At 40.0% G+C, this 230686-nt stretch carries 215 protein-coding genes, 11 tRNA genes, 7 rRNA genes and 2 pseudogenes (2 of these 235 cut by a window edge); 90 read left to right on the forward strand and 145 right to left on the reverse strand.

Going from position 1 to position 230686, the window contains the following annotated elements; genetic code table 11:
- Nucleotides 1–5981 carry the 5' portion of an Ig-like domain-containing protein gene (locus HV560_RS00860; RefSeq protein ID WP_176811946.1) on the reverse strand. It extends 844 nt beyond the left edge of the window, so the window shows 5981 of its 6825 coding nt (coding positions 1–5981); it begins with the start codon at nt 5979–5981; the stop codon falls past the left edge of the window.
- Nucleotides 5982–6049: 68 nt separating this feature from the next.
- Here HV560_RS00860 and HV560_RS00865 point away from each other — a divergent pair, with 68 nt between their 5' ends.
- The 3 genes from HV560_RS00865 to HV560_RS10415 all read left to right on the forward strand — a co-directional run bounded on the left by HV560_RS00865 (nt 6050) and on the right by HV560_RS10415 (nt 9080).
- Complete coding sequence (locus HV560_RS00865) at nt 6050–6211, forward strand: hypothetical protein (RefSeq protein ID WP_176811947.1); 162 nt, start codon at nt 6050–6052, stop codon at nt 6209–6211.
- Nucleotides 6212–6254: 43 nt separating this feature from the next.
- Nucleotides 6255–8834, forward strand: a complete 2580-nt coding sequence (locus HV560_RS00870) for a hypothetical protein (protein WP_176811948.1) — start codon at nt 6255–6257, stop codon at nt 8832–8834.
- Nucleotides 8835–8954: 120 nt separating this feature from the next.
- Nucleotides 8955–9080 carry a hypothetical protein gene (locus HV560_RS10415; protein WP_256437766.1) on the forward strand — a complete coding sequence of 42 codons (126 nt, stop codon included), beginning with the start codon at nt 8955–8957 and terminating at the stop codon, nt 9078–9080.
- On the opposite strand, the gene HV560_RS00875 is transcribed toward HV560_RS10415, so the two are convergent.
- Together HV560_RS00875 and HV560_RS00880 are read right to left on the reverse strand one after the other, a co-directional pair.
- Nucleotides 9077–10162, reverse strand: coding sequence for a hypothetical protein (locus tag HV560_RS00875; RefSeq protein WP_176811949.1), 1086 nt, complete (start codon nt 10160–10162; stop codon nt 9077–9079). The two genes, HV560_RS10415 and HV560_RS00875, sit on opposite strands and share 4 nt — an antisense overlap.
- 269 nt (nt 10163–10431) lie before the next feature.
- Nucleotides 10432–10662 (reverse strand): hypothetical protein, encoded by a 231-nt coding sequence (locus tag HV560_RS00880; RefSeq protein ID WP_176809304.1) that lies wholly within the window; start codon nt 10660–10662, stop codon nt 10432–10434.
- 105 nt (nt 10663–10767) lie between these two features.
- On the opposite strand from HV560_RS00880, the gene HV560_RS00885 reads away from it, so the two are divergent.
- Entirely contained in the window at nt 10768–11931 is a 1164-nt protein-coding gene (locus HV560_RS00885) for a hypothetical protein (protein ID WP_176811950.1), read from the forward strand.
- A 128-nt stretch (nt 11932–12059) separates the two neighbouring features.
- Nucleotides 12060–12185 (forward strand): hypothetical protein, encoded by a 126-nt coding sequence (locus HV560_RS10420; protein ID WP_256437766.1) that lies wholly within the window; start codon nt 12060–12062, stop codon nt 12183–12185.
- On the opposite strand, the gene HV560_RS00890 is transcribed toward HV560_RS10420, so the two are convergent.
- Both HV560_RS00890 and HV560_RS00895 read right to left on the reverse strand, forming a co-directional pair.
- On the reverse strand, nt 12182–13396 hold the full coding sequence (locus HV560_RS00890; RefSeq protein WP_176811951.1) for a hypothetical protein: 1215 nt from the start codon (nt 13394–13396) through the stop codon (nt 12182–12184). The genes HV560_RS10420 and HV560_RS00890 overlap by 4 nt on opposite strands.
- Before the next feature lie 26 nt (nt 13397–13422).
- Entirely contained in the window at nt 13423–14541 is a 1119-nt protein-coding gene (locus HV560_RS00895) for a Fic family protein (protein ID WP_176811952.1), read from the reverse strand.
- Nucleotides 14542–14601: 60 nt separating this feature from the next.
- On the opposite strand from HV560_RS00895, the gene HV560_RS00900 reads away from it, so the two are divergent.
- Nucleotides 14602–15837 (forward strand): hypothetical protein, encoded by a 1236-nt coding sequence (locus tag HV560_RS00900; protein WP_176811953.1) that lies wholly within the window; start codon nt 14602–14604, stop codon nt 15835–15837.
- 324 nt (nt 15838–16161) lie between these two features.
- A complete protein-coding gene (locus tag HV560_RS00905; RefSeq protein WP_176811954.1) occupies nt 16162–17295 on the forward strand; it encodes a Fic family protein in 1134 nt (377 codons plus the stop codon).
- A 111-nt stretch (nt 17296–17406) separates the two neighbouring features.
- Here HV560_RS00905 and HV560_RS00910 read toward each other — a convergent pair whose 3' ends face one another.
- The 3 genes from HV560_RS00910 to HV560_RS00920 form a co-directional block, all read right to left on the reverse strand.
- A complete protein-coding gene (locus HV560_RS00910) occupies nt 17407–18474 on the reverse strand; it encodes a hypothetical protein (RefSeq protein WP_176811955.1) in 1068 nt (355 codons plus the stop codon).
- A 172-nt stretch (nt 18475–18646) separates the two neighbouring features.
- Nucleotides 18647–18931, reverse strand: coding sequence for a type II toxin-antitoxin system RelE/ParE family toxin (locus tag HV560_RS00915; RefSeq protein WP_176812812.1), 285 nt, complete (start codon nt 18929–18931; stop codon nt 18647–18649).
- Between the two features lie 2 nt (nt 18932–18933).
- Nucleotides 18934–19110, reverse strand: a complete 177-nt coding sequence (locus tag HV560_RS00920) for a hypothetical protein (protein ID WP_176811870.1) — start codon at nt 19108–19110, stop codon at nt 18934–18936.
- A gap of 180 nt (nt 19111–19290) precedes the next feature.
- Here HV560_RS00920 and HV560_RS00925 point away from each other — a divergent pair, with 180 nt between their 5' ends.
- Nucleotides 19291–20322 carry a hypothetical protein gene (locus HV560_RS00925; RefSeq protein ID WP_176811956.1) on the forward strand — a complete coding sequence of 344 codons (1032 nt, stop codon included), beginning with the start codon at nt 19291–19293 and terminating at the stop codon, nt 20320–20322.
- Nucleotides 20323–20450: 128 nt separating this feature from the next.
- Complete coding sequence (locus HV560_RS10425) at nt 20451–20576, forward strand: hypothetical protein (RefSeq protein ID WP_256437766.1); 126 nt, start codon at nt 20451–20453, stop codon at nt 20574–20576.
- Here the strand turns inward: HV560_RS10425 and HV560_RS00930 are convergent.
- Nucleotides 20573–21769, reverse strand: coding sequence for a hypothetical protein (locus HV560_RS00930; protein WP_176811957.1), 1197 nt, complete (start codon nt 21767–21769; stop codon nt 20573–20575). The genes HV560_RS10425 and HV560_RS00930 overlap by 4 nt on opposite strands.
- Before the next feature lie 60 nt (nt 21770–21829).
- On the opposite strand from HV560_RS00930, the gene HV560_RS00935 reads away from it, so the two are divergent.
- From HV560_RS00935 to HV560_RS10430, 3 genes are all read left to right on the forward strand, one after another.
- The gene (locus tag HV560_RS00935; RefSeq protein ID WP_176809309.1) at nt 21830–22948 is read left to right on the forward strand and encodes a Fic family protein; all 1119 of its coding nucleotides are present in this window, start codon (nt 21830–21832) and stop codon (nt 22946–22948) included.
- Nucleotides 22949–23010: 62 nt separating this feature from the next.
- Complete coding sequence (locus tag HV560_RS00940) at nt 23011–24156, forward strand: hypothetical protein (RefSeq protein ID WP_176811958.1); 1146 nt, start codon at nt 23011–23013, stop codon at nt 24154–24156.
- Between the two features lie 120 nt (nt 24157–24276).
- Nucleotides 24277–24402 (forward strand): hypothetical protein, encoded by a 126-nt coding sequence (locus HV560_RS10430; RefSeq protein ID WP_256437766.1) that lies wholly within the window; start codon nt 24277–24279, stop codon nt 24400–24402.
- Here the strand turns inward: HV560_RS10430 and HV560_RS00945 are convergent.
- Complete coding sequence (locus HV560_RS00945; RefSeq protein ID WP_176811959.1) at nt 24399–27023, reverse strand: hypothetical protein; 2625 nt, start codon at nt 27021–27023, stop codon at nt 24399–24401. The two genes, HV560_RS10430 and HV560_RS00945, sit on opposite strands and share 4 nt — an antisense overlap.
- A 195-nt stretch (nt 27024–27218) precedes the next feature.
- Between HV560_RS00945 and HV560_RS00950 the strand changes: the two genes are divergently transcribed.
- Nucleotides 27219–29852, forward strand: a complete 2634-nt coding sequence (locus HV560_RS00950; RefSeq protein WP_176811960.1) for a hypothetical protein — start codon at nt 27219–27221, stop codon at nt 29850–29852.
- A 205-nt stretch (nt 29853–30057) separates the two neighbouring features.
- Here the strand turns inward: HV560_RS00950 and HV560_RS00955 are convergent, their stop codons facing one another.
- Nucleotides 30058–31617 (reverse strand): ATP-binding protein, encoded by a 1560-nt coding sequence (locus HV560_RS00955; protein WP_176811961.1) that lies wholly within the window; start codon nt 31615–31617, stop codon nt 30058–30060.
- Nucleotides 31618–31767: 150 nt separating this feature from the next.
- A complete protein-coding gene (locus HV560_RS00960; protein ID WP_176811962.1) occupies nt 31768–33318 on the reverse strand; it encodes a hypothetical protein in 1551 nt (516 codons plus the stop codon).
- Nucleotides 33319–33513: 195 nt separating this feature from the next.
- On the opposite strand from HV560_RS00960, the gene HV560_RS00965 reads away from it, so the two are divergent.
- Nucleotides 33514–36156, forward strand: a complete 2643-nt coding sequence (locus HV560_RS00965; RefSeq protein WP_176811963.1) for a hypothetical protein — start codon at nt 33514–33516, stop codon at nt 36154–36156.
- A gap of 131 nt (nt 36157–36287) precedes the next feature.
- Here HV560_RS00965 and HV560_RS00970 read toward each other — a convergent pair whose 3' ends face one another.
- Together HV560_RS00970 and HV560_RS00975 are read right to left on the reverse strand one after the other, a co-directional pair.
- On the reverse strand, nt 36288–37841 hold the full coding sequence (locus HV560_RS00970) for an ATP-binding protein (RefSeq protein ID WP_176811964.1): 1554 nt from the start codon (nt 37839–37841) through the stop codon (nt 36288–36290).
- A gap of 155 nt (nt 37842–37996) precedes the next feature.
- Nucleotides 37997–39550 carry an RHS repeat protein gene (locus tag HV560_RS00975; protein WP_176811965.1) on the reverse strand — a complete coding sequence of 518 codons (1554 nt, stop codon included), beginning with the start codon at nt 39548–39550 and terminating at the stop codon, nt 37997–37999.
- A 195-nt stretch (nt 39551–39745) separates the two neighbouring features.
- Here HV560_RS00975 and HV560_RS00980 point away from each other — a divergent pair, with 195 nt between their 5' ends.
- Entirely contained in the window at nt 39746–41419 is a 1674-nt protein-coding gene (locus tag HV560_RS00980; RefSeq protein WP_176807437.1) for a hypothetical protein, read from the forward strand.
- Nucleotides 41420–41603: 184 nt separating this feature from the next.
- Here HV560_RS00980 and HV560_RS00985 read toward each other — a convergent pair whose 3' ends face one another.
- The 4 genes from HV560_RS00985 to HV560_RS01000 all read right to left on the reverse strand — a co-directional run bounded on the left by HV560_RS00985 (nt 41604) and on the right by HV560_RS01000 (nt 47232).
- Entirely contained in the window at nt 41604–43166 is a 1563-nt protein-coding gene (locus HV560_RS00985) for an ATP-binding protein (RefSeq protein WP_176811966.1), read from the reverse strand.
- A 236-nt stretch (nt 43167–43402) separates the two neighbouring features.
- Nucleotides 43403–44914: a hypothetical protein gene (locus HV560_RS00990; RefSeq protein ID WP_176811967.1), complete on the reverse strand. Its 1512-nt coding sequence runs from the start codon at nt 44912–44914 to the stop codon at nt 43403–43405.
- A gap of 548 nt (nt 44915–45462) precedes the next feature.
- Nucleotides 45463–46299 (reverse strand): 3',5'-cyclic-AMP phosphodiesterase, encoded by an 837-nt coding sequence (cpdA, locus tag HV560_RS00995; RefSeq protein ID WP_176807440.1) that lies wholly within the window; start codon nt 46297–46299, stop codon nt 45463–45465.
- Nucleotides 46300–46509: 210 nt separating this feature from the next.
- Nucleotides 46510–47232: a 4'-phosphopantetheinyl transferase family protein gene (locus HV560_RS01000; RefSeq protein ID WP_176811968.1), complete on the reverse strand. Its 723-nt coding sequence runs from the start codon at nt 47230–47232 to the stop codon at nt 46510–46512.
- Between the two features lie 192 nt (nt 47233–47424).
- On the opposite strand from HV560_RS01000, the gene nhaA reads away from it, so the two are divergent.
- A complete protein-coding gene (nhaA, locus tag HV560_RS01005; protein WP_176811969.1) occupies nt 47425–48606 on the forward strand; it encodes a Na+/H+ antiporter NhaA in 1182 nt (393 codons plus the stop codon).
- A 207-nt stretch (nt 48607–48813) separates the two neighbouring features.
- On the opposite strand, the gene HV560_RS01010 is transcribed toward nhaA, so the two are convergent.
- The 7 genes from HV560_RS01010 to napF all read right to left on the reverse strand — a co-directional run bounded on the left by HV560_RS01010 (nt 48814) and on the right by napF (nt 55145).
- The gene (locus tag HV560_RS01010) at nt 48814–49422 is read right to left on the reverse strand and encodes a NapC/NirT family cytochrome c (protein ID WP_159628605.1); all 609 of its coding nucleotides are present in this window, start codon (nt 49420–49422) and stop codon (nt 48814–48816) included.
- Between the two features lie 10 nt (nt 49423–49432).
- Nucleotides 49433–49861, reverse strand: coding sequence for a nitrate reductase cytochrome c-type subunit (locus tag HV560_RS01015; protein ID WP_176807442.1), 429 nt, complete (start codon nt 49859–49861; stop codon nt 49433–49435).
- A gap of 38 nt (nt 49862–49899) precedes the next feature.
- Nucleotides 49900–50778 (reverse strand): quinol dehydrogenase ferredoxin subunit NapH, encoded by an 879-nt coding sequence (gene napH / locus HV560_RS01020; protein WP_176807443.1) that lies wholly within the window; start codon nt 50776–50778, stop codon nt 49900–49902.
- The gene (napG, locus tag HV560_RS01025) at nt 50778–51683 is read right to left on the reverse strand and encodes a ferredoxin-type protein NapG (RefSeq protein ID WP_176811970.1); all 906 of its coding nucleotides are present in this window, start codon (nt 51681–51683) and stop codon (nt 50778–50780) included. The genes napH and napG overlap by 1 nt, the downstream gene beginning before the upstream one ends.
- A gap of 113 nt (nt 51684–51796) precedes the next feature.
- Nucleotides 51797–54295: a nitrate reductase catalytic subunit NapA gene (gene napA / locus HV560_RS01030; protein ID WP_176807445.1), complete on the reverse strand. Its 2499-nt coding sequence runs from the start codon at nt 54293–54295 to the stop codon at nt 51797–51799.
- Nucleotides 54296–54337: 42 nt separating this feature from the next.
- Entirely contained in the window at nt 54338–54604 is a 267-nt protein-coding gene (locus tag HV560_RS01035) for a chaperone NapD (protein ID WP_176807446.1), read from the reverse strand.
- Between the two features lie 16 nt (nt 54605–54620).
- Complete coding sequence (napF, locus tag HV560_RS01040; RefSeq protein WP_176810358.1) at nt 54621–55145, reverse strand: ferredoxin-type protein NapF; 525 nt, start codon at nt 55143–55145, stop codon at nt 54621–54623.
- Between the two features lie 168 nt (nt 55146–55313).
- Here napF and HV560_RS01045 point away from each other — a divergent pair, with 168 nt between their 5' ends.
- The gene (locus HV560_RS01045) at nt 55314–55889 is read left to right on the forward strand and encodes an NAD(P)H-dependent oxidoreductase (protein WP_176811971.1); all 576 of its coding nucleotides are present in this window, start codon (nt 55314–55316) and stop codon (nt 55887–55889) included.
- Nucleotides 55890–55949: 60 nt separating this feature from the next.
- Here the strand turns inward: HV560_RS01045 and ddc are convergent, their stop codons facing one another.
- The 7 genes from ddc to radC all read right to left on the reverse strand — a co-directional run bounded on the left by ddc (nt 55950) and on the right by radC (nt 61298).
- Nucleotides 55950–57485 (reverse strand): L-2,4-diaminobutyrate decarboxylase, encoded by a 1536-nt coding sequence (gene ddc / locus HV560_RS01050; RefSeq protein ID WP_176811972.1) that lies wholly within the window; start codon nt 57483–57485, stop codon nt 55950–55952.
- A 19-nt stretch (nt 57486–57504) separates the two neighbouring features.
- Nucleotides 57505–57903 (reverse strand): type II toxin-antitoxin system tRNA(fMet)-specific endonuclease VapC, encoded by a 399-nt coding sequence (gene vapC, locus HV560_RS01055; RefSeq protein ID WP_176807449.1) that lies wholly within the window; start codon nt 57901–57903, stop codon nt 57505–57507.
- Nucleotides 57903–58136: a type II toxin-antitoxin system VapB family antitoxin gene (gene vapB / locus HV560_RS01060; RefSeq protein WP_176807450.1), complete on the reverse strand. Its 234-nt coding sequence runs from the start codon at nt 58134–58136 to the stop codon at nt 57903–57905. The genes vapC and vapB overlap by 1 nt, the downstream gene beginning before the upstream one ends.
- A gap of 168 nt (nt 58137–58304) precedes the next feature.
- Nucleotides 58305–59669, reverse strand: a complete 1365-nt coding sequence (locus HV560_RS01065) for a diaminobutyrate--2-oxoglutarate transaminase (protein ID WP_176811973.1) — start codon at nt 59667–59669, stop codon at nt 58305–58307.
- Between the two features lie 347 nt (nt 59670–60016).
- On the reverse strand, nt 60017–60187 hold the full coding sequence (rpmG, locus tag HV560_RS01070; protein ID WP_159628615.1) for a 50S ribosomal protein L33: 171 nt from the start codon (nt 60185–60187) through the stop codon (nt 60017–60019).
- Nucleotides 60188–60198: 11 nt separating this feature from the next.
- Nucleotides 60199–60435, reverse strand: coding sequence for a 50S ribosomal protein L28 (gene rpmB, locus HV560_RS01075; protein WP_006251446.1), 237 nt, complete (start codon nt 60433–60435; stop codon nt 60199–60201).
- 170 nt (nt 60436–60605) lie between these two features.
- Nucleotides 60606–61298, reverse strand: coding sequence for a RadC family protein (gene radC, locus HV560_RS01080; RefSeq protein WP_176807453.1), 693 nt, complete (start codon nt 61296–61298; stop codon nt 60606–60608).
- Between the two features lie 157 nt (nt 61299–61455).
- On the opposite strand from radC, the gene coaBC reads away from it, so the two are divergent.
- The 9 genes from coaBC to HV560_RS01125 all read left to right on the forward strand — a co-directional run bounded on the left by coaBC (nt 61456) and on the right by HV560_RS01125 (nt 68066).
- Nucleotides 61456–62664, forward strand: coding sequence for a bifunctional phosphopantothenoylcysteine decarboxylase/phosphopantothenate--cysteine ligase CoaBC (coaBC, locus tag HV560_RS01085; RefSeq protein ID WP_176812813.1), 1209 nt, complete (start codon nt 61456–61458; stop codon nt 62662–62664).
- A complete protein-coding gene (locus HV560_RS01090; RefSeq protein WP_176809332.1) occupies nt 62661–62978 on the forward strand; it encodes an SH3 domain-containing protein in 318 nt (105 codons plus the stop codon). Before coaBC ends, HV560_RS01090 begins: the two co-directional genes overlap by 4 nt.
- 52 nt (nt 62979–63030) lie before the next feature.
- Nucleotides 63031–64044: a PDDEXK nuclease domain-containing protein gene (locus HV560_RS01095; protein ID WP_176811974.1), complete on the forward strand. Its 1014-nt coding sequence runs from the start codon at nt 63031–63033 to the stop codon at nt 64042–64044.
- 73 nt (nt 64045–64117) lie between these two features.
- Nucleotides 64118–64573 (forward strand): dUTP diphosphatase, encoded by a 456-nt coding sequence (gene dut, locus HV560_RS01100; RefSeq protein ID WP_159628617.1) that lies wholly within the window; start codon nt 64118–64120, stop codon nt 64571–64573.
- A gap of 21 nt (nt 64574–64594) precedes the next feature.
- Nucleotides 64595–65200 (forward strand): nucleoid occlusion factor SlmA, encoded by a 606-nt coding sequence (gene slmA / locus HV560_RS01105; RefSeq protein ID WP_176807455.1) that lies wholly within the window; start codon nt 64595–64597, stop codon nt 65198–65200.
- A 3-nt stretch (nt 65201–65203) separates the two neighbouring features.
- A complete protein-coding gene (locus HV560_RS01110) occupies nt 65204–65422 on the forward strand; it encodes a YheU family protein (protein WP_176807456.1) in 219 nt (72 codons plus the stop codon).
- Between the two features lie 61 nt (nt 65423–65483).
- Entirely contained in the window at nt 65484–66158 is a 675-nt protein-coding gene (gene crp, locus HV560_RS01115; RefSeq protein ID WP_176807457.1) for a cAMP-activated global transcriptional regulator CRP, read from the forward strand.
- Nucleotides 66159–66257: 99 nt separating this feature from the next.
- Nucleotides 66258–67286 carry a UDP-N-acetylmuramate dehydrogenase gene (murB, locus tag HV560_RS01120; RefSeq protein WP_176808966.1) on the forward strand — a complete coding sequence of 343 codons (1029 nt, stop codon included), beginning with the start codon at nt 66258–66260 and terminating at the stop codon, nt 67284–67286.
- 21 nt (nt 67287–67307) lie between these two features.
- Entirely contained in the window at nt 67308–68066 is a 759-nt protein-coding gene (locus tag HV560_RS01125; protein ID WP_176811975.1) for a biotin--[acetyl-CoA-carboxylase] ligase, read from the forward strand.
- Between the two features lie 117 nt (nt 68067–68183).
- Here HV560_RS01125 and rrf (HV560_RS01130) read toward each other — a convergent pair.
- The 4 genes from rrf (HV560_RS01130) to HV560_RS01145 all read right to left on the reverse strand — a co-directional run bounded on the left by rrf (HV560_RS01130) (nt 68184) and on the right by HV560_RS01145 (nt 73362).
- A 5S ribosomal RNA gene (gene rrf / locus HV560_RS01130) occupies nt 68184–68299 on the reverse strand.
- Nucleotides 68300–68424: 125 nt separating this feature from the next.
- Nucleotides 68425–71325, reverse strand: a 23S ribosomal RNA gene (locus HV560_RS01135).
- 221 nt (nt 71326–71546) lie between these two features.
- Nucleotides 71547–71622, reverse strand: a tRNA-Glu gene (locus HV560_RS01140).
- A 199-nt stretch (nt 71623–71821) separates the two neighbouring features.
- Nucleotides 71822–73362, reverse strand: a 16S ribosomal RNA gene (locus HV560_RS01145).
- Together the 16S, 23S and 5S rRNA genes with 1 tRNA gene alongside form the textbook arrangement of a ribosomal RNA operon.
- Nucleotides 73363–73840: 478 nt before the next feature.
- Here HV560_RS01145 and HV560_RS01150 point away from each other — a divergent pair.
- The 3 genes from HV560_RS01150 (at nt 73841) to tyrS (ending at nt 77005) form a co-directional block, all read left to right on the forward strand.
- The gene (locus HV560_RS01150) at nt 73841–74671 is read left to right on the forward strand and encodes a DUF5718 family protein (RefSeq protein WP_176811976.1); all 831 of its coding nucleotides are present in this window, start codon (nt 73841–73843) and stop codon (nt 74669–74671) included.
- Nucleotides 74672–74781: 110 nt separating this feature from the next.
- Nucleotides 74782–75594, forward strand: coding sequence for a DNA ligase (locus HV560_RS01155; RefSeq protein WP_176811977.1), 813 nt, complete (start codon nt 74782–74784; stop codon nt 75592–75594).
- Between the two features lie 220 nt (nt 75595–75814).
- Nucleotides 75815–77005: a tyrosine--tRNA ligase gene (gene tyrS, locus HV560_RS01160; RefSeq protein WP_176809543.1), complete on the forward strand. Its 1191-nt coding sequence runs from the start codon at nt 75815–75817 to the stop codon at nt 77003–77005.
- 78 nt (nt 77006–77083) lie between these two features.
- Here the strand turns inward: tyrS and HV560_RS01165 are convergent, their stop codons facing one another.
- Both HV560_RS01165 and HV560_RS01170 read right to left on the reverse strand, forming a co-directional pair.
- Entirely contained in the window at nt 77084–77548 is a 465-nt protein-coding gene (locus HV560_RS01165) for an outer membrane lipoprotein (RefSeq protein ID WP_176811978.1), read from the reverse strand.
- 23 nt (nt 77549–77571) lie between these two features.
- A complete protein-coding gene (locus HV560_RS01170; protein ID WP_176811979.1) occupies nt 77572–78171 on the reverse strand; it encodes a VOC family protein in 600 nt (199 codons plus the stop codon).
- A 32-nt stretch (nt 78172–78203) separates the two neighbouring features.
- Here HV560_RS01170 and argS point away from each other — a divergent pair, with 32 nt between their 5' ends.
- The 3 genes and pseudogenes from argS (at nt 78204) to HV560_RS01185 (ending at nt 81857) form a co-directional block, all read left to right on the forward strand.
- Nucleotides 78204–79931, forward strand: a complete 1728-nt coding sequence (gene argS / locus HV560_RS01175) for an arginine--tRNA ligase (protein ID WP_176811980.1) — start codon at nt 78204–78206, stop codon at nt 79929–79931.
- Between the two features lie 54 nt (nt 79932–79985).
- Nucleotides 79986–81161: an Obg family GTPase CgtA gene (gene cgtA / locus HV560_RS01180; protein ID WP_176811981.1), complete on the forward strand. Its 1176-nt coding sequence runs from the start codon at nt 79986–79988 to the stop codon at nt 81159–81161.
- 79 nt (nt 81162–81240) lie between these two features.
- Nucleotides 81241–81857, forward strand: a pseudogene (locus tag HV560_RS01185) (HI_0552 family protein).
- Nucleotides 81858–81894: 37 nt separating this feature from the next.
- On the opposite strand, the gene HV560_RS01190 reads toward HV560_RS01185, so the two are convergent.
- From HV560_RS01190 to hda, 7 genes are all read right to left on the reverse strand, one after another.
- Nucleotides 81895–83853 carry a heme lyase CcmF/NrfE family subunit gene (locus HV560_RS01190; protein WP_176811982.1) on the reverse strand — a complete coding sequence of 653 codons (1959 nt, stop codon included), beginning with the start codon at nt 83851–83853 and terminating at the stop codon, nt 81895–81897.
- Nucleotides 83850–84383, reverse strand: a complete 534-nt coding sequence (gene ccmE, locus HV560_RS01195; RefSeq protein WP_176809534.1) for a cytochrome c maturation protein CcmE — start codon at nt 84381–84383, stop codon at nt 83850–83852. The genes HV560_RS01190 and ccmE overlap by 4 nt, the downstream gene beginning before the upstream one ends.
- A 177-nt stretch (nt 84384–84560) precedes the next feature.
- On the reverse strand, nt 84561–84755 hold the full coding sequence (gene ccmD, locus HV560_RS01200) for a heme exporter protein CcmD (RefSeq protein WP_159628635.1): 195 nt from the start codon (nt 84753–84755) through the stop codon (nt 84561–84563).
- Between the two features lie 16 nt (nt 84756–84771).
- Entirely contained in the window at nt 84772–85509 is a 738-nt protein-coding gene (locus tag HV560_RS01205; protein WP_159628636.1) for a heme ABC transporter permease, read from the reverse strand.
- Between the two features lie 62 nt (nt 85510–85571).
- A complete protein-coding gene (gene ccmB, locus HV560_RS01210; RefSeq protein ID WP_176807671.1) occupies nt 85572–86234 on the reverse strand; it encodes a heme exporter protein CcmB in 663 nt (220 codons plus the stop codon).
- Nucleotides 86231–86872 carry a cytochrome c biogenesis heme-transporting ATPase CcmA gene (ccmA, locus tag HV560_RS01215; RefSeq protein ID WP_176812814.1) on the reverse strand — a complete coding sequence of 214 codons (642 nt, stop codon included), beginning with the start codon at nt 86870–86872 and terminating at the stop codon, nt 86231–86233. The genes ccmB and ccmA overlap by 4 nt, the downstream gene beginning before the upstream one ends.
- Nucleotides 86873–87016: 144 nt before the next feature.
- A complete protein-coding gene (gene hda, locus HV560_RS01220; RefSeq protein WP_159628638.1) occupies nt 87017–87727 on the reverse strand; it encodes a DnaA regulatory inactivator Hda in 711 nt (236 codons plus the stop codon).
- A gap of 280 nt (nt 87728–88007) precedes the next feature.
- Between hda and HV560_RS01225 the strand changes: the two genes are divergently transcribed.
- The 8 genes and pseudogenes from HV560_RS01225 (at nt 88008) to sohB (ending at nt 96504) form a co-directional block, all read left to right on the forward strand.
- On the forward strand, nt 88008–89606 hold the full coding sequence (locus tag HV560_RS01225) for an ABC transporter substrate-binding protein (protein WP_176811983.1): 1599 nt from the start codon (nt 88008–88010) through the stop codon (nt 89604–89606).
- Nucleotides 89607–89867: 261 nt separating this feature from the next.
- Nucleotides 89868–90872 (forward strand): ABC transporter permease subunit, encoded by a 1005-nt coding sequence (locus HV560_RS01230; protein WP_176807674.1) that lies wholly within the window; start codon nt 89868–89870, stop codon nt 90870–90872.
- An 86-nt stretch (nt 90873–90958) separates the two neighbouring features.
- Complete coding sequence (locus HV560_RS01235; protein ID WP_176807675.1) at nt 90959–91849, forward strand: ABC transporter permease subunit; 891 nt, start codon at nt 90959–90961, stop codon at nt 91847–91849.
- A gap of 10 nt (nt 91850–91859) precedes the next feature.
- Nucleotides 91860–92861 (forward strand): dipeptide ABC transporter ATP-binding protein, encoded by a 1002-nt coding sequence (gene dppD / locus HV560_RS01240; protein WP_176807676.1) that lies wholly within the window; start codon nt 91860–91862, stop codon nt 92859–92861.
- Nucleotide 92862: 1 nt separating this feature from the next.
- A complete protein-coding gene (locus tag HV560_RS01245) occupies nt 92863–93876 on the forward strand; it encodes a peptide ABC transporter ATP-binding protein (RefSeq protein WP_176807677.1) in 1014 nt (337 codons plus the stop codon).
- Nucleotides 93877–94053: 177 nt separating this feature from the next.
- A pseudogene (gene hslU / locus HV560_RS01250) lies at nt 94054–94230 on the forward strand (HslU--HslV peptidase ATPase subunit); the annotation flags it as partial.
- Nucleotides 94231–94247: 17 nt separating this feature from the next.
- Complete coding sequence (gene lpxB / locus HV560_RS01255) at nt 94248–95420, forward strand: lipid-A-disaccharide synthase (RefSeq protein ID WP_176811984.1); 1173 nt, start codon at nt 94248–94250, stop codon at nt 95418–95420.
- Nucleotides 95421–95451: 31 nt separating this feature from the next.
- Nucleotides 95452–96504, forward strand: coding sequence for a protease SohB (gene sohB / locus HV560_RS01260; protein WP_176807679.1), 1053 nt, complete (start codon nt 95452–95454; stop codon nt 96502–96504).
- Between the two features lie 66 nt (nt 96505–96570).
- Here the strand turns inward: sohB and HV560_RS01265 are convergent, their stop codons facing one another.
- Nucleotides 96571–99156 carry a YadA-like family protein gene (locus HV560_RS01265; protein ID WP_176811985.1) on the reverse strand — a complete coding sequence of 862 codons (2586 nt, stop codon included), beginning with the start codon at nt 99154–99156 and terminating at the stop codon, nt 96571–96573.
- A 172-nt stretch (nt 99157–99328) separates the two neighbouring features.
- Nucleotides 99329–99652, reverse strand: a complete 324-nt coding sequence (locus tag HV560_RS01270; protein ID WP_159628651.1) for a DMT family transporter — start codon at nt 99650–99652, stop codon at nt 99329–99331.
- A gap of 90 nt (nt 99653–99742) precedes the next feature.
- Between HV560_RS01270 and HV560_RS01275 the strand changes: the two genes are divergently transcribed.
- Nucleotides 99743–100288 (forward strand): RBBP9/YdeN family alpha/beta hydrolase, encoded by a 546-nt coding sequence (locus HV560_RS01275; protein WP_159628652.1) that lies wholly within the window; start codon nt 99743–99745, stop codon nt 100286–100288.
- Nucleotides 100289–100350: 62 nt separating this feature from the next.
- Here the strand turns inward: HV560_RS01275 and dapF are convergent, their stop codons facing one another.
- Nucleotides 100351–101175 (reverse strand): diaminopimelate epimerase, encoded by an 825-nt coding sequence (gene dapF, locus HV560_RS01280; protein WP_176807681.1) that lies wholly within the window; start codon nt 101173–101175, stop codon nt 100351–100353.
- A gap of 116 nt (nt 101176–101291) precedes the next feature.
- On the opposite strand from dapF, the gene HV560_RS01285 reads away from it, so the two are divergent.
- On the forward strand, nt 101292–102614 hold the full coding sequence (locus tag HV560_RS01285) for an anaerobic C4-dicarboxylate transporter (protein WP_176809528.1): 1323 nt from the start codon (nt 101292–101294) through the stop codon (nt 102612–102614).
- A gap of 101 nt (nt 102615–102715) precedes the next feature.
- Here HV560_RS01285 and HV560_RS01290 read toward each other — a convergent pair whose 3' ends face one another.
- The 8 genes from HV560_RS01290 to HV560_RS10435 form a co-directional block, all read right to left on the reverse strand.
- Nucleotides 102716–104152, reverse strand: coding sequence for an HlyD family type I secretion periplasmic adaptor subunit (locus tag HV560_RS01290; RefSeq protein WP_176812815.1), 1437 nt, complete (start codon nt 104150–104152; stop codon nt 102716–102718).
- An 11-nt stretch (nt 104153–104163) separates the two neighbouring features.
- The gene (locus HV560_RS01295; protein WP_176811986.1) at nt 104164–106290 is read right to left on the reverse strand and encodes a type I secretion system permease/ATPase; all 2127 of its coding nucleotides are present in this window, start codon (nt 106288–106290) and stop codon (nt 104164–104166) included.
- 72 nt (nt 106291–106362) lie between these two features.
- Nucleotides 106363–109203, reverse strand: coding sequence for an RTX family hemolysin (locus HV560_RS01300; RefSeq protein WP_176807684.1), 2841 nt, complete (start codon nt 109201–109203; stop codon nt 106363–106365).
- A 31-nt stretch (nt 109204–109234) separates the two neighbouring features.
- Entirely contained in the window at nt 109235–109720 is a 486-nt protein-coding gene (locus tag HV560_RS01305; RefSeq protein ID WP_192919068.1) for a toxin-activating lysine-acyltransferase, read from the reverse strand.
- A gap of 388 nt (nt 109721–110108) precedes the next feature.
- On the reverse strand, nt 110109–110420 hold the full coding sequence (locus HV560_RS01310) for a hypothetical protein (RefSeq protein ID WP_176811987.1): 312 nt from the start codon (nt 110418–110420) through the stop codon (nt 110109–110111).
- 59 nt (nt 110421–110479) lie between these two features.
- Nucleotides 110480–111046, reverse strand: coding sequence for a hypothetical protein (locus HV560_RS01315; protein WP_176811988.1), 567 nt, complete (start codon nt 111044–111046; stop codon nt 110480–110482).
- A gap of 110 nt (nt 111047–111156) precedes the next feature.
- Nucleotides 111157–114171: a YadA-like family protein gene (locus tag HV560_RS01320; protein ID WP_176811989.1), complete on the reverse strand. Its 3015-nt coding sequence runs from the start codon at nt 114169–114171 to the stop codon at nt 111157–111159.
- Nucleotides 114172–114394: 223 nt separating this feature from the next.
- The gene (locus tag HV560_RS10435; protein WP_272955345.1) at nt 114395–114526 is read right to left on the reverse strand and encodes a hypothetical protein; all 132 of its coding nucleotides are present in this window, start codon (nt 114524–114526) and stop codon (nt 114395–114397) included.
- Between the two features lie 353 nt (nt 114527–114879).
- Between HV560_RS10435 and HV560_RS01325 the strand changes: the two genes are divergently transcribed.
- Nucleotides 114880–116526: an ABC transporter substrate-binding protein gene (locus tag HV560_RS01325; RefSeq protein ID WP_176811990.1), complete on the forward strand. Its 1647-nt coding sequence runs from the start codon at nt 114880–114882 to the stop codon at nt 116524–116526.
- Nucleotides 116527–116572: 46 nt separating this feature from the next.
- On the opposite strand, the gene ptrA is transcribed toward HV560_RS01325, so the two are convergent.
- The 8 genes from ptrA to HV560_RS01365 all read right to left on the reverse strand — a co-directional run bounded on the left by ptrA (nt 116573) and on the right by HV560_RS01365 (nt 127496).
- A complete protein-coding gene (ptrA, locus tag HV560_RS01330) occupies nt 116573–119524 on the reverse strand; it encodes a pitrilysin (RefSeq protein ID WP_176811991.1) in 2952 nt (983 codons plus the stop codon).
- Nucleotides 119525–119631: 107 nt separating this feature from the next.
- Entirely contained in the window at nt 119632–122919 is a 3288-nt protein-coding gene (recC, locus tag HV560_RS01335; protein WP_176811992.1) for an exodeoxyribonuclease V subunit gamma, read from the reverse strand.
- A gap of 47 nt (nt 122920–122966) precedes the next feature.
- The gene (locus HV560_RS01340) at nt 122967–123260 is read right to left on the reverse strand and encodes a DUF5374 domain-containing protein (protein WP_176807692.1); all 294 of its coding nucleotides are present in this window, start codon (nt 123258–123260) and stop codon (nt 122967–122969) included.
- A complete protein-coding gene (locus HV560_RS01345) occupies nt 123253–123936 on the reverse strand; it encodes a DUF2572 family protein (protein WP_176811993.1) in 684 nt (227 codons plus the stop codon). The genes HV560_RS01340 and HV560_RS01345 overlap by 8 nt, the downstream gene beginning before the upstream one ends.
- An 8-nt stretch (nt 123937–123944) precedes the next feature.
- Nucleotides 123945–124637 (reverse strand): PulJ/GspJ family protein, encoded by a 693-nt coding sequence (locus HV560_RS01350; protein WP_176811994.1) that lies wholly within the window; start codon nt 124635–124637, stop codon nt 123945–123947.
- Nucleotides 124597–125118, reverse strand: a complete 522-nt coding sequence (locus tag HV560_RS01355) for a pilus assembly FimT family protein (protein WP_176811995.1) — start codon at nt 125116–125118, stop codon at nt 124597–124599. Before HV560_RS01355 ends, HV560_RS01350 begins: the two co-directional genes overlap by 41 nt.
- A gap of 100 nt (nt 125119–125218) precedes the next feature.
- Nucleotides 125219–125749, reverse strand: a complete 531-nt coding sequence (fabA, locus tag HV560_RS01360) for a bifunctional 3-hydroxydecanoyl-ACP dehydratase/trans-2-decenoyl-ACP isomerase (RefSeq protein ID WP_159628670.1) — start codon at nt 125747–125749, stop codon at nt 125219–125221.
- A 112-nt stretch (nt 125750–125861) separates the two neighbouring features.
- Nucleotides 125862–127496, reverse strand: a complete 1635-nt coding sequence (locus HV560_RS01365; protein WP_176811996.1) for an AAA family ATPase — start codon at nt 127494–127496, stop codon at nt 125862–125864.
- Between the two features lie 94 nt (nt 127497–127590).
- On the opposite strand from HV560_RS01365, the gene matP reads away from it, so the two are divergent.
- Complete coding sequence (gene matP / locus HV560_RS01370; protein WP_159628672.1) at nt 127591–128037, forward strand: macrodomain Ter protein MatP; 447 nt, start codon at nt 127591–127593, stop codon at nt 128035–128037.
- Between the two features lie 69 nt (nt 128038–128106).
- Here matP and ompA read toward each other — a convergent pair whose 3' ends face one another.
- Complete coding sequence (gene ompA, locus HV560_RS01375; RefSeq protein ID WP_176811997.1) at nt 128107–129249, reverse strand: porin OmpA; 1143 nt, start codon at nt 129247–129249, stop codon at nt 128107–128109.
- Nucleotides 129250–129649: 400 nt separating this feature from the next.
- Between ompA and ydiJ the strand changes: the two genes are divergently transcribed.
- From ydiJ to yidC, 3 genes are all read left to right on the forward strand, one after another.
- Nucleotides 129650–132742, forward strand: coding sequence for a D-2-hydroxyglutarate dehydrogenase YdiJ (ydiJ, locus tag HV560_RS01380; protein WP_176811998.1), 3093 nt, complete (start codon nt 129650–129652; stop codon nt 132740–132742).
- Between the two features lie 52 nt (nt 132743–132794).
- Nucleotides 132795–133244, forward strand: coding sequence for a hotdog fold thioesterase (locus tag HV560_RS01385; RefSeq protein WP_272955346.1), 450 nt, complete (start codon nt 132795–132797; stop codon nt 133242–133244).
- A 153-nt stretch (nt 133245–133397) separates the two neighbouring features.
- Nucleotides 133398–135023 (forward strand): membrane protein insertase YidC, encoded by a 1626-nt coding sequence (gene yidC / locus HV560_RS01390; RefSeq protein ID WP_176811999.1) that lies wholly within the window; start codon nt 133398–133400, stop codon nt 135021–135023.
- Nucleotides 135024–135109: 86 nt separating this feature from the next.
- Here the strand turns inward: yidC and tpx are convergent, their stop codons facing one another.
- The gene (gene tpx, locus HV560_RS01395; RefSeq protein ID WP_176812000.1) at nt 135110–135607 is read right to left on the reverse strand and encodes a thiol peroxidase; all 498 of its coding nucleotides are present in this window, start codon (nt 135605–135607) and stop codon (nt 135110–135112) included.
- A 146-nt stretch (nt 135608–135753) separates the two neighbouring features.
- On the opposite strand from tpx, the gene HV560_RS01400 reads away from it, so the two are divergent.
- The 4 genes from HV560_RS01400 (at nt 135754) to pdxY (ending at nt 139933) form a co-directional block, all read left to right on the forward strand.
- Nucleotides 135754–136488: a 1-acylglycerol-3-phosphate O-acyltransferase gene (locus HV560_RS01400; RefSeq protein WP_176812001.1), complete on the forward strand. Its 735-nt coding sequence runs from the start codon at nt 135754–135756 to the stop codon at nt 136486–136488.
- 1 nt (nt 136489) lies between these two features.
- Nucleotides 136490–137914, forward strand: coding sequence for a multicopper oxidase domain-containing protein (locus HV560_RS01405; protein ID WP_176807702.1), 1425 nt, complete (start codon nt 136490–136492; stop codon nt 137912–137914).
- 53 nt (nt 137915–137967) lie between these two features.
- Nucleotides 137968–138921: an acetyl-CoA carboxylase carboxyl transferase subunit alpha gene (gene accA / locus HV560_RS01410; protein WP_176807703.1), complete on the forward strand. Its 954-nt coding sequence runs from the start codon at nt 137968–137970 to the stop codon at nt 138919–138921.
- A 151-nt stretch (nt 138922–139072) separates the two neighbouring features.
- The gene (pdxY, locus tag HV560_RS01415) at nt 139073–139933 is read left to right on the forward strand and encodes a pyridoxal kinase PdxY (RefSeq protein ID WP_159628680.1); all 861 of its coding nucleotides are present in this window, start codon (nt 139073–139075) and stop codon (nt 139931–139933) included.
- A 161-nt stretch (nt 139934–140094) separates the two neighbouring features.
- Here the strand turns inward: pdxY and HV560_RS01420 are convergent, their stop codons facing one another.
- The 7 genes from HV560_RS01420 to HV560_RS01450 all read right to left on the reverse strand — a co-directional run bounded on the left by HV560_RS01420 (nt 140095) and on the right by HV560_RS01450 (nt 142854).
- Nucleotides 140095–140784, reverse strand: a complete 690-nt coding sequence (locus HV560_RS01420; RefSeq protein ID WP_420371382.1) for an IS256 family transposase, variant Zn-binding type — start codon at nt 140782–140784, stop codon at nt 140095–140097.
- Nucleotides 140785–140799: 15 nt separating this feature from the next.
- Nucleotides 140800–140976, reverse strand: a complete 177-nt coding sequence (locus tag HV560_RS01425; RefSeq protein ID WP_420371383.1) for a transposase-like zinc-binding domain-containing protein — start codon at nt 140974–140976, stop codon at nt 140800–140802.
- A gap of 187 nt (nt 140977–141163) precedes the next feature.
- Entirely contained in the window at nt 141164–142348 is a 1185-nt protein-coding gene (tuf, locus tag HV560_RS01430) for an elongation factor Tu (RefSeq protein WP_176807589.1), read from the reverse strand.
- A gap of 115 nt (nt 142349–142463) precedes the next feature.
- Nucleotides 142464–142539 (reverse strand) — tRNA-Thr (locus HV560_RS01435).
- Between the two features lie 3 nt (nt 142540–142542).
- Nucleotides 142543–142617: transfer RNA gene (locus HV560_RS01440), tRNA-Gly, on the reverse strand.
- Nucleotides 142618–142659: 42 nt separating this feature from the next.
- Nucleotides 142660–142744: transfer RNA gene (locus tag HV560_RS01445), tRNA-Tyr, on the reverse strand.
- 34 nt (nt 142745–142778) lie between these two features.
- Nucleotides 142779–142854 (reverse strand) — tRNA-Thr (locus tag HV560_RS01450).
- A gap of 246 nt (nt 142855–143100) precedes the next feature.
- On the opposite strand from HV560_RS01450, the gene coaA reads away from it, so the two are divergent.
- The 14 genes from coaA (at nt 143101) to HV560_RS01520 (ending at nt 151400) form a co-directional block, all read left to right on the forward strand.
- Nucleotides 143101–144051, forward strand: coding sequence for a type I pantothenate kinase (gene coaA / locus HV560_RS01455; protein WP_176809512.1), 951 nt, complete (start codon nt 143101–143103; stop codon nt 144049–144051).
- A gap of 137 nt (nt 144052–144188) precedes the next feature.
- Nucleotides 144189–144731, forward strand: coding sequence for a DsbE family thiol:disulfide interchange protein (locus tag HV560_RS01460; protein WP_176812003.1), 543 nt, complete (start codon nt 144189–144191; stop codon nt 144729–144731).
- Nucleotides 144732–144738: 7 nt separating this feature from the next.
- Nucleotides 144739–145221 carry a cytochrome c-type biogenesis protein gene (locus HV560_RS01465; protein WP_176812004.1) on the forward strand — a complete coding sequence of 161 codons (483 nt, stop codon included), beginning with the start codon at nt 144739–144741 and terminating at the stop codon, nt 145219–145221.
- Nucleotides 145218–146129 (forward strand): c-type cytochrome biogenesis protein CcmI, encoded by a 912-nt coding sequence (gene ccmI / locus HV560_RS01470; RefSeq protein WP_176812005.1) that lies wholly within the window; start codon nt 145218–145220, stop codon nt 146127–146129. The genes HV560_RS01465 and ccmI overlap by 4 nt, the downstream gene beginning before the upstream one ends.
- On the forward strand, nt 146126–146731 hold the full coding sequence (mog, locus tag HV560_RS01475) for a molybdopterin adenylyltransferase (RefSeq protein WP_159628688.1): 606 nt from the start codon (nt 146126–146128) through the stop codon (nt 146729–146731). The genes ccmI and mog overlap by 4 nt, the downstream gene beginning before the upstream one ends.
- A gap of 8 nt (nt 146732–146739) precedes the next feature.
- A complete protein-coding gene (glnB, locus tag HV560_RS01480; protein ID WP_176807709.1) occupies nt 146740–147078 on the forward strand; it encodes a nitrogen regulatory protein P-II in 339 nt (112 codons plus the stop codon).
- 85 nt (nt 147079–147163) lie between these two features.
- Nucleotides 147164–147649, forward strand: a complete 486-nt coding sequence (gene lspA / locus HV560_RS01485; RefSeq protein ID WP_176812006.1) for a signal peptidase II — start codon at nt 147164–147166, stop codon at nt 147647–147649.
- Nucleotides 147650–148594 (forward strand): 4-hydroxy-3-methylbut-2-enyl diphosphate reductase, encoded by a 945-nt coding sequence (ispH, locus tag HV560_RS01490; protein ID WP_176807711.1) that lies wholly within the window; start codon nt 147650–147652, stop codon nt 148592–148594. It begins immediately after the preceding gene.
- Nucleotides 148594–148842: an FAD assembly factor SdhE gene (locus HV560_RS01495; RefSeq protein ID WP_159628692.1), complete on the forward strand. Its 249-nt coding sequence runs from the start codon at nt 148594–148596 to the stop codon at nt 148840–148842. The genes ispH and HV560_RS01495 overlap by 1 nt, the downstream gene beginning before the upstream one ends.
- A 177-nt stretch (nt 148843–149019) precedes the next feature.
- Nucleotides 149020–149352 carry a MaoP family protein gene (locus tag HV560_RS01500; protein ID WP_159628693.1) on the forward strand — a complete coding sequence of 111 codons (333 nt, stop codon included), beginning with the start codon at nt 149020–149022 and terminating at the stop codon, nt 149350–149352.
- 73 nt (nt 149353–149425) lie between these two features.
- Nucleotides 149426–150517: a tRNA (uridine(54)-C5)-methyltransferase TrmA gene (gene trmA / locus HV560_RS01505; RefSeq protein WP_176812007.1), complete on the forward strand. Its 1092-nt coding sequence runs from the start codon at nt 149426–149428 to the stop codon at nt 150515–150517.
- A 91-nt stretch (nt 150518–150608) separates the two neighbouring features.
- Nucleotides 150609–150698, forward strand: a tRNA-Ser gene (locus tag HV560_RS01510).
- A 79-nt stretch (nt 150699–150777) separates the two neighbouring features.
- Nucleotides 150778–150867, forward strand: a tRNA-Ser gene (locus tag HV560_RS01515).
- Nucleotides 150868–151028: 161 nt separating this feature from the next.
- On the forward strand, nt 151029–151400 hold the full coding sequence (locus HV560_RS01520; protein WP_176807713.1) for a YbaN family protein: 372 nt from the start codon (nt 151029–151031) through the stop codon (nt 151398–151400).
- Nucleotides 151401–151402: 2 nt separating this feature from the next.
- Here HV560_RS01520 and xerC read toward each other — a convergent pair whose 3' ends face one another.
- From xerC to glyQ, 9 genes are all read right to left on the reverse strand, one after another.
- Nucleotides 151403–152314, reverse strand: coding sequence for a tyrosine recombinase XerC (gene xerC, locus HV560_RS01525; protein WP_176812008.1), 912 nt, complete (start codon nt 152312–152314; stop codon nt 151403–151405).
- 89 nt (nt 152315–152403) lie between these two features.
- Entirely contained in the window at nt 152404–152694 is a 291-nt protein-coding gene (locus HV560_RS01530) for a DUF5377 family protein (RefSeq protein ID WP_176812009.1), read from the reverse strand.
- Nucleotides 152695–152762: 68 nt separating this feature from the next.
- Complete coding sequence (locus tag HV560_RS01535) at nt 152763–153221, reverse strand: hypothetical protein (protein WP_176807716.1); 459 nt, start codon at nt 153219–153221, stop codon at nt 152763–152765.
- Between the two features lie 42 nt (nt 153222–153263).
- Nucleotides 153264–153707, reverse strand: a complete 444-nt coding sequence (locus HV560_RS01540) for a hypothetical protein (protein WP_176807717.1) — start codon at nt 153705–153707, stop codon at nt 153264–153266.
- Nucleotides 153708–153780: 73 nt separating this feature from the next.
- Nucleotides 153781–155862 carry a glycine--tRNA ligase subunit beta gene (glyS, locus tag HV560_RS01545; protein WP_176807718.1) on the reverse strand — a complete coding sequence of 694 codons (2082 nt, stop codon included), beginning with the start codon at nt 155860–155862 and terminating at the stop codon, nt 153781–153783.
- Nucleotides 155863–156191: 329 nt separating this feature from the next.
- The gene (locus HV560_RS01550) at nt 156192–156644 is read right to left on the reverse strand and encodes a hypothetical protein (protein ID WP_176812010.1); all 453 of its coding nucleotides are present in this window, start codon (nt 156642–156644) and stop codon (nt 156192–156194) included.
- Nucleotides 156645–156656: 12 nt separating this feature from the next.
- The gene (locus tag HV560_RS01555; RefSeq protein ID WP_176812011.1) at nt 156657–156920 is read right to left on the reverse strand and encodes a hypothetical protein; all 264 of its coding nucleotides are present in this window, start codon (nt 156918–156920) and stop codon (nt 156657–156659) included.
- Between the two features lie 6 nt (nt 156921–156926).
- On the reverse strand, nt 156927–157205 hold the full coding sequence (locus HV560_RS01560) for a hypothetical protein (protein WP_176812012.1): 279 nt from the start codon (nt 157203–157205) through the stop codon (nt 156927–156929).
- A complete protein-coding gene (gene glyQ / locus HV560_RS01565) occupies nt 157202–158110 on the reverse strand; it encodes a glycine--tRNA ligase subunit alpha (protein WP_176812013.1) in 909 nt (302 codons plus the stop codon). The genes HV560_RS01560 and glyQ overlap by 4 nt, the downstream gene beginning before the upstream one ends.
- Before the next feature lie 244 nt (nt 158111–158354).
- Between glyQ and HV560_RS01570 the strand changes: the two genes are divergently transcribed.
- From HV560_RS01570 to menH, 6 genes are all read left to right on the forward strand, one after another.
- Nucleotides 158355–158642, forward strand: coding sequence for a YfcZ/YiiS family protein (locus HV560_RS01570; protein WP_159628701.1), 288 nt, complete (start codon nt 158355–158357; stop codon nt 158640–158642).
- Nucleotides 158643–158853: 211 nt separating this feature from the next.
- Nucleotides 158854–159846: a TRAP transporter substrate-binding protein gene (locus tag HV560_RS01575; protein ID WP_176812014.1), complete on the forward strand. Its 993-nt coding sequence runs from the start codon at nt 158854–158856 to the stop codon at nt 159844–159846.
- Between the two features lie 152 nt (nt 159847–159998).
- Complete coding sequence (locus HV560_RS01580; protein WP_176809503.1) at nt 159999–160622, forward strand: TRAP transporter small permease; 624 nt, start codon at nt 159999–160001, stop codon at nt 160620–160622.
- A complete protein-coding gene (gene dctM, locus HV560_RS01585) occupies nt 160622–161905 on the forward strand; it encodes a C4-dicarboxylate TRAP transporter large permease protein DctM (RefSeq protein WP_176812015.1) in 1284 nt (427 codons plus the stop codon). The genes HV560_RS01580 and dctM overlap by 1 nt, the downstream gene beginning before the upstream one ends.
- Before the next feature lie 179 nt (nt 161906–162084).
- Nucleotides 162085–163791, forward strand: a complete 1707-nt coding sequence (gene menD, locus HV560_RS01590; RefSeq protein ID WP_159628705.1) for a 2-succinyl-5-enolpyruvyl-6-hydroxy-3-cyclohexene-1-carboxylic-acid synthase — start codon at nt 162085–162087, stop codon at nt 163789–163791.
- Between the two features lie 58 nt (nt 163792–163849).
- The gene (menH, locus tag HV560_RS01595; protein WP_176809501.1) at nt 163850–164614 is read left to right on the forward strand and encodes a 2-succinyl-6-hydroxy-2,4-cyclohexadiene-1-carboxylate synthase; all 765 of its coding nucleotides are present in this window, start codon (nt 163850–163852) and stop codon (nt 164612–164614) included.
- Nucleotides 164615–164636: 22 nt separating this feature from the next.
- Here the strand turns inward: menH and HV560_RS01600 are convergent, their stop codons facing one another.
- On the reverse strand, nt 164637–166169 hold the full coding sequence (locus HV560_RS01600) for a YifB family Mg chelatase-like AAA ATPase (RefSeq protein ID WP_176812016.1): 1533 nt from the start codon (nt 166167–166169) through the stop codon (nt 164637–164639).
- Nucleotides 166170–166306: 137 nt separating this feature from the next.
- On the reverse strand, nt 166307–166642 hold the full coding sequence (locus HV560_RS01605) for a hypothetical protein (protein WP_176812017.1): 336 nt from the start codon (nt 166640–166642) through the stop codon (nt 166307–166309).
- A 106-nt stretch (nt 166643–166748) separates the two neighbouring features.
- On the opposite strand from HV560_RS01605, the gene HV560_RS01610 reads away from it, so the two are divergent.
- On the forward strand, nt 166749–167930 hold the full coding sequence (locus tag HV560_RS01610) for an FAD-dependent oxidoreductase (protein ID WP_176812018.1): 1182 nt from the start codon (nt 166749–166751) through the stop codon (nt 167928–167930).
- A 64-nt stretch (nt 167931–167994) separates the two neighbouring features.
- Here HV560_RS01610 and ftsN read toward each other — a convergent pair whose 3' ends face one another.
- The 3 genes from ftsN to HV560_RS01625 all read right to left on the reverse strand — a co-directional run bounded on the left by ftsN (nt 167995) and on the right by HV560_RS01625 (nt 170296).
- Nucleotides 167995–168762 (reverse strand): cell division protein FtsN, encoded by a 768-nt coding sequence (gene ftsN, locus HV560_RS01615; RefSeq protein WP_176812019.1) that lies wholly within the window; start codon nt 168760–168762, stop codon nt 167995–167997.
- A 122-nt stretch (nt 168763–168884) separates the two neighbouring features.
- A complete protein-coding gene (locus tag HV560_RS01620) occupies nt 168885–169637 on the reverse strand; it encodes a class I SAM-dependent methyltransferase (protein WP_176809497.1) in 753 nt (250 codons plus the stop codon).
- The gene (locus HV560_RS01625; protein WP_176807731.1) at nt 169634–170296 is read right to left on the reverse strand and encodes a M15 family metallopeptidase; all 663 of its coding nucleotides are present in this window, start codon (nt 170294–170296) and stop codon (nt 169634–169636) included. Before HV560_RS01625 ends, HV560_RS01620 begins: the two co-directional genes overlap by 4 nt.
- A gap of 148 nt (nt 170297–170444) precedes the next feature.
- On the opposite strand from HV560_RS01625, the gene dapD reads away from it, so the two are divergent.
- From dapD to HV560_RS01655, 6 genes are all read left to right on the forward strand, one after another.
- Nucleotides 170445–171269, forward strand: a complete 825-nt coding sequence (dapD, locus tag HV560_RS01630; protein ID WP_176812020.1) for a 2,3,4,5-tetrahydropyridine-2,6-dicarboxylate N-succinyltransferase — start codon at nt 170445–170447, stop codon at nt 171267–171269.
- Nucleotides 171270–171332: 63 nt separating this feature from the next.
- Nucleotides 171333–171770 carry a type II 3-dehydroquinate dehydratase gene (gene aroQ / locus HV560_RS01635; protein WP_176812021.1) on the forward strand — a complete coding sequence of 146 codons (438 nt, stop codon included), beginning with the start codon at nt 171333–171335 and terminating at the stop codon, nt 171768–171770.
- Nucleotides 171771–171779: 9 nt separating this feature from the next.
- Nucleotides 171780–172562 carry a glycosyltransferase family 32 protein gene (locus HV560_RS01640; RefSeq protein WP_159628716.1) on the forward strand — a complete coding sequence of 261 codons (783 nt, stop codon included), beginning with the start codon at nt 171780–171782 and terminating at the stop codon, nt 172560–172562.
- Between the two features lie 240 nt (nt 172563–172802).
- Nucleotides 172803–173261, forward strand: coding sequence for an acetyl-CoA carboxylase biotin carboxyl carrier protein (gene accB, locus HV560_RS01645; protein ID WP_159628717.1), 459 nt, complete (start codon nt 172803–172805; stop codon nt 173259–173261).
- A 67-nt stretch (nt 173262–173328) separates the two neighbouring features.
- Nucleotides 173329–174672, forward strand: coding sequence for an acetyl-CoA carboxylase biotin carboxylase subunit (gene accC, locus HV560_RS01650; RefSeq protein WP_176812022.1), 1344 nt, complete (start codon nt 173329–173331; stop codon nt 174670–174672).
- 161 nt (nt 174673–174833) lie between these two features.
- Nucleotides 174834–176030 carry a ribosomal protein uL16 3-hydroxylase gene (locus HV560_RS01655; protein ID WP_176812023.1) on the forward strand — a complete coding sequence of 399 codons (1197 nt, stop codon included), beginning with the start codon at nt 174834–174836 and terminating at the stop codon, nt 176028–176030.
- Between the two features lie 117 nt (nt 176031–176147).
- Here the strand turns inward: HV560_RS01655 and rplS are convergent, their stop codons facing one another.
- From rplS to rpsJ, 33 genes are all read right to left on the reverse strand, one after another.
- Nucleotides 176148–176498: a 50S ribosomal protein L19 gene (rplS, locus tag HV560_RS01660; RefSeq protein WP_159628720.1), complete on the reverse strand. Its 351-nt coding sequence runs from the start codon at nt 176496–176498 to the stop codon at nt 176148–176150.
- A 25-nt stretch (nt 176499–176523) separates the two neighbouring features.
- The gene (gene trmD, locus HV560_RS01665; protein ID WP_176812024.1) at nt 176524–177279 is read right to left on the reverse strand and encodes a tRNA (guanosine(37)-N1)-methyltransferase TrmD; all 756 of its coding nucleotides are present in this window, start codon (nt 177277–177279) and stop codon (nt 176524–176526) included.
- 43 nt (nt 177280–177322) lie between these two features.
- Nucleotides 177323–177850, reverse strand: a complete 528-nt coding sequence (gene rimM, locus HV560_RS01670; protein ID WP_176812025.1) for a ribosome maturation factor RimM — start codon at nt 177848–177850, stop codon at nt 177323–177325.
- 35 nt (nt 177851–177885) lie between these two features.
- Nucleotides 177886–178134 carry a 30S ribosomal protein S16 gene (rpsP, locus tag HV560_RS01675; protein WP_005599334.1) on the reverse strand — a complete coding sequence of 83 codons (249 nt, stop codon included), beginning with the start codon at nt 178132–178134 and terminating at the stop codon, nt 177886–177888.
- Between the two features lie 180 nt (nt 178135–178314).
- Nucleotides 178315–178701, reverse strand: coding sequence for a 50S ribosomal protein L17 (rplQ, locus tag HV560_RS01680; protein ID WP_025216422.1), 387 nt, complete (start codon nt 178699–178701; stop codon nt 178315–178317).
- A gap of 32 nt (nt 178702–178733) precedes the next feature.
- Complete coding sequence (locus HV560_RS01685; protein WP_159628723.1) at nt 178734–179723, reverse strand: DNA-directed RNA polymerase subunit alpha; 990 nt, start codon at nt 179721–179723, stop codon at nt 178734–178736.
- A gap of 30 nt (nt 179724–179753) precedes the next feature.
- Entirely contained in the window at nt 179754–180380 is a 627-nt protein-coding gene (gene rpsD / locus HV560_RS01690) for a 30S ribosomal protein S4 (protein ID WP_176807738.1), read from the reverse strand.
- A gap of 28 nt (nt 180381–180408) precedes the next feature.
- Nucleotides 180409–180798: a 30S ribosomal protein S11 gene (rpsK, locus tag HV560_RS01695; RefSeq protein ID WP_005705959.1), complete on the reverse strand. Its 390-nt coding sequence runs from the start codon at nt 180796–180798 to the stop codon at nt 180409–180411.
- 16 nt (nt 180799–180814) lie between these two features.
- Nucleotides 180815–181171, reverse strand: a complete 357-nt coding sequence (rpsM, locus tag HV560_RS01700) for a 30S ribosomal protein S13 (protein WP_005599322.1) — start codon at nt 181169–181171, stop codon at nt 180815–180817.
- 139 nt (nt 181172–181310) lie between these two features.
- The gene (gene rpmJ / locus HV560_RS01705; protein ID WP_006250018.1) at nt 181311–181424 is read right to left on the reverse strand and encodes a 50S ribosomal protein L36; all 114 of its coding nucleotides are present in this window, start codon (nt 181422–181424) and stop codon (nt 181311–181313) included.
- A 24-nt stretch (nt 181425–181448) separates the two neighbouring features.
- On the reverse strand, nt 181449–182768 hold the full coding sequence (secY, locus tag HV560_RS01710; RefSeq protein WP_176809493.1) for a preprotein translocase subunit SecY: 1320 nt from the start codon (nt 182766–182768) through the stop codon (nt 181449–181451).
- 4 nt (nt 182769–182772) lie between these two features.
- Nucleotides 182773–183207 (reverse strand): 50S ribosomal protein L15, encoded by a 435-nt coding sequence (gene rplO / locus HV560_RS01715; RefSeq protein WP_176807740.1) that lies wholly within the window; start codon nt 183205–183207, stop codon nt 182773–182775.
- A gap of 4 nt (nt 183208–183211) precedes the next feature.
- Nucleotides 183212–183388, reverse strand: coding sequence for a 50S ribosomal protein L30 (rpmD, locus tag HV560_RS01720; RefSeq protein WP_006250021.1), 177 nt, complete (start codon nt 183386–183388; stop codon nt 183212–183214).
- A gap of 6 nt (nt 183389–183394) precedes the next feature.
- Nucleotides 183395–183895, reverse strand: a complete 501-nt coding sequence (gene rpsE / locus HV560_RS01725) for a 30S ribosomal protein S5 (protein WP_005705945.1) — start codon at nt 183893–183895, stop codon at nt 183395–183397.
- Between the two features lie 14 nt (nt 183896–183909).
- Nucleotides 183910–184263 carry a 50S ribosomal protein L18 gene (gene rplR / locus HV560_RS01730; protein WP_159628727.1) on the reverse strand — a complete coding sequence of 118 codons (354 nt, stop codon included), beginning with the start codon at nt 184261–184263 and terminating at the stop codon, nt 183910–183912.
- Between the two features lie 14 nt (nt 184264–184277).
- Entirely contained in the window at nt 184278–184811 is a 534-nt protein-coding gene (gene rplF / locus HV560_RS01735; protein WP_159628728.1) for a 50S ribosomal protein L6, read from the reverse strand.
- Nucleotides 184812–184827: 16 nt separating this feature from the next.
- Nucleotides 184828–185220, reverse strand: coding sequence for a 30S ribosomal protein S8 (gene rpsH, locus HV560_RS01740; protein WP_159628729.1), 393 nt, complete (start codon nt 185218–185220; stop codon nt 184828–184830).
- Nucleotides 185221–185256: 36 nt separating this feature from the next.
- On the reverse strand, nt 185257–185562 hold the full coding sequence (rpsN, locus tag HV560_RS01745) for a 30S ribosomal protein S14 (RefSeq protein ID WP_159628730.1): 306 nt from the start codon (nt 185560–185562) through the stop codon (nt 185257–185259).
- Between the two features lie 11 nt (nt 185563–185573).
- Nucleotides 185574–186113, reverse strand: a complete 540-nt coding sequence (rplE, locus tag HV560_RS01750; protein ID WP_176812026.1) for a 50S ribosomal protein L5 — start codon at nt 186111–186113, stop codon at nt 185574–185576.
- An 18-nt stretch (nt 186114–186131) separates the two neighbouring features.
- The gene (rplX, locus tag HV560_RS01755) at nt 186132–186443 is read right to left on the reverse strand and encodes a 50S ribosomal protein L24 (protein ID WP_176807742.1); all 312 of its coding nucleotides are present in this window, start codon (nt 186441–186443) and stop codon (nt 186132–186134) included.
- A 10-nt stretch (nt 186444–186453) separates the two neighbouring features.
- Nucleotides 186454–186825 (reverse strand): 50S ribosomal protein L14, encoded by a 372-nt coding sequence (gene rplN, locus HV560_RS01760; protein WP_005711998.1) that lies wholly within the window; start codon nt 186823–186825, stop codon nt 186454–186456.
- Between the two features lie 211 nt (nt 186826–187036).
- The gene (locus HV560_RS01765) at nt 187037–189586 is read right to left on the reverse strand and encodes a TonB-dependent receptor domain-containing protein (protein ID WP_176812027.1); all 2550 of its coding nucleotides are present in this window, start codon (nt 189584–189586) and stop codon (nt 187037–187039) included.
- A gap of 232 nt (nt 189587–189818) precedes the next feature.
- A complete protein-coding gene (gene rpsQ / locus HV560_RS01770) occupies nt 189819–190073 on the reverse strand; it encodes a 30S ribosomal protein S17 (protein WP_159628734.1) in 255 nt (84 codons plus the stop codon).
- Nucleotides 190073–190264, reverse strand: a complete 192-nt coding sequence (gene rpmC, locus HV560_RS01775; protein ID WP_005711179.1) for a 50S ribosomal protein L29 — start codon at nt 190262–190264, stop codon at nt 190073–190075. The genes rpsQ and rpmC overlap by 1 nt, the downstream gene beginning before the upstream one ends.
- A complete protein-coding gene (gene rplP, locus HV560_RS01780; protein WP_006249357.1) occupies nt 190264–190674 on the reverse strand; it encodes a 50S ribosomal protein L16 in 411 nt (136 codons plus the stop codon). The genes rpmC and rplP overlap by 1 nt, the downstream gene beginning before the upstream one ends.
- A 12-nt stretch (nt 190675–190686) precedes the next feature.
- Nucleotides 190687–191391 (reverse strand): 30S ribosomal protein S3, encoded by a 705-nt coding sequence (rpsC, locus tag HV560_RS01785; RefSeq protein ID WP_159628735.1) that lies wholly within the window; start codon nt 191389–191391, stop codon nt 190687–190689.
- Nucleotides 191392–191409: 18 nt separating this feature from the next.
- Complete coding sequence (rplV, locus tag HV560_RS01790) at nt 191410–191742, reverse strand: 50S ribosomal protein L22 (RefSeq protein WP_025236917.1); 333 nt, start codon at nt 191740–191742, stop codon at nt 191410–191412.
- 10 nt (nt 191743–191752) lie between these two features.
- Nucleotides 191753–192028: a 30S ribosomal protein S19 gene (gene rpsS / locus HV560_RS01795; RefSeq protein ID WP_005539416.1), complete on the reverse strand. Its 276-nt coding sequence runs from the start codon at nt 192026–192028 to the stop codon at nt 191753–191755.
- Between the two features lie 30 nt (nt 192029–192058).
- Nucleotides 192059–192880, reverse strand: a complete 822-nt coding sequence (rplB, locus tag HV560_RS01800) for a 50S ribosomal protein L2 (protein WP_159628736.1) — start codon at nt 192878–192880, stop codon at nt 192059–192061.
- Between the two features lie 18 nt (nt 192881–192898).
- Entirely contained in the window at nt 192899–193204 is a 306-nt protein-coding gene (gene rplW / locus HV560_RS01805) for a 50S ribosomal protein L23 (RefSeq protein ID WP_025236919.1), read from the reverse strand.
- Nucleotides 193201–193803 carry a 50S ribosomal protein L4 gene (gene rplD / locus HV560_RS01810; protein ID WP_159628738.1) on the reverse strand — a complete coding sequence of 201 codons (603 nt, stop codon included), beginning with the start codon at nt 193801–193803 and terminating at the stop codon, nt 193201–193203. Before rplD ends, rplW begins: the two co-directional genes overlap by 4 nt.
- Nucleotides 193804–193818: 15 nt before the next feature.
- A complete protein-coding gene (rplC, locus tag HV560_RS01815) occupies nt 193819–194445 on the reverse strand; it encodes a 50S ribosomal protein L3 (protein WP_005706393.1) in 627 nt (208 codons plus the stop codon).
- A gap of 25 nt (nt 194446–194470) precedes the next feature.
- Nucleotides 194471–194782 (reverse strand): 30S ribosomal protein S10, encoded by a 312-nt coding sequence (gene rpsJ, locus HV560_RS01820; RefSeq protein WP_001181005.1) that lies wholly within the window; start codon nt 194780–194782, stop codon nt 194471–194473.
- Between the two features lie 440 nt (nt 194783–195222).
- Between rpsJ and HV560_RS01825 the strand changes: the two genes are divergently transcribed.
- From HV560_RS01825 to prmA, 7 genes are all read left to right on the forward strand, one after another.
- Nucleotides 195223–195867 carry a TfoX/Sxy family DNA transformation protein gene (locus HV560_RS01825; protein WP_159628740.1) on the forward strand — a complete coding sequence of 215 codons (645 nt, stop codon included), beginning with the start codon at nt 195223–195225 and terminating at the stop codon, nt 195865–195867.
- Nucleotides 195868–196020: 153 nt separating this feature from the next.
- On the forward strand, nt 196021–197415 hold the full coding sequence (gene fumC / locus HV560_RS01830; RefSeq protein WP_176812028.1) for a class II fumarate hydratase: 1395 nt from the start codon (nt 196021–196023) through the stop codon (nt 197413–197415).
- Between the two features lie 121 nt (nt 197416–197536).
- Nucleotides 197537–197647, forward strand: coding sequence for an LPS translocon maturation chaperone LptM (lptM, locus tag HV560_RS01835; RefSeq protein WP_159628742.1), 111 nt, complete (start codon nt 197537–197539; stop codon nt 197645–197647).
- A gap of 102 nt (nt 197648–197749) precedes the next feature.
- A complete protein-coding gene (gene lysA, locus HV560_RS01840) occupies nt 197750–199000 on the forward strand; it encodes a diaminopimelate decarboxylase (RefSeq protein WP_176812029.1) in 1251 nt (416 codons plus the stop codon).
- 12 nt (nt 199001–199012) lie between these two features.
- Entirely contained in the window at nt 199013–199642 is a 630-nt protein-coding gene (locus HV560_RS01845) for a glutathione S-transferase family protein (RefSeq protein WP_176812030.1), read from the forward strand.
- A 71-nt stretch (nt 199643–199713) separates the two neighbouring features.
- The gene (tldD, locus tag HV560_RS01850; protein ID WP_176812031.1) at nt 199714–201162 is read left to right on the forward strand and encodes a metalloprotease TldD; all 1449 of its coding nucleotides are present in this window, start codon (nt 199714–199716) and stop codon (nt 201160–201162) included.
- 64 nt (nt 201163–201226) lie between these two features.
- On the forward strand, nt 201227–202111 hold the full coding sequence (gene prmA / locus HV560_RS01855; protein WP_176807749.1) for a 50S ribosomal protein L11 methyltransferase: 885 nt from the start codon (nt 201227–201229) through the stop codon (nt 202109–202111).
- A 255-nt stretch (nt 202112–202366) separates the two neighbouring features.
- Here the strand turns inward: prmA and HV560_RS01860 are convergent.
- From HV560_RS01860 to frdA, 12 genes are all read right to left on the reverse strand, one after another.
- Nucleotides 202367–202442: transfer RNA gene (locus HV560_RS01860), tRNA-Trp, on the reverse strand.
- Between the two features lie 60 nt (nt 202443–202502).
- Nucleotides 202503–202579 (reverse strand) — tRNA-Asp (locus tag HV560_RS01865).
- Nucleotides 202580–202589: 10 nt separating this feature from the next.
- Nucleotides 202590–202705 (reverse strand): 5S ribosomal RNA (gene rrf, locus HV560_RS01870).
- 59 nt (nt 202706–202764) lie between these two features.
- Nucleotides 202765–202880 (reverse strand): 5S ribosomal RNA (rrf, locus tag HV560_RS01875).
- Between the two features lie 126 nt (nt 202881–203006).
- A 23S ribosomal RNA gene (locus HV560_RS01880) occupies nt 203007–205907 on the reverse strand.
- A gap of 321 nt (nt 205908–206228) precedes the next feature.
- Nucleotides 206229–206304, reverse strand: a tRNA-Ala gene (locus HV560_RS01885).
- 79 nt (nt 206305–206383) lie between these two features.
- Nucleotides 206384–206460, reverse strand: a tRNA-Ile gene (locus HV560_RS01890).
- A 106-nt stretch (nt 206461–206566) separates the two neighbouring features.
- Nucleotides 206567–208107 (reverse strand): 16S ribosomal RNA (locus tag HV560_RS01895).
- A gap of 452 nt (nt 208108–208559) precedes the next feature.
- Nucleotides 208560–208907 (reverse strand): fumarate reductase subunit FrdD, encoded by a 348-nt coding sequence (gene frdD / locus HV560_RS01900; protein WP_159628747.1) that lies wholly within the window; start codon nt 208905–208907, stop codon nt 208560–208562.
- A 12-nt stretch (nt 208908–208919) separates the two neighbouring features.
- Complete coding sequence (frdC, locus tag HV560_RS01905; RefSeq protein WP_176809486.1) at nt 208920–209312, reverse strand: fumarate reductase subunit FrdC; 393 nt, start codon at nt 209310–209312, stop codon at nt 208920–208922.
- 9 nt (nt 209313–209321) lie between these two features.
- Entirely contained in the window at nt 209322–210053 is a 732-nt protein-coding gene (locus tag HV560_RS01910) for a succinate dehydrogenase/fumarate reductase iron-sulfur subunit (RefSeq protein WP_159628749.1), read from the reverse strand.
- Between the two features lie 15 nt (nt 210054–210068).
- On the reverse strand, nt 210069–211871 hold the full coding sequence (frdA, locus tag HV560_RS01915) for a fumarate reductase (quinol) flavoprotein subunit (RefSeq protein WP_176812032.1): 1803 nt from the start codon (nt 211869–211871) through the stop codon (nt 210069–210071).
- Between the two features lie 333 nt (nt 211872–212204).
- Between frdA and epmA the strand changes: the two genes are divergently transcribed.
- Together epmA and HV560_RS01925 are read left to right on the forward strand one after the other, a co-directional pair.
- Entirely contained in the window at nt 212205–213188 is a 984-nt protein-coding gene (epmA, locus tag HV560_RS01920) for an elongation factor P--(R)-beta-lysine ligase (protein WP_176807751.1), read from the forward strand.
- 221 nt (nt 213189–213409) lie between these two features.
- Complete coding sequence (locus tag HV560_RS01925) at nt 213410–215425, forward strand: BCCT family transporter (protein WP_159628752.1); 2016 nt, start codon at nt 213410–213412, stop codon at nt 215423–215425.
- 77 nt (nt 215426–215502) lie between these two features.
- Here the strand turns inward: HV560_RS01925 and HV560_RS01930 are convergent, their stop codons facing one another.
- On the reverse strand, nt 215503–215964 hold the full coding sequence (locus HV560_RS01930; RefSeq protein ID WP_176812033.1) for a methyltransferase family protein: 462 nt from the start codon (nt 215962–215964) through the stop codon (nt 215503–215505).
- Nucleotides 215965–217542 carry a murein biosynthesis integral membrane protein MurJ gene (gene murJ / locus HV560_RS01935; protein WP_176812034.1) on the reverse strand — a complete coding sequence of 526 codons (1578 nt, stop codon included), beginning with the start codon at nt 217540–217542 and terminating at the stop codon, nt 215965–215967.
- A 261-nt stretch (nt 217543–217803) separates the two neighbouring features.
- On the opposite strand from murJ, the gene rpsT reads away from it, so the two are divergent.
- On the forward strand, nt 217804–218067 hold the full coding sequence (gene rpsT, locus HV560_RS01940; RefSeq protein WP_159628755.1) for a 30S ribosomal protein S20: 264 nt from the start codon (nt 217804–217806) through the stop codon (nt 218065–218067).
- Between the two features lie 135 nt (nt 218068–218202).
- Here rpsT and hemG read toward each other — a convergent pair whose 3' ends face one another.
- From hemG to HV560_RS01955, 3 genes are read right to left on the reverse strand one after another with little or no spacing between them, the layout of a single operon-like run.
- Nucleotides 218203–218733: a menaquinone-dependent protoporphyrinogen IX dehydrogenase gene (hemG, locus tag HV560_RS01945; RefSeq protein ID WP_176812035.1), complete on the reverse strand. Its 531-nt coding sequence runs from the start codon at nt 218731–218733 to the stop codon at nt 218203–218205.
- Nucleotides 218733–220217, reverse strand: a complete 1485-nt coding sequence (locus HV560_RS01950; protein WP_176809483.1) for a TrkH family potassium uptake protein — start codon at nt 220215–220217, stop codon at nt 218733–218735. The genes hemG and HV560_RS01950 overlap by 1 nt, the downstream gene beginning before the upstream one ends.
- Before the next feature lie 3 nt (nt 220218–220220).
- Nucleotides 220221–220832 (reverse strand): YigZ family protein, encoded by a 612-nt coding sequence (locus HV560_RS01955; RefSeq protein ID WP_176812036.1) that lies wholly within the window; start codon nt 220830–220832, stop codon nt 220221–220223.
- 112 nt (nt 220833–220944) lie between these two features.
- Here HV560_RS01955 and fmt point away from each other — a divergent pair, with 112 nt between their 5' ends.
- Nucleotides 220945–221895: a methionyl-tRNA formyltransferase gene (gene fmt / locus HV560_RS01960; RefSeq protein ID WP_176807758.1), complete on the forward strand. Its 951-nt coding sequence runs from the start codon at nt 220945–220947 to the stop codon at nt 221893–221895.
- 18 nt (nt 221896–221913) lie between these two features.
- A complete protein-coding gene (gene modF, locus HV560_RS01965; RefSeq protein ID WP_176812037.1) occupies nt 221914–223389 on the forward strand; it encodes a molybdate ABC transporter ATP-binding protein ModF in 1476 nt (491 codons plus the stop codon).
- 66 nt (nt 223390–223455) lie between these two features.
- Here modF and lipA read toward each other — a convergent pair whose 3' ends face one another.
- From lipA to rlmH, 8 genes are all read right to left on the reverse strand, one after another.
- The gene (gene lipA, locus HV560_RS01970; RefSeq protein ID WP_176812038.1) at nt 223456–224451 is read right to left on the reverse strand and encodes a lipoyl synthase; all 996 of its coding nucleotides are present in this window, start codon (nt 224449–224451) and stop codon (nt 223456–223458) included.
- Between the two features lie 14 nt (nt 224452–224465).
- Entirely contained in the window at nt 224466–225119 is a 654-nt protein-coding gene (gene lipB / locus HV560_RS01975) for a lipoyl(octanoyl) transferase LipB (RefSeq protein WP_176812817.1), read from the reverse strand.
- Nucleotides 225120–225184: 65 nt separating this feature from the next.
- Nucleotides 225185–225484 (reverse strand): DUF493 family protein YbeD, encoded by a 300-nt coding sequence (gene ybeD / locus HV560_RS01980; RefSeq protein WP_159628762.1) that lies wholly within the window; start codon nt 225482–225484, stop codon nt 225185–225187.
- Nucleotides 225485–225594: 110 nt separating this feature from the next.
- Nucleotides 225595–226773 (reverse strand): serine hydrolase, encoded by a 1179-nt coding sequence (locus HV560_RS01985; protein ID WP_176807762.1) that lies wholly within the window; start codon nt 226771–226773, stop codon nt 225595–225597.
- 25 nt (nt 226774–226798) lie between these two features.
- Entirely contained in the window at nt 226799–227377 is a 579-nt protein-coding gene (locus HV560_RS01990) for a septal ring lytic transglycosylase RlpA family protein (RefSeq protein ID WP_176807763.1), read from the reverse strand.
- Between the two features lie 106 nt (nt 227378–227483).
- Nucleotides 227484–228611 (reverse strand): rod shape-determining protein RodA, encoded by a 1128-nt coding sequence (rodA, locus tag HV560_RS01995; RefSeq protein ID WP_176807764.1) that lies wholly within the window; start codon nt 228609–228611, stop codon nt 227484–227486.
- A complete protein-coding gene (mrdA, locus tag HV560_RS02000; protein ID WP_159628766.1) occupies nt 228604–230547 on the reverse strand; it encodes a penicillin-binding protein 2 in 1944 nt (647 codons plus the stop codon). The genes rodA and mrdA overlap by 8 nt, the downstream gene beginning before the upstream one ends.
- A 13-nt stretch (nt 230548–230560) precedes the next feature.
- Nucleotides 230561–230686, reverse strand: the 3' end of a protein-coding gene (gene rlmH, locus HV560_RS02005) for a 23S rRNA (pseudouridine(1915)-N(3))-methyltransferase RlmH (RefSeq protein WP_159628767.1). It continues 342 nt past the right edge of the window; 126 of the gene's 468 nt are visible here — the last part of the coding sequence; its start codon lies off the right edge, out of view; it ends in the stop codon at nt 230561–230563.

A 230686-nucleotide genomic window follows, 5' to 3' on the forward strand; every position in this document is an offset into this window, starting at 1 on the left:
CTAGCTTCTAAATAATGGTCGATTTGAACAACTTTAGCGTCAGAATTTACTTCTTTAGTTCTTTCGTTAAGCGTTGGTTTTGTTTGGTAAGTTGCTACTTCTGCGGTGTCTACTTTGCCATCGTGGTTGCTGTCAGAGTAAGTTGACACTTTTTTATCATTTTGCACTACAGCTGTTAACGGGTCTGATAAGTCAGGTAAGCGAATTGGATTTGCTTCAGTTTCATTGCCTTTCGCATCTTTCGCTATAACTACAACATTTTCAGGTGCTGTTGCAGGAACTTTGACTGAGAATGAGCCATTTTCTTGAACAGTCGCTTTTGCGATCACGTCATTACTACCTGGTGCTCTCACTTCAATAATTGAACCAGCTTCACCTTTACCTGTAATTTCATTACCTTCTTTGTTTATTTTAACCTCAGTAAGTGCCTTAGGTGGCATCACGTCTGGTGCAACGATTGTACCTTTCGTCGTTTGACCTGCTTTATCGGTTACTTCAACGGTTAAGGTTTCGCCGTTTTTCGCCTTGTCAGTCTCGGTTAATTTAATGCTGTACGCACCTTCCTCATTTGCTTCACCTTCACCAATTTTTTTGTCTGTTGCATCTTTGATAACAACAGTTGCACCTGGCTCAGTCGTACCTGAAATGGTTACTGTATCGTTAGCCTTATCTGCAGATGACTTAGTATTTTGTGCATCTGGTGTTGGTGGTGGGGTAATATCAATTGCCTTGATCGTCCCTTTTGTCGTTTGACCTGCTTTATCGGTTACTTCAATGGTTAAGGTTTCGCCGTTTTTCGCATTATTAGCATCATTTAACGTAATGTCGTAATCACCTTCTTGGTTTGCTGTCGCACCGCCAATTTCTTTATCATTTTTGTCTTTGATAACAACAGTTGCACCTGGCTCAGTTTTACCTTTTACAGTTACTGAACCATTTTCGTTGTTTTTAACCACAGTATTGTCTACAGTTGGTATTGATGGTTTGGTAATATCAGGTGCAGTAATCGTACCTGTTACTGTGTTGTTACCTTTATCGGTTACTTCAACGGTTAAGGTTTCGCCGTTTTTCGCATTGTCGGTCTCGGTTAGTTCAACGTTGTATTTACCTTCGTTATTTGCTTTACCTTTACCGATTTCTTTGCCTTTTGCATCTTTGATAACAACATCCGCACCTGGCTCAGTAGTACCTGAGATGGTTACTTTACCGTTAGTTTTATCTGCAGATGAAGTGGTGTTTTCTGCAGTTGGTGTTGATGGTTCGCTAATATCAGGTGCAGTAATCGTACCTGTTACTGTGTTGTTACCTTTATCGGTTACTTCAACGGTTAAGGTTTCGCCGTTTTTCGCATTGTCGGTCTCGGTTAGTTCAACGTTGTATTTACCTTCCTCATTTGCTTTACCTTTACCGACTTCTTTGCCTTTTGCATCTTTGATAACAACATCCGCACCTGGCTCAGTAGTACCTGAGATGGTTACTTTACCGTTAGTTTTATCTGCAGATGAAGTGGTGTTTTCTGCAGTTGGTGTTGATGGTTCGCTAATATCAGGTGCAGTAATCGTACCTGTTACTGTGTTGTTACCTTTATCGGTTACTTCAACGGTTAAGGTTTCGCCGTTTTTCGCATTGTCGGTCTCGGTTAGTTCAACGTTGTATTTACCTTCCTCATTTGCTTTACCTTTACCGACTTCTTTGCCTTTTGCATCTTTGATAACAACATCCGCACCTGGCTCAGTAGTACCTGAGATGGTTACTTTACCGTTAGCCTTATCTGCAGATGAAGTGGTGTTTTCTGCAGTTGGTGTTGATGGTTCGCTAATATCAGGTGCAGTAATCGTACCTGTTACTGTGTTGTTACCTTTATCGGTTACTTCAACGGTTAAGGTTTCGCCGTTTTTCGCATTGTCGGTCTCGGTTAGTTCAACGTTGTATTTACCTTCCTCATTTGCTTTACCTTTACCGACTTCTTTGCCTTTTGCATCTTTGATAACAACATCCGCACCTGGCTCAGTAGTACCTGAGATGGTTACTTTACCGTTAGCCTTATCTGCAGATGAAGTGGTGTTTTCTGCAGTTGGTGTTGATGGTGGGGTAACATCAAATACTGTGATAGGCGCTGTGGTTGTTGTGCCAGCAGAATCTTTCACATTCACATTGATCGTTTCACCGTTAGTTTTCGGTGGATTTAATGGAATATTATATTCACCTTTTTCATTTGCTACCGCATTGCCTAATTCATTACCTTGTTTATCAGTAACTGTTACGGTTGCACCTGGTTTGGTTGTGCCACTTACTGAAGCCCCATTTTTGTTCACCGTGGCAGTTGTGCCTTCACCATTATTTTCAGTTTTATCAGCTGAACCGTCAGCATTATTGCTGATAGTTGTTGAGCTACCGTCTGGTCGCTTAGTTTCAACTGACTTAGATCCGTCTTTTTTAGATGTGGTTGTTTCTTCATTACCTTTGCCATCAGCTTTAGTAATTGAAGTTGTTCCGTCAACCGCATTTTGAGTTTCAGATGTAGAACTACCGTTAGTATGTTTCGTTGTCGTTGTCGTTACATCTACATTACCATCAGCATTATTATCTTCTTTTGTGACAATAGTCGTTGTGCCATCTTGGTTTTTTGTTTCCTCAGTGGTCGTGATAGCTTCTGGTTTGCCATTTTGATCTTTATCAACTTCTTTCGTTGAAACGGTATTACCGTTTTTATTTTTTTCAGTAGTGATTGTAGTATCTAAAATGCCATTACCATCAGTATCTTTCTTCTCTACTGTTGTCTCTACAACGGCTGAACCTTCTGGATGCTTGGTGGTAGTAATTTCGCTCTCTGCTTTACCATCTTCATTTTCATCTTTCGTTTCAGTAGTGACTTCAGTACCATCTGATTTAGTCACAACTTTTGTTGTGCTTTCGACGATGCCGTCTTGGTCTTTATCTACTTTTGTTTCAGATGATGTTTTTTTACCGTTGTTAGATTCAGTTGTAGTAATTGTGCCTTTACCGTCGTCTTCAATAGTTGAAGATGTGTTGTCTGGACGATCGATAGTCGTTGTTTTGCTACCGTTATCACGCGTTACTTCGGTGGACTTAGTTACATTACCTTCTTTGTCTTTTTCGGTTTTGATTACTATGCCTTGACCATTATCTTCAGTAGTTGAAGTTGAGCCATCTTGGTTTTTCACACTTTCTGTTGAGCTGCCACCAGGGCGTTTAGTTGTCGTGATTGTACTATCTACAATACCGTCAGAATTTTTATCTACTTCTTCAGTAATGATAGTGGTATTATCTGGTTTTTTCTCTTCAACCTTGGTGCTTTCTGGATTACCATCAGCATCTTTATCTACGACTGTTTTAGTTGAAGTGGTTTTACCGTCTTTGGTTTTTTCGATAGTCGTTTTAGTATCTAATGTACCATCGCCATTGGTATCTTCTTTTTTCTCAACAGTTGAGGTATCATCAGGACGAGTTGTGGTCATCGTTTCACTATCGGCTTGTCCATTAGAGTCTTTATCTGCTTTTTCTGTAGTTACTTTTGTACCATCAGTTTTAGTTTCAGTTTTAACTACGCTTTCTGGATTACCATCTTTGTTCGCATCAATAACAGTTTCTGTAGAAGTAACCTTGTTATCTTTGCCTTTTTCAGTTGTAGTGACAACACCTTTTCCGTTATCTTGTGTTGTGGAACTAGTACCATCAGTATTTTTTGTTTCAGATGTTGAGCTGCCGTCCGCATTTTTTTGCGTTTCAGTTTTTGAAATTACGTCACCATCTTTACCTTTTTGGATGCTTGTTGTCGTTGTACCGCCTTTACCATCTGGTTTGGTCGTACTCTCAGTTTTACCTGTTGCATTACCATTAGAATCCTTATGCACAGTATGAGAAATTAAGCCGCCTTTACCGTCTGGAGTAGTAGTTGTCTCACTTGTACCTGTTACTGTTCCGTTTTCGTCTTTATGCTTAACTTTTTCAATTTTTGTACCGTTTGCTTGAGTCTCGCTTTCAGCTACGCTATCTACTTTACCATCAGAGTTGTTGTCTTTAGTTACTGTCGTTTTGGTGCTGCCGTCTGCTTGAGGCTCAACTTTAGTTACTGTTTCAGGGTTGCCATCAGTTGGAGATAAGTCAACGCTAGTTTCGGTAGAAATTACTTTACCGTTTTTGTCTTTCTCAGTGATAACTGTAGTATCTTGTGTACCGTCACCGTTTGTGTCAGTTTTAGTTACAGTTGTGCTAGTTCCATTTGAGTATTTAGTCTCAGATGTAGAATCACCATTTGGTTTTGTTTTGGTTTCTGTAGTTGCAATGATGTTATTGTTAGCATCTTTTTCTACAGCTGTAGCACTTGTACTACCGTCTTTGTTTGGTTTGGTTGTGGTAGTAACACTTGTACCATCTGCTTTCTCAGTAGTAGATACTGAAGAACCATTAGCTTTAGTTACTGTTGTTGTAGAGTCAGTTAGCTTACCACTAGGATCACGGTTTTCAATTGTAACTGTGCCTTTGCCGTTATCTTTTGTGATTGACGTTGAACCGTCTGGGCGAGTTGTATTAGCCACAGATGAGCCATCATCTTGAGTTACTTTATTGGTTGTAGCAACTACATCACCATTTTTATTTTTAGTAATAATGGTTGAGTTTGTTGAACCGTCTGGATTTGGTTTAGATACTGTAGTTGTAACTGTGGTACCATCTGCGTTTTCAGTTACAGATTGTGTTTCCCCACTCGGTTTTGTTTCTGTTCTGGTTGTACTATCTGTTTTTCCATCGCTGTTCAGATCTTCAGTTTTAGTTATAACTTTTGTACCGTCTGGTTTTGTTTCAGTTTTTATTGTCTCTTCTGAATTACCATCGTTATTTTTATCAATAGCATTTTCAGTAGAGGTGGTGTTGCCAGATTTATCTTTATTTACAGTTACAGATGTAGAACCGCCTTTTCCATCTGGTTTAGTTGTCGTGGTGTAGGTTTCTCCACTTGGTTTAGTTGTTGTACTTGTTATGATACCCTCTGAGTTTTTCTCAGTATGAATTTTCGTACCATCAGATTTAGTTTCTTGTTTGCTTGAAGTACCATCTAAGTTCTTAGTTTCAATTGAGGTGTTACCTTTGCCATCATCTTTGGTTGTGATGGTTGAACCGTCAGTTTTTTTCTCAGTAGTGATTTTTGAACCATCTGTGTTGGTTTCAGTCGTAATGATATTATCTTTTTTACCATCATTATTTGTATCACGGCTTTCAACAGTTTTTTTGTTGCCGTTTTTATCTGTTGTAGTTTCAACAGATTTATCAAATACACCGTTGTCTTTAGTGCTTTCTTCAACAGTTACAGTTTTGCTACCATCATTATTTTTTTGAGTAGTTACGATTTTTTCTATTTTACCGCTGTTATTCGCATCCGTTTTGCGAATTTCTTTCGTAATTTGACCGCTTGCATCACGATTAGTGATGACTTCAGTATCTAGTGTGCCATTATTATCACTATCTACACGTTCAGTAGTTGTTTTGCTATCGTCTGTTTTATTCGCTTTAGCTGGCGTTGATTTACTGCCTTTATCTGAAAGGATGAACATACCTGCTAATAATCCAGCAGATGCACCTATTACTTCCATAGTGTACGATTTGCCAGATACTGCGGTATTGGCTGTATTAGCTGATGCGTCATTAGCAGACAATAAAAGAACATCATTAGGCTGTGTACTTAGTGATGAGTAGGCATTGCTTAGCATACTTGCTGCTTCATCAGCACTTAGTTCTTTGATGCCAACGATAATACCATCATCACTAATCGTAAATTCTGCAACTTTATTGTTGCCTTCGTTAGTTAATAGAGTAGGTTTGTTAGGGAAATAGTTTTCTAAAGTAATAACACTACCGTTCGATAGATATACTTCTAAATTATTGCCAACTCTCACAGTTCGTTTAATCGCAACAGATTTTACAGGCAGTACAACTTTAGCCGATTGTCCGATATTAATGTTCATAATGAAATTCTCCACAGGGTTATGAATATTTTTTAAAGCTTCGATAATTAAAATAAAGCTCTATAATCTTGTTAGCATTAGCATTAGCATTAGCATTAGCATTAGCATTAGCATTAGCATTAGCATTAGCATTAGCATTAGCATTAGCATTAGCATTAGCATTAGCATTAGCATTAGCATTAGCATTAGCATTAGCATTAGCATTAGCATTAGCACACTACATGATATAAGATCCATTATCAGCAGTTTGATAGTCTAGGCAGGGTTCAGAAGGTGTTAGTGGACAATGATGCGAAAAAAACCACAGGTCATAATATCCACAAGGATAACGATGGTAAGCCAATTGAAGGTGTCGACAGAATCGAAACTTTCGGTCTTAACGACAAAGGTCAAACCTTGAGGGTTGAATACGACAACACCGGTAATGGCGAAACGAATTCCAAATCTTACCTTGTGTTAGACCAATATGCTCGTGCAGTGGCGAGATATACAGATAACGACAACACGGAAGGTACAGGTAAAACCATTAAAGTCACCATCGACGGTCAAGAGGTTGAGCTAAAAGGTGTCGATAGCTATGAAACCTACAAGCACAATGCAAACGGTCAAATCATCCGAATCAATCGTAACTTAAATGCGAGAGAGGCGGGCGATGGTGAAGCGTTTAAAAACGACAAAGGCTTTGAAGAAGTGGTTCACATCGAACGTGACGAATACGGACGTGAGAAAGGTCGTTACACCGATTTAGACAATAACGCTGAGACAGGCTCGGGTAATAAAGACAAAGAAGGCCAAGCAGACCAAGATGACGCTAAGAAGTTAAATGATGGTCGTACATTGAAAGGCGTAGACCGTTATGAAACGTATGAATACAACGAACTCGGGCAGGCTATTCAAATAAATAAAAACTTTGATGGAAAAGGTGAGTTTGATGAAATCGAATACCGTGATGTGGATAAAGCAAGCGGTCAAGTTAAGGGTGCTTATTACAACCGTGATAACGACATCAAAGATGGCAAAGCGTTAGAGAAGAAAACAGGCGAGACTATCACGCTAGATGATGGTAAACGTACTCTTGAAGGTATCGACAACTTTACCACTTATGAGCGTGATGGCCAAAACCGTGTGATTACTGAAAAATTCAACCTAGATGCGAAAGGCGGGGATGACCGTGTGTACCACTATGAGTTAGATGCAAACGGCAACCGTATTGGTGAATACCAAAACTTGGATAACGACACAACGCTAACGCTCGACAGTAAAAAGCAGGTCACAGGTACAGAGCATACACTAAAAGATGGACGTAAAATAACAGGTATCGAACGCGTTTACCTCAAAGAGTATGATGCAAATAATCATCTCATCAAACAAGAGCAAAACTTGGACGGTAAAGGCCATGCAGAAAACGTGAGCTACTATGTGCGTGATGCGTTAGGTCGTGAAGTTGCCCGTTACGACAACACGAATAACGACCGATTCAGTAATGGTAACGAAAACAAAACAGGGTCTAGCCATCAGATTAAACTCAATGGTGAAACAGTCACTGTAGAGGGTATTGATAGAATTATCAAAAACACATTCAATGCGTATAATAAGGCAGAAAAAACCGAAATCAATAACACGGGTGAAGCGGGCGATGACAAGTTTACTAATATCACAGAACGTGTTTACAACGGTCGTAATCAGCTTGAATCTGACGTCTCAACAGTGAAGACAGAAAGCGGCGAATTTGTACAATCTTCTGCCAATAAGTACACTTATGACAACTACGACCGTGTAGCAACGCGGAGCTTTGATACGGACTCTAAAAAAGAGGGGTTTGAGCGTATCGACACTTATCACAGAGATGTTTATGGTAGAGCTATCCGTGAAGATAAAAATTATACGAATGATACATTACCCATTAACGAATATACTATCCATGAGTTTGATTTATATGGCCGAGAGGTAGTAAGACGCACATTTGATAACCAAAATCATTTAATCTCCAAATTAGTGATGGAACGCAATATGTATGATCACGAAGTAAAACGCACAACTTATACTGCTGAAGATAAAATCAATATCTCACAGATTATCACACGTGATGAGTACGGCAGAATAGCTATTATAGGTCAAGATCGTGATCTAAATGGTGAGTTTGGCTTAGGCGATACTTGGAGAACGTATTTTTACGATGATGGTAAGGCTTATAAAATAATTGATAGGCAGGCAAATGGTAATGATAACGTAAACCTCTACTTCTATGATGATTTTAATAGACGTAATCTTATCGTAGCTGATGACAACAAGAATGATATTTTTGATGGTAATGATGTTAAAAGTATTATTACCTATCACGGTCAAACAAATTTTCAAGATACTCTCACTCAGTTTTCCGCAAAAGACGAAACAACACCAGTGAAAATCAATAAAGTCATTTACCTCAATGCAGGTGAGTCAGGTCAGATGTTAGGTTTTTTACACGCTTGGAATGGTAAAGATTTTACTGATCTAGCTTACAACGTATATGGCTCAGTGGTTTCTTCTACTGAAGACTACACCACTGAAAACTGGCAACGTTTCTTCGACAAAGTAGGTGGGCATATTGAGGTGATTAATATGTCTGATGCACGTGCCAAAACTGAGATTACGTTGGATAACGATGTACTAAGCAAAATCACGGGTTCACAGCTACGTATTGCAGGCGACAGTACCGATGTAGTCAATCTCAAAGATAGCCATGAGTTCAAGAAGTTGGATGGGACCAAAACCGTGGCTAACCAAGAGTACAATCAGTACACGACACAGGTAGATGGACACGACTACACCCTGTTAATTGATACTGATATTACAACCAACCTGCTCCCGTAGCCAATAACAAGCGGTCTGTTTTTGCTGGTAATTTGCAAAAGTAGCTGAAGCTGAGTTACTAAGTGGCTAAGCGACTATCAGAAACTACACCGCTTACCTTAAAAATAAAACCGCCTGACGATGTTTCTTCGTCAGGCGGTTTTTTATGACTGCGTTGCGGTGCTTTTTACACATTGTCAGCAAAAATCAACCGCTTGTATTGCCCCGAGTGGCGGGGCAAATCAGCAAGGAAGGCTATTTGCTTAAATAATTTCCGTCCCTGGGTGTGCAGCATCAAAGAGCTTGATGTCGGTATCGACCAATAACGTGTAGGTTTTGCCCTCAACCTCTGTGGTCAGTTTATCATAGGTGTTGCTGCCTATTTTCACTGTCTCTGGTGCTTTGGTGAATTCACCGTAGTCTTTGAGCTTGACTGTGTCAGTAGCGTCACCGTTGATCGCGAGTGTTAACTCAGGTGTTGACTTAGTGAGTTTCGCTAGCACGTCGTTATCTAAAGTGATTTCTGTGTTTTGAGTGGCATTCGACAAATTGATCTTCTCTAGTTTACCCTTTGCAAGTTCTAAGACTTTGTTGAAGCTGATATTGCCACCTGTATAATCTTCAACCGATGAACTAGGATTACCCCAGCCGTCGTAACTCAATGCTACAAATTCCTCTTTATTGTTAGATAATAAGCGAGCAATTATTTTGTTAGTATTATCACGATGGCCATAAATGGCATATTTCAAGTTGTCATCGCTACCTACATAATAATAGTTGATATATGTATTCGCTGTATCGTCACCATAAACGTATCTCGTATAATCTTCACCTTCGGAGATTTTACCATCATTATTATTATCTCTTAAGACTAAAATTCTTCGTCCAAAATCGTCATAATCGAATATCTCATAATAACTATCTTGTGATGGTTTGATGACTTTTTGACCTATCAATCTACCCGTAGCATCATCAGCACGCGTATATTCAAACTTGACATCGCCATTATCCCATTTGCCTAACACCCCTCTATCATCTGACTGGCGAATAGCCAGGCCACGAGCGTTATATTCATAAGATCTAGTCCACATGGCATTACCCTCTTTATCTAAAAAGAAATGCTTAGAAGTACGACCATAAATATCAAACTCATAAGCCGTTTGGGAGGTAACGGTGCCATCTGAAGTATGCTGAATTATCTTATTGTTTTGTCCATAATGATTACGATCGTAAGTAGTATATCCATCAATATCACCACCTTGACCAACAATGTCATTATCAGTGCGAACAGTTCTACCATAAACATCTCTATGATAAGTTTCTACCCGTTCAAAACCTTGTTTTGTCAAGTCCGTATCAAAGCTCCGCGTTGCTACGCGGTCATAGTTGTCATAAGTGTACTTATTGCACCTTATCGATAGATTTTATAGATTGATTATATGTTTTTAATCGTTATAAGAAACACATTAGCTGAATATAAGGCAATAAAAAACGCCCTTGAGATCTCAGGAGCGTTTTCGATCAGATTAGTTTTTTTACTTGACATATTTTTGTACAACGATTGCAATGCCAAACATCACAAAGGCAAAAACAGCTAATCCAAATGTTAAACCAGTCATTATGTTTCTCCTTGTTTATGTTTATTTCGTCTCAAATGGCGGCTGATGAGCAATGAAAAATAAGCTCCTATTAATAATAAGAATGAGTTAATGATCTTTATAACAGCCGTTTCGTTCCCATAAAGCATAACAGGAATAGCAAGAATTGCAACTTTTGCAATATCATCGGCAATTTTTGCCCAGGCATCAATCGTCTCAGTTTCTATTGGGCGTTTAAATAGATTAAACATATTTTCTCCTTAATTTAGGCATTGCAATATAGTAAGGTTACTTTTTTATAAAGTCAAAACTGTCAATAAAATTAAGTATTATAATTAACTATATAGGTTCAAAAATTGATTGAATTTTATTCTTATTGGATATTGTTTAATCAAGAATGTGATGATAAGTACACTTATAACAACTATGACCGCATAGCAACGCGGAGCTTTGATACAGACTCTAAAAAAGAGGGTTTTGAACGGGTGGATACTTATCAATACGATCAATATGGAAGAGAGATTCGTGCTGATAGCAATTTTACAGGCGATAATCTGACTATCAACTCTTATTTGAAGAAAGAGTTTGATCTTTATGGACGAGTGAGCACAGAAAGAATTTTTGATAGTAATGATGTTCTAACAAAGAAAAACGATTATGGGTATGATGCTTATGGACAACGAATCAGAGAAACCACATACGCTACAGAAGATAGCATAAATATTCAATTCCTAAGGGAGAGAGATGAATATGGTCGTAATATAAAATATGGACGAGACCTCAATATGAATGGTGTTCTTGATTTAGGAGATAACTATCGAGCATATACTTATAATGATCAAGGTCAACCCTATAAAACATATGATGTTTTAGCAAACGGCGATAAAACTGCTACATCACTATGGTTCTATGATGAATTTGGACGACGTGCTTACAGCATTATTGACGCAAACAATAATGGGAAATGGGACGATAGAGAATACAAACATGTTGATACTTATCACGGTACAAGAACAGATCGTGATGAGTCAATCACTTATACATACCAAGATGATAAGAATCCAATCAGGATCGTGAAATTTGTTTACCAAAATGCAGGAGATCAAGGTTACCAAATTGGTACTCTGGATGCCCCTCAAGGGAAAGAATTCAAGTCATTTAGTCATAACGTATACGGCTCAGTCGTTTCTTCTACCGAAGACTACACGACTGAAAACTGGCATCGTTTCTTCGACAAAGTAGGCGGGCATATTCAGGTGATTAATATGTCTGATGCTCGGGCTAAAACGGAGATTACGCTAGATAACGATGTGCTGCGTAAAATCACAACAGGTTCAGAACTGCGTATTGCAGGCGACAGTACCGATGTGGTGAATCTCAAAAATAGCCACGAGTTCAAAAAGTTAGATGAGACCAAAAAAGTGAGCAATCAGGAGTACAATCAGTACACGACACAGGTAGATGGACACGACTACACCCTGTTAATTGATACTGATATTACAACCAACCTGCTCCCGTAGCCAATAACAAGCGGTCTGTTTTTGCTGGCAATTTGCAAAAGTAGCTGAAGCTGAGTTACTGAGTGGTTAAGTGACTAAGCGACTATCAGAAACTACACCGCTTACCTTGAAAATAAAACCGCCTGACGATGTTTCTTCGTCAGGCGGTTTTTTATGACTGCGTTGCGGTGCTTTTTACACATTGTCAGCAAAAATCAACCGCTTGTATTGCCCCGAGTGGCGGGGCAAATCAGCAAGGAAGGTTATTTGCTTAAATAATTTCCGTCCCTGGGTGTGCAGCATCAAAGAGCTTGATGTCGGTATCCACCAATAACGTGTAGGTTTTGCCCTCAACGTCAGTGGTCAGTTTATCATAGGTGTTGCTGCCTATTTTCACTGTCTCTGCTGCTTTGGTGAATTCACCGTAGTCTTTGAGCTTGACTGTGTCAGTAGCGTCACCGTTGATCGTGAGTGTTAACTCAGGTGTTGACTTAGTGAGTTTCGCTAGCACATTGTTATCTAAAGTGATCTGAGTACTATGTTTATCATTAGTAAAATTCACAGCCTTAAGATTACCGCCGACCTGCTTGAATAGCTCATTGTAATGCTCTTGGGTGAAATCTTCACTTGAGCTAATAGGTCTATCATATCCGTCATAGTTCAATGTGCGATAAACACCGTCAGCATCAGCTCTGAAAGTGGCAATTGCAGTATTATTATTGTCATAGTGAACTTTTCGGGCTATATTTAATGTTGTGCCTATATACTCATATATTGTATCCATTGTACTTGTTTGCCCGATATAAGAGATTTTCCAGTTCTTTTCATTTTCATCAATCTTGTTGTTTTCGTTAACATCTTGATGTGTAGCAATACGGCGATCTAAATCATCGTAACGCCACTTACTTTTTACCTTTATACCATTAGCAGCATTAATATCAGTACGACTTGAAACCCAATGGATTACATTGGTATTGTATTCGTAACTCAGCTTATTGTCTTTACCATCGAAAATCCCATTGTTATTTTTATCAAAAAATATTTCCGTTATGAGATTGTGAGCATTATATTTTCTCTCAATAGTTTGATCTGGAACGCCATTTACATCATTGTAAATTATCTTAAGCTTACGGTCATATACATCATATTTATTCTCTATATTACGATTTAATTGACCGTTAGCATATGACTTTGAAATGGTATCTCGCCCAAAAATATCACGTTCATAAGTAATGTATCCATCAATATCACCACCTTGACCAACAATGTCATTATCAGTGCGAACAGTTCTACCATAAACATCTCTATGATAAGTTTCTACCCGCTCAAAACCCTCTTTTTTAGAGTCTGTATCAAAGCTCCGCGTTGCTACGCGGTCATAGTTGTCATAAGTGTACTTATCATGAGCGATTCGATTAAAATAAACTCTAAAAGCACAATTATCATTCATATTGAGCTGATTGGTTTGCCTATTCAGCTCCAACATTGAGCCTATTATTGATATGTTAAAAATCAATACTCAATTAAATAGCGGGTGCTTCGTCCTCCTTGTTCCGTTTTTCTTATCAGACCTTTTTCCAGTAAATCGGTTAAGTGACGTGTGGCAGTCGCTTTACTGACTTTGGCCACCTTTTGGTATTGTGATGCATTGATACCTAATTCAAACCCGTTTTCACCACCATCCAGCAAGCGATTTAACACTTTTTTTTGTTCTTTGTTTAGACTCAGCCCTCTATGTTTTAACCAAAAGCGACTTTTGGCAAGCAGTCGTTCGATTTGAACCAAGCTGCTTTCAATGCTTTCGATTAATGTAGTTAAAAACCAACTTAGCCATTGTGTGATATTAGGGCTACCTTTTTGGCTCTCTTCCAATAAGCGATAGTATTCATTCCGTTTTTGTAAAATGGTAAATGAAAAAGCGTAGAGCCTAATACTTTGTTGGTCTGCTTGCGTTAATGTTAAATCAGTTAATGCTCTCGCCAGCCTGCCATTGCCGTCATCAAAGGGGTGTATGGTTAAAAACCAAAGATTACATATACCTGCACGGATAAGGGGATCAAGTGAGATATCGTGTAGGCTAGAGTTGAACCACTCAATGAAACGAGATAATGCGACTTCCAACTCTTGGCGTGGTAGTGCTTCAAAATGTACTTTGGGCTTATCTAAGCGGCCCGAAACAACCTGCATCGGCTCTTCGCCACGTATTTCTCCAACTTTAATATGGGGTGTATGATAAGGAAACAACCAAAGATGCCATTGAGCTAAACGAGCAAAACTTAACGGCTGCTGCCAGTTCTCCAATACATCAATCATAATGTTACTGACACCTTCGGATCGGTCAGAAACAGGACAAGGGGTTTCAATTGAAATATTTAACTTGCGAGCCAACGATGACCTGACTGAGTAGGCATTGAGATTTTCACCTTCAATCTGTGAGGAGCTCAATATATTGCTTAATAAGGTATCTAGAGCCAGTTCCGAATCGCTGTATTCAATTTGACTGCTATACCCAATAAGTTTACCCAGTAACAACCAGCAACGGCGTAACTTGGGTTCCAACTTTGAGTTATCCCATGAAAACTCGGTCCAATTTGGGTATTGCCATATCCATTTGTAATTATCATATTGCATTATTCCTGTCCTTATAATAAAAAATTCAGTATTATAATCGTATCATTTTATAAACCAAATATGATAGCCAATCAGCTCAATATGAATGATAATTGTGCTTTTAGAGTTTATTTTAATCGAATCGCTCATGATAAGTACACTTATGACAACTATGACCGCGTAGCAACGCGGAGCTTTGATACGAACTTGACAAAACAAGGTTTTGAGCGGGTAGAAACTTATGATAGAGATGTTTATGGTAGAATTGTTCGCACTGATAATGACATTGTTGGTCAAGGTGGTAAGATTGATTCTTATACAACTTATGAGTCTGATATTTTCGGGCGTACCACAGACATAAAGACTTATAGTGATGATAAGGGTTCATTTGAGTTACATCAAACTAAAGAATACAATCAATATGGAGATGCAACCAAAACAACCTCTTATAATGCTCAAAATCAAGTATCACGAATTTTTAATTCGGAAAGTGATGAGTATAATCGCCAAGCCATTCATTGGACAGATAACAATTACAACGGTAAATTTGATGGTAATGAGACAAAGCATATTCTAACGCGTGATCCTGCTAATGGTAGACTAATCAGCCGCATTGAGAAATACGCCAACGGTTCACCTGAATTGAATGTTAAGTTTTACTATGATGAAACTGATCGCCACGTTGCAACTCTATTTGATAAAAATAACAATGGCACGATTGAAAAGGGTGATACTTATTCCGTTCGTCAGTATTTTGAAGGTAGTCGTAGTCTAGTTGATTACTTTGAACGTTATCAGGGTAAACAAGAGAGCAATGGCGTTGCCTTTGGTGAACCAAATATGGAAGAAGGGCTGCAGCTCGTTGATGTGCTCAAACTGCATTATAGTTATTCAGGGCAATCTTTAGGTACACTTTACGCTGATGGAGAACGAGTATTCAAAAATTGGGCATATAATGGAGGCAACGGTGCCCCTGTTAGTTCTTCAACTGAAGATTATACTGACAGTAAATTCGAACCATTGTTAGAGCAAATTGGCGGAACATTGAGAGAAATCAATCTCAGCAATGCGACGCAAAGCACGGATATTGCATTCGACAACGACACCTTAGTAAAACTGAGCGGTAAAAGTAGCACTCGAAAGCTACTCATTAACGGCGATGCAACCGATACTGTCCGCCTGAAAGACCACGCTGAGTTTAAAGAGATTGAAAATGTGAAACAAGGTAAAAATGACTACAAACAATACACCACCGAAGTGGACGGTCAGCAATATACCCTATTGATTGACACCGACATCAACATTGTATTGGCGTAGCTTTAGCTCACAATAAGCGGTCTGTTTTTGCTGATAATTTGCAAAAGTATAGCCACATTAACTCAAACCACCTTATAGGTTTTCTGTAAGGTGGTTTTTTTATCAACACTTTACCAAAAACGGATTAAACTTAATACGCCATTTGAGCTTGTTACCCAAAAGCATATAAATATAGATAACAAAATCACTTGTCTCGCATAAATTCATTACAACTTATTTTATCAACCAAAAAACCATTAAAGTGAATAACAAACTTGTTTGTGCTGCATAAATGAGGCACAATTTTGCTTTTATAACTAAAAATTACTAAAAATGGGGAACAAAATGCACAATATCAACATTGAAAATGCGGTGAAATATCACGATGGGAAATTTCCACCCGATGAAATCGCTTACCAAAGAATCATTCCAGCCCTAGCAAATGCGATTGAAGCGATTTCTCGCTACGACCAAATGCTTAAAAATATGCATAATAGCGAAATTTTGCTTGCCCCATTACGCAATCAGGAAGCGGTGATTTCTTCTCGTATGGAAGGCACAATCAGCACAATGGATGAGATTTTGCAATATGAGGCGGATTATCCTGAAACAGCAGGAAAAAATGAATATAGCTTGAATGTGAGACGCGATATTATTGAAACAGTACTGTATCAACGCACGTTAAAAAACACGCAAAAAGCGATGCTAGATGGCTATCCACTGTCTAAATCTTTACTAAAAGGAATGCACCAACAGCTTTTATCGGTGGGAAGAGGGGCAAATAAAAGTCCAGGCGAATTTAAGAAAGAGCAAAATTTTTTAGCAGACACCATTCGGCGAAGTGTATTGTTTATCCCAATCTCTCCAGAAAAACTGGAAGAAGGAATAGACCGACTTTTTGACTATATTCAGCAAAATAATGACCATATTTTAATTAAAACAGCCGTCAGCCATTTGGAATTTGAAGCACTCCACCCATTCCAAGATGGCAACGGTAGAATTGGTAGAATGTTGATTACGCTAATGTTATGGCACTCTAAGCTAATTTCTGCCCCACATTTTTATATTAGTGGTTATTTTGAACAAAATAAAAACAGCTATATTGATTTAATGAGGCTGGTTTCACAAACTGGTGATTGGAATGAGTGGATTATTTTTTTCTTGAATGCTGTAGAAGTACAAGCAAAACATAATTTGATGATTGCTGAAAGTATCCAAAAACTTTATGAAACAATGAAGGCTATTTTTGCTGATACTCTCTCTTCAAAATATGCAGTGATGGCACAGGATTTTATTTTTACCAATCCAATTTTTAGAAATAGCCAATTTATTGGACGAAGTGGTATTCCAAGTACAACCGCCACTCGCTTTACCAAACTGTTGGTGGAAACAGGTGTTTTAGCCGTTAAAGAAGAAGCAGCAGGCAGAAAATCTGCCCTTTATGCTTTTGAACCATTAATGAATTTAGTGCGGATTTAGGCTGAATAAAGGGTAAAAAAACCTGTTACCAATCGGTAACAGGTTTTGTTTTATCTTAAGCGGCGTTTTGCAAATTATCAGCAAAAACAGACCGCTTATTGTGAGCTAAAGCTACGCCAATACAACGTTGATGTCGGTGTCAATCAATAGGGTATATTGCTGACCGTCCACTTCGGTGGTGTATTGTTTGTAGTCATTTTTACCTTGTTTCACATTTTCAATCTCTTTAAACTCAGCGTGGTTTTTCAGACGGACAGTATCGGTTGCATCGCCGTTAATACGTAGCATTTGGTTTTTGGCGATTTTCGCAATAACGTCGTTATCTACTGTTAATATAGTATTAGCAGTATTATTGGTGAGATAAATGGCTTCAAGTTTGCTTTTATACTCATCGAATAATTTATTCCAGCTACTCGACGTATAGTCATCTTTTGTAGAATAGTGAGAACCGTGAACCCCATAGCTCATATAGGTTTCCCCAGATGCTATATCTGTGCGAATACCTGCGATTTGAACGCCTCTTGTACCAGCGTCAGGGAAGATAAAATGCCAAGATTCAAATATGTTCTTTTTATCTAATCCATAGCTATATTCGAATTTTTTCACAAATAACCCAGTATCGTCCGTGTAGGTTATGTGCGTGACAAGTTCATTAGAGTCAGCTTTTTGATTATTGTTAAGATCAATAAACTCTCTAACCCGGACTTTTTCATTGTAAACATAATTGAAGTCTTGGGATGTTTCTTTACCTGATATATCAACTACAGTATTTTTGCGTCTCATAAGTAATGATCTAGCATCATTAGAGAAACTCAAACTATATTTGACATCACCAGCATCAAAAATACCGTTGGCATTTTTATCATCCCATCCTATTACAGGTCGATCAAACTCATCTCGGCTATAAGTATGGATGGAATTCTTTCTGGTTTCAGATGAATAGTGAGTTTCTTTTGTAAGTGCATCATACTCATTGTATTCATACTCCCGTTTCCAGACCAATGTTCCATCTGCTTGGAAATTACGAACCACTTTATCACGACCGAACTCATCTCTTTCACTGGTCGTACGGCTATTGACTGCGATGTTATCACCAGCAACATCGGTGGCTGTATCAATGATACTTCCGTATGTGTCATAAGTGTAGTTTTCTACCCGCTCAAAACCTTGTTTTGTCAAGTTCGTATCAAAGCTCCGCGTTGCTACGCGGTCATAGTTGTCATAAGTGTACTTATCATTAGAAAATTGAGTGATTTTTATTCAAATGATTCCAAGCTATTTAAGTATAATACTTTTCAAAATACAGTCCTAAAAAGAAAAGCTCGTCAAAAAACGAGCTTTTAGTACCATTTTAGCTATTCTTTCCCGCAGGGATAAACTCACTAATTAAAATAAAATCTCCAACAACAATAAATCTCACAGAATGAGGTTTTCGCCTTTTAGATACAGGAAATTTATGGAATTTACCATCGTTATATGCTCCAGCAATATATGACAGTTTTTCTGCAGTGGTTTTAATATCATCAAAGAAATTAGCCGCTATTTCTCTACTGCTTTGCTCTGCTATATAGTCAGCTTTTTTATTAAGTTGTTCTTCTGCTTCATTAGACCACTGAACAATATAATCAACTTTCATCACTATTTATCTAGCTTTAATCTTTTTCGTAGGTTTTCCAGCACTTCTTCATTACTTTTGAAGGTAATTTCACCGTTCAGAATTCTCATCAAAAAGATTTGTTCTTCAGATGGGCGGTTTTGTTCAACAAATTCAATTTTGCTGGTTGTTACTACTTGATTCTTTGCGAGAGTTATCATTTTATTTATCCTAATTTTTCTTGATAAGTGCAGAAATGGTACTCTTATTACTTAGCAAAGTCAAAAGAATAAGTGTATACAAAATAACCTAAAACTGTAAATAAGTACACTTATGACAACTATGACCGCGTAGCAACACGGAGCTTTGATACAGACTCTAAAAAAGAGGGTTTTGAGCGGGTGGATACTTATCATAGAGATGTTTATGGTAGAATTATTCGTCAAGATAACAACTTCACAGGTGATGAATTATTAATTAATGGATATTCTACCCATAAGATTGATTTATATGGTCGTGAGGTAGTAAGACGTATATTTGACAGCCAAGATCGTTTAACCCAAAAACAGGAGCTTAAACACGATATTTATGATCGTGTAATAAAACGCACAAGTTATACTAATGAAGATACAATCAATCTCTCACATATTACCACGCATGATGAGTACGGCAGAACTGTTACTATAGGTGCAGATAATAATCTAAACGGCAAATTTGACTTGGGCGATACTTGGAGAACGCATTTTTACAACAATCAAGGTCTTGTTGAAAAAGCAATTGACAGAATAAAAGATGGTACTGATAGAGTAACTACCTACCACTATGATGAGCTGAATAGAATTGATTCTACTTTCTGGGATCAGAACAATAATGGTAAATTTGATGGTGATGATGTTAAACATATTAACACCTATCACGGTCAAACAAATGATCAAGATACTATCACTCGGTTTTTCGCAAAAGACGAAACCACACCAGTTAAAATAGAGAAATTTATTTACCTCAATGCAGGTGAAGCAGGTCAGAAATTAGGTATGTTACACGCTTGGAATGGTAAAGATTTTACTGATTTAGCTTACAACGTTTGGGGCTCAGTCATTTCTTCTACCGAAGACTACACGACTGAAAACTGGCATCGTTTCTTCGACAAAGTAGGCGGGCATATTCAGGTGATTAATATGTCTGATGCTCGGGCTAAAACGGAGATTACGCTAGATAACGATGTGCTGCGTAAAATCACAACAGGTTCAGAACTGCGTATTGCAGGCGACAGTACCGATGTGGTGAATCTCAAAAATAGCCACGAGTTCAAAAAGTTAGATGAGACCAAAAAAGTGAGCAATCAGGAGTACAATCAGTACACGACACAGGTAGATGGACACGACTACACCCTGTTAATTGATACTGATATTACAACCAACCTGCTCCCGTAGCCAATAACAAGCGGTCTGTTTTTGCTGGCAATTTGCAAAAGTAGCTGAAGCTGAGTTACTGAGTGGTTAAGTGACTAAGCGACTATCAGAAACTACACCGCTTACCTTGAAAATAAAACCGCCTGACGATGTTTCTTCGTCAGGCGGTTTTTTATGACTGCGTTGCGGTGCTTTTTACACATTGTCAGCAAAAATCAACCGCTTGTATTGCCCCGAGTGGCGGGGCAAATCAGCAAGGAAGGTTATTTGCTTAAATAATTTCCGTCCCTGGGTGTGCAGCATCAAAGAGCTTGATGTCGGTATCCACCAATAACGTGTAGGTTTTGCCCTCAACGTCAGTGGTCAGTTTATCATAGGTGTTGCTGCCTATTTTCACTGTCTCTGCTGCTTTGGTGAATTCACCGTAGTCTTTGAGCTTGACTGTGTCAGTAGCGTCACCGTTGATCGTGAGTGTTAACTCAGGTGTTGACTTAGTGAGTTTCGCTAGCACATTGTTATCTAAAGTGATCTGAGTACTATGTTTATCATTAGTAAAATTCACAGCCTTAAGATTACCGCCGACCTGCTTGAATAGCTCATTGTAATGCTCTTGGGTAAAATCTTCACTTGAGCTACGAGGTTTATCATATCCGTCATAGTTCAATGTGTGATAAACACCTTCAGCATTACCTCTGAAAGTGGCAATTGCACCATTATTATTGTCATAGTGAACTTTTCGGACCACTTTTAATGTTGTACCTGTGTATTCCCTTATTATATCCATAAAACGTGTTTCCCCTATATGAGAGATTTGCCAGTTATATTCATTTCCGTCAATCTTGCCGTTTTCGTTATCATCTTGATGTACGGCAATACGGCGTTCAAAGTCATCGTAAGTCCATTTACCTTTATACTCTCTACCATCAGCGTAAATATCAGTACGACTTAAAACTAGATGGATTCTATCAGGATTGTATTCATAAATCTGCTTGCCTTCTTTACCATCGAAAACCCCATTGCTATTTTGATCAAACCAAATTTCTGTTGGACGATTATAAGCATTATATTTTGTTTCAATAGTTTGGCTTGGCTTCCCATCTACATCGTAGATAATTCGCTTAGCCTGACGGTCATATAAATCATATTTACGCTCTGTATGACTATTTAATTGATCGTTACTATATGATTTTTCAATTTCATTTCGCCCGAAAATATCACGTTCATAAGTAATGTATCCATCAATATCACCACCTTGACCAACAATGTCATTATCAGTGCGAACAGTTCTACCATAAACATCTCTATGATAAGTTTCTACCCGTTCAAAACCTTGTTTTGTCAAGTCCGTATCAAAGCTCCGCGTTGCTACGCGGTCATAGTTGTCATAAGTGTACTTATCATGAGCGATTCGATTAAAATAAACTCTAAAAGCACAATTATCATTCATATTGAGCTGATTGGCTATCATATTTGGTTTATAAAATGATACGATTATAATACTGAATTTTTTATTATAAGGACAGGAATAATGCAATATGATAATTACAAATGGATATGGCAATACCCAAATTGGACCGAGTTTTCATGGGATAACTCAAAGTTGGAACCCAAGTTACGCCGTTGCTGGTTGTTACTGGGTAAACTTATTGGGTATAGCAGTCAAATTGAATACAGCGATTCGGAACTGGCTCTAGATACCTTATTAAGCAATATATTGAGCTCCTCACAGATTGAAGGTGAAAATCTCAATGCCTACTCAGTCAGGTCATCGTTGGCTCGCAAGTTAAATATTTCAATTGAAACCCCTTGTCCTGTTTCTGACCGATCCGAAGGTGTCAGTAACATTATGATTGATGTATTGGAGAACTGGCAGCAGCCGTTAAGTTTTGCTCGTTTAGCTCAATGGCATCTTTGGTTGTTTCCTTATCATACACCCCATATTAAAGTTGGAGAAATACGTGGCGAAGAGCCGATGCAGGTTGTTTCGGGCCGCTTAGATAAGCCCAAAGTACATTTTGAAGCACCACCACGCCAAGAGTTGGAAGTCGCATTATCTCGTTTCATTGAGTGGTTCAACTCTAGCCTACACGATATCTCACTTGATCCCCTTATCCGTGCAGGTATATGTAATCTTTGGTTTTTAACCATACACCCCTTTGATGACGGCAATGGCAGGCTGGCGAGAGCATTAACTGATTTAACATTAACGCAAGCAGACCAACAAAGTATTAGGCTCTACGCTTTTTCATTTACCATTTTACAAAAACGGAATGAATACTATCGCTTATTGGAAGAGAGCCAAAAAGGTAGCCCTAATATCACACAATGGCTAAGTTGGTTTTTAACTACATTAATCGAAAGCATTGAAAGCAGCTTGGTTCAAATCGAACGACTGCTTGCCAAAAGTCGCTTTTGGTTAAAACATAGAGGGCTGAGTCTAAACAAAGAACAAAAAAAAGTGTTAAATCGCTTGCTGGATGGTGGTGAAAACGGGTTTGAATTAGGTATCAATGCATCACAATACCAAAAGGTGGCCAAAGTCAGTAAAGCGACTGCCACACGTCACTTAACCGATTTACTGGAAAAAGGTCTGATAAGAAAAACGGAACAAGGAGGACGAAGCACCCGCTATTTAATTGAGTATTGATTTTTAACATATCAATAATAGGCTCAATGTTGGAGCTGAATAGGTAAACCAATCAGCTCAATATGAATGATAATTGTGCTTTTAGAGTTTATTTTAATCGAATCGCTCATGATAAGTACACTTATGACAACTATGACCGCGTAGCAACGCGGAGCTTTGATACGAACTTGACAAAACAAGGTTTTGAGCGGGTAGAAACTTATCATAGAGATGTTTATGGTAGAGTTGTTCGTCAAGATAACAACTTCACAGGTGATGAATTATTAATTAATGAATATTCTACCCATAAGTTTGATTTATATGGTCGTGAGGTAGTAAGACGCGTATTTGACAGCCAAGGCAATCTGTCTAAACAGAATACCGTTGAATACGATGTATATGGTCTGAGAGCGAAGGATACTTCTCATACCAACAATACTACCGCTATCTTTAAACGCGATGAATACGGTCGAATTATCGTAGAAGGAAGAGACAATAATTTAGATGGAGAATTGGGGGCAGGCGACAGTTGGCGAGCCTATACTTACAACGACCAAGGACGAGCCTATAAAGTAACGGATGTAAATACAAGAGGTGTAGAAACCAATACAATATGGAACTATGATGATTTCGGAAGACGTGATTACACCTTTGTAGATAGTAATGGTAATGAGCAATGGGATAACGGCGAAACCAAGCATGTGGATACCTACCACATTACGAATTCACGTGATGCCGTTTATAGATATGTCGCCCCTAATGAGGAGAATCCGACAAATATCTTGAAGTTTGTCTACCTCAATGCGGGCAATCAAGGCACTCAAATCGGTACACTTGATTCCCCTCTCGGTAAGGAGTTCAAAACATTTAATTACAACGTCTACGGCAGCCAAGCAACATCAGTCGAAGACTACACGACTGAAAACTGGCATCGTTTCTTCGACAAAGTAGGCGGGCATATTCAGGTGATTAATATGTCTGATGCTCGGGCTAAAACGGAGATTACGCTAGATAACGATGTGCTGCGTAAAATCACAACAGGTTCAGAACTGCGTATTGCAGGCGACAGTACCGATGTGGTGAATCTCAAAAATAGCCACGAGTTCAAAAAGTTAGATGAGACCAAAAAAGTGAGCAATCAGGAGTACAATCAGTACACGACACAGGTAGATGGACACGACTACACCCTGTTAATTGATACTGATATTACAACCAACCTGCTCCCGTAGCCAATAACAAGCGGTCTGTTTTTGCTGGTAATTTGCAAAAGTAGCTGAAGCTGAGTTACTGAGTGGCTAAGCGACTATCAGAAATTGCACCGCTTACCTTGAAAATAAAACCGCCTGACGATGTTTCTTCGTCAGGCGGTTTTTTATGACTGCGTTGCGGTGCTTTTTACACATTGTCAGCAAAAATCAACCGCTTGTATTGCCCCGAGTGGCGGGGCAAATCAGCAAGGAAGGCTATTTGCTTAAATAATTTCCGTCCCTGGGTGTGCAGCATCAAAGAGCTTGATGTCGGTATCGACCAATAACGTGTAGGTTTTGCCCTCAACGTCAGTGGTCAGTTTATCATAGGTGTTGCTGCCTATTTTCACTGTCTCTGCTGCTTTGGTGAATTCACCGTAGTCTTTGAGCTTGACTGTGTCAGTAGCGTCACCGTTGATGAGTAGTGTTTTATCTTTGGCAATTTTTGCGACAGTGTTATGATCTAACGTAATATGCGTACTTGCCGTAGTATTCGTAAGATTGATTTGGTTAATTTTATTTGCATAATTATCTAGAAGTTTGCTCCAGTTGTCGGAAGTATAATCATCCTCAGAGGAATAGTGAAAACCATGAAGCCCATATAGTAAAGCATACTGATCTGCTGCAACGTCTAGCTTTAATTGTGCAATCGGGTTACCAATATTGCCTGCATCTGGGTAAACATACTTCTGAATAAGGGTTAATTTTCCATTTGTATAGAACTCAAATCTATCCGTTATTCCAGATTCACCAAAGTAGAAACGTTTGGTTAACGGTTCATAACTATCATGGGTTTTATTACCATTTTTATCCTCAAATGATGAACTTATTCTTTGGTAATCATCATAGGTATAGATGTTGTGTTTTTTCTGTAATACTGATTCATCAATACGTTCCGCATATTTGCTGTCAATATATTGATCGTAAATTAAGGTTTGTTTCAGATCGCCAGCATCAAAGATTTCATTAGCATTTTTGTCTTCAAGTAGTTTTTCTACCCGCCCAATACTATCACGTTTATAATAATGATTGATAAAACTCTTCTGTGTCTCAGATGAATAGCTGGTTAGTTTGGTAATGTATCCATATTCATTATAATCATACTCACGTTTTGATAATAGACTACCATTTGCTTGGTAGTCACGATATATTTCAGTACGTCCATACAGATCTCTTTCAATCGTTCTTGTCGTATTCACGGCAATATTGTCGCCAAGTATGTCAGTCGCGACATTAATAATATATCCGTACTGATCATAAGTGTATTTTTCTGTTCTCTCATCCCCCTCTTTTTTAGAATCTGTATCAAAGCTCCGCGTTGCTACGCGGTCATAGTTGTCATAAGTGTACTTATTGGCAGAAGATTGTACAAATTCGCCGCTTTCTGTCTTCACTGTTGAGACGTCAGATTCAAGCTGATTACGACCGTTGTAAACACGTTCTGTGATATTAGTAAACTTGTCATCGCCCGCTTCACCCGTGTTATTGATTTCGGTTTTTTCTGCCTTATTATACGCATTGAATGTGTTTTTGATAATTCTATCAATACCCTCTACAGTGACTGTTTCACCATTGAGTTTAATCTGATGGCTAGACCCTGTTTTGTTTTCGTTACCATTACTGAATCGGTCGTTATTCGTGTTGTCGTAACGGGCAACTTCACGACCTAACGCATCACGCACATAGTAGCTCACGTTTTCTGCATGGCCTTTACCGTCCAAGTTTTGCTCTTGTTTGATGAGATGATTATTTGCATCATACTCTTTGAGGTAAACGCGTTCGATACCTGTTATTTTACGTCCATCTTTTAGTGTATGCTCTGTACCTGTGACCTGCTTTTTACTGTCGAGCGTTAGCGTTGTGTCGTTATCCAAGTTTTGGTATTCACCAATACGGTTGCCGTTTGCATCTAAATCATAGTGGTACACACGGTCATCCCCGTCTTTCGCATCTAGGTTGAATTTTTCAGTAATCACACGGTTTTGGCCATCACGCTCATAAGTGGTAAAGTTGTCAATACCTTTAAGAGTACGTTCACCACCATCTAGCGTGATAGTCTCGCCTGTTTTCTTATCTAACACTTTGCCATCTTTGATGTCGTTATCACGGTTGTAATAAGCACCCTTAACTTGACCGCTTGCTTTATCCACATCACGGTATTCGATTTCATCAAACTTACCTTTTCCATCAAAGTTTTTATTTATTTGAATAGCCTGCCCGAGTTCGTTGTATTCATACGTTTCATAACGGTCTACGCCTTTCAATGTACGACCATCATTTAACTTCTTAGCGTCATCTTGGTCTTCTTGGCCTTCTTTGTCTTTATTACCCGAGCCTGTCTCAGCGTTATTGTCTAAGTCATAGTAACGACCTTTCTCACGTCCGTATTCGTCACGTTCGATGTGAACCACTTCTTCCGCTGCACCCTCTGCATTGGTGTTACGGTCGATTTGGATGGTTTGACCGTTTGCATTGTGCTTGTAGGTTTCATAGCTATCGACACCTTTTAGCTCAACCTCTTTACCGTCGATGGTGACTTTAATGGTTTTACCTGTACCTTCCGTGTTGTCGTTATCTGTATATCTCGCCACTGCACGAGCATATTGGTCTAACACAAGGTAAGATTTGGAATTCGTTTCGCCATTACCATTGTTGTCGTATTCAACCCTCAAGGTTTGACCTTTGTCGTTAAGACCGAAAGTTTCGATTCTGTCGACACCTTCAATTGGCTTACCATCGTTATCCTTGTGGGTATTATGACCTGTGGTTTTTTTCGCATCATTGTCCACTAACACCTTCTGAACCCTACCCAGACTATCAAACTGCTGATAATGGATCTTATCAGGCACTCAACAGTAAATACTCTATATTATTACATTGGCTTTTCGTACCTACAAAAATACATTCTAATGAATTTTTATTCTCCCTTCTTTATTTATCAAATGGAGTGCTTGATTGTTTTTTGAACTTCCATGTTAACCAATATAATCCGACTGAATGTCGCTTTTTTAAGGCTGTATTTTATGGATTAAAGATTAGGTAGAGTGCCTGATAAGATCCATTATCAGCAGTTTGATAGTCTAGGCAGGGTTCAGAAGGTGTTAGTGGACAATGATGCGAAAAAAACCACAGGTCATAATACCCACCAGGATAACGATGGTAAGCCAATTGAAGGTGTCGACAGAATCGAAACTTTCGGTCTTAACGACAAAGGTCAAACCTTGAGGGTTGAATACGACAACAATGGTAATGGCGAAACGAATTCCAAAGCTTACCTTGTGTTAGACCAATATGCTCGTGCAGTGGCGAGATATACAGATAACGACAACACGGAAGGTACAGGTAAAACCATTAAAGTCACCATCGACGGTAAAGAGGTTGAGCTAAAAGGTGTCGATAGCTATGAAACCTACAAGCACAATGCAAACGGTCAAACCATCCAAATCGACCGTAACACCAATGCAGAGGGTGCAGCGGAAGAAGTGGTTCACATCGAACGTGACGAATACGGACGTGAGAAAGGTCGTTACTATGACTTAGACAATAACGCTAAGACAGGCTCGGGTAATAAAGACCAAAAAGGCCAAGAAGACCAAGATGACGCTATTAATTTGAATGATGGTCGTACATTGAAAGGCGTAGACCGTTATGAAACGTATGAATACAACGAACTCGGGCAGGCTATTCAAATAAATAAAAACTTTGATGGAAAAGGTGAGTTTGATGAAATCGAATACCGTGATGTGGATAAAGCAAGCGGTCAAGTTAAGGGTGCTTATTACAACCGTGATAACGACATCAAAGATGGCAAAGCGTTAGAGAAGAAAACAGGCGAGACTATCACGCTAGATGGTGGTGAACGTACTCTTAAAGGTATTGACAACTTTACCACTTATGAGCGTGATGGCCAAAACCGTGTGATTACTGAAAAATTCAACCTAGATGCGAAAGACGGGGATGACCGTGTGTACCACTATGATTTAGATGCAAACGGCAACCGTATTGGTGAATACCAAAACTTGGATAACGACACAACGCCAAAACTAGATGGTGGAAAACAAATCACAGGTACAACACACACGCTAGAAGATGGTCGCGAAGTGAAAGGTATTGAACGCTTCTACAAAAAAGAGTATGACTCGAACAATAATCTGATTAAACAAGAGGCAAATCTAGATGGTCAAAAACACGCAGAAAGTGTGACTTACTATGTGCGTGATGTCCTAGGACGTGAAATTGCTCGTTACGACAACGCCAATAACGACCGTCTAAGCGATGGGAGTGTAAACAAAACTGGTTACGACCACACCATCACGCTTGACGGCAAAGAGGTAACGGTAACAGGTATCGACCGTATCGTGAAAAGCGAACGCAACGAATACGGCAACGTACTGAAAACCTCCACCAACAAAACGGGTGAAGCGGGTGAAGAGAAATTCACGGAGGTTACTGAAAACAAATACAACGAACGTAGACAAAAAACGGACGATGTCTCAACAGTGAAATCAGAAAAAGGCGATTGGGTACAATCCTCCGCTAATCAATACACTTATGATACCTATGGTCGTACAAACAAGCGTTGGTTTGATACGGACTCTAAAAAAGAAGGTTTTGAGCGTAACGAAACCTACCACTACAACAATCTGGATCAGCTTGTAAAAGTCGACAGGGCTGCAGGGGAAAGTCAGGAGATTGAGGGTTACACTATTTTAGTTAAGGATAGATTTGACAATACATTGAAATATGAGGCTCGAAATGCTGACGGCTCACTCGTTTCTAAAGTAATACACAAATATGATCAATACGGTTATCTAACCCAAAGAGATACATATTCGGGCAATGATGTACTTACCATCGTTCACAAATATGAGAAACGTGATGAAAGAGGGTATATTATTAAAGAACTGTCAGACACAGGCGTAATTGAACAAAGAAACGCTGGAGACACCATCTTTGAATATACTAGAGATGCTTTCAATACCGTATTAACCCGTAAAAATACTCGTTTTAATGATGACGGTGAAATTGCCTCAGTAACTAAGGAAGTATGGGGATATGACCCTCTAGGACGGAGGATTTCAACACATATTGATACAAATGAGGATGGTGAAATCTCTGCGGGAGAATCTAACCAAAAGATGACTTTCTACGGTGAATCCAATTTGGTTAATTTGACTCACACATATGTAGGAGATGAATATCGTGGTACGTTTAAAACAGTCCATGATAATCTGAATATCGCTCAGGTAAGATTTTTCGCCGGAAAAGATAGGGAATATAACAGATTTGACTATGATGGTGCTCGTACTCCAAGAAACTACACGGATGATTTAACGACGTGGAAGCAGGAGTTTTATGAGGAAATAGGTGATAAAATCAGAACAATTAATTTATCTGATACTAGAGCCAGTACGGTGATCACCCTTGACAACGACACCTTGGCAAAACTCAGCTCAGGGGTCAAGCCAACCAAGGCTAAGGACAGCGGCAAGGATAGTATCATTCTCACCATCAACGGCGATAAAACCGATACTGTGAATCTGAAAGATAATACCGAGTTCAAGAAACTCGCTAATATCAGAGGAGGAAAAGAGGAATACGAGCAGTATCAAACAGAGGTAGGCGATCAAACCTATACGCTTCTGATTGACACCGATGTGAATGTTGTATTGGCGTAGTTCCCAGCCTAACAAGCGGTGCGATTTGAGCAGAATATTGCAAAAAATCCGCAAAAAACGCCCGCTTGTATAAACTAAAAAAACCTGCTGCCGAGCAATTGGCAGCAGGTTTTGTTATATCTCATTACGGCTTTTACAAGCGGTCATTTTTTACTAAAACTTTGCAAAAAATTAGCCAAATTCAACCGCTTGCTAAGTGGCAATACTAATCCAATACTTTCACCTCAAACGCGACTTCTCGGCTATCTTTATTAAACTCCACCCCAATTTGGTAAATCGTTTTGCCTTGTCCTTGATATTTCTTCGCATAATCTCGGTCGATAATCTGTGCTAGAGCTAACCCCAACGGGCTTTCTTTCACCTCTTTACCCACCACTTTAAACTCAAAAATATAAACGTGGTTATTAACCAGCAATGTCATATCAATATTGCCCACGCTGGTCGCATCTTCTGTGATAATCGGAAAACCAAGGCTCGCAAAATAGGCATAAAACACACTCGCCCAATACCCCTCATAATAGGCAATTTGGTTATTTCTATGCCAATCGTGCGGAATACTGGCAAAAAAGGCTTTCAGCACGAGCTGCATTCGGGCTACATCGTGTTGAATCAGGGCGTCGTATAAATAAGCATTTAACTCTAACCCCGCATCTTTTTTATGCAAAAATCGTCTGAGTAATAATTCACTCAAACTTTGCTGCACTTCTTTATTCGGGAATTTTAGGGTATAACCCACTTTGCCTAAACGTTCTACTTGTTGATTGATTGTCAGATAACCGGTTTGGAACATTAACGCAATCGGGCTAATATCGCCCACATCAAAGCGAGAAAGCAAATGATTATCCGAAATTTGCTGGGTAATTCTCCCTAAATCCACCTTTTCATTGATTAATTTATCAATCAAAAAGGTGGGAGAACCTGTCTCAAACCAATAAGGCTGATAAATGCGTGTTTGGAAGTAAAACAACACATCAAAAGGGTTATACACACACTCCCCCGACCAGTTATAGCCGTTGTACCAATTCTTCAGCTCAATTAAATTCACACCTGATAATTCAGGCGAGAACACGTTTTCTAATTCAGATTGGGTGTAGCCACATAAGTCGGAGAATTGCTTGTCTAAGGTGGCATCATAAAGGTTATTTAAGCCTGAAAATAGGTTGATTTTACTGAATTTAGAGACGCCTGTGAGCATTGCAAAACGTAAAAATGCATCGTTTTCTTTCAGTACGCTATAAAAATCACGTAAACGATTTCGTGCTAAAAGAGATTGTTCTGGGTTCGATAAATTATCCAAAATCGGCTTATCATATTCATCAATCAGTACGACCACTTTCTGCCCAGTTTGGTTGTGAATATGTTTGATAATCCGCTGAAAACGAGCTGCTTCGGATAAATGCGGTTTTGCGGAAATGTTGTGGATTTCTTCCAGTTCCTCTAATTTTTCATTAATAATTTGTACTAAACGTTTATCATCAAACGTCACATTAGTACCAAAACTAAGGCGAATCACGGGATATTTTTTATCCCAATCCCAATTTTTTTCAGCGTATAGATCCTTGAATAACGGCTTGTTAGCAGAAAATAGCTCGGCAATGGTGTCTAGCGTTAAACTTTTCCCAAAACGACGAGGGCGGGAGAGGAAAATAAATTCGCTTGCGTTGATGAGTTCAATGATTTTTTGCGTTTTATCTACGTAGTAATAGTCATTGTTTTCTCTTAACTTAGCAAACGTTTGAATACCGATAGGGAGTTGTTTTTTCATATTTTCTCTCCGAAAATAGGGAATGAGGATAGGTGGGATTATAGCAGAATTGCAAAAGTTTAGTAAAAAATGACCGCTTGTGAGGAGAAGTACGAAACGTAAAAAGCCCCATATTGCTATGGGGCTTGAGTTATCTAAAAGAAATTAGGATTAGCCAACAACAGTATGTATGTCAGTATCAATGTAAACTGTATAAGTTGTACCATCAACTTCGGCTTGGTAGGCTTGTAATACATCTTTACCTGCTTTTTTGGTGCCTTTAACTTCAACTTTTGTAAAGTCGCTGCTTAGGTTAACGGTATCAGTTGCATCACCACGAATATCAAGGCCAGACACGCTTAATTTAGATACAATATTGCTATCTAATGTCAGTGTGGTTGAATATTGCTCATTTGTTAATTGAATTTGCTGAATTTTGCTTCCAATTTTTGCCAATTCCTCTTCTGACCATTTATTCGTGAAATCCACATTTTTTGCTACATTTGTATTATAGAAATTAATTCGGCTAAACTCTCCGTTTCTGCCTGCATAATATTGCAATGCATAATTACCCGCATCATCTAGATCAAATTTAGAAATACTTTGTAAACCTTGACTATCTGTTACAGTAACCAATGTATATTTATTCCAAATAGGATTATCATAACTGTAGATACGAGTAGTCTCATTTGATTCAGGGATACCGTTATTGTTATCGTCTAAAATAGATTTCACTTGTCTCCCAAGATTATCATATCTAAAGAATATTGAAGATGTTTTTGTTGGAGATATATCTACACGTTGAATAACGCTGCCATATTGTGAATCATATTTGTAAACATTCTTCGTATCTAGATTATCAAATTCTCCATTTGCATTTGCGTCATTAAATCTCGTTATTAGACGGTTATTACTATCATAAGTCAATGTAATAATTGAGGTAATAGCATCTGTTTTCGCATTATAGTGTGTTTCTTTCAGAATATTACCATATACATCAAACTCATTGGTTCTATAAGCATCAATAATGCTATCGCCATCATTATCATCATATAGTTTTGTAATTCTTCCGAGAGCATTTCTATCATAACGTGTACTACTCTCAATAGAGCCATTGTTACCAATATCATTTTCGGTTTTAGTAATATAACCATTTACATCTAATGTATAGATTTCTGCACGATCAACGCCATCACCATTATTATCAATCAATTTTTTCACAACATTGCCTTTAGTATTATTAGTATAGTGCTCAATAGAAGTTAGGATATTTGCCGCAGAATAACTTGTCTTCTGCGTTATATGTCCGTTCGCATCAAGTTCGAAAGTATGTTTACTTGTTAATGCTTGAGCTCCATTTTCTGCTTGATTGTAGTATTTCGCTTCAATTACCTCACCTTTAGCATTTAAGGTATTCTTCGTCACATTATCAATCTTGCCATCATTCGTTTTATCATATTGAATCTCTACAATATTACCGTTAGCATCTAAGATATGCTCGTCACGAACATCATAAGTCCCATTCATATCATTGTCTTTGAGTATAGTAACAACCTCACCCTTTATATTGTGGTGGTAAGCCAATATATATTCTATGCCTTTTACACTTCCGTTATTGATAGACTGAACTTCTCCTGTCGTTTTATTATTGTCGTTATCCACAAATACCGTACTCACCCTACCCAGACTATCAAACTGCTGATAATGGATCTTATCAGGCACTCTACCTAATCTTTAATCCATAAAATACAGCCTTAAAAAAGCGACATTCAGTCGGATTATATTGGTTAACATGGAAGTTCAAAAAACAATCAAGCACTCCATTTGATAAATAAAGAAGGGAGAATAAAAATTCATTAGAATGTATTTTTGTAGGTACGAAAAGCCAATGTAATAATATAGAGTATTTACTGTTGAGTGCCTGATAAGATCCATTATCAGCAGTTTGATAGTCTAGGCAGGGTTCAGAAGGTGTTAGTGGACAATGATGCGAAAAAAACCACAGGTCATAATATCCACAAGGATAACGATGGTAAGCCAATTGAAGGTGTCGACAGAATCGAAACTTTCGGTCTTAACGACAAAGGTCAAACCTTGAGGGTTGAATACGACAACACCGGTAATGGCGAAACGAATTCCAAATCTTACCTTGTGTTAGACCAATATGCTCGTGCAGTGGCGAGATATACAGATAACGACAACACGGAAGGTACAGGTAAAACCATTAAAGTCACCATCGACGGTCAAGAGGTTGAGCTAAAAGGTGTCGATAGCTATGAAACCTACAAGCACAATGCAAACGGTCAAATCATCCGAATCAATCGTAACTTAAATGCGAGAGAGGCGGGCGATGGTGAAGCGTTTAAAAACGACAAAGGCTTTGAAGAAGTGGTTCACATCGAACGTGACGAATACGGACGTGAGAAAGGTCGTTACACCGATTTAGACAATAACGCTGAGACAGGCTCGGGTAATAAAGACAAAGAAGGCCAAGCAGACCAAGATGACGCTAAGAAGTTAAATGATGGTCGTACATTGAAAGGCGTAGACCGTTATGAAACGTATGAATACAACGAACTCGGGCAGGCTATTCAAATAAATAAAAACTTTGATGGAAAAGGTGAGTTTGATGAAATCGAATACCGTGATGTGGATAAAGCAAGCGGTCAAGTTAAGGGTGCTTATTACAACCGTGATAACGACATCAAAGATGGCAAAGCGTTAGAGAAGAAAACAGGCGAGACTATCACGCTAGATGATGGTAAACGTACTCTTGAAGGTATCGACAACTTTACCACTTATGAGCGTGATGGCCAAAACCGTGTGATTACTGAAAAATTCAACCTAGATGCGAAAGGCGGGGATGACCGTGTGTACCACTATGAGTTAGATGCAAACGGCAACCGTATTGGTGAATACCAAAACTTGGATAACGACACCACCAAAACCGTGGACGGTGAAGCCCAAATCACAGGTACAACCCATACGCTTAAAGACGGGCGTGAAGTGGTTGGTATCGAACGCTACTACGAGCAAAAACTCGATGGAAACAACCGAGTTTACGAGCGTACAAGCAACCTAGACGGTAAAGAGCACGCTGAAAGCGTAAGCTACTATGTGCGTGATGCGTTAGGACGTGAAATTGCCCGTTATGACAACACCAATAATGATGTGTTAAGCAACGGCAAACCGAACCCGACAGGTCATAGCCACACGATTATGCTCAACGGCAAAGAAGTAACGGTAAACGGTATCGACAGAATTGTGGAAAACACCCACAACGAATACGGTAACGTAGTCCAAACTCGCACCAATAACACGGGAGAAGCGGGGGCTGATAAGTTTACCAACATAACCGATAACGTGTACAACGAACGTCGCCAAAAAGTAGAAGACCGTTCACAAGTGAAAATTGAAGAAAGCGGAAAATTTGAACAATCTTCTGCCAATAAGTACACTCATGACATCTACGGTCGTCAGGCAACGCGTGAGTTTGACACAGACTCTGCGAAGGATGGGTTTGAGCGTGTTGAAAGCTATCAGTATGATTCGTATGGAAACCTTATTGATACGAAGACTGACGTATTAGGAGATAATATCGATGTCAATGCAACAAGAACTGTTGAAAGAGATCTGTATGGACGCGATAAATTCATTCGTACTTACCAAGCAGATGGTACGTTAACGACCAAGATCGAGTATCTATACAATGAATACTCTCAACTCATGAAAGGGATTCACTATAGTACTGAAACTCAAGTTGCAAATAACGTAATTTATACTAGAGATGAATTTGGTAGAGCGGCAACCATTTGGGAAGACAGAAATGGTAATAATGTCTGGGATAATGGTGATGTCAAGCTTGAGCATACTTATGCAGATAGTATTACCAATAAGCTAGCTAGCCGAGTGTTGACCCAAGTAACATCAAATGGAGAAACTAAAGTTACTAATATTTACACTTATGATGAACTAAATAGAAATATAGCATCATTTGCTGATAGAAATAATAATGGTAGATTTGATAGTGATGAAACAATGGAAAAAATTTCCTACATTGGCGAAACTAGCAGTCGTGATACGGCTGAAAACTACCGTGGGGAGACGTTAACCAGTGTCTATAAGTTCATGTACCAAGACGCAGAAGCTGGTGGACAATATATTGGTTATTTAGATACCAATATTGCTCGAGATGAAACGATAGTACGTTATGGCTTCGGTGGAAATCGTTCAACAAATGACGATTATACCTCTGAAAAATGGGGGGAATTCCTAGACAATGCAAAAGGTAAAGTAGTAGAGGTTATCCTCACTAATAATCTGGCTAAAACTGAGCTGACACTAGACAACGATGTTGTCGCAAAACTTGCCAAAAATCCAACCCTACGGATTAACGGCGATGCGACTGATATCGTGAACCTGAAAGACAGCGGCGAGTTCACCAAACAAACCGCTACCGTCAAAGCAGGCTCAAACGAGTTCCACCAATACACCACCACGGTGGACGGTGAAACCTACACCTTGCAGATTGACACTGATATTGTGGTGAATATGCTGTAAGTGGTGTTTGCTCTATAAACTAAAGCCCCATTGCTATGGGGCTTTTTTCGTTTAACGTTCTCTATAAGCGGTCGTTTTTTCCTAAAAATTTGCAAAGTTTTTGCCCAATTTAACCGCTTGTCATCACTTTTTTATACGTAAGCAATATCAAACGCGACTTCTCGGTTGTCTTTGTTAAACTCCACGCCGATTTGATAAATGACCTTGCCTTGACCTTGGTATTTCTTCGCGTAATCTCGGTCGATAATTTGTGCCAACGCTAACCCGAGCGGGCTTTCTTTCACCTCTTTACCCACTACTTTAAACTCAAAAATATAGACGTGGTTATTTACGAGCAACGTCATATCAATATTGCCCACGCTGGTCGCGTCTTCTGTGATAATCGGAAAACCAAGGCTGGCAAAATAGGCATAAAACACACTCGCCCAATACCCCTCATAATAAGCAATTTGGTTATTTCTATGCCAATCGTGCGGAATGCTGGCAAAAAAGGCTTTCAGCACGAGCTGCATTCGGGCTACATCGTGTTGAATCAGGGCATCGTATAAATAAGCATTTAACTCTAACCCCGCATCTTTTTTATGCAAAAACCGTCTGAGTAATAATTCACTCAAACTTTGCTGCACTTCCTTATTCGGGAATTTTAGGGTATAACCCACTTTGCCTAAACGTTCTACTTGTTGATTGATTGTCAGATAACCGGTTTGGAACATTAACGCAATCGGGCTAATATCGCCCACATCAAAGCGAGAAAGCAAATGATTATCCGAAATTTGCTGGGTAATTCTCCCTAAATCCACCTTTTCATTGATTAATTTATCAATCAAAAAGGTGGGAGAACCTGTCTCAAACCAATAAGGCTGATAAATGCGGGTTTGGAAGTAAAACAACACATCAAAAGGGTTATAAACACACTCCCCCGACCAGTTATAGCCGTTGTACCAATTCTTCAGCTCAATTAAATTCACACCTGATAATTCAGGCGAGAACACGTTTTCTAATTCAGATTGGGTGTAGCCACATAAGTCGGAGAATTGCTTGTCTAAGGTGGCATCATAAAGGTTATTTAAGCCTGAAAACAGGTTGATTTTGCTGAATTTGGAGACGCCTGTGAGCATTGCAAAACGGATATTCGCATCTTGACCTTTAATTACCGAGTAAAAATCTCGCAAAATATCTCGCATTTCAATCGCAAGTTCTGCATTTTCTAGGTTATCTAAAATGGCTTTATCGTATTCATCAATTAATACCACTACTTTTTGTTGATGTTTTTCCACAATCTTGTTAATTAAATCATCAAACAAGGTGCCTAACCCAACATAGTTGGCTAACGCTACGCCAAACTGCTTTGCATTTTGTTGGAGCTGTGAGAAAAGCAGCTCCTCAATGGTGACTTTCGACTTCGCCACACCTTTGGCGAAATTAAAGCGAATGACCGGATATTTCGCTTCCCAATCCCAATTTTTTTCAGCATATAAACCCGTGAATAACGGCTTGTTAGCAGAAAACAGCTCGGCAATGGTGTCTAAGGTTAAACTTTTCCCAAAACGACGAGGGCGGGAGAGGAAAATAAATTTTCCCGTTTCAATTAACTCAAGGATTTGACGTGTTTTATCCACGTAATAATAGTTTTCTTGAACTAATTCTGCAAAAGTTTGAATACCGATAGGGAGTTGTTTTTTCATATTTTCTCTCCGAAAATAGGGGAATGATGATAGGTTGGATTATAGCAGAATTGAAAAAGTTTAGTAAAAAATGACCGCTTGTAGAAAGCGTAAAGAGATGAAAAAGCCCCATAGCAATATGGGACTTTGGTTTATTTTGAGCTACGATTTAATGATTAACCGATAATGTGCACGGTAATACTATCGTTCGCTTGAACATAAAGATTTAAGTCCTCCTCACCAACAGTTGCAGTGTAGAGGTCGTAACCTTTTACGCTGCTGCTTGAAGCCTTCTTAAAACCTGAGAGATTGAGAACATCGTTCTTATCGGAAGCACCTTGCACTCTTAAGTCACCATTACTGATTTTTGCTACCACTTCGGCATTCAGTGTGAGTTCAGATACACCACCGTTCCCCATTCGAATGAGACTTAGTGATGTGCCTAATTCAGCTAATTTCTCTGTTGACCAAGTAGTAAAATCTTGAGATATATTAAAATTAGTCACAGCACTACGGTTACCAAATAAAAAGCTCTCCCAACCATCGCCGTTACCATTATTCGGATTATCAAGTAAAGAGCTAACGACTTGCCCGCCCTCATTAATCAAGAAACGAGATTTAAGAGTTAAAACTCCATTAGTATTATAATTTTCCATATTATTAGCTACACTCTCAAATGCCTGATAATAATCTAAATAAACCGTTTTACTGGTTGGCTTACCATCAAGAGTTTTGTCTTGACGTGATTGAACCTTACCATCATCATAATAAGTATATTCCCAAATATAGTTATTAGCTCCTGTGTAAGTTTCAGAGATACGTCTGCCAAAATCATCATATTTATAAACAGCCTGATAATTTCGAGTAGAATCAGTATATGAAGCACTAGTGATGTGAATTTGATTAAGCTCATTAAATACTCTATTTACAGTTTGAGTAAGTTCCAATGCTTTCTTTTCACTATTATAAGAATATAATTTATATCCTGTTTCATTGCCATATTCATCTCGTGCATATTCAAAACGTTGATCAATAATGCCATCGTTACCATTATCAATTTCATATTTGATAACTTGACCAAGAGAATTTCGCTCATAGGTTCTGACAACCTGGATTTCTCCTGCAGTATTACTTATCTCAACACGCAAGTTATCTCCATTTGCATCCTTAGTATAGCTCTCTACTCGGTCAGCATTACCGTCCCCCTCGGTATCAAAATAGGCTTTTTCTATACGTCCTAGTGCATCCAAGTCATATCTTGTGATAGCGTTGATTGAACCGTCACCTAACGTATCTAACGATAACTTCGTACGTTGATTATTCGCATTCAGCTCGTAATCCTCAATTTTCGTGAGAACCTCTTTACCATCCACTAAGTTGTAGAAATGGGTTTGCACCAAGCCGCCATCTGCTTCTTTTGTATACTCCTCTTTTTTATCGAATTGGCCGTCATTGGTTAAATCAATTTCTTTTAACTTTTGCTGACCATTTGGATCTAGGGTATACGCTTCACGGTAGTCGTATGTACCATCTACGTTGTTATCTCGTTCCAGTAAGGTTTGTTCACCTTTTAGGTTATAACCATATTTCAATACTTGGTCTATGCCTTTTGCCTGACCTTTATCATGTTGCTGTAATTTCCCAGTAGCAGTTTTGGCATCATTGTCCACTAACACCTTATTCACCCTGCCTAGACTATCAAACTGCTGATAATGGATCTTATCAGGCACTCTACCTAATCTTTAATCCATAAAATACAGCCTTAAAAAAGCGACATTCAGTCGGATTATATTGGTTAACATGGAAGTTCAAAAAACAATCAAGCACTCCATTTGATAAATAAAGAAGGGAGAATAAAAATTCATTAGAATGTATTTTTGTAGGTACGAAAAGCCAATGTAATAATATAGAGTATTTACTGTTGAGTGCCTGATAAGATCCATTATCAGCAGTTTGATAGTCTGGGTAGGGTTGAGAGAGTATTAGTGGATAGCGATGCCTCTGTAAATAAAGAAGTGCATACTGGAAAATCTCAGACAGATAATGAAGGTAAGGGAGTGACTGACATAGACCAAGTATTGCATTACGACTACAATCTGAAGGGCGAGTTAATTGAACTCAGAAAGGACAATAATGTGGATGGTACAGCGGACTATCGTGAGTTCTATACTCTAGATGCAAACGGCAGAATAAAGCAAAAAGAGATTGATTTAACCAATAATGGTTCGTTTGATAAAAGAGAGGAATACTCTCCAAAATCACCGGAAGGTATTGAAACAGTTACCTCTATTAATATTATTGAAGATCCTACTAGTAGGGAGAAAAAAGAGGTTATTGCAAAGATTACCTATAATAAACTTGATGCAAATAATCACATTGAAGAAATCAAAGTTGATCTTCTAGGTGATAGCAGCATTAATAGCAAAGAAACGTATAAGTTAAATGCGTATGGTCGATCTTCTGAAACTTTATTCGATATTGATGGAAACGGCTCAACCGACCGTAGAGAGGTTTATAAGTATTATCCAGATGGAACTTTGGAGAAGAAAGAAATTGACATAGGTAATACTAACTCAATAGATTCTTCTGAAACTTACATTAGAGATGCTCTTGGTAGAACGACTACTAAACTACTAGATAATGAGAATAATGGCTCAACAAATTCTGCAGTTCATTACACATACGATGAGTATGGACGAGTAACTAGTGTGCGTAGAGATTCAGATAATAATCTAGCTACTCCTGATTATGTTGAGACAATAACATATGATGCGTCAGGTAATCGTGAACGTCTTTATATTGATAAGACGGGTAACGGTGTGACTTCTGATGATATTTTATATCACTTTACATCTACGAACTACGGTCAGCACTATACTGTTACTGAATATGACCCTTCACGAGCAGGGGAATATATCAAGTCGCCATTAGAAATTAACAACCCAAATAAAGCCGCACTACGTTATATTCGAACTAATCATTATGATGATTTTGGAAGGGCAACAATTTGGGAGATTGATAGAGATGGTGATGGTAAGCTAGATAAAGCAATAGATAGCACAAGGCATTTCTCATATGATTACGATGAAAATAACTTGAATTCTAAGGCATTTGAGAAAGAGACCTCGTGGAAATCCATTAATGGCTTGGGGAAAACCAATAAGATTGAGTATTTTGAACATGATTCATTTGGTAGTACAAAATTAACAATGATAGATTTTGAAGGAAATGGGAGTATTGATCAATTAGTTATTGGTCATGCAGGAGGACAGGCAGATAAAGCTTTCCATTTAGATATGACAGACAGTCGTGATTGGACAGCTGAAAAACTCGCTAAACTCGCTAATGTTAGGTTCATTCAATTATCTAATGAACAAACAGAATCTGTTTTGACATTAGATCAAAATGCACTAAAAGCATTGTCGAAAGAGGTCCGTATTCTAGGTGATGCAAAAGACACTATACATTTAGAAGGCATTGCATTAAGAAATCTTAATAGCCCAACAACTATTGATAAGCAAATCTATAATCAATATTCAACGGACATTGATGGCTCAACTTACAAGTTAATTATTGATGCCGACATTAACATTCTCTAGATAATGTTTTAATTCAAAGCCCCATTATGATCTGCACCCCAAAAGTTGGACTAACTTTCCAACTGATTAAGGTGCAGATCAGATCAATATGGGGCTTTTTTCCATTTCGAACTTCCTACAAGCGGTCTTTTTTCACTAAAAATTTGCAAATTTCTTGCAAAATCCAACCGCTTGTAATTACTTTTTATAAGCAAGCTACATCAAATACCACTTCTCGGCGGTCTTTGTTAAACTCCACCCCAATTTGGTAAATAGTTTTGCCTTGCCCTTGGTATTTCTTCGCATAATCTCGGTCGATAATCTGTGCTAGAGCTAACCCGAGCGGGCTTTCTTTCACCTCTTTCCCCATCACTTTAAACTCAAAAATATAGACGTGGTTATTTACGAGCAGTGTCATATCAATATTGCCCACGCTGGTCGCGTCTTCTGTGATAATCGGAAAACCAAGGCTCGCAAAATACGCATAAAACACACTCGCCCAATACCCCTCATAATAGGCAATTTGGTTATTTCTATGCCAATCGTGCGGAATACTGGCAAAAAAGGCTTTAAGCACGAGCTGCATTCGGGCTACATCGTGTTGAATTAAAGTGTCGTATAAATGTGAACGTAAGGTTGAGCCTGATTCATACTTATGTAAATAACGGCGTAACAACATCACATTGAGGCTTTGTTGCACTTCTTTGTTAGGGTATTTCAGTTTATACCCCACACCATCAAAAGTGTTAATCACTTTATCTATCGTTAAATAACCTGTCTGGAACATTAACGCAATCGGGCTAATATCCCCCACATCGAACTTCGACAATAGCATATCATCAGAAATATCTTGTGAGATTTTTCCCATATCCACATTTTCTTGGATTAGCTTATCAATTAGAAACGTTGGCGATCCCGTTTCAAACCAATAAGGCTTGTAAATACGGTCACTATTGGAAAAGAACAGCAAAATATCAAACGGATTGTATACACTTTCTCCCGACCAGTTATAGCCGTTATACCAGTTTTTTAATTCAAGTAAATCCACCCCCTCCAATTCGGGTGCAAACACACTTTCCAACTCAGATTGAGTGTAGCCACAAAGCGCGGAGAATTGTTTGTCAAACGTCGCATCGTAAAGGTTATTTAAGCCTGAAAACAGGTTGATTTTGCTGAATTTGGAGACGCCTGTTAGCATCGCAAAACGGATATTCGCATCTTGACCTTTAATCACCGAGTAAAAATCTCGCAAAATATCTCGCATTTCAATCGCAAGTTCTGCATTTTCTAGGTTATCTAAAATGGCTTTATCGTATTCATCAATTAATACCACTACTTTTTGTTGATGTTTTTCCACAATCTTGTTAATTAAATCATCAAACAAGGTGCCTAACCCAACATAGTTGGCTAACGCTACGCCAAACTGCTTTGCATTTTGTTGGAGCTGTGAGAAAAGCAGCTCCTCAATGGTGACTTTCGACTTCGCCACACCTTTGGCGAAATTAAAGCGAATGACCGGATATTTCGCTTCCCAATCCCAATTTTTTTCAGCATATAAACCCGTGAATAACGGCTTGTTAGCAGAAAACAGCTCGGCAATGGTGTCTAAGGTTAAACTTTTCCCAAAACGACGAGGGCGGGAGAGGAAAATAAATTCGCTTGCGTTGATGAGTTCAATGATTTTTTGCGTTTTATCTACGTAGTAATAGTCATTGTTTTCTCTTAACTTAGCAAACGTTTGAATACCGATAGGGAGTTGTTTTTTCATATTTTCTCTCCGAAAATAGGGGAATGATGATAGGTTGGATTATAGCAGAATTGAAAAAGTTTAGTAAAAAATGACCGCTTGTAGAAAGCGTGAAATAAAAAATCCTCAGACTACGTTCTGCTCAAGTAATATGAGATTTTCCGTTGACCTGATAGCACAAGCGGGTAATTTTCAATTAAAAACCCCTCAGTATTGCTACTGAGGGGTTGGTTAATGAATAGTGTATAGGTTAATATTTAGCCAACAACAAGATCCGAATGAATATCAGGATTCACACTAATACCCTCTTGTACATAGAGATTCAATTTTTCGCTACCTACTGTTGCGGTATAAAGATCATAGTTTTTAATTTTTTCACCATCCGTTGCTTTCTCAAAACCAGATAGGTTAAGAATATCATTCTTATCGTTACCTGCATTTACTTTCAATCCACCTTCACTGATCTTAGCAACCACATTGGCATCTAATGTTAAAGTCGAAATCGAGTTATTTGCAAGCTGAATCTCTTTTAGAGAGGTGCCTAATAGTGCAAGTTTCTCTTCTGACCAAGTAGTGAGATCTTGGGTAAAGTGGAATGATTGATTCGCACCGTAAGTACCAAACGTAAATTTATCAGCCCCATCGCCTGTTTTAGTGTCATCAATAATGGTATGCTGTATTTGTCCACTATTAGGATCTCTAATCAGAGACCATGTTTGAGTCTTTTCACCGTTTTCTGAATAATATCTGTCAACTTTTGTATAGTTACCTAGTACATCATATTCACTAAAGACATTCTTAACGGAGAATTTACCATCGGGTTTATATTCTGTTGTGGTCTTAACAGTATTGTCTGTATTATATTCATTCTTCGAAGAGAAATTATTAATACCTGATACTGTCTTTTCCTTAATTCTTCCATAATCATCAATAATATAGTTATTCTCATTCGATTTCCCATTAGAGTAAGTTATTTTATAATTAACGATATTGTTATTAGGATCAAATGTATTCTCGTGGACAGCAGAGAGAGCTAATTTCTTCTCTTTCGGACTGTAACTATATTCTTCTCTTCTTGTTTCTCGATCATGGTTATCGTAAGTATATCTATACTCCTTATCAATAGATTTATCACCACTGGTATCAACACGTTTGAGAGATACTTGACCAGATGGAAGATACTCATAAGTAACAATTTCTTGGAGTTTGTTTTCGCTATCGTGTACTTCTGTACGTGTAACTAGGCCATTTGTTCGGGTATGGGTTTCGATACGATCGATTTTACTATCTCCGTTAGTATCGAAATAGGCTTTTTCTATATTTCCAGCTGGATCTAAGTCATATTTGCTAACTGAGTTAATAGAACCATCACCTAACGTATCTGATGATACCTTCTCAATATGATTGTTTGGATCGAGTTCATAAGACTCAATGTGCGTTTTAACGTCCTCAACTTTTCCATTTTTATTAACCAAATTATAGAAAGTAACCTGCTCTAAGCCACCATCAGGCTGTTTGACGTAAACCTCTTTTTTATCAAAAGTACCATCATTAGTTAAATCAATTTCTTTTAACTTTTGCTGACCATTTGGATCTAAGGTATACGCTTCACGGTAGTCGTATGTACCATCTACGTTGTTATCTCGTTCCAGTAAGGTTTGTTCACTTTTTAGGTTATAACCATATTTCAATACTTGATCTATGCCTTCTGCCAGACCTTTATCATGTTGCTGTAATTTCCCAGTAGCAGTTTTGGCATCGTTGTCCACTAACACCTTCTGAACCCTGCCTAGACTATCAAACTGCTGATAATGGATCTTATCAGATACTTAAAAGAGAATGATTTAAGGTAATTACTCAGATTTTACCTGCCTTAAAATAAGATTTTGATGCGTTTATATTTTCTAACATTTTTTCTTATTTTTTATCAAATGGAGCAAATGATTGTTTTTTGAGCTTTTGTTTTAATCCATTTAAGCTGACGAGGCTTATTGTAAACAATTGGGGGAAGCTTAATAAGGATACTCGAGAAGTGGCGTTTGATGTTAAAACATTGAATCCGTTTTAAAGATAACAAGCGGTTGAATTTGTAAATTATTTTGCAAATGTTTAGTAAAAAACGACCGCTTGTAAAACGTGTGAAAAAAGCTCTAGACATGATTTGCGTAAAAGAGGGACTAAACACCCCAACCTTTCAAATAACCAGTGATCGAATTTTATCTTCAATATAGGAAAAATCGGTCTCTTAACCATCAACCTATTCAGGTTACAAAACCATATTGCATTATTTAATCAATATTTATTAAGGGTCTATTTTTTAGTAACCAATTGCATTCAGATCTGGTAAAAAATCATTGGAATTTAACCGCTTGATTGTAGTTGCTATTTTTCCATTTTCATAGAGTAGGATTTCTCGCCAGCCTTGAGGCAATAAGTCTAAGGTAAATTGATTGCAATTTGGTTTGAATTGAATACAAGTGGAAGGCGTAGCATAAATAGGAATACCGTTCCACATATCATCTACCTGTTGATGGATATGACCGTGTACAATGCCTTTGATATGATCAAAGGGTTGTAAAATTTTAGCCAATTCATCGCTGTTTTTTAAGCTGTGCTGATCAAGCCAGGCAGAGTTTGTTGGCAAAATGTTGTGATGTAATGCAATTAAAGTGAAGCGTTTAGGGTTTTCATTTAATTTTTCTTCTAGCCACTTAAGTTGGCGGTAACTCAGTTCGCCATAAGGCATTCCAGCAACTTGTGTATTGAGTAGAAGCAGTTGCCATCTGTCGCCAATTAAAATTTGCTTGTGTGGCAAAATATGCGAATATTCTCCCAAAATTTGGCTCATATATGGCTGAACATCGTGATTACCTTCTAACCAGACGATAGGGGTTTTTAGTGGCTCGGTCAGTTGAGCAAAATAGTGATACCCAGCAATATTCTGATCTTGAATTAAATCCCCCGTTGAAAGAATTAAATCAAAACCTTGCTTGGTTTGCTCAATTTGTTTTTTTATCTGCTCAATAACTGCTGAGAAGCTTTTGATTGTTTTGACATTGAGCAGTGTTTCTTCTGTGTGAGAAAACAGGTGCGGATCGGTTATGTGCAATAATCGAACTGTATCGTTTATTGGTAACCTAAAGTGTTCGCTCATTCTTTTGTGCCTATTCAATGTTTCATAAAATTTAACTCGCCAGATTTTACCAGTAAGCGGTGACAAAAAATGTGTGCTATGCCTCATTTTTTAAAAAAAGTGGATGAAATTCAGATATTTTTTGTTATTAAAGAGTGTAAGGTAATATTCCTATACATTTTCTAATGTTTTAATCATATTTGAGTGGCTTAAATAAGGTATTTGTTACCTTTAATTGACATCATAAACCAGCGACTCGCACTCAACAGGCTGAAACTGCCCATTTTGCCAATGGTATAAAAAGGGTTCGGATAATAGCATATTTTGCGGCGGCTGATAGAAGTAGCTTAAATAAAATGGTAGCCCGCTGACAAAATGTAGTTTACCGCTTGGGCAATAGTTGGAAAAAATCTGCTTTTTAAGCGGAAGGTGTGTTACTTCCGATAATTTTACAATCCCTACGCCTTGCGATTTCAAAATAGCTTCTCGCAAACACCAACTTAAATAAAAACGCTGTGCAAGATTATCGAATAATGGATAGTGCTCATCTAGCAATATCGCTTGTTCCTCTATGTTTGCATAATGACGAATAAGATCCGCATAGCGTCTTTTTTTCTGCGGATGTTCAATATCAATCCCCACTGCCAATTTTGCAAAAGAATATGAAAAAATGACCGCTATCCAATCACCCGAATGGCTAATATTAAAGTCGATCTGCTCAGAATTGACAAAGGGTCTGCCACTTTTAGTATGTTGAATATGCTTTAATAAACTCAAATCTAAGTGATATTTCCTAAAGAGCTCCGTAAGCAAAAAGTGGGCGGCTCGGCGGCTCTGCCATTTCTGAATTTGTTTTTCGTTTAAATTTTCTGGCATTTGCGGAAAGTGAAAATCACTCGGTAATGTTGCTTGCCTATGAATAAAAACAATCTCAAAATGTGTAAAATTTTCCATAAAAAAGACCGCTTGTATGTAAGCCTATATTTTGTAACAAAATATCAACAGATTGTTGTATTTTTACTCATATAGAGTCACAAAGAGAGAATTACTACCCAGTTTATCAAATTTTCTATTTGATCTTAGGGAAATCTTTGGTAAAAAATAAATTGTATGGAAAAGTATATAAAAATGAATAGGAGAATTTAAGTGGGAAGATTACTTTTACTTTTGAAATCGGAAGCAGCAGGGGGGATTTTACTGCTGATTTTTGCCTTTGCGGCAATTATACTGGCAAATTCATCACTAAGTGATGTTTATTTTGACTTCTTACAAAGCAATGTGAGTTTCCAGTTTGGTGACTTTGCCTTAACTAAGCCATTATTGCTTTGGATAAATGATGGGCTTATGGCAGTTTTCTTCACTTTGGTGGGTTTAGAAGTGAAAAAGGAGCTGTTTGAGGGCTCTCTTTCAAGTTTTAAAAATGCGTCTTTCCCTGCGGTGGCAGCGATTGGCGGAATGGTTGTACCAGCATTGATTTTCTGGTTCATTAATAAAGACTATTCAGAATACCACTCAGGCTGGGCAATTCCAATGGCAACGGATATTGCATTTGCTGTTGGTATTGTTGCATTATTAGGTACTCGAGTGCCATTGGCATTAAAAATATTCTTATTAGCTCTGGCTATTATTGATGACTTAGGTGCCATTGTTGTCATTGCACTTTTCTATTCTCAAGACATCAGCGTGCAAGCTCTTACTATTGCGGGTATTGCGATTCTTGGTCTAGTGATTCTTAACCGCTTTAAAGTAGGCTCATTATGTGCTTATATCTTGATTGGTTTGATTTTGTGGACATCCGTGCTGAAATCAGGTGTTCATGCTACTTTAGCAGGTGTTATTATCGGCTTTTGCATACCGCTAAAAGATAAAAATGGTGAACGTCCAGCAGAGGAATTGGAGCATATTCTTGTACCTTGGTGCTCATTTATGATTTTACCCGTCTTTGCCTTTGCAAACGCAGGCGTGTCATTATTAGGTATGGGGATTGAGCAAATAACTTCACCACTGCCAATGGGGATTGCGTTAGGCTTGATTATAGGTAAAACAATTGGCGTGTTTGGCTTTAGCTATTTGGCCGTATTATTCCGCTTTGCAAGTTTACCCCAAGGCGTTAATTTCAAACAAATTTTTGCGATTGCAGTGCTGTGTGGTATCGGCTTTACTATGTCAATGTTTATCGCCAGTCTCGCATTTGATGTAGGTACAGCAGGCGAAACCGTAACATCTCTTGCTCGTTTAGGTATCTTACTTGGCTCAGCAATTTCTGCTATTTTAGGTTATACCTTATTAAAAATAGCCACCCGTAAAAATGTAGAATTAAATCACTAGCTGTAGATAATTTATATTATATAACTCAGCTAAATAAATTAATGATGATAGAAAATACAATGTGTCTGGTAAAAAATTCCGCATTTTTGACCGTTTGTATGATGGATAATTTAAATTTAGGTAAGTAGATTTATGTAGTTATAAAAAACTGCCCTTAATCAGTGGATGGTTTAATTCCACTTTTAGGGGCAGATTAATATTGAGAGTCTATCTTTTCTCTTCTGATTTTTTCAATAAATCATCAGGAATAAAGTTTTTCTGAATTGATTGCATATGTGGAAGATTGTGTGCAATTCCTTTGTGGCAATCAATACACGTTTTATTTTGTTCTTGTGCTAAGGTGTGCATTTGCTGTGCTACCGTTTTTTGTTGGGTGAAGTCCATATCTTCAAAGTTATGGCAATTACGGCACTCTTGTGAATTATTCTCTTTCAAACGCTCCCATTCACGCATTGCCATTTCACCACGGTGTGCTTCAAATTTCTCTTTAGTATCCACTTTACCAGTATAGTGAGCATAGACTTCTTTCGCTGCAATAATTTTACGTTTCCATTTCGGAAAAAATTCGTGTGGAACGTGGCAATCTGAACAAATTGCCTTCACACCACTACGATTTGAATAGTGAGCCGATGCACGGTATTCAGGTACCACATCGTTCATATGACAGCTTGAGCAAAACTCTTCCGTATTTGTATAAGCAAGCCCAGCATTAAAACCACTCCACGCAAAAATACCACCTAATGCAGAAAGTAGAATTACTAAACCAATTGCCATTCTACTTGGGCGACGTAACCAGTTACAAAATCTTCTTATCATTGCTTACTCCTTATTTACCTTGCGTTTGTCGTACAGACTCAAATTTATTTTGAACAATCGGGTTTACGTTTGTTTGTTGAACGTGGCATTGTAAACAGAAGTAACGACTTGGCGATTCGTTTTCGTGAACATTACCGTCACGATCCATAAAATGGCTTGGCGGTAAACGGGTTGCTCCTGTGGTTTTAGACGGCTCAATCGCGTGGCAGCCCAAACAGTGGTTCACGTTTTTACTCACTTGTAAACCACGAATGCTATGTGGTACAAGTGGTGGTTGGAATGGAAAAGTGGTCGGGATATTGCCAGTATCTTTTTGTGGGTTGTAAAACCCAGGTGCAACACTTTCCGTTGTGTCATCAATAGAGCCAGACAACTTAGGGGCTTCTGCCATTACAAAGCCAGCCATTGCGACTAAAGTTAGGGCAAGATATTTTCTCATTTGAAGTTCACTCCATTAGAATTCTTTTAAAAGAAAAATTAAATATTTTTTACATCAATACTGCCTTGAAAACGCGTTCCAAAGGCAAAAACATTTTCGGCACAAATATCAATACAGCGTCCGCAGGTAATGCAATCTTTTGACAAGATCACTGTACTATCTTCTGATTTACCGTGTAGTGGTACTCTTAACACTTGTGGCTCGGGGCAAACGTTGTAACAATCCATACAATTATCACAACGACTTCTATCTACTACTTTAACTTTAATCAGGCTTTTCGCTCCAATTAAAGCGTAAGTTGCACCGATAGGGCAAAGGTGTCCGCACCAGCCGTGTTCCGCCACCAACAAATCAAATAAGAAGATGACGAGTACCAACCAAAGCGTTGCCCCTAAACCGAATACAAACACTCGACCGAGGGCGGCAACGGGGTTAATCCATTCCCACAATAATGTGCCAGAAATTGCACTGCCGATTAAAATTACCGCTAAAATCACAAAGCGTAAACTGCGTGAAATTTTTGCTGTTTGGCGAATACCTAATTTGCGTCTAAGCCACGCTGCCACATCCGTGACGATATTCATTGGACAAACCCAGCTACAAAATAGCTTGCTACCTACAACACCATAAAACACAACTATAATGAATGCACCAATTAGCACAGTCCACTCAGGGCGATAGCCTGTTGCTAAGACTTCAGCAACCATTAGTGGGTCAGCCATTGGAATAGTATCAAGCAACAAACTTCCACTGTAATTGCCTTTTAAAATCCAAATATTCCAAAGAGGCCCACTCAAAAACATTAAGATAATACTGAACTGACTTAAACGGCGAAGGAGCAAAAAGCGGTTAGTATGCCACCAACCTAATTTTTGACGAGCCTCTAAGCCTGCATATTTAGGCGAATTTGATGCCATTATTTCACCCCCTTCATATTCAGATCAAAATCTGGAAAATGTTGGGGAGCCTCCACTGTTGTGGAGTTAGGCACATAATTTTGCGTAGCACGGCTTGGCGTTGCCGTTTTCATATCAGGTTTTACTTGCATATGCTGATACACTGGTTCATAGCGACCTTCAGGCATTCTCGCTTCAAATGCAGGATGTAAACCATCTGGATGAACATCTTCAATCAATGATTTACCTGCATTTTGTTTCTCTTTCCAACCCAAACGGTAGTGGCGACCTAACAGCCCTTTCGCCAAATCCATTGGCAATACTTTGATAGCCGCCTCTTCTAATACACAAGCCTGCTCACATTTTCCACATCCAGTACAAGCCTCGGAATTCACAGTTGGAATCAATTTTGCGTGAATGGAAGTACGATCGTTATGAATCTCTTCAAGCGTAATCGCTTTATCAATCAATGGGCAAACTCGATAGCATACATCGCAGCGTAAGCCTTGCCAGTTCAAGCAAGTTTCGTGGTCTAGCAACACCGCCAATCCCATTCTCGCCTCATCAATATCTTTAAGATCTTCACTCAACGCACCTGTTGGGCAAGCATTCATACACGGAATATCGACACACATTTCGCACGGTTTATCACGAGCAATAAAATATGGCGTGCCAGCCTCTACAGGTGAAATTAATGAAGCCAAATGCAGCATATCGTAAGGGCAAGCCTGAACACATTGACCACAACGAGTGCAAGCACTTAAGAAATCTTGTTCAGGCAACGCGCCGGGCGGACGTAAGGCAACGCCTTGCCTTGCAAGACTTTGTTGCTGCTGCAGACCTAAAATTACACCAACACCGCATACACCTGCTGTAGTGCGGGTGACATTTTTTAAAAACTGACGGCGATTTGGATCCATTTTCATTGTGGTTTCCTTAAATGTAAGCGGTTATTTTTCTACCCTTTTTTGCAAAATTTTATGTAAATTTAACCGCTTGTAAATTCCCCCTCTCCCCTATCAAGGGGGAGAGTGAGTTGTTAAGCCTTAACCACTTTAACCGCACATTTTTTGAAGTCGGTTTCAAATGAGATAGGATCTGTCGCATCTAAGGTTACTTTATTAATTAGCTGACCTGCATCGAAGAAAGTTGAATAAATCAAACCCTCTGGGCATTTGTTACGTCCACGTGTATCTAAATTCGACACATATTCCCCACGGCGTGAAATCACTTTTACTTTATCGCCATGACGTAAACCACGTTTTTTCGCATCATTTGGGTGCATCCAAACAAGATTCGTTGGGAATGCTTTGTGTAATTCAGGCACACGGCGAGTCATCGTACCAGTATGCCAGTGTTCAAGCACACGACCAGTACAGAACCATAAATCATATTCTTCATCTGGGGCTTCCGCTGGCGCTTCATAAGGCACACCTAAAATGATCGCTTTGCCATCTGGCTTACCATAGAAATTCACGCCTTCGCCTGCTTTTACATACGGATCGTAACCTTCACGGTAACGCCATAAAGTTTCTTTGTACTCGCCTGTTTTTTCATCTTTCACCACTGGCCAACGCAAACCTCGCACCTTGTGATAAGTCTCAAAATCGGCTAAATCGTGACCATGACCACGTCCAAATTCAGCATATTCTTCAAATAAACCTTTTTGAATGTAGTAACCAAAATGATCCGCTTCATCATTCATATAACCTGGAATGTTGGTTGGCACTTGATAGCTGTCCACTTTACCATTGCGGTATAAAATTTCGTATAAGGTTTTGCCACGCAATTCAGGTGCTTTTGCCAGTAACTCTTCAGGCCACACCTCTTCTACTTTGAAGTATTTTGAGAACTCAACAAGCTGCCAGGTATCTGAGCGAGCATTTGCAGGGCCTTTCACTTGCTGACGCCAGAATTGAGTACGACGTTCTGCATTACCATAAGCCCCTTCTTTTTCTACCCACATACAAGTTGGAAGGATTAAATCCGCAGCAACCGCTGACACCGACGGATACGGGTCTGAAACCACAATAAAATTTTCAGGATTACGCCAACCAGGGAAGATTTCCTCATTAATATTTGGGCCACCTTGCATATTGTTGGTACACATCTGCCATAAGAAATTCAGTTTGCCATCCTTTAATGCACGGCTTTGCGCAGTTGCGTGGAAGCCTGGAACATCAGGGATCGCCCCTGCTGGTAATTTCCACGATTTTTCCACAATTTCACGGTGTTTTGGATTAGTTACCACCATATCTGCTGGTAAACGGTGAATAAAGGTGCCAACTTCACGAGCAGTTCCACAGGCAGACGGCTGACCAGTGAGAGAGAATGGACCACAACCTTCTAATGCAATCTTACCTGTTAATAAATGCACGTTGTACATCATATGGTTTACCCACACACCACGAGTATGTTGGTTAAAACCCATTGTCCAGAATGAAACAATTTTTCTGTTTGGATCAGCATACATTTCTGCTAGAGCTTGTAGCTGCTCTTTCGGCACGCCTGAAATGCGGTGAGCTTCATCTAGTGTATACGGTGCAACGATTTTCTTAAATTCTTCAAAATCGCTGTCATACATTTTGCCTGCCGTTTTTGCGTTAGTGTTTTGCTGTAATTTATGCTCAGGGCGTAAACCATAACCAATATTGGTTTCACCACGTTTGAATTTAGTGTGCTTGTTTACGAAATCCCAATTTACTTTATCGTTTTCAATAATGTAGTTAGCAATATAATTTAAAATTGCTAAGTCTGAATGCGGTTTGAAAATAATTGGCGTATCGGCTAATTCAAATGAACGATGCTCGTAAGTAGACATTACCACTACACGCACATTTTCATTTGATAGACGACGATCAGAAATACGGCTCCATAAAATTGGGTGCATTTCTGCCATATTTGAGCCCCAAAGCACAAACGCATCGGTTTTTTCGATGTCGTTATAACATCCCATTGGTTCGTCCATACCAAAAGTACGCATAAATGCAACGGCTGCAGACGCCATACAATGACGAGCATTTGGATCAATCGTATTAGAACGAAAACCACCCTTCCAAAGTTTTACTTTCGCATAACCTTCAAAAATGGTGGTTTGACCTGATGAAAACATACCCACTGCATTCGGGCCTTTTGCCTTAATAATACCCTTGATTTTCTCCGCCATAATGCTGAATGCTTGCTCCCAAGACACCGGGGTGAAATCGCCATTCTTATCAAACTTGCCATCTTTCATTCGCAGCATCGGCTCTTGCATACGATCTGCACCATACATCATTTTCGATAAAAAATAGCCTTTGATACAGTTTAAACCACGGTTTACCTCTGCATCAGGATCACCTTGTGTGGCAACTACTTTGCCATCTTTTGTACCAACAAGTACACTACAACCTGTACCACAATAACGGCAAGGGGCTTTATCCCAACGAATACCGCTATCATCAGCTTGAACGTTCTTCACAGGAATCATTATTCCTGCCGCAGCCGCTGCAGCAACTGCTGCGTTTGCTTTCATAAAATCTCTACGATTGAGTTCCATAATATGTCCCACGTTTGACTTCAAAAATAATAAATAAGCCCACTACTGCTCATCGATGTAATTTGAGATCAAAGACACTACAATCACGCCTTTAATATCTCTCACCTGATCGATACGATCTGAAAGTGCCAAATGTACATCACTTTCAAGCGTTACCACTAATTTGCCTTCATCTAGTTTTTCCCCATGAATTTCAGCAAAAGGGATTTTTAGAATCTCAGCTTTAACCTCTTCCAATTTTTCTGGTTTTACCTGTACGACAAGGCTACACACATACCAGTTCTCGTTTTCAGATAGCTTTCTACTCATATTATTGCCTGTTTTTTTACAGTGACTGAATGGTAATGGCACTTGTCGGGCAAACGCTCAAACAAGCCCCACAGCCATTACAACTTTCTAAATCTAAGCTCATTTGAGCAATACCGCCTAAGCTTGGGCGAAAGCGGATTACTCGCATCTCACAACTGTCGCCACAACTTCTGCATTCCGTTCCAAGCTGTAATAAACAACTAGCTTGAATTTCAATTTTATGGCTCCACGCCTCTTCTGAAACCTCTCGAAAAACACCCTCTTCACAAGATTGCACACACTTTTCGCAGAACGTACATTCGCCCTGGCTAAAATCGACTTCGGGATAACCACCCGCCCCTTTTACAATAATGTGCGTTTCACAAGCCTTAAGGCAGTTTCCACAAGCGGTGCATTTTTCTAAAAAATTTGCTAAATTAGACCAAGGCGGACGAATTGGCTCGTACCCTTGCTGACTCACTTTTTCGCTTTTTAGTGAATGTAAAAATTGCCCCCGTAAAAAGCTACGGCGAGGAAGTGGTTTATCAAGGTTATTGGTCAAGAAAACACCATTTTTAATGCCATTATCATAGGTTAAATTATCCAACGTTCACGGAATATCGTTCATTCCTCAAATTGGGTATTTGCTCAGGTATTCGCTAAAACATTGATTTCCATCAAAAAATATCAACAAAATCCGCTAGGCTACATAAAATATAAAGGCAACACTATGAACCATCTCATTATTTACGCCCACCCATACTCAGGCAGTTTTAACCATACGATTTTAGAAAAAGTGATCGCCTGCTCAGCACAAACAAATGTGATTGTGCGAGATCTTTATCAGCTTAACTTTGACCCCATTCTAACTTGGTGTGAGTTCACCCAAACGCTTTCCCAGCAATACGCTCCAGACATTACAACAGAACATCAATATTGGCGAGAAGCTGATGTCATCACACTTATTTATCCGCTTTGGTGGATGGGCTTTCCCGCTGTTTTAAAAGGTTATTTAGACCGTGTATTGAGCTATGATTTTGCTTATCAAAATGGTGAAATTGAAAGTATTGGCTTGCTCACAGGCAAGAAAATGCAACAATTCGTAACACTGGGTAATTCAAATGAAAAATATGCAAGAAAAGGGTTTTTAAGTGCCTTTGAACACACGCTTGGCAAAGGGTTGTTTGAGTTTTGTGGGATTAGCGATGTAAAAATGCACTATTTTGGCAATGTTGGACTAAAAGAGACAAATTACGCGGCGATCTTACAAGAAGTAGAGCAATCTTGTTGGGAAATATTGAAATAAACAAGCGGTTAAATTTGTCAATTTTTTTACAAATTTAACCGCTTGTCATCAATTCACAAGTTAATCAATTGGCGGAATATAAGTGCCATTAACAATTGAATCTTTAATGCGTTCAGCCTCAGCCAATACTTGCCTCAACAAGGCTTGCACATTTTCAAGCGTAGCAATTGGGCTTAAGGTCGTCATTTTCAGCGATTGATTATTGCCCACTTTGGTCACGCCGATATTTGCTTCACCACGGGCAAAGAGTTCATCTGCCACGTTTTGGTTTAAGGTATCTACAAACTCTGCTGGGTAACCTTCTGGCACAACTCGGAATAGTACAGACGCAAATTGTGCTGGCACAAGCATTTCCAAACCTGTCGTTGAGTTGATGTAGGCTTCCACCTCTTTCGAAAGATGCACGCCGTGATCGATCATAGAAGCGTATAAATCTTCACCTAAGGCCTCCACCGTAAACCAGAGTTTCAACGCATCAAAACGGCGAGTGGTTTGTAGCGATTTCGCCACTAGATTCGGCACACCATGTGCTTCATCATATTCTGAATTGAGATAATCTGCTTTGTAGTCGATGAAACGGTAGTTCGCTTCGTCTCTCAGCAAGAAAGCACCGCACGAAATAGATTGGAAGAAATGCTTGTGGAAATCGAGCGTGATTGAATCGGTCAGCTCAATACCATCAAGGAAATGGCGGAAATCTTTCGACAACAGTAATGCCCCACCCCACGCTGCATCAACGTGTACCCAAACGTTGTATTCATCGGCTAATTTACGAATCGCTTTTAAATCATCAATTGCCCCCGCATCGGTTGTCCCTGCAGTTGCTACAATACAAGCTGGGATTTTACCTTCTTCTTTTAATTCGGCAAGGGTTTTGGCGAGAGCCTCAACGTCCATTTGGGCATTCGCATTAGATGGCACAGTCACCACTGATTGGAAGCCCATTCCCATCATTGCCATATTTTTCTGCACAGAAAAATGAGCGTTTTCCGAGCAGATTACTTTCACTTTTTTCATCGCATCTGGCGGAATACCATCCGCCTGCACCGACCACTCTGAGCCATCTTCATTTTTCCAATGGCTCGCAATCGCCCAGTCACGAGCAAGTAGCACGCCCATTAAATTGGATTGTGTGCCGCCCGAGGTGAACACGCCCGATGTGCCGTTGCCGTAGCCGACTTTTTGGCGTAACCAGTCGATCAAATGTTCTTCCATAATTGAACCAGCGGGGCTCTGATCCCAAGAATCCATAGATTGGTTGGTCGCATTAATCAACACTTCCGCAATTTGGCTGGTGACCATTGTCGGGCAATGCAAGTGAGCCAGCGAGTGTGGATGGTGAACTTTCAGGCTTGGGTTGAGGAAAATCTCTACCAAATGCTCAAGGGATTTTTGCACCCCAATGCCCTCTTTGGTTGGTTTGAATCCATCAATCAAGGCTCGCATTTGCTTGATTGAACCGCCTGTGTACATTTTCTCGTTTTTAAGCCAATTTGAAACCGCTTTTACCGCATTGCTCATCGCCGATTCATAATCCGCAATGGAAGCAGGGTCGCGACAGAACAAAGATTGTCTGTGTTTTTCTAGGTTTGACATATTTATTTATCCTTTTGGGCTATACCCAATTTTCTAAACGTAATCCTTCGACACGTTCAAATTCTCTCAGATTATTGGTCACAATGACTAACCCTTCACTTCGTGCGTGAGCTGCAATGTGAATATCGTTTTCGCCTATCAGTTTTCCTTGTTTAGCAAGCTCAGCTTTGATGTTACCAAAATGTGCGGCACTTTTAGGCTGATAATCTAAAATCGTTAAACGAGATAAGAAATCTTCAATGACCGCAATATTTCGTGCAGAAAAGCCACTTTTTTCAGCACCATAATAAAGCTCAGCAGCAGTGATGCTGCTAACGCACATTTTTCCGGCATTTTGATTAAAGCGTTGCAAAACCTCTACAGGGCGGTGTTTGATAACATAAATAACAATGTTGGAATCTAACATATATTTCAACATTAGAAATCCTCTCGCTCAGGCTGCATTGCTATTTCTCTTTCGACCATAAAGTCCTCACTGACGGTTTCACTATTAAGAAAAAAACTATCCCAACTTTGGTTGAGAGGAGACAAAATACGTTCATTTCCTAAAATGCGAACTGCTATTTTTTTTACGTCATTATCAAAACGAACTTCAGCAGGCAAGCGAACTGCTTGACTTCGATTAGTCATAAAAATTGAAGCTTCAATCATATTACTCTCCTTTAATAATTAAGGTATATAGCAATAGTACATCCCAAATAATCTGCGATTCAATAACAAAAAGGTGGGAAAGCCCACCTAATTCTGTTTACAAGCGGTTATATTTTTCCCATTTTTTGCAAAAAATAGGTAAAACTCAACCGCTTGTATCATTACAAACTAACCACGCACCGCTTTAACTGCTTCGGCAACAGATTGTTTGAAGCGTTTGATAAACTCTTCGCATTCTGCTTGGGTGATGTTTACCGCACAAAGCACACGTACCACGTTTCCGCCACGTCCACCACGCTCTAGTAACAATTTGTTTTTAAAGCAATATTTTTGAATGGCTACCGCTAAATCGAAATCACGTGGATAAGCCCCTGTTGCATCTTTTGGTTGGTGCTCATCAACAATGTCAATCCCCATCATCAAACCTTTGCCACGTATGTGACCGATACACGGAAACTCCTTACTCAATTCACGCAACGCATTTGTTAAATATTCACCACGCTCTTGAGCATTTTGTGCTAGGTTTTCCTCACGCATCATTTTGAGTGAAACGTAACCGGTTGCCATTGCTAATTGGTTACCACGAAATGTTCCCGTGTGTCCTGCTGGCTGCCAAGCATCAAATTCTTTACGGATAGCTAATACCGCTAATGGAAGGCTACCGCCAATCGCTTTTGACATCACTACGATATCTGGCTCAATGCCTGCGTGTTCAAAGGCGAACATTTTACCTGAACGGCAAAAGCCAGCCTGTACTTCGTCTACAATCATTAAAATGCCGTGTCTTTTCGTCACTTCACGCACTTTTTGTAAGAAACTGATTGGGGCTGGCACAACACCACCTTCGCCTTGAATGGCTTCAAGAATAACAGCGGCTGGTTTTACCACACCGCTTTCAACATCTTCGATAAAGTTTTCAAAATAGTGCTCAACGGCTTTCGCACCGGCGTCACCACCAATACCAAACGGGCAACGGTATTCGTGCGGATAAGGCATAAATTGTACACCTGGCATTAAACCTTGCACGGCATTTTTTGCACTTAAGTTACCAGTTAAAGATAAGGCACCGTGTGTCATACCATGGAAGCCTCCAGAAAATGCAATCACATTACTACGACCAGTAAAAGTTTTAGCTAACTTAATCGCTGCTTCATTCGCATCCGCACCTGTTGGACCTGTGAATTGGAGGATATATTGATCTTTCGGGAAAAATGAGAGCAATTCTTCTGTGAACGCATCTTTTAAAGGTGTTGTGATATCTAAAGAGTGTAAAGGTAAACCACTGTCTAGCACATCTTTAATTGCTTGGATCAATTTAGGGTGGTTATGCCCTAATGCAAGCGTTCCTGCGCCGGCTAAAAAGTCGAGGTATTCATTGCCTTCAACATCAGTTACCCAAACGCCTTGAGCTTTTTGGTAAGCAAATGGTAGTTTTCGTGGATAACTACGCACGTTTGATTCCATTGCATCTTGGCGATCTAAAAAATACTGATTTGAAGCCAGAACGGCTTGAATAGGTGTTTTAATTGTCATTGAAATAAACCTTCTAAAAGAGGTGAAAAAAATAAGTCGGGTGCCTTGCGGAGGAAGCCTAAGCTCTCGAATCCTGAAAGATTCGGTGCCATGGGGCATTTGACTCGCTACTTATTAAAAAAAGCGTTTCAGCTTTTTTGTTTTTACCCTATTTGTCCCAAGGCAGGGTTGGGATAGGTTGGAAACAGACTTAAATGTAGGGTTACATTTAAGGAGGCGTAATGATACCCTTTTTTCCTGAAAAAGGAAGGATTTTATCCAGAAACACCATTATCAGATGATTAATCCAAAGAGAAGAGAAAGTAAAAAGCCCGACATTAAGCCGGGCTTCAAATTTCAAAAGCAAATTATTTGATTTTTGCTTCTTTGTAGATAACGTGTCTGCGAACAACTGGATCAAATTTTTTGATTTCCATTTTTTCTGGCATATTACGTTTATTTTTGTCTGTTGTGTAGAAATGACCAGTTTCTGCGGTAGAAACTAAACGGATTTTCTCACGAGCACCTTTAGCTGCCATTTTTTAGCTCCTTAGATTTTTTCGCCACGAGCACGGATTTCAGCTAATACTGCATCAATGCCTTTTTTATCGATAATACGCATACCTTTCGCTGTTAAGCGTAAAGTTACGAAACGGTTTTCGCTTTCAACCCAGAAACGGTGGGTGTGAAGATTTGGTAAGAAACGACGCTTGGTCGCGTTCATTGCGTGTGAGCGGTTGTTACCAACTGCTGGACGCTTGCCTGTTACTTGGCAAACTCTTGACATTTTAATTCTCCAATATGACTTAAGCTTAAGCTTGTGGTTTGGGTTTATCAGGGTTTTCACCTTCTGACTACCTCGTCAGGTAACACCCAGCCCATCGTTATGTTTCAAAGACTGCCGATTATACTGATTTTGTTTATTTCATTCAAGAGCTTATTTGCTAATTATTTCACTCAATCTCTTAACTCTAGTTTTTCTTCTTCAAACGAAAAATAATCGCCTTTACCCACAATAATATGATCGACAAACCGAATATCAACTAACTCACACGCCATCTCAATCTTTTTAGTCAGACTTCTGTCCGACTCACTTGGCAAGCAAGAACCAGAAGGATGATTGTGTGCCACAATAATTGCCGCCGCATTATATTTCAAAGCTCTTTTTATAATTTCTCGTGGATGAACTTCAGTTTGATTTATCGTACCAAAAAACATCTTTTCCTTATAAATCAAACGGTTTTGATTATCTAAAAACAGCACCATAAACACTTCACGCTCTTCTTCCTCCAACTCAGTTTGAAAATACATTATCGCCATATAAGGGGCTTGAATCATTTCACTAAATTCCATTTGTTGAGCCAAATAGCGTTTCGTCATCTCTTTGGAGGCTTGCAGTTGAATATATTTAGTTTTACCCAGCCCATAAATTTTACAAAACTCATCAATATCGGCATTTAACAACTGACGTAATGAGCCAAACACCATCAATACGCTTTCTGCTAATGTTAGTACAGGCACATCTTTCGTACCCGTTCGTAAAAAAATTGCTAATAACTCTGCATCCGTGAGTGCTGCAGCGCCGTGCATTAATAGTTTTTCACGAGGCATTAACGTTGGTATATCAAAAATTTCATCAGGTTCGTTCATTTTTCCTCCCTTAATGCAATTCAGCATAAAAGAGGCAAACCTTGAATGCAAAAGGCTTAATACAAATTTTCGAGCCAGATCGCAAAAATAGTTTAGTTGTGAGCAATTACTTATTCAGATAGAATAACCGCCATTAATCGGCTCTCAAAAAATGGAAATGTTAAAAAATAAAAAAATCCTCTTAGGAATTACAGGCGGAATCGCCGCTTACAAAACCATTGAACTTATCCGTTATCTCAAAAAAGCAAATGCGGAAGTGCGTGTAGTGCTAACACCTGCAGCAGAGGCTTTTGTGACACCTTTAACCCTACAGGCTATTTCAGGCAACGCGGTATCCACCGCCTTACTCGACCCACAAGCAGAGCTCGCGATGGGTCATATTGAATTAGCAAAATGGGCTGATTTAGTTATTATCGCCCCCGCTTCTGCTGATTTTATTGCTCGCCTGCGTGTTGGAATGGGGAACGATCTACTCTCTACGCTTTGCCTTGCTACCGCAAGCCCCATTCTGCTTGCCCCTGCAATGAACCAACAAATGTATAAACAGCTTGCCGTACAGGAAAACATCGCTACGCTCATCTTTCGTGGTATGCAATTTATTGGCCCAAACAATGGCTTCCAAGCCTGTGGTGATGTTGGCGTTGGGCGAATGTCAGAACCAGAAGAAATCTACCAAGCAGTGCTGTATCACTTCGCTAAAAGCCAAGATTTACAAGGTTTGAATGTAACCATTACCGCAGGCCCAACCCGTGAAGCTATTGACCCTGTGCGTTATATCAGTAATCACAGCTCAGGCAAAATGGGATACTCTATCGCTAAGGCCTTTGCTGAACGTGGGGCGAACGTTACGCTGATTAGCGGCCCTGTGAATTTACCTACGCCCGATAATGTGGAACGCATTAACGTGCAATCTGCCATAGAAATGGAACAACAAGCGGTCAAATTTGCCCAAAAATCTGCAATTTTCATCGGTTGTGCAGCAGTGTCAGATTATCGAATGGCGAAAGTTTCCAACCAAAAAATCAAGAAAACCGATGACAGTGATGAACTCACACTCAAACTAGTCAAAAACCCCGATATTATCGCTAACATCGCCAATCTTGCAGAAAATCGCCCCTTTGTGGTTGGCTTTGCCGCCGAAACGCAAAATGTGGCGGAATATGCCAAATCCAAACTCGAACGCAAAAATCTTGATATGATTTGTGCCAACGATGTCTCGGGTGGACAGGTGTTCGGGCAGGATCAAAACTCGCTTCATTTGTTCTGGAAAAACGGCGAGAAAAAACTCCCGCTTGCCGATAAAAATAAGCTGGCGGAAAATTTAGTACAAGAAATAGTAGAACATTATCACGAAAAATCTAAATGAAGCTAAAAATAACTGTAGATCATAAAGGCGAAGGAGCATTCCCGCTTTTTAAACAAGGAAGTAAAATACATCTTGGGAAAGAATGCGACCGTTATCCCAACTGGTTTAGTTGCAAAATTGCCGGTTACACTACCTATGTGCCTCGTCATTTTGTTGCACAGGGTAAATTGCTTTGCGATTACAACCCAACGGAATTAGCCGTGAAAAAAGACGAAATCGTTAATCTGATAGAACTATGTTACGGTTGGGCAATAGTAGAGCGAGATAAAGACGTTGGCTGGTTGCCCTGTGATATTTTAATATCAAGCATATAGCTGTTTATCAATAATCAGAAAAAATAACCGCTTATAAAAGCCAGGAGTGAGAATGTTAGCTTCCAACCACTACATTCAAGAGATCAAACAGATTTTAAGCCAAGCTCGCCAAAAGGCGTACCAAGCGGTCAATTCCGCAATGGTTGAAGCCTATTGGAAAATCGGCGAGCGGATTGTGCTGGAAGAACAAAACGGCCAAAGCCATGCGGAATATGGCAAGGAGATCATTAAAAATCTCTCGGCAGAATTAACAGCGGAATTTGGTAAAGGATTTACCGAACGCAATTTCCGCCAATTTTATATTGAATTTACCGAGCTCAACATTTGGAAATCAGTGATTTCCAAATTGACTTGGACACATTTCCAACGGGTCTTAAAAGTCACCAATCCACAGGCTCGTCACTACTATTTAACCGAAGCGGCGGAGAATGGTTGGTCGGTTCGCACGCTTGATCGTAATATCTCCACACTCTACTACGACCGCTTGCTCGCAAGCCAAGACAAGACGTTGGTTGAGCAAGAGATGAAAGAGAAAACGGCGACACTACAAGCCTCCGATTTCATCAAAAGCCCGACCGTGTTGGAATTTCTGAATTTGCCGACCTCAATGGCATACAGCGAAGCGGAGCTGGAAAAAGCGTTAATTGATAATTTACAGCAATTTATGTTGGAACTCGGCAAAGGTTTTGCTTTCGTAGCACGCCAGCAACATATTCGCACTGAACTGTCGGATTTTTTCGTGGATTTGGTGTTTTACAATTACATCTTAAAATGTTTTGTGATTGTCGAGCTGAAAACCGATAAACTGACTCATCAAGACATTGGGCAGTTGGATATGTATGTGCGAGTGTATGACGATTTACACCGCCAGCCAAGCGATAACCCAACCATCGGTTTGCTGCTCTGCACTGAAAATGACAGCGTGGTGGCGAAATACTCGGTGTTGAACCAAAATCCGCAACTGTTTGCCAGCAAATATGTGCATTATTTACCAAGCGAGGCGGAATTGGTGGCGGAAATAGAACAGCAAAAATATATTTTTGAACAGCAACACACCAGCGATTAAGTAGTAAAAAATCGTTGAAATCGACCGCTTGCAAGCGGTCAAAAAAGATAAAAAATTTACAAAAGGACAAACAATGAAACAGATCGATTTAAAAATTTTAGATAGCCGTATTGGGAGTGAATTCCCCCTTCCAGCCTATGCAACGGAAGGTTCAGCAGGCTTGGATTTACGTGCGTTAATTAATGAACCGCTTACCGTTAAAGCAGGCGAAACGGTTTTGATCCCAACAGGGATTTCGATTTATATTGCAGATCCAAACTTAGCTGCAGTCATCTTACCTAGATCGGGATTAGGACATAAAAATGGCATCGTGTTAGGCAATTTAGTCGGTCTGATAGACAGTGACTATCAAGGCCCGTTAATGGTTTCACTTTGGAATAGAAGCCAAGAGGATTTTACTGTAAATATAGGTGACCGCATTGCACAGCTGGTATTTTTGCCCGTAGTTCAAGCAAATTTTAACATCGTACAAGATTTTAAACAGACCGAACGTGGCGAAGGTGGCTTTGGGCATTCAGGTAAACAATAAATGAGTCGTAATAGGATGGTAATGAGAGAACCTAAAATCAAAATGCCGAAAAAATCGGTAGTAGAACGCCGCCAGCAGGTGCTGGAGGTATTAATTGGCTTACTCAATTCTGAAGATGGAATGCAACGTGTCACTACCGAACGTTTAGCCGCTGCGGTAGGCGTGTCGGAAGGGGCATTATATCGCTACTTCCCAAGTAAAACTAAGATGTTTGAGGCTTTAATTGAAAAAATTGAGCAAACGCTAACAAGCTATATCCACGCTAACAAACGCCAAGACAGCAGTGCAAATTCAGTGCGTGCGATTCTCTACACTATTTTGGAATTCTCCCGCAAAAATCCAGGAGTGACGCGTATTCTAACAGGACACGCATTGATGTTTGAAGATGATATTCTTAAAGCCCGTGTAGCCAAATTTTTTGATAATCTTGAATTACAATTTGCCAATATTTTACAGCTTAGTAAACTCCGTGAACATAAAGCTTTTGAAGATGAAAAAGCATTAGCAGGTTATCTTGTAAATTTCTGCGAAGGACAATTTTTACGTCTTGTTCGCTCCAATTTCAGCTATAATCAATACCAACATTTTGAAAAGCAATGGGCATTTATTAAACCTTTATTCGATTAATTTATGATTATACCTTGGCAAGATTTAGAAGACTCCACATTACAGAATATTTTAGACGCCTTCATTTTACGAGAAGGCACTGACTATGGTGAAACCGAACTTTCACTTGAGGCAAAAAGAGAGCGTTTACTTGCTCAATTAAAAGCCGATAAAGTGGTTATCGTTTGGTCTGAATTGCACGAAAGCCTTGATATTAAAGACAAAAAATCTTTTTTAGGTTAATGGTTAATTTCGTGTTAAAATTTTGAAGATTTGACTTAAATAAAGAGCTATAGGAAATACTATGCAAGATATGACGCTCTCAACAGCACAACTTGAAAATGTTACCCCTCCGCCCTCGATTCACGATCCTGCGGTTGAGTGGTTTTTAACGCATTGTCATATCCATCGTTATCCTGCGAAATATACGCTAATTCACGCTGGAGAAGATGCAGAATCACTTTTTTACATTGTCAATGGCTCAGTGTCAGTTTACATTAAAGACGATGAAACTAAAGAGATGCTCTTAACCAATTTAGGTACAGGCGAATTTGTAGGCGAATTAAGCTTATTTGAAGAAAAATTGCAACAACGCACCGCTTATGTTCGCACCAAAGGGCCTTGTGAAATTGCGGAAATCTCCTATAAAAAATTCAAACAACTCGTGCATTTAAACCCCGACATTTTAATGTATTTATCCGCCCAAATGGCTCGACGTTTACGCCAAACCTCACGCCAAGTCGGCAACCTAGCCTTTTTAGACGTTGCAGGACGCATTGCTCAAACCTTGCTCAATCTAGCTAAAATGCCCGATGCAATGACTCACCCACAAGGAATGCAGATCAAAATTACCCGCCAAGAAATTGGGCAAATGGTTGGCTGCTCTCGCGAAACTGTTGGACGCATTATGAAAATGCTTGAAGATGAAGGCTTAATTTCTGCACATGGAAAAACCATTGTAGTGTTCGGAGCAAGGTAATTCCTCCTTACAAGCGGTCTATTTTTTTGCAAAATTTGCACATAATCAGACCGCTTGTTTATATGACACTTCACTAAATTTCACTTAGAGCTCTTGATGATGAAACATAGTCTAACGCCTTTTCATACGTTCCATTTACATGCAAAAGCAACAAAAATTATTGAATTTACTACTATTGAGCAATTATTAAACGAATGGCAAAACGCGTTTAATGCCCAAATGCCAATCTTAATTCTAGGTCAAGGCTCTAACGTTTTGTTTTTAGACGATTTTGACGGCGTGGTTTTAGTAAACAAACTCAAAGGGATTGAACACCGAGAAGATGAACAATTTCACTACTTGCACGTTCAAGGTGGAGAAAATTGGCATAAGCTAGTGAAATGGACGTTAAAAAATAATATTGCAGGACTAGAAAACCTCGCATTAATACCTGGCGTAGTTGGTTCTGCTCCAATTCAAAATATCGGTGCTTATGGCGTAGAATTCGAACAAGTATGTGATTTTGTCAACGTGTTAAATTTACGCACAGGCGAACATTTCACCCTTACAAAAAATGAATGTGGCTTTGGATACCGTGAAAGCGTATTCAAACGCGAATATCGTGACGAATGTGCCATTATTTCAGTTGGTCTAAAACTTCCAAAAGTATGGAAGCCAGTACTCACTTACGGCTCACTCACTCAGCTTAATCCGCAAACTGTTACACCACAGCAAATTTTTGACGAAGTCTGTGCGGTTCGCTCCTCAAAACTACCTAACCCCGATGAATTTGGCAATGCAGGCAGTTTCTTTAAAAACCCGATTATTTCAGCCGAGCAATTTGCAGCCGTGCAAGCAAAATTTCCGACCATTCCAAGTTATCTACAGCCTGATGGCCTAATCAAATTAGCTGCAGGCTGGCTGATAGACAAAGCAGGTCTAAAAGGCTTACAAATTGGCGGGGCGACGGTGCACACCCAACAGGCATTGGTATTAATCAACAAAGAAAATGCCACAGGCCAAGATATTGCAGAGCTGGCAAAAACGATCCGCCGACGTGTGCGTGAAAAATTTAGTGTGGACATTCAACCTGAAGTTCGTTTTATTGGCAAAAATGGGGAAGTTGATAGCGACCAAATCACTCGATAACACCTAAATTAGGAATGAAAAATGAAACTCAACCAAGCCCAAATTCAAAAAGCACTACTCTGCGGACAGGCAATTGTTTTTGATGAAATTGGCTCAACCAACGAATATCTGCTCACACATCATCAAACATTAGAAAATGGTTCCGTTTGCCTTGCCGAAAAACAGACTGCAGGGCGTGGCAGACGAGGAAGAACTTGGTATTCACCCGAAAGTGAAAATCTTTACTTCTCCATTTTATGGCATTATCCAAAAGATGCCGCAAACCTACCACCACTCAGCCTTGTAGTTGCACTCATCATTGCCGAAAGTTTAACAAAACAGAATGTGGACAATATTCAAATCAAATGGCCGAATGATATTTATTACAACGGCAAAAAAATGGGCGGCATTTTGCTAGAAAGTCAAGCCAACCACAAAGGGTTGGATTTAGTTATCGGTATCGGTTTAAACTTAGGCATGACAAAAGTAGATGAAAAGATTGTAACTCAAGCCTGGGCAGATTTATCACAATACCATTTTGATCGCAACAAATTGGTTTGTCATTTAGCCTACGAATTGCAAAAAAATCTCAAAATTTACCCGCTTGTCGGCTTCTCTCACTACGCTCAACGCTGGCAGAAATTTGACATCTTCTACAATAAACCAGTGAAACTAATAACAGAAAATACTGAAATTCACGGCACTTCACTTGGCATTAATGAACTCGGTGAATTAATTCTCCAACAAGATCAGGTAATCCAATATTTTAGCATTGGAGAGATGTCATTAAGGGGCGATTAATTACAAGCGGTCATTTTAAAGATATTTTTTGCCATTTTAGCTTTTTTTGCTTTTTTTAAAAATAAAAAGAGCAAAAACCTCAAGCCTATCACTAAGCTTGAGGTCGTTTAAAATAAATCCCGACGATGCCCTACTCTCACATGGCGAATCACCACACTACCATCGGCGTCACTGCGTTTTACTTCTGAGTTCGGTATGGAGTCAGGTAGAACCACAGCACTATGGTCGTCGGGAAAATCTGTTGATTTTCTGTCTTCTCTTTTGTCTTTTCGTTCTCTAATCTAAAAACAAGCTGTCAACTTAAGTATTCTTCTTCGTTTATCTCGCTTCCGTGTCCTCAAAAACACTTGAGCGTTGTATAGTTAAGCCTCTCGGGCAATTAGTACACATTAGCTCAACGTATCGCTACGCTTACACATTGTGCCTATCTACGTCGTAGTCTCCAACAACCCTTACAGTCTTATAGACTGGGAGAACTCATCTCTTGGCAAGTTTCGTGCTTAGATGCTTTCAGCACTTATCTCTTCCGCACGTAGCTACTCGGCAATGCGTCTGGCGACACAACCGAAACACCAGCGGTGCGTCCACTCCGGTCCTCTCGTACTAGGAGCAGCCCCAACCAATTCTCCAACGCCCACGGCAGATAGGGACCGAACTGTCTCACGACGTTCTAAACCCAGCTCGCGTACCACTTTAAATGGCGAACAGCCATACCCTTGGGACCTACTTCAGCCCCAGGATGTGATGAGCCGACATCGAGGTGCCAAACACCGCCGTCGATATGAACTCTTGGGCGGTATCAGCCTGTTATCCCCGGAGTACCTTTTATCCGTTGAGCGATGGCCCTTCCATTCAGAACCACCGGATCACTATGACCTGCTTTCGCACCTGCTCGACTTGTCTGTCTCGCAGTTAAGCTTGCTTCTACCATTGCACTAACCTGACGATGTCCGACCGTCATTAGCAAACCTTCGTGCTCCTCCGTTACTCTTTGGGAGGAGACCGCCCCAGTCAAACTACCCACCAGACACTGTCCGAGTACTCGTTCCGAGTACTTCGTTAGAACATCAAACGTTAAAGGGTGGTATTTCAAGGACGCCTCCAACAACACTAGCGTGTCATCTTCAAAGGCTCCCACCTATCCTACACATCAAAATTCAATGTTCAGTGTCAAGCTATAGTAAAGGTTCACGGGGTCTTTCCGTCTAGCCGCGGGTACACCGCATCTTCACGGCGATTTCAATTTCACTGAGTCTCGGGTGGAGACAGCCTGGCCATCATTATGCCATTCGTGCAGGTCGGAACTTACCCGACAAGGAATTTCGCTACCTTAGGACCGTTATAGTTACGGCCGCCGTTTACTGGGGCTTCGATCAGGAGCTTCTCTTTCGATAACACCATCAATTAACCTTCCAGCACCGGGCAGGCATCACACCCTATACGTCCACTTTCGTGTTTGCAGAGTGCTGTGTTTTTAATAAACAGTTGCAGCCAGCTGGTATCTTCGACCGGTTCAACCTTCATCCGCGAGGGATTACAATCTACGCCGGCGCACCTTCTCCCGAAGTTACGGTGCTATTTTGCCTAGTTCCTTCACCCGAGTTCTCTCAAGCGCCTGAGTATTCTCTACCTGACCACCTGTGTCGGTTTATAGTACGGTTTAGTGTAATCTGACGCTTAGTGGCTTTTCCTGGAAGCGTGGTATCGGTTACTTCAACTCCGTAGAGTCTCGTCATCACTTCTCGTTGTTAATAGAAGACCGGATTTGCCTAATCTTCCCAACTACCTGCTTAAACAGGGTAATCCAACACCCTGATAACCTAACCTTCTCCGTCCCCACATCGCAATTACACCAAGTACGGGAATATTAACCCGTTTCCCATCGACTACGCTTTTCAGCCTCGCCTTAGGGGCCGACTCACCCTGCCCCGATTAACGTTGGACAGGAACCCTTGGTCTTCCGGCGAACGAGTTTTTCACTCGTTTTATCGTTACTTATGTCAGCATTCGCACTTCTGATACGTCCAGCAAGCCTCTCGACTCACCTTCTTCCGCTTACAGAACGCTCCCCTACCCAACAATGTTTCCATTGATGCCGCAGCTTCGGTGACTAGTTTTAGCCCCGTTACATCTTCCGCGCAGGCCGACTCGACTAGTGAGCTATTACGCTTTCTTTAAATGATGGCTGCTTCTAAGCCAACATCCTAGCTGTCTAAGCCTTCCCACTTCGTTTCCCACTTAACTAGTACTTGGGGACCTTAGCTGGCGGTCTGGGTTGTTTCCCTCTCCACGATGAACGTTAGCACCCACCGTGTGTCTCCTATGCATTACTCTTCGGTATTCGCAGTTTGCATCGGGTTGGTAATCCGGGATGGACCCCTAGCCGAAACAGTGCTCTACCCCCGAAGGTATTCACATAAGGCTCTACCTAAATAGATTTCGGGGAGAACCAGCTATCTCCCGGTTTGATTGGCCTTTCACCCCCAGCCACAAGTCATCCGCTAATTTTTCAACATTAGTCGGTTCGGTCCTCCAGTTAGTGTTACCCAACCTTCAACCTGCCCATGGCTAGATCACCGGGTTTCGGGTCTATACCTTGCAACTATACGCCCAGTTAAGACTCGGTTTCCCTACGGCTCCCTTATTCAGTTAACCTTGCTACAAAATATAAGTCGCTGACCCATTATACAAAAGGTACGCAGTCACAGAATAAATCTGCTCCCACTGCTTGTACGCACAAGGTTTCAGGTTCTATTTCACTCCCCTCGCCGGGGTTCTTTTCGCCTTTCCTTCACAGTACTGGTTCACTATCGGTCAATCAGGAGTATTTAGCCTTGGAGGATGGTCCCCCCATCTTCAAACAGGATATCACGTGTCCCGCCCTACTTGTTGTGAGCTTAGTACCACGGAAATATTTTCGAGTACGGGATTATCACCCTCTATGATTGAGCTTCCCAGCTCATTCCTCTAATAAATCCGCTATTACTCACTGGCTCTTTCGCGTTCGCTCGCCGCTACTAACGAAATCTCGGTTGATTTCTTTTCCTCGGGGTACTTAGATGTTTCAGTTCTCCCGGTTTGCTTCACTTGCCTATGTATTCAGCAAGTGATAGTAGATTCTTCATCTACTGGGTTTCCCCATTCGGACATCTTGGATTAAACGCCTCTTATCGACTCATCCAAGCTTTTCGCAGATTAGCACGTCCTTCATCGCCTCTGATTGCCAAGGCATCCACCTTGTGCGCTTAGTCACTTAACTATACAACCTCAAATGTTTTTGTTTTTGTATTTCAATTCAATCAAAGGAAAGAAAAAACAACATAACAACACATTTAAAGTCTGTTTTAAACTAAACACTTAGCTGCTTTTGTTCAGCTAAGATTTTATTACATACTCAGACTTTCTTTCGAAAATCTCTCAGTTTTTCAGCTTGTTTCTAAATTTTTAAAGAACATTAAGACAATAAAAATCATCTTTAAATGGCGTCCCCACGGGGATTCGAACCCCGGTTACCGCCGTGAAAGGGCGATGTCCTAGGCCTCTAGACGATGGGGACATCATTTAAAGATGCTTTCCTTTTGCCAGTTGAGCGTTAGGTATTTTAGCGATTTTGCAAATTTCTGCAATATTTTAACCGCTTGAATGCCTAACTTTCATTCATCTCTGTCCTGTCTACTCTATCAAACAATCTGTGTGAACACTTGCTGTCGTCGCGACGCTAAACTCTCGCCTAGCCTCGCACTTGATTTTTTTGGTAAGGAGGTGATCCAACCGCAGGTTCCCCTACGGTTACCTTGTTACGACTTCACCCCAGTCATGAATCATACCGTGGTAAACGCCCCCCCGAAGGTTAAGCTATCTACTTCTGGTACAACCCACTCCCATGGTGTGACGGGCGGTGTGTACAAGGCCCGGGAACGTATTCACCGCAACATTCTGATTTGCGATTACTAGCGATTCCGACTTCATGGAGTCGAGTTGCAGACTCCAATCCGGACTTAGACGTACTTTGTGAGATTCGCTCACCATCGCTGGCTCGCCGCCCTCTGTATACGCCATTGTAGCACGTGTGTAGCCCTACTCGTAAGGGCCATGATGACTTGACGTCATCCCCACCTTCCTCCGGTTTATCACCGGCAGTCTCCTTTGAGTTCCCACCATAACGTGCTGGCAACAAAGGATAAGGGTTGCGCTCGTTGCGGGACTTAACCCAACATTTCACAACACGAGCTGACGACAGCCATGCAGCACCTGTCTCAGAGCTCCCGAAGGCACTCCCATATCTCTACAGGATTCTCTGGATGTCAAGAGTAGGTAAGGTTCTTCGCGTTGCATCGAATTAAACCACATGCTCCACCGCTTGTGCGGGCCCCCGTCAATTCATTTGAGTTTTAACCTTGCGGCCGTACTCCCCAGGCGGTCGATTTATCACGTTAGCTACGGGCACCAAGCTTAAAGCCCAATCCCCAAATCGACAGCGTTTACAGCGTGGACTACCAGGGTATCTAATCCTGTTTGCTCCCCACGCTTTCGCACATGAGCGTCAGTACATTCCCAAGGGGCTGCCTTCGCCTTCGGTATTCCTCCACATCTCTACGCATTTCACCGCTACACGTGGAATTCTACCCCTCCCTAAAGTACTCTAGACCCCCAGTCTGAAATGCAATTCCCAGGTTAAGCCCGGGGCTTTCACATCTCACTTAAAAGTCCGCCTGCGTGCCCTTTACGCCCAGTTATTCCGATTAACGCTTGCACCCCCCGTATTACCGCGGCTGCTGGCACGGAGTTAGCCGGTGCTTCTTCTGTCGTTAACGTCAATCGCCGATTCTATTAAAATCAACGCCTTCCTCGCGACCGAAAGAACTTTACAACCCGAAGGCCTTCTTCATTCACGCGGCATGGCTGCATCAGGGTTCCCCCCATTGTGCAATATTCCCCACTGCTGCCTCCCGTAGGAGTCTGGACCGTGTCTCAGTTCCAGTGTGGCTGGTCATCCTCTCAGACCAGCTAGAGATCGACGGCTTGGTGAGCCATTACCTCACCAACTACCTAATCTCACTTGGGCTCATCTTATGGCAGGTGGCCCGAAAGTCCCACCCTTTCCTCCTTAGAGATTACGCGGTATTAGCGACCGTTTCCAGTCGTTATCCCCCTCCATAAGCCAGATTCCCAAGCATTACTCACCCGTCCGCCACTCGTCAGCATTAGTACAAGTACTAACCTGCTACCGTTCGACTTGCATGTGTTAAGCCTGCCGCCAGCGTTCAATCTGAGCCATGATCAAACTCTTCAATTAAAAGTTCAATCGCTCAATAAACTGCTTAGCTAAAGTTCACTTCAACTTCTAAACTTAACTTAAGTCAAGAAATCAAACATAATGAATTTCTAGTTATAAGCACCTATTAAGACTTCAAGTTTTAAAAATAAAAATAGTTTTAAATCAAGTCTATCAACAAGTGCCCACACAGATTGTCTGATAAATTGTTAAAGAACAAAACAAAACGACGCACCGTAATCAACATCTAACAATTCACAACAGCGCGTCGTTGTGTGCCGTGCATTATACGCAAAACAAAATGCCTTGCAAGGAGAATTTGGTAATTTTTTGCAAAAATCACTAAAATAATTACCGCTTGCGTGTTTTTAAGCCAATTTGCTAAAAATTAAAGCAGTTTTCGTATATCTTGCTCTATTTTAAGAGAGAAGAGAGAAAGTTCGCTATTTCTTTTCTCAAGCGGTACAATTTCACAAATTTTTTGCAAAAAGGAGGGACTATGCAAAACAATCACTTTATTGGTTTAGGTGTTGCGGGCAACTTTGCTGGGCATTTAGAACAAGCGGGAGAGGCGGCGGATTTTGCCAAAGTTAAAACCGCTGAAGCGGTGCAGCCGAAGGCGATTTTTCCGTTTTATGTGCCAGCGGAGAATTTGGGGGATTATCAATTTCTTTCTACTTATCCGCTCTCAAACGATGCGATTCATTTTCCGCAAGATGCGGATAATCTGCAAATTGAGCCTGAAATTGCCTTGATTTGCGACATTGCTTATGAGAATAATCAAGTCATTTCCCTCATTCCAACTCATTTTGCTGCTTATAACGACTGTTCAATTCGCCGACCAAATGCTCGCAAAATTTGCGAGAAGAAAAATTGGGGCGCCTCGTCCAAAGGGATTTCAGCAATTCAACTTCCGCTTGACCATTTTAACGAAGGAGGCACGCTGGATAATTACTATATCGCGTGTTTCCATAAACGAGATGGTAAGTTGAACGCTTATGGCATCAATAGCCCTGCGGTGGAATATAGCTATTTTCATCAAAAATTGTTGGATTGGGTTGTAAATCAAATGAACAATCAGCCAGATGACGGCCCAATGAACCATATCGCCGAAATGCTTGAACAAGCAAATTATCCAACTCAAGCGATTATTAGTATCGGAGCAACACGCTACACTCCTTTTGGCGAAAGTAATTTCTTACAGGTTGGGGATGTGAGTATGGTGGTAGTTTATAATGCCAAAAAATATTCTCTCAGCCAAATTGAAGAAATGGCTAAGCTACAAACCTTTAGTGAAGATATTTCTGCCTTAATTCAAACAGTGCGTTAAACCACAAGCGGTTGGTTTTAGTAAAAATTTTGCGATCTGCATCGAAAATTTAAACTTATTTTCTGGCGTTTTTCGTTCCTTATTTTATAGTGCTTTCAATTGGAGGCACTATGAAAAAATTTCTCTTTTTACTGCTAATTTGCCCATCTCTATTTGCCAAATCGCCTAATTTAACGTTATTGGGACAATATAAAGGTCAAGATACTTCAGGTTGGGTTATGTCAGAAAAACTCGATGGTGTACGGGGGTTTTGGGATGGCAAACAGCTCATTAGCCGTCAAGGATATCCGTTCAATCCACCTGATTATTTTGTCAAAAACTTTCCGCCCTTTGCGATTGATGGCGAACTCTTTAGCGAACGAGGAAAACTTGAGGAAATTTCTAGCATTGTTCGATCTCAGGAACCAAAAGGTTGGTATAAACTAAAACTATATGTTTTTGATGTACCAAATGCCAACGGCGATTTGTTTAAACGACTAAATTCATTAAAAAAATACCTTGCTCAGCATCCTGCTCCACATATTGAGATTATTGAGCAAATTCCAATTCAACACCAAGAGCATCTTAACACTTTCTACCAATCTATTTTAGAAAAAGGGGGCGAAGGGGTTGTGGTTCGTAATCCAAATACAGAATACATTTCTGGACGCTCTGCACAAATTTTAAAAATAAAACCTGTTTTAGATGAAGAGTGTATCGTTATCGCTCACCATAAAGGCAAAGGGAAATACGCAGATAAATTAGGGGCGATTACTTGTGAAAATCAGCGAGGGAGATTCAAAATTGGTTCAGGTTTTAAAGATAAAGAAAGAGAAAATCCGCCGCCTATTGGTTCCACTATTACTTATAAATATCGAGGTTTAACCGTATATGGAAAACCGAGATTTGCAACTTATGTCAGAATACGCAATATCAACGAATAATTATCTGAATAATAAATATTTCAAAAAAGTATTGATTTCTATTTTGAGAATCATTATCATTAACTCGATTAAAAAAATAATAGGTAATCACTCCAATCTTTACGCCGTATTCCCCCACAAAATACGGCGTTTTTTTCATCCACACCCCAAAAATCCTATCAATTTCAATTCATACCGCTATAATAGAATCATTTTTATTGAGATAAAATAAGGAAGATAAATGACTCAATCTATCGAATCAACACTTGCTGAGCTTAAACGCGGTGTAGAAAATATTTATTCAGAAGAAGATTTAATTACAAAGCTAAAAGAAAATCGTCCATTGCGTATTAAATTAGGTGCAGATCCAACTGCACCCGATATCCACTTAGGTCACACCGTTGTGTTAAATAAACTTCGTCAATTCCAACAATTTGGGCACGAAGTTTATTTCTTAATTGGCGATTTCACTGGTATGGTAGGCGATCCTTCAGGTAAAAATTCAACCCGTCCACCATTAAGCCGTGAAGATGTGTTACGCAATGCCGAAACTTATAAAGAGCAGATCTTCAAAATTTTAGATCCGCAAAAAACAAAGATCGTATTCAACTCCGATTGGTTAGGAAAGCTAGGAACAGAAGGTATGATTCGCTTAGCAAGCAATTACACCGTTGCTCGTATGCTTGAGCGTGAAGATTTCAAAAACCGTTTCACCAACCAACAGCCAATCGCCATTCACGAGTTTATCTACCCATTACTACAAGGCTACGACTCAGTTGAACTAAAAGCAGATGTAGAACTTGGCGGCACAGACCAAACATTCAATCTGTTAGTTGGACGTGAATTACAAAAATCTGCCGGTCAAAAACCGCAAGTCGCAATGACACTGCCTCTTTTAGTTGGCTTAGATGGCGAGAAAAAAATGTCGAAATCACTCGGCAACTACATTGGTGTAACAGAAGCACCAAACGAAATGTTCGGCAAAATTATGTCAATTTCAGACGATTTAATGTGGGATTGGTATAACCTACTTTCATTCCGCCCATTAGATGAAATTACCCAATTAAAAGCGGATGTTGAAAAGGGCAAAAATCCACGTGATGTTAAAATTCTACTTGCGAAAGAAATTATCGCTCGCTTCCATAATGATGCAGCAGCTGATGCAGCAGAGCAAGAATTCATAAACCGCTTCCAAAAAAGGGCAATGCCCGATGAAATGCCTGAGTTAACGTTTGAAGGTGAAATTGGTCTAGCCGCACTTCTCAAAGAGGCGGGGCTTGTTCCATCAACATCTGAAGCCATTCGTTCCGCACAACAAGGCGGGGTTAAAATTGACGGCGAAAAAATAGACGATGTGAGACAAAACGCACAAAAAGGCACTTTTGTTTACCAAGTTGGTAAACGTAAATTTGCACGCATTACGGTGAAATAATCCTATTAATCGGCAAGCGGTCATCATTTGCAAAAAATTGGCAGATTATGACCGCTTGTAATGTAACATCTAGAAAAACTAAAGAAGAGATACATTCAAATCTGAACTCGATCCAACAATTCTCACGCGTTTTCCTGGCACAAAACCATCTTCTTTCTTCTGAACCACCACGATTTCTTTACCATCATCTTTGCGAATGACCATTTCTAATGAAGAAGCTTGGCTTGCTTTTTGCTCTACTTGGCTACCAATTACCGAACCAGCAATCGCCCCTACTGCAGTTGCAATCGCCTGACCAGTGCCACCCCCAACACTGCTGCCAGCAATACCACCTAACACACCACCGCCAAGCGTTCCGATCACGCCTTGACTATCTGCTTGAATTTTAACATCACGCACAGACAAAATCGTTCCATACGAAATAGAACGAGCCTCTTTGGCTTGCGTTCCAGAGTAAACGCTACCGCTATAAATGTCAGTATTGGCACAGCCAACTAACGCAAAACCTGAGATTAACGCGGTTGCTAAACCTAATTTTTTCATTTTAATTCTCCGAAATACCTAAATTACATTTCTGACATAATTATGCTCTTTATGTCATAAGGGTGAAGCTTTAGACAATAAGAATGACCAAAAGTTACATCACTCAAGGTGATCGCAATGCTGGGATTTGGCAAACGCTCTCCCTCCACCTTTGGTTGGCTTATTTTAAGCTTGAGCTCTGGGTTGTCCGATAAATTAAAGCACGACAACACTCTCTCAGCCCACTGTTCTGAGCTTTCCCCACCTAAAATTGGAAAAACCACTTCAATATGCTCCCAGCCTTCTTGCGGATAGATTTTATCTTTCGGAAATGGCAACTCAATAATTTTTACATTTTGTCCGCAAAATTTCACCGCTTGTGTCAGGGTAAATAATCCGATCGGTCTGCCATTCACTTCACTTTCTTTGAGCAACGTTGAGCCTTCAAGTAACAACGCTCGCCACTGCTCTGCGGTTTCTATTTTGTTCATACGAACGGCGAGGTGATCAATTTCATAATGCGATAAATCAATCCCTGCAATCTCCGCAATTTGTTGAATTTTTTGCTCAAATTGAGATAAATCACCAAAACAAGCGGTCATTTTCTCGAAAAATTTTGCATTTCCTGCTACAATCTTGTCCATTTTTTGTGAATCAAATTTAATAGGTTAAATCGGTGAATATTCAACAAATTTTATCAGATAAAATTAAACAGGCAATGGTGGCAAGCGGTGCAGAGAGCGATGTTGATCCATTAGTTCGCCAATCAGGCAAACCAGAATTTGGCGATTATCAAGCCAATGGAGCGATGGGTGCGGCGAAAAAATTAGGAATGAACCCACGAGAGTTCGCTCAAAAAATCTTAGATAACGCCAATTTAAACGGTATTGCCGATAAATTAGACATTGCAGGCCCGGGCTTTATCAATATTTTCTTAAACCAAGAATGGCTGGCTCAAAATGCCAATAATGCGTTACAAGCGGTCGATTTTGATATAAAAACGGCAAATCCACAAACGATTGTAATCGACTACTCTTCGCCAAACGTGGCAAAAGAAATGCACGTGGGGCATTTACGTTCAACTATTATTGGCGATGCTGTCGTTCGCACTTTGGCATTTTTAGGCAACCACGTAATTCGTGCCAACCACGTGGGCGACTGGGGAACGCAATTCGGTATGCTCATTGCTTACCTCGAAAAAATGGAAAACGAACACGCCAGCGAAATGGAGTTAAGCGATTTAGAAGCCTTCTACCGTGCAGCAAAAGAACATTACGATTCTGATGACGTATTCGCAGAAAAAGCCCGTAACTATGTGGTGAAATTACAAAGTGGTGATGAGTATTGCTTAACGATGTGGAAAAAGCTCGTTGACATCACGATGCACCACAACCAAGAAAACTACAACCGCCTAAACGTAACCTTAACGGAAAAAGATGTAATGGGTGAGAGCCTTTACAACCCAATGTTGCCTGAAATTGTTGCTGACCTCAAATCCAAAGGTTTAGCGGTCGAAGATGATGGTGCACTGGTGGTGTTCTTAGACGAATTCAAAAACAAAGACGGCGATCCGATGGGCGTGATTGTGCAGAAAAAAGATGGCGGTTTTTTATATACCACCACCGATATCGCCGCTGCAAAATATCGTTATGAAACACTAAAAGCTGACAGAGCTTTAGTCTTCTCCGACAGCCGCCAAGCACAACATATGCAACAAGCGTGGCTAATTACCCGAAAAGCAGGCTATGTGCCAGAGAGCTTCAGCCTTGAACACCCATTCTTCGGAATGATGCTCGGCAAAGACGGGAAACCGTTCAAAACCCGTAGCGGCGGTACAGTGAAACTGAAAAATCTATTAGATGAAGCTGTAGAGCGTGCAGATAAGTTAATTTCAGAGCGTTCTACCAACTTAACCGCAGAAGAAAAAGCGGCAGTGGTGGAAGCTGTGGCAATCGGCTCGGTGAAATATTCCGATCTCTCGAAAAATCGCACCACTGACTATGTCTTCGATTGGGACAATATGCTGACGTTTGAAGGCAACACGGCCCCTTATATGCAGTATGCCTACACCAGAATACGCTCAATCTTTGCACGTGCAAGCATTGATGAAAATGCGTTAAGTGGCACTATTCAACTAAAAGAACCTAAAGAACGTGCTTTGGCAGTGAAATTACTGCAGTTTGAAGAAGCTCTAAATGGTGTAGCAAAAGACGGTATGCCGCATATTCTATGCCAATACTTATATGAATTAGCTGGCACATTCTCCAGTTTCTACGAGGCTTGCCCTATTTTAAATGCAGAAGAAGACACCAAAAACAGCCGTTTAAAACTTGCCGCATTAACTGCAAAAACCTTAAAACAAGGTTTGGATTTGTTAGGCATTAAAACAATTGAGAAGATGTAAGAATAGTTCCCCTTTTTAGCAAAGAGGGGAGATGTTTATAAGGAACAATGTAAAATGAAATTTATTGATGAAGCTCTGATTCGTGTAGAAGCAGGCGATGGCGGAAACGGCTGTGTGAGTTTTCGCCGTGAAAAATATATCCCAAAAGGTGGGCCAGACGGCGGTGATGGGGGTGACGGCGGCGATGTGTATTTAATTGCAGACGAAAACCTCAATACACTCATAGACTATCGTTTTGAAAAGCGTTATGCCGCAGGGCGTGGCGAAAACGGCCGCAGTGCAGGCTGTACAGGGCACCGTGGAAATGACATCACCTTGCGTGTTCCCGTCGGAACTCGTGCCATAGACAACGACACCCAAGAAGTGCTTGGTGATTTAACCCAGCACGGAATGAAAATGCTAGTAGCAAAAGGTGGCTACCACGGTTTAGGTAATACTCGCTTTAAATCATCGGTAAACCGTGCCCCACGCCAAAAAACCAATGGGACATTGGGCGAAAAACGTGATTTGCTGTTGGAATTAATGTTGCTTGCCGATGTAGGGATGTTAGGTTTACCAAATGCGGGGAAATCGACCTTTATCCGCAGTGTCTCTGCCGCTAAACCCAAAGTGGCGGACTACCCATTCACAACCCTTGTGCCAAGTTTAGGCGTAGCTCGTGTTTCCTCAGATCGCAGCTTTGTGGTTGCCGATATTCCAGGCTTGATCGAAGGGGCGGCGGAAGGCGCTGGTTTAGGCATTCGTTTCCTCAAACACTTGGAACGTTGCCGAATTCTCATTCACTTAGTGGATATTATGCCTATTGATGAAAGCGATCCCGCTCACAACATTTCAGTGATTGAATCGGAACTTTACCAATACAGCGAAAAGCTCTCTGAAAAACCAACGTGGCTAGTGTTCAACAAAATTGACACCATCGGCGAAGAAGAAGCGGCTGAACGAGCGAAAGAAATTGCTGAACAAATTGGCTGGGAGGGCGATTACTACTTAATCTCTGCCGCCACCGGTCAAAACGTGCAAAACCTCACCCGTGATATTATGGACTTTATTGAAGCCAACCCTCGTGAAGTGGAAGAAGAAAATAAAGAAGCGGAAGAAGTGAAATTCAAATGGGAAGATTATCACAACGAAGCAATGCAAAACCCTGTCGAAGAAGAGTGGGACGACTGGGACGATGATTGGACCGAAGAAGATGACGAAGGCGTAGAGTTTATTTACGAACGCCGATAAAAAGACAAGCGGTTGTTTTTAGCTAGAAATTTGCAAATTTCTGAGGAAAAACAACCGCTTGTTTATTTAAGGAAAACAGATGCTTAGTTCAAAATCCTGCGAAATTTTTAATATTCCATTTTTTCAATTTGCTCAGCTTAAAAATATTGTCCTGAGGAAATTCCTCGTATTAAAGCGGATTACAAGGCTCATTGGGAAATTTGGAAAAAGCTACATCTAGACATTGCTCACCAACTTAGGCAGCCGTTTAGCGAGCCACATATTGAACGTTGGTGTAACGGCTGGCAAGTTCGGGCTCATTTTTTCGCTTATTATAAGTATGAATTTAATCAAAATTCTGCTGCTATTCTTTCCGTGATTTTAAACCGCCGTCGTTTGCAAGTATGCCTTGATTGGCACTGCTATCGGGCTGATCGTTCGCAAATTAATGTGCAACAATATAATCAATGGTGGGAAAATCTTGATCGAGAAAAATATAGCAAATTTGATATTTGGAACGGTAAAGAGAGTGAATATGATGATTTCAGAAAAGTCAGCCAGATTTCAGCTCAAGAATTAATTTTAGCAGATGATGAGGATTTTTGGTGCATCGGGCGGAATGTGGAAAAGGAAGAACTTGATAATATTGATGCGGTGGAATTTATCTATCAGACCATTCGAGACTTATTACCGCTTTATGAAAAATGTCATCAGTAAAAATAGGGCGAACAATTATGTTCGCCCTTTTGGTTATTTAAGCAACAGCCTCTTTTTTATTTTCAACGCGTAAACGATAGCGTTTGTCCATCATACAGAGTAATCCGCCTAACGCCATAAAGAGTCCACCAATCCAAATCCAGCGAATAAATGGTTTGTAATATAAGCGAACCGCCCACGAATTATCGTCCAGTTTTTCACCTAAAGCGGCGTATAAATCTCGGCTGAAACCCCAGTCGATTGCCGCTTCGGTCATACCCATTCGGCTCACGTTGTAAAAACGTTTTTCTGCATTGAGTGTAGCTTCATATTTGCCGCTACGGGTAATTTCAAGCTCAGCCGTACCGCCTTGATAGTTTGCCCCATCGGTAATTTTGATGCCTTTAAACTCAAATTGGTAATCTAAAATTTGAGCTTTATCGCCTACGTTCATTCGCACATCTCGCTCAATGCTGAAGTTTTGGCTAAAGGCGATGCCAAATACCGTCATCGCCACACCTAAGTGAGCCAGCACCATTCCCCAGTGAGAACGAGACAGTTTGAAAACGCCTGTAAAGAGTGAATGGCGGTGCGTTGCACGCTGGTGAAGTTCATATAAGCTTAACAGCACAATAAACACACTCATCATTGTGCCAAGCACCACACTCACGGTCATCATATTGCGAAACAGACTCGGCAAACCAAAGCCAAGCAATGCCATTATAATTAAAGCGATGATAACTGGTTTACGAATGGCAGAAACTTGATCTCTTCGCCATTTTACAAGCGGTCCAATTCCTAATACAAATGCAAAAGGCACCATTAAAATCATAAACATTTGGTCAAAAAACGGGGCACCAATCGAAATTGTGCCTAAGCCAATTTGCTTATGGATCAATGGCAATAATGTGCCTAAAAAGACCACCGATAAAAACGCCATCAATAAAATATTATTGATTAAGAGCATTGATTCACGGGAGTAACGCTCGTAGTTGTCTAAACTTTTGATTTGCGAGCCTTTGAAAGCATAGAGTAGCAACGAGCCCCCCACCACAATCACAAGATACGCCAAAATATATAAGCCTCGAGTTGGGTCTGAGGCGAAAGCGTGCACCGACACCAAAATCCCCGAACGCACGAGGAACGTGCCGACTAAACAGAGTGAGAAGGCTAAAATTGCAAGCAACACCGTCCAAGCCTTGAATGTGCCACGTTTTTCAGTCACCGCTAATGAGTGAATTAACGCGGTGCCAGCAATCCACGGCATAAGGGAAGCGTTTTCTACAGGATCCCAGAACCACCAGCCGCCCCAACCGAGTTCGTAATACGCCCACCAAGAGCCAAGCACGATACCAAGGGTTAAAAACACCCACGCCGCCATTGTCCACGGGCGAGACCATCTTGCCCAAGCCGTGTCTAAGCGACCAGTCATTAATGAAGCAATCGCAAAGGCAAACGCAACAGAGAAACCCACATAGCCCATATAAAGCAACGGCGGATGGAAAATTAAGCCCACATCTTGCAACATTGGGTTTAATTCTCTGCCATCCACGGGAAAATTTGGGAAAGTGCGGTCAAACGGATTTGAGGTGAAAATCACAAACACTAAAAAGCCAATGCTAATTAAACCCATTAAACCTAACACTCGAGCCACTGCATCTTCTGGCATTTTACGAGTGAACGCAGCCACGCCGACAGACCAGAGTGAAAGCAACCACACCCACAATAACAGTGATCCTTCGTGAGCTCCCCAAACTGCTGATAATCGATATTGCAATGGTAAGCGGCTGTTAGAATTGTTTACTACATATTGCACAGTAAAATCATTCACCGCAAATAAGTAAAATAATGATCCAAAAGAGATGGTTAAGACTAAAAACATCGCCCACGTCATTGGTCTGGCTAATGCAATTAATGTGCTATTTTGTTTTTCTGCTCCCCAAATCGGCAAAATGGCCAATAAAACTGAAATTGCCAGTGCTAACGCTAAGGCATAATTGCCTAATTCTGCGATCATTTACTCTCCCCTTGAGCATCTTCTTTCATTTGGCGATCTTTTTCTGATTCTCCTTTCAGATCTTTTTCCGAAACACCCACGGCATTATGCTGCGTTTTTATTTTATCGCCCAACTCTGGTGGCATATAATTTTCATCGTGTTTTGCCAACACTTCCGCTGCTTTTAAGCGAGTTGGCTCAATTAACACACCTTGAGCCACAATACCCTGCCCTTCACGGAACAGATCTGGCAAAATGCCCTCATATTCCACCGTAATTGATGGACCGATATCCTCTAAATCAAACACCACTTTCAAAGTTTTATCATCACGCTTGACGGTATCTTCCACCACCATTCCACCTACACGAATCCGCTGCCCGACTTCTGGCTTTTGTTTTGGATCGTCATTTTTACCGTTCACAATTTCAGACGGCGTATAGAACAAATCGATATTTTGGCTAAGTGCATAAAGCGTTAGCCCTGCAGCAACAGAAAGCCCTAGTAATACGGAAAGCACCACTTTCAATCTTGATTTGCGTCTTGGATTCATCGTAATCACCCTCAAAATAAAAATGCAAATTGCATAAAAATTCAAAAATAAACTAGCGTAAGAATAGCAAAAAACCGCAAAACATTCCGAAAATTTCAAGGAAGTTTTGCGATTCCTCAAATTAAATACCTATAAATAAGTATTTGCAAAAAATTGGCAATTTTTAACCGCTTGTCATTAAGCCGAATGTTTTAATTTTTCTTCTCTTACCAACTCTTTTTTCGCCTGATCTAAAATCGCTTTATGCTCTCGGCGGCTAAGCCAAATCAGCCCGCCTATTGCGATAAAAGTTAGGGCATAAGAGAGCCAAACATAGAAGCCATAGCCACCCATTGCGAAAAATTCACTAATTGATTCAAATTGAAATGTCATTTTTCTCTCCTATTTCTTACGCAGTTTTCGCTAAATGTTTAACCCAAGGGCGGTGACGTTCATCTTTTAATAACGCAATGCGATAACGCCAAATACTCAACCACGCCGTAAAAATCAATGAACCAACAATCGCCAACAACAATGGAATGAGCATTTCCACCGCCATTGAGGGTTTGTCCAGCTTAGTAATAGTTGCACCTTGATGTAGCGTATTCCACCACTCTACCGAAAAGTGAATAATCGGTAAGTTAATCACCCCAACAACAGAAAGCACAGCCGCTGCTTTTGCTCCCATTTGTTTATCTTGGAAGGCAGAATAAAGTGCCATTACGCCAATATAAAGGAAGAAAAGTACTAGTGCAGAAGTTAAACGAGCGTCCCACACCCACCAAGTTCCCCACATTGGTTTACCCCAAATTGCCCCTGTGACAAGAGAGATAAACGCAAACACCAAACCAATAGGAGCCATTGAAATCATTGCTAAATTGGCTTGACGAATTTGCCACACTAACGCAACTAATCCAGCCACAGCCATTGAGCCATAAATCCCCATCGACCAAATCGCACCTGGAACGTGAATAAAGATGATGCGGTAACTATCACCTTGCTGGTAATCTTTTGGTGCAAAACCAAGCCCCCACGCAAACGCCACTGCTAGCACAATTAAACTCAACCAACCTAAAAATGGCTGAATTTTGCCCAGCAAATGATATTGTGTCTCCGATTTTGCATAAGGATGTAACCATTTCCACATAGAAAAACTCCGTCATAAATGAAATGTTTATTTACTTTTTTGTAAAATTACTGCTTTCAAATCTAGTTCAAACTAATCCTCAATGCCCCTGCGATCGCAAAAGGCGAAAAAGTAAGGGTCATTGCTAAAATTGCCCCAAGAATAGCAAGCTGCCCGCTGTAGCCCATATTTATAGTTGCCGCTTCTAATATAGCAGCGGCAAAAATAAGCACAGGTAAGAACAACGGCAAAATTAATAAGCTCAATAAAGTGCCGCCCTTGCGTAACCCAACAGTTAATGCAACACCAATTGCCCCTAAGCAACTTAAAATTGGTGTGCCGAGTAATAAAGTTAGCACCAATGCCCACCAAACGTGGGTTTCTAGCGAAAGTAAAATTGCCGCAATAGGCGAAAGTAAAATCAGAGGCAAACCAGTTAAAACCCAATGAGCAACCACTTTTGCTAATGCCACTTGGGGTAAACCAATAGGCAATAACATTAATTGCTCGAGTGAGCCATCTAAATAATCATCTCGAAATAAACGTTCAAAGGAGAGCAATGCAGAAAGCAACGCCGCTACCCACGCAATTCCACTGGCAATTTTGCCTAATAATTCAGGATTTGGTCCCATTAAAATTGGGAATACAGTAATGACCATCAAAAAAAACCAGAGCGGATTTAAAATTTCCGATGGTTTACGAAAGGCTATGGTTAATTCACGTTGAATAATGCTAAATAAAATCATACTTTAAACTGATCTAACGAAATAATCGTAACTTTATCGCTCTCTGTAGCTTGATGGCTGGTAAAAATAACTAATCCGCCTGTTGCACAATGCTGTTCAATATGAGCAATTAAATCTGCCACCCCTTTTTTATCAATAGCGGTAAAGGGTTCATCTAAAATCCAGAGCTTAGCTTTAGTTAGCCACAATTTGGCAAGTGCGACACGGCGTTGTTGCCCTGCTGATAATTGAGAGCAAAGCAAATCTTCCCGCCCGATAAGAGACACTTTATGTAATGCTTGCCACAAACAATCCTCATCTTGCGGCAGTTGTTCGACTTTCTGAAAAAAGCGTAAATTTTCCCAAGCTGTCAGCTCTGGCTTCACGCCTGAATAATGCCCTAAATAAAAGAGTTCAGAATAATATTCATCACGCTGTTTTTGAATAGGGGTATCATTCCACAACACGTCACCCTCAGCAGGTAAAGAAAGCCCAGCTAAAATACGCAAAAGACTGGTTTTACCAATACCGTTATGTCCCTCAATTTGCACCCAATCACCACTACTTACGGTAAAATTACACCCTTCAAATAAACGAGTTTCACCTCGTTCACAAGCGATATTCTGCAATTTAAGCTGATATTGGGCTGTTTGGTTCATCATAACTCAATCGGTAGAAAAAGATTAATTGAAGTGTAACATAAGCGGCTCTTTTAACGTAGCAAACAAGTTACTTATTTAGAGGTATCAAGCGGTCAAATTTGCAAAAACTTTTGCAAATTTTGATAAGAATCAAACCGCTTGTTATAGAGAAAGGGTTTCTTTCACAAAAGGAATGGTTAATTTTCGCTGAGCTTGCAAAGAAGCCTGGTCCAATTTATCTAATATTTTAGAAAGCTCTTCTAAATCTGAGCCTATTTTCTTCAATAGAAAATGAGCCACTTCATCGGGTAATTCCACCCCTTTTTGATGTGCATTAACTTGTAAAATATGGCATTTTTGCTCATCAGTGAGATCGCTTAATTGATACACTTCTCCCCACGTTAAACGAGAGCGTAAATCGGGCAATTTAATATTTAATTGATGGGGCGGACAATTTGCACTGATTAATAACAAGGTTTTTATCCCATCGCTAAATAACCCTTGCTGTTCGCGGATTTGATTGAATAAATTAAAAATAGCTAACTCCCACTCTTCATCGCCTGCAATAGCTTGAATATCGTCCAAGCAAATCACATTCAATAATTCGGCATTATCTAAAACTAATGGTGAAAAATAGTATGCTTTTTTCAGCGGAATATAACTAGAGGTTTGTTGTTTTAAAAGAAAATGGTTGCTCACGGCTTTTAACAGATGGCTTTTACCGCAGCTTTTTTCACCCCAAATGTAGAAAAAAGGCTGCTGAACCTCTTCAAAATTCCGTTTGAGAGATTCAAGCAACACTTCACTATTTTCTGCATAAAAATTGTCGAAAGTGTCTTCATCAATTTGATAAATAGGTAGAGGTAACTGCAAAATATTCCTTAAAGCCAGTCATCAAAAACCCTCTAAGAATATAGGAAAACAGTCATTTTGAGAAGCAGAAAATAACAGAAAATCGTTACGACAATTGCAAAAGAAAAATCGTTAGATTTCATTCTATTGGGCAATTTCGATAAAATCTTCCCTCTATTTTTATTAAAAAAAAGATTGCAGTTCTCTAAAAAAATTGTATATTCAGAAACTCATTGCATCATACTTATGAGCTATTTAGCTATTTTTAACTACAAAAAAACTAAAATTTCTAGGAGTGAATATGAAACAACGTGCTAAACTTTCGTTAATCGCAATGGCAGTTGCTAGTTCTGCAACTGCAATCGCAGCACCTAAAACTTTCGTGTACTGTTCGGAAGCTTCACCATCAGCAATGAGCCCAGTATTAGTCACAGACGGTGCAAGCATTGATGCGAATGCACTCCCTATCTATAACAAATTAGTCGATTTTGAAGAGGGTACAACAAATGTGATTCCCTCATTAGCGGAAAAATGGGACATTTCTGAAGATGGTAAAACCTACACATTTCACTTGCGTAAAGGCGTGAAATTCCACAGTAATAAAGAATTCAAACCAAGCCGTGAATTAAACGCAGATGACGTCATATTCTCAATGAATCGTCAGCTTGATCCTAACCACCCATTCCATAAAGTGTCAGGTGGCAACTATGAATACTTTATCGGTATGGATATGCAAAATATCATTGATAAAGTGGAAAAAGAGGACGACTATACAGTTAAAATCAGCTTAAAAGTGCCAAATGCACCGTTTTTAGCCAACTTAGCAATGGATTTTAACGCGGTTTATTCTGCAGAATATGCAGAGCAATCATTAAAAGCGGGCAAACCTGAGCGTATTGATACCAACCCTATCGGTAGTGGCCCATTCCAATTTGTAGACTACCAAAAAGATGCAACGGTGCGTTATAAAGCCTTTGAAAACTACTGGCAGGGGAAAGCGAAAATTGACCGCTTAGTATTTGCCATTACCCCAGATGCCTCTGTGCGTTTAGCAAAATTACAAAAAGGCGAATGCCACGCAATGCCATATCCTAACCCTGCGGATATCGAGGCACTTAAAAAAGATGCCAATATTGAATTAATGAGCCAATCTGGTATGAACATAGGCTATCTTGCATTGAACTCTTCAATCAAACCGCTAGATAACCCAAAAGTGCGTAAAGCATTAAACCACGCGGTGAACAAGCAAGCCATTGTTGATGCCGTGTACCAAGGCGCAGGTCAAGTCGCGAAAAATCCTATTCCACCAACAATGTGGGGATACAACGAAGACATTAAAGATTACGACTACAACCCAGAAAAAGCAAAAGCGTTGTTAAAAGAAGCTGGCTTTGAAAACGGCTTTACCACTGAACTTTGGGCAATGCCTGTAGCTCGTCCATACAATCCAAATGCTCGCCGTATGGCTGAACTTATCCAGGAAGACTGGAAAAAAGTAGGCGTGAATGCAAAAATCGTAAGCTATGAATGGGGCGAATACCTCAAACGTTTACGTCAAGGCGAAGCCGCAACTTCAATGATCGGATGGACTGGCGACAACGGTGACCCAGATAACTTCTTAAACACATTATTAAGCTGTTCCGCAGTAGAAGCCGGTTCCAACTATGCTAAATTCTGCTACAAACCATTTAACGATGTGGTAGTGCAAGCTGCCCAAGAAAGCGATAAAGCAAAACGTACTGAACTTTATAAACAAGCACAGCAAATCTTCAAAGAAGAAGCACCTTGGATTACCATTGCTCACTCAACCGTTTACTTCCCTGTTCGCAAAGAAGTAAAAGGTTACACAATGAGTCCATTTGGTTTGCACAACTTCTACAATGTGGATTTAGCGAAATAATCCGTTTAACAAGCGGTCAATTTTGCAGATTTTTTTACAAATTTGACCGCTTGTTCTCCCCTCTTTAGCAAAGAGGGGCAAGGGAGATTTGGCAGTAGAAATTTGCAAAGAGAGAGTAAAAAGATCTCTTTGAATGTATCATTTATTTCTTCGACGACGACTTCTGTCACAGCTCCCCTAACCCCTCTTTTCTAAAGAGTGGGATCTGATCGAGAGATCAGATCACCCTTTTAGTAAAATCCAAACATATAGAGATTTTGAATGTTTCAGTTTATCCTTAAACGCGTATTAATGGTGATCCCCACCTTTATCGCAATTACTTTAATTACTTTTGCCCTTGTGCATTTTATCCCTGGCGATCCAATTGAGATCCGAATGGGAGAACGTGGATTATCTCCTGAAGTACACCAACAAATGATGGAACAGCTCGGCTTAAACCGACCATTATTTGAACAATACATCAGCTATATCAAAGGTGTGCTACAAGGTGATCTTGGTAGATCGTTTCGCAATAACGAGCCTGTAATACAAGAATTTTTTACGCTGTTTCCAGCCACTGTTGAGCTCGCCTTTTTTGCCTTGTTATGGTCACTCATTCTGGGGATTTCCTTAGGCGTGATTGCCGCGGTTAAAAAAGAGTCGTGGATTTCGCATACAGTTACTACTCTTTCGCTTACTGGCTACTCAATGCCCATTTTCTGGTGGGGTTTGGTGCTCATTCTTTATATTTCAACACCATTAGGCTTACCTGCCTCTGGGCGTTTGCCATCTGAATATTGGATTGAAGCCGAAACAGGTTTTATGCTCATTGATACTTGGCGTTCAGACGAACCAGGGGCATTTTTAGCGGCGATAAAATCATTAATTTTACCCGCTATTGTACTGGGTACAATTCCACTTGCGGTGATTACCCGAATGACGCGTTCTTCAATGCTAGAAGTCTTGGGTGAAGATTATATCCGCACCGCTAAGGCTAAAGGTTTAAACACCACACGGATTGTGATAGTTCACGCTCTTAGAAATGCGTTAATTCCTGTAGTAACGGTAGTAGGCTTGATTGTAGGGCAACTTTTATCAGGAGCGGTTTTAACCGAAAATATTTTCTCATGGCCTGGCATCGGCAAATGGATTATAGATGCCATCAATAGTCGTGATTATCCTGTTTTACAAGGCTCAGTGTTGATTATTGCCACTATTATTATCTTAGTAAATTTAATCGTAGATTTAATATACGGTATTGTAAACCCAAGAATCCGCCACACTTAATTCGTTTTACAAGCGGTTATATTTTCTAAACATTTTTCCAACCCGCTTGTTTATGATTTTTGGGTTCTTTTTATTTGGAGTGATGAATGTCTTCAACAACTTTATCTGCACCTAAACCAAAAACGCCATTACAGGAATTTTGGTACTATTTTTGTCAAAATCGAGGTGCATTAATCGGACTTGCATTTATTGCAATAGTCTTTATAGCGTGCGTTTTCGCACCCTGGGTTGCCCCCTTTGATCCAATCGAACAAAATCGCAGTGCATTATTGCTGCCCCCAGTTTGGGTGGATGGAGGGAGTTCAACACACCTACTTGGTACTGATGATATCGGGCGTGATATTCTTTCTCGCATTATCTATGGTGCAAGATTATCTGTCTTTATTGGTTTAATCATTGTGCTACTCTCTTGTGTATTAGGCGTAGTTTTAGGCTTAATTGCAGGCTATTACGGCGGTATAATTGATATCATCATTATGCGTTTGGTCGATATTATGCTTGCCATTCCAAGCTTGCTTTTAACGATTGGAGTGGTCACCATTCTTGGCCCATCACTCACTAATGCAGCGATTGCAATTGCGGCTGTGTCGATTCCAAGCTATGTTCGTTTAACTCGTGCTCAAGTATTAAGTGAGAAAAATCGCGATTATGTCACCGCCTCTCGTGTTGCAGGGGCAAGCGTGTTCCGATTAATGTTTGTGGTTATCTTACCAAACTGTTTAGCCCCACTTATTGTTCAAATGACAATGGGCATTTCAAATGCGGTTTTAGAATTAGCCGCACTGGGTTTTTTAGGCATTGGTGCTCAACCTCCAACACCAGAATTAGGTACGATGCTGGCAGAATCCCGTGGCTTTATGCAATCGGCAAACTGGTTAGTGACTATTCCAGGGCTGGCGATTTTATCGTTAGTATTAGCGTTCAACTTAATGGGTGATGGCTTACGTGACGCACTCGATCCAAAACTAAAACAATAGGAGAGACAAGATGGCATTATTAACTGTTAATCAGCTTTCCGTCCACTTTGGCGATGAAAAAACGCCATTTAAAGCGGTGGATCGCATAAGTTACGAAGTCAATGAAGGCGAAGTATTAGGTATTGTGGGTGAATCTGGTTCGGGTAAATCAGTAAGTTCATTAGCAATTATGGGCTTAATCGACTTTCCTGGCCGAGTTATCGCGGAAAATTTGCACTTTAACGGCAATAATTTATTGGCATTAAAACCAAAGGAAAAGCAACAAATTGTCGGGGCTGATGTGTCTATGATTTTCCAAGATGCAATGACCAGCCTTAATCCAAGCTATACTGTTGGCTATCAGATTATGGAAGCATTAAAAGTTCATCAAGGTGGTTCAAAAGCGAGCCGCCAAGAACGAGCTATTGAGCTGCTCACAATGGTGGGGATTCCAGATCCAAAGTCTCGCTTAGAGGTTTATCCACACCAACTTTCGGGCGGAATGAGCCAACGAGTGATGATTGCAATGGCAATTGCCTGCAATCCTAAATTATTGATTGCTGATGAACCAACAACCGCATTAGATGTAACGATTCAAGCACAAATTATCGACTTACTGTTAGAGTTACAACGCAAAGAGAATATGGCGTTAATTCTCATTACCCACGATCTTGCTCTGGTTGCTGAAGCGGCTCATCGCATTATCGTCATGTATGCAGGGCAAGTGGTTGAAGAAGGAAAAGCTGCAGAAATTTTCAGCTCGCCGCTCCACCCTTATACGCAAGCATTGTTAAAAGCATTACCTGAATTTGCCGAAGGGAAATCTCGTTTACAATCTCTACCAGGCGTTGTGCCAGGTAAATACGACCGACCACAAGGCTGCTTGCTCAACCCTCGCTGCCCGTATGCCACAGATAAATGCCGAGAGATTGAACCTGAACTACACACATTAAATGGTCGCCAAGTGAAATGCCACACCCCATTAACATTATCAGGCATACCATTGGCATTTGAACAACATCAGAGAGGTTAAAATGAGCGATTTGCAAAAAAATAATAAAAACGCACCGCTTCTCGATGCGATTAACTTAAAAAAGTATTACCCTGTTAAAAAGGGAATGTTTGCACCGCCAAAGCTGGTTAAAGCCGTTGATGGCGTATCATTCACGCTAGAGCGTGGCAAAACATTGGCGATTGTAGGCGAATCGGGCTGTGGAAAATCAACACTAGGGCGAATGCTCACAATGATTGAAAGCCCTACTGAAGGTGAATTATTTTACAATGGGCAAAATTTCTTAGTAAATGATAAAGAAACCGCCCAACTACGCCGTAAAAAAATTCAAATTGTATTCCAAAACCCCTATAGCTCACTAAACCCGCGTAAAAAAGTAGGGGCCATTTTAGAAGAACCACTACTGATTAACACTGAGTTATCAGCAAAACAGCGTAAAGAAAAAGTCTTGGAAATAATGGCAAAAGTCGGCTTAAAACCTGAATTTTACGACCGTTACCCACATATGTTCTCTGGCGGACAACGCCAGCGTATTGCAATTGCTCGAGGCTTAATGCTACAACCTGATATTGTCGTGGCTGATGAACCTGTTTCCGCATTAGATGTTTCTGTTCGAGCCCAAGTGCTTAACTTGATGATGGATCTGCAAGAAGAAATGGGATTATCCTATGTGTTTATTTCACACGATTTATCTGTTGTTGAGCACATTGCCGATGAAGTTATGGTTATGTATTTGGGTCGTTGTGTAGAGCAAGGCGACACTAAAACGATTTTTAGCAACCCTCGCCACCCTTATACTCAAGCACTGCTTTCGGCAACACCACGTTTAGATCCCGAGCAACGCCGTGAGCGAATTAAGCTAACAGGTGAATTACCAAGCCCATTAAATCCACCAAAAGGCTGTGCATTCAATGCACGTTGCCGTTTTGCAACTGATTTATGCCGCACAAAGCAACCTGATCTCAAAACCTATGCAGATGGCACACGCATTGCGTGTTTTGTGGTGGAAGAAAACCATAAAGAAGAACTTCAGTAGCTTTAAAGCGTATAAGCACACTAACAAGATGGCTTGAATTTTTTCAAGCCATCTTTTATTTGCCATTATTTAAGCAAAACCGTCCGCTTGTAATTGAAAAGGCAATAATCATACCCATATAAGCGAAAGTTTTTAAACATAAAGGATATAAAATGACAACGATTGTATGCGTCCGCAAAGACGGAAAACATCGGAGCCAGACGTTTACACACGGTGTTAGAGCGTTTAATGGACGATATTTCTTTTGATGCGAGTGAACGACGAGGCGAGAAAATCGTGATTGATGAGCATTATGTGAACGAAGCATTAAATGACGTGGTGGAAAACGAAGATTTAAGTCGATTTATTCTTTAATCGCACTTTATAAAAATATGAAAAAACAATCACCTATTATTGGATTAGTGGCTGGGGAAGTATCGGGAGATATTCTTGGTGCTGGGCTAATTAAATCATTAAAGACGCATTACCCCAATGCACAATTTGTTGGAGTTGCAGGGACTCGAATGATTGCTGAGGGTTGTAAAACCTTGTTCGATATGGAAGAACTCTCAGTGATGGGATTAGCCGAAGTTGTTAAACACCTCCCAAGGTTACTTAAACGCCGTAAGCAAGTCATTGATGAAATGCTTCAACTGAAGCCCGATATTTTTATTGGCATTGATGCGCCCGATTTTAATTTAACCGTTGAAGAAAAATTAAAATCAAATGGCATAAAAACTATTCATTATGTTAGCCCATCAGTATGGGCTTGGCGTCAAAAGCGGGTGTTTAAAATTGCGAGAGCAACCCATTTAGTCTTGGCATTTCTTCCTTTTGAGAAGGCTTTTTATGATAGATTTAACGTCCCTTGTCGTTTTATTGGGCATACTATGGCAGATGCCATTCCATTAGAGCCAGATCGAGAACAAGCCTGCTTATCTCTCAATATTGATAAAACCAATCGTTATATGGCGATTTTAGTAGGAAGCCGAGGCAGTGAAATTCAATTTTTGGCAACGTCTTTTTTGAAAACCGCTCAACGGCTAAAAGCTCGCTTTCCAGATTTGCAGTTTTTGGTACCGATGGTTAATGAAAAGCGGATTGCACAATTTAATGCAATAAAAGCACAAGTTGCCCCTGATCTAGAACTCAATATTATTCAAGGTAAGGCTCGTGAGGCAATGATTGCAGCAGAATGTACGCTATTAGCTTCTGGCACTGCAGCATTAGAAGCGATGTTATGCAAGTCGCCAATGGTTGTTGGTTATAAAATGAAACCACTTACTTATTGGTTAGCAAAAAGGTTAGTTAAGACAGACTATATTTCGCTACCTAATTTGCTTGCTCAAGAACTTCTTGTGCCAGAGTTAATCCAAGAGGAGTGTAATCCCGAGCATTTAGCACAACATTTAACCGTTTTCTTAGCCGATGATGCAACAAGCCAAGCTAAGAAAGCAAGTTTAAAACAGCGGTTTGTTGAATTACATAAGTCAATTCAATGTGATGCAGACAAACAAGCTGCACAGGCTGTCGTCGATTTATTAAAGGCTTCTACAAGCGGTTAAATTTATTAAATTTTTTACAAAAGGAAGAGGTATGTGGAAAGAAATTTTACTTAATTATGGTATTTTCTTATTAGAATTATTCACAGTTTTCGGTATTGTTGCAGTAGTGGTGATGCTGATTTTAGAATCTAAAAAGCAAACTGAAAATGGCACCGTCTCGATCACGAATTTAACGAAAAAATATAAAGAGCAACAAAAATCACTTGCTGGATTTTTCTTAAGTGAAACAGAGCTAGAGCATCAAGAAAAGCAAGAAAAAAAAGCAGAAAAAGAGAAAGCCAAATCTGAGAAAAAACGCCTGAAAGAGGGTGGAGAGAGCGAAGAGGCTTCACCTCGCTTGTTTGTGCTAAATTTTAATGGCGATATGATGGCTCACGAAGTGAATTCTCTACGTCGTGAAGTGGATGCAGTTATCAGCCTTGCTAATCCAGAAAAAGATGAAGTCTTGCTCAGATTAGAAAGTCCTGGTGGCGTGGTTCACGGTTATGGATTAGCCGCTTCACAGTTGCAACGCTTGCGTGATCGTCATATTCCTTTAATTGCAGCAGTAGATAAAGTAGCTGCCAGCGGAGGCTATATGATGGCTTGTGTAGCGAATAAAATTGTCGCGGCTCCGTTTGCGATAATTGGCTCTGTTGGCGTTGTGGCTCAAGTGCCGAATATCCATCGTTTTCTAAAAAAGCACGATATTGATGTGGATGTAATGACCGCAGGGGAATATAAGCGTACGGTAACGTTAGCGGGTGAAAATACAGAAAAAGGGAAGCAAAAATTCCAGCAAGAGCTAGAAGAAACCCATTCATTGTTTAAGGAATTTGTTATACAGCACCGCCCTCAGTTAGATATAGAAAAAGTAGCCACAGGTGAGCATTGGTTTGGTCAGCAAGCACTTGAATTAAATTTAGTCGATGAAATTGCAACCAGCGATGATCTCATTTTAAACGCTATTCAAGAAAAAGATGTGATTGAGCTGAAATACAAAGAGAAGAAAAAATTAAGCCAGAAAATAGGCTCTCAATTAGAACAATCAGCAGAAAATGTAGTGACGAAAATATTAAATAAAAGCCGTTCTACCATAATGTAGCATGGTAAAGAAAAGGGCTGAACGCTATTTCAAGTTCAGCCCTCACCTTTCACACCAGCCAAGTTTTTACCAGGTAAAGCCCACGCCAACTCCATAACCAAGATTTTTCTTAGTATCTGCGTTGAGATGCCCTTTAAGCGTGACTCGCCCATTTTCGCTCAAGCGTGAATAACCAACAGCAATTGCATTTTTGTTTTTGTAACCTCCCGTTGCCACCGCAACCATTGATCTACCTGCCTTCACCACTTGTGGTAAAGAAGCTGAGGCGTTATTGCCTGCAATACCCGCTTCTAGCTCATCTTTAACGTGTTTAAGCTGTTTGCGAAATGCCTCGTTGCCTTCATTCACATAATTATACAACGCATGTAATTGACCGCCGTTTACCGCATCTTTACTACCCGCTGAAACTTCACCGTCCCTAAGATTGGTGATGCGTGTGCCGTTAGCACCTGCCAGCGTGATGCTCTCTTTTGTAGGGCTATCGTAAGTGGTAGCACGCTCCGTTAAATCCGCAATCGCCGTTTTATTCGTATCGACATCCCGTTGATTTGCCTTTGTTGCTACAACATCCGCCAACACATTCACCGCAGCCCTATCTGCTTTCTTGCTTAGTCCATCTACTGTTTTAGTTACTAGGTCGGCAATCGCAGTTCTATTGGCTTCAACCGCTGTTTTATCCGCTTTCTTGTCTAATCCATCTATTGTCTTGGTTACTAGGTCTGCAATTGCCGTTTTGTTAGCCTCTACATCGGTTTGATTTGCTTTTGTTGCCACGATATCTGCCAGCATATTCACCGTTGTCTGATCAGCTTTGCTGTTGAGCCCATCTGTTGTTTTAGTCACTAGGTCGGCAATCGCCGTTTTGTTGGCATCCACATCAGTTTGATTTGCTTTTTGGGCCACAACATCAGCCAGCATATCCACCGTTGCCTGATCGGCTTTCTTATCTAGCTCAGTAGCCGTTCTACTAGCCAAGTCATTAATTTGTTTGTTAATGTGAGCGTCTAACGCTTTCACAACAGATAAGTCTGCTTTGTTTTTTAGCCCGTCTGTTAGGGCTGCAATCGCCGCTTGGTTAGCCTCTACATCGGTTTTATTTGCTTTAGCCTCCACCTGTTGAGCAACGTCAGTAATTCGGTCGTTTACTTTACTCACTTCAGTGTCTACTTTTGCGTCCATCACTTTCATTATTTCAACAGATTCAATAAATGCCTCAAGAGTAGCACTTCTCAGCTTATCAAGTTCAGCCTTATCTGCTTTTTTGTTCAGCCCGTCTGTTGTATGGTTATTTAATATCGCAAATAACTGGCTACCATTCACGGCATCAGTACTGTCTGCTGCAATTCTCCCAGCTGCCACATGAGTGATTTGGCGTTCATTATTGGCTGCACCTACTGACACGGTTGAGGTTGGATTACTGCCAGCAAACGTTACGTCAGTTTCACCGATTTTTATGCCTGCTACTGGGTTGGCTAAAGTAGGGGCACTGTGATTACCTAGTACCACGTAGTTGCTGAATTTAGGATCATCAATAACAATATGATTACCGAGAGCCACAGCACCAGAGACTTTTATTGCATTATTACTACCAATAGAAATAGATCCTGATTTGTTAACAGATGAAGTGTTACCAATAACAATAATGTTTTCAGTTAAAGGATGGTATCTTATATACTCACTCTTCGCCAAATAACCTGCATGTTCTGCCTGCCTTTTTATCAAGTTATTATAAGATCCATTATCCATCCTCCCCTCAGGATGATTCACTAAATACTTAGTGTAAGCATCATTATAAGCTTTTTCTATAGCTTCTGATGTTTCTAAATCACCTACGATTGAATTATCTCCCATAATGATGGCTTTTTCAGTCGCTTTAGCTATAGCGCGATACCCTATAAGGGTAGAGTGCCCCACATGATTAACTTCAGAGTTATGACCTATGAGGGTAGAGTAAGACATATTATTAGCTTCCGAAGAATTACCCATGAAGGTAGAGTAGTACACGCTATTAGCTTGAGAATAACTACCCATGAGAGTCGAGTCAGACACATGATGAGAGCTATTGTAATTACCAATGATATTAGAACGAATTAGAGAGTAGGAATAATTGCTATTACCGATAACATTAGTAAAACTGAAACCATTGCCTGTATTGTAATGACCCATGATTCTAGAGTCGTTCGCATTTTTGAAATAAAGACCAGATCCTATGACGATAGATGTCTTCACATTATGGATATCCGCTCCACTGGCGGTATACGACGGATTAGCTATAACGGTGGAGAAGCTCACATTATTACCTTTGATCCCAGAACCCATTAAGACAATATCACTAGAGGTACCTTCACTTATTGGATTAGTAACACTTGCACCACCACAGATAACCCCTCTATAAAAATCGTCGTAATAACAGTAGTATTTAGATGTCTGACCAGGTTTTGCAGGGACTGGAAGGTCTCTACCAACATCAAACGTATCCGCCCCCCATGCTCCCCCCGTTACTCCAAGCGCGATTGCCAACAGCGATAAACGGAATGCTAGACGTCTAGGCGTGAGTGAGTGAGTGAGTGAGTGAGTGAGTGAGTGAGTGAGTGAGTGAGTGAGTGAGTGAGTGAGTGAGTGAGTGAGTGAGTGAGTGAGTGAGTTCATCATATAATCTTTTCTTTCTCTGTAAATAAAAAATGCGATTTTAATCTATTTTTTGTGCTATTAACACTAAAATTTTAACCTGTGGATGGGAATTCTAGCGATAAAGCTCAAATTAAACAAGCGGTCTTTTTCTAGCCACTATTTGCAGTTTTTTGACTAAAAAAGACCGCTTGTATCACATCTTTGAAAATAAATTAATCACTAATACACCAGCTAAAATCAGGGCGATGCCAATTAGACCAGCTAAGTCAATTTTCTGCCCAAATGCAAAATAGGCAACAATGGCTGTTAGTATGATGCCAACACCCGACCAGACCGCATAAACAATGCCAACGGGGAGCGTTCGGAAAATAATTGAGAGAAAGTAAAACGATAAGCCATAGAGTGCGAGTGAGCTTATAGTTGGTACTGCTTTAGTAAAACCGTTGCTTAATTTTAATAAGTTGGTGGCGGCAATTTCGAGACAGATTGAAATTGCCAATAAAATCCAGACGTTCATTGATTTCCTTATAAATTGTATTTGTGTTTATTTTAACATTTTTTTATTTTAAGCTATGCTATGATTTTTTATGCAAATTAGGGGGAATAAATGACTCAGGTTTATATCGTACACGGTTATACAGCAAATGCGGACAAAAATTGGTTTCCTTGGTTGGATCAAGAGCTTAAAAAATGTGGTGTGAATTGTGAAAGGTTGAATATGCCAAATTCGGACAACCCTTCGTTAGAAGGTTGGCTGAACCATCTTGCAGAAGAGGTGGAACTCAGCGATCAAACAATTTTTGTCGGACATAGTTTGGGTTGTATTTCTATTTTGAATTTTTTGGCGAAACAGCAGAAGCAAATTAAAATTAAAGGCGCCGTATTTGTTTCGGGATTTTACCAGCCTGTAGAAACTATCCCTGAACTCTCGGCTTTTACCAATTATTATACAACTTTACCAAGTCTACATAGCTTTCCAAGCTATGTGGTGAGTGCGTTAGACGATAACATCGTTCATCATAAATACAGCGATGAGTTAGCAGTGCATCTAAAAGCGGACTATATTCGCTTGAGCCAAGGTGGACATTTTCTAGACAAAGAGGGGATAACAGAATTACCAATAGTACTAGAATTGGTGAAGAAACTGATTTAGAAAAAATTGGGAGGAGAAAGCCCCTCCCATTACCATTACAGTCATTACAGTCATTACAGTCATTACAGTTTAATAAATCCATCATAAATGTGGGTTGCATCACCTGTCATATAAAGTGGGTGTCCTGTGCCTTGCCATTCAATTATTAATGAGCCTCCAGGTAAATCAACTTGTACGTTGTTATCTAACAAACCTTGCATAATGCCTACTGCGACCGCTCCACAAGCACCGCTGCCACAGGCTTGAGTTTCTCCAGCACCACGTTCATACACTCGTAGTTTAACGTGATTGCGGTTTAGTACTTGCATAAAGCTGATATTAGCTCGCTCTGGGAAACGCTGATGGCTTTCAAGTAAAGCACCTAGCTCGTTTACAGGGGCAGTTTTTACATCATCTACTTGCAATACGCAGTGTGGATTCCCCATTGACACAACACCGCATAATACCGTTTGTAAATCGGTTCTTAAAATGTAGTTTTTCTCAAATTTATTTGCAGTAAAGGGAATTTGTGCTGGCTCCCAAATTGGCTCGCCCATATTGACTCGCACTTTTTCATCATCTTGTAGGCTTAGCACCATTTTACCTTTGGCAGTGCTAACGTGAATATCTTTTTTATTAATGAGCCCTTTTAGCGTAACAAAGCGAGCAAAGCACCTTGCTCCGTTGCCACATTGCGATACTTCGCTGCCATCTGCGTTAAAAATTCGGTAATGGAAATCTAATTCTGGGTCGTAAGGTGGCTCAACTAATAATAGCTGATCAAAACCAATACCTCGATGGCGATCGGAGAGTGTACGAATCATCTCTTCAGTTAAGTAAACATTTTGAGTTACGCCATCTATCACCATAAAATCATTGCCTAAACCGTGCATTTTTGAAAATTGCATATTTTCCCTTGTTAATTAGAAATTTTATTGATTGAGATTATAGAGATTAGTTTTATTTATTGATATAGTACGCGCCGATTAATTTTAAGTAAATGACATTTAATGGAGCAAAATTTATGTCTGCTATGTTTTTTATCCAATTTGCCATCGTGTTACTGTGTATTTTAGTTGGTGCTCGCGTTGGGGGTATCGGCTTGGGCGTATTCGGTGGTTTGGGCTTGGCGATTTTATCATTCGGTTTTGGATTAAAACCTGCTGGTTTACCAATTGATGTGATGTTTATGATTATGTCTGTCGTTGCAGCAGCGGCTGCAATGCAAGCCGCTGGTGGTTTGGATTATATGATTAAAATTGCAACTCGCATTTTGCGTAAAAATCCAAAACATATTACCTTTATTGCACCGCTTGTCACTTGGACATTTACTGTACTTGCTGGAACAGGGCACGTTGCTTATTCGGTGTTGCCTGTTATTGCAGAGGTGAGTCGCCATAATGGTATTCGTCCTGAACGCCCTCTTTCAATGGCGGTGATTGCATCACAGTTTGCTATTGTGGCAAGCCCAATTGCTGCTGCGGTAGTTGCAGTGGTGGCATTTCTTGAACCACAAGGTATTCACTTAGGCGATGTATTGGGTGTAACCATTCCTTCCACGCTGCTCGGTCTGGGTTTAGCCTGCGTATTTGTGAATAAAATGGGTAAAGAGTTAAAAGATGATCCAAATTATCAACGCTTATTGCAAGATCCTGAATATGTTAAGGTAAACAATGCCGTTGTAAATCCAATTGAATTACCGCTTAAACCAACCGCTAAATTCTCTGTCGGTCTGTTCTTATTTGGTGCATTATTCGTGGTATTGATGGGGGCAATGCCATCACTTCGCCCAGTGTTTGATGGTAAACCAATGGGTATGGCACACACTATCGAAATCGTTATGCTAAGCGTGGGGGCCTTAATCATTTTATTTTGTAAACCAGATGGCAATGAAATTACCAAGGGGTCTGTTTTCCACGCTGGTATGCGTGCGGTTATTGCCATTTTCGGTATTGCGTGGTTAGGCGATACTTTAATGCAAGGTCATATGAGCGAAGTCAAATCAATGGTTTCAGGCTTAGTGGAAACGGCACCTTGGGCGTTTGCTTTCGCACTATTCGTACTTTCTGTTTTAGTAAACAGCCAAGGGGCAACGGTTGCAACCTTGTTCCCTGTGGGTATTGCCATTGGTATTCCTGCACCTGTATTGATCGGGGTATTTGTGGCAGTCAATGGCTATTTCTTTATTCCAAATTATGGTCCGATTATTGCATCAATTGACTTTGACACCACGGGCACAACTCGCATTGGTCGATTTATTTTCAACCATAGTTTTATGTTGCCTGGCTTACTGAGTATGCTTTTTAGTATTGGGTTTGGTTTATTATTCTCAAATATTCTGCTTTAAGTTCAACGAAACCTCCCGATTGGGAGGTTTCTATTTGCAATATTTTGAGTAAAAACGACCGCTTGTTGTTAAGGCGTCAGCGGCAATAAATGCTGACTGAATTATCGTTCCCTTAGTCCCTCTGAGATTGATTCCTCAAGTGGGCTCAGTAAGTAGCTCATTACACTTCTCATACCTGTTTTTATTTCAGCGGTTATTGCCATTCCTGAATTTAGCTCTATCTTCTTCCCATCTGGAGAAATAAGATTTTTTTTATCTATGCTAATTGTCGCATTAAATACTAACCCTAAATTAGGGTGTTCAATGGCATCTGGACTGATGTGCTTCACCTGACCAGTTAAATAACCATAGCGAGTATATGGGAAAGTTTCTACTTTGATAATAACGTCTTGCCCCTCATCAACAAAACCAATATCTTTATTTTGAACCTGTACTATCGCTTCTAATACATCGTCCTCTGGCACTATCACCATAAGTGTTTCCGCCGTAGTTACTACACCACCAATAGTATGAATTTTCAACTGCTGGACAGTGCCTGATGCAGGTGCTTTAATCATTGAGGCTTGTTGTCGCTGATTATTTTTTTCTAATTCAAGCTTAAGTTGTCTTTCATTTTCACTATGTTGTTTTAGTTTCTCTAAAACATCACTTTTGAAAAGTTGAGTAATCAGTTCTAGCTCTTCTTTTGCTTGAAGTAAATCGTGTTCTAATTCATTTAATTTAGAACGATACACCGCTAACTCATTTTGAGCCTCAATCACTTTATTTTCTTGCGAAAGTAATTCGTGCTTCGATAAAGACTTTTTATGGTAGAGAGCTTTAAAATCTTTTAATTTTTCTTGCTCAATACGCGTGATTCCCTCATATTTACGCACATAAGCTGATGCAGTTTGTTTTTCTGCATCTTTACGCTTATAGGCTAAGATTTTCTGGGATTTTTGTTTTTGCCACGTCGTATATTGTTCTTCAATTAAATGTTTTAGACGTAATCTATCTTCTTCAGAAGTATCTTTTAATTGTGCTATAGATAAATCAATTAATGGTAGTGACTCTTTTTCAATCGCTGTGAGTAAGGTTTTGTAACGATAATTTTCTAATTTAGCTAAGGCAAGTGATGCCATTGTTTTTTGTATATCAGCATCTGTTCCAAGTGCATTTAAATCAACTAATAGCTCCCCTTTTTCAACAAATTGCCCGTCTTGAACAAAGATATTCTCAACGATTGCATTTTCAATCGGCTTAATTTCTTTACTTCTGCCACTAAACGCAAGTTTACCTGGTGCTGTAGCTACAATTTCTACTTTTCCAATACTCGCTAATAGAATCGCTAATGCTAAAAATAACATAATTAAATATGCTATTAAGCGAGGCTTTTTTGAAACAGGCGTTTCAATCAGCTCTAAATGTGCAGGTAGAAACTCATTTTCATCTTTCTTTCTATTTGGGTGGTCTAATTCTTTACGGATTTTCCATACTTCCATCCAGATATTTTTATAGCGTAGGAAAAACTCATAAATACCACTTATCCACATTTTCATCATTCTACCTCTTAATTAAGTTGCAATTGGTGTAAGTAGTAATAAAGTCCATTGCTGTTTTGAAGTAAATCGTGGTGCTTGCCTTGTTCTACAATTTCACCTTTTTCCATCACAATAATTCTGTCTGCATTTTTTACCGTAGATAAACGATGAGCAATGATAATAACAGTACGCCCCTGACATATTTTTTGCATATTTCGCATAATAATGTGTTCAGACTCATAATCTAATGCACTGGTTGCTTCATCAAAAATCAGGATTTTAGGGTTGTTTACTAAGGCTCTGGCAATAGCGATACGCTGTCTTTGACCACCAGATAGCCCTGCACCTTGTTCACCTACAATAGTGTTATACCCTTCTCTTAATTCTGAAATGAAATCATGTGCACCCGCTAATTTTGCTGCATAAATCACTCGCTCCATTGGCATTCCAGGATCTGATAACGCAATATTTTCTCGAATACTACGATTGAGCAAGACATTATCTTGCAATACCACGCCAATTTGACGACGAAGCCAGCTCGGATCAGCTAAAGCAAGATCGTGTCCATCAATTAAAACTTGCCCATTTTCAGGAATATAAAAACGTTGTAGTAATTTTGTCAGCGTACTTTTTCCAGAGCCTGAACGTCCAACAATACCAATCACTTCGCCTTGCTGAATATCTAAACTCACATTATTTAAAATAGTTGGTGCATCTGGCTTATATTTAAAACGGATATTCTTAAATGAGATATTGCCTTGTATTTCTGGCAGAGATAACTTTCCTTGATATTGTTCAGTTGGAGAATTTAATACATCACCTAAACGATTAACAGAAATGCCAACTTGTTGGAAATCTTGCCATAGCTGTGCCAAGCGAATAACAGGGGCAATAACCTGTCCAGAAAGCATATTAAACGCAATTAATTGTCCGATACTAAGATCACCTGAAATAACAAGATGGGCACCCAGCCAGAGATTAATCACCATAACTGTTTTTTGGATAAACTGCACTCCTTGTTGCCCAATAGTTGCTAAAACGGTAACTCGGAAGCTCGAAGAAACGTAGCTTGCTAGCTGCTTGTCCCAAGTATCGGTCATTTGCGGAGAAACCGCCATTGCCTTAATCATATTAATCGCCGTAACAGATTCTACTAAAAATGCTTGATTATCGGCACTTCGGGCAAATTTTTCGTCTAAACGACGTCTTAATATAGGGCTAATAAAAATCGACCATAAAATATAACAAGGCAATGAGCAAAGAATCACAAGCGTCAGCTTAGGGCTGTAGTACCACATTACTGCAAAAAAGATGAAAGAAAATAATAGATCTAACACCGATGTTAACGCTTGACCAGTAAGGAAATTTCTAATTTGATCTAATTCTCTTACTCTCGCAATCGTATCGCCTACTCGTCGATTTTCAAAATAGGAAATGGGTAATGCTAACAGATGTCGAAATAATTTTGCCCCTAGTTCAACATCAATACGGCTAGTACTATGGGAAAAAATATAGGTGCGTAAGCCGCTTAATACAATTTCAAATATAATGACAATCGCTAAGGCAACAGTGATGATGTTTAAGGTAGAAAAACCCCGATGTACTAGCACTTTATCCATTACTACTTGGAAAAATAGCGGTGTAATTAATGCAAAAATTTGCAAAAAAATAGAAACAATTAACGTTTCTAAAAAAATTTTTCTATATTTGATTACCGCAGGAATAAACCAAGTAAAATCAAATTTAGCTAATTGACCAACTATCGAAGCCCTAGATGTTACTAAGATTAGTTTTCCTTGGTAGCAACGCTCAAATTCTTCTTGTAATAGAATTTTGGGGGCATCTTGCTCTAAATCATACGTTAAGTAGCGATTCTTATCCGTATCAACTTTTACTAATAAAAAATGTTTACCATTATCTTGCCACACCAATGCGGGTAAATTCACCAAGTGCAAACGAGAAGTTTCTTTTTTTATATTTTTCGCTTTTAATCCTAATGACTTTGCCGCTAACAACCAAGAAGTCTGGGAAAGCCCTTTACCATCTAGATCGAATTTATGTTTTATTTCTTCAGGATTAAGTGGAATATTATGGTATTGAGCCAACATATTTAGAGCATTTAAACCAAGATCATTTTGTTGATGATCAGCGTTCATATAGTCTCCTTTTACAAAAAAATAGCAACTCTATAATGTATTAAACAGTATAGAGTTGCTAAAAATTAAAGATTACGCTGCTCTAGTTAATTGAACAGACGATGAATAGTTATCTAACGTTGAAGAAGGTTGTACTAATACATTTCGAGCATCGTTAGATGAGGTGAATGCTCCTACTGCTGAAATTAATTTATTTAAGCTATTTGGAACATTTTGGCTATTTTTCAGAAGCTCATAGTCAGCAACAACTTTTGATAATTCCTCTTTATCAATCTTGCCTTTGCCTTTTTCAATAAGCTCATCAACTTGTTTAGAAGTAATTCGTTCACCATGTTGACCAATGATTTCTTCAATTTTTTCATCTTTAGTCGCTTTATAGTTATGCACCTCTTTAGCGAAATCAGATTCACGGAACCAATTTTTAATCGTCACTTTCTCTTGTTTTTGGTTAGTAATAACCAAGTGATGCTCTGCTTTTTCAAAGGTGAGATCTTTTAAGTTTGAATCTGCGAAAGACAATTTATCATTGCCCTCTGAATCTGTAATTGAATCGTTCCCATCACCTTGACGGTGAACAAAAATATCGTCGCCTTTATCGCCATGTAAAAGATCATTACCTTTACCGCCATCAATAAAGTCATCACCCTCACCACCATCGATAACGTCATCACCTCTACCACCAAATAAGCGGTCGTTACCTGCCTTACCATCAATAGTATCTACACCATCGCCACCATTAAATGCATCGTCAAATTTACTACCTTTAAACGTATCATTATGTGATGTGCCGATAATTTCTTCGATAGATTTTAAGGAATCCTTCGTGTAATAGCCTGCGTGTTGTTTATTATCACTATGTCTATATTCAATTTTCTCTTCACGGCTACCCACTAATGCAGTATGCGTTGAGGTGACTTCATGTAACGCTTTACCCGTCTCTACAAAACGATTAACCGTATATGTACCTTGCTCTACTTCTTGAGTTGCATCAATAGTCAATGCACCATAATCCCCCCTACTATAATGAACACGATCATAGCCTTCGCCACCATCAATTTCAGTAGTACCAGATCCAACAAAAACATTATCATCACCATCGCCAAGCTTAGCAATAATGGAAGTCTCTTTAGTTTTAATCACATTTTCAGCCTGATCCAATTCAATACCAATACGCTGAACCACGTTAGTTAGATCGAACGTTGAGCTTGCTTTACCATCAGTAATTCTCCAACTATCTACTCGATTAATATTAAGTTTAGTAATGTATTCATATTTACCAGTTTGTACTCGTTCACGATGCTCTGTGCCAGGTGTCAACAATGGTGTTCTGAATAAGATATGCTGGGTTTTAGCATTTCCTGTATTACTAACATCAATAATCCCATTTGCAGAATCTAGTTGCACAAGCTTATCTGCATGAATATGCTTCCCTTCCTCAAAAGCATCAACATAAGCTTTACCACTAAGCACTTTTTCACCCAAACGGCTAATACCTGCTAGGTCACCAATGTTTCTATCCCATTGTTGCTGAGTAATTGCAACAACACGTTCTGCTTGTAGCTCTTTATTTAGGCTGAGTAAGAATTCCATATTATCTTGCAATCCAGCTAGATAACGAGCGTCATAACCATTCTCAAAGTAATTTTTACCTTGGTTATTCTTCTCCCACTCCAAAATTTTATTGTGAATTTTATTAGCAACATGTTCAAACATCGCTTGTTTAGAGTATTGTAAGATAGTAGAGATAATGCCAGTAATACCCGATACAAGTAATGCAATTGGAGAAGCAACTACAGAACCCGCTGCTGCTGCAGATACACCACCTGCAATTGCAGCCAATGCCGTATTAATTGCAGTGACAGAAGCATCAATTGTACCTGTTCCACGGTGATATTCTGCCAATAAGCTATCACCCTCAAAGCCTAATTTTTTAAAACGCTCAGCATAGCTTTCTAAGCTTTTTGCATGATTAAACTTATCTGCAATGCCTGCAAATGCTAAAGGACTAATAGCAAGAGAAACCGTTGATGCAATTAACGCTGCAACAGGGCCCGTAGAAGATAATCCTGCAGCAACACGTTGAGCCAAAATATAAGATGAAACTGCTTTTGTAATATTTCCAACAACTTGGTTTACAAGCTCAAACCCTGCCCCTACTTTTCTACCTGTAGAAGCATTTTTATCTGCAAGAACCAAAGCAGCAGTCGCACCAGAAAGCAATCCTGAGATAACATCTAAACCTAGACCTACCTTACCAAAACCGCCCAGATTTTTTAGTTTATCTCCTAAACCACTTAATCCTTTAACATTTTGTAATCTTGAACCTAATTGATTAATTTGTTCTGCAAAGGAATCCAGCGTTTGAACAGAGTTTGCAATATTCTCTATTAAAGAATTCGTAAGATCTAAACCTGCTTTAGCTAAATCAAGTTCACTACCTTTTTTCTGCAATATATCGTCTAAGTCCATACCTGCTAATACAGAGCCTAAAATAGATTGGATACCTGATAATATTGTTTTTGCTTTGCCAAAGTTCTGAGCAATTCTCTCAGAAGAACCTAATGATTTTCCTATTTTATTTTTTTTAAGTAATTCATCTAGTTTAGGTGCATATAAAACAATTCCACGCTCAGTAAAACCAAGCACATGATGAATTGTTCCTAAACTTGTCTGAGCCGTTGCAATATCATTCCGCTCTTCTTTTTGCACCTCAATACCTAACTCTTCTGCAGCCTTAACCAAATCCTGCAAGCCATTACCTTGCTCTGAATCATATTGGTAATCCTTAGGAATATAAAGGATAAGTTTTTTGGCTCCTACCTGTAACGAATGCCCAGCCTGAGATAATCCGCGTTTTGTTGTAGTTGCCATATTTTTTAGACCTGCTTTGAGATTTGCTAGTTTATTACCCATTAGGGATGTCTCCTTTTATTTAATAAAAAAATTAATCTTTTAATGCATTAGCTAATTCAATTTGATATGTATCAAATAAATTTTTCGCCAATGTTCTATTCAAACCATCACCCTTGAAATAAGAAATTTTTCCTATTTTCTTGTGATTAGATTGGAAACGTATAGATCTGACTAGTGTATTATGATATTTCTGACACATTTTTTTATAAAGTAATTGGGAATGTCCAAATGGTGCAACCCAGTCAATAATCCAACGTCTATCACCAGACTTCCATTCTTCTGGTGTCAGAGACCCAATATCCTTAATATATTTCACTTCTGTATCAATATTTAAGTCTGCCCAACTACAATAAGCAATCGGCACACCATTATCAACAAGTAGCATATATTGTTCATTTTCAATTGCAGGAATAACATTCTTCGCTAATGCAGAAAGGCTCCATTCTCTATGCAAGGGAGAGTTCATCCATAACCAGGAAACCATCCCTAATAAATTAAAGTTATTTTCATTCATCATATATATTCGATTGTCATTCTAAAATGGAGCCAAATTATAACTATATACAGCTACAATACAATCGAAAAAATAGGTATTTGCTCATTTTATAACTTAATTGGGTTTTAATGATTTTTTAATAAACAGTATAGAAAATGGGATGTTTTAATTTTGTAAACAAAATAATCACAAGGTAAAAATAATGTAGCATATATTGTCTATATTTTATGAAATCAATTACCTTGATAGAAAAGAGAAAAATGGAGAGTAAAATTGACTGGTATTCAAAATAAGTGACGAATGATATAGCCGTTTACGATAAAAATGCAGTGAAGGGAGCAGGTAATTTATAGATCAAATATAACGCCTCTTTTCTTTTCACAAAAAGAGGCGTTATCTCATCACTTTATTACTTATTACTTCGACTAAGTACTAACTTCTTACCCCCAAATTCCACCGTTATCCATTTCGGTGCCGACACCTTCTCGTGAGATATCGCTATCAAATTTCCGTGCTTCTCCATTCGTTCAAACTTCCCTTTCACATCAAAATCTGACACGTCCATCTCTTGATTAAATATCAAAAATGTCCCTATCGGCGTTACCTTCACCGATTCCAATCCATCAAACTCTTTCTTGTTTAATTTGTATTTCGGCGCTTTCTTTCGCTTGTATTTCGACAGCAATGCTTCATCTGTCGCCCTTGCCACAAGCTCATTCAATCCCTTCTCTTCCTGGCTTATCTCTTTTGTCTCTTCCTTTTTCGCTGTTATATCAGCTTCTACGGCTTTTTTACTTCGCTCACCTCTTGAGCGGCTTGAATAGCTTGGGTTGGCGCTTTCTTTACCTCTTTAGACTCCGTCTCTTCAAAGATAACTTCTCCTACCTCACTTTTACTATTTGTACTATTTGTTGTATTTGTGCTATTTGTTGTATTTGTGCTATCTTCAAATATCACTTCGCTCACAAATTCCTCATTCCTTAATTTTAATGGCTCTTTGTGGCTTACCGCATTGATAAATATATTCTCACCTATACGTTCAAATTTTATCTCTAAATCAGGCACCTGTGATTCAATATTATCTAATAAATCCGATACCCTTATGAACTCTCCGCTCTTGATGCTCACTGGCTTCTTAAAGTCTATTTTGTATGTGAGATAACCCACGCCTAAACGGTTCGCCAGTAATTGTAATAAATTACCCACCTCACCTTCATACGTTAACTTTAATTTGGCTTGTTCATAACGCTTAAACTGTGCCGATTTGTCTACCTCGCCAGCAAACACATTGCTCGTGATACCATACGCTAATAACGCGCTGATGACCGCTTTTCTTAAATACTTCATCTTTAACCTCAATTCCTGTTATTTCATTTAAAAAAAGACGCTTGTAAGCAATCTTTCTCTCCTTTGATTGCTTACAAGCGGTATTATATACAGACTTCTTTGCACATCAATTAGAATTTAAATCCAACTGATGCCCCTCCGCCTACATCGCCTTTATTGCTCGCTGAGCCTATCAATTTCAGCGATACTTTACCATTATCTGATACTCTTGAATACCCCAATGCCACTGCCGTTGCCCCATTAAAGGTGCCTGTACCGACCGATAGCATACTGTCTCCTGCACCCGGTGCATTGATTAAACTTGCCGCCGCATACGCCCCAGCAATCCCTGAACTCATCCGCTTTTCTGTGCGGGCTATCTTGTTCTCTAACTGATTCACTTGCCCCCCTAACGCATTCATCCCTCGGGTGAATTGCCCCATATTAACCGCATCGGTCTCCGATACCCCCTCTGCCACATTGGTGATTCGGCGTGTAACATTGGCATTACCTACCGAGAATTCATTGTCGCTCATCGCCACCGAACCAGCGCCTACTGCAACGCTATTGCTGCCTTTCGCGACACTATTAGCACCGATTGCAACACTCTCCGTACCCTCTGCCTTCGCACTATTGCCTGTGCTATTTACAGAAACATATTTCGTATTTTGAGCCGCTGCATTTAACGCCGTTTTCACATTATTCGTCGTCTTCTTCTGCCCTTTCTCGTAGTAGTCGTATTCCGCTGTCAGTAAACCATCTGTCGTCACCGTCGCACCTAATATCTCTGCCACACGGGTTAACTTAACATTGACCTTCTCAGCTTCACCATCTAACTGACCTTTGTTGACGGCGTCATTTTTCGCTAAACCGTCTGATACCTGCGTGATTCGTCGCGTTAACTCTAGCTCCGCATTACCCACTGCAAATTCGTTCTCTCCCAATGCCTTTGAGTTTGAGCCTACCGCAACGCTGTTTCTGCCTAATGCCTCGCTATTACCCCCCATCGCTACGCTCTCTTCTCCCGTCGCCTTTGAACCTTGCTCCGCATTCGTCTTCGCATTAAAGTGCTTGCTATTTTCCGATATGCCTGACAACGCCGATTTGACATCATTTACTGTCTTCTTCTCGCCTCCTTGGTAGTAGTTGTATTCCACCTCTACCAACCCGTCTGCGGTTACACTCGCACCTAGCACCTTCGCAAGATTGGTGACCTTCGTCTCCACTTTTCCCACCTCTGATGCTACTTTGTCGTTCACTTTTACAAGTTCAGTATCCACTTTTTCATTTATAGACACCACTTCTTGAGATACGCTATCAATACGAGTATTTACTTTGCCCACTTCTGTGTCTACTTTTGCATCCATCTCCTGCATTATTTTAACCACACCAGCAAATGCCTCATCAGTAGCTCCTCTCAGCTGATTAAGTTGTGAGGTATTTGCGGCAATTGCCTTTTTGTTTGCCTCTACATCAGTTTGATTAGCTTTCGTTGCTACTATATCCGCCAGCACGTTCACCGTGGTCTGATCGGCTTTCTTATCTAGCTCAGCAGCCGTTCTACTCGCTAAGTCATTGATTTGTCTGTTTATATGAGCATCTAGATCTTTCACAACTGATAGGTCGGCTTTGTCTTTTAGTCCATCTGTTGTATGGTTATTTAATATCGCAAATAACTGGCTACCATTAACGGCATCCGTACTGTCTGCTGCAATTCTACCTGCTGCTACATAAGTGATTTGGCGTTCATTATTGGCTGCACCTACAGATACTGTTGAGGCTGGGTTACCACCTGCAAACGTTACGTCAGTTTCACCCATTTTCATACCTGCTACTGGAGCAGCTAAAGCAGGGACACTGCCTGTTCCTAATACTACGGATTGATGAAATTTTTCATCATCAATAACAATACCATTACCAAGAGCCACTGCATCTGGGGCTTTTATTGTATTTCCACTACCAATAGAAATGACTCCTGATTTGTTGGCAAATGAATTATTACCGATGAGAATACTGTTTTCAGTTAAAATTGGGTTATCTATATACTTAAACCTCTCAGAATTGCCTGCTTTTTTAGCCTCTACTTCTGCTTGTGTTTTTGTTAAGTCATTATAATCTCCATTATCCATCTTACCTTCAGGATGATCGGCTAAATACTTATCATAAGCCTCCTTATAAGCTATATCATAAACCTTTTGTATAGCTAATGATGTCTCTGAATCACCTACAGCCGAATTAGATCCCATAATGATGGAATTTTTAGTCGCTGCTGCTCTCGTTTTATAGCCAATAACGGTAGAGTAATACGCACTGGTGGCTGTAGATTCATAACCGATGACAGGAGAAAAAAGCACATTGACAGCTTTAATTCCAGAACCCATTATGGGAGAACCATTTACATCTTGAGCTTTAATTCTAGCCCCCATGATAGGAGAGAAGCTTACATCGTCGGTGTCATTCCTATAACCAATGACAGTAGAGTAATTCACATGGTTGGAGTTATTCACATGCCCCATGACAGTGGAAGCAAACACATTATTGGCATTACTCGAATGCCCAATAATTTCAGAACTCTTCACATTATCGACCTTAGTGTAAGCACCCATAACAGTAGATTCACGCACATTGTTAGCACGAGCAAGATGACCAATGACAGCAGAGAAAGACACATCATTGGCTGTAATGCTATCACCAATGAAGGCTGACGCTAGCACATCGTTAGCCTTATTCCAAGGTCCCATAATGGCAGAACTCCCCACATTATTGGTTCTAGTTTGAGAACCCATAATCGTAGAGTACTTCACATCGCTAGCCGTAATAGTAGAACCCATGATGGAAGAGAAAAGTGCATTGTCAGCTTTATTGATATAACCTATGACGGTAGAGTGATTCATATCGTTAGCACTATTGCTATAACCGATGACGTTAGAGGCAAGTAGATTGTCGACTTTAGTACCATAACCGATCATGGTAGATTGACTCACATTTTTAGCATTGGCGTTATCGCCTATAAGGGTAGAGTAATTCACACCGTTAGCTTTAGTGTTATACCCCATGAAGGTAGAATAGTGCACATTGTTGGCGTTATTCCAATAACCCATAATGGTGGAATGGTACACATCGCTAGCTTTAGTTTTATGGCCCATGACTATAGCGTAATTACGGATGTTTGATTGGCCTGTAACATCTACCCCGCCACAGATAACCGTTAAAGCATCTTCATCGTAATAACAGTAGTATTTAGATTTCTGACCAGATGTTACAGGTGCTGGAAGTGCGTTTCCATCAATAATCCGAGTACTCTCCGCCCAAGCTCCTCCTGTTACTCCAAGTGCGATTGCCAGCAGCGATAAACGGAATACTAGACGTTTAGGCGGTGAGTGAGTGAGTGAGTGAGTGAGTGAGTGAGTGAGTGAGTGAGTGAGTGAGTGAGTGAGTGAGTGAGTGAGTGAGTGAGTGAGTGAGTGAGTGAGTGAGTGAGTGAGTGAGTGAGTTCATCATATAATCTTTTCTTTCTCTGTAAATAAAAAAATGCGATTTTAATCTATTTTTTGTGCAATTAACACTAAAAATTTAGCTTTTTTAATGTGCATTAACGCGGTAAAACTTACCTGAAACAAGCGGTCTTTTTTAGTGAAAATATTGCCAATATTGGCTCAGCTGCCATTCGGTAAATCTCGCTACTAGACTTAGTTTTCTCGCATTTGCAAAATTTAATCAAAATATCACCGCTTGTATTGTTTAGACGACAAGATTTATTTAGAACTATTAGTTATAAAAAAGCACCTTTTATTCTTTACTCTTAATATAGGAAAAGGTAACCTTCGTCTAGCTCTACTATTTACGGAGAAAATATGAAATTTTTAACTTTAACTAAATTAAGTGCAGGTATGCTAGCCGCCTTTGCGTTAGCTGCGTGTGATAATAAAAATACGGAAACCACTACCACCGTGGCAGCCGAAAAGCCTAGTGCAGGAAAAACCTTTGTAAACTGCGTAAGCCGTTCGCCAACTGGCTTTAGCCCTATTTTAATGATGGACGGTTTATCTTATAACGCCAGCTCGCAACAAATTTATAACCGCTTAGTGGAATTTGTACCGGGCACAACGGATATTGAACCAGCATTAGCAGAAAGCTGGGAAATCAGCGAAGACGGTTTAACTTACATCTTCAAATTACGTCAAGGTGTGAAATTCCATTCAAATAAAGATTTCACCCCAAGCCGAGAGTTAAACGCAGATGATGTGGTGTTCTCGTTTAACCGTCAGTTAGACAAAAATCACCCATATCATCAGGTTTCAAACGGAACCTATCCATATTTCAATGCGATGAAATTCCCAACGTTATTAAAATCGGTAGAGAAAGTGGACGACAGCACGGTGCGTATTACCTTAACCAAACGTGATGCCTCATTCTTATCGAGTCTTGGTATGGATTTCACTTCGATTTATTCTGCGGAATATGCGGATAAAATGATGAAAGCAGGCACGCCTGAAGCAGTAGATACCACACCAATCGGCACAGGTCCGTTTGTATTTAGTGGCTATGTGTTAGACCAAGCAAGCCGTTATGTGGCAAACAAAGAGTATTGGAAAGGCAAGCCGGATATCGACCGCTTGATTTTTGAGATTGTGCCGGACGCAACCGCTCGTTATGCGAAATTACAGGCTGGTCAATGTGATTTAATGGACTTCCCGAATGCTACCGACATTGAGAAAATGAAAACCGATCCGAAGGTGAATTTATTATCTCAACCGGGTTTAAACATTGCTTATGTGGCGTTCAACACCGAAAAAGCTCCGTTTGATAACGTGAAAGTTCGCCAAGCATTGAATTTAGCGGTAGATAAAAAAGCAATTATTGATGTGGTTTATCAAGGCAATGGTTTTGCGGCAAAAAACCCTCTTCCGCCAACGATCTGGGGATATAACGACAGCTTACCTGAGTCTGAATACAACATCGAAAAAGCGAAACAATTATTAGCGGAAGCGGGCTTCCCGAACGGTTTTGAAACCGAATTATGGGTGCAACCTGTAGTGCGTGCCTCTAACCCAAATCCACGCCGTATGTCAGAAATTATTCAAGCAGACTGGGAGAAAATCGGTGTGAAAGCAAATTTAGTAACCTACGAATGGGGCGATTACATCAAACGTACCAAAGCAGGTGAATTAACTGCGGGGACTTACGGTTGGTCTGGCGATAATGGCGATCCGGATAACTTCTTATCTCCACTGTTCGGCACGCCAAACGTGGGTAACAGCAACTATGCACGCTTTAGCAATCCAGAGTTAGATGCGTTATTGGCAAAAGCATTAGGCTCATCTGATAAAGCAGAACGTACTAAGTTATACGAACAGGCTCAAGTGATTTTAAGAGAGCAAGCACCTTGGATTAACGTCGCTCACTCAATTAACTTTGCCCCAACCAGCAAACGTGTTGAAGGCTACAAACAAAGCCCATTCGGATATACTTACTTATATCCTGTGAAGATTGTGGATTAATTAAATCAGAGATAAACAAAAGCCACCGAAAGGTGGCTTTTTCTGCTTAGTAGTCTTTAATGTCAAATTCTCGTTGTAGCTTTTCAATGCTTTCAACTTGCTCGAAATCGTTAAACTTCGCAACCTCTTCTGCTTTGGTTTTTGTGCCGACAGCTTGGCTAACGAATACTAAACCTTTCTGATCGATGACCGCTTTTTGGTAAAACGCCACAATATCTGCCTTAGTTAGCCCTTTAGTTAGCTCAATCACTTGTTGCAAGCGGTCAAATTTTGCATTATTTCTGCTAAAGTCTGTACCGAACTCCGCAAATTCTTCCGCTAAAGATTCTGGTTTATATTGCAGTTTTTCTACCAAGCTATTACGGTATTTTACAAACTCTTCATCAGACAGATTCTGCAAACGTTCGAGACTTTCTTTAAAGAAGCGTTCGTTATGTTTTAGAATACCTGCTGGTGTCGTATTCGGGCTTTGTACCATAAATTGAATACCCGATGTTTTACCAATCGAAGTATGGGTTGCATACACCACATAGCCAAGTTGTTTATCGGTACGCAAATCATCAAAATACCAACGGGAAATAATATCTCTGAGTAACATCGATCTTACCATCCCTTCTAATTCCGCATAGCCATTTGGTAGGAATGCCATTAACAAGGCGTTATCTTCATTTGGCACTTGTCTAATAAAATTCAACTTGCGTTGGCTTTGATTGATTTCAACATACGGCTCTGTCGTATTTGCAAATTTGTGGTTTTTTATGACCGCTTGCACCTCGTTTGAGAGTACGGAAACCTGCTCAGTAGATAAATTGCCGACGGAAAGCATCTTAAAGCCTGTGGCATCATTCAAAATACGGTGGCGGAGTTTTTTTACATCATCAAGGGTGATTTGGTCTATCATCTCACGCTGTTTTTCGATCTCAAAATAAGGGTAATTTGCAAAATGAACCAGGGCTGCATTCGCTTGATTGAGGCTATTTTCTTTCTCGCTGCGATCTAAGGCTTGATGTAAACGCTGCTTCGCTTGGACCAATACGTCTTCATTTAGCTCAAAAGTGCTGAACTGTTTGATGCTGTCTAAAATCAATTTGCTTAAGTTTTGTGTATAACCTTCTGCATTTGCCAGAAAACCATTTGCCGCAGGGGTTAAACTTAAATTCATCCCTGCTACGGAAGATTGGAACTCTAGCTTAGCTTGAGCCCAATTATTCATATAGCCTAAAATGGTGGCAGCAGTCGCCGTTTTTAAATCCGCTTGCCTTGGGCGAATATCAAATACCATACTGATTTTCGCTTTCGGATCAGTCGCAAAATGCACACTTGGCATCACATAAATTAATTCGCCCTGTTTTTCAGCCACTAATTTTGGTTTAGTTAAACCTTGCTGCACCTTATTTAAAGAGAAATCGGTCGTAAAATATGGATTAAGTTCAGGCAAATTGAGCGGTGGATTTTTGCTGAAATCGAGCCATTTTTGCTTTTGCGATTCCGTGATTTTGGCTACAGAATATCCTGCCTCAAAGTGAGGGGTTTTCTTATCGGTTACTGCATTATCGCTTACGAGCAAAATACGTGCTTTATCTAAGGTCATTCCTGCTAGCTTTTCTTGAATTGCTGTTTTATCCATTGTTTCTGCCAAATACGGTTGGTCAATAACATGTTCTAGCGGGAAATAAAGCATTTGATCGGTAATGAACTCTACAAAGTCCATATTTTTTTCAACTTGTAAGTGCTGAAAATCTTGTTTCAGACTCTCTTTCACTTCGTTGAAATAACTTTCTTGAATGCCCTCTTGCTTAATTTTTTCAATTTGTTGGAATACCAGCGAAATGACGTTGTCTTGCTCAGCCAATCCTTTATCGGTTAGCTCAATATAAATATCAAATGAACTGCGGTCACGCCCAACATTCGCCGTACTGACGGCCTCAATACCACCATCAGAGAAGCCTTGCTTAATCAAATAATCTGACAAAGTGCCATCTGTGTTATTGTTCAATACATAAGCAATATACTCGCCTGTTTTATGTTTAAAGTGCATTTCATCATTCGGAAAATCAAAACTAATAACAAGCATTTTTGTTGATTTTACGGGTTTATATTGAATAAGAACCGATTTATCTTCCGCGCGGTAACGTGGCTCAACAGTTTGTGGCACGCTAAAGTTTTTGTTTTCCATTTTTCCTAAGGTCTTTACCGCCAATTTTGCCATCTGCTCAATCGGCTGATTTGAATAAAGCACAACCTTAAACAAATTTGCAGAATAGTGTTCTTTGTAGAAATTCTCTAACTCAGTTTGTAATTTACTGTCTGGCTTGTCGGATAATGTTTGCTTATTGCCTACCGCAAATTTTGTGGCTGGGTAGGCAGGGTTTGACGTCGCTAAATTGACGCTATGCAATAAATGCCCATCGTGCGATTTTGCTCGTACCATCTCGGCATTCACCGCATTGACTTCTTTTTTGGCATTCGTTTCCAGCAATAATGGGAAGGCAAGCGTATCCGCCAAACGAGTAACCGCCTCACTAAACGCCTCATTATTCACTTGTAAATAATACGCCGTACGATGAGGAGCGGTAGAAGCATTATTCATTCCGCCATTTTGGGTTAAAAAGCCGTCTAAACTGTTGGTTTCAGGGTAGTTTTTTGAGCCCATCAGAATCATATGTTCAAGATAATGGGCTAGCCCTTGTTGAGAAATGGGGTCGTCCATCGATCCAATTGGAATAATAGCTGACATTAGCGATTTATTCGCTTGGCTATCTGAAATCAGTAAAACCTCCATACCATTATCCAGTTTAATGCCTTGATAAATCGCCTTATCATTCGGGCTTTTATTAATTCTCCGTTTTATTAGCTCAAAACCCTGTTGGTGTTGGATTTGAGTCTGACTAGCGGTCGTCTTTTCAGCATTTTTTGCAACTTCTGCAAAAGCAGGATAAGCCATTATATTGATGGCAAAAGCGGCTGCCAGTAATTTAGTTAGCGTAGATAATCTCATAAGTCTCCTTTTAAATTACAAATCATAGTCATAAATTGACAGCAAAATGAGGAAAAAATTCTATTTGCAAATTTAGCGACCAAAATCACCGCTTGTGTTTAGTTATTTCACCTTATTTTCTCATTCATCAACCCAAACCAACTTACTGTACGTTGATAGATCGCCTGCGAATTTAGTGCTGTAGTTTGTGAAAGAATACGGTTGAGATAACTGCCATCTCGGCCATCTTCTTCTGCAAGGTCGGAAAGTGCCTTCTCAATATTTTCTCCTTTGTTATTGAGGTAACGTTGAATATTGTGATAAATCACAATTTGGGCTTGCGATAAGCCTGCTAAGTAATCTTTTATATACAGCATTAATTGGAATAATGCTTCTTCTGAAGATAGTTTTTCAAAGCTTAGCTCCCCTATTTGCCCACCTTCACGATAATAGAATTTCACCATTTTTTCTGGGCAATAAATACAAAGCAAGAGATGATAAATCCAAACTTCAATCTTATCTTTATCTCGCAATCTGCCTACTCGCCATCGTACCATTTCATCATCGTATAGATTAGTCATATTGCCGTATAGATTGATTACTTTCTCATCAATCACAATGCTCTGGTTGAAGCTTAATACCGTGCTTTCTTTCATTAAATAAGGGGCTAAAGTGGCTCGCATATCGCTGATTTTGTTGGCTAAATCTTGCTGCGTGATCTTAGCAAAGTTAGAGGCAGGCAGATTACCTTTAAGCTGTTCTTGTTTAAAAAACTGCTCTTGCTGTTCAGGTGCAATGTCCAATAGTTCATTTAAGACAATGTAATTATCTAATCCAGACATCGCAAAAATCTCACTGTCATCAATGGTGTCATCATGGGTATTGAAGGAAATCCCCAATACGTTCGTAAAGAAGAATTTAATTGGGTTCTGCACAAAGCGGATTAGATTTTCGATTTCGATCGAAATATCATCTTCCATATCAGTATTCAATGGCTCGCTTAAGAACTCTTGATGAGTAGCAGTTGGGTTGATAATCCATTCTGCGTTATAGGCGGAATCTCTTACGTGAGTGAAGTTTTTTTTGCTAAACACCGTAAGTGGCTGTTTTCTAACTAATACATTTTCCGCATCTGAGCCTAATTTTTGCTTAAATTCAGGTTCTAAAGAGTCATTGATGATGTCTAAAAGCTGAGATACCAAAATAGAAGGCAGTCTCTCTTTGCCATCTTTTTGCGACTGCCCTATGTAGCTGATATAAAAAACATCTTGGGCAGAAAGTAAAGCTTCCAAGAAGAGGTAGCGATCATCATCACGCTTAGCACGGTCGCCTTTTTGAGGCGCATATCGCATTAAATCAAAGCTATTGATCTGTTGTTGGCGAGGGAAATCTGATTCATTCATTCCAAGCAAGCAAACTACCTTAAACGGAATCGCTCGCATTGGTAAAAGGGTGGCAAAATTCACTCGTCCAGCCAAGAAATTGAGCTGTTGAGAAGATTGGTTTAGCTGTTGGTTAAAAATGAGTGCTAAAATCTCAATATGTAGATTTTCGGCAAAACGTGTGGTGGAAATGAGTGCTAACACTTCATCATTGACTGTATTGAGTAACAAAATAGAAGCGGCATTCTCCGCATTTTCTTGATACAAATCCGCAATCAAGGTTTTCACCGCTAAATGCCATTGTGCTAAAGATTGTGGCAATTGAATCCGTTTCACCCATTCTAATAAGACTGAAACAAACGAGGCAAGTCGCCCAACTAATTCTGCATTCAATCCATAGCTATCACTAAAAGCAAGGGTGTTTTCCCAAATGCCGTGCGACTCTTTCAAACTTGAGCCAAGCAACAAACGATTTAAGCCATTCTCCCACGAATTGTAGTTGTACCAATAGGGCTGTTGAATGTCTGTGCCAGAACGCACTCCTGCATTTTTTGCCCAAATTCGCAGGGTGTAAATATCTTCCGAGCTAAAAGAAAAACGTGCTTGAATAGCCCCAACTTCTAATAAATCAAACACATATTCTGCGTTAAATTGGCTCTCTTTCATCGCCAGCAGCTGTAAGAAACTATTGATAATAGGATCAATTTTAGTCCACAGCTGATCGGATAACGAAAAAGGAATATAACGGGGATCTCGACTGCCTGCATAACGAGAAAATACGGCATCAATATACGGCGCGTATTTGTTAATATCTGGCGACATCACAATAATATCTTTTGGTCGCAAGGTTTTATCTTTCTCAAATAAATTCAATAGCTGGTTATGTAGCACCTCCACTTCCCTCATCTGGCTATGGCAAGCGTGAATTTGAATTGAGTGATCTTCGATTAAATGATCAATAGTGGCATTATTTTCAGAAATAAAAATCTGTTTTTTAAGTTTGTTGAGATTGCTGGACTCATCAGGCTCAATAAACACATCAATCGTATTGGGTTCAAACTCCATCAGTTGTGCTAAAAAATCACGCCCTTGCTTACCCCAAAGATTAAGCAATTTATTGCTCTGCTCCATCAATAATGTATCCAGATCTTCTGGCGAGATCTTATGCGTTAAAGCAAGCTTTTGCCACACTTTGTCTTCTATGCTATCTCCCCAATATTTTTCGCTTGGGTTAAAAAAGAAAATGTGAATATCACAGTGCTCGCTCAGTTTTTTAAATACCGCTAACTGTAATGGTGAGAACGCAGAAATACCAAAAACAAAAATACGTTTTGGCAACTTTTCTCTTTCCGCATCCGTTAAATTATCCAGCTTTTCAAAATAATTCTGTTGCAAATAGGCACGGTGTGAAGTGGTAAAAATACGATTATCTACACTAAATTCGAGATCTTGCACGATTTGTTGCCATAAGTGGCTTTGCCATTTCATATCAGCAGTAATCAAATTCAGATCTATATTCTTGCTAGCAATTGCACTTCTTAACTCATTTTCGACCGCTTGTAAGTTGTTCTCTTCCCAATGTACTAACCAATGTGGGCGATACACCAAATATTGGTCAAATAATTCAGCAATTTTGGCAGATAGTTGGTAAAGTTTAAGCTGATATTGCTCCTCACTCGGCTGATTTGCCAAATAATGCCGAAGTGGTGCAAATTCTGCTTGGTGAAGGCAGCCTGGGAGCAAACGCATAATCCGCCAAGCCATTGAATTGCGGTCAAAAATATTCTCTTTCGGTAATTCTGGAAATAGCACACGATACTGTTGCCACAAAAAAGTCGTGGGATAAAGAAAGTTGCAATTCCCCATAACACCGCTCACTTCCGCAATCTGCATTTGTAACCACTGTGCCATTCCTTGGCTTTGAATCAAAATGGTTTCTGGCTCAAAAGGATCTTTAAGCGGATTGACTTGCTGAACTTTCACCAGCATTTCAGCTAGTGATGCAATTTGGTTGGATTGATAAAGTGTAAACATAATAACGCCTCGCTAATAAATTATTTTCCAACAAAGCGGGGAGCGATTCAATCATTATTCAGTTCAATTTTTCCCAACGGATAGCGAACAATCAGTTTATTCCCTAAGCATTGAACTTCATAACGCATATCGTTTTGCACCAGATTTGTTTCACACTCTAAACCTGCTAGCTGTAACGCAATTTGATTTTCTAATATTCCTGCAGCTTGTTGCTGCTGGAAATACTGATTAATTTGTCGATTCTGCTCTGATTGCCAATGACTAAAACTCAACGCCACAATCGAGAATAGGATTACTGCAACCAATAGAGAAATTGTAGTTTCTGCTTTATATTTATTCATCTATTGCACCTATCATATTTTCAGAATTAGCTAAATATCGCCAATAAGAATACTTTGCTTCCAGCTGCCTAATAACCTCTTTTTTAAAAGTTAAATTCCTCTCTTTTCGTGCATTATCATAAGAAGAATACAAAGTGCCATACATCTTTTTTCCGGTAATATCAAATAAATAATCGGTAATTACAATGCCATAAAAATCTTCTGGTAAATTTTCATTTATCTCATTTTGAGCAATCACAATTTTAGGATCATCTTCACGACTTTTGGGTAGCTCCGATAATGCACGAATCCTGTATATCTCTCGTTGGGGTACGTTCGATAAATCTAAATAATCAGAAAGTTGGGTAAATGAAATATACTTTTCTTTAGTCGGCTTTTTATCTTTAAACAAACTGTTAAATTGACATTCAAATTCATATTGTAAAAAATTTAATTTTTGCGGCGACAAATCAGTTTGAATAATTTTCTCTTTTTGTAATTTTTGACAACGTTGATTTTTATCTTCTTGATATAAAGAGAGAAAGTGATATTTATCTGACAGATACTTTTCATTATAAAAATGGGTAATATTTTGCTGATTAATCCATTTATCTTTAGTTAAAAAGAGAATTGATAAGATAGAGCAAATTAAAATTAAGGAAACTAATAATGCACTGGCATTTTTATTAAATAGCATTCCTACCTCTAATGATTTAACAAAAAAATATAAGCTCTGGTGTAATAATTAAGATTATTTTCTTTTACTGATGCCAATTCTATTTCCACCTCAAGCAATACATCTTTTTTCTTCCAACTAAAATTTAATTTATTGACTTTAATATTATTTACTTCAATAAATTTATGCCAAGAACCATTACAATTAGCTAATAATTTTAAACACTCTTCTTTCAAACAAGTATCTAATTTAGTAGAAAATGTATAAATTTCATTATTCTCTAATTTAAAAGCAAATATTTCTTTTAATACATCACGAGTATTATTCATATCGCCTAACTTACAAGCGGTCGTTTTTGTTCTACGTTTTCCCAAACAGCCATCTTGATTTAAATCATAAAAGCTAATCAAACAATTCCGATTTGGTATATTCACACTTTTTCCATCTAGCTGAAATAAATCAAAGTTACTCCCTATTCGCTTACTTCCTTGATAGCCTATATGCTGAAAATGTTTCTGGAAGTAATGAATGAGTTGATGAGCATCTGCTTGCAAGGATAATAATTCTCTTTGTTTAATTTGAGAGCGATAAAAATCAGAATAGATTAAGGAAAAAATAAATAATACAAACGCCCCTAAGGCGGTTGTAACTAAAACTTCAAGCAAACTAAATGCCGATAAATTAATCTTTACAGGTACTACGTTTATTTTTTGCTGCCACATAAACCCGCCCTAATTGATCAAACTGTAAAATATCACTCTCTTTATTTAAATTAAGATGAATACATTTAGATTCTAACTGCCCACTTACCCCATCAATATTAACAAAGGATTTTGGATATAAACTTTTATTTTTTAATACTATGCTTTGATGAGTCGGTTTATAAAGATGGTATTCTTCATTTTGATTACAACTATTCTTCATTAAACAATTACAAATAATTTGTTTATTGCTATTAATTGGTTTCATTACTGCCACCATACACCACCGATTATTTTGCTGAGAAATAGTTAATGTATAATTTCGCTTGCTATAACGAGCCTTAGTTTGGATTTGGTAAATAAAAGATTGAATATTTTCAATTTCACTATTTAATGCAATTCTATCTTGAAAAGTAAAAATAATAGGAGAGATAAAATAAATTGAAATGACCATAATAGCCATAGCAGTCAACACTTCAATTAATGTTATTGCTTTATACATAAAAATACCCTCTTGATAGAGGGCATCTTATAATTTAAGGAGAGATTGTAAATGAAAAAAATTTAATTTTTCGATACAGATCGCAAAATTAATATTTTAATTAAAATGATGTAGTGTCTTGAAATAAACCAACTTTTAAGTCTGTTGCGGTATAGATTACGCGGCCATCAACTTCCACCTCACCATCAGCCACGCCCATCACTAATTTACGATTTACCACACGTTTCATATGAATGCGGTAGGTTACTTTTTTCGCTGTCGGTAAAATTTGCCCTGTGAATTTCACTTCTCCAACACCTAATGCACGGCCTTTGCCTTCCCCACCAATCCAGCCAAGATAGAATCCAACTAATTGCCACATTGCATCTAAACCTAAACAACCTGGCATAACAGGATCGTTAATAAAATGACAATCAAAAAACCATAAATCAGGTTTAATATCAAATTCTGCTTCAATATAACCTTTCTCAAAATTTCCTTTCTCTTGGCTCATCTCAATGATACGATCCATCATTAACATAGGAGGAGCTGGCAATTGGGGCCCTTTATCACCGAACAATTCACCTTTACCAGAAAGTAAAAGTTCTTCATAAGTATAGCTTGGTTTAATAATTGGTGTACAACTGTTCATTATTTTTAAAATCCTGTAAATAGAAAAAAGCCTGTTATATCAATACCTGATAAATTAGGCAGATAGTAACAGACTTTTAATTCAGTGAACAGCTGTAAGCTGGCTTGTCGGATCAGTCAAACATCAGCTTTTTGCAAATTTTTCTAAAAAATGAACCGCTTGTATCTTGATTATCACGATCTTCCAATTGCTGATGGATAAGCGAAAATATTGATGTGTGTTCAGATGTTAGCACTTTCTCATCATCATAAAAACGCCGAGCAAACAAAATCTCAATCGCATCAAATACATTTTCAACTGCCCAAATTTTAAATTGCTCTTGAGCCACTGCTTCAACCACTTCAGCTTTCAAGCTCAAATGCCCAAGGCAAGCAGCAGGAATAATGACACCTTGCTTTCCTGTTAAGTTTCGAGCCTTACAAATATTAAAGAAACCTTCAATTTTCTGATTCACACCACCTACGCTGAGCACATGACCAAATTGATCGATTGCACCCGTTACGGCAATAGATTGTGGTAACGCAATTTTAGATAACGCACTCACTAACACATTAAAAATAGCTAGAGAAGAGCTGTCTCCATCAATTTCGCCATAAGATTGCTCAAAAGCAATAGAAGCGGAAAACGGCAATTGAGTGGGTAATTCTAATAAATTAGCCAAGCAGGATTGAGCAAGAATAATTCCTTTTGAGTGAATATTTCCACCTAATTCGACCTTACGCTCAATATCATGAATTTCGCCATCGCCATATTGCACATTACAACTTATACGCAAAGGCTCCCCAAAACTATAAGGAATACCTTCAAAATCAATAACGGATAAACCATTTATCTGACCAATTTGCTCGCCGTCTGTTTCAATATAAAGTTGATTTTTCAAAATATCTTCCATCGTATATTCATTTAGAATAGAAGATTGTTCTTCTAAATAATTAAAATAGGTGTTTACTTCATTAATCTGTGTATCTTCATAGAAATTCTGAATACCTAATAAATGTTTTCTTAATAATGTTGGCGAAATAGAAATTAAATCACGGCTTTCACTTTCTCGGATAAAAGCCTGTAAAAATTGATTAAGTGCTGTAGGCATTAATCTTTTATTAATGATATTTTTAGCACAAGTCTGAACATAATTCGCCCATTTTTCAATATTATTATTTAATGATAAGTAGGATTTAATTTCAGTATATTGTGCAACTTGATATAAATTATCATCATAAGATAAAAGGGTTGAAATATCTTCTCTTTCACCAACCAAAATTAATTTAAATGCAGATTTTTCTTTCTCTAAAAAATGTGGCGGGTAATTAACAGAATGGGGCTCATATTCTCCAAATAATAATGCCTGCTTTAATTTATCCCACTGAGTAATATCCAATAATAATGAATTTATATTTACAATTAAAACACCATTAATTGCTTCCTGAATTGCACCTTGCACATATTCAGTTCTCTGTTCTCTTTCCAAAAAAACATAATAACCAAACAAGTTATTTTTATTAAAATCCATTTTGGTTACTATAGAAATCGCTGGATTATCTTGTCTTAAATAATCGGTAAGCTCATTGATAAATTCAGGAAATAGTTCGGATTTAACTACCAATAAAGATCCCAAATTAGCTTGCATAAATTGCTTTAAAGCTTGTTTTGCTTTTAATTGGAAATCAAAAAAATTTATCTGCTGATTTGAATCAGAAAAAGGATATTCAACAGTTAGTTCTGGACTATTAAGTAAAAAAATGGTCACAAATTTGCCTCTTTATCGAAAATTTGGTTTATTATACAGAATTCCGCTATACTTGCTAAATATAGCTTATCTTTTCCCATCACTATTTACGATTATGCGATATCAAAAACTTATTACGCAAGAAACTACTTGGAAATGGCAATATCTTCTCAAAAAATATCGGGAAGGAGAAAACATTACTAAGCACGAAGAGCAAAGTTTGATTGATTTGAAGATTCAATTTCTCTCTACATTACAAGATTCCCCTGAAGAAGTAGAAAAATGGATTAAATCAGAAATGACGACTGAACAACGTAAAAAAATGCGTCAATCTGTTCGAGCGAAAAGAAAACGTTTTTTTAATGCCGAGAAACAAGCAACAAAGAAAAAATCAATTGATTTAGAATACGCCAGTTGGCTAAAGCTCTCTAAATATGCCAAAAGTCAAAATCTTACTTTATCTGAGGCTATCATTAAATTAACTGACGAAGTTGAAAACAAGCAGTTTTACTTAGAACAAGTTGCGAAAATGAAATCAAGTTTAAAAGATTTATTAAAATAATTAAAAGCAAAAGCCCGCTAACAAGCGGGCTTTTTTCTACTCAATTTTTCAATTAAAGTACTATATTCATTACATAGTTACTTGTTTTGAACCTTGAATTTGGATTTCAACACGGCGATCTGGTGCTAAGCAAGCGATCAATGCTTGACGACCTTTAACTGCATCACAAGTGTTACCAGTTACTGGGTTTGCTTTACCATAACCTACAGCAGTTACGCTAGCTGGGTTAGCACCTTTAGAAACGATGTAGTTAGCTACTGTTTCTGCACGGCGTTGTGAAAGTTTTAAGTTAAACTCTTCGCTACCGATACGGTCTGTGTAACCATTAACTTGAACTGCTGGGTTAGCTAAGCCTAAGTTGTTCATTTCTGCGTGAGCTGCATCTAAAGAAGATGCTGCAGCTGGTTTTAAGCTTGATTTACCAAAATCAAATAAAACATCTGAGCTGAATGCAAAGTTTTTAGTAATAACTTCTGGTGCTTCAACTGGAGCTGCACCTTGACCAAAACGATATGTTAAACCAGCAGAAACTGAGTGAATTTCTGGGCCATATTTAGCAACATCTCTGCTTTGTGGATCAGCTTTACGAATTGCTTTAGCGTAATTGCCCGCTTTATTTAACCATTGGTATTCAACACGAGCTGCTAATTCTGGAGTGATTGCATACTCTAAACCACCACCTAAAATTAAAGATGTTTTTAAGTCGTGGTATTTATCTGTTGTGTCAGAACTATTTGGCTCAGCATAGAATTTATAGTCATTACGAACTAATGCAACACCTACTTTAGCAAATGCATCTAAATTAGGTGCAACTTCATAACTTGGTTTTAAGCTTAAGTGAGTACCGTGAGCAGAGTGTTTGAATGCACGATAATCTTTACCTTGTAAACCAACTACTTTATCGTTACCACGTACACGACCGAAATAGTCATAGCCTAATTCTAGTGCTAAACCAACATTATTTTGGTTTAAGATTTGGTAACCACCGAACACACCGTAAGTTACAGAGTTACGGTTAATACCGAAACCTTTATCAGCATTAAATAAATTATAGCGTGTGCTTCCAGCATATTTACTATCGAATTGTTTAACACCATGGTGGAATGATGCCCAACCCGCTTTAGCACCTGCATAGAAAGTGTTAGCTTGTGGAGCTGCTTGAGCTACTGTAGCAGCTGATAATACTGCTAATGCAACTAATGTTTTTTTCATTTTGATGATCCTCTTAAATATTGTCATCGATTAAATAAACTCTTAATACTCTTAAAATAATCAAGTATTAAAACTTTAACTTTATGCTTCAACAATTAAGAAGCAAGAGAGCTAATGTCAGAAATATTATACAACAAAAAATATCCTAAAAAAGAACTTTTTGTATAAAAATTATCTTCTGAGTAACATTCTTGTTCTAATTCCAGCTTGAGCAAGAATATTCTCATTATCTGACTTCATTTTTGAAAAATCAATTATTTTTTCCTAAGAAAACGTACATTTGAGTTATTTTTTAGCCAACCAGCTCATTTTTACACCAATAGATTCCATTTTAAATTGTTCGAAATCTTGCTAAGATAGCTAAAGTTACCTTATCATTTTTATAAAATCAAACACAGCTATGATACCTAGACTTTCTGAAGTACCTCAGTTAAATTCAGCTACTCAATCTTATTTAAATAAGCTCGTAAATCAGCATTTCAGTGGCGATATTACCTCTCAATACGCTGACAGGCTTTCACTTGCAACCGATAACAGCGTTTATCAGCAAATTCCGCAAGCCATTCTTTTTCCGCAATCCATTTCTGATGTGGTAATTCTCACTAAACTCGCGCAAAAACCCGAATATCAGCATTTAACCTTTACTCCTCGAGGTGGGGGCACAGGTACAAATGGGCAGTCACTTAACAACAATATTATTGTAGATCTCTCTCGCTATATGAACCAAATTTTAGAATTAAATGTAGAAGAGAAATGGGTTAGAGTGCAAGCGGGTGTGATTAAAGATCAACTAAATCAATTTCTCAAACCCTATGGGCTATTTTTCTCACCAGAACTTTCTACCAGTAACCGAGCCACACTAGGCGGAATGATTAATACTGATGCTTCAGGACAAGGCTCTTTACAATATGGCAAAACCTCTGATCATATTCTAGCGATTAAATCAGTCCTTATTAATGGTGATATTTTAGAAACACAAGCGGTCAAATCTGATCAGTTTTTGGCAAATGTCGAAAATCTTAATTTATCTGAATTAGGCAAAACTTTACACCGTGAAGTTTTTACCCGTTGCCAATCATTACGTCCAAAGATATTAAGCGAACTACCTCAGCTTAACCGTTTTATTACTGGCTACGATCTGAAAAACGTCTTTAATGATGATGAAAGTGAATTTAACCTGACTCGAATTTTAACTGGATCGGAAGGTTCACTTGCCTTTATTTGTGAAGCGAAGCTGAATTTGCTACCTATTCCAACATACCGGACGTTAATTAACATAAAATATAGCTCCTTTGATGCCGCACTTCGCTCTGCTCCTTTTATGTTAGAGGCTAAGGCATTATCAGTAGAAACCATCGATTCCAAAGTACTAAATCTTGCCAAACAAGATATTGTCTGGCATTCGGTATCCGATTTATTAACTGAAGATACGAATAATCCTATTTTAGGGCTAAATATTGTGGAATATGCCTCTAGCGATCAAAAACAAATTGAGGCACAAGTTCAAGCATTATGTGAAAATCTCGATCAGAAAATCGCAAACAATGAAGCAAATATTATTGGCTACCAACTCACGAGCGATATTAATTCCATCGAGAAAATTTATACTATGCGGAAAAAAGCCGTCGGATTGCTAGGCAATGCGAAAGGCTGGGCAAAGCCAATCGCCTTTGTGGAAGACACCGCCGTGCCGCCTGAAAACTTAGCCGATTATATTGCTGAATTCCGTGCGTTATTAGATAGTCATAATTTGCCATACGGAATGTTTGGGCACGTAGATGCAGGCGTGTTGCACGTTCGCCCAGCCTTAAATTTATGCGATAAAACCCAAGTGAAAACTTTTAAGCAAATTTCCGACCAAGTGGTCGAGCTTACTGCCAAATATGGTGGCTTGATTTGGGGAGAACACGGAAAAGGGATGCGTTCTTATTATGGTGAGCGATTCTTTGGCAAGACTTTATGGCAAGAGCTTCGCTACATCAAACAACTGTTTGACCCACATAATCGCCTAAATCCAGGCAAAATCTGCACACCACTTGAAAGCGATGCAAAACTTTACCCGATTGATTCACCAATGCGGGCTGATTTCGACCGCCAAATTCCGATCCAAGTGCGTGAAGAATTTAAAGGTGCAATGAACTGCAACGGCAATGGCTTATGTTTTAACTTTGATGTGCATAGCACGATGTGCCCGTCAATGAAAGTATCGGGCAACCGCCTCTATTCGCCAAAAGGACGAGCCACATTGGTGCGTGAATGGCTGCGACTACTGGCGGAACAAAACATAAAGCCTGAAGCGTTAATCTTCAGCCAAACCAAACAAACCGCCAAATTGAGTGATTTCGTTGCTAAAATTCGCCACACGCTAAACAAAAAGAAAGAGTACGATTTTTCGCACGAAGTGAAAATGGCGATGGACACCTGCCTTGCCTGCAAAGCCTGTGCTAGCCAATGTCCAATTAAAATTGATGTGCCAACGTTTAGATCGCAATTTAACGAACTCTATCACTCTCGCTATTTACGTCCACTGAAAGATTATGTGGTTGCGAATTTAGAATTTATTGTCCCCACAATGGCAAAACAGCCAACGTTCTTTAACTTTTTCAGCACCTCAAATTTCGCTGAAAAAGTGGCAAATAAAACAATTGGAATGAGCTATTTACCCGCATTATCTGCCCCCAATTTGCAACAGCAATTAGTGGAAATTGGCTATCAAGGCGAGAGCTTAGAAAGCCTTGAGCAACAAGCAACAAGCGGTGATTTTTTGACAAAAAATTGCAAAACACTGTTTATTGTGCAAGATCCTTTCACTTCTTATTATGATGCTAAAGTAGTGGCTGACTTTGTCGCGCTCATTCAAAAATTAGGCTTTAAACCCATCGTTCTCCCCTTTAAACCGAGCGGAAAAGCACAACACGTTAAAGGCTTTTTACATAAATTTGCTAAAACGGCCCAAAACCAAGCAGATTTCCTAAATCGAGTAGCAAAATTAGGGTTGCAAATGGTGTCTATCGACCCTGCTCTTACCTTAATTTACCGTGAAGAGTATAAAGATGTGCTGAAAGAATCTCGTGGCAATTTCAACGTATTATTAGCCCACGAATGGCTAAGCGAGGAGATAAAAAAAGGAGCATTAGAAAATTGCAAAAAATCAACCAATTCAGACCGCTTGCAATGGCATTTGTTCTCACATTGTACCGAATCCACCGCTCTACCTAATTCAGCCAAAGAGTGGCAAGCCATTTTTGCCCATTTTGGCGAAACCTTGGTGACCGAAGCTGTCGGCTGCTGCGGTATGGCGGGAACTTTCGGACACGAAACAACGCATTTAGCAATGTCAAAGGCGATTTATGAACAATCTTGGCAACAAAAAATCAGCGGAAAATCACTTGCTCGCTGTTTAGCAACAGGCTACTCTTGCCGCTCGCAAGTAAAACGCTTTGAACAACAAGGAATTAAACACCCCGTGCAGGCATTACTTGAAATCATCTAGCACGATAGAAAAAATGAAAATTTGCCCGACAAACTAAACAGGAGCTTAGAAAATGACCGCAATTTGGAACTCACAAATGACCAAAGACTTATCGCCCGAGCAAATTATCGACAAGTTAAATCATTTTTGTAGTCAGTCAGCAGTGGCTCACTTAGGGATTAAATTCAGTAAAATTACCGATGATACGCTTGAAGCAACGCTCCCCCTTGATCACCGTACTCAACAGCCTTTTGGATTATTACACGGTGGAGTTTCAGCCGCCCTTGCGGAAACTTTAGGTTCGGCAGGCTCAAGTTTAATGTGTAACGCAGAGCAAATCGCAGTGGGTACAGAACTCAGTATTTCGCATTTAAAAGGCGTGAAAAAAGGCACTGTAACTGGTGTTACCAAACCGCTTCATTTAGGTGGCAGTAGCCAAGTGTGGCAAATTGAACTATTTGATGAAGAAGGCAATTTGTGTGCGATTTCACGCTTAACCAATCGTATTTTAGAAAAACGGTAATCTGCAAACGCTTTGCAAGCGGTCAGATTTTCAGATAATTTTGCAAAACATTGCTCAAATCCGACCGCTTGTTTATAAAAGGCGTTTGGAAAACACGCCAACCTATTATAAAATACCTTTCTTTTTATCCATTACTAACAAGAGAACTTCAAAATGAATAATCGTGGCTTACTGCTAATGGGTTTACTTCTGGTGTCTGTGCTTATTTTTACACAGTGGCGGCAAGATTTTAACCCTGAAATTCAAGCTCAAAAACAGGCTCAAGTGGCAGCTCAACTCCAACAACAAATGGGCGATGTTCCAGCAGCTTCTAACGCCAATCCGATTGCAGACAGCATCACGCAGGGCAAAACCATTACCGTAGAAAGCGATGTGTTACGCCTAACCATTGATACCTTAGGTGGCGATGTAGTGAGCTCAGATTTATTAAAACATAATGCTGAACTAAACTCGAACACGCCCTTTAAACTATTACAACAAGATGGTACGAAAACCTATGTTGCACAAAGTGGTTTAGTGGGTAAAAATGGTATTGATACTAATTCAGGTCGTCCTCAATATGCGGTAACGGCTAATAGCTTCAAATTAGCTGATGGTCAAAATGAGCTTTCCGTGCCATTAACGTTTGAGAAAGATGGCATAGTTTACACTAAAACCTTTACACTAAAACGTGGTAGCTATGATGTTGGCGTAAATTTCAACATTAAAAATAATACAGCAGAAACCATTGAAGTTCAGCCTTACGGTCAATTAAAACACTCTGTGGTGGAGAGCTCAGGTAGCTTAACTATGCCAACTTATACTGGCGGAGCTTACTCTTCTTCAGAAACCAACTATAAAAAATATAGCTTCCAAGATATGGAAAAAGCCAACTTAAGTATTAACACAAAAGCTGGCTGGATTGCGGTATTACAGCACTACTTTGTTTCTGCTTGGGTGCCTAATCAAGATGTCGAAAACAATCTTTATTCACGCACCAATAATGGTGTCGCAACTATCGGTTATCGTGGCCCATTAACAACCATTGCACCAAATTCTGAAGCGAATCTAAGCAGCAAACTTTGGACAGGTTCTAAAGACCAAAAAGAGATGGAAGAGGCAGCGAATAATCTTGATTTAACCGTAGATTATGGCTGGGCTTGGTTTATTGCAAAACCGCTTTTCTGGTTATTAACGACCATCCAAAAAATTGTAGGTAACTGGGGCTTAGCCATTATTGGTGTAACGATTGTAGTAAAAAGCTTGCTCTATCCATTAACTAAAGCACAGTATACCTCAATGGCAAAAATGCGTATGTTGCAACCAAAAATTCAAGAGATGCGCGATCGTTTTGGCGATGATCGTCAACGTATGAGCCAAGAGATGATGAAATTGTACAAAGAAGAAAAAGTCAATCCGATGGGCGGTTGCTTACCTATTCTTATCCAAATGCCAATTTTCATCGCATTATACTGGACATTTATGGAAGCAGTAGAATTACGCCACGCACCATTCTTCGGCTGGATTCAAGATTTATCGGCACAAGATCCTTATTACATTCTGCCTCTGCTAATGGGTGCTTCAATGTTCTGGTTACAAAAAATGTCGCCAACTCCTGTGGCTGACCCAATGCAGCAGAAAGTAATGACCTTTATGCCTGTGATCTTCACCGTGTTCTTCTTATGGTTTCCATCAGGCTTAGTACTTTACTGGCTAACCTCAAACCTAATTACAATTGCACAGCAATGGGTAATTTACCGTAACCTTGAGAAAAAAGGCCTACACTCTCGTAAGAAATAATACATAGCAAAAAAAAGCCCGCTGAATAAAATCAGCGGGCTTTTTTATACTTGACAAGCGGTCATAAAATAAAAAAACGTTGCAAATTATAATACTGCCAGAGCCGCATCATAATCTGGCTCTTGTTTGATTTCTGGCACTAATTGGCTGTGTAATACCTTATTGTTCTCATCTAATACAATAACTGAACGAGCCGCTAAACAGGATAACGGGCCAGAGGTAATATCTACACCAAGTGTTTTATGTAATTCACAGTGACGGAAAGTGGATAACACTTTCGCATTTTCAATCCCTTCTGCCCCACAAAAACGAGCTTGAGCAAAAGGTAAATCAGCTGAAATACACAATACAACGGTGTTGTTTAAACTCGTGGCTTTTTCGTTAAACACACGTACAGACTTCGCACAAATGCCAGTATCAATACTTGGGAAAATATTTAACACTTTACGCTTACCGTCAAAATCAGACAGTGAAACGTCCTCTAAATCGCTATTAACCAGCGTAAAATCTGCCACAACATCACCTTTTTGTGGGAATGCACCTGCAACATCAATTGGGTTTCCTGCTAAAGTTACTTTACTCATTCTTTTCTCCTTATGAATAAACAAGCGGTCTAAATATACAGATTTTTTGCAAAATAGGAAACTATCAATTTAATTATGATAATCTTTAGAAACTAACCTTATTTTGCTATACTCATAGACATCTGATTTTTAAGGTTATCACTGTTATGTTGAAAATTTTTCGTATTTTTTTGGTTGCCACTGCAGCCATTCTAATTTCTATTGTTGGCACACTTTATGCCTTAGTGCGACTACGCCACCCGAGCAGCGTGGGCGTTGTAGCACGCTGGTTCGGCTCATTGCATAAATTAATGGGCGTAAAACTGATTACTCGTAAAAAACCTGAAATTGACTTCCCTGTTGTCTATATCGGCAACCATCAAAATAACTATGATATGGCAACAATTTCGTCAATGGTGGCTGAAAATACCGTGAGTATCGGCAAAAAAAGCCTGATTTGGATTCCCTTTTTCGGCTTAGTTTATTGGGCAACGGGTAACATTTTTATTCATCGTGAAAAACGTTCAAGTGCCATTGAAACAATGAATAAAGCAGGGCAAATCGTAAAAAAACGTCAAGTATCTGTTTGGATGTTCCCAGAAGGCACTCGTAGTCGTGGACGTGGCTTACTGCCTTTTAAAACAGGAGCTTTCCATCTAGCGATTTCCGCAGGTGTACCAATTGTACCTGTTGTCTGTTCTAACTTACATAATAAAATTGATTTGAACCGTTGGAATAACGGTATTGTGATCTGTGAAATGCTTGATCCTATTGACACTTCCAGTTATAGCCGTGAAAACGTAAAAGAATTAATGGAAAAATGCCATCAAATTATGCTTGCTAAATTTGAAGAGCTTAATCAAGAAGTTCAACAGTTAGAAAATACAACAAAAAACATCTGATATGAAAAAACAGATAACCCGACGCCAATTTTTACAAAGTGCTGCCTTAGCGGGTGCATTCTCAACTTTACCAAGCTATGGGATAGCAACAGATCGTCCTCAGCTTAAAATTCCACCTTTAATGGATATTGGCCGTGGTAGGCCAGTTCGGCTTGATCTACGCCCTGCCCAAACTCAATTTGATATAGGTAAATTGGTGGATGTATGGGGTGTAAATGGGCAATATCTTGCCCCAACCGTACGAGTGAAATCGGGCGATTTTGTTAAATTAACTTATCTCAACAATTTACCACAAAAAATCTCAATGAATATTCAAGGGCTACAAGCTTCAAGCGAGATTATTGGATCAGTACATCGTACACTTGAACCCAAAAGCAGTTGGTCTCCGATTGTATCTATTAATCAACCAGCCTGCACTTGTTGGTATCACGCTGATACTATGCTCAATTCAGCTTTCCAAGTGTATCGAGGCTTAGTTGGTTTATGGTTGATTGAAGATGAGCCGAGTAAAAAATCAACATTACCAAATAAATATGGCGTTAATGATATTCCACTGATTTTGCAAGACCAACTCCTCAATAAAGAAGGCATACAGGTATTAAACAAAAACCTCCCACAATTTTTAGGTAAACGCCTTTTTGTGAACGGACAAGAATCACCTTATTTGAATGTACCTCGTGGCTGGGTGAGATTGCGTATTCTCAATGCCTCCCTCTCTCGAGCTTATGAGCTAAGGTTAGATAACGGTCAGCCACTTCAAAAGATAGCAACAGGCTTGGGAATGCTAGCTAAACCAGTAGAAATGGAATCCATCCGCCTTGCCCCAAGCGAGCGAGTAGAAGTACTTATTGACTTAAGCGATGGCAACACGGTTTCACTGATAAGCGGTCAAAAAAGAGATTTTTTTTACAAAATCGAGCAAATATTTACCCGTAATGACGAATTAACCAATAATGTCATTTTAGAGCTCAGACCACAAGGCCTGGCGGCAGTGCTCAACACAAAACCCAGTTTGCCTGCTTTTCCCTCAGATGAATTTAATTTAAAAATCAGCCAAGAACGCCGATTTATGCTTCGCCCATCTGATTATTTGATTAACCAAAAGCGATTTGATCCAACACGGATTGATTTCACCGCTCAAAAAGGACGCATTGAACGCTGGTATTTGCATAGCACACAAGCGGTCGGATTTACGCTTCAAGGTGCAAAATTTATTATAGAGACACAAAACCGTAAGCCATACCCGCTTCATCAACTAGCTTGGCAAGACACCGTTTGGCTAGAAGCTGAGCAAGAAGTCACCCTTCTAGTTCGTTTTGATAACACCGCCTCTGAAAAACTCCCCTTTACCTTTGGTGTGAGCGATTTTATGCTACGTGATAGAGGTACGATGGGTCAATTTAATGTAATTGAAAATAGACAATAACGGGCTGATAAGCGATAATGCCCCATAATTTTGCCCATAAAAAGGAAAAAATAATGAGCCAAGAATTTTTAGATTTTGAAATGCCAATTGCTGAACTTGAGGCAAAAATTGAGTCTTTAAGAGCAGTCAGTCTGCAAGATGACAAAATTGACCTTGATGATGAAATCACACGTTTACAAAAGAAAAGTAAAGAACTGACTAAAAAAACTTTTGCTAATTTAGACGCTTGGCAAATTTCTCGTATGGCACGCCACCCAAATCGCCCATATACATTAGATTATATTGGGCAAATATTTACTGAATTTGATGAATTAGCTGGCGACCGTGCTTTCGCAGATGACAAAGCAATTGTTGGCGGAATTGCCCGCCTTGATGGCCGCCCAGTGATGGTAATTGGTCATCAAAAAGGTCGTACGGTAAAAGATAAAGTGAAACGTAATTTCGGTATGCCCGCACCCGAAGGTTATCGCAAAGCGTTGCGTTTAATGAAAATGGCAGAACGCTTTAATATGCCTATCATTACTTTTATCGACACGCCAGGAGCTTATCCAGGGATTGGGGCGGAAGAACGTGGTCAATCTGAGGCAATTGCACACAACTTGCGAGAAATGTCACAACTTTCGGTGCCAGTAATTTGCACCGTGATTGGTGAAGGTGGCTCAGGCGGTGCATTGGCTATCGGCGTGGGCGATAAAGTGAATATGTTACAATACTCTACTTACTCTGTAATCTCACCCGAAGGCTGTGCCTCAATTTTGTGGAAAAGTGCTGACAAGGCATCAACTGCCGCAGAAGTAATGGGCTTAACCGCGCCTCGTTTAAAAGAACTTGAACTAATAGACAATATCGTTCCAGAGCCATTAGGCGGTGCGCATCGTAATATGGAAGAAATTGCTCAAAACCTCAAACAACGCATTTTAGATGATTTAGCAGAATTAGACAGCCTTGATAAAGAAGCGTTACTAGAGCGTCGTTATCAACGTTTAATGAATTACGGTTACGTATAAGCCATTATAAAATAATGATCAAGCGGTAAGATTTTGGTGAAAATTTGCAAAATCTTACCATGTTTCACTTAAAGGATTACATTAAATAGATATCGCTTAATCTCAACCCAGAGAACTCACTAGCGATCAATATCTATTTTAAGGAATAAATATGAAAAACGTGCTCTCTATCCAATCTCACGTAGTATACGGCTACGCAGGCAATAAAGCAGCCACATTCCCAATGCAATTGTTGGGCGTAGATGTTTGGGCACTAAATACCGTTCAATTTTCTAACCACACCCAATATGGCAAATGGGGCGGAATGGTAATGCCAAAAGAACAAATTGGCAGCATTATTGATGGTATTAATAATATTGGTGAACTCCATCGTTGCGACGCTGTGCTCTCTGGCTACATCGGCTCAGCAGAACAAGTAGAAGAAATCATCAATGCTTTCCATAAAGTCAAAGCTGCAAACCCAAATGCAATTTACATCTGTGATCCCGTGATGGGACATCCCGACAAAGGTTGTATTGTCGCAGACGGCGTGAAAGAAGGCTTAATCAACCTAGCAATGGCAGAAGCAGATATTATCACGCCAAACTTAGTCGAATTACGCGAGCTAACAGGCCTGACCGTTGAAAACTTTGAGCAAGCAATTGACGCTGTTAAATTAATTCTGACTAAAGGTCCGAAAAAGGTATTAGTCAAACATTTAAGTCGAGTGGGCAAAGCAAAAGACAAATTCGAAATGCTATTTGCCAATCAAGACGGCGTTTGGCACATAAGTCGACCACTGTATCACTTCAACAAAGAACCTGTTGGCGTGGGTGACTTAACTGCTGGATTATTTGTGGCAAACTTACTAAATGGTCTATCTGATCTTGAAGCCTTTGAACATACCGCAAATGCAGTCAATGAAGTAATGGAAGAAACCTCAAAATCAGGCGTTTACGAACTACAAATTATCGCTGCTCGTGAGAAAATTTTAGCCCCTAAATGCAATTATCAAGCAATTAAAATTGCTTAAACATTGCAAAAAAATCTCAAAATCTAACCGCTTGTAAATTTGACTCTCTACAAGCGGTCTTTTTTCATCAATTTTTTTGGGGGGGTAGTGGACAAAATTGAGTCTGATTTCCTGGTGGGTCAGCCATAGTGGACATTTTTGAGTCTGCTATGGCTTTATTTTTAACTCTTCCGACAGATAAAATCCTTTATAAACATCATCTTATGTTCATCTGTTAGTCCCTGATGTGAGGCTAATTTGGCTTTCATTTGCCTAAAAAATAACTCAACCAGGTTGGTCGTATGAGCAATGTTTAATTCGGGATGTGCTTGATAGGTAAATAGATAATTTATGCTACGTTTTAAGCTCCATAACCGCTTATGTTTAAATCGTTTTGAGTCTGTTTCAGAACGTTCATTAAAGTAATCTTTATGTTCATTTAACCATTCAGATAACGCGAGAGTGAGAGTTTCTTGCGTTTGAAATTTAAGGGAGTAATAGAGGGATAATAGTGCTTTTCCCGCTTCAGATTTAGGCGATTTTGTTAGATAAAATATGCCTCGTCCGATTTGATGAAAATGGCATATTTGAGTAGGAATATGAGGGTAAGCGTTTAATGGCCCTCTTCGCCCATCGCAGGTAATAGGTTGAGTTTTAACGCCTTTTTCCATGAGTTCTGAGATTGCTTCAAAATAATATCGATTTTTCTCAGCTGGAATAAAGCGAAAATAAATCGGTTTTGATGATGAGGAATCCATTAGGACGAGTACCGAAAATCGTTGTTTAAAGTGAGTGGTATCCATCACGATACTCGCTGTTTGAGGAAGTGCTTTTTGCTCTGCTTTTAGGGCTTTCTCAAGATGCCTTCTAATCGTTCTTTCAGAACATTAATATTCCAAAGAAAGCTGTTGAATAGTCTGTTTTTGTGAGGTGTACTTAAACCAAATTTCTTCGGAATTAAGTCGCTTGGATGCGAAAAAGTTACGGCTGCAATCAAGGCATTTATAGCGTTGAATACCATGAATTTTGCCATACTTTTTAAGGTTAAAAGATGAGCAGAAAATGCAATTTTTTAGGCATTTTTATAAAAAGTAGGTTAAAGCCTTATATTACAAGGTTTTAACCTACTTTGCAGACTCAATTTTGTCCACTATGCCACTTTTTGCAAATCACACAAACAAAAAAGAGGCATATCTTTCAATATACCTCTCTCTGCTAGCTATTTGCTATCAAATCAGAACATCCGTTCTATTATTTGATGATTTTCGCAACAACGCCCGCACCTACTGTACGACCACCCTCACGAATCGCAAAACGTAAACCTTCGTCCATCGCGATTGGGTGAATTAAGCTTACCACCATTTTGATGTTATCGCCTGGCATTACCATCTCAACACCTTCTGGTAATTCGATAGTACCTGTTACGTCCGTTGTACGGAAGTAGAACTGTGGACGGTATCCTTTGAAGAATGGCGTGTGACGACCACCTTCTTCTTTTGATAATACGTAAACTTCTGATTCAAAGTCTGTGTGTGGTGTGATTGAACCCGGTTTAGCTAATACTTGACCACGTTCGATTTCTTCACGTTTGGTTCCACGTAATAATGCACCAACGTTTTCACCTGCACGACCTTCGTCTAATAATTTACGGAACATCTCAACACCCGTTACCGTCGTTTTCGTTGTATCTTTGATACCTACGATTTCAACTTCATCACCAGTACGAACAATACCACGCTCTACACGACCTGTTACTACTGTACCACGGCCTGAAATTGAGAATACGTCTTCGATTGGTAATAAGAATGGTTTATCAATCGCACGCTCTGGCTCTGGGATGTAGCTGTCTAAGTGACCCGCTAATTCAAGGATTTTTTCTTCCCACTCCGCTACGCCGTTTAACGCTTGTAACGCTGAACCACGTACGATTGGTGTGTCATCACCTGGGAAGTCATATTGTGAAAGAAGTTCACGAACTTCCATTTCAACTAATTCTAATAACTCTTCGTCATCTACCATATCGCATTTGTTTAAGAATACGATGATATATGGAACACCTACTTGGCGACCTAATAAGATGTGCTCACGAGTTTGTGGCATTGGACCGTCTGTCGCTGCTACTACTAAGATTGCGCCGTCCATCTGCGCTGCACCCGTAATCATGTTTTTAACATAGTCCGCGTGTCCTGGGCAGTCAACGTGTGCGTAGTGACGGGTCTCTGTATCGTACTCAACGTGTGAAGTGTTGATGGTGATACCACGCGCTTTCTCTTCCGGTGCGTTATCAATTTGGTCAAATGCACGAGCTGCACCACCAAAGTGTTTTGATAATACCGTTGTGATCGCTGCTGTTAAAGTTGTTTTACCATGGTCAACGTGGCCTATTGTACCCACGTTAACGTGCGGTTTTGTACGTTCAAATTTTTCTTTAGACATTTTCTAAAAGCCTCTTAAACAAAAAACGGTTACAATGGAACAAAAGAACCCATTAACCATAATGTAGAAATTAATACATTTATTGAAACTTGTAGGAAGAGAGAATATTAGGAAATGGTGCTGATAGGCGGATTTGAACCGCCGACCTCACCCTTACCAAGGGTGCGCTCTACCAACTGAGCTATATCAGCGTTTGGAGCGGGCAGCGGGAATCGAACCCGCATCATTAGCTTGGAAGGCTAAGGTAATAGCCATTATACGATGCCCGCTGTTCTAAATTCGTCTGTCCTGCACGATTCAAAAATCAGAAATGGTGGAGGGAGAAGGATTCGAACCTTCGAAGGCTGAGCCAACAGATTTACAGTCTGCCCCCTTTGGCCGCTCGGGAACCCCTCCACGATAATTGAATACTTGTCTACTTAAGCAGTAATGGTGCCGACTACCGGAATCGAACTGGTGACCTACTGATTACAAGTCAGTTGCTCTACCTACTGAGCTAAGTCGGCGTTGCTGTGTCGTAAGCAAGTGATGTGCATTATAGGGAAATTTTAACTGTGTGCAAGTTTTTTTTGAAAAAAATATTAAAATTTTGCTCTTTCGATTTTTTAATATACAAAATGACTATTTTTTGTAAAAAACAACGCCATTTTTCTAATAAATACGGCAAGATCCTGCTTTATATTGTATAGTTATCCTCCAATTTACTTTATAAAGTAGTAATTTATTATCAAAAAATTTGAGAGTTTGGCAAAATGAGCCTCGAAAAAACCCAAAAAATTACGCCTTTTTTAACTTTTGATCGCACCCAATGGGCAGATTTGAGAAAATCTGTACCCTTAAAGCTCACTGAGCAAGACTTAAAACCGCTATTAGGCTTTAATGAAGATCTTTCTTTAGAAGAAGTACGTACAATTTACTTACCGCTTGCTCGCCTAATTCAATACTATATAGAAGAGAATTTAAAACGTCAGACCGTTTTGCACCGTTTTCTTGGCATTGAAACACCGAAAGTACCTTATATTATTAGTATTGCAGGTAGCGTATCGGTTGGCAAAAGCACGTCTGCTCGTATTATACAAGCCCTGCTTTCGCATTATCCAACTAAGCGAAAAGTAGATTTAATCACAACGGATGGTTTTTTGTATCCACTCGCTACCCTTACTGAAAAAAATCTACTCAAGAAAAAAGGCTTTCCAGAGTCTTATGATATTCACAATCTTATTCGTTTTGTGTCTGACATCAAATCAGGTAAACGTAATGTAAAAGCACCCATTTACTCGCATTTAACTTACGATATTATTCAAAACCAATTTAATATTGTTGATCAGCCAGATATTTTGATTTTAGAAGGTTTAAATGTATTACAAAGTGGAATGAACTACCCTTCTAGCCCACACAATGTCTTTGTATCTGATTTTGTAGATTTCTCAATTTATGTTGATGCAGAAGAAGCATTGCTGAAAAAATGGTACATCAACCGTTTCTTAAAATTCCGCCGCAGTGCTTTTGCAGATCCAAATTCTTACTTCCATCACTATGCAAGTTTATCGGAGCAAGAAGCTATCAACATAGCCTCCACAATTTGGGAGGAAATCAACGGGTTGAATTTGCGAAAAAATATTTTACCCAGCCGTGAGCGAGCTAATCTCATTTTGATAAAAGGGCAAGACCACGCAATTGAAACAGTAAAATTACGTAAATAATTAGGCATTTTTGACCGCTTGTCACAATCTAAAATCCGTTGAGTAAACTCAATGGATTTTTTATTTAAATCAATGCTTATTCAGCTATTTTTTGATAAGCTAGTGGCTTTGTTAATGATTGATATTAGGCATAAATAATGAACAAAAAATTCCTACTCCCTTTGATTCTTTTTTTAGCATTATCTGCAGCATTTATGGTACAACTTACACGCAACTCACAAGGTGATGACCCGAAAAGATTGGAATCTGCCCTGATTGACAAAACTATTCCAAATTTCCGTTTGGAATCCTTGCTAGATGAAAAAGCGCAAATTGATCAAAACGTCGTAAAAACTGGCACTCCTCGCCTCTTAAATGTGTGGGCAACTTGGTGCCCGGCTTGTTATGCTGAACACGAATATTTAACTTTGCTTGCTAAACAAGGGGTAGAAATTGTTGGCATTGATTACAAAGACGAACGCACAAAAGCGATGAAATTCTTAGCGACTTACAGTAATCCATATAAAGCGATTATTTTTGATCCTAAAGGCTCACTCGGCTTAGATCTAGGCGTTTATGGTGCACCTGAAACCTTTATTATTGATGGCAATGGTGTAATTAAATATCGCCACGCAGGCGATGTAAATGACCAAGTATGGAATCAAGTGCTTAAACCGATTTATGACAAATTAAAAGAGTGATAAAAAGATGAAAAAGTTTAGCCTATTCTTTATTTTTGCAAGCTCTGTGGCTCTTTCTGCCCCTGTTAAACTTCACCAATTTGACAACCCGCAACAAGAATCAGATTACCGTGCCTTAATTCAAGAGTTGCGTTGTCCACAGTGCCAAAACAATAATATTGCGGATTCCAACGCCACTATCGCCACCGATATGCGAACCAAAACCCTCGAATTACTCAAAGAGGGTAAAAATAAAGAGGAAGTGGTGGATTATATGATTGAACGCTACGGTAATTTCGTCACCTACGATCCGCCAATAACGCCAGTAACGCTAATGTTGTGGCTTCTGCCGTTGATTTTGATTGCATTTGGGTTTGGTATTGTGTTTGGTCGCAAGAAAGCGAGACCACAAGCGGTCAATTCTTCGCAAAATTTTGCAAAACCGACGCAACACTTAAATCAAGATGAGCAAGAACGTCTTAATCAAATATTAAATAAGGACAGCAAATGAGTTTCTGGATAGCAATCACCTTTATGACCTTAATTGTTGGTATCGTGGCGTTTTATCCTTTACTGAAAAAAAATAAACACATTGATGCTACCAAACGCGACAGCTTAAACAAAGCCTTCTATTTTGATCGTCTAAAAGAAGTTGAAAACGAAACAAATGAAGGCGTTATTGACGATCCTGAACAAACAAAATTAGAGCTACAACAAAACTTATTAGATGACATTCCTGAAACAGCACACGCTATGCAAAATGAAAAATTAAAGCTCGGCAAAGCGTGGTTTGTTTCACTCATTCTATTTGTAGGCGGCATCAGTTTTGCGATTTATGGTAATGTCGGCTCTTGGTTTTCCAGTGCAATGTTAGACGCCACGCATCAAAAATTGGACTATTTTTACGAGCGTTTGAAAACTGAAGACAAAAATCCACTTTCAACCGAAGAAATGAACCAATTTGCGATGGCATTACGTGTTGATTTACAAAAAAATCCAAATGACGATCAAAAATGGTATATGCTTGGACAAATCGGCATAGCGTTAGATGACGGTCAATTAGCTCACGATGCCTTTAGCAAGGCAGCACAGCTAAAACCTGAAAATTTGACTTACAAATTAAGCCACGCCCAGCTTCTACTTTTCTCTGAAGCAAAAGAAGATAAAACACAGGGCGAAGCGTTATTAAAAGAGATTATCCGCAAAGATCATACGAACTTTAATGCCCTAAGCTTGCTTGCCTTCCACTCTTTTGAAAAAGAGGATTTTAAAATGGCAGCAATGACGTGGGGAATGATGTTAAAGCTCTTACCAGACGAAGATCCCCGTAAAGTCACGGTTGAACGCAGCTTTAATATGGCGTTGTCAAATTTAAGCGAAACAGAAAAACAAGAATTGCAAAAAGGCGAGAAAAAATGACCGCTTGTAAATTACTCAGCAAAGAAAAACTTAAAATTGGCTTGGTTTCCGTATCTGACCGAGCTTCACAAGGAGTTTACCAAGATCAAGGCATTCCTGAACTGCAAAGGTGGCTAAAATCTGCATTATGCGATGACTTCGAGCTAGAAAATCGCCTAATTGCAGACGAGCAACCCATCATTGAACAAACATTAATTGATTTGGTAGATAACCACGCTTGCCATTTGGTATTAACCACTGGCGGAACAGGCCCAGCAAAGCGAGATGTCACCCCTGATGCGACGCTTGCGATTGCACATCGAGAAATGCCCGGCTTTGGCGAGCAGATGCGACAAGTCAGCCTGCACTTTGTGCCAACCGCGATTCTCTCTCGCCAAGTGGGTGTAATTCGCCACGAGAGCTTAATTCTCAACTTGCCAGGGCAGCCAAAAGCCATCAAGGAAACCCTTGAAGGCGTGAAAGATGAAAACGGCAAGGTGTTGGTAAAAGGTATTTTTAGTGCTGTACCTTATTGTTTACAACTTTTAAGTGAAATTTATGTCGAAACGAATTCGCAAGTATGCGAAACTTTTCGCCCCAAATCAGCCCGTAAAGAAAAATAGGAATGAAAATGAAAAAAATTGAAGCGATCATCAAACCATTTAAATTAGATGATGTGCGTGAAGCCTTAACTGATCTAGGCATTAGTGGAATGAGTATGACTGAAATCAAAGGCTTTGGCAGACAAAAAGGGCATACCGAGCTTTATCGCGGAGCGGAATACGCGATTGATTTTCTGCCAAAAGTAAAAGTCGAAATTGTGATTCCTGATGAGTTGGAAGAACCGTGCATTCAAGCGATTATGGAAACGGCTCAAACAGGCAAAATTGGCGATGGCAAAATTTTTGTTTATGACGTTGGGCGTGTTATTCGCATTCGTACGGGCGAAGAAAATGAAGAGGCAATTTGATTTTGCAAGAAAATAGGCAAAAACAACCGCTTGTCAATTACATTACGACGCACTATTTTAAATTAAATTATTCTACGGATATAAAATGAAAACAGGATTAAAATTCCTTTGGATTAGTTTAGTCACCATCATCATCGACCTCTGGTCAAAATATATCGTGGTGCAAAATTTTACATTTGGCGAAAGTATCCAGATTTTGCCGATTTTTAACCTCACTTACGCACGCAACTACGGGGCGGCATTTAGCTTTCTTGCCGACCATTCTGGCTGGCAAAAATATTTCTTTTTAGGATTGGCGATTGTGATTTCTATCGCCTTAATTGTGGCATTATGGAAAAATCAAGCGGTCAAAAAATTAGAAAATTCTGCATACGCTTTAATTATTGGCGGAGCCATTGGCAATGCGATTGACCGTGCTTACAACGGCTATGTTGTTGATTTTCTCCATTTTTATTGGGATATTTATCATTATCCTGTATTTAACATTGCAGATATTGCGATATGTGTGGGGGCAGGCTTACTGATTTTAGAAGCCTTTATCGCCAAAAAAGAAATAAAAAAGAGTGATTAAATGAAGATTTTATTAGCAAACCCACGTGGTTTTTGTGCCGGCGTCGATAGAGCGATTTCGATTGTTGAATTAGCCTTAGACATTCACGGTGCACCCATCTACGTTCGCCACGAAGTTGTACACAACAAATTTGTGGTAGATGGTTTAAAAGCCAAAGGGGCTATTTTTGTTGAAGAGCTAGATGAAGTACCTGATGATGCCATTGTGATTTTCTCTGCTCACGGAGTTTCTCAAGCAGTCCGCCAAGAAGCCAAACGCCGTCACTTAAAAGTGTTTGATGCGACTTGTCCGCTAGTAACCAAAGTGCATATGCAAGTTGCTCGTGCTAGCAACAAAGGCACAAAAGCCATTTTAATTGGCCACGAAGGGCACCCAGAAGTCATCGGTACAATGGGGCAATATAATAACAAAGAAGGGGGGATCTATTTGGTTGAATCGGTAGAAGATATTACCAATCTGCCTGTATCCAACAATGATGAACTCACCTTTATGACCCAAACTACACTTTCAATTGACGATACTATTGGCGTAATTGAGGCGTTAAAAGAGAAATACCCAGCAATTCAAGGCCCTCGTAAAAACGATATTTGCTATGCCACAACCAATCGCCAACACGCCGTGCGTGAATTAGCAGAACAATCACAGTTAGTTTTAGTGGTAGGGTCAAAAAATTCTTCCAACTCTAACCGCTTAGCTGAACTTGCTTCTCGAATGGGTGTGATGGCAAAGCTGATTGATGGGCCGCAAGATATTGACCCCTCTTGGCTAAACGGCGTTGAAACCATCGGTATTACTGCGGGAGCCTCAGCCCCTGAAGTGTTAGTCCAATCGGTTATTTCACACTTAAAAACATTAGGGGTAACGGAAGTAGAAACCCTTGCCGGCAATGAAGAAGATGTGGTTTTTGAAGTGCCAAAAGAACTCCGCATCAAAGAGGTAAAATAATGGCAGAAATTAACCGCTTTAAACTCGAATGGGAATGCCGTCGTGGTATGCGTGAGCTAGACAAAATGATTATGCCATTTTACCAAAATCATTTTGATAAACTGACCGAAAACCAACAACACGCCTTTGTTGAAATGCTCGCTTCCCCCGACCCAGAACTCTTCCGCTGGGTAATGCTACAAGCCCCAGCTCCAACGCCTGAGATTGCGGAGTTAATTAAATTGATCCGCTCTACCGTTGAATGCTAGCTCCCACCGCTTGTACTCTACAAGCGGTCATTTTTCACAAAAAATTAGCAAATCACAGCGATTGACAAAAAACTCTCAAAATATCACCGCTTTTTACATTAAACCTTGATTTATTCCCTATTTTTGTTTAATGTATGTCGATTTTCTTTTCCCTAATTTCAAACAATGAGGCATATTATGGCAGATAGTTTTAGCGTTACGCGCCGTTTTTTTGATGATAAAAATTACCCGCGTGGCTTCTCTCGTCACGGCGATTACACTATTCGTGAATCACAAACTTTAGAGCAATTTGGTCAAGCATGCTTGGCTTTAGAAATCGGCGAACGTAAACCTAAAACGACAGAAGAAAAACGCTTCGTTGCAGTAATGAAAGGTGAAGAGAGTGCAGAAAGCGATATCGAAAAAGTATGGCTAAAATACCGTACGCTTACCAGCAAAAGCAAACGCATTTATACGCTTTCAGGCAATGCCGGCAGCGATGCAGGCGATGATTTCAGTGCCGCTGAATAATCTCAAATTTATTTTTAGTAAAACCACGAAGCAATTCGTGGTTTGTTTTTTCACTCTCTGTTTGTGGTAAAAAATGATACTTCCGATTGAACAATATTCCGAACTTCTTGCAAAAAAAACCGAAAATTTGACCGCTTTACTTAAACCTTTTAACGCCCCAGCGTTAGAAGTATTTGCCTCAAAGCCAAGCCATTTCCGTATGCGTGCAGAATTTCGAGTTTGGCACGATGAGGGCTCTCTTTACCACATTATGTTCAACCAAGAAACCAAAGAACGTTATCGTGTAGATAGCTTCCCGATTGCAAGTGAACTCATTAACCGAATGATGCCAGCGTTGCTGGCTGAAATCAAAGGCAACGAAATCCTCACTCGCAAACTCTTCCAAGTCGATTATTTAAGCACCTTGAGTGGTGAAATTGCAGTTTCATTACTTTATCATAAAACGCTTGGTGATGAATGGATTGAACAAGCCAAAGCCTTAAAACATCGCTTAGAACAACAACATTTTAAAGTACAAATTATTGGGCGTGCCAATAAACAAAAAATTGCTTTAGACAATGATTATGTGGAAGAAGTACTTCCGATTGATGGTAAAAAATACGTTTATCGCCAAGTGGAAAATAGCTTCACCCAGCCGAATGCGGAAATGAACATTAAAATGCTGGAATGGGCGAGAAATTGTACCCAAAATAGCGAGGGCGATTTGCTCGAACTTTATTGCGGTAACGGTAATTTTTCTATTGCATTGGCAGAGCATTTCCGCAACGTGCTGGCGACGGAAATCTCGAAATCTTCGGTGCAATCAGCGCAATACAATATTGAAAAAAATGGCGTGGAGAATTTACAGATTATCCGAATGTCGGCAGAAGAATTTACCCAAGCGATGAATGGCGTGCGTGAGTTTTACCGTTTAAAAGGCATTGATTTGCAAGCCTACGATTGCAATACCATTTTTGTTGATCCGCCACGAGCAGGGCTAGATCAAACAACACTTGATATGGTACAAGCGTATGAGAGAATTCTCTACATTTCCTGCAATCCTAACACGCTTGTGGAAAATTTACAGCAGTTAAGTCAAACACACCACATTGAAAAAGCAGCACTTTTCGACCAATTCCCTTATACACACCATATTGAAAGCGGCGTTTGGTTGATAAAAAAATAACTTATGCTGAAAAAAAGAACGAATAAGCAGATTTTAATATTTATTGCTTGACGGTGATGGGAATAATCTCTATTATTGCAACGTTTTCAACGGAGGAATGGCAGAGCGGTTGAATGCACCGGTCTTGAAAACCGGCGAGGGTTAACGCCCTCCGTGAGTTCGAATCTCACTTCCTCCGCCATCAAATTTAGATCTGCTGATATTTATCAGCAGATTTTCTCTTTTAAGAGAACAACAATCTAAAAATTAGCTTTCAACTCGGAGGAATGGCAGAGTGGTTGAATGCACCGGTCTTGAAAACCGGCGAGGGTTAACGCCCTCCGTGAGTTCGAATCTCACTTCCTCCGCCATATTTAACCTGTTGATCATTCAACAGGTTTTTTTATATCTATTTGCAAAAAACTTGAAAAAAGAAACCGCTTGCTATCACAGAAATAGTTTGAAATCCTTTTTTGCTTCCTTTAGTATAATTGCGATTTATTCTCAAATAACCCAATTATACTCAATTACGATGAAATTACTTTATATTATCTGCGGTTTTATTTGTATCGGACTTGGCGTTATCGGTGCGGTTTTGCCAGGGCTGCCAACTACGCCTTTTTTGCTCTTAGCCTTATTCTGCTTTACCAAAGGTTCAGAAAAAATCCATTTGTGGTTTATTCAAACTAAGTTATATAAAAAATATTTGCAGGAATATGATGAAAAACGCGCAATGACGATGAGGCAAAAAATCACCATTTTAGCCATTTCCTTTCCATTTACGCTATTTGCCTTTTTAACCTTACCGCATATTGGTGGAAAAATTGCATTGGCTATTCTAGTGATTATTCAATATTGGTATTTCTTCTTTAAAATCAAAACGCTTGAGGCAAAAACGGTTTAATTTTACTCTTCACGCTTTCGTCTTGCTCTGGGGTGGGCAGAATCATAAATTTTTGCTAAATGTTCAAAATCCAAATGCGTATAAATTTGAGTAGTCGAAAGGCTACTGTGGCCTAATAATTCCTGTACAGCGCGTAAATCGCCACTTGCCTCTAACATATGGGTAGCAAAAGAGTGGCGTAATTTATGCGGATGCAAATGGCTTTCCAGCCCTTGCCGCTCGCCCCATTTTTTCATTATAAGTTGAATGGAACGATGCGACAGCCGCCCACCACGTTTATTCAAAAACACGGCATTCTCTTTCGGGCTGAATTGCAAGCGCACGTCCAGCCAGCGTTTTAATGCTTTCAACGCCTGAGAACCAATCGGTAGAACTCGCTCTTTGCTCCCCTTACCTTGCACCCTCACTTCTTGAGCAGCCAAATCTATATCGCCCAGATCCAGCCCTTGTAACTCAGACAAACGCAAACCAGAGCTGTACATTAGCTCCATCATTGCAATATCTCGCAAATCGCTCGGCTCATCACTCTCAATCGCCAACAGTTGCCCCACTTGCTCCGCATCAATATTTTTAGGTAAATGTTTACCCACTTTTGGCGATTTCACTCCTAAAGCAGGATTGACTCTCACTCTTCCAACTTTCACCAAATAGACAAACCACTGACGCAATGCCACCAACCGTAAGCCAATACTTTTCGCACTTAGCCCTTGCTTATGGCTCTGGCTTAACATCCAACGCACCGTACTACTTTCCACCTCTTCCCAACGCTCGATACCCGCTTGCGAAAAAAGCTCACTCACCGCCATTAGCTGGCGTTGATAATTGCTCAAGGTATGTGGGCTCACTTGCTTTTCAATTCGCAGAAAATCCCAATAGGGCTGAGTTTGTTGGAAAAGAGGATTCTTTGTTTGCATAGAAAAGTTTACAAGCGGTCAGATTTTCAGAAAATATTGCAAATGGGCAGCCAAGCTACCCACTAAATATCTTTATAATGAAATAGTGATTAGGCTAAACCCAACTGCCCAATACGGACACCTACATTACCGAGTGCGACAGGGCTCAAATATTCACCCAGAAACTCAAATAATTCATTTACATCAGTAAAACGGCGATGGATTTTCACTTCTTTTTCAACTTTACGAGTGAATTCGTAATGCACATTTTCTCCGTTAATAACGGCTTCAAGCGTTAAAAAAACCGTTTCAAAATAATGACTTGGCGAACCTTCAAAGCCCGGATCGCTCACACGCACATTCCAATGATTGCTAAATAAAACTTCGGTTTTTACTGGCATTGTGTTTTCCTCATTTTTATAAAATCTTGCTACATTTTAATCAAGCCAAGCTCAATTTACTAGCCCGATTAAGGAACATATTTATTCGACACCTCAAATAGCCATTCGGCTAAATCATCAGGAATCGGTTTCACATCATTGGTGGAAAGTTGAGGAATGAGGGAAATAGCATCACTTTCACACTCTTGATATTCCAACACTCGCCCTGTCTTGGCATTTCTGACCACCAGCTCAACATGGGTAACGCCTGTGGTCGCTTCGGTTTCCTCAAACAGATACCATTTGCCCTTATGCGGAACCATAAGCTGTGTTCCATTGGCGTATTGGTACAAATACGCTTTATCAACATCTTGCTGATATTCCACCTCGCCCTGCCGCCTAAAATTCAGTGTGGGACCTTTCGAGGCAATTAAACTCAAATGCTGCTGTTTATTCGTAGTGCACTCAAATAAGGTAATAAGCGCCTCATTTGCCGAAGCGAATGAACTAAACCCAAGTAAAGCGAACGAAATTAAATAATATTTCATCGTAAATTTCCTTATAAAAAAGACCGCTTGTAAGCCCTATTTTTATTGATACAACTTCATAAAATCATCCAACACCGTTTTGGCATCAGCTTTATCTTTTTGAAAAAATTGTTCCGCTTCTTCTTTGGTTTTACCCAGTTTTTTCAGCCAATAGTCTGCTTTTTCAAAATCTTGCTGTTCAGTATAAATTTTCCACAGCAAAATCTGCTCCCATTCATTATATTTAGCTGATTTTTTCAATAAAGAGATGACTTTAGGGTTAGATTTGGCTAATTCCAGTTCTTGGGTAATCACGTAATAGAAATGAATTTCCGAGCCAGCGTGCCCACGTTCGGCAAGAGGAAGCCAAATATCGGCGGCTTGTTTTAAATCATTTTTCCGCAAGGCTTTTGCAGCACGAGCAAAGCCGTCTTCAATCGGGTCGAACGCGATGACCTGTGCAGAGAAAAAGAACGAGAACGAGATCAAGAGCAGTAATTTTTTCATCTTTTTTCCTTTTGTAGATTTTGATACAACATAGACCGCTTACAAGCGGTCTTTCTTCATTAAAATTTTGCAACTACTGCAACAGCGAAATATCCGCCACTTGCAGGAATAATCCTTGCAACGTGCTTAAAATGGCGAGACGGTTTTGGCGGAGTTTTTGGTCTTCGGCATTCACCATCACGCTATCAAAAAAGCTATCTACAGGCTGGCGAAGATTTGCTAGCTTGTCTAAAACCGCCGTGTAGTCACCTTGAGCAATTAACGGCTGAACTTCTGATTTTAATCCGATAACTGCTTCGGCTAACGCTTTTTCTGCTGGCTCAACGCAAGCGGTTAAGTCAATTTCGCCAATCGTAACGTCCGCTTTGGCTAAAATGTTGCTCACACGCTTATTCGCAGCCGCTAAGGCTTCGGCACTGTCAAGTGTGCGGAAGTGAGATACAGCACGCACACGGGCATCAAAGTCCGCAGGGCGAGTTGGGCGGCGAGCAAGTACGGCTTGGATCACATCGACCGCAATGCCTTCGCTCTCATACCACGCACGGAAACGACCGAGCATAAAATCAACCACATCTTCCACCACGTTTGTGTTGGTCAATTTATCACCAAACAATTTCGCTGATTTCGCCACGATGTCGGTTAAATCAAGCGGTAAATTTTTCTCCACAATAATCCGCAGAGAACCTAACGCGGCACGGCGGAGGGCGAATGGGTCGGCACTGCCTTTAGGTGCTTGCCCGATACCGAAAATCCCGGTCAGTGTGTCGAATTTATCCGCCAACGCCACCGAGCAAGCCACCAAGCTGTTCGGCAATTCATCGCCAGCAAAACGTGGCATATATTGCTCGTTGAGTGCAACGGCAACTTCTTCATCTTCGCCGTCATGTCGGGCGTAGTGCATACCCATCACACCTTGGGTGTCGGTAAATTCAAACACCATATTCGTCATCAGGTCGCATTTAGAAAGCAATCCAGCACGTTTCGCTTTGGTTTGATCTGCACCGATTTGTGCCGCAATTTCACCCGCAAGCGATTCAATACGAGCGGTTTTATCACGCAATGTGCCGAGCTGTTGTTGGAACAACACGGTTTCAAGGCGTGGCAGTTGATCTTCTAATTTCTGTTTCAAGTCGGTTTTGAAGAAGAACTCCGCATCGGTCAAACGTGGGCGAACCACTTTTTCATTACCCTCGATGATTTTGCTCGGGTCTTCTGGGTTGATATTCGACACAAAAATAAAGTGCGGTAACAATTTGCCCTCTTTGTCGCCCTCTCCCTTTGCATAGAGGGGGAAGTATTTTTGGTCGCCCTTCATCGTATAAACAAGGGCTTCTGCTGGCACGGCAAGGAAACGCTCTTCAAATTTGGCGGTGAGGACATTTGGATATTCCACAAGTGAAGTTACTTCGTCCAACAAGTCCTCTTCAATATCCGCCACGCCGCCCAAAGCGGTTGCTTTTTCTTGGGATTTTGCAAGAATTAACGCTTTACGTTCGTTGAAATCGGCAACCACCGATCCACGATCTTTTAATAACTGCGGATATTGATCCGCGTTGTCGATTTGGAACTCAGGTTCTCCAAGGAAACGGTGACCACGAATGGTACGACCGCTCACCACGCCTAAAATATTGCCCTCAATCAGCTCCGCCCCGAATAAAAGGGTGACGGTATGCACTGGACGTACAAACTGCTCGCTCTTATCGCCCCAACGCATTGTTTTTGGAATCGGCAGATTTGCCAGCGATTTAGCAATAATATCCACCAGCAAGTTTTTGGTCGGTTGCCCTTCAATCACCGCACGATGTACCAGCCATTCGCCTTTGTCGGTGGCGATACGCTCAGCTTGCTCAACCGTGATACCACAGCCTTTCGCCCAGCCCTCTGCCGCCTTAGTCGGCTTGCCTTCGGCATCAAACGCCGCCGACACCGCCGGCCCACGCTTCTCCACCTCTTTGCTCGGTTGAGCCTCTGCTAAACCCAGCACTTTCACCGCCAAACGGCGAGGGGCTGCGAACCATTCCACTTTATCAAAAGCCAAACCCGCTTGGTTCAACTCTTGCTCTACATTCTCCGCAAATGCGGTCGCTAATTTTTTGAGTGCCTTCGGTGGCAGCTCTTCTGTGCCGATCTCGGCGAGGAAGTTTTGTGTTGTCATTTTGTTTTTCTCTAATTAATTTTTTGAAAATAATTATATTTGTCTTATTCGTTTTGCAAAATTTCTATCAAATTTGATCGCTTGTTCCCCCCACACTAACTAACGTATGGGGTTATACATAGTGCGGTTGCTCTGCAACCTGATTTGTCGCAGAGCGACAACATTATGCGTGACCTAGCACGAACCCGTGCTAGGTTAAATAAGCCAAGTCCATCAGGGACTTTTTCAGAGCCACAGCGTAGCTCGGTTGCTTTAACCCCATACGGCTCGTATGGGTGGTAAATTGTGCAATCACTGATTGCATAATTTCTATCAAATTTAACCGCTTGTTATTTTTCCATTTGATACTGATAAAAACTTTGCGCTGTTTCAGAAATATAAACATCAGATAATGGATGTGTAATACATTGCTTTAAGAGGTTTAAATATATTTCACGCCCTCTATTTTGTGCAGCATTAATCACCCTATTAAGCATCCAAATAGTCATTACGCTAGGCTGCCTATTTAATGAAGTTAATAAAAATGGCTCATATTCATCTTTAAATGTTTCCAAAGTATGAACAGGCTCGCCAGGAGTACCAAATTCTCGATTAGGATATTTTTCAAATAATTTTAGCAATGCTTCGCATGCTAAATGACCATCGGGGAGTTGTCTTAAATTTTCACATAACTCCTCAATCCTATCTAAGAAATCATAGTCTTCTATATCACCTTGACCACTATCTTGTTCTCTATTAATAGATAGTTGATTTAACACCTGAATAATATCAGAAGTATTCATACCATTATTTTCCTAGGAAAAAAGATGTTTTAATTCAGCTAAATCCAACACCACTTTATCGCCTTCCAATAGCAACGCCGGAATACCGATATAGCCGTTGGCTTTGGCGTTATCGAATGCGGGGTGGCAGTCACGCAGGCGTAAAAACGGTTTTAGGGTTGAACCGCCTTTGGTAATGTCGCATTCGTCAAATTCCACACCCAAACGTTCTAATTCTGCGACAAAGGGTTCGGTGTCAGGACACCAGTGGGCGAAGTATAAAATCGGATTTGTCATATGCTATTACTGATGCTCAGATTCGTGATACTTGATGGCTTCCGTGCAATGCTTTTCCTGAGCTTGTTTGTATAGCTCATCGTATTGATCTCGAAGATGAATGCCTAGCGCAATATCAACGCCTTTTGATAAGTTTTCTTGGCTATATACCTGTTTCCAGTCTGTCCGTTTAGCTACCATTCCGGAATAAATCAGCTCACATTCTTTTTCTTTCTCTGCTTTAGTTTCACAAGCAGATAAAAAGAAAGATAAGCCAAGTAGTAAAATAAGTGATTTTTTCATCATTTTTTACACCCCGGGAACCCCAACACTTCACGGCTTGCATAATACGCTTCCGCCACGCCTTTGGTTAAGGCACGAATGCGTAAAATGTAGCGTTGGCGTTCGGTGACAGAAATTGCTTTGCGTGCGTCTAATAAGTTGAAGCTGTGAGCCGCTTTTAAAATGCGTTCGTAAGCTGGCAGAGGTAACGGTTTTTCTAAGCCTAACAAGTACTGTGCTTCTTTTTCGTACTGCTCGAAGCATTGGAACAGGAAATCCACATCGGCGTATTCAAAGTTGTAGGTGGATTGTTCTACTTCGTTTTGGTGAAACACATCGCCGTAGGTGGTTTTGCCCAGCTCGCCGTCTGACCAAACAAGATCATAAACGCTGTCCACGCCTTGAATATACATCGCCAAACGCTCTAAGCCATAGGTGATTTCGCCCGTTACCGGCTTACATTCTAAGCCGCCAACTTGTTGGAAGTAGGTAAATTGGGTCACTTCCATCCCGTTCAGCCACACTTCCCAACCTAAGCCCCACGCCCCAAGCGTTGGGTTTTCCCAGTTGTCTTCCACGAAACGAATGTCGTTTTGGGTTGGGTCGAAGCCGAGCATTTTTAGGCTCTCTAAATAGAGTTCTTGAATGTTATCTGGGGACGGTTTAATTACCACTTGGAATTGGTAGTAGTGCTGTAAACGGTTTGGGTTTTCGCCGTAGCGACCGTCTGTCGGACGGCGTGACGGTTGCACATAGGCAAACGCCATCGGCTCAGGGCCTAAGGCACGCAAACAGGTCATCGGGTGAGAAGTACCTGCCCCCACTTCCATATCAAACGGCTGCACGATGGTGCAACCCTTGCTTGCCCAGTAGTCTTGCAGGGCTAAAATCATTCCTTGAAAGGTTTTTACGTTAAATTTCTCGCTCATTACTATTTACTCTTTAATTTAAAAAATGCTAGAAAAATGTGGGCTATTATAGCCTGTAAGCGGTCATTTTTTGGGATTTTTTTGCAAAAATTTTATGATAGCCCCCTGATTAATTTACTGATGAAAATTTAAGGCAATTTACAAAAGGTAATCTAAATCAAATTATGGGTAATTGAAGATTGCAGTTACGCTTATTTAGTTTTAAAGTAGCCACTATCATTTATCAATTTATGAGGATTCGCCAATGAAAAACGATAAACCCATTGAATGTGAAGGCTGTAACACCTTTGATGTTGGTTCTATTTTAGATAATAGCGAGACAGTTGCAACCATCAACCGTACTTATCAAACAGAAGCAGAAGCTAAAGCCGCACTTGAAAGATTTATTCAAAAAGCTCGTGAGATTGAAAATGAGCCTTGCGAAATAAAGAGCGAAATTCTCGCTGTTGAAAACGGCTTTGAACTTAATACTAATTTTAAGTTTAGTTGCCAAGCCGAAGTGGTCATTTTCCAATTAGGCACAAGAAATTAAAACAAGTAGGCTGGTTATCCAGCCTTTCTTTATCTAAAATCTAAAGCCCTCCAAAACATACGGCGTAATGCCAATCTTTAGTGCCCAAAGTAAAAATAATGTAAAAAAATTGCGATATATGTCATATTTTTTAAAAATTGTTGTTTACTTTTTTTAAAAATCAGGCAGATTATGGGCAATTTTTACAAACACTAACTAATTGGAGTGAATTATGTTAAAACCATTCAAAAAACTTGCTGCTGCATTAGCATTAACAGCGGTATTCTCAGTGTCAGCATTTGCTAATGACCCAATTGTGATTAAATTCTCACACGTTGTAGCGAACGAAACACCGAAGGGTCAAGGTGCATTAATGTTCCAAAAATTAGTGGACGAACGCTTAGCGGGTAAAGTAAAAGTAGAAGTGTATCCAAATTCCTCCCTTTATGCAGATGGTAAAGAAATGGAAGCATTATTGTTGAATAATGTACAGATGCTGGCGCCATCATTGGCAAAATTCGATAAATATACGCCAAAAATCCAAATTTTCGACTTACCCTTCTTATTTGACGACATCAAAGCCGTTGAGCGTTTTGAACAAAGCGAAGCAGGTCAATCATTATTAAGATCAATGGAAGATAAAGGTATTACTGGTCTTACATACTGGAATAATGATTTAAAACAGCTCTCAGCAAATAAAGCATTGCGTGAACCCAAAGATGCCCGTGGTTTAAAATTCCGCGTACAAGCTTCAGAAGTGCTAGATGCACAGTTTAAAGCAATTCGTGCTGTACCTCGTAAAATGGCATTCGGTGAGATGTATCAGGGCTTACAAACGGGTGTCGTAAACGGTGCAGAAAACCCTTATTCAAACATTTACTCACAAAAAATTCACGAAGTACAAAAATTCATCACAGAATCTAATCACGGTCTATTATCTTATATGGTTATCGTTAATACAGAATTCTGGAACAACATTCCTGCAGATATTCGTACAGAGCTGACTAAAATCTTAGACGAGGTATCGGTTGAAGTGAACAAGCAATCGCACAACTTAAACCAAAGCGATAAACAAAAAATCGTAGATTCAGGTGCCTCCCAAATCATTACTTTAACAAATGATCAACGTGAAAAATGGCGTGAAGCTATGCGTCCCGTATGGAAGCAGTTTGAAAACGCTATTGGTGCAGATTTAATTAAAGCTGCTGAAAAAGCAAACAAATAATCATCTCACTTTAACTTGTAAGGGCGGGCCGTTGTGTCCGCCCAAAACGATCTGAATTTTGCAAAAAATTAGATAAAATCGACCGCTTGTCAAACAATAAACTTTGCTACATCGGTCTTATTATTTTAGTATTTCTATTTTCGGAGTAAAAAATGTCTTCTTTAAAATGGTTATGGGAGCGTTTTGAAGAATGTTTTATTGCCATTTTATTAACGGCAATGACACTTGTTACCTTCACTTATGTGATGTTTAACAATCTTTATAATATTTTCTTTGATTTAGCCGAAGCTAAGCCATTTACTGCTGAATTTGCTGAACCCATTGGCGAATGGATTATGGAAGCTGCACAAGAAATGACTTGGAGCATAGCTTTAACTAAAGTTTGCTTTGGTTGGTTAATTTTCTTCGGTGCCTCTTATGGAGTGCGTACCGCTGGGCATATTGGTGTTGATGTTTTGGTTAAAAAACTTTCTCATCACGGGCAAAAAATGGTAGGAATTATTGCCATTTGTGCTTGTTTATCTTATGCGGTTTTAATCGGCTCTGCTAGCTACGAATGGATCGCTGCAATGTATGTTGCTGGTATTGGTGCGGAAGATTTACACCAATTCCACCTAAAACAATGGCACGTTGGTTTAATTATGCCTGTCGGTTTTGTGTTAATCGGTATCCGCTTTATTGAAATTTTAGTGCGTATTTTGCAAGGCAAGCAAGTTGGTCTTAGCCTAGCAGATGAAAGTGAAGATGCGATGAAACTCGCACAAGGAGAAGATTAATGACAATTTTAGTGCTATTTAGCTTGTTATTTATTTTGATGTTTCTTGGCGTGCCGATTGCCATTTCACTCGGTTTGGCAGGAGCTGTCACTCTTATGTTCTTTAGCCAAGATTCTGTCAGCTCATTAGCCATTAAACTCTTTGAAACCTCAGAGCACTACACCTTACTTGCAATCCCCTTCTTTCTACTCGCTGGGGCATTTATGACCACAGGCGGTGTCGCAAGACGCTTAATTGATTTTGCTAATGCAACAGTGGGGCATATTCGCGGTGGTTTAGCGATTGCAGCTGTACTTTCTTGTATGTTATTTGCTGCATTATCAGGATCAAGCCCTGCAACGGTTGCTGCAGTTGGCTCAATTGCAATTGCAGGTATGGTACGTTCAGGCTACCCTGTTGGATTTGGCACAGGTATTATCTGTAACGCAGGTACGCTTGGTATCTTAATTCCCCCGTCAGTCGTGATGGTAGTTTATGCTGCTTCAACTGAAACTTCTGTTGGTAAATTATTTATGGCAGGTGTTGTTCCTGGTCTTATGCTTGGAATTACATTGATGATTGCCATCTATATCGTTGCTCGTATTAAAAAATTACCAGCCCAGCCTCGTGCCACAGTCAAAGAATGGCTTACCGCAGCTCGTAAAGCCGTTTGGGGTTTGCTGTTGATGATAATTATTTTAGGCGGCATTTACAGTGGTATCTTCACCCCAACTGAGGCTGCAGCGGTAGCCGCAGTTTATTCGTGGTTTGTGGCGGTCTTTATCTATAAAGATGTCAAACTGCGTGATTGCCCGAAAGTATTGCTAGAATCTGCAAAATTAAGTGTAATGCTCATGTTTATTATTGCAAATGCAATGTTATTTGCCCACGTGTTGACTACCGAACAAATTCCGCAATTAATTACTAACACAGTAGTCGAATGGGACTTACAACCTTGGACATTCTTATTAGTTGTCAATATCGTACTATTAATTGCAGGGGCATTTATGGAACCATCTGCGATTATATTAATTCTTGCACCAATCCTATTCCCAATTGCGGTACAACTTGGCATTGATCCCATTCACTTAGGCATTATTATGGTAGTCAATATGGAAATCGGCTTGATTACTCCACCAATTGGCTTAAACTTGTTCGTAGCGTCTGCAGTATCAAAAATGCCACTGTCTGATGTTGTGAAAGCCGCAATGCCGTGGTTACTATTACTACTTACATTCCTGATTTTAATTACCTATATTCCAGCTATTTCATTAGCATTACCCAATTGGATTGGAATTAATTAATACAAGCGGTCTCTTTTTGTCAATTTTTCACTCATCATCCCGACCGCTTAATGCAATTAGTAAGCATTAGGCGGTCATTTTAGTAAAAATGCACTATTTTGCTAAAAACTTACCAAATAATTTAACTTTTTGCTACAATTTGGGCTATTTATCAAACTGATTCATAAGTAGAGAAGAATATGAGTGTAAGTTCTTTTAATCGCACTTGGGCAAAAGTCATTTTAAGTGCATTAATGCGTTATGGCGTAAAGCATTTTTGTATCGCACCAGGCTCTCGTTCAACGCCATTAACACTTGAAGCGGTGCAACTTCAACAAACCCAATATGCTCAATGCCACACACACTTTGATGAACGTGGCTTAGGCTTTTATGCGTTAGGTATTGCCAAAGCAACCAATAGTCCTGTTGCGGTTATCGTTACCTCAGGTACGGCTGTTGCAAACCTTTATCCAGCAGTAATTGAAGCCAGTTTAACGCATCAAAATCTGATTATTCTTTCTGCTGATCGCCCTACTGAACTTATCGGCTGCGGCGTAAATCAGGCGATTCCCCAGCAAGGTATTTTTGCGAACTATCCTGTTGCGAGCGTAAACTTACCAAAAGCAAATGAGGCTTATAGCTCAAGTTGGTTAGTTTCAACTATTGAACAAGCCTGTACAACGCAAGTTCAACAAGGTGGTGTATTGCACATCAATGCTCCTTTTGAAGAACCTCTTTATGAATCAGATATTAATGAAATTCTTAACACCCCTTGGCTATGTCCGATTCAGACTTGGCTAAATAACTCACAGACGAAATGGATTGACCAACAAAAGATCCAAAGTGAAGTTTCAATGCACGAAAACTGGGACTATTGGCGAACCAAACGTGGGGTAATTGTGGTAGGCAAACTACCGCCTGAGCAAGGAACAGGTTTAAAAACGTGGGCAGACACAATGGGCTGGTGCTTATTAAGCGATGTACAATCTTGTATTGAAGCAAGCCTACCCTATGCAGATATCTGGCTTTCTAACGATACCGTAAAACAACGTTTATTGCAGGCTGATATTGTGATCCAATTTGGTACACAAATTGTGAGCAAACGAGTAAACGAATTTTTAACACGCTATCAAGGAGAATTTTGGGTTGTTGATGAATCACAAGACTATATCAACCCGAACGCATATCACCAAACTCGCTTTATTGCCAAAGCACACCACTTTTTACGCGTACACCCACCACTTCGACAAAAGCCGTGGTTGCTTGAGCCTTTAGCACTTTCGCAATTCTGTGCAACCTTTATTGAGCAACAAATAGGTGGAAGTTTAAGTGAGGCATCACTTGCACACAATATTCAAGATGTTTTAGCAATTAATGGTAACTTATTCATTGGTAATAGCTTATTTGTCCGCTTGGTCGATGCCTTATGTAAATTACCTGAAGGCTATCCTGTTTACACCAATCGTGGCGCAAGTGGAATTGATGGCTTAATTGCCACGGTAGCTGGCATCGCCAAAGGTAGCGAAAGACCAACCGTAGGTGTGATAGGTGATATATCAGCACTACACGATTTAAACTCGATTGCACTATTAACTCAAATTACCCAACCGACCATTTTATTTATAGTGAATAATAGCGGCGGTGCAATTTTCGATATGCTGCCAGTGGAAGCTAAAACAAAAAATCAATACTATCGCCTAGCACACCATTTTGAATTTGCACAAGTCGCAACAATGTTTGGCATTGAGTATATCCGTCCTTTTACTTGGGCAGACTTGAAAACCAAACTTAAACACGCTTACGCTCGCAAAGGAGTAACCATTGTGGAAATTAAAGTCAACGAACACGATGGCAGTAATCTGTATAAATCATTACTGAAGCAAATTTCACAGGCAGAAATTGCCTAGTTCACATAGCACTAGCCTCCACGCTGGTGCTTTTATTTATGTTCAAAGGTTGAATTTAATGCTTTCATATCAATGGCACGCTAAACAAGGCACCCCAGTTGTTTTTTTGCACGGATTACTTGGCTCACAACAAGACTGGCAAGGCGTTATTTCACTTTTGCAAAATTGTCAAAAAATTCGACCGCTTACCCTTGATCTCCCATTTCACGGATTAAGTCAGCAGATCGCCTGTGCTGATTTTTTGGCATTGAGAATGCAGCTCAACACCACATTAACATCGGTTATTGGCTCACAACCATTTTACTTAGTAGGCTACTCTTTAGGTGGGCGAACCGCACTTGATTACACACTGAATATCAACAACCAATACTTGCGTGGCTCTGTGCTAGAAGGCACAAATATTGGTCTCTCTTCAGAGTCAGAACGACGAGCTCGCTGGCAAAATGATTGCCAATGGGCGAATCGTTTCAACCAAGAGACTATCGAAAATGTACTTGACGATTGGTATCAGCAAGCTATTTTTTCAGATTTAATCGATACTGAAAGAGAAAGTTATATCAACAGCCGCAAACATAATCAAGGCAAACTTATTGCCCAAATGTTAAAAGCAACTAGCCTTGCTAAGCAGCCATACTATGCCAAACAATTAACATTGACAGATAAAAACATTATCTTTTTTATTGGAGAAAAAGATAAAAAATTCCGCCAAATGGCAGAGCAAAATCAACTCCCTGTGCAAATTATTTCAAATGCAGGGCATAATGCCCATAGAGGGAATGCGGAAGATTTTGCAAGGAAATTGATCACTTTTATTGAAAAGTAGCCAACCTGTTTAAATATTGAATTTAACTCTCTCCTTGCAATCTCTGCAACAGCCGATCCATTGCTCGATAACCTAAAGCTTCGGCTAAATGAGCTTGCTGAATATTCTCTTCGCCAGATAAATCAGCAATAGTGCGAGAAACTTTTAAAATGCGATGGTAAGCTCGTACAGATAATCCTAGCTTGGTTAAAGCATTTTCTAAAAATAACGCATCTTGTTCTGATAATTTACAATCTCGCTCAATTTCTCGCGTCGTGAGCTGAGAATTTATTTTTCCTGCTCGTTCAAATTGCATTTTTCTCGCTAAAAACACCCGCTTGCGAACCTGTTCTGTCGTTTCTCCTCGGTTTTCTGAGCCACTTTGTAATGCCCCTTGCGGTAAAAGTGGTACTTCAATGGAGAGATCAAATCGGTCTAAAAATGGACCTGATAAACGATTTAAATATCGCATTACTTGTTGTGGTGAAGCTCGATTATGAGTGCCCTGATAATGCCCTGTTGGGCTTGGGTTCATTGCGGCAATCAGTTGAAAACGTGCAGGAAATTGCACTTTCGCATTCGCTCTAGAAATAACAATTTCGCCAGCCTCTAATGGTTGGCGTAACGCATCTAACACTTTCCTTTCAAACTCGGGCAATTCATCTAAGAAAAGCACGCCATTATGAGCAAGAGAAATTTCGCCTGGCTTTGGGATCGAGCCACCACCTACTAACGCCACCATAGACGCACTATGATGTGGGGAACGAAAAGGACGTTGTTTCCAGTTCTGAAAGTTCAATTCATTATGGACAAGGCTCGTGACCGAAGCCGTTTCAATCGCTTCTATATCAGACATTTCAGGTAACAAGTCGGCTAGACGGCTTGCAAGCATCGTTTTTCCTGTGCCAGGTGGGCCGAGAAAAAGTAAATTATGTTGCCCTGCCGCAGCAATGGTTAAGGCTCGCTTGGCATGTTGCTGCCCGATAATATCCGTCAGATCTCGGCTGACAAGCGGTCGATTTGTCTCTATTTTTTGCAAAATTTGTTGGCAAATTGGCAGTTTATCTCGCTTGTTCAGCATATTAACTACCTCTAACAGTGACTGAGCAAAATAGGTAGTTGCATTTGAAACTAATGCCGCTTCATTAGCATTTTGTTTAGCGAGTATCATCTGCCTTTTTGATTTTTCAGCAGAAATCACCGCGGGAATCGCACCGTGCACACCTCGCAGACGCCCTGTAAGTGCCAGCTCGCCTAAAAACTCGAATTGTTTTAACAAATCAGAATCAATCTGCCCTGAGGCAGCTAAAATGCCTATTGCAATAGGTAAGTCAAAACGCCCACCTTCTTTTGGCAAGTCTGCAGGAGCAAGGTTAATGGTAATCCTTTGTGGTGGATACATAAAATTGGCATTAATCAACGCACTTCTCACCCTATCCCCTGCTTCTTTTACGGTTGCTTCCGGCAAGCCAACAATGGTTAGCCTAGGCTGACCGTTGCTGATATGTACCTCAATCGTTACTAATGGCGCCTCAACGCCAACAGAGGCTCGACTGTAAACAATAGCTAAAGTCATTATTTTGAAAAATGAGAAATCAATAGCTAGAGAATAACAAGGAAAGAGAGAGGCAGGATAGCAGGAATAGCCAAATTTTCGAGCGAGATCACAAAAATAGTTTTATGAGAGGGGAAACCCCTCTCAAATATGCAAAATTATTTCACAATTTCCACTGGACCGTGATCGTCGCAATGATCACCGTGCTGATGATGTAAACGACCATCTACAATATAATCAATATGATCGCCGTGTGGTACAGCCTCGTGTCCGCAACCTTCGCCGTGAATATGCTCTCCACAACAATGAACAGCATTGCATTCTACTGGGTTAGTTTCATTCACTTCCAAAACGTGTTCATCATAGTGATCACCATGTTTATGGTGCAAATGCCCGTCGTGTAAATAGTCGATATGGTCGTTGTGTTTGATTGCTGTATGGCCACAACCTTCACCATGTTCATGTTCGTGGTGTGCGTGCGTTTTGCAAGACATAGAATGCTCCTTTGAATAAACAAATAAATCGGTTTTATCCTAATCCGAAATGCAATACAATTCAAGGCGTTTCAGCGGTATATTGGCTCATTTAAGAGGAAAGAGAATGAACACGGAATTAGATATGATTGTTATCGGCGGCGGTATGATTGGGGCAGCAGCAGCCTTGGGATTAGCAAAACAAGGTTTTAAATTAGCCGTGTTAGAGAAAAATCCGCTACCTACTTTCGATGCTCATTCAGCCTACGATTTACGCATTTCCGCCATCAGTATGGGGTCAATTCAGTTACTGGAAAAACTAGGCGTGTGGGAGAAAATTGTCTCAATGAGAACCAGCCCCTACACCCAACTCGAAACCTGGGAAATTGAAGGCTTTAACACTGTATTTTCAGCCGCTGAATTAGGGTTGGAAAAGTTAGGCGATATGGTAGAAAATAACCTAATCCAAATTGCGTTATGGGAACAGTTAAAGCAATTTCCAAACTGCATACAAGCGGTAGGATTTGAGCAATTATCTGCAAAAAAAATAGAAAATAAGTGGTTAGTTCAAATCGACAACCAAACCTTCTCCGCCCAAATTCTGATTGCCGCAGATGGAGCAAATTCTCAAGCCCGCCAGTGGGCTGGTATTGGATTAACTAGCTGGCAATACCGCCAACACTGCTTGCTTGCTACGATTACCACGGAAAAATCAGCACCATCAACAACTTGGCAGCAATTCTATTCAACAGGTCCTCGTGCTTTCTTACCGCTTTCAGACAATCACAGCTGTATTGTTTGGTATGATTCGCCACAAAAAGTGACTGAACTAAAAAATCTGTCAACAGAAAAACTGACCGTGGCGATTGAACAACATTTCCCTTCTCGCTTAAGAGAAGAATTAGGTAAGATTGAAGTGCAATCATCAGGTGCATTTCCGCTTACTCGCCAGCACGCCCAGCATTATATACAAAACGGCGTTGTGCTAGTAGGAGACGCGGCACATACAATTAATCCATTAGCAGGTCAAGGCGTGAACTTGGGCTTTAAAGATATAAAAGTACTACTTGACGTGTTTGAACAAGCGGTCAAAAAAGGCGAAAACTTTGCAAGCGAGGAAGTACTGAAACGCTATGAGAACAAACGTAAACCCGATAATTTGTTAATGCAAACAGGTATGGACATCTTTTATAAAGCGTTTAGCACCGAACTTCTCCCACTAAAAATAGCTCGCAATTTAGGGCTAGTGATCGCTGAAAAAGCAACACCACTTAAAAAACAGGCATTGAAATATGCAATCGGAATTTAGCATCAAATAAACATAAAAAGAGAGAGCTAAGCTCTCTCTTTCAACGATAGTGTGTTAATTCACCTTACATTGCTACAATCACACATTCTGCCACACTGCGTGCATTAGATTGTGCTCTTGAAGTGGCTGCTCTGTCGCCAACTGGCCCGACAAAAACACGATTCCAGTCTGCACTGCTTGCGATACGAGCATTAAATCCTGCCATCGCAAGACGTGCTTGCATATTTTCTGCTTGGGCTTTATTTTTAAACGCTCCACATTGGAGTCCGAATTTACCTGCCTGGTTTGTCACTTTATCTGCTGTGCTCGCAACAATTTTAGGCTGCTCTTTTTTCGCTTTTTCTTCCGCTTGCTTGCGTTTTTCTTCTGCTATCTTTTGAGCTAAAGCCTCTTCTGACGTTTCTTCCTTTGTTATTGCTGGAGTTGTGGTCGATGTCTCCGTAGTTGGATTTTGCGGAGTCTGTTCTGCTAAACGAGCTTCTTCCTGCTTACGTCTCTCTTCAATTTGTTGCTTTTGCTGGGCAGTCAGTTGTGCCAAACGCTCTTGTGAAGTTTGGCTATTATCGGTTATTACCGTACGGGTTTCTAAATCACGAATATAGCTCCAACTTTCTTCTGGCCGACTTGGTAATTGACTTTTTTGACGAGGTTGATTCGGTTGTGCAATATCAACCGTAGGAGTAGGCGCATTTGTTTTTAATAACCATAACGCAATTCCACAGCCTAAAACTAGACCAATAATCAGAATTAATACCTTTTTTAAATTACTCTCTTTTTTTGTTTTTTTGCTTTTTTTCTCGTTTGAACGAGCAACATAATCACGCCGTGGCACAATAACCGCCTTCTAATTAAATTAAAATAATTTGCAAATTTTACTGTAAAAATAACCGCTTGCCTATCATATAAAATGACTTTTCAATTTAAAGTGTTGTAAACTCAAACTGAGATCTGCATTTAGCCATTTTTAAGATGAGAAAGGTAAATATCAAAACGATGATTTTTCGTTACCTGAGAAAAATCTGGCTTCTGCTCTGCCAAAAATGGGGCATAATCAGGACGTTTCACCACCACTCTCTTCCTTGCTAATGTTTTTGCTGGTGCAAAGAAATCATCAGAATCCAAATCAGCACCCACTAAATGTTGAAACACTCGCATTTCTTTTTTCACTAACGCACTTTTTTGTTTGTGGGGATACATCGGATCTAAATAGACGACATCTGCAAATTGTAATTTAGGATCAAGCTGCGATATATTACGCACATCGGCTAAGATCATTCTTTCTTGCATAAACTCACCAATTTCTAAGTCTTGATAAGCGCGATTTAGCCCATCTTCTAACAAAGCGGCCACAATCGGATTTCGCTCAACTAATAGCACTTTACAACCAACGGCTGCCAATACAAACGCATCTCGTCCTAAGCCAGCGGTAGCATCAATCACGGTTGGTACGTAATCCCCTTTAATCCCCACCGCTTTTGCCACAGCTTCGCCACGTCCACCACCGAACTTACGGCGGTGTGCCATCGTGCCATCAACAAAATTAACCGCTATCGCCCCAAGTTTTGGTTCGTCTAATTTGCGTAGCTCTAAACGTTCTTTGGTGAGAACAAGAGCAAGAGAGCTAGATTTATCTTCAACTAACTGCCATTTATCGCAAATTTGTTGAAATTTGTGGCTATCTTGCGTTTCATTAATTAATTGGATCATTTTAATAATTCATCAAAATTAGCAAGCAAACAAGTTTTGCCTGCAACGTCTTCACCTTGCCAAGCGGCGGCTAAAATTTCATAGCTCAAGCATTTTTCATATTCATTCGATATTGGGTAATAACTAATATGCCACGGCTCAAAACCAACTCCGCCACGAGTGCCATCAAAAGGAAAATAAAAGCCAAACTTTTCAGCATTGGTTTGTAACCATTTCGTTAGTTCAGCAAAATAGCCTCCCGCTAAATATTCCCACGGCTCAAGCAAAAGCGAGGTATTTTTAGGCAGCAGTTCAGGGTCAAAAACATCAATGTCTGTTCCCCAATGATGACGACTCGCACCCGGCACAGCAGACCAACGTAGTATCGCCTTACATTTTTCCAGATCAGATAAAGCGGTCATTTCAATCGCCACTCCATTGTCATCGTGCACCTTGCGTTCACCGTTAAATTTTGCATTCCAAATTAGCTTTTGGCGTTCAAAATCCCGAAAAGTGCTAGCAACTTGCAGATTAAAGCCCTCCTCTTTTGCAGCATACTGTAATGCTAAAAATGCCTTAACAACTTCAGGTTGAAGGTAATGTTTATCAGAAAGAGAATTTGGCAAAATCACTAAATGCTCACGGCTTTTGCCCGTTAAAAGAGTTGCAATTTTTTCCACAAAAATGACCGCTTGTATAAAATCAATAGCGTTAAATTATAAACTAAATTTCTGCGATATATTTTTTCTTGTGGAAATAAAAGCCTTTCTATGTTAAAAAGTCAGCCTAAATTTCTATTTAAGTTTAAGTTATTTAAGGAACATAACAATGTCTTTACAAGCAATTATTGAAGCGGCATTTGAGAAACGTGCTGAGATTACGCCAAAAACTGTCGATGCAGAAACTAAATCAGCTATTGAAGAGGTGATCGCAGGTTTAGATAACGGTTCTCTGCGTGTAGCTGAGAAAAACGAGGGCGAATGGACGGTAAATCAATGGGTAAAAAAGGCGGTGTTGCTTTCATTCCGTATTGCAGATAACCAGATCATTGACGGTGCAGAAACCAAATTCTACGACAAAGTGCCAACCAAATACGGCAATTATACAGAAGAACAATTTAAAGCAGACGGCATTCGTGCCGTGCCAGGTGCGGTAGTGCGTAAAGGTTCACATATTGAGAAAAACGTTGTGCTAATGCCATCTTTCGTGAACATTGGTGCGTATGTGGGCGAAGGCACAATGGTGGATACTTGGGTCACCGTGGGTTCGTGTGCACAAATTGGTAAAAACGTTCATCTTTCAGGCGGCGTGGGCATTGGTGGCGTATTAGAACCGTTGCAAGCAAACCCAACCATTATTGGTGACAACTGCTTTATCGGTGCCCGTTCTGAAATCGTAGAAGGGGTTATCGTGGAAGATAACTGTGTAATTTCAATGGGCGTGTTTATCGGTCAATCCACCAAAATTTACGACCGTGAAACTGGCGAAGTGCATTATGGTCGAGTGCCTGCAGGCTCGGTAGTGGTTTCAGGTTCTCTTCCGTCAAAAGACGGTTCGCACAACCTCTATTGTGCCGTTATCGTGAAAAAAGTGGATGAGAAAACGCTAAGCAAAGTAGGCTTGAACGATTTACTCCGTTCTATTGATGAGTAATAAAATACTCTCCCTCACTTTGCAAAAGTGGGGGATTTTTTTACCGCTTGTAAGGACAACAAAATGAAAAAAATCCTTCTTCTTAATGGCCCGAATCTCAATATGCTAGGTAAACGTGAGCCTGAAATTTACGGTTCTCAAACCTTAGCGGATATTGAAAATCATCTAAAAACCTTAGCTGTATCTCAAGGCGTTGAATTAGACTGCTTCCAAGCAAACGGCGAAGAGCTAATCATCAACCGTATTCATCAAGCCTTTCAAAATACGGATTTTATTATTATCAACCCTGGGGCATTCACTCACACCAGCGTGGCAATTCGTGATGCGTTGTTAAGTGTTTCCATTGCGTTTATTGAAGTGCATCTTTCTAATGTGCATAGCCGTGAACCGTTCCGCCATCACTCTTATTTCAGTGATGTAGCAAAAGGCGTTATTTGTGGCTTAGGCATAAAAGGCTACGAATATGCGTTGGATTTTGCGATTTCACAATTAAACAAATAAGGCAATAAAATGGCAATTAAAAATGAACAGTTTATCGTTATCTGTAACGGTGTTATTCGCTTATTCGGTAATATTGTGAAGATGTTGAGCTACCCTTTCCACGCCCTTTTTCCGAAAAAGCGTTTTACGATTCCAGCATATAGCCCAGCAAAAATTCGTTCTAAACAACCAACAAAAATTACCAAAACCATCTGGCAAACCAATTATTCAAATAAAGTGACGTTGCCGATATATGCCAATTATTTGTTTAATCGATTAATGTCGTTAAGCTATGATTATCGTTATGTTAGCACAGAAGAGCGAGAAGCTTACATTAAAGCTAATGCAGACGAACGCACTTTTAATGCTTACAGCAAGCTTACAGATGGTGCAGCCCAAGCTGACTTCTGGCGAATTTTCACGTTATTGAGAGAAGGCGGCATTTATATTGATATTGACGGGCATTTGGTTTATCCGCTCTCAAAAATAATCAATGAAAATGACAGCGAAGTATTAATCAAACGCCGTAATAAATACACTAACTTTTTCTTAGCAAGCGAAAAAGGCAACTGGATTTTAAAAGACACACTTGAGCTGATTATCAGCAACATTGAGAATCGTCGTATTGAAGGCGGTGTATTTACAATGACTGGTCCAAATACATTAAATAATGCCATTGGCGATAAGATTGTTAATTTCCGCCGAGATAAAATTACTTGTGCACAAGGCACATTCACAAACGAATACTTTCAATACATCGACAAGCCAGGTAGTAAGTGGAATTACAAAAAGAATGAGGATTTGCTCAAATAAATAACAAGCGGTTTAAATTTACCAAAAACTTACCATTTTTGACCGCTTGTATGGAGGAAATCTCTTACTCATTAACTGGTACGATGAATGCTAAAATCGCCAATTTTCGTCTAAATTAGAAGATTTTATTCGCAAAATTAGCGAAATTCAGGTATTCTACGAGCAGAATTTTTAGCTCTGCATTTCAATTTTACAAATGCAGAGTTCTATTTTTTAATTAATCACATACGGAATCTTATTATGGATATTCGCAAAATCAAAAAACTTATCGAATTAGTTGAAGAGTCTGGCATTACTGAATTAGAAGTGTCTGAAGAAGAAGGCACAGTACGCATTAGTCGTGCTGCACCAGCAGCGGTAGTTGCCCCTGCCGTTCAATATGCAGCAGCACCAACGCCTACTGTAGCTGCTCCACAGCCTGCGGAACCAGCCTTCCCTGCTAATGCAACAACTGAGCAAGTAAGTGGCCACGCTGTACGTTCTCCAATGGTAGGCACTTTCTACCGTAGCCCAAGTCCAGATGCTAAAGCGTTCGTCGAAGTGGGACAAACCGTAAAAATTGGTGATGCGTTATGTATTGTTGAGGCAATGAAAATGATGAATCGCATTGAGTCAGACAAAGCAGGTGTGATCAAAGAAATTTTAATTAATGATGGTGAGCCAGTAGAGTTCGACCAAAAATTATTCATCATCGAATAATCTATGTTTGCCCTTGTTATTAAATAAGGGCATCTTTCCAACCAATTCACTTCAAGGGAATCTCCCAATGTTAGAAAAAGTTGTTATTGCAAACCGTGGCGAAATTGCCCTACGTATTTTACGAGCCTGTAAAGAATTAGGCATTAAAACGGTTGCCGTTCACTCAACAGCAGACCGTGAATTAAAGCATGTTTTATTAGCAGATGAGACGATCTGTATTGGTCCTGCACCTTCTGTGAAAAGTTATTTAAATATTCCTATGATTATTGCTGCAGCAGAAGTTACGAATGCAGATGCTATTCACCCAGGCTATGGCTTTTTATCAGAAAATGCAAACTTTGCAGAACAAGTTGAAAAATCTGGCTTTGTGTTTATCGGTCCAACAGCTGACGTAATCCGTTTAATGGGCGATAAAGTATCTGCAATTAATGCAATGAAAAAAGCTGGTGTACCTTGTGTACCAGGCTCTGATGGCCCTATCGGGAATGATCCAAAGAAAAACAAAGAAATTGCCAGCCGCATTGGTTATCCTGTGATTATTAAAGCCTCTGGCGGCGGCGGTGGTCGTGGTATGCGAGTGGTTCATCACGAAAAAGATTTAGAAGAATCTATCGCAATGACCAAAGCCGAAGCAAAAGCTGCATTTAATAATGATATGGTATATATGGAGAAATATTTAGAAAATCCACGCCATATTGAAATTCAGGTACTTGCTGATACACACGGTAACGCGGTGTATTTAGCAGAGCGTGATTGCTCAATGCAACGTCGCCACCAAAAAGTAGTAGAAGAAGCACCTGCTCCAGGTATTACAGAAGAATTACGTAAATTTATCGGTGAGCGTTGTGCGAATGCCTGTCGTGAAATCGGCTATCGTGGTGCAGGTACATTTGAGTTCTTATATGAAAACGGTGAGTTCTATTTCATTGAAATGAATACTCGCTTACAAGTAGAACATCCTGTTACAGAAATGATTACTGGCATTGACTTAGTAAAAGAACAACTCCGAGTTGCTGCAGGTTTACCACTTTCTATCAAACAAGAAGATATAAAAGTGAAAGGCCACGCTATTGAATGCCGTATCAATGCCGAAGATCCACAAACGTTCTTACCATCTCCAGGCAAAATTACACGTTTGCACGTACCAGGGGGTCTAGGTGTGCGTTGGGATTCCCACATTTACTCAGGCTACAGCGTACCGCCACATTATGATTCAATGATTGGTAAGCTCATCACTTTCGCAGAAAGTCGTGATATTGCCATTCGTCGTATGGAAAATGCCTTATCAGAAACGATTGTTGAGGGAATCAAAACTAATATTCCACTGCATACCCAAATCCTTTCTGATACCGAATTCCGCAAAGGTGGTACAAATATCCACTACCTAGAGAAAAAACTCGGTCTTAAATAACCCCTCTTAAAATCTCAAAGGCGAACAATGTTCGCCTTTTTCATTATTTCGCGTGTCACAAATGAAATGATGTCGCTAAATCATAAAAAATTTAGCGTTTTCTATTATTTCTCAGGTAGAATATTAAAAAATCAAAAAGAAACATACTGCAAGGAGCATTTATGAATATTCCATTCTGCTTACCTGAAAATATTAGCCCAGAAACCTTTTTACGTGATTATTGGCAAAAACGCCCTCTTTTGATCCGTAATGGTTTACCCCAAATTGTAGGTTTATTTGAGCCAGAAGATATTATGGAATTAGCCTTAGAGGAAGAGGTTACTGCACGTCTTATTCAATGCAAAGGGGATAAATGGTCTGTAAAAGCAAGTCCACTTGAGAAAGAAGATCTACAAAACTTACCAGAACAATGGTCTGTTATGATACAAAACCTTGAGCAATGGTCGCCAGAACTCGGCGAATTATGGCAAGCCTTTAGCTTTATCCCACAATGGCAACGTGATGATATTATGGTGTCTTCCTCGCCATTAGGCGGTACTGTAGGTAAACATTATGATGAATACGATGTTTTCCTCGTGCAAGGCTATGGGCAACGCCGTTGGCAGCTTGGCAAATGGTGCGATCCAACTACAGAATTCAAGCCAAATCAGCCAATCCGTATTTTTGATGATATGGGCGAGCTAGTCTTAGATGAAGTAATGAACCCTGGCGATATACTTTATGTTCCCTCCCGAATGGCACATTACGGCGTTTCTGAAAGCGAGCAGGGCTTAACGTTCTCTTTTGGTTTACGTTATCCAAATGCAACCAATTTATTAGAAAATTTATGTAAAACCATTGAGCAACAAGCAGATAACATTAATTCGTCAGAATTTCATATCCCGTTCCGTTTAAGTCCGAATGAACAACCCAATGCGTTACTTGATCCAAATACGATCAACACCTTTAAACATCATTTAATCGATCTGCTACAAAATTCGACCCAATTTGACGGCTTGCTTACTCATAGCGTTGCAATGGCGGTTAGCTCACGCCGTTATGAATTATTGCAAACAGATAATGAATATTACCCTGATGAAGTACAAGAAATTTTAGAATCAGGCGGCTGGTTACAACAAGATGCAAATGTGAAAATTCTCTACACTGAAAACCCACAACGCTTGTATGTAAACGGTGAATGGATTGATGAACTAAATCAAGCAGAAAGAGCATTGCTCATTCGTATCGCAAATGGCGACGCTATTTCGTGGAATAAATTAGCATCTAAAGTGCAAGATCAAACTGAATTAGAATTGATGTTAGACACCATCTGCGATTGGCTAGACAGCGGTTGGATTATTTTATCTGAAGCCGAATAACCCAAAAGATAACAAGCGGTTAAATTTGCAAATTTTTTTACAAATTTAACCGCTTGTCAGCAGAAAGCAAAAAGCCTTGAGTTTCCCCAAGGCTTTTGTTTTTCACTGCTATAGCAATTAGTCGCCAAGACGCTCTTTGATACGTGCAGATTTACCAGAACGCTCACGTAAGTAGTAAAGTTTAGCTTTACGTACCGCACCTTTACGTTTAACAGAAATGGTGTCGATTACTGGTGAGTGAGTTTGGAATGTACGCTCAACGCCTACGCCGTTTGAAACTTTACGTAGAGTGAATGCAGAGTGCAAGCCACGGTTACGAATTGCAATAACCACGCCTTCGAACGCTTGCAAACGTTTTTTACTACCTTCTACTACCCATACCTTAACTTCTAATGTGTCACCTGGACGGAAGCTAGGTAAGTTTTGTTTTAACTGCTCTTGTTCAAGTTGTTTGATGATGTTACTCATTTTGAAAACCTTCTAAATCCTAGAATTAACTGATTTTATGTTGCTTTTTAATTTTAGCTAACAACACTCTTTGTTCGTCAGTCAGAGCTAGGCTATCCAATAGCTCAGGGCGTCTTAACCACGTTCGCTCAAGCGATTGTTCCAATCGCCATTTACGAATTTGTTCGTGATGTCCAGACATCAGCACTTCCGGAACAGGCATACCGTCTAATACTTCAGGGCGAGTATAATGCGGGCAATCAAGTAATCCTTCAGCAAAAGAATCCTCTAACGCCGAAGCTTGCTTGCCTAATACCCCTGGAATAAACCTTGCAACGGCATCAATTAATGTCATTGCAGGCAACTCTCCCCCTGTCAGAACGTAATCTCCGATTGACCACTCCTCATCAACTTCGGTTTGAATCAATCGCTCATCAACCCCCTCATATCGTCCACAGATTAAAATCAATTTCTGATTTGAAGCCAGCGTTTGCACGCCTATTTGATCGAGCTTACGTCCTTGTGGTGAAAGATAAATCACTTTAACTTCACCATCATCTACTACCGATGCTGCCGTTTTTGCTGCGTGAATCGCATCACGTAAAGGCTGCACCATCATCAACATTCCCGGCCCACCACCATAAGGGCGGTCATCTACCGTTTTATGCTTATCAAATGTGAAATCACGAGGGTTCCAACACTCAATTTGTAGTAGATTTTGCTTAACTGCACGTCCTGTCACCCCGAAATCGGTAATTGCTTTAAACATTTCAGGAAACAGTGAAATAATACCAATCCACATTTTTATACCTTAATGTTTTCTGAAGCTCACCGCATACCTGAGGTTAGAAACCAGCGTCCCAGTCCACCGTAATAGTTTTGGTGGCGAGATCTACTCTTTTAACTACTTGTTCATACAAAAACGGAATTAATCGTTCTTGTTTTCCAAAAGCATCCTTGCTGTTTGCTCGCACTACTAACACATCGTTTGAACCTGTTTCCATCATCTCAGTCACAGAGCCCATTATATAGTCATCCAAGTTTACCACTGTACAACCGATTAAATCGTGCCAATAGTAATCTCCTTCTTCCAATTCAGGAAGCACAGATAAATCCACACCGATCTCGGCATTAGTCAACAGCTGTGCAACCTCACGGTCTTCTGTACCTTTAAATTTAACAATCAAATCGTTATTATGATAGCGCCAGCTTTCTAATTCGACCGCTTGCCAGATGCCTTTAATTTTTAAAAACCACGGCTGATAGTCGAAAATGCTTTCAGATTGTTCTGTTGATGAATAGAGACGTAACCAGCCACGGATCCCATAGGTTGAACCTAATTTACCGACAACTTCAATTTTTTGTTCGCTCATACTCACCTACTTATTTAATTTTGGCTTATTTAATATTAAGCTGCTTTACGAGCTTCTTTTACTAAAGAAGCAACACGATCTGATAAGTCAGCACCTTTAGCAACCCACGCATCCACTTTAGCCACATCTAAACGTAAACGCTCAGCTTGACCAGCTGCTAATGGATTGAAGAAACCGATACGCTCGATAAAGCGACCATCACGAGGTGAACGACTATCCGCTACCACGATTTGGTAAAATGGGCGTTTTTTAGCTCCGCCACGAGTTAAACGAATGGTTACCATAACCTTTCCTCTAAATGTTGATAGTAAAAAATAAACCCTCGTTCGAGGTGAGGGTGACGAACTTGCCCCTAAAACGGAAAACAAGCGGTCAAATTATACAGATTTCTTGTAAAAAAACAAGCTCAGATAAAACAAAACCCCGATAGCAATATCGGGGTTTTAAGTTCAATCTAACTTAGATTATTCCGCTGCTGCTTCTGTTGCAACTTCTGGACGATCTACTAACTCAATGTATGCCATTGGAGCATTATCGCCTGCACGGAAACCACATTTTAAGATGCGAGTGTAACCACCTGCACGATTTGCAAAACGTGGACCTAATTCATTGAATAATTTAGCAACTGTATCAACGTTGCGTGTACGAGCAAAAGCTAAACGGCGATTTGCAACGCTGTCTGCTTTAGCTAAAGTAATTAACGGCTCAACTACACGGCGTAACTCTTTTGCTTTTGGTAAAGTAGTCTTGATGATTTCGTGTTCAACAAGAGAACTTGCCATATTGCGGAACATCGCTTGGCGATGACTACTGTTACGGTTTAATTGACGTCCACTCTTACGATGGCGCATAACCTATTCCTTCTTAGAAAATCTATACCTAACTAGTCTTCTGCAATGCTTGCAGGCGGCCAGTTTTCAAGGCGCATACCGAGTGATAAGCCACGAGAAGCAAGAACATCTTTGATCTCTGTAAGAGATTTTTTACCTAAATTAGGCGTCTTAAGTAATTCAACTTCTGTACGTTGGACTAAATCACCAATATAGTGAATTGTCTCTGCTTTTAAACAGTTAGCAGAACGAACTGTCAGCTCTAAATCATCTACCGGACGAAGAAGAATCGGATCAAACTCTGGTTTTTCTTCTTTCACTTCAGGTTGACGAACATCACGCAAATCAACGAATGCAGCAAGTTGTTCTGCTAAAATCGTTGCAGCACGACGAATAGCTTCTTCTGGATCTAATGTACCATTAGTTTCCATCTCAATAACAAGTTTATCTAAGTCTGTTCGTTGTTCTACACGCGCAGCTTCTACATTATAAGCAATACGATCTACTGGCGAGAAACGCGCATCAACTAATAAACGACCAATTGGACGATCATCGTTTTGAGTGTGAAGACGTGCTGATGCAGGGACATAACCACGACCACGTTGAACACGAATACGCATACTAATTGACGCATTCTTATCTGTTAAGTTACAGATAACGTGATCAGAATTTACGATTTCTACATCGCCATCGTGTGTGATGTCGGCTGCAGTTACAGGGCCAATTCCAGATTTATTCAGTGTCAAAATAATATCATCTTTATTTTGCACCTTTACCGCTAGACCTTTAAGGTTTAATAATACCTCAAGTATATCTTCCTGAACGCCTTCCTTGCTACTGTATTCATGTAATACACCATCAATTTCAACTTCAGTAACTGCACAACCCGGCATAGATGAAAGTAAAATGCGGCGAAGTGCATTGCCTAATGTATGACCAAAACCACGTTCTAACGGCTCTAATGTCACTTTAGCACGAGTTGAACTAATTTGCTCAATATTCACTAAGTGCGGCTTTAAAAATTCTGTCACAGAACCCTGCATTTTTTCCTCTCTTTGCGGTTAAGCTAACTATTATTTAGAGTAAAGCTCAACGATCAGATGTTCATTAATATCTGCTGATAGATCTGAACGCTCTGGACGACGTTTAAATACACCTTCCATTTTAGTCACATCAACTTCTAACCAAGTCGGCTTTTCACGTTGAGTTGCTAATTCTAATGATGCTTTAATACGTGCTTGTTTTTTCGATTTTTCACGAACAGCAACAACATCATCAACAGAAACTTGAAATGAAGGAATGTTTACTACACGACCATTTACTACAATTGATTTATGGCTAACAAGCTGACGTGCTTCTGCACGAGTTGCAGCAAAACCCATACGGTAAACTACGTTATCTAAACGACCTTCTAATAATACCAATAAGTTCTCACCCGTATTACCTTTTAAGCGATTTGCTTCAGTATAATAGTTACGGAATTGACGCTCTAAGATACCATAGATACGGCGGACTTTTTGTTTTTCACGTAACTGACTACCATAGTCAGATAAACGTGGCTTGCGAGCACCATGTTGACCAGGGGCCACATCAAGTCTATTTCTACATTTTGATTCAATCGCACGAACGCCTGATTTTAAGAATAAATCAGCACCTTCACGACGGCTTAGCTTGAGTTTAGGACCCAAATATCTTGCCATTTTCTTTCTCCAATTCTTTTAACGTCAATTAAACACGACGTTTTTTCGGTGGACGACAACCGTTATGAGGAATCGGAGTCACATCTGTAATATTTGTGATACGGAAACCCGCTGCGTTTAACGCACGAATTGTCGACTCACGACCTGGACCCGGTCCTTTAACCATAACTTCCAAATTCTTTAAACCAAACTCTTTTACCATTTCAGCACAACGCTCTGCTGCAACTTGTGCCGCAAACGGAGTTGATTTACGAGAACCACGGAAACCCGAACCACCTGCAGTTGCCCAAGCTAGAGCATTACCTTGGCGGTCAGTAATAGTAACGATTGTATTATTGAAAGATGCGTGGATATGAGCTACGCCATCTGCAATCTGTTTTTTAACGCGCTTACGTGCGCGAACTGGTGTTTTAGCCATTATTTATCTACTCCGACTATTTTTTGATCGGTTTGCGTGGACCTTTACGGGTACGCGCATTAGTCTTAGTACGTTGACCACGTACTGGTAAACTACGACGATGACGTAAACCACGGTAGCAACCTAAGTCTAAAAGACGTTTGATGCTTAAAGTTACTTCACGACGTAAATCACCTTCAACAGTAAATTTACCAACTTCTTCACGCAGTTTTTCAATCTGCTCTTCAGACAATTCTCTGATCTTTACATCTTCAGCAATACCCGTTGCTGCACAGATAGCTTTAGCACGAGTTTTACCAATACCGTAAATTGCAGTTAATGCGATTACAGTGTGTTTCTGATCAGGAATGTTAATGCCTGCAATACGGGCCACTATGCACTCCTATTATTTAAGTTTTATTGATATACTGATCTTGAAAAGCCCGTTTCAGGATACTCAAACAGTATATCAGGACGAATGAGCTGAGCAGTATAACTGCTCAGCAGGTTCTTTGCAAGAAATATGCGTAAAATTAACCTTGACGTTGTTTGTGTTTAGGATCGCTACAAATCACACGAACCACACCTTCACGCTTGATTACTTTACAATTACGGCACATTCTTTTAACTGAAGCACGAACTTTCATTGCTTATCCTTCATTAATGGCTTATTAACCTAAGCCTTTTAAGTTAGCTTTCTTCAACACAGAATCATATTGTTGAGACATTAAATGGCTCTGAACCTGTGCGATGAAATCCATAATAACAACCACTACGATTAATAGTGAAGTTCCACCTAATTGGAATGGAACTTTCCATAATGACGTAATGATATAAGGAACCAAACAAACAAAAGTAATATATAACGCACCAATTAAGGTTAAACGTGTCATTACTTTATCAATATAACGAGATGTTTGTTCACCTGGTCGATAACCTGGTACAAACGCACCTGATTTCTTAAGATTATCCGCTGTATCACGAGGATTATACTGCATTCCTGTATAAAAGAATGCAAAGAAAATTACTGCCATTGTAAATAAAACAACATATAATGGTTGTCCTGGCTGTAATAGCTGTGAAAGATTAAATAACCATTCAAAACCTTCACTTTGTCCAAACCATTGAGTAATACTCGCAGGAAATAAGATAATACTTGAAGCAAAAATTGCTGGTATTACACCTGCCATATTAACTTTTAACGGTAAATGTGAAGATCTTGCAGGAGCCATCATTCTACCTTGCTGGCGACTTGCATAGTTCACAACAATTCTTCTTTGTCCACGCTCAACAAAAACAACAAAATACGTTACTGCAAATGCAATTATTGCAACTAATAGTAATACAATAAATGACAACTCACCTTGGCGAGCCTGTTCAATTGTTTGCCCAATAGTCGCTGGAAGATCAGCAACAATACCTGCAAAAATAATCAATGAGATACCGTTTCCGATACCACGTTCAGTGATTTGTTCACCTAGCCACATGAGAAACATTGTTCCAGTCACTAAGCTAATTACAGAAGTTACATAGAATAATATACTTGGATTAGGAACTAACCCTTGTACCATATTCGGTAAGGCTAATGAAATACCAATAGATTGAATAAATGCTAGTAGTAATGTACCGTAACGCGTATATTTACTAATTTTTCTACGACCTGCCTCACCTTCTTTCTTTAATTCGGCTAAAGGTGGGTGAATCGCTGTCAATAACTGTATAATAATTGACGCCGAAATATAAGGCATAATACCTAATGCAAATATAGATGCGCGACTTAAAGCACCACCAGAGAACATATTGAACATATCAATGATGGTGCCATGCTGTTGTCGAATTAATTCGGATAATACAGAAGCATCAATGCCAGGAACAGGTATAAAAGAACCGATACGGAAAACGATTAACGCACCTAAAACAAATAATAATCTTGATTTAAGCTCGCCAGTCCCTTTTTGTGTACTACCTTGGTACCCTGGTTGCTTTGCCATCTATTTATTCCTCGATAGAACCGCCAGCAGCTTCAATAGCAGCTCTAGCACCTTTAGTTACACCTAAGCCTTTAACTACAACTGCTTTATTAATTTCACCAGCTAAAATCACTTTAGCTGATAAAATATCTTTAGTAATAATATTAGCTGCTTTTAATGCTTCTAAAGTTACTTCGTTACCATCTACTTTAGCTAAGTCGTTTAAACGAATTTCTGCCACATGTAGTGATTTAAGTGATGTAAAACCAAATTTTGGTAAACGACGGTATAAAGGCATTTGACCACCCTCGAAACCACGACGAACACGTCCGCCCGAACGAGATTTTTGACCTTTATGACCACGACCACCAGTTTTACCTAAACCAGAACCAATACCACGACCTAAACGCTTTCCACTGTGCTTAGCACCTTCAGCTGGAGAAAGAGAATTTAAACGCATTCTATTACTCCTCTACTTTAACCATATAAGATACTTGATTGATCATACCACGCACTGCGGGTGTATCTTCAAGTTCTACAGTATGACGAATATGACGAAGACCTAAGCCTTTTAACGTTGCTTTATGTTTCGGTAAACGAGCAATAGAGCTACGAGTTTGAGTTACTTTAATTTTTGCCATATCCAATTACCCCAAAATTTCTTCAACTGTTTTACCACGTTTTGCAGCAACCATTTCAGGTGATTTCATGTTTTCAAGTGCATCAATTGTTGCACGTACAACATTAATTGGGTTGGTTGAACCATACGCTTTAGAAAGAACGTTACGAACACCTGCAACTTCTAATACTGCACGCATTGCACCACCTGCGATGATACCAGTACCTTCGCTTGCTGGCTGCATAAATACGCGTGAACCAGTATGAGAACCTTTAACAGGGTGTTGTAATGTGCCTTCATTTAAAGCCACATTAATCATATTGCGACGAGCTTTTTCCATCGCTTTTTGGATTGCTGCTGGAACTTCACGTGCTTTACCGTAACCAAAACCAACGCGACCATTACCATCACCCACTACTGTTAAAGCAGTGAAACTCATGATACGACCACCTTTTACGGTTTTTGAAACACGGTTAACCGCGATTAGCTTTTCCTGCAGTTCACCAGCTTGTTTTTCGATGTTTGACATCTCAAATTCCTCTCTTAGAACTGTAGACCAGCTTCACGAGCAGCATCTGCTAATGATTGCACACGACCGTGGTATTTAAAACCAGAACGATCAAAGGCAACCGCTTTAATACCTTTGGCAATTGCACGCTCAGCAACAATTTTACCCACTACTGCTGCAGCTTCTTTATTACCAGTATATTTAACTTGCTCTTTAATTACTTTTTCAACAGTTGAAGCTGCTGCTAGTACTTCTGAGCCATTAGGTGCAATCACCTGTGCATAGATATGGCGAGGTGTGCGATGCACAACTAAACGTGTTGCACCTTGCTCTCTCATTAAATGACGTGCACGGGTTGCACGACGGATACGAGCTATTTTCTTATCCATAGTGTTACCTTACTTTACTTTTTCTTCGCTTCTTTAGTACGTACAACTTCATCAGAGTAACGTACACCTTTACCTTTATAAGGCTCAGGTTTGCGATATGCACGAATATCTGCTGCTACCTGACCAATTAACTGTTTGTCAGCACTTTTCAGAATAATTTCTGTTTGTGATGGACATTCACCAGTTACGCCAGCTGGCAACTCATGTTCTACAGGGTGTGAGAAACCTAAACTTAAGGCAACAACATTACCTTTCATTTGAGCTCTATAACCTACACCCACTAATTGCAATTTCTTAGTAAAGCCTTCAGTAACACCGATAACCATCGCGTTCACAAGTGCACGAGCAGTACCCGCTTGTGCATCTGCATTAGCAACACCTTCACGAGGTGCAAAAGTTAATACGTTATCTTCTTGTTTTACTTCAACTGCATTGTGGATTTCGCGAGATAACTCGCCATTTTTACCTTTAACTGTTAATAACTGACCGTTAAGTTTCACCTCAACACTGGCAGGAATATTAACAGGTGCTTTTGCAACACGAGACATTAATCCTACCCCTCTATTATGCTACGTAACAGATAATTTCACCGCCGAGGCCAGCTTGACGTGCTGCACGGTCAGTCATTACACCTTTAGATGTAGAAATAACAGCGATACCCAAACCACCCATAACTTTTGGTAATTCGTCTTTACGTTTATAAATACGAAGACCTGGACGGCTCACACGTTGGATACTTTCTACAACTGGTTTATTTTGGAAATATTTTAAAGTAATTTCCAGTTCAGGTTTTGCACCTTCAACAACTTTAACGCTTTCGATATAACCTTCTTCAGCTAAAACATTTGCTATAGCAACTTTTAACTTAGATGAAGGCATACTGATTGCAACTTTATTCGCTGCTTGACCGTTACGAATACGGGTCAGCATATCTGCGATTGGATCTTGCATGCTCATGTATTTACTCCCATGATTCCAAATTAAAAGAGGTTATTACCAGCTCGCTTTTTTAAGACCCGGAATTTCGCCACGCATAGCAGCTTCACGGACTTTAATACGGCTTAAGCCAAACTTACGGAGCACACCATGTGGTCTACCAGTTTGACGGCAACGATTACGCTGACGAATTGGACTAGAATCGCGTGGCAGTGTTTGTAATTTTAACACTGCATCCCAACGTTCTTCATCCGAAGAATTTACATCAGAAATGATTTTCTTTAATTCTTCACGCTTTACGTAGAATTTATCAGCTAATTTAGCACGTTTTACATCACGTGCGATCATTGATTGTTTTGCCACGATAACCTACCTTATTTACGGAATGGGAAATTGAAAGCAGCTAATAAAGCTTGACCTTCTTCATCACTTTTCGCTGTTGTGGTAATAGTAATATCTAAACCACGTACACGATCTACTTTATCATAGTCGATTTCAGGGAAAATGATTTGTTCACGAACACCCATACTGTAATTACCACGACCATCGAATGACTTAGCGTTTAAGCCACGGAAGTCACGGATACGTGGAACAGCGATAGTAATCAATCTTTCAAAGAATTCCCACATACGTTCACCACGTAGGGTTACTTTGCAACCGATTGGATACCCTTGACGAATTTTAAAGCCTGCAACAGACTTGCGAGCTTTGGTTACTAATGGTTTTTGACCGCTAATTGCTGCTAGATCTGCTACTGCGTTATCTAATAGCTTTTTGTCGGTCAATGCTTCACCCACACCCATATTAAGGGTAATCTTTTCGATTTGTGGGACTTGCATGACAGATGAGTAGTTGAATTTCTCTTTTAATTCATTAACTACTGTATCTCTGTAGTAATCATGCAGTTTCGCCATCACATTACTCCAGTTAATTTAAATTAATTTATCGTTAGATTTGAAGATACGTACTTTTTTACCATCTTCAATTCTAAATCCTACACGGTCAGCTTTGTTAGTTTCAGAGTTAAAAATCGCAACATTTGAAGCATCAATCGCAGCTTCTTTTTTCACTAAACCGCCAGCTTTACCTAATGCAGGAACTGGTTTCTCGTGTTTAGTTACGATGTTGATACCCTCAACAAAAACTTTACCATTTGGTAAGACTTTAGTTACCTTACCACGTTTGCCCTTATCTTTACCAGTAAGAACAATTACTTCATCGTTTTGACGGATTTTTGCAGCCATTACATTCTCCTTATAGTACTTCTGGAGCTAAAGAGATGATTTTCATAAACTTCTCAGAACGAAGTTCACGAGTCACCGGTCCAAAAATACGAGTACCGATTGGTTGCTCAGTGTTATTGTTCAAAATCACACAAGCATTGCCATCGAAACGAATAACTGCGCCATCTGGGCGACGAACACCCTTCTTGGTGCGCACAACAACTGCCTTTAACACATCACCTTTTTTTACTTTACCGCGTGGAATTGCTTCTTTTACAGTAACTTTGATAATGTCGCCAATTGCAGCGTAACGACGGTGCGATCCACCTAGAACCTTGATACACATTACGCTACGAGCCCCTGAGTTATCAGCAACATCCAGCATAGTCTGTTCTTGGATCATATTAGTGCTCCGTTAAAATAAAAAAACACCCTTTCGGGACGAACCTGTCCTCAAATATGAACAGGTCGCAGAATATACCATAACATACAATAAGAAATCAAGGCAATTTTCACTTTTTCAGTATTGCAAAAAATGGAAAAAATAGGACCGCTTGTAGTTTAGCAAGCGGTCCAAATTTTATGTTTTTTACCAAACCGAAGTTCGGTTTTATCTAAAACGAAACGCCAAGGTTCAGTATAAAGTTGCGGCCCATTTGTGGCACATACGGTAAATAAGAGTTGTGAATATACACTTTCTGATTTAACAAGTTGTTAATATTCAACGTTGCACTGTATTCAATATCACTGATTTTACGTTGATAATTCACCGCTATATTCACCAAGTGGTAGCCTTTAGTCACATCCTCTGGCACTTTTTCTACATAGTAACCGTCATAACCAAGCCCACCTGATGCCTCACGTCTTTTTTCCGCTTCCTCTTGGGCAATCGGTTTAATCACGCTGTTAATTGAAACACGTTTTTGTGCAAACATTCGGGTGTATTCGAACGAGCCTGACCAGTTCTGATTAAATTGACTTTTGAGTCGAAAACCTAACCGCATCGGTGGTACACGGGCGGCATTACGGTTAGGGCGCTCAAGCGTTTCTACGCCAACTTGAGTATAATCGCACTCTTCTTCATCCCATTCGTTGATAAAGCAGTTTTTCGCATACTTTTTATTACCATAGAAGGTTTTAAAACCGAACAATCTCCCATTCACATAGTCGCCAAACAAGGAAATTTTGTGCTTTTCTGTCACCTGATAGCCAATTTCACCTTCAAATCCGTGGAATTTGGCTTGAGATTGATTGTAACGACGCATAAACAAGTTGCCTTCTCGGTGTAGGTTTTCGTTGTGAATATAATTTTTAAAGCGTTGATAATACGCACTCACTTTAAAATCCCATTTGTCCGAGAAGTGTATTAATCCCACTTCTGCATTATTAGAACGTTCTTTTTTCAGATCTCGATTGCCGTATTCAAAGGAGTTGGTCGCAAGATGTTTGCCATGATAATAGAGCTCCATTGGTGCTGGCATTCTTTCATTATGAGAACCCGTGACAGATAAACGGTAATCGGGATGAAAATCCCACATAATCGTACCTGAATAAGAGAGTGCATTTTCCTTATAGATCGACAAATCTGGCTGGCGAGCCCTATCATTCAATCGTAGCTTTTCTTTATTGTAGCTAATTGGGATAGATTGTTTTTCCCAACGTGCACCAGCCTCAAAGATAAAATTCCCGATTGCCACCTGCTCTAAAATAAACAAACTCAGCTGTTTATTCGTATTTACCACTAAAGGATTACGTTCAGATTCTTTACGCTCCCCACTTAAATCTTTATCATCTTTATCGGCACTCGTCGATAAACGAGACGAACTGCTTTTCTGCGTTTGATACTGAATGCCAAGCACACCATTCGAATACTCCGTTGGCTGGTGGTAAAATTCTAGCCTGCTATTAAAACCACGATTAAAATAAAACGCTTCTGGCTTACCTGCCATCCGTGCTGCAGTATATTTCTTACTCTCTTTTATTGCACCAGTATCACCTGAGGTTATGTGTGCTTTGCCATCATGCTTTTCATCGTGATAATAATCCGCGTAAGTGAGAGACAATTTCAACTTGCTGATACCAGGAAATGGATCTTTCATCTCGCCACGAAGATCGTAGCGCTTAGAACGCATATCTATAACTGGACCAGCAGAACTAACATCGTGCTGATGTCCATAAACATTACTATGGCTATGTGCACCGCCATTCAAATCTGTTCCACAGTGGAAATGAAGAGAATCATTCACATCTTTGTCAGTCATTAAATGTGGGTAAGCATTTAAATAAGGTGCATCACCACCAGAAGTAACCGCATTTAAATTTGAAGCATCAAATAAATGCCCAGAGCAATAATCAAACGCGTGATTATGCCCTGGAATACCGTAATGATCCTGCCGATAACTAACTGAGGCTCCTAGATACCCCCTGCTACCAATCCAACTTGCCCCGAATGTACCCACATTGGATTTATTATGACTATCTGGTAAATAGTTTAGCTTTCTACCAATATAGACTTCTGGCACATGATAGTTACCCGATTTCCGAGTCAATCCTTCCGCACGAATTAAGAAATTCTCCCCCGCAGATAACGTTACACCTGCATTTAGTAAACGCTCTTTACTTGCCGTATCAAAACGGGAGATCACCTCTCCCTCATAGCCTTTTTCAGGACGATAGGTAGGAATTCGTTTATCAATAATATTCACTACACCCGCAGGAGAAGCCATACCATACATAAGAGTTGAAGTACCTCGTACTAAATCTACCTGCTGTGCCAAAAGAGTATCTACCACCACAGTATGATCTGGCGAAATATTCGACATATCAACAATATCCGATCCATTTTGTAACAATTTTATTCTCACACCATCTTGTCCACGAATGACAGGGGCACTTGCTCCGCCACCAAATGGATTAGAGTGAACGCCTAACTCTCCAGCTAGAGCATTACCTAATGTGGCAGAGCGAGATTTAAATACTTTCCCCTCAATTGTCACATCACTAGCTTTACGGCCTTGCGTAAAAGCAAGGGATTGGAAATCAGGTACCACGCTGGAAGAGACCACAACTTCATCAAGCAAAGCCTCTTTTTCCGCATACGCAAACTGACAACAACTTGATACCGCAACCGCAAATAAACTCTTTTTAAAATGAAACTTCTGCATTTTATTCCCATAAAAAATTTAAGGCTAAGGCGGGTATTCTGTATAATTACATCAACATTGTCAATAACCATTATTTTTATATGGTGATAAAACTAAACAAGCGGTTGAATTTCACTAATTTTTTGCAAAAAATTAGAGGAAATAGACCGCTTGCATCAAACAAAAATCTGGAAGTAGCTGTAGAATAAATAAAAAGCCCTACATCTCTGTAGGGCTTTTGTGGGTTTATTGATTAAGCCTGTGCTTTCTCAACAACACGAACTAATGTGTGTGATTTAGTTTTAGAGAGTGGCCGACACTCTTTAATTTCAACTACATCACCTAATTGTGCTTCATTTTTTTCATCGTGTACGTGTAATTTAGTAGTACGACGGATAAACTTACCATATAAAGGATGTTTAACTGTACGTTCGATAGCAATTACAAATGATTTATCCATTTTATCGCTAACCACTTTACCTTGTACTGTACGAATTTTATCAGTCATTATTCACCCGCCTTTTCGGTTAATACAGTTTTAACTTGTGCAATACTGCGACGCACTTGTTTTAACTGGTGGGTTTGTTGAAGCTGACCGGTGGCTGCTTGCATACGCAATTTGAATTGTTCACCTAAAAGGTTCACTAACTCACCATTCAGCTCTTCAACACTTTTATTACGTAGTTCTTGAGCTTTCATTACATCACCGTTTTAGTTACAAATGTGGTTTTGAACGGAAGTTTTGCTGCTGCTAATGCAAAAGCATTACGAGCAACTTCTTCAGAAACACCATCCATTTCATAGAGAACTTTACCCGGTTGGATTAAGGCTACCCAGTACTCAACGTTACCTTTACCTTTACCCATACGGACTTCTAATGGTTTTTCAGTGATTGGTTTATCTGGGAACACACGGATCCAGATTTTACCTTGACGTTTAACTGCACGGCTCATTGCACGACGTGCTGCTTCAATTTGACGAGCTGTTAAACGGCCACGACCAATTGCTTTTAAACCAAATGAACCGAAGCTCACTTCTGTACCGCCCGCAATACCACGGTTACGGCCTTTGTGTACTTTACGGAATTTTGTGCGTTTTGGTTGTAACATTCAGTGATCTCCTTATTTACGACCTTTGCGAGCAGGCTTTTTAGGCTGTGCCGCTGGTTCTTTTTCAGATTTAATCACTGCAGCCATTCCACCAAGAATCTCACCTTTGAAGATCCACACTTTAACGCCAATTACGCCGTATGTTGTGTGTGCTTCAGCAGTGTTATAATCGATGTCTGCACGAAGTGTATGTAGAGGTACACGACCTTCACGATACCATTCTGAGCGAGCAATTTCTGCACCACCTAAACGACCGCTAACTTCAACTTTGATACCTTTAGCACCTAATTTCATTGCATTTTGAACCGCTTTTTTCATTGCACGGCGGAACATAACACGACGCTCTAGCTGAGAAGCGATACTATCTGCTACCAATTTAGCATCTAGCTCTGGTTTTTTCACTTCAGCGATGTTAATTTGTGCTGGAACGCCTGCAATTTTTGCTACTGCGTTACGTAATTTTTCAACATCTTCGCCTTTTTTACCGATAACGATACCAGGACGCGCTGTATGAATAGTTACACGAATGCTTTTCGCAGGACGTTCAATAGTGATACGTGATACTGAAGCGTTCGCTAACTCTTTATTTAAGAATTTACGTACGTTGAAATCGCTTTCCAAATTGTCAGCGAAATCTTGTGTATTCGCGAACCAAGTAGAGTTCCAAGGCTTAACAATGCCTAGGCGAATACCATTAGGATGTACTTTTTGACCCATTTGTTATTCTCCACTTAATTAACGATCTGATACAACCACAGTAATGTGGCTTGTACGTTTTAAAATACGATCTGCACGACCTTTAGCACGTGGCATTACACGTTTCATGCTTGGACCTTCATCAACGAAGATTTTAGCAACTTTAAGATCATCGACATCTGCACCGTCATTGTGCTCTGCGTTTGCAATAGCAGATTCTAAAACTTTCTTAACTAGCGTTGCCGCTTTTTTGTTAGTAAAAGTTAAGATTTCTAATGCTTGCGCAACTTTTTTACCACGGATCAAGTCAGCAACTAAGCGAGCTTTCTGGGCAGAAGTACGAGCGTAACGATGTTTAGCAATAGTTTCCATCTTTTACCTCTTATTTCTTAGCTTTCTTATCTGCGGCATGACCGCGGTATGTACGAGTCGGGGCAAATTCACCTAATTTATGACCGATCATTTCATCGGAAACATAAACAGGAACGTGCTGACGACCATTATGGACTGCGATGGTCAATCCAATCATTGATGGAATGATCATTGAACGACGGGACCAAGTTTTGATTGGTTTTTTATCCCCGCTTTCCACCGCCTTCTCTACCTTCTTCAACAAGTGTAGGTCAAGGAAAGGACCTTTCTTGAGGGAACGTGGCATTGGTGTTTACCTTTTAGTTAATGAATAAAATTATTTGCCACGACGACGCACGATGAATTTATCAGTACGTTTGTTGTGACGAGTTTTCTTACCTTTGGTCTGAACGCCCCAAGGAGTAACTGGGTGTTTACCAAAGTTACGACCTTCACCACCACCGTGTGGGTGGTCTACTGGGTTCATCGCAGTACCACGAACAGTTGGACGAATACCTCTCCAACGGTTTGCACCTGCTTTACCAAGAACACGAAGCATATGCTCTGAGTTACCTACTTCACCAATGGTTGCAGTACACTCAGCTAAAACTTTACGCATTTCGCCTGAACGAAGACGTAAAGTGACATAATTACCTTCACGAGCGATAATTTGTACGTATGCACCAGCAGAACGAGCAATTTGACCGCCCTTACCTGGTTTTAATTCCACATTATGAACAGTTGAACCAACAGGAATATTACGCATAGGTAATGCATTACCTACTTTAATCGGTGCTGAAGCACCCGCTTGAATCGAATCACCTGCAGATAAACCTTTAGGTGCTAAGATGTAACGGCGTTCACCATCTTTATAAAGAACTAATGCGATATTCGCAGAACGATTTGGATCGTATTCTAAACGCTCAACAACACCCGGAATGTCTAATTTATTACGTTTAAAATCTATTAAACGGTAGTGTTGTTTATGACCGCCACCAATATGACGAGTCGTAATACGACCTAAATTGTTACGACCACCAGTTTTAGATTTAGTATCTAAAAGCGCTGCAAAAGGTTTACCTTTGTGTAGTTCATTGTTCACAACTTTAACTACGTGACGACGACCAGCGGAGGTCGGCTTACATTTAACGATAGCCATTTATATTATCTCCTCTGATTATTCTGCCGCACCTTCAACGAAGTCAAGAGATTGACCTTCTTGAAGAGTTACATAAGCTTTTTTCCAGTCACTACGACGACCAACTTTAGCACCACGGCGTTTAGTTTTACCTTTAACAACCACTGTGCGTACAGAATCTACTTTTACTTCAAAAAGTTGTTCAACTGCGTTTGCAATTTCAACTTTATTTGCATCTAATGCAACTTTGAATACGATAGTATTGCCTTTTTCTGCATTGTTTGTCGCTTTTTCAGAGATATGTGGTGCTTTTAACACATTTAGCAAACGTTCTTGTTGAATCATGCTAACATCTCCTCAATTTGTTTCACTGCATCTACAGTCACAACTACTTTATCAAAAGCAATTAAGCTAACTGGGTCGATACCTTGAACATCACGTACATCAACCTTATATAAGTTGCGTGCTGCTAAGAATAGGTTTTCATCTACATTTGCAGTGATGATAAGAGCGTCAGTTAACGCCATATCTTTTAATTTTTGTGCTAATACTTTAGTTTTTGGTGAATCAATTTCGAATTTTTCAACAACCACTAAACGGTCTTGACGAACTAATTCAGAAAGAATACTTTTGATTGCACCACGGTACATTTTTTTGTTTACTTTTTGGCTGTGATCTTGTGGTTTCGCAGCAAAAGTCACACCACCTGAACGCCAAATTGGTGATTTGATATCACCAGAACGTGCACGGCCTGTACCTTTTTGACGCCAAGGTTTTTTACCTGAACCAGACACTTCAGCACGAGTTTTTTGAGCTCGCGAACCCTGACGAGCACCTGCTGCATACGCAACAACTACTTGATGGATTAACGCCTCGTTAAACTCACGTCCGAAGGTAGTTTCAGAAACAGTTAGTGCATTTGCACCTACAACTTGTAATTCCATCTCTATCTCCTAGACTTATGCTTTAACAGCTGGTTTCACGATAACATCACTATTAGTTGCGCCTGGAACAGCTCCTTTAACTAATAATAATTTACGCTCAGCATCTACACGAACAACCTCAAGTGATTGAACTGTTACACGCTCAGCACCTAAGTGTCCTGCCATTTTTTTACCTTTAAACACACGACCTGGAGTTTGGTTTTGACCAATAGAACCAAGTACACGATGTGATAAAGAGTTACCGTGTGTAGCATCTTGAGTACGGAAATTCCAGCGTTTAACACCACCTTGGAAACCCTTACCTTTTGATGTACCTGTAACATCTACTTTTTTAACATCTGTGAAGATGTCAACATTGATTTCTTGACCTAAAGTGAATTCTTCACCTTCAGTACGAAATTCCCATAAACCGCGTCCAGCTTCAACACCTGCTTTCACGAAATGGCCTGCTTCTGGCTTAGTTACACGGCTAGCTTTTTTAGTGCCAGTAGTAACTTGAATTGCAGAGTAGCCATCGTTTTCAAGGGTTTTAACTTGAGTAACACGGTTGGCTTCGATTTCGATAACGGTAACTGGAATAGACACGCCGTCTTCAGTGAAAACGCGGGTCATACCAACTTTACGACCGATTAAACCAATCATTGTAATAACCTCTTAAAATTCCCAATTAACCTAGACTAATCTGAACATCAACGCCAGCAGCTAGATCTAAACGCATTAATGCATCAACAGTTTTTTCTGTTGGTTCAACAATATCAACTAAACGTTTGTGAGTACGGATTTCATATTGGTCACGTGCATCTTTGTTCACGTGTGGAGAAATCAATACAGTGAAACGTTCTTTACGAGTTGGTAAAGGAATTGGACCACGAACTTGTGCACCAGTACGTTTAGCTGTTTCTACGATCTCCGCAGTAGATTGATCAATTAAACGGTGATCAAATGCTTTTAAGCGGATACGGATTCTTTGGTTCTGCATTAGACCAGAGCTCCAATTAAAAAATTTAGCTAATAAAAAACTAAACTACCAGCTTAATAATAAAAATATTAAGGGAGCTTAGTTAAACCTATTTAGTTCCAAGATTAGGAACATTGTATACATTACAATATCTGTAATGCCATTTGATAAATGATTACACCAAATGCCTTTAGTGACCTAAAGTTTGCTTATAATAGTCTTTTCATTGTATTTATGCAAGTAATTTTTTCTATTTATGGTCAAATAAGCAAACATTCTAAGATACATAATATCCGAACTGCTTCATTTGAATTAACTCAAACAAAAGCTATTTTCACATTTTTTATAAAAACTTTTCGAGCAACTTCACAAATCTAAAAAATCCCTATTGAAATTTTATTTATAACAGTATTTATTGTTAATAAAACCCATAATCACATAACTTAAATCGGAGTACGCGTATGAAAACAGTTAATGAAATCAGACAAGAAATCGCACCTGTATTTGAACCTGTTCTTGGAGAGTTTCGGATAAAAACTTACTTCTCTTATTATGCCATTTTTAAGCATAATCTGATGATTGCATTATATCAAAATGGAACAACTTACTTACGTATTTCTCGAAACGATATGCAATCTATTACTCTTCATCCTGAAACCTATAATCTATCTGATGACAAAATAGGGCTACAAAGCAAAAAATTCTATTTTATTCCAAATACTATTTTAACTAACACATCGCAATTTAGATCACTCGTCCAATCTACACTAGACGAGCTACAATCTGAAAAACAAAAAATAGATAACAAACGTTCCACACAAATTCGTACTCTGCCTAATATGAACCTAAAATTAGAGAGAATGCTGAAAAAAGTAGGAATCCATTCAATACAAGACTTTTCTGAAACTGGCTATATTTCAACATTTATTAAACTAATTATGCAAGGTTTCGATGCAACTGAGGATTTACTATTTAAATTAAATGGTGCATTAAATCATCAATATATTTATACCTTCACCATTCAGCAGAAAAAAGAATTACTACAGGAAGCCAATGAAGCTTTATATGCCTCTGGCTTAAGAAAAAAATTTAATACCGCCATTTAAAATGGTGTGATCCAAATCATAAAATAATAAAAAACCTATAAGGAATAATATTTGGCTGTTCCTTTCCTTTTCCATTCTATGCTAGTATCACGTTAATACCTCTAAATCATTAGGATACTGATTTTTAACTTATCTAAACATTAGGAGTAAATCATGGAATTCCGTATCGAAAAAGACACAATGGGCGAAGTCCAAGTCCCCGCTAATAAATATTGGGCGGCACAAACCGAGCGTTCTCGTAATAATTTCAAAATTGGCGAAGAAGGATCGATGCCAACTGAAATCATTGAAGCCTTTGGTTATTTAAAAAAAGCAGCAGCCTACGCTAACCACGACTTAGGTGTATTAGCGGTCGAAAAACGAGATTTAATTGCAAAAGCCTGTGATGAAATTTTAGCTAATGAATTAAAAGATGAATTCCCGCTTGTCATCTGGCAAACAGGGTCGGGCACACAATCAAATATGAATGTCAATGAGGTCATAGCAAACCGTGCACATGTGCTAAATGGCGGTAAACTTGGTGAGAAATCAATCATTCACCCAAACGACGATGTAAACAAATCTCAATCCTCTAACGACACCTACCCAACTGCTATGCATATTGCTGCATATAAAAAAGTGGTAGAACATACCCTCCCTTGCGTGAAACGCTTACAAAAAACCTTATCAGAAAAAGCGGAAGCATTCAAAAATGTAGTAAAAATTGGGCGTACTCACCTAATGGATGCCACTCCACTCACACTTGGTCAAGAGTTCTCGGCGTATGCCGCACAATTAGCTTTTGGTATCAAAGCATTAGAAAATACTCTACCACACTTATCTGAATTGGCATTAGGTGGTACAGCCGTTGGTACTGGATTGAACACGCCAAAAGGCTACGATATAAAAGTTGCTGAATATATCGCTCAATTCACTCGCCTGCCATTCGTGACCGCACAAAACAAATTTGAAGCCTTAGCTAGCCACGATGCCGTTGTTGAAACTCACGGTGCATTAAAACAGCTTGCGGTTTCTCTCTACAAAATAGCGAATGATGTACGTTTGTTAGCCTCAGGCCCCCGTTCAGGTATTGGCGAAATACTCATTCCTGAGAATGAACCTGGTTCATCAATAATGCCAGGTAAAGTAAACCCAACTCAATGCGAAGCAATGACAATGGTCTGTGCCCAAGTGTTAGGTAATGATGTCACCATCTCATTTGCAGGCACACAAGGTCATTTCCAACTGAATGTATATAAACCAGTGATGGCTTATAACTTCCTGCAATCAGCTCAACTACTTGGTGATGCGTGCGTATCATTTGACGAACATTGTGCAGCTGGTATTAATCCAAACTATCCTCGCATTAAACAGCAACTCGATCAATCATTAATGCTAGTTACTGCATTAAATACTCATATCGGTTACGAAAATGCTGCCAAGATTGCGAAAACTGCCCATAAAAATGGCACTACCTTAAAAGAAGAAGCAATTAACTTAGGCTTAATAACGGCTGAACAATTCGATGAATGGGTACGCCCAAAAGATATGGTTGGCAGCTTAAAATAAATTCAACGCGAAATAACGTGACTGGCACCTCAATTTCCTCTTCAGATTGAGGTGTAATTTTTTATAGATAGGGTGATTATTTTGTTTTAGAATGGAACACCTTTTTTAAATGGAACAACTAATGAAAAAATTACTGCTAATCACTTTAGTGACCACTTTAGGCTTAAGTGCCTGCGGCGTAAAAGGCCCGCTTTACTTCCCTGAGCAAGCACCTAAACACGAACAAAAATAATATTTGCAAGCGGTCGCTTTTTGATTAAATTTTGCAAAAGCGATGCTTTTTGTGACCGCTTGTACTCTTTCTTTAAAAATCCTCAAGCACAACGGAATTTCAATGAACCATTTTGAATATAAAAATAACCAACTTTTTGCTGAAGATGTTGCAGTTAACGAGATCATCAAACAATATGGCACGCCTGCTTACATCTACTCTCGAGCTACACTTGAACGTCACTGGCACGCTTTTAATAATGCCTTTGGCACACATCCACACTTAGTTTGTTTTGCGGTTAAATCAAACTCAAATATTGCATTGCTTAATATAATGGCAAGATCGGGGTCAGGATTTGATATTGTTTCGCAAGGCGAATTAGAACGCGTGCTAGCTGCAGGTGGCGACCCTGCAAAAGTCGTTTTTTCTGGGGTGGCAAAATCACATACGGAAATTCAGCGCGCCTTAGAAGTCGGCATTCGTTGTTTTAATATCGAATCGATTTCAGAACTTCATCGCATCAACGCTGTTGCTGGCAAATTAGGTAAAATCGCACCGATTTCTTTACGCGTAAACCCAGATGTAGATGCTCACACTCACCCCTATATTTCAACAGGATTAAAGGAGAACAAATTTGGCGTAAGCGTCACCCAAGCTCGGGAAGTATATCGTTTGGCTAAAACATTATCGAACGTAAAAATTACAGGAATGGATTGCCATATTGGCTCACAATTAACCGAGTTACAGCCATTCTTAGATGCCGCCGATCGGCTCATCATTCTAATGGAACAGCTTCGTGAAGACGGTATTGAACTACACCACTTAGACTTAGGGGGCGGCTTAGGTGTGCCTTATAATGGTGAAGAGCCACCACACCCAACAGAATATGCCAAAGCGTTATTGGAAAAGTTAAAAGACTACGAAAATCTAGAAATTATTATTGAGCCAGGTCGAGCTATTACTGCAAATGCAGGGATTTTAGTCACTAAAGTAGAATATTTAAAACAAAATGAAGATCGTAATTTTGCGATTGTTGATACAGGTATGAACGATATGATTCGCCCCGCCCTTTATGAAGCCTATATGCAAATTACTGAAGTGGATAAAACCCTTGATCGTCAAACTGACACTTATGACGTAGTAGGCCCAATCTGCGAAACCTCTGATTTTTTAGGCAAGCAAAGAGAACTTGCAATTGCAGAGGGTGATTTAATCGCAATGCGTTCAGCGGGTGCTTACGGTGCAGCAATGTCTTCTACCTACAACTCTCGCCCACAAGCCGTCGAAATTATGGTTGATGGCAATCAATCTCACTTAATCAAAGCCCGTGCGACTTACGCTGATTTATGGCGTTTGGAAAAATTATTACCTTAAGAGGAAATCAAAATGAAATTATATGGTTTAGTTGGCTCTTGCTCATTCGTACCACACGTTGCTTTAGAATGGGTAAAACTTCACACAAATCAAGACTACGAATTTCAAGCGGTAAATCGTAAATTTATTAAAACGCCAGCATTTTTGGCATTAAACCCACGAGGGGCAGTGCCACTTTTAATTGATGGCGATTTAGTACTTTCACAAAACCAAGCGATTGTTCACTATTTAGATGAACTCTATCCAGATGCTAAACTTTTTGGCAGCAAAACCGCACGCGATAAAGCGAAAGCCTCTCGCTGGTTAGCTTATTTTAACGCAGATGTACATAAATCCTTCGTGCCACTTTTCCGCTTACCCAATTATGCAGAAGGTAATGAAGCGTTAATTACCACGATTCGCCAGCAAGCCGCTGAACAGATATTAGAACAACTTGCGGTGGCAAACGAACATTTGGAAAGCCACATATTCTTTGGTGAGACAATTTCTGTTGCTGATGTCTATCTCTACATTATGCTTAACTGGTGTCGTCGTTTAGGCTTAGATTTCTCTCACCTTTCACAACTTTCTGCGTTTATGCAGCGAGTTGAAGCAGATAAAGGGGTAGATAACGTTCGTGAGCAAGAAGGATTGAAAGGCTAATTCTCGAATTACACATTTAAGACGGTAGATTTTATGTTAGAATCTACCGCCTTTTATTTTTAGGAATCACCATGTTAAACAAGATTTCAAATAGCTTGCTTGCACCTAGTGGGCTTGAATTATCTCACTTAAACCAAGTGTTAGATCACTTTTCAGGGCGTGATATTGATTACGCCGATCTCTATCTCCAACTCAGCCAAGACGAAAGCTGGAGCTTGGAAGATAGTATTATCAAAGAAGGGGGATTTTATATCGACAGAGGTTTTGGCGTGCGTGCTGTGTCAGGCGAAAAAACAGGCTTTGCGTATGCCGATCAAATCACACTCAAACAGCTAGAACAATGTGCACTGGCTGCTCGCTCTATCAGTCAAACAAGCGGTCAATTATTGGTAAAAAATTTCAAAAAAACGACCGCTTGTCCACGCTATGCTGCGGTCAATCCGCTAGACACCCTCAGCCGTGAACAGAAAGTGGAATTACTCCATTTGATTGATAAAACGGCTCGAATGGAAGATCCCCGCGTGATTCAAGTCAATGCAAACTTATCCGCAGTCTATGAAGAAATCTTAGTCGCAGCCACAGATGGCACCTTGGCTACCGATATACGCCCACTAGTACGATTATCCGTTTCTGTATTAGTAGAACAAAAGGGCAAACGTGAGCGAGGCTCCGCAGGTACAGGCGGACGTTTTGGCTTAAGATGGTTTTTAGAAAAGCAAGATACAACAGGTCTAAGCCGAGCAGAATCACTCGCAAAAGAGGCTGTGCGCCAAGCATTGGTTAATCTCACCGCAGCTCCTGCTCCATCAGGCACTATGCCAATTGTGCTTGGTGCAGGCTGGCCGGGCATTCTACTACACGAAGCAGTCGGACACGGCTTAGAAGGTGATTTTAACCGTAAAGAAGCTTCCCTCTTTAGTGGTAAAATAGGGCAAATGGTAACCTCAGAGCTTTGTACCATTGTAGATGACGGCACATTACTAGATATGCGAGGCTCTATCACCATTGATGACGAAGGGGTGCCATCACAACGCAATGTGTTGATTGAAAACGGCATTCTTAAAGGCTATATGCAAGACAAACTCAACGCACGCTTAATGGGCGTTGCACCCACGGGCAATGGCAGACGAGAATCTTACGCTCATTTACCGATGCCAAGAATGACCAACACCTACCTCACCGAAGGCAATCACGAATTTGAAGAGATGATCGAATCGGTCGAATACGGCTTATACGCCCCACACTTTAGCGGCGGACAAGTTGATATCACCTCTGGCAAATTTGTGTTCTCCACCGCCGAAGCCTACTTAATTGAAAAAGGCAAAATCACCAAACCAGTTACGGGAGCGACCCTGATTGGCAGCGGTATTGAAGCAATGCAACAAGTTTCAATGGTTGGCAAAAAAATGGAACTCGATCCTGGAATTGGCACCTGCGGCAAAGAAGGGCAATCCGTGCCAGTAGGCGTCGGGCAACCTACCGTGAAATTAGATAAGATTACGGTGGGCGGTCGTGGATAACTATATTTCAATTTGCAAAATTTAGAGAAAATATTACCGCTTGATACCAATAAAAGGAAATAAAATGGCTTGGGTACAAATTCGTTTAAACAGCACAAACAAACAAGCTGAGGAAATCAGCGATTTTTTAACAGAGATTGGGGCAGTGTCTGTCACTTTTATGGACAGCCAAGACACACCGATTTTTGAACCGCTCCCAGGGGAAACTCGCTTATGGGGTAATACTGATGTAGTCGGCTTATTCGATGCAGAAACTGATATGAAAGCGATAGTGGAAGCGTTAATTATCAGCACACTGGTTACGCCTGATTTCAGCCATAAAATTGAGCAAATCGAAGACAAGGATTGGGAACGAGAGTGGATGGATAATTTCCATCCAATGCAATTTGGTAAACGCTTATGGATTTGCCCAAGCTGGCGTGAAGTGCCAGACCCAAATGCAGTGAATGTAATGCTCGACCCTGGTTTAGCCTTTGGTACTGGCACACACCCAACCACCTCACTTTGCTTACAATGGTTAGATGGTTTAGATCTAGAAGGAAAAACCGTGATCGACTTCGGTTGTGGCTCAGGTATTTTAGCAATTGCTGCACTTAAACTCGGTGCAAAACAAGCAATCGGAATTGATATCGACCCTCAGGCAATCTTAGCTAGCCAAAATAATGCGGAAGCAAACGGTGTTTCAGAACGCTTGCAGCTCTTTTTAGCCAAAGATCAGCCAAAAGATTTACAAGCTGATGTCGTCGTGGCAAATATTTTGGCTGGCCCTTTAAAAGAGCTTGCACCTAACATTATTACCCTTGTAAAATCAAAGGGTAATTTAGGATTATCGGGCATTCTCTCTACACAAGCTGAATCCGTTTGCGAGGCTTATTCTAGTCACGTCAACCTTGACCCAGTAGTAGAAAAAGAAGAGTGGTGTAGAATTACGGGTAGAAAAATATTGTAAAATAACAAGAGCTTACTCTTCTTCAACATCTAAATCCGACATACAAAGCCATTATTTCCATCTAAAGATGGCATATAGAAACCGTTTTTCTCTATTCCATTTAAAGTATAGTTTTTAGGATTGTTTTCCTCTCTCTGTCAAGCGAAAGGAAATGCATTTGAAAAATAAAGATAACAAGCGGTATAAATTACCCATTTTTTGCACAATGCAGAAACGAAAAAGCCGACTGATGATTTCAGTCGGCTTTCTAAATAATGGCAGGGGCGGAGAGGCTCGAACTCCCAACACCCGGTTTTGGAGACCGGTGCTCTACCAATTGAACTACGCCCCTACTGGTATTACTTTTATAAGATTATAGGGGCTAAATAATTATTTGCCCCTTAATATAAATTGGCGGAACGGACGGGACTCGAACCCGCGACCCCCTGCGTGACAGGCAGGTATTCTAACCAGCTGAACTACCGCTCCTCAATACTTAAATTGATAATGCCCTACTCTCACATGGCGAATCACCACACTACCATCGGCGTTACTGCGTTTTACTTCTGAGTTCGGTATGGAGTCAGGTAGAGCCACAGCACTATGATTATCAATCAAATTCGGTTATTTCCTTAATTCTCTTATCTCTTTATCAAAAAAACTAAGGAAATAAATCCCGACGATGCCCTACTCTCACATGGCGAATCACCACACTACCATCGGCGTCACTGCGTTTTACTTCTGAGTTCGGTATGGAATCAGGTAGAACCACAGCACTATTGTCGTCGGGAAAATCTTGTTGATTTTCTGTCTTCTCTTTTGTCTTTTCGTTCTCTAATCTAAAAACAAGCTGTCAACTTAAGTATTCTTCTTCGTTTATCTCGCTTCCGTGTCCTCAAAAACACTTGAGCGTTGTATAGTTAAGCCTCTCGGGCAATTAGTACACATTAGCTCAACGTATCGCTACGCTTACACATTGTGCCTATCTACGTCGTAGTCTCCAACAACCCTTACAGTCTTATAGACTGGGAGAACTCATCTCTTGGCAAGTTTCGTGCTTAGATGCTTTCAGCACTTATCTCTTCCGCACGTAGCTACTCGGCAATGCGTCTGGCGACACAACCGAAACACCAGCGGTGCGTCCACTCCGGTCCTCTCGTACTAGGAGCAGCCCCAACCAATTCTCCAACGCCCACGGCAGATAGGGACCGAACTGTCTCACGACGTTCTAAACCCAGCTCGCGTACCACTTTAAATGGCGAACAGCCATACCCTTGGGACCTACTTCAGCCCCAGGATGTGATGAGCCGACATCGAGGTGCCAAACACCGCCGTCGATATGAACTCTTGGGCGGTATCAGCCTGTTATCCCCGGAGTACCTTTTATCCGTTGAGCGATGGCCCTTCCATTCAGAACCACCGGATCACTATGACCTGCTTTCGCACCTGCTCGACTTGTCTGTCTCGCAGTTAAGCTTGCTTCTACCATTGCACTAACCTGACGATGTCCGACCGTCATTAGCAAACCTTCGTGCTCCTCCGTTACTCTTTGGGAGGAGACCGCCCCAGTCAAACTACCCACCAGACACTGTCCGAGTACTCGTTCCGAGTACTTCGTTAGAACATCAAACGTTAAAGGGTGGTATTTCAAGGACGCCTCCAACAACACTAGCGTGTCATCTTCAAAGGCTCCCACCTATCCTACACATCAAAATTCAATGTTCAGTGTCAAGCTATAGTAAAGGTTCACGGGGTCTTTCCGTCTAGCCGCGGGTACACCGCATCTTCACGGCGATTTCAATTTCACTGAGTCTCGGGTGGAGACAGCCTGGCCATCATTATGCCATTCGTGCAGGTCGGAACTTACCCGACAAGGAATTTCGCTACCTTAGGACCGTTATAGTTACGGCCGCCGTTTACTGGGGCTTCGATCAGGAGCTTCTCTTTCGATAACACCATCAATTAACCTTCCAGCACCGGGCAGGCATCACACCCTATACGTCCACTTTCGTGTTTGCAGAGTGCTGTGTTTTTAATAAACAGTTGCAGCCAGCTGGTATCTTCGACCGGTTCAACCTTCATCCGCGAGGGATTACAATCTACGCCGGCGCACCTTCTCCCGAAGTTACGGTGCTATTTTGCCTAGTTCCTTCACCCGAGTTCTCTCAAGCGCCTGAGTATTCTCTACCTGACCACCTGTGTCGGTTTATAGTACGGTTTAGTGTAATCTGACGCTTAGTGGCTTTTCCTGGAAGCGTGGTATCGGTTACTTCAACTCCGTAGAGTCTCGTCATCACTTCTCGTTGTTAATAGAAGACCGGATTTGCCTAATCTTCCCAACTACCTGCTTAAACAGGGTAATCCAACACCCTGATAACCTAACCTTCTCCGTCCCCACATCGCAATTACACCAAGTACGGGAATATTAACCCGTTTCCCATCGACTACGCTTTTCAGCCTCGCCTTAGGGGCCGACTCACCCTGCCCCGATTAACGTTGGACAGGAACCCTTGGTCTTCCGGCGAACGAGTTTTTCACTCGTTTTATCGTTACTTATGTCAGCATTCGCACTTCTGATACGTCCAGCAAGCCTCTCGACTCACCTTCTTCCGCTTACAGAACGCTCCCCTACCCAACAATGTTTCCATTGATGCCGCAGCTTCGGTGACTAGTTTTAGCCCCGTTACATCTTCCGCGCAGGCCGACTCGACTAGTGAGCTATTACGCTTTCTTTAAATGATGGCTGCTTCTAAGCCAACATCCTAGCTGTCTAAGCCTTCCCACTTCGTTTCCCACTTAACTAGTACTTGGGGACCTTAGCTGGCGGTCTGGGTTGTTTCCCTCTCCACGATGAACGTTAGCACCCACCGTGTGTCTCCTATGCATTACTCTTCGGTATTCGCAGTTTGCATCGGGTTGGTAATCCGGGATGGACCCCTAGCCGAAACAGTGCTCTACCCCCGAAGGTATTCACATAAGGCTCTACCTAAATAGATTTCGGGGAGAACCAGCTATCTCCCGGTTTGATTGGCCTTTCACCCCCAGCCACAAGTCATCCGCTAATTTTTCAACATTAGTCGGTTCGGTCCTCCAGTTAGTGTTACCCAACCTTCAACCTGCCCATGGCTAGATCACCGGGTTTCGGGTCTATACCTTGCAACTATACGCCCAGTTAAGACTCGGTTTCCCTACGGCTCCCTTATTCAGTTAACCTTGCTACAAAATATAAGTCGCTGACCCATTATACAAAAGGTACGCAGTCACAGAATAAATCTGCTCCCACTGCTTGTACGCACAAGGTTTCAGGTTCTATTTCACTCCCCTCGCCGGGGTTCTTTTCGCCTTTCCTTCACAGTACTGGTTCACTATCGGTCAATCAGGAGTATTTAGCCTTGGAGGATGGTCCCCCCATCTTCAAACAGGATATCACGTGTCCCGCCCTACTTGTTGTGAGCTTAGTACCACGGAAATATTTTCGAGTACGGGATTATCACCCTCTATGATTGAGCTTCCCAGCTCATTCCTCTAATAAATCCGCTATTACTCACTGGCTCTTTCGCGTTCGCTCGCCGCTACTAACGAAATCTCGGTTGATTTCTTTTCCTCGGGGTACTTAGATGTTTCAGTTCTCCCGGTTTGCTTCACTTGCCTATGTATTCAGCAAGTGATAGTAGATTCTTCATCTACTGGGTTTCCCCATTCGGACATCTTGGATTAAACGCCTCTTATCGACTCATCCAAGCTTTTCGCAGATTAGCACGTCCTTCATCGCCTCTGATTGCCAAGGCATCCACCTTGTGCGCTTAGTCACTTAACTATACAACCTCAAATGTTTTTGTTTTTGTATTTCAATTCAATCAAAGGAAAGAAAAAACAACATAACAACACATTTAAAGTCTGTTTTAAACTAAACACTTAGCTGCTTTTGTTCAGCTAAGATTTTATTACATACTCAGACTTTCTTTCGAAAATCTCTCAGTTTTTCAGCTTGTTTCTAAATTTTTAAAGAACAACGATGATAATGTCTTTCGACTCTCATCATACCTAAATTAACAAGCGGTCTCTTTTTTATTGAATATTGCAAATCTTTGCTCAAATTCAACCGCTTGCTACCTTAGGTATGACGACTCACGATGCTTGGTGGAGATAAGCGGGATCGAACCGCTGACCTCCTGCGTGCAAGGCAGGCGCTCTCCCAGCTGAGCTATATCCCCAGACATCATTGACTTACCACTTCCTTTTAGTTTTCACTCACATTCTGTGCTTTCGCTTTCGCTTACTCACGTCATTGAGTGGTGGGTCTGAGTGGACTTGAACCACCGACCTCACCCTTATCAGGGGTGCGCTCTAACCACCTGAGCTACAGACCCAAAAGGATGTTTCTGTTTATTCTACTTTCTATCAAACAATCTGTGTGAACACTTGCTGTCGTCGCGACGCTAAACTCTCGCCTAGCCTCGCACTTGATTTTTTTGGTAAGGAGGTGATCCAACCGCAGGTTCCCCTACGGTTACCTTGTTACGACTTCACCCCAGTCATGAATCATACCGTGGTAAACGCCCCCCCGAAGGTTAAGCTATCTACTTCTGGTACAACCCACTCCCATGGTGTGACGGGCGGTGTGTACAAGGCCCGGGAACGTATTCACCGCAACATTCTGATTTGCGATTACTAGCGATTCCGACTTCATGGAGTCGAGTTGCAGACTCCAATCCGGACTTAGACGTACTTTGTGAGATTCGCTCACCATCGCTGGCTCGCCGCCCTCTGTATACGCCATTGTAGCACGTGTGTAGCCCTACTCGTAAGGGCCATGATGACTTGACGTCATCCCCACCTTCCTCCGGTTTATCACCGGCAGTCTCCTTTGAGTTCCCACCATAACGTGCTGGCAACAAAGGATAAGGGTTGCGCTCGTTGCGGGACTTAACCCAACATTTCACAACACGAGCTGACGACAGCCATGCAGCACCTGTCTCAGAGCTCCCGAAGGCACTCCCATATCTCTACAGGATTCTCTGGATGTCAAGAGTAGGTAAGGTTCTTCGCGTTGCATCGAATTAAACCACATGCTCCACCGCTTGTGCGGGCCCCCGTCAATTCATTTGAGTTTTAACCTTGCGGCCGTACTCCCCAGGCGGTCGATTTATCACGTTAGCTACGGGCACCAAGCTTAAAGCCCAATCCCCAAATCGACAGCGTTTACAGCGTGGACTACCAGGGTATCTAATCCTGTTTGCTCCCCACGCTTTCGCACATGAGCGTCAGTACATTCCCAAGGGGCTGCCTTCGCCTTCGGTATTCCTCCACATCTCTACGCATTTCACCGCTACACGTGGAATTCTACCCCTCCCTAAAGTACTCTAGACCCCCAGTCTGAAATGCAATTCCCAGGTTAAGCCCGGGGCTTTCACATCTCACTTAAAAGTCCGCCTGCGTGCCCTTTACGCCCAGTTATTCCGATTAACGCTTGCACCCCCCGTATTACCGCGGCTGCTGGCACGGAGTTAGCCGGTGCTTCTTCTGTCGTTAACGTCAATCGCCGATTCTATTAAAATCAACGCCTTCCTCGCGACCGAAAGAACTTTACAACCCGAAGGCCTTCTTCATTCACGCGGCATGGCTGCATCAGGGTTCCCCCCATTGTGCAATATTCCCCACTGCTGCCTCCCGTAGGAGTCTGGACCGTGTCTCAGTTCCAGTGTGGCTGGTCATCCTCTCAGACCAGCTAGAGATCGACGGCTTGGTGAGCCATTACCTCACCAACTACCTAATCTCACTTGGGCTCATCTTATGGCAGGTGGCCCGAAAGTCCCACCCTTTCCTCCTTAGAGATTACGCGGTATTAGCGACCGTTTCCAGTCGTTATCCCCCTCCATAAGCCAGATTCCCAAGCATTACTCACCCGTCCGCCACTCGTCAGCATTAGTACAAGTACTAACCTGCTACCGTTCGACTTGCATGTGTTAAGCCTGCCGCCAGCGTTCAATCTGAGCCATGATCAAACTCTTCAATTAAAAGTTCAATCGCTCAATAAACTGCTTAGCTAAAGTTCACTTCAACTTCTAAACTTAACTTAAGTCAAGAAATCAAACATAATGAATTTCTAGTTATAAGCACCTATTAAGACTTCAAGTTTTAAAATATTTTTTTAAATCAAGTCTATCAACAAGTGCCCACACAGATTGTCTGATAATTTGTTAAAGAACAAAACAAAACGACGCACCGTAATCAACATCTAAATAATTCACAACAGCGCGTCGTTGTGTGCCGTGCATTATAGTGAAATATAATACGAACGCAAGTGTTTTTTTTCAAAAAGTTTTAAAAAAGATCTTATCTGCAGATTTTTAGCACAAAACGATCGTTTTATCAGCAAAATTCAATTTGCAAATTTCTCTATAAATTTGACCGCTTGTAAGGATATCAAGAAAGCTATCCCATTTGTCTAAGGCGGTCTTTTTCTAAATTAAATCTGGACCACTGCAATGATTACGAGAATTGTGTATAAGATAGATAGTCCGTAGAATATCACATTACCCGCTGGAGTATGTACTTTCAGATCGTGTAATCCGTGATGGATACGGTGCATACCTGCCCACATTGGGAAAATCGCTAATATCATAATGGTCAATTTTCCAATGTAAGTATGGGCAAATGCAATAATATTATCAGGCGAGACTAAACCAAATGGAAGCAATAAGCCAATAATAAAAATGACCACAGGGAAAAATAATGCACTTATCATACCGCCAGCACTAAATAGTAACCAGACAGGTGGTTCATTTGAACGTTTTGGATTTTGATCAAGACTCATTTTATTCCCCTTTTAAAGATAAACTAGGATTAATGCAATTAAGCTAATAGCCGCTGTGGCTGCCCAAAGAATATTTCTTCCTACAGAAGCGGGCAAGCGTTTGCCTTTTACTATCACTGACATCACTTCAGGTGTCATTACATAAAGTGTAGCCGCGTGGTAAAGCATTGCCGCAAGGGAGATAATATTTAACATCACCACAAGTGGGTTTTGTAAGAAATCTACAAAATCAGTTGCAAATGTGCCTTTGCTTAATGCAACGGCTCCATAAAATAAAACGATGCAAAACCAAACTGTTGGAAGACAGGTCGCTTCGCGTACCATATACATTTTGTAGAAATCGAGTTTTTTCCACCAACTTGCTTTCATTCCTCGAACATAAGGTCTACGTTTTGTCGCTGACATTTCTTCCTCCTATCTCGGTTTAATCATTGAGATAACATAATCTTTCGCACTTTCTAGTTTGCCTTGGTTCACTGCTGAGGCGGGTCCGACGTGTTTCGGACAAACTTCTGAGCAGTAGCCTACGAAAGTACAACTCCACACCCCATTTTTGCTGCTGAGCAATTTCATTCGCTCTTCACGACCGTTATCACGGTTATCAAGGTTATAGCGATGAGCCAATGTAATTGCTGCTGGACCAATAAACTCAGGATTTAAACCAAATTGAGGGCAAGCTGCATAACATAAGCCACAGTTAATACACATTGAGAACTGGCGATATTTTTCTAATTGTGAAGGAGTTTGTTTAGTACGTTGCCCTTGTGGTGCTTTATTATCAATAATATATGGCTTAATTGCTTCGAGACTATCCATAAAATGGCTTAAATCAACCACTAAGTCACGCTCAATCGGGAAATTAGCGAGCGGTTCAATTCGCATAAATCCACTGTAATCGCGTAAAAATGTCTTACACGCCAATTTCGGTTTGCCATTTACCATCATACCGCAAGACCCACAGATCGCCATACGGCAAGACCAGCGATATGAAAGCTCTGGCTCTAATTCATCTTTGATAAAACCAAGTGCATCTAATAGTGAGGTTTGGCTGTCATAAGGCACTTCATATCTATCCAAATGTGGTTCGCTATCTGCTTCGGGGTTATAGCGTAGTACTTCGATGGTCATTTTCTCTAAATTTACCATTTTCTCGCTCCTTCTTTATTGTTTCATCTGAGCTTCTGCTGCTTTTTTCGCTTTTTCTTGTGCCTCTGCTTCTGCACCATACACACGTTTTTGTGGCTGTGATTTCGTAATTTTCACATCACTATATTTGATGGTTGGTACACCATCTGTATTATAAAATGCTTGGGTATGTTTCAAGTAGTTTACATCATCACGCTCAATATAATCTAAACGTTGGTGTGCACCACGAGATTCTTTACGTTCCACCGCAGAACAAGCAATAGATTGAGCCACATCTAAGATAAAGCCTAACTCAATTTTGTAGAGTAAATCGGTGTTAAAAACGCTTGATTTATCTTTCACGCTGATATTTTTATAACGCTCTTTTAACTCTTGGATTTTATTCACCGCCCCCTCCATACTTTCTTGTGTACGGTAGATACCACAGCCTTCTTCCATTGCATCGCCCATTTGGTTACGAATATCAGACCAAGATTCATTACCTTCTTGGTTCGCTAAGGCATATAAGCGAGCTAATACATCTTGTGCTTGTGCATCAATTTGTGGCTGAATGCGAGAAGTCAGATCTAACGCACGACGAGCCGCATTTTCACCAGCTACTTTACCGAATACGACTAATTCCGCTAATGAGTTAGAACCTAAACGATTTGCACCGTGTAAGCCTGATGATGCACATTCGCCCACAGCAAATAAGCCTTTAATTGAAGTTTCTGCATTCATATCCACTTCAATACCGCCCATTGTGTAATGAACCACAGGACGAACAGGAATAGGCGCTTTAGCAGGATCAACCCCTTCGTATGCTTTCGCTAATTCACAAATAAATGGTAAACGCTCAAGTAAGTATTTTTCGCCTAAATGACGTAAATCTAAATGAACAACATCTACTCCTTTTGCGGTTTTTAAGGTATTACCTTTACGCCACTCTTGCCAAAATGCTTGAGAAACTTTATCACGTGGACCTAATTCCATATATTTGTTTTCGGGTTTACCAATTGGTGTTTCAGGCCCTAAACCATAATCTTGCAAATAACGGTAGCCATCTTTGTTCACTAAGATACCGCCTTCACCACGACAACCTTCTGTCATTAAAATTCCTGTATTTGGTAAGCCTGTTGGGTGATATTGAACAAACTCCATATCACGCAGAGCCACACCATGACGATACGCCATTGATAAACCATCACCTGTTACAATACCACCGTTAGTATTAAAACGATAAGCACGGCAACCACCGCCCGTTGCAATAACCACTGCGTTTGCATTGATTTGAACAAATGTGCCTTCCATCATATTCATCGCCACACAACCACGAGCTTCACCATTGTCTGTTAAAATATCTAATACGAAATGCTCATCAAAACGCACGATATTTGGATATTTAATCGACGTTTGGAATAAAGTATGTAAAATGTGGAAACCTGTTTTATCTGCTGCAAACCAAGTACGCTCAATTTTCATTCCACCGAAGCGACGAACGTTTACTTCACCATCTTCACGACGACTCCAAGGACACCCCCAACGCTCTAGCTGCGTCATTTCAATTGGAGAATGCTCAACAAAATATTCTACAACATCTTGTTCACACAACCAGTCGCCACCGCCTACAGTGTCATTAAAGTGATTGTCATAAGAATCGGTCTCTTTAATTACCGCAGCCGATCCCCCTTCTGCCGCTACTGTATGGCTACGCATTGGGTAAACTTTTGAAATTAAAGCAATTTTCAGGTTTGGATTTGCCTCCGCCGCAGCAATAGCCGCACGTAAGCCACCGCCACCAGCACCGATAATCGCCACATCAAAATTAACACTTTGCATAATGCACTCCGAAAGTTAAGTAAACTTGTTCATTAAAAGTAGCCCTATTGTGCCACTATTTAATCAATCAGATAACCTGTTTTTACAAATTTGTAACATAAAAAGTGTAATTTTGTGATCTACCTCAAAAAAGAGAATAAAGCATAGCAAAGGTATTGAGAATGGCTCGTAATAAGAAAATAACGAAGAGAAAATTTTCAATAGCTAACAACCAGAAAATGTAATCTGTTACAAAAAAGTTAAAAACACTTTTAATTTTTCTTTGATTGAGTGACTAGGGCTAAACTCTTTTTTAGGCTAAAATAACCACACATTTTCAAGCGGTCATTTTTTATGAATAATTTACAACTCGACAACATTGATTGGCAGCCAACAGCTTCAATCCCTCATCTAATCCAACGCTCAAAAATCATAGCGGAATTACGTAAATTTCTTACCGATCGTGGTATTTTAGAAGTAGAAACCCCAATTTTAAGTGAGTTCTCGGTGACTGATGTACATCTTTCTACGTTCAGTACACAATTTTTATCACCGTTTAGCAGCGAGGCGAAAACACTCCATTTGATGACTAGCCCTGAATATCATATGAAACGTTTACTTGCTGCCGGTAGCGGACCTATTTTCCAAATTTGCAAAGTGTTTAGAAATGAAGAATCCGGTAAACACCACAACCCCGAATTTACTATGTTGGAATGGTATCGTCCGCATTTTGATATGTATCGCCTAATCAATGAAGTAGATGATTTACTACAGCAAATTTTAGATTGCGAGCCTGCAGAATCGTTTAGCTACCAGTTTATATTCCAAACCCATATTGGATTGGATCCGCTTTCCGCCACTAAAGCTCAATTAGTTGAAAAAGCCAGAAAACAAGGTTTGCAATGTGAAGAGGATGAAAGCCGTGACACCTTATTGCAATTTTTATTCAGTGAAATGGTAGAACCCAATATCGGGCAAGAGAGACCCACTGCCGTTTATCATTTCCCATCCACCCAAGCCGCATTAGCACAAATAAGCTCGGAAGATCACCGTGTTGCTGAACGTTTTGAATTTTATTACAAAGGCTTAGAACTCTGTAACGGCTTCCACGAATTAGATGATGCCAGTGAACAAATTCACCGCTTTGAGCAAGATAACTTACAACGAGAAAAAATAGGGCTTGAGCCACAACAACTAGATATTCGTTTCCTAGCTGCACTCAAAGCAGGTTTTCCAAACTGTTCGGGGGTAGCACTTGGAGTGGATAGGCTATTAATGCTTGCGATGAATGCCGAAAGAATTGAAGATGTTATCTCTTTTGGTATCGAAAAAGCATAATCGTGATCACGTCTCGAATTGTCATTTTTTAGGAAAAATCAACCGCTTGTATTGCTGTGAAATGCCATAAGCATACAAGCGGTCAATTTTTACGATTTTTTACATCTAGTTCATACTAACTAGAAGAAGAGGCTTATGCGAATTCTTATAATAATTTGTTATTTTTATAACTTTTTGCTATATTTGGGCTTCCAAATAATAAACGACAGAGGTAAATACCATTGAATTTAATAAAAAAATTACAAGCAGGAAGTACCTTTAAAGCACCGATTTTCCTTCCTAGCGTACTTTTTGTAGGCTTTGTTGCGGTGTTCTGTATTGTATTTCCTCAAACTGCGCAAACCTCGCTTGATGCGATCAAAAATATCCTTTTTCAAAACTTTAGTTGGTTCTATATTTTTGCTGGCTCCATCTTTTTTCTTTTTCTGATATTCCTTTCATTTAGCCGATTAGGTGATATTAAATTAGGTGCAGATACTGATGAACCTGAATTTTCTTTCAGCTCTTGGATTGCTATGTTATTTGCTGCTGGTATGGGTATCGGATTAATGTACTTCGGCGTTGCTGAACCAATTCTACATTACCTAAAACCTGTTCAAGAAAATTTAACTGAATCAGAGCGGATGAAAGAAGCGATGATTACCACCTTCTATCACTGGGGGATTCATGCTTGGGCAATTTATGGTGTGATTGCTTTAGCATTAGCTTATTTTGGTTTTAGATATAAATTATCTCTCACCGTTCGTTCTGGATTTTATCCACTATTAAAACATCGAATCTCGGGCTTTTGGGGACATGTTATTGATGTTATGGCCCTTTGTAGTACCATTTTCGGCTTAACTACGACACTCGGTTTTGGGGTAATGCAAGTGAGCGCAGGCTTTAATAGCTTAGGGTTAATTCAAAATAGTGGTTTTGTCGTGCTTGCAGTGATGGTAACAGTTGCAATGGTATTAGCGGTATTTTCTGCGATCTCAGGGGTTGGCAAAGGTGTTAAAATCTTAAGTGAAATTAACCTAATCCTGGCTGGGTTACTGCTCCTGTTTGTGATTATAACTGGTCCAACGCTATTCCTTTTCTCAAGCTTCACTGAGAACTTAGGTTATTATTTTAGCTCATTATTAGAGCTCAGCTTCCGTACCTTTGCTTACGAGCCTGAACACCAAGGGTGGTTAAGTGGCTGGACAGTTCTCTACTGGGCATGGTGGGCTTCTTGGGCACCATTTGTCGGCTTATTCATCGCAAAAATCTCAAAAGGTAGAACTGTTCGTGAATTTATTTTAGGTGTATTGTTCGTTCCATCACTCTTTAATATTTTATGGATGACTAGCTTTGGTGGCTCAGCCATTTGGTTCGATCAACAAACCACTGGGGCATTAGCGGCAGTTAGTGCAAATACAGAACAATTACTCTTTACGTTCTTTGAGCAATTACCATTTGGGAGCATCGCGTCTTTCATTGCGGTTTTAGTCATCTCAATTTTCTTTGTCACTTCGGCAGACTCAGGTATTTTTGTGCTTAATAGCATTGCCTCACAAGGCGATGAAAACGCACCAAAATGGCAAACAATACTTTGGGGTGTAATATTGGCTGTATTGGCATTATCGCTACTTTATTCAGGTGGATTATCATCTCTTCAAACAATGACGTTGATTATCGCTCTGCCATTTACCTTTATTATGCTAATCTTATGTTTCGGACTATGGAAAGGCTTAATGGTCGATCATCAATATTTCAACAAAAAATTCTCTCAAGGTAGCCAACATTGGGCAGGTAAAGATTGGAAACAACGCCTGGAGAAAATCGTCAATCCAAGCAAACAGCAAGATGTTCGCCACTTCTTTATTAAAGTTGCTAGACCAGCATTCCTTGAGTTAATTGAAGAGTTTGAAAGCTATGGTTTAACTGCAAAAATGAATTTTACTAACGATACAAACCCTAAGTTAGAGTTTGAAGTAATAAAAGAGAATTTACGCAATTTCATCTATGGTATTGAGAGTGTTCCTCGTCAATTGTCTGACTTAGTTGTTGGTGATGAAAATTTACCGAATATTGAAGAAAACACGATTTATGAACCTATCACTTACTTCCTAGATGGTCGAGAAGGTTATGACGTGCAATATATGACGAAAGAAGAGTTAATTGCTGATGTACTACAACAGTACGAACGCTTTATCAATTTAGCAATGGATAACTCACACAACTTAATGACTGCCGATGTAAATCATTTAGACTAAGCATCAAGCAGTATAAACAAGCGGTTAGATTTTTGGAAAATTTTGCAAATTTCTCATAAAATCTAACCGCTTGTATTTTACCACCAACGCCTGACTTGCCTTGAATAATCTAAATAACGCTGCCCAAATTTTTGGGTGAGGATTTGTTCCTCTGGTTTAATTTGAAAATAGGTTATCAGCCAGATAAATAGAGGCAAAACAAACCATACCCAAATTGAACCAAGCCATATCGCCCAAGCAATTAAACCTAAAAGTAATGAAAGATACATTGGGTTTCGGCTTTTGCTGTAAATTCCCCAAGTAACCATTTGGGTCGTATTTTGTAGCAGAAAGGGGCTCATTGTCGTCTTTGCTTTTCGTATCGTAATAACTGCTAATACTGCAATTATTACCGCCATAATTATGATGAAAGTGCCCAAGATTAATATCACAATATGTCGATAATCTGGCAAATAGGCAGGTAAAAATCGCTTAATTAACAACATTAATGCCGTACAGAGAAGAAATAAAAGTGGTGGCGGTATTTTCAATTTAAACATTTATTCAGCAGCCTTAAACTCTTTTTTACGAATACCTAACGCGATAATTGCCGCAAAATAACTGCCTGCAGCTAAAATCATCAACCAAACTAGCCAATATATTTTCTGCCATATAGTCATTAATGACCAAAGCTTAATCTCTGGCGTAAAATAACCAACCAATGAGCCCATTACACAAGCCGCGATCAAAAGTTTTAAGACAAAAATCATCGTCTGGCGGCTTACTTGGTAGTAACCACTTTTTGATAAGTGGAAATACAGTAAGCTGATATTCACCAGAGCAGAACAAGCAGATGCTAATGCCAATCCGATATAACCCCAAAACGGAGCAAACGCCAACCCAAAAAAGATATTACTGATAGCCGCAATAATGCCTACTTTTACTGGTGTTTTCGTATTTTGGTTAGCATAGAAGCCATTTGCTAACACGCTAATCAACATATAGCTATTTAAGCCTAAGCACATTACATAGAGTGGATAAGAGGTTGCCAGCACATCTTCAAATCCAAATTTACCTCGCATAAACATCGTCATAATAATCGGCTGTGCTAGAACCACCATTCCGATCATAGCTGGAATGCCAAACAACAACACCATTCGCACTCCCCAGTCGATTGTATTTTGAAAGTTTTCACTACGTTGTAATTCAGTTATCTCTTTATTTTTTGCAATACGAGAAAGGCTAGGCAACACAACCGTTGAAATCGCAATACCAAATAAACCAAGCGGAAACTCAATTAAGCGGTCTGCGTAATACATCCAGCTAATTGAACCTGTAATCAAAAATGAAGCTATCACTTGGTTGAGTAATAAATTTAATTGTGTAACTGAAACCCCAAATAAGGCTGGAATCATTAATTTACGCACTTTGGTAACACCCTCATCTTTCCACGCCCACTTTGGTTTAACCAGCAATCCTTCCTTTTTCATAAAGGGAATTTGAAATAAAAATTGCAACAAACCGCCTAAAAACACGCCCCAAGCAAGGGCAATGTCAGGCGACTCAAAATAATCTCTTCCGAGTAACGCTACGCCAATAATCGCCACATTCAGCAACACAGGCGAAAATGCCATAACACCAAATTTCCCAATAGTATTCAGTACCGCACCCGACAATGCCACAAAACTAATAAACCACAAATAAGGGAAGGTGATTTTCAACAAAAACGAGGCTTGGGTAAATTTTTCTGCATTAGGTCCATCATCAAGCCAATCTAAAAACCAGCCGGTGCCAAACAAGGCTGCAACCACAGGAGAGGCCATCATTGCTACAAGGGTAACAATAGTTACTAATCCTCCCAATGTACCCGATACTTTGGCGATGAATTCTCTGGTTTTACCCAAATCGTTATCCGCATTATATTCTGCCAACACTGGCACAAAAGCTTTCGAAAAGGCACCTTCAGCAAACAAACGACGGAGAAAATTAGGAATACGGTTGGCAAACAAGAAAATATCTGCACTTACGCCTGTACCCAAAATGGTGGCTACCACAATATCGCGAATTAACCCCAACACACGTGAGATCAAGGTCATTCCGCTTACGATCATTCCTGATCTTAAAAGTTTCTTGCTCATAATAAAGAAGATATTGGTAAAATTATTGAAAAATCAGACCGCTTGCCGCTTGATTCTAAAAATCGATCGCAATTTTAGCAGTTTGTTATAGGAAAATCAGAAAAAAACTGTTAAAATCTTGCCCTATCGTTTTCTATCAGAAAAACGGTGTTATTTTCAAGCACGTGTCTCGTTGAAAATGAATTAAAAACTATCGATAGGCAAATATAAACCCAAACGGTTTATATCTAATTTTTACACAGATATTTTAGGAGTTTGACCTTGGCTAATATCAAGTCAGCAAAAAAACGTGCGGTTCAATCTGAAAAACGCCGCCAACACAATGCAAGCCAACGCTCAATGATGCGTACATTCATTAAAAAAGTATACGCAGCAGTAGCAGCAGGCGATAAAGCAGTGGCTCAAGCTGCTTTCGTTGAAATGCAAAAAGTCGTAGACCGTATGGCGTCTAAAGGCTTAATCCACGCTAACAAAGCCGCTAACCACAAATCTAAATTGAGCGCGCAAATCAAAAAATTAGCGTAATATCGAATAAAAGATAGAAAAAACTGACTAGCAATAGTCAGTTTTTTCATTTTCTGAATAGCCCCAAAAGTTCGTTTAAATTTCGCCAAAATAGCTTTTTATAAACCCGCTAAATGGGTTCGATTGAGCTTGTGCTTAAATTAACTGATCGCTTAATTTTTTGCCAAACTCTTCCACCTGTTGCCAATTCGTATATTCATACTCTTTACTGACGTCTGTTTCGCCTTTAGTTACTTTCATAATAAAGCGAATCATCATACGGTCAATGAAACGATAGCGTGGGTAGAACAACGCCCCAGCAATCACTTCAACATAGTTTGGTTGCCATTTCACTTTAGCCAAAAAGTTACGTATATAAGTATTAGTGGTAGGTGTGTTACGATTTGCTTTGCGAGCGGTCAGATTTACGCCATAAAATGCCGTTTTCTTTTCATTTAACATAGCATAATGCTGTTCGATAAATTGATAAACCAACGGACTAAAATGTCCATAACGAATGGAGGCACCAATCACAACTTGATCAACATTTGCCATTTTTTGGGCAAAATCGACCGCTTGATCCTTAAGGGAGATCAGCTCCACTTCGTGTGTGATCACATCCGCTAGTCGCTCAGCAATCTTTTTCGTTTGACCATCGGTCGTAAAATAGAGAATTAAGGTTTTCATTAGTCTTTCCAAAATACAGGGCTTAAAATCACTAGCAACGTAAATACTTCTAAGCGCCCACATACCATCGCAAAAGTGAGTACCAATTTTGCACTATCAGGCACCTGAGTAAAGTTGCTGCTCACATTGCCTAATGCTGGTCCTAAGTTGTTTAGTGTTGCGATTACCGCATTTAAAGCATCGAAAGTTTCCATTCCACAGGCAATAGAGCCTAACCAACAAATCACAAACACAAAGAAATAAGCTGAGAAAAACGCCCAAATGCCATCAACAACTCGCTCAGATAGAACATGTTTGCCGAATTTAATAGGCTGAATTACGTTAGGATGGATATAACGGTGGATTTCCCGCTTACTTTGTAAATAGAGTAATAATACACGGATTACTTTCAAACCACCACCTGTTGAGCCTGCACAGCCACCAATGAAAGAAGATAACACCAATAAAGTTGGTAAGAAAGAAGACCACTGGCTAAAATCGTGAGTAGTAAAACCTGCAGTGGTAGAAATTGAAACCGATTGAAATAATGCTTGTATAATGGTTACTGAAGTATTATTAAAGTAACTATACGCCATCAACACTATCGTACAAATCAAAAACAGCCCTAATTGAACCATTAAGAAGAAACGAAACTCATAATCACCCCAGTAAAGGCGACTTAGGATACCGCCTCTTTTTCTGGATTGCTTGTCACGTAAGCGGTCAATTACAGCAAAGTGTAAGGCAAAGTTACAAGCAGAAAGTAACAGAAAAAAGACGGTAATATAGTTGATTGTAGAATTATTGAAATGGCCAATACTCGCATCGTAAGTAGAAAATCCGCCAATCGAAACCGTTGAGAAACTATGTGAGATCGCATCAAAAGCACTCATTCCTGCTAGCCAAAAAGCAAAAGCACATAATAAGGTTAAACTGAAATAAATCATCCACAACGCTTTCGCCGTTTCTGCAATACGAGGTCGCATTTTTTGCTCTTTGAGCGGACCAGGCATTTCTGCACGATAAAGCTGCATTCCCCCAATACCCAGTAATGGGATAATTGCCACTGCTAAAACAATTATCCCCATTCCACCAAGCCATTGTAATAATTGGCGATAGAATAAAATCGCTTTCGGGAGACTATCTAACCCTGTAATCACCGTTGCCCCAGTGGTAGTTAAGCCAGAAAAAGATTCAAAAATCGATTCCGCCATATTGAGATCGGGGGTTTCTAAAATAATAAAAGGCACAGCCCCCAGTAATCCTAGCACCACCCAGAACAAGACTACAATTAAAAAGCCTTCTCGGGAGCGTAGCTCATTTTTATTATGGCGACACAGCCACCAAAGTAGCGTACCCACTACAAAATTCAACACAAAAGCTTCTAAAAAGGCTCGCCCGCCGCCATCACCATAAATCAAGGCAACTATTGCTGGCACAAGCATTGTGAAGGAAAAGCACATCACTAAAATGCCGACAATACGAATAATGGAAAAAAATTGCATAAATTAGATATCTTCTTTAATTAAAGTCAGTTTTCCCGAAAAACGTTGGGTTAGCTCATCAGAAAACGGCTCAAATTCTTTCGGGTTGAAGGCAAGCAACAAATGCACTTTTTCCTCAAAGTGTTGCTCGATAATGTTAATATCTCGTCCACTAATTAAATGTGAAATCGTATTAAACTGCTCATATTCACACTGCAAGCGGTAGTTTTTTCGCAAAACTTTGCACATTCGCTCTAGCTGCAATAATGCTTGTTGTACACCGTTTCCATAGGCCTTTACCAACCCACCTGTACCAAGCTGAATACCGCCATAATATCGCACCACCACCGCCGTAATTTCACCTAAGCCCGAACCTAATAAGTAATTAAGCATCGGCTTACCTGCTGTGCCAGAAGGCTCTCCATCATCAGAAAAACCGTACTGCTGAGAATCATTCGGCGTACCAGCAACCGTTGCCCAACACCAATGACGAGCGTGTGGATGCTGCATTTTTAGCTCTTGCCAAAACGCCTTTGCCTGATCCATTCCTTCAGTATGGCGGAGATAGGTAATAAAACGGCTTTTTTTGATCTCTTCTTCAAAAATGGCATCTGCCTTTGGGATAAAAAATTCCATTGCTAGCTCTCTTTTGTTTAACCTTGTAATGATACCACATTCAAGCTACTTTTTATTTGTGCTGTTTAGTGGTTTAATAGCCTTTTCATTGATAACGTAAACAAATAACACTATGTCAAAACTCAATATTATTTTTGCTGGTACACCCGATTTTGCGGCTCAACATTTACACGCTTTATTGGATTGCGAACACAATGTGATTGCAGTTTACACCCAACCCGATAAACCCGCTGGACGTGGTAAAAAATTGCAAGCAAGCCCTGTAAAACAACTGGCGGAAGCTCACAATATTCCTGTTTATCAACCAAAATCTCTGCGTACTCCTGAAGCACAGGCAGAACTTAAAGCCTTAAATGCTGATGTAATGGTAGTGGTTGCTTATGGCTTGATCTTACCTGAAGCGATCCTGAATGCACCTAAATATGGCTGCTTAAATGTTCACGGCTCACTACTACCACGCTGGCGTGGGGCTGCTCCGATTCAACGTGCCATTTGGGCTGGTGATAATGAAACGGGTATAACCATTATGCAGATGGATGTAGGCCTAGACACGGGTGATATGCTACACAAAGTCACCACGCCAATTGAGGCAAATGAAACCTCCGCCTCACTTTACACCAAACTGGCAGAACTTGCTCCCTCTGCGTTAGTGGAAGTATTAAATAGCTTAGAGAGTCAAACGTTCCAGGCAGAAAAACAAGATGAAAGCCAATCTAACTATGCGGAAAAATTATCTAAAGAAGAAGCAAAATTAGATTGGACGTTATCTGCTACACAGCTAGAACGAAACATTCGTGCCTTTAATCCGTGGCCGATGAGTTTTTTAACCCTAGACGTTAATGGCGTTGAACAAAGCATTAAAGTACATCAAGCAGCCGTACTACCCCATCAAAATAAAACCGCTGGCACAATCTTGAATGTAGATAAAACAGGAATTCAAATTGCCACTCAAAAAGGCGTGTTAAATATTACCCAACTGCAACCAGCTGGAAAGAAACCGATATCGGTGCAAGATTTCTTAAATGGTCGAGCAGATTGGTTTAAAGTAGGCAAACAACTTTAATTTCAGAGAAAAATAACAATGCACTCACCCCATTTAACCATTAAAGATGCTCAGTTTTCGCTTGCTAAACATCAAAAACTAACGATTGATGAACTCACTATTCAGCCAAATACATTTTGGGTGATAGTGGGCGGAAACGGCTCGGGCAAAACGGCTTTTTCACTTGCTCTGCAACGTAAGCTCTCTCTTTATGCAGGGAAATATGACAACAGCTTCCGAAATATTCAACTGCTTTCGTTTGAACAGCAGCAAAAAATGATTGAGCAAATTTTCAAAGATCGTAACAACGATACTATCTCCCCCGATGATTTCGGTTTAACCGCACGCCAAGTAATTTTAAACGGCAGCAACAAAACCGCCTTATGTGAGGAATACGCAGAAAAATTGCATATTCAGCATTTGTTGGAACAGCCTTTTATTCATCTTTCCACTGGGGAAAGCCGCAAAGTGTTGTTCTGTCAAATGTTAGTAAACGAGCCGGATTTACTCATTTTAGACGAACCCTTTGAAGGCTTAGATCAACAATCAGTTCAATATTGGACGCAATTAGTTTCTAAACTTCAAACTAAAATGGCATTAGTGCTCATTGTGAATCGTTTCAATGATATACCCGATGCCGCTGATCATATTGCGGTATTGGATAACTTATCGCTCATTTTGCAAGGAAAGCGAGCAGAAATAGAACAACAAGCGGTCTATTCTCAGCTAAAATTTGCAGAAGATAATGTCAATGTACCCCTGCCCGAAAGTGCCTCTCCGCTTGTTGCACTGCCCGAAAACACCAATCCATTTGAGCTGGAAAATGTGAATATCCAATATGGCGAGAAGAAAATTCTTGATAACCTGACTTGGACGGTTCAACCTAAACAACATTGGTGGATTAAAGGTCCAAATGGGGCAGGGAAATCGACCTTGCTTTCCATTATCACAGGCGATCACCCACAATCTTATGCAAACAAAGTACGATTATTTGGCCGCCAACGTGGTAGTGGCGAGACCATCTGGGATATTAAGAAAAACATCGGTTATGTAAGCAGCCAATTACATATGGATTATCGAGTAAACTGCTCGGCAATTGATGTCATTCTCTCTGGCTTTTTTGACAGTATTGGCGTTTATCAACAAGTACCAAATGCCCAGCAATTAAAAGCAGTGGAATGGTTAGAACGATTAAACCTAGCCGCATTTGCCAAAAAACCATTTCGCTCACTTTCTTGGGGGCAACAACGCTTACTGCTAATCACAAGGGCAATGGTAAAACACCCACCGATATTAATTTTAGATGAACCATTACAAGGCTTAGACGGCGTAAATCGTAAATTAGTCAAACACTTTATCGAACAATTGGTTACCAATAGCCAAACTCAGTTACTCTTTGTTTCTCACCAAGACAGCGACGCACCAAATTGCATTACGCATTTGTTTGAATTTGTGCCGAAAGGGAAAACGAACGAATTTGGGTATGAGTATCAGCAAACAGAGCTAAAAGTATAAATGAATGTTCTTCTCTTGCTCTTTGGCTAGAAAAAATAAGGGCGAATATCCTTCGCCCTTATCGTTTTATTTAACCAACTCCCCTTTCGCTTGTAGATCAGCGTGGTAGGAAGAGCGAACAAATGGTCCACAAGCTGCGTGCTCAAAGCCCATTTTTTCTGCCTCCTCACGGAACATATCAAACTCCGCCGGTGGCACATAACGTTCCACTTTTAAGTGGTGGCGGCTTGGTTGTAAATACTGCCCGATGGTAAGCATTGTTACACCGTGGGCTCGTAAATCTTGCATTACTTCCAAAATTTCTTCATTAGTTTCGCCAAGTCCTACCATTAAGCCTGATTTGGTTGGAATATCTGGGAACTCTTGCTTGAAGATTTTAAGCAACTCTAACGACCATTTATAATCCGCACCCGGGCGAACTTCACGATATAAGCGTGGCACATTTTCCAAGTTGTGGTTGAACACATCAGGTGGATTTTGTTTCAGAATTTCGACCGCTTGTTCAACACGACCACGGAAGTCTGGCACTAAAATTTCCACTTTGCAGTTTGGATTTAACGCTTTGATTTCACGCACCGTTGCCGAAAAATGAGCTGCACCACGATCAGGCAAATCATCACGATCGACAGAGGTAATAACTACATATTTGAGTTTCATATCCTGCACTGTTTCGGCCACTTTGCGTGGTTCATCAGGATCGAGAGGTAACGGTTTGCCGTGTGCCACATCACAGAATGGGCAACGGCGGGTACAAATTGCGCCCATAATCATAAAAGTTGCCGTACCGTGGTTAAAACATTCGTGCAAGTTCGGGCAAGACGCTTCTTCGCACACGGAATGCAAGCCATGGCGACGCATCCCATTTTTAATGCTATCAATTTTTGCTGAATTTGCTGGCAGTTTAATTTTCATCCATTCTGGTTTTTTCAGTAATTCTTGGTCTGGATCAATATTTCTGACTTGAATAACGGAGGTTTTAGCGGCATCACGATATTTCACCCCTTTTTCCATTTTAAAAGGGCTCATTTTTTTTGCCGTAACTTGAGCTGTAGCCGTAACCATTAAAATTTTATATCCTAGTTGTTAATAAATTGTATGTCATTATAGCCCAAAATTGCACTGAAATGCTCGACTAATTTGGGAGAGACCGCTTCACAAGTTAAACCATTTTGATTGATTAACTCGCTTAACTGGCACATTTCAAGCCCTATATAGCCACACGGATTGATGTAGCCAAATGGTGTTAAATCCATATTAATATTCAACGCTAAACCGTGGAAAGAGCAGCCTTTGCGAATGCGTAAACCAAGTGAGCAAATTTTCTTCTCATTTACATAAACCCCTGGTGCATCCGCCTTGGGGTAGCCCTCAATACCATAATCCGCCAATGTGTTCACCACGCATTGCTCCAAGGCAGTGACTAATTCTCGTACCGACACTTCTTTGCCTTGAGCTTTGAGGCGTTTGATGTCGATCAGCACATACATAATCTGCTGACCTTCACCATGATAAGTAATTTGTCCGCCACGGTCGCTTTGTACCACGGGGATATGATTCGGATTGAGCAGATGCTCAGGTTTGCCGGCAGAACCTTGCGTAAACACAGCAGAATGCTGAACTAGCCATAGTTCATCATCTGTCTTCTCATCACGCATATCCGTGAAAGCTTGCATTTGATGCCAAACGTCTTCGTAAGGCTGAATGCCAAGTTGGCGAATAATCAATTTCATTTCTGTTTTCCAATACATATTCACTGATTGAAAAATTGAGGGCGAATAAAATTCGCCCTTACTGCTTAAAGAACCATTCTCACGCCGTTAATTTTGGCAAGTTCTGTGTAGAGTGTTTCAACTTGTTCGATATTCTCAGCCAAAATATCAATGGAAACGGAATTATAAGTGCCTTTTGAGCTTTTTTGCTCACGAGGATTGTAGTCGCCTTTGGCATATTTTTGCGTAACCTCAACCACATCATCAACTAAATCTGCACGGTTTGCACCTACCACTTTGAAGGTAAAGCTGCATGGAAATGCTAATAAATCTTTTAATTTAGCTTGTGGTAAATCTTGTAAATTAATTGCTTTTGATTGAGACATTTTTAATCCTTATTTTAAACGGTAAGCGGTGAAATTTTGCAAATTTTTTGCAAAATCACACCGCTTGATCAACTCCACCTTAAATGGGGATAAAATTCTAGATGACAAGATTAGTCAAAAAGGCTCTTAACGGTTAAGGCAATCCAATCCCATGCTTTACCTAAAATGCCCGCTTCTGGTACATCTTGTAGAACTTGTAAGTTAGTACTCGCCACATCTTTGCCATCTAACTGGTAAATCATTTTACCCACGACTTGTCCTTTTACTAAAGGGGCTTCTAGATTTTTCTTCTCTAACTCATAGCGAGCTTTTAAGTCTGCGGCTCTGCCTTTTGGAATTGTCACAAAACTATCTTGCAGAGCACCTAATTGTACTTTGTTCACTTCGCCATAATAAACACTTTGCTCCGCCACAGATTGTGCCGCAGGCAGTGATTTAATCGTTTCAAAGTTTGCAAAGCCCCATTGGAGTAATTTTTTACTTTCAACTTCACGTCCTTTGTACGTTGGAACACCCATTACCACCGAAATCAAACGAGTATTTGGATTCACCGCAGAGGCGACTAAGTTATAACCGGCTTTATCTGTATGACCTGTTTTTAAGCCATCGACTTGCAAGGTTTTATCCCACAATAAACCGTTGCGATTAAGTTGTGGCTTTTTAATATTGTACTGGAACTCTTTTTCTGCATAAATTTTATATTCTTCAGGGTGATCTTGAATAATCTGAGCACCAATAATCGCCATATCACGCGCTGAAGAATATTGCTCAGCATCATCTAAACCGTGAACGGTAGTAAAGTGGGTGTTCTTCAAACCAAATTGCTGTGCATATTTATTCATTTCATTAATGAAAGCAGCCTGCGAACCTGAAACGTGTTCCGCTAGGGCAACAGAGGCATCATTACCAGATACAATAATCAGCCCCTTCATTAGATTTGCAACAGATACTTTACTGTTTAAATCTAAAAACATAAGTGAAGAACCAGGGAATTTCTGTGCCCAAGCATTTTCACTTACAGTAACCATATCACTACTACTTACCCTGCCTGCTTTTAGTGCTTCACCCACTACGTAGCTTGTCATCATTTTTGTTAATGATGCAGGGTATTGGCGTTGGTCTGGGTTCAAACTCGCTAATACTTCTCTGGAATTATAATCCATCAAAATATAAGTTTGTGCATTAATTTGTGGGGCTGGCAAATTAAAATCGGTATTTAAATCAGCATAGGCAATACTTGATACTGTAAGTGCTACAACGCTGATTGCTTTCACTAATATTTTTTTCATAAATTTATTTCAGTTCCTCTTAATATTAATTCATTACATAATACGCATTAGCTGAGCGAGTATTTTTATGTAAAATCGCAATTTTTACTTTTGCTATACCTGAACGGTGCATACCAATTTTTTTCGCTGCTGCAGAAGATAAATCCACTACTCTAGTATGAGCGTAAGGACCTCTGTCATTTACTCGCACCACAACAGAACGCCCATTGCGTAAATTGGTTACTTCAACCAACGTGCCAAATGGCAACGTTTTGTGTGCAGCAGTCATTTTCGCATTACTAAAAGTTTCACCACTTGCTGTGCGACGACCATTAAATTTATTAGCATAATAGCTCGCTACCCCCGTTTGAAAATGTTTACGGATAAGCTGTTTATGCTGTTTTTTTGACGATTTTTTGTTAATCATCGCCGTCTTTTTTTTCACGGTTTTAGCCGTTACTTTTTTGGCAACTTTTGCCTTCTTTTTTGTTGATTTAGACGCTATTTGCTTTTTTATTGAAATACTTGAATTAGCTTTTGAATGCTTTGTTGCAGCCCAAGAATTTAATGAACCAAATGCCATAAATCCAGCTAACAACAGGGTTACAATTTTACCTAATCTCATATAAGTTTTTTCCTCTATGTGGATGTCGCTATTGTTTGTAACAATGATAGTTTTACTGCTTTTTGATACCGCAAAAAAGCAAAAGTTCAGAACGTTGATACCCGATTTATTTCAGTTTATCGTAAGGATTGTTACTACCAATACGCTTACGATGTACATAAGTGGACATTATCAAACCAAACGCAGCCATAAGAGTAACATAAGAGGTTCCCCCATAGCTAAACAGTGGCAATGGTATCCCAACTACAGGTAAAATACCACTTACCATACCAATATTTACAAAAACGTAAACAAAGAACAATAATGCCGTACCACCCGATAATATACGCCCAAAGGCAGAATCCGATTTAGAGCCAATTACTAAACCTCTGGCGATAATAAACAAATAGATAGCCAGCAAAACTGAAACGCCTATCATACCATGTTCTTCACTTAAAACAGCAAAAATAAAATCCGTATGTGGCTCAGGCAAAAACTCCAGTTGTGATTGAGTACCCTCCATCCAACCTTTTCCATTAATTCCTCCAGAACCTATCGCAATTTTAGATTGGATAATATGATAACCTGCACCAAGAGGATCTTTATCTGGATCAATTAACGTCATTACCCGTGTTTTTTGATAATCGTGCATTAAAAAACACCACATAACTGGAATAAAACCCGCTAAACATACCACACCGGTTCCAATTAGTTTCCAGCTAAGCCCTGCTAAAAAGAGCACAAAAATCCCTGCAGAACACACTAAAATTGATGTACCTAAGTCGGGCTGAATCGCAACCAATAAGGTTGGCAAAACAATCAAGGCTAGTGCGATAAAAGTATCTTTAAAACTTGGAGGGAGCGGTCGCTTACCCAAATAAGTTGCCACCATCAACGGCACAGCAAGTTTCGCAATTTCAGAGGGTTGAAAACGGACAAACCCTAAATTCAACCAACGCTGGGCACCTTTACTGGTTTCCCCAATTAAATCCACTAAAATCAATAATATTAAGCAAAACACATACACATACGGCGATATTTTCTGATAAAAATGAGGCGGAATCATCGCCATAATAAACATCAAACCAAGACCAAGTGAGACCTGTACCACTCGATTGGTAAACATTCGCTCATTCGCACCGCTTGCACTATAAAGTACTAATAAACCATATCCAGTAATCGCTAGCAAACCGATTAATAGAAGGAGATCGAGCGAAAATAGCTTCCAAAAAATTTTCTTAAACCTACTATTCATAATTCCCTTCTATTACAAGCGGTCGATTTTGTTCAGCATTTTGCAAATCTGAGTGCTCAATCTTTTTCAACACATAATCCATAATTTGACGAGCCACTGGTGCGGCGGCACTTCCACCTCCGCCTGCATTTTCTAGAATCAACGCAACGACGATTGTCGGCTTTTCATAAGGAGCATAACCGATATACCACGCGTGGTCGTGCAACTCTTTTTTTATCGCATTCTTATCGTAGTTTTTACCGTGTAAATTAAAAACCTGCGCCGTTCCTGTTTTTCCTGCTGAATGATATAACGCTCCAGCAAATACTTTACGAGCAGTACCGTTTGAAGCGTGGTTTACATTATACATACCGAGTTTTGCTAAATGCCAAAACGATTCTGGCACGCCTTTAATATCTTCATAAAGAAGCGGATCTTGATATGGCGTGACTGAATTACTACTTTGCACTTCAAGCATTAAATGCGGTGTATTCACTCGTCCGTTATTAATTAAAATAGCCGCTGCCTTTGCTAACTGAAGCGGTGTAGAAATCCAATAACCTTGCCCGATGCCAACTGGAATTGTATCTCCTTGCACCCATTGTTTTTTATAGCGTTTTTGCTTCCATTCACGGGTTGGCATTACCCCTGCGGACTCCTCAAAAATATCAATGCCTGTTTTCACGCCAAAACCAAATTTTTTCATCCAATCCGACATTTTATCAATCCCCATTTTATAGGCTAATTGATAGAAAAAAGTATCTGAGGATTCAGTAATCGCCTTATTCACATTAGTCGCACCGTGCCCACTTCGCTTCCAGTCACGATAGCGTTGCGTTGTGCCTGGCAAAATCCAATAACCTGGATCAGAAATAGTGGTATTGGGCGTAACTATCCCCTCATCTAAACCCGCTACAGCCATAAACGGCTTGATAGTAGAGGCGGGGGGATAAGCGCCTTGAGTAGCACGACTGTAAAGTGGGCGTTCAGGATCATCAAGCAACGCTTTATAATCCTTACCTGAAATGCCGCCTACAAACAGATTATTATCATAGCTTGGGTTAGAGACCATCGCTAAAATACTACTATCACGAGGATCCAGCACCACGACCGCCCCTTTATAATTTGAAATTAACGACATTACATATTGTTGCAATTCCACATCAATACTTAAGCGAATGCTACTACCTGCTACACCAGCCTGATCTCGCAACTTGCGAATAACCTTGCCACGATTATTAATTTCTACTTCCTCAAAGCCTGTCACGCCGTGTAATTGGTCTTCATAGTATTTCTCGATACCCAATTTTCCCATATCGTGAGAACCAGCATAATTACCGAACTTCCCCTCTTCCTGCAGCTTTTTTTTATCCCTTTCGTTAATTTTCGCGACATAACCGATAATATGGGTTAATAATTCACCATAAGGATAATTACGTTTGTAATATGCCTGCACATCCAAACTTGGAAAACGATGCTGGTTCACCGCAAAACGTGCCATTTGAGTTTCATTTAAGTTGCCCTTAAGCATAATCGGCGTATAGCGAGAAGTCCGTTTTTTCTCTTTATTATAGTTCTCAATATCTTCATCTGTTAGCCCAACAACTTCTCTTAACTCCTCTAATGTTTGTTTAATATTCTCCGTTTTTTCTGGCACAATAAACAACCCAAAATAAGTTAAGTTCTCTGCTAACACTTTACCATTACGATCGTAAATTAACCCTCGAGCAGGTGGAACAGGCAACAATTTAATACGATTACCATTTGAGCGGGTTTGGTAGTCATCATAATTAACCACTTGTAAATGATACAAATTAGCTAACAATACCCCCGTTAAGGCAAGCACCCCCACAAATGCAATAAAGGAACGGCGAGCATACAAATTACTTTCCGCCTGCCCGTCTCGCACCTTTTCTCGCTGATTTGATGAAATGAATTTTGCTAATTTACCAAACATATAAATTTAATCACTATTCTCGATGATAAGGGTGATTAATAGTGACTGACCACGCACGATATAAACTCTCCGCAACCACCACACGCACCAATGGATGCGGTAATGTTAAAGGCGATAACGACCAACTTTGCTCTGCAGC

The organism is Mannheimia pernigra, assembly GCF_013377995.1.
GTDB lineage: Bacteria > Pseudomonadota > Gammaproteobacteria > Enterobacterales > Pasteurellaceae > Mannheimia > Mannheimia pernigra.

Bases quoted from the DNA above. Each gene is read 5' to 3' on its own strand.
- HV560_RS10415 (WP_256437766.1), top strand. From the start codon at position 8,955: ATGTTTCTTCGTCAGGCGGTTTTTTATGACTGCGTTGCGGTGCTTTTT.
- HV560_RS00880 (WP_176809304.1), bottom strand. From the start codon at position 10,662: ATGTTTAATCTATTTAAACGCCCAATAGAAACTGAGACGATTGATGCC.
- HV560_RS10420 (WP_256437766.1), top strand. From the start codon at position 12,060: ATGTTTCTTCGTCAGGCGGTTTTTTATGACTGCGTTGCGGTGCTTTTT.
- HV560_RS00890 (WP_176811951.1), bottom strand. From the start codon at position 13,396: ATGTTGGAGCTGAATAGGCAAACCAATCAGCTCAATATGAATGATAAT.
- HV560_RS00895 (WP_176811952.1), bottom strand. From the start codon at position 14,541: ATGCAATATGATAATTACAAATGGATATGGCAATACCCAAATTGGACC.
- HV560_RS00900 (WP_176811953.1), top strand. From the start codon at position 14,602: ATGATAGCCAATCAGCTCAATATGAATGATAATTGTGCTTTTAGAGTT.
- HV560_RS00905 (WP_176811954.1), top strand. From the start codon at position 16,162: ATGCACAATATCAACATTGAAAATGCGGTGAAATATCACGATGGGAAA.
- HV560_RS00915 (WP_176812812.1), bottom strand. From the start codon at position 18,931: ATGAAAGTTGATTATATTGTTCAGTGGTCTAATGAAGCAGAAGAACAA.
- HV560_RS00920 (WP_176811870.1), bottom strand. From the start codon at position 19,110: ATGATAACTCTCGCAAAGAATCAAGTAGTAACAACCAGCAAAATTGAA.
- HV560_RS10425 (WP_256437766.1), top strand. From the start codon at position 20,451: ATGTTTCTTCGTCAGGCGGTTTTTTATGACTGCGTTGCGGTGCTTTTT.
- HV560_RS00930 (WP_176811957.1), bottom strand. From the start codon at position 21,769: ATGATAGCCAATCAGCTCAATATGAATGATAATTGTGCTTTTAGAGTT.
- HV560_RS00935 (WP_176809309.1), top strand. From the start codon at position 21,830: ATGCAATATGATAATTACAAATGGATATGGCAATACCCAAATTGGACC.
- HV560_RS00940 (WP_176811958.1), top strand. From the start codon at position 23,011: ATGAATGATAATTGTGCTTTTAGAGTTTATTTTAATCGAATCGCTCAT.
- HV560_RS10430 (WP_256437766.1), top strand. From the start codon at position 24,277: ATGTTTCTTCGTCAGGCGGTTTTTTATGACTGCGTTGCGGTGCTTTTT.
- HV560_RS00955 (WP_176811961.1), bottom strand. From the start codon at position 31,617: ATGAAAAAACAACTCCCTATCGGTATTCAAACGTTTGCTAAGTTAAGA.
- HV560_RS00970 (WP_176811964.1), bottom strand. From the start codon at position 37,841: ATGAAAAAACAACTCCCTATCGGTATTCAAACTTTTGCAGAATTAGTT.
- HV560_RS00985 (WP_176811966.1), bottom strand. From the start codon at position 43,166: ATGAAAAAACAACTCCCTATCGGTATTCAAACGTTTGCTAAGTTAAGA.
- cpdA (WP_176807440.1), bottom strand. From the start codon at position 46,299: ATGAGCGAACACTTTAGGTTACCAATAAACGATACAGTTCGATTATTG.
- HV560_RS01000 (WP_176811968.1), bottom strand. From the start codon at position 47,232: ATGGAAAATTTTACACATTTTGAGATTGTTTTTATTCATAGGCAAGCA.
- HV560_RS01010 (WP_159628605.1), bottom strand. From the start codon at position 49,422: ATGATAAGAAGATTTTGTAACTGGTTACGTCGCCCAAGTAGAATGGCA.
- HV560_RS01015 (WP_176807442.1), bottom strand. From the start codon at position 49,861: ATGAGAAAATATCTTGCCCTAACTTTAGTCGCAATGGCTGGCTTTGTA.
- napH (WP_176807443.1), bottom strand. From the start codon at position 50,778: ATGGCATCAAATTCGCCTAAATATGCAGGCTTAGAGGCTCGTCAAAAA.
- napG (WP_176811970.1), bottom strand. From the start codon at position 51,683: ATGAAAATGGATCCAAATCGCCGTCAGTTTTTAAAAAATGTCACCCGC.
- napA (WP_176807445.1), bottom strand. From the start codon at position 54,295: ATGGAACTCAATCGTAGAGATTTTATGAAAGCAAACGCAGCAGTTGCT.
- HV560_RS01035 (WP_176807446.1), bottom strand. From the start codon at position 54,604: ATGAGTAGAAAGCTATCTGAAAACGAGAACTGGTATGTGTGTAGCCTT.
- HV560_RS01045 (WP_176811971.1), top strand. From the start codon at position 55,314: ATGAACCATCTCATTATTTACGCCCACCCATACTCAGGCAGTTTTAAC.
- ddc (WP_176811972.1), bottom strand. From the start codon at position 57,485: ATGTCAAACCTAGAAAAACACAGACAATCTTTGTTCTGTCGCGACCCT.
- vapC (WP_176807449.1), bottom strand. From the start codon at position 57,903: ATGTTGAAATATATGTTAGATTCCAACATTGTTATTTATGTTATCAAA.
- vapB (WP_176807450.1), bottom strand. From the start codon at position 58,136: ATGATTGAAGCTTCAATTTTTATGACTAATCGAAGTCAAGCAGTTCGC.
- HV560_RS01065 (WP_176811973.1), bottom strand. From the start codon at position 59,669: ATGACAATTAAAACACCTATTCAAGCCGTTCTGGCTTCAAATCAGTAT.
- rpmG (WP_159628615.1), bottom strand. From the start codon at position 60,187: ATGGCAGCTAAAGGTGCTCGTGAGAAAATCCGTTTAGTTTCTACCGCA.
- rpmB (WP_006251446.1), bottom strand. From the start codon at position 60,435: ATGTCAAGAGTTTGCCAAGTAACAGGCAAGCGTCCAGCAGTTGGTAAC.
- radC (WP_176807453.1), bottom strand. From the start codon at position 61,298: ATGAACGAACCTGATGAAATTTTTGATATACCAACGTTAATGCCTCGT.
- coaBC (WP_176812813.1), top strand. From the start codon at position 61,456: ATGTTAAAAAATAAAAAAATCCTCTTAGGAATTACAGGCGGAATCGCC.
- HV560_RS01090 (WP_176809332.1), top strand. From the start codon at position 62,661: ATGAAGCTAAAAATAACTGTAGATCATAAAGGCGAAGGAGCATTCCCG.
- HV560_RS01095 (WP_176811974.1), top strand. From the start codon at position 63,031: ATGTTAGCTTCCAACCACTACATTCAAGAGATCAAACAGATTTTAAGC.
- dut (WP_159628617.1), top strand. From the start codon at position 64,118: ATGAAACAGATCGATTTAAAAATTTTAGATAGCCGTATTGGGAGTGAA.
- slmA (WP_176807455.1), top strand. From the start codon at position 64,595: ATGAGAGAACCTAAAATCAAAATGCCGAAAAAATCGGTAGTAGAACGC.
- HV560_RS01110 (WP_176807456.1), top strand. From the start codon at position 65,204: ATGATTATACCTTGGCAAGATTTAGAAGACTCCACATTACAGAATATT.
- crp (WP_176807457.1), top strand. From the start codon at position 65,484: ATGCAAGATATGACGCTCTCAACAGCACAACTTGAAAATGTTACCCCT.
- murB (WP_176808966.1), top strand. From the start codon at position 66,258: ATGAAACATAGTCTAACGCCTTTTCATACGTTCCATTTACATGCAAAA.
- HV560_RS01125 (WP_176811975.1), top strand. From the start codon at position 67,308: ATGAAACTCAACCAAGCCCAAATTCAAAAAGCACTACTCTGCGGACAG.
- HV560_RS01150 (WP_176811976.1), top strand. From the start codon at position 73,841: ATGCAAAACAATCACTTTATTGGTTTAGGTGTTGCGGGCAACTTTGCT.
- HV560_RS01155 (WP_176811977.1), top strand. From the start codon at position 74,782: ATGAAAAAATTTCTCTTTTTACTGCTAATTTGCCCATCTCTATTTGCC.
- tyrS (WP_176809543.1), top strand. From the start codon at position 75,815: ATGACTCAATCTATCGAATCAACACTTGCTGAGCTTAAACGCGGTGTA.
- HV560_RS01165 (WP_176811978.1), bottom strand. From the start codon at position 77,548: ATGAAAAAATTAGGTTTAGCAACCGCGTTAATCTCAGGTTTTGCGTTA.
- HV560_RS01170 (WP_176811979.1), bottom strand. From the start codon at position 78,171: ATGGACAAGATTGTAGCAGGAAATGCAAAATTTTTCGAGAAAATGACC.
- cgtA (WP_176811981.1), top strand. From the start codon at position 79,986: ATGAAATTTATTGATGAAGCTCTGATTCGTGTAGAAGCAGGCGATGGC.
- HV560_RS01190 (WP_176811982.1), bottom strand. From the start codon at position 83,853: ATGATCGCAGAATTAGGCAATTATGCCTTAGCGTTAGCACTGGCAATT.
- ccmE (WP_176809534.1), bottom strand. From the start codon at position 84,383: ATGAATCCAAGACGCAAATCAAGATTGAAAGTGGTGCTTTCCGTATTA.
- ccmD (WP_159628635.1), bottom strand. From the start codon at position 84,755: ATGACATTTCAATTTGAATCAATTAGTGAATTTTTCGCAATGGGTGGC.
- HV560_RS01205 (WP_159628636.1), bottom strand. From the start codon at position 85,509: ATGTGGAAATGGTTACATCCTTATGCAAAATCGGAGACACAATATCAT.
- ccmB (WP_176807671.1), bottom strand. From the start codon at position 86,234: ATGATTTTATTTAGCATTATTCAACGTGAATTAACCATAGCCTTTCGT.
- ccmA (WP_176812814.1), bottom strand. From the start codon at position 86,872: ATGAACCAAACAGCCCAATATCAGCTTAAATTGCAGAATATCGCTTGT.
- HV560_RS01225 (WP_176811983.1), top strand. From the start codon at position 88,008: ATGAAACAACGTGCTAAACTTTCGTTAATCGCAATGGCAGTTGCTAGT.
- HV560_RS01230 (WP_176807674.1), top strand. From the start codon at position 89,868: ATGTTTCAGTTTATCCTTAAACGCGTATTAATGGTGATCCCCACCTTT.
- HV560_RS01235 (WP_176807675.1), top strand. From the start codon at position 90,959: ATGTCTTCAACAACTTTATCTGCACCTAAACCAAAAACGCCATTACAG.
- dppD (WP_176807676.1), top strand. From the start codon at position 91,860: ATGGCATTATTAACTGTTAATCAGCTTTCCGTCCACTTTGGCGATGAA.
- HV560_RS01245 (WP_176807677.1), top strand. From the start codon at position 92,863: ATGAGCGATTTGCAAAAAAATAATAAAAACGCACCGCTTCTCGATGCG.
- lpxB (WP_176811984.1), top strand. From the start codon at position 94,248: ATGAAAAAACAATCACCTATTATTGGATTAGTGGCTGGGGAAGTATCG.
- sohB (WP_176807679.1), top strand. From the start codon at position 95,452: ATGTGGAAAGAAATTTTACTTAATTATGGTATTTTCTTATTAGAATTA.
- HV560_RS01265 (WP_176811985.1), bottom strand. From the start codon at position 99,156: ATGATGAACTCACTCACTCACTCACTCACTCACTCACTCACTCACTCA.
- HV560_RS01270 (WP_159628651.1), bottom strand. From the start codon at position 99,652: ATGAACGTCTGGATTTTATTGGCAATTTCAATCTGTCTCGAAATTGCC.
- HV560_RS01275 (WP_159628652.1), top strand. From the start codon at position 99,743: ATGACTCAGGTTTATATCGTACACGGTTATACAGCAAATGCGGACAAA.
- dapF (WP_176807681.1), bottom strand. From the start codon at position 101,175: ATGCAATTTTCAAAAATGCACGGTTTAGGCAATGATTTTATGGTGATA.
- HV560_RS01285 (WP_176809528.1), top strand. From the start codon at position 101,292: ATGTCTGCTATGTTTTTTATCCAATTTGCCATCGTGTTACTGTGTATT.
- HV560_RS01290 (WP_176812815.1), bottom strand. From the start codon at position 104,152: ATGAAAATGTGGATAAGTGGTATTTATGAGTTTTTCCTACGCTATAAA.
- HV560_RS01295 (WP_176811986.1), bottom strand. From the start codon at position 106,290: ATGAACGCTGATCATCAACAAAATGATCTTGGTTTAAATGCTCTAAAT.
- HV560_RS01300 (WP_176807684.1), bottom strand. From the start codon at position 109,203: ATGGGTAATAAACTAGCAAATCTCAAAGCAGGTCTAAAAAATATGGCA.
- HV560_RS01305 (WP_192919068.1), bottom strand. From the start codon at position 109,720: ATGATGAATGAAAATAACTTTAATTTATTAGGGATGGTTTCCTGGTTA.
- HV560_RS01315 (WP_176811988.1), bottom strand. From the start codon at position 111,046: ATGAAGTATTTAAGAAAAGCGGTCATCAGCGCGTTATTAGCGTATGGT.
- HV560_RS01320 (WP_176811989.1), bottom strand. From the start codon at position 114,171: ATGGGCCATAAAACTAAAGCTAGCGATGTGTACCATTCCACCATTATG.
- HV560_RS10435 (WP_272955345.1), bottom strand. From the start codon at position 114,526: ATGATGAACTCACTCACTCACTCACTCACTCACTCACTCACTCACTCA.
- HV560_RS01325 (WP_176811990.1), top strand. From the start codon at position 114,880: ATGAAATTTTTAACTTTAACTAAATTAAGTGCAGGTATGCTAGCCGCC.
- ptrA (WP_176811991.1), bottom strand. From the start codon at position 119,524: ATGAGATTATCTACGCTAACTAAATTACTGGCAGCCGCTTTTGCCATC.
- recC (WP_176811992.1), bottom strand. From the start codon at position 122,919: ATGTTTACACTTTATCAATCCAACCAAATTGCATCACTAGCTGAAATG.
- HV560_RS01340 (WP_176807692.1), bottom strand. From the start codon at position 123,260: ATGAATAAATATAAAGCAGAAACTACAATTTCTCTATTGGTTGCAGTA.
- HV560_RS01345 (WP_176811993.1), bottom strand. From the start codon at position 123,936: ATGCTATTTAATAAAAATGCCAGTGCATTATTAGTTTCCTTAATTTTA.
- HV560_RS01350 (WP_176811994.1), bottom strand. From the start codon at position 124,637: ATGTGGCAGCAAAAAATAAACGTAGTACCTGTAAAGATTAATTTATCG.
- HV560_RS01355 (WP_176811995.1), bottom strand. From the start codon at position 125,118: ATGTATAAAGCAATAACATTAATTGAAGTGTTGACTGCTATGGCTATT.
- fabA (WP_159628670.1), bottom strand. From the start codon at position 125,749: ATGAACAGTTGTACACCAATTATTAAACCAAGCTATACTTATGAAGAA.
- matP (WP_159628672.1), top strand. From the start codon at position 127,591: ATGCGATATCAAAAACTTATTACGCAAGAAACTACTTGGAAATGGCAA.
- ompA (WP_176811997.1), bottom strand. From the start codon at position 129,249: ATGAAAAAAACATTAGTTGCATTAGCAGTATTATCAGCTGCTACAGTA.
- ydiJ (WP_176811998.1), top strand. From the start codon at position 129,650: ATGATACCTAGACTTTCTGAAGTACCTCAGTTAAATTCAGCTACTCAA.
- HV560_RS01385 (WP_272955346.1), top strand. From the start codon at position 132,795: ATGACCGCAATTTGGAACTCACAAATGACCAAAGACTTATCGCCCGAG.
- yidC (WP_176811999.1), top strand. From the start codon at position 133,398: ATGAATAATCGTGGCTTACTGCTAATGGGTTTACTTCTGGTGTCTGTG.
- tpx (WP_176812000.1), bottom strand. From the start codon at position 135,607: ATGAGTAAAGTAACTTTAGCAGGAAACCCAATTGATGTTGCAGGTGCA.
- HV560_RS01400 (WP_176812001.1), top strand. From the start codon at position 135,754: ATGTTGAAAATTTTTCGTATTTTTTTGGTTGCCACTGCAGCCATTCTA.
- HV560_RS01405 (WP_176807702.1), top strand. From the start codon at position 136,490: ATGAAAAAACAGATAACCCGACGCCAATTTTTACAAAGTGCTGCCTTA.
- accA (WP_176807703.1), top strand. From the start codon at position 137,968: ATGAGCCAAGAATTTTTAGATTTTGAAATGCCAATTGCTGAACTTGAG.
- pdxY (WP_159628680.1), top strand. From the start codon at position 139,073: ATGAAAAACGTGCTCTCTATCCAATCTCACGTAGTATACGGCTACGCA.
- tuf (WP_176807589.1), bottom strand. From the start codon at position 142,348: ATGTCTAAAGAAAAATTTGAACGTACAAAACCGCACGTTAACGTGGGT.
- coaA (WP_176809512.1), top strand. From the start codon at position 143,101: ATGAGCCTCGAAAAAACCCAAAAAATTACGCCTTTTTTAACTTTTGAT.
- HV560_RS01460 (WP_176812003.1), top strand. From the start codon at position 144,189: ATGAACAAAAAATTCCTACTCCCTTTGATTCTTTTTTTAGCATTATCT.
- HV560_RS01465 (WP_176812004.1), top strand. From the start codon at position 144,739: ATGAAAAAGTTTAGCCTATTCTTTATTTTTGCAAGCTCTGTGGCTCTT.
- ccmI (WP_176812005.1), top strand. From the start codon at position 145,218: ATGAGTTTCTGGATAGCAATCACCTTTATGACCTTAATTGTTGGTATC.
- mog (WP_159628688.1), top strand. From the start codon at position 146,126: ATGACCGCTTGTAAATTACTCAGCAAAGAAAAACTTAAAATTGGCTTG.
- glnB (WP_176807709.1), top strand. From the start codon at position 146,740: ATGAAAAAAATTGAAGCGATCATCAAACCATTTAAATTAGATGATGTG.
- lspA (WP_176812006.1), top strand. From the start codon at position 147,164: ATGAAAACAGGATTAAAATTCCTTTGGATTAGTTTAGTCACCATCATC.
- ispH (WP_176807711.1), top strand. From the start codon at position 147,650: ATGAAGATTTTATTAGCAAACCCACGTGGTTTTTGTGCCGGCGTCGAT.
- HV560_RS01495 (WP_159628692.1), top strand. From the start codon at position 148,594: ATGGCAGAAATTAACCGCTTTAAACTCGAATGGGAATGCCGTCGTGGT.
- HV560_RS01500 (WP_159628693.1), top strand. From the start codon at position 149,020: ATGGCAGATAGTTTTAGCGTTACGCGCCGTTTTTTTGATGATAAAAAT.
- trmA (WP_176812007.1), top strand. From the start codon at position 149,426: ATGATACTTCCGATTGAACAATATTCCGAACTTCTTGCAAAAAAAACC.
- HV560_RS01520 (WP_176807713.1), top strand. From the start codon at position 151,029: ATGAAATTACTTTATATTATCTGCGGTTTTATTTGTATCGGACTTGGC.
- xerC (WP_176812008.1), bottom strand. From the start codon at position 152,314: ATGCAAACAAAGAATCCTCTTTTCCAACAAACTCAGCCCTATTGGGAT.
- HV560_RS01530 (WP_176812009.1), bottom strand. From the start codon at position 152,694: ATGCCAGTAAAAACCGAAGTTTTATTTAGCAATCATTGGAATGTGCGT.
- HV560_RS01535 (WP_176807716.1), bottom strand. From the start codon at position 153,221: ATGAAATATTATTTAATTTCGTTCGCTTTACTTGGGTTTAGTTCATTC.
- HV560_RS01540 (WP_176807717.1), bottom strand. From the start codon at position 153,707: ATGAAAAAATTACTGCTCTTGATCTCGTTCTCGTTCTTTTTCTCTGCA.
- glyS (WP_176807718.1), bottom strand. From the start codon at position 155,862: ATGACAACACAAAACTTCCTCGCCGAGATCGGCACAGAAGAGCTGCCA.
- HV560_RS01550 (WP_176812010.1), bottom strand. From the start codon at position 156,644: ATGAATACTTCTGATATTATTCAGGTGTTAAATCAACTATCTATTAAT.
- HV560_RS01555 (WP_176812011.1), bottom strand. From the start codon at position 156,920: ATGACAAATCCGATTTTATACTTCGCCCACTGGTGTCCTGACACCGAA.
- HV560_RS01560 (WP_176812012.1), bottom strand. From the start codon at position 157,205: ATGATGAAAAAATCACTTATTTTACTACTTGGCTTATCTTTCTTTTTA.
- glyQ (WP_176812013.1), bottom strand. From the start codon at position 158,110: ATGAGCGAGAAATTTAACGTAAAAACCTTTCAAGGAATGATTTTAGCC.
- HV560_RS01570 (WP_159628701.1), top strand. From the start codon at position 158,355: ATGAAAAACGATAAACCCATTGAATGTGAAGGCTGTAACACCTTTGAT.
- HV560_RS01575 (WP_176812014.1), top strand. From the start codon at position 158,854: ATGTTAAAACCATTCAAAAAACTTGCTGCTGCATTAGCATTAACAGCG.
- HV560_RS01580 (WP_176809503.1), top strand. From the start codon at position 159,999: ATGTCTTCTTTAAAATGGTTATGGGAGCGTTTTGAAGAATGTTTTATT.
- dctM (WP_176812015.1), top strand. From the start codon at position 160,622: ATGACAATTTTAGTGCTATTTAGCTTGTTATTTATTTTGATGTTTCTT.
- menD (WP_159628705.1), top strand. From the start codon at position 162,085: ATGAGTGTAAGTTCTTTTAATCGCACTTGGGCAAAAGTCATTTTAAGT.
- menH (WP_176809501.1), top strand. From the start codon at position 163,850: ATGCTTTCATATCAATGGCACGCTAAACAAGGCACCCCAGTTGTTTTT.
- HV560_RS01600 (WP_176812016.1), bottom strand. From the start codon at position 166,169: ATGACTTTAGCTATTGTTTACAGTCGAGCCTCTGTTGGCGTTGAGGCG.
- HV560_RS01605 (WP_176812017.1), bottom strand. From the start codon at position 166,642: ATGTCTTGCAAAACGCACGCACACCACGAACATGAACATGGTGAAGGT.
- HV560_RS01610 (WP_176812018.1), top strand. From the start codon at position 166,749: ATGAACACGGAATTAGATATGATTGTTATCGGCGGCGGTATGATTGGG.
- HV560_RS01620 (WP_176809497.1), bottom strand. From the start codon at position 169,637: ATGATCCAATTAATTAATGAAACGCAAGATAGCCACAAATTTCAACAA.
- dapD (WP_176812020.1), top strand. From the start codon at position 170,445: ATGTCTTTACAAGCAATTATTGAAGCGGCATTTGAGAAACGTGCTGAG.
- aroQ (WP_176812021.1), top strand. From the start codon at position 171,333: ATGAAAAAAATCCTTCTTCTTAATGGCCCGAATCTCAATATGCTAGGT.
- HV560_RS01640 (WP_159628716.1), top strand. From the start codon at position 171,780: ATGGCAATTAAAAATGAACAGTTTATCGTTATCTGTAACGGTGTTATT.
- accB (WP_159628717.1), top strand. From the start codon at position 172,803: ATGGATATTCGCAAAATCAAAAAACTTATCGAATTAGTTGAAGAGTCT.
- accC (WP_176812022.1), top strand. From the start codon at position 173,329: ATGTTAGAAAAAGTTGTTATTGCAAACCGTGGCGAAATTGCCCTACGT.
- HV560_RS01655 (WP_176812023.1), top strand. From the start codon at position 174,834: ATGAATATTCCATTCTGCTTACCTGAAAATATTAGCCCAGAAACCTTT.
- rplS (WP_159628720.1), bottom strand. From the start codon at position 176,498: ATGAGTAACATCATCAAACAACTTGAACAAGAGCAGTTAAAACAAAAC.
- trmD (WP_176812024.1), bottom strand. From the start codon at position 177,279: ATGTGGATTGGTATTATTTCACTGTTTCCTGAAATGTTTAAAGCAATT.
- rimM (WP_176812025.1), bottom strand. From the start codon at position 177,850: ATGAGCGAACAAAAAATTGAAGTTGTCGGTAAATTAGGTTCAACCTAT.
- rpsP (WP_005599334.1), bottom strand. From the start codon at position 178,134: ATGGTAACCATTCGTTTAACTCGTGGCGGAGCTAAAAAACGCCCATTT.
- rplQ (WP_025216422.1), bottom strand. From the start codon at position 178,701: ATGCGCCATCGTAAGAGTGGACGTCAATTAAACCGTAACAGTAGTCAT.
- HV560_RS01685 (WP_159628723.1), bottom strand. From the start codon at position 179,723: ATGCAGGGTTCTGTGACAGAATTTTTAAAGCCGCACTTAGTGAATATT.
- rpsD (WP_176807738.1), bottom strand. From the start codon at position 180,380: ATGGCAAGATATTTGGGTCCTAAACTCAAGCTAAGCCGTCGTGAAGGT.
- rpsK (WP_005705959.1), bottom strand. From the start codon at position 180,798: ATGGCTAAAACACCAGTTCGCGCACGTAAGCGCGTTAAAAAACAGATT.
- rpmJ (WP_006250018.1), bottom strand. From the start codon at position 181,424: ATGAAAGTTCGTGCTTCAGTTAAAAGAATGTGCCGTAATTGTAAAGTA.
- secY (WP_176809493.1), bottom strand. From the start codon at position 182,768: ATGGCAAAGCAACCAGGGTACCAAGGTAGTACACAAAAAGGGACTGGC.
- rplO (WP_176807740.1), bottom strand. From the start codon at position 183,207: ATGCGTTTAAATTCTCTTTCTCCAGCTGAAGGTGCTAAGCACAGTGGA.
- rpmD (WP_006250021.1), bottom strand. From the start codon at position 183,388: ATGGCAAAAATTAAAGTAACTCAAACTCGTAGCTCTATTGCTCGTTTA.
- rpsE (WP_005705945.1), bottom strand. From the start codon at position 183,895: ATGTCAAACATCGAAAAACAAGCTGGTGAACTGCAGGAAAAGCTAATC.
- rplR (WP_159628727.1), bottom strand. From the start codon at position 184,263: ATGGATAAGAAAATAGCTCGTATCCGTCGTGCAACCCGTGCACGTCAT.
- rplF (WP_159628728.1), bottom strand. From the start codon at position 184,811: ATGTCTCGTGTTGCAAAAGCACCTGTTAATATTCCTGCCAGTGTTGAG.
- rpsH (WP_159628729.1), bottom strand. From the start codon at position 185,220: ATGAGCATGCAAGATCCAATCGCAGATATGCTGACCCGTATTCGTAAC.
- rplE (WP_176812026.1), bottom strand. From the start codon at position 186,113: ATGGCGAAACTGCATGATTACTACAGAGATACAGTAGTTAATGAATTA.
- rplX (WP_176807742.1), bottom strand. From the start codon at position 186,443: ATGGCTGCAAAAATCCGTCAAAACGATGAAGTAATTGTTCTTACTGGT.
- rplN (WP_005711998.1), bottom strand. From the start codon at position 186,825: ATGATCCAAGAACAGACTATGCTGGATGTTGCTGATAACTCAGGGGCT.
- HV560_RS01765 (WP_176812027.1), bottom strand. From the start codon at position 189,586: ATGCAGAAGTTTCATTTTAAAAAGAGTTTATTTGCGGTTGCGGTATCA.
- rpsQ (WP_159628734.1), bottom strand. From the start codon at position 190,073: ATGACTGATAAAATTCGTACAGTACAAGGTAAAGTGGTTAGCGATAAA.
- rpmC (WP_005711179.1), bottom strand. From the start codon at position 190,264: ATGAAAGCTCAAGAACTACGTAATAAAAGTGTTGAAGAGCTGAATGGT.
- rplP (WP_006249357.1), bottom strand. From the start codon at position 190,674: ATGTTACAACCAAAACGCACAAAATTCCGTAAAGTACACAAAGGCCGT.
- rpsC (WP_159628735.1), bottom strand. From the start codon at position 191,391: ATGGGTCAAAAAGTACATCCTAATGGTATTCGCCTAGGCATTGTTAAG.
- rplV (WP_025236917.1), bottom strand. From the start codon at position 191,742: ATGGAAACTATTGCTAAACATCGTTACGCTCGTACTTCTGCCCAGAAA.
- rpsS (WP_005539416.1), bottom strand. From the start codon at position 192,028: ATGCCACGTTCCCTCAAGAAAGGTCCTTTCCTTGACCTACACTTGTTG.
- rplB (WP_159628736.1), bottom strand. From the start codon at position 192,880: ATGGCTATCGTTAAATGTAAGCCGACCTCCGCTGGTCGTCGTCACGTA.
- rplW (WP_025236919.1), bottom strand. From the start codon at position 193,204: ATGATTCAACAAGAACGTTTGCTAAATGTGTTAAAAGCACCACATATC.
- rplD (WP_159628738.1), bottom strand. From the start codon at position 193,803: ATGGAATTACAAGTTGTAGGTGCAAATGCACTAACTGTTTCTGAAACT.
- rplC (WP_005706393.1), bottom strand. From the start codon at position 194,445: ATGATTGGTTTAATCGGTCGTAAAGTTGGTATGACCCGCGTTTTCACT.
- rpsJ (WP_001181005.1), bottom strand. From the start codon at position 194,782: ATGCAGAACCAAAGAATCCGTATCCGCTTAAAAGCATTTGATCACCGT.
- HV560_RS01825 (WP_159628740.1), top strand. From the start codon at position 195,223: ATGAAAACAGTTAATGAAATCAGACAAGAAATCGCACCTGTATTTGAA.
- fumC (WP_176812028.1), top strand. From the start codon at position 196,021: ATGGAATTCCGTATCGAAAAAGACACAATGGGCGAAGTCCAAGTCCCC.
- lptM (WP_159628742.1), top strand. From the start codon at position 197,537: ATGAAAAAATTACTGCTAATCACTTTAGTGACCACTTTAGGCTTAAGT.
- lysA (WP_176812029.1), top strand. From the start codon at position 197,750: ATGAACCATTTTGAATATAAAAATAACCAACTTTTTGCTGAAGATGTT.
- HV560_RS01845 (WP_176812030.1), top strand. From the start codon at position 199,013: ATGAAATTATATGGTTTAGTTGGCTCTTGCTCATTCGTACCACACGTT.
- tldD (WP_176812031.1), top strand. From the start codon at position 199,714: ATGTTAAACAAGATTTCAAATAGCTTGCTTGCACCTAGTGGGCTTGAA.
- prmA (WP_176807749.1), top strand. From the start codon at position 201,227: ATGGCTTGGGTACAAATTCGTTTAAACAGCACAAACAAACAAGCTGAG.
- frdD (WP_159628747.1), bottom strand. From the start codon at position 208,907: ATGAGTCTTGATCAAAATCCAAAACGTTCAAATGAACCACCTGTCTGG.
- frdC (WP_176809486.1), bottom strand. From the start codon at position 209,312: ATGTCAGCGACAAAACGTAGACCTTATGTTCGAGGAATGAAAGCAAGT.
- HV560_RS01910 (WP_159628749.1), bottom strand. From the start codon at position 210,053: ATGGTAAATTTAGAGAAAATGACCATCGAAGTACTACGCTATAACCCC.
- frdA (WP_176812032.1), bottom strand. From the start codon at position 211,871: ATGCAAAGTGTTAATTTTGATGTGGCGATTATCGGTGCTGGTGGCGGT.
- epmA (WP_176807751.1), top strand. From the start codon at position 212,205: ATGAATAATTTACAACTCGACAACATTGATTGGCAGCCAACAGCTTCA.
- HV560_RS01930 (WP_176812033.1), bottom strand. From the start codon at position 215,964: ATGTTTAAATTGAAAATACCGCCACCACTTTTATTTCTTCTCTGTACG.
- murJ (WP_176812034.1), bottom strand. From the start codon at position 217,542: ATGAGCAAGAAACTTTTAAGATCAGGAATGATCGTAAGCGGAATGACC.
- hemG (WP_176812035.1), bottom strand. From the start codon at position 218,733: ATGAAAACCTTAATTCTCTATTTTACGACCGATGGTCAAACGAAAAAG.
- HV560_RS01950 (WP_176809483.1), bottom strand. From the start codon at position 220,217: ATGCAATTTTTTTCCATTATTCGTATTGTCGGCATTTTAGTGATGTGC.
- HV560_RS01955 (WP_176812036.1), bottom strand. From the start codon at position 220,832: ATGGAATTTTTTATCCCAAAGGCAGATGCCATTTTTGAAGAAGAGATC.
- fmt (WP_176807758.1), top strand. From the start codon at position 220,945: ATGTCAAAACTCAATATTATTTTTGCTGGTACACCCGATTTTGCGGCT.
- modF (WP_176812037.1), top strand. From the start codon at position 221,914: ATGCACTCACCCCATTTAACCATTAAAGATGCTCAGTTTTCGCTTGCT.
- lipA (WP_176812038.1), bottom strand. From the start codon at position 224,451: ATGGTTACGGCTACAGCTCAAGTTACGGCAAAAAAAATGAGCCCTTTT.
- lipB (WP_176812817.1), bottom strand. From the start codon at position 225,119: ATGAAATTGATTATTCGCCAACTTGGCATTCAGCCTTACGAAGACGTT.
- ybeD (WP_159628762.1), bottom strand. From the start codon at position 225,484: ATGTCTCAATCAAAAGCAATTAATTTACAAGATTTACCACAAGCTAAA.
- HV560_RS01985 (WP_176807762.1), bottom strand. From the start codon at position 226,773: ATGAAAAAAATATTAGTGAAAGCAATCAGCGTTGTAGCACTTACAGTA.
- HV560_RS01990 (WP_176807763.1), bottom strand. From the start codon at position 227,377: ATGAGATTAGGTAAAATTGTAACCCTGTTGTTAGCTGGATTTATGGCA.
- rodA (WP_176807764.1), bottom strand. From the start codon at position 228,611: ATGAATAGTAGGTTTAAGAAAATTTTTTGGAAGCTATTTTCGCTCGAT.
- mrdA (WP_159628766.1), bottom strand. From the start codon at position 230,547: ATGTTTGGTAAATTAGCAAAATTCATTTCATCAAATCAGCGAGAAAAG.